Origin of the sequence: Nostoc sp. LEGE 12447 (assembly GCF_015206985.1) — a bacterium.
Lineage (GTDB): Bacteria > Cyanobacteriota > Cyanobacteriia > Cyanobacteriales > Nostocaceae > Nostoc.
In genome coordinates, this window is sequence record NZ_JADEXT010000003.1 from 230,685 (window position 1) to 461,370 (window position 230,686).

Annotated in this window: 217 protein-coding genes, 2 tRNA genes and 5 pseudogenes (2 of these 224 only partly in view); 117 read left to right on the plus strand and 107 right to left on the minus strand. The window is 42.2% G+C overall.

From position 1 onward, the window contains the following. The 3 genes in view from IQ274_RS05615 to IQ274_RS05625 are tightly spaced (at most 52 nt apart) and all read right to left on the minus strand, a layout consistent with a single transcriptional unit that may run on beyond the window. On the minus strand, positions 1-1,857 hold the 5' portion of the coding sequence (locus tag IQ274_RS05615) for a single-stranded-DNA-specific exonuclease RecJ (protein WP_194141657.1). Its footprint begins 570 nt before the window's first position; 1,857 of the gene's 2,427 nt are visible here — the first part of the coding sequence; it begins with the start codon at positions 1,855-1,857; the stop codon falls past the left edge of the window. Between the two features lie 3 nt (positions 1,858-1,860). Next, the gene (locus tag IQ274_RS05620) at positions 1,861-2,502 is read right to left on the minus strand and encodes a GNAT family N-acetyltransferase (RefSeq protein WP_163936474.1); all 642 of its coding nucleotides are present in this window, start codon (positions 2,500-2,502) and stop codon (positions 1,861-1,863) included. Positions 2,503-2,554: 52 nt separating this feature from the next. Beyond that, the gene (locus IQ274_RS05625) at positions 2,555-3,367 is read right to left on the minus strand and encodes a PD-(D/E)XK nuclease family protein (protein WP_194141658.1); all 813 of its coding nucleotides are present in this window, start codon (positions 3,365-3,367) and stop codon (positions 2,555-2,557) included. 391 nt (positions 3,368-3,758) lie between these two features. Here IQ274_RS05625 and IQ274_RS05630 point away from each other — a divergent pair. Beyond that, positions 3,759-4,195 (plus strand): annotated as a pseudogene (locus tag IQ274_RS05630) (WD40 repeat domain-containing protein); the annotation flags it as partial. A gap of 68 nt (positions 4,196-4,263) precedes the next feature. Here IQ274_RS05630 and IQ274_RS05635 read toward each other — a convergent pair. Next, entirely contained in the window at positions 4,264-4,467 is a 204-nt protein-coding gene (locus IQ274_RS05635) for a hypothetical protein (RefSeq protein ID WP_163936482.1), read from the minus strand. 10 nt (positions 4,468-4,477) lie between these two features. Next, positions 4,478-5,041 (minus strand): peptide deformylase, encoded by a 564-nt coding sequence (gene def / locus IQ274_RS05640; protein WP_114081866.1) that lies wholly within the window; start codon positions 5,039-5,041, stop codon positions 4,478-4,480. A 161-nt stretch (positions 5,042-5,202) separates the two neighbouring features. On the opposite strand from def, the gene IQ274_RS05645 reads away from it, so the two are divergent. The 3 genes from IQ274_RS05645 to IQ274_RS05655 all read left to right on the plus strand — a co-directional run bounded on the left by IQ274_RS05645 (position 5,203) and on the right by IQ274_RS05655 (position 7,820). Further along, positions 5,203-6,105 carry a cell division protein FtsX gene (locus IQ274_RS05645; protein ID WP_194141659.1) on the plus strand — a complete coding sequence of 301 codons (903 nt, stop codon included), beginning with the start codon at positions 5,203-5,205 and terminating at the stop codon, positions 6,103-6,105. A 172-nt stretch (positions 6,106-6,277) separates the two neighbouring features. Continuing rightward, the gene (locus tag IQ274_RS05650; protein ID WP_194141772.1) at positions 6,278-7,135 is read left to right on the plus strand and encodes a DUF3598 family protein; all 858 of its coding nucleotides are present in this window, start codon (positions 6,278-6,280) and stop codon (positions 7,133-7,135) included. Between the two features lie 121 nt (positions 7,136-7,256). Then, the gene (locus IQ274_RS05655) at positions 7,257-7,820 is read left to right on the plus strand and encodes a Uma2 family endonuclease (protein ID WP_194141660.1); all 564 of its coding nucleotides are present in this window, start codon (positions 7,257-7,259) and stop codon (positions 7,818-7,820) included. Positions 7,821-7,902: 82 nt separating this feature from the next. Here IQ274_RS05655 and IQ274_RS37245 read toward each other — a convergent pair whose 3' ends face one another. The 5 genes from IQ274_RS37245 to aat all read right to left on the minus strand — a co-directional run bounded on the left by IQ274_RS37245 (position 7,903) and on the right by aat (position 10,042). Further along, positions 7,903-7,986 carry a DUF3368 domain-containing protein gene (locus IQ274_RS37245; protein WP_243458463.1) on the minus strand — a complete coding sequence of 28 codons (84 nt, stop codon included), beginning with the start codon at positions 7,984-7,986 and terminating at the stop codon, positions 7,903-7,905. 230 nt (positions 7,987-8,216) lie between these two features. Next, complete coding sequence (locus tag IQ274_RS05665; RefSeq protein WP_194141661.1) at positions 8,217-8,495, minus strand: BrnA antitoxin family protein; 279 nt, start codon at positions 8,493-8,495, stop codon at positions 8,217-8,219. Further along, positions 8,458-8,736, minus strand: a complete 279-nt coding sequence (locus IQ274_RS05670; protein ID WP_163929925.1) for a BrnT family toxin — start codon at positions 8,734-8,736, stop codon at positions 8,458-8,460. The genes IQ274_RS05665 and IQ274_RS05670 overlap by 38 nt, the downstream gene beginning before the upstream one ends. A gap of 75 nt (positions 8,737-8,811) precedes the next feature. Next, positions 8,812-9,426: a hypothetical protein gene (locus tag IQ274_RS05675; protein ID WP_163929923.1), complete on the minus strand. Its 615-nt coding sequence runs from the start codon at positions 9,424-9,426 to the stop codon at positions 8,812-8,814. Positions 9,427-9,466: 40 nt separating this feature from the next. Beyond that, positions 9,467-10,042: a leucyl/phenylalanyl-tRNA--protein transferase gene (aat, locus tag IQ274_RS05680; RefSeq protein ID WP_194141662.1), complete on the minus strand. Its 576-nt coding sequence runs from the start codon at positions 10,040-10,042 to the stop codon at positions 9,467-9,469. Between the two features lie 101 nt (positions 10,043-10,143). Between aat and IQ274_RS05685 the strand changes: the two genes are divergently transcribed. Beyond that, positions 10,144-10,473: a hypothetical protein gene (locus IQ274_RS05685; protein WP_012410384.1), complete on the plus strand. Its 330-nt coding sequence runs from the start codon at positions 10,144-10,146 to the stop codon at positions 10,471-10,473. A gap of 133 nt (positions 10,474-10,606) precedes the next feature. Here the strand turns inward: IQ274_RS05685 and rpsN are convergent, their stop codons facing one another. From rpsN to IQ274_RS05715, 6 genes are all read right to left on the minus strand, one after another. Next, positions 10,607-10,909 (minus strand): 30S ribosomal protein S14, encoded by a 303-nt coding sequence (rpsN, locus tag IQ274_RS05690; protein ID WP_167306201.1) that lies wholly within the window; start codon positions 10,907-10,909, stop codon positions 10,607-10,609. A gap of 75 nt (positions 10,910-10,984) precedes the next feature. Beyond that, positions 10,985-11,674 (minus strand): endonuclease III, encoded by a 690-nt coding sequence (gene nth / locus IQ274_RS05695; protein ID WP_194141663.1) that lies wholly within the window; start codon positions 11,672-11,674, stop codon positions 10,985-10,987. Next, positions 11,650-12,750 (minus strand): RIP metalloprotease RseP, encoded by a 1,101-nt coding sequence (rseP, locus tag IQ274_RS05700; protein WP_194141664.1) that lies wholly within the window; start codon positions 12,748-12,750, stop codon positions 11,650-11,652. Before rseP ends, nth begins: the two co-directional genes overlap by 25 nt. 124 nt (positions 12,751-12,874) lie before the next feature. Then, positions 12,875-14,155: a serine--tRNA ligase gene (serS, locus tag IQ274_RS05705; RefSeq protein WP_194141665.1), complete on the minus strand. Its 1,281-nt coding sequence runs from the start codon at positions 14,153-14,155 to the stop codon at positions 12,875-12,877. A gap of 196 nt (positions 14,156-14,351) precedes the next feature. Continuing rightward, positions 14,352-14,669 carry a hypothetical protein gene (locus tag IQ274_RS05710; protein ID WP_228058047.1) on the minus strand — a complete coding sequence of 106 codons (318 nt, stop codon included), beginning with the start codon at positions 14,667-14,669 and terminating at the stop codon, positions 14,352-14,354. A 363-nt stretch (positions 14,670-15,032) separates the two neighbouring features. Beyond that, positions 15,033-15,605 (minus strand): DUF3611 family protein, encoded by a 573-nt coding sequence (locus IQ274_RS05715; RefSeq protein ID WP_114081880.1) that lies wholly within the window; start codon positions 15,603-15,605, stop codon positions 15,033-15,035. 958 nt (positions 15,606-16,563) lie between these two features. On the opposite strand from IQ274_RS05715, the gene IQ274_RS05720 reads away from it, so the two are divergent. Both IQ274_RS05720 and IQ274_RS05725 read left to right on the plus strand, forming a co-directional pair. Then, a complete protein-coding gene (locus tag IQ274_RS05720) occupies positions 16,564-16,911 on the plus strand; it encodes a PadR family transcriptional regulator (RefSeq protein WP_163929912.1) in 348 nt (115 codons plus the stop codon). A gap of 52 nt (positions 16,912-16,963) precedes the next feature. Then, complete coding sequence (locus tag IQ274_RS05725) at positions 16,964-17,494, plus strand: cofactor assembly of complex C subunit B (RefSeq protein ID WP_012410376.1); 531 nt, start codon at positions 16,964-16,966, stop codon at positions 17,492-17,494. Positions 17,495-17,932: 438 nt separating this feature from the next. Here the strand turns inward: IQ274_RS05725 and IQ274_RS05730 are convergent, their stop codons facing one another. Continuing rightward, positions 17,933-18,250, minus strand: coding sequence for a DUF3155 domain-containing protein (locus IQ274_RS05730; protein WP_041566316.1), 318 nt, complete (start codon positions 18,248-18,250; stop codon positions 17,933-17,935). A 286-nt stretch (positions 18,251-18,536) separates the two neighbouring features. On the opposite strand from IQ274_RS05730, the gene IQ274_RS05735 reads away from it, so the two are divergent. Beyond that, positions 18,537-19,880 (plus strand): GAF domain-containing sensor histidine kinase, encoded by a 1,344-nt coding sequence (locus IQ274_RS05735; protein WP_194141667.1) that lies wholly within the window; start codon positions 18,537-18,539, stop codon positions 19,878-19,880. A gap of 75 nt (positions 19,881-19,955) precedes the next feature. Here the strand turns inward: IQ274_RS05735 and IQ274_RS05740 are convergent, their stop codons facing one another. The 5 genes from IQ274_RS05740 to fbp form a co-directional block, all read right to left on the minus strand. Further along, positions 19,956-21,197 carry an S-layer homology domain-containing protein gene (locus IQ274_RS05740; protein WP_163929908.1) on the minus strand — a complete coding sequence of 414 codons (1,242 nt, stop codon included), beginning with the start codon at positions 21,195-21,197 and terminating at the stop codon, positions 19,956-19,958. A gap of 405 nt (positions 21,198-21,602) precedes the next feature. After that, the gene (opcA, locus tag IQ274_RS05745) at positions 21,603-22,964 is read right to left on the minus strand and encodes a glucose-6-phosphate dehydrogenase assembly protein OpcA (protein ID WP_163929935.1); all 1,362 of its coding nucleotides are present in this window, start codon (positions 22,962-22,964) and stop codon (positions 21,603-21,605) included. A 101-nt stretch (positions 22,965-23,065) separates the two neighbouring features. Beyond that, a complete protein-coding gene (gene zwf, locus IQ274_RS05750; protein ID WP_194141668.1) occupies positions 23,066-24,595 on the minus strand; it encodes a glucose-6-phosphate dehydrogenase in 1,530 nt (509 codons plus the stop codon). 155 nt (positions 24,596-24,750) lie between these two features. After that, positions 24,751-25,896 carry a transaldolase gene (tal, locus tag IQ274_RS05755; protein ID WP_194141669.1) on the minus strand — a complete coding sequence of 382 codons (1,146 nt, stop codon included), beginning with the start codon at positions 25,894-25,896 and terminating at the stop codon, positions 24,751-24,753. Between the two features lie 284 nt (positions 25,897-26,180). Beyond that, positions 26,181-27,230, minus strand: coding sequence for a class 1 fructose-bisphosphatase (gene fbp / locus IQ274_RS05760; RefSeq protein WP_012410369.1), 1,050 nt, complete (start codon positions 27,228-27,230; stop codon positions 26,181-26,183). Between the two features lie 514 nt (positions 27,231-27,744). Here fbp and IQ274_RS05765 point away from each other — a divergent pair. Further along, positions 27,745-28,323 carry a Uma2 family endonuclease gene (locus IQ274_RS05765; RefSeq protein WP_194141670.1) on the plus strand — a complete coding sequence of 193 codons (579 nt, stop codon included), beginning with the start codon at positions 27,745-27,747 and terminating at the stop codon, positions 28,321-28,323. A 111-nt stretch (positions 28,324-28,434) separates the two neighbouring features. On the opposite strand, the gene IQ274_RS36310 is transcribed toward IQ274_RS05765, so the two are convergent. The 5 genes from IQ274_RS36310 to IQ274_RS36315 form a co-directional block, all read right to left on the minus strand. After that, on the minus strand, positions 28,435-32,373 hold the full coding sequence (locus IQ274_RS36310; protein ID WP_228058049.1) for a DUF4912 domain-containing protein: 3,939 nt from the start codon (positions 32,371-32,373) through the stop codon (positions 28,435-28,437). 371 nt (positions 32,374-32,744) lie between these two features. Beyond that, positions 32,745-33,875 (minus strand): precorrin-8X methylmutase, encoded by a 1,131-nt coding sequence (locus tag IQ274_RS05785; RefSeq protein WP_194141671.1) that lies wholly within the window; start codon positions 33,873-33,875, stop codon positions 32,745-32,747. A gap of 3 nt (positions 33,876-33,878) precedes the next feature. Next, a complete protein-coding gene (locus tag IQ274_RS05790; RefSeq protein WP_194141672.1) occupies positions 33,879-34,451 on the minus strand; it encodes a hypothetical protein in 573 nt (190 codons plus the stop codon). Further along, entirely contained in the window at positions 34,438-35,211 is a 774-nt protein-coding gene (locus tag IQ274_RS05795) for an AAA family ATPase (protein ID WP_228058050.1), read from the minus strand. Before IQ274_RS05795 ends, IQ274_RS05790 begins: the two co-directional genes overlap by 14 nt. Before the next feature lie 48 nt (positions 35,212-35,259). Continuing rightward, the gene (locus IQ274_RS36315) at positions 35,260-35,547 is read right to left on the minus strand and encodes an AAA family ATPase (RefSeq protein WP_228058051.1); all 288 of its coding nucleotides are present in this window, start codon (positions 35,545-35,547) and stop codon (positions 35,260-35,262) included. Positions 35,548-35,796: 249 nt separating this feature from the next. Between IQ274_RS36315 and IQ274_RS05800 the strand changes: the two genes are divergently transcribed. After that, positions 35,797-37,815: a heavy metal translocating P-type ATPase gene (locus tag IQ274_RS05800; RefSeq protein WP_194141673.1), complete on the plus strand. Its 2,019-nt coding sequence runs from the start codon at positions 35,797-35,799 to the stop codon at positions 37,813-37,815. On the opposite strand, the gene IQ274_RS05805 is transcribed toward IQ274_RS05800, so the two are convergent. From IQ274_RS05805 to IQ274_RS05825, 5 genes are all read right to left on the minus strand, one after another. Then, positions 37,798-38,262: an RpiB/LacA/LacB family sugar-phosphate isomerase gene (locus IQ274_RS05805; protein ID WP_163929899.1), complete on the minus strand. Its 465-nt coding sequence runs from the start codon at positions 38,260-38,262 to the stop codon at positions 37,798-37,800. The genes IQ274_RS05800 and IQ274_RS05805 overlap by 18 nt on opposite strands. Positions 38,263-38,362: 100 nt before the next feature. Then, positions 38,363-41,554 carry an efflux RND transporter permease subunit gene (locus IQ274_RS05810; RefSeq protein ID WP_194141674.1) on the minus strand — a complete coding sequence of 1,064 codons (3,192 nt, stop codon included), beginning with the start codon at positions 41,552-41,554 and terminating at the stop codon, positions 38,363-38,365. A gap of 139 nt (positions 41,555-41,693) precedes the next feature. Beyond that, on the minus strand, positions 41,694-43,322 hold the full coding sequence (locus tag IQ274_RS05815) for an efflux RND transporter periplasmic adaptor subunit (RefSeq protein WP_194141675.1): 1,629 nt from the start codon (positions 43,320-43,322) through the stop codon (positions 41,694-41,696). A gap of 1,071 nt (positions 43,323-44,393) precedes the next feature. Beyond that, positions 44,394-45,683: a glycosyltransferase family 4 protein gene (locus IQ274_RS05820; protein WP_194141676.1), complete on the minus strand. Its 1,290-nt coding sequence runs from the start codon at positions 45,681-45,683 to the stop codon at positions 44,394-44,396. A 959-nt stretch (positions 45,684-46,642) separates the two neighbouring features. Continuing rightward, positions 46,643-47,233, minus strand: a complete 591-nt coding sequence (locus IQ274_RS05825; RefSeq protein WP_194141677.1) for a PEP-CTERM sorting domain-containing protein — start codon at positions 47,231-47,233, stop codon at positions 46,643-46,645. Positions 47,234-47,534: 301 nt separating this feature from the next. Between IQ274_RS05825 and glyS the strand changes: the two genes are divergently transcribed. Both glyS and murD read left to right on the plus strand, forming a co-directional pair. Then, positions 47,535-49,688 carry a glycine--tRNA ligase subunit beta gene (gene glyS, locus IQ274_RS05830; protein WP_194141678.1) on the plus strand — a complete coding sequence of 718 codons (2,154 nt, stop codon included), beginning with the start codon at positions 47,535-47,537 and terminating at the stop codon, positions 49,686-49,688. 84 nt (positions 49,689-49,772) lie between these two features. After that, positions 49,773-51,248 (plus strand): UDP-N-acetylmuramoyl-L-alanine--D-glutamate ligase, encoded by a 1,476-nt coding sequence (gene murD / locus IQ274_RS05835; protein WP_194141679.1) that lies wholly within the window; start codon positions 49,773-49,775, stop codon positions 51,246-51,248. A 134-nt stretch (positions 51,249-51,382) separates the two neighbouring features. Here the strand turns inward: murD and IQ274_RS05840 are convergent, their stop codons facing one another. Beyond that, positions 51,383-51,607 (minus strand): type II toxin-antitoxin system HicB family antitoxin, encoded by a 225-nt coding sequence (locus IQ274_RS05840; protein ID WP_163938245.1) that lies wholly within the window; start codon positions 51,605-51,607, stop codon positions 51,383-51,385. Further along, complete coding sequence (locus IQ274_RS05845) at positions 51,607-51,798, minus strand: type II toxin-antitoxin system HicA family toxin (protein WP_163938248.1); 192 nt, start codon at positions 51,796-51,798, stop codon at positions 51,607-51,609. Before IQ274_RS05845 ends, IQ274_RS05840 begins: the two co-directional genes overlap by 1 nt. Before the next feature lie 237 nt (positions 51,799-52,035). Here IQ274_RS05845 and argS point away from each other — a divergent pair, with 237 nt between their 5' ends. Together argS and IQ274_RS05855 are read left to right on the plus strand one after the other, a co-directional pair. After that, positions 52,036-53,790, plus strand: coding sequence for an arginine--tRNA ligase (gene argS / locus IQ274_RS05850; protein WP_194141680.1), 1,755 nt, complete (start codon positions 52,036-52,038; stop codon positions 53,788-53,790). A 303-nt stretch (positions 53,791-54,093) separates the two neighbouring features. Next, positions 54,094-54,651, plus strand: a complete 558-nt coding sequence (locus IQ274_RS05855) for an exonuclease (RefSeq protein ID WP_163938254.1) — start codon at positions 54,094-54,096, stop codon at positions 54,649-54,651. A 117-nt stretch (positions 54,652-54,768) separates the two neighbouring features. On the opposite strand, the gene IQ274_RS05860 is transcribed toward IQ274_RS05855, so the two are convergent. The 3 genes from IQ274_RS05860 to IQ274_RS05865 all read right to left on the minus strand — a co-directional run bounded on the left by IQ274_RS05860 (position 54,769) and on the right by IQ274_RS05865 (position 57,174). Next, the gene (locus IQ274_RS05860) at positions 54,769-56,103 is read right to left on the minus strand and encodes a hypothetical protein (protein ID WP_190934298.1); all 1,335 of its coding nucleotides are present in this window, start codon (positions 56,101-56,103) and stop codon (positions 54,769-54,771) included. 663 nt (positions 56,104-56,766) lie between these two features. Continuing rightward, complete coding sequence (locus tag IQ274_RS37250; RefSeq protein ID WP_265578517.1) at positions 56,767-56,889, minus strand: hypothetical protein; 123 nt, start codon at positions 56,887-56,889, stop codon at positions 56,767-56,769. A gap of 51 nt (positions 56,890-56,940) precedes the next feature. Then, positions 56,941-57,174 (minus strand): hypothetical protein, encoded by a 234-nt coding sequence (locus tag IQ274_RS05865; RefSeq protein WP_114081902.1) that lies wholly within the window; start codon positions 57,172-57,174, stop codon positions 56,941-56,943. 160 nt (positions 57,175-57,334) lie between these two features. Between IQ274_RS05865 and IQ274_RS05870 the strand changes: the two genes are divergently transcribed. Beyond that, a complete protein-coding gene (locus IQ274_RS05870) occupies positions 57,335-59,506 on the plus strand; it encodes an NAD(P)/FAD-dependent oxidoreductase (protein WP_194141681.1) in 2,172 nt (723 codons plus the stop codon). Positions 59,507-59,674: 168 nt separating this feature from the next. Here the strand turns inward: IQ274_RS05870 and IQ274_RS05875 are convergent, their stop codons facing one another. Beyond that, positions 59,675-61,225 (minus strand): hypothetical protein, encoded by a 1,551-nt coding sequence (locus tag IQ274_RS05875; protein WP_194141682.1) that lies wholly within the window; start codon positions 61,223-61,225, stop codon positions 59,675-59,677. Positions 61,226-62,206: 981 nt separating this feature from the next. Here IQ274_RS05875 and IQ274_RS05880 point away from each other — a divergent pair. The 3 genes from IQ274_RS05880 (at position 62,207) to IQ274_RS05890 (ending at position 66,025) form a co-directional block, all read left to right on the plus strand. Beyond that, positions 62,207-63,661, plus strand: coding sequence for an aminotransferase class V-fold PLP-dependent enzyme (locus IQ274_RS05880; protein WP_163932746.1), 1,455 nt, complete (start codon positions 62,207-62,209; stop codon positions 63,659-63,661). Positions 63,662-63,793: 132 nt separating this feature from the next. After that, the gene (locus IQ274_RS05885) at positions 63,794-65,080 is read left to right on the plus strand and encodes a sulfite oxidase (protein WP_194141774.1); all 1,287 of its coding nucleotides are present in this window, start codon (positions 63,794-63,796) and stop codon (positions 65,078-65,080) included. A gap of 162 nt (positions 65,081-65,242) precedes the next feature. Next, complete coding sequence (locus tag IQ274_RS05890; protein ID WP_163932752.1) at positions 65,243-66,025, plus strand: sulfite exporter TauE/SafE family protein; 783 nt, start codon at positions 65,243-65,245, stop codon at positions 66,023-66,025. Between the two features lie 186 nt (positions 66,026-66,211). Here the strand turns inward: IQ274_RS05890 and IQ274_RS37950 are convergent, their stop codons facing one another. The 8 genes from IQ274_RS37950 to IQ274_RS05930 form a co-directional block, all read right to left on the minus strand. Continuing rightward, positions 66,212-66,454, minus strand: a complete 243-nt coding sequence (locus IQ274_RS37950) for a LuxR C-terminal-related transcriptional regulator (RefSeq protein WP_163932794.1) — start codon at positions 66,452-66,454, stop codon at positions 66,212-66,214. A gap of 51 nt (positions 66,455-66,505) precedes the next feature. Continuing rightward, positions 66,506-66,922: a response regulator gene (locus tag IQ274_RS05900; RefSeq protein WP_175586847.1), complete on the minus strand. Its 417-nt coding sequence runs from the start codon at positions 66,920-66,922 to the stop codon at positions 66,506-66,508. Positions 66,923-67,218: 296 nt separating this feature from the next. Further along, entirely contained in the window at positions 67,219-68,718 is a 1,500-nt protein-coding gene (locus IQ274_RS05905) for an Ig-like domain-containing protein (protein WP_194141683.1), read from the minus strand. 59 nt (positions 68,719-68,777) lie between these two features. Beyond that, positions 68,778-69,551 (minus strand): TIGR03943 family putative permease subunit, encoded by a 774-nt coding sequence (locus tag IQ274_RS05910; protein ID WP_163932759.1) that lies wholly within the window; start codon positions 69,549-69,551, stop codon positions 68,778-68,780. 53 nt (positions 69,552-69,604) lie between these two features. After that, positions 69,605-70,660: a permease gene (locus IQ274_RS05915; RefSeq protein WP_194141684.1), complete on the minus strand. Its 1,056-nt coding sequence runs from the start codon at positions 70,658-70,660 to the stop codon at positions 69,605-69,607. Positions 70,661-71,319: 659 nt separating this feature from the next. After that, a complete protein-coding gene (locus IQ274_RS05920; protein ID WP_163932766.1) occupies positions 71,320-72,327 on the minus strand; it encodes a WD40 repeat domain-containing protein in 1,008 nt (335 codons plus the stop codon). Positions 72,328-72,483: 156 nt separating this feature from the next. Continuing rightward, entirely contained in the window at positions 72,484-72,777 is a 294-nt protein-coding gene (locus IQ274_RS05925; RefSeq protein WP_012410339.1) for a hypothetical protein, read from the minus strand. A 326-nt stretch (positions 72,778-73,103) separates the two neighbouring features. Then, positions 73,104-73,274, minus strand: coding sequence for a chlorophyll a/b-binding protein (locus IQ274_RS05930; RefSeq protein WP_012410338.1), 171 nt, complete (start codon positions 73,272-73,274; stop codon positions 73,104-73,106). 417 nt (positions 73,275-73,691) lie between these two features. Here IQ274_RS05930 and ald point away from each other — a divergent pair, with 417 nt between their 5' ends. After that, complete coding sequence (gene ald / locus IQ274_RS05935; protein ID WP_163932769.1) at positions 73,692-74,783, plus strand: alanine dehydrogenase; 1,092 nt, start codon at positions 73,692-73,694, stop codon at positions 74,781-74,783. Between the two features lie 828 nt (positions 74,784-75,611). Continuing rightward, the gene (locus tag IQ274_RS05940; RefSeq protein ID WP_194141775.1) at positions 75,612-75,905 is read left to right on the plus strand and encodes a TRADD-N-associated membrane domain-containing protein; all 294 of its coding nucleotides are present in this window, start codon (positions 75,612-75,614) and stop codon (positions 75,903-75,905) included. Positions 75,906-76,134: 229 nt separating this feature from the next. On the opposite strand, the gene dusB is transcribed toward IQ274_RS05940, so the two are convergent. The 3 genes from dusB to IQ274_RS05955 all read right to left on the minus strand — a co-directional run bounded on the left by dusB (position 76,135) and on the right by IQ274_RS05955 (position 79,077). Continuing rightward, positions 76,135-77,190, minus strand: a complete 1,056-nt coding sequence (gene dusB / locus IQ274_RS05945) for a tRNA dihydrouridine synthase DusB (protein WP_163932772.1) — start codon at positions 77,188-77,190, stop codon at positions 76,135-76,137. A gap of 76 nt (positions 77,191-77,266) precedes the next feature. After that, positions 77,267-78,100, minus strand: coding sequence for an Rpn family recombination-promoting nuclease/putative transposase (locus tag IQ274_RS05950; protein ID WP_194141685.1), 834 nt, complete (start codon positions 78,098-78,100; stop codon positions 77,267-77,269). A 119-nt stretch (positions 78,101-78,219) separates the two neighbouring features. Continuing rightward, entirely contained in the window at positions 78,220-79,077 is an 858-nt protein-coding gene (locus IQ274_RS05955; RefSeq protein ID WP_163932778.1) for an acyl-CoA desaturase, read from the minus strand. A gap of 173 nt (positions 79,078-79,250) precedes the next feature. On the opposite strand from IQ274_RS05955, the gene IQ274_RS05960 reads away from it, so the two are divergent. After that, positions 79,251-80,480, plus strand: a complete 1,230-nt coding sequence (locus IQ274_RS05960) for a TetR family transcriptional regulator (RefSeq protein WP_194141686.1) — start codon at positions 79,251-79,253, stop codon at positions 80,478-80,480. An 88-nt stretch (positions 80,481-80,568) separates the two neighbouring features. Here the strand turns inward: IQ274_RS05960 and IQ274_RS05965 are convergent, their stop codons facing one another. Further along, positions 80,569-82,449 carry a DUF1565 domain-containing protein gene (locus IQ274_RS05965; protein ID WP_194141687.1) on the minus strand — a complete coding sequence of 627 codons (1,881 nt, stop codon included), beginning with the start codon at positions 82,447-82,449 and terminating at the stop codon, positions 80,569-80,571. A 71-nt stretch (positions 82,450-82,520) separates the two neighbouring features. Next, on the minus strand, positions 82,521-82,661 hold the full coding sequence (locus IQ274_RS05970; protein WP_163932787.1) for a hypothetical protein: 141 nt from the start codon (positions 82,659-82,661) through the stop codon (positions 82,521-82,523). Positions 82,662-83,069: 408 nt separating this feature from the next. Between IQ274_RS05970 and IQ274_RS05975 the strand changes: the two genes are divergently transcribed. Both IQ274_RS05975 and thiS read left to right on the plus strand, forming a co-directional pair. After that, on the plus strand, positions 83,070-84,185 hold the full coding sequence (locus IQ274_RS05975) for a thiamine phosphate synthase (RefSeq protein WP_194141688.1): 1,116 nt from the start codon (positions 83,070-83,072) through the stop codon (positions 84,183-84,185). 125 nt (positions 84,186-84,310) lie between these two features. After that, the gene (gene thiS, locus IQ274_RS05980) at positions 84,311-84,523 is read left to right on the plus strand and encodes a sulfur carrier protein ThiS (RefSeq protein WP_012410328.1); all 213 of its coding nucleotides are present in this window, start codon (positions 84,311-84,313) and stop codon (positions 84,521-84,523) included. On the opposite strand, the gene blaOXA is transcribed toward thiS, so the two are convergent. Next, complete coding sequence (gene blaOXA / locus IQ274_RS05985; protein ID WP_228058054.1) at positions 84,520-85,422, minus strand: class D beta-lactamase; 903 nt, start codon at positions 85,420-85,422, stop codon at positions 84,520-84,522. The genes thiS and blaOXA overlap by 4 nt on opposite strands. A 99-nt stretch (positions 85,423-85,521) precedes the next feature. Continuing rightward, positions 85,522-86,754, minus strand: coding sequence for a glycosyltransferase family 4 protein (locus tag IQ274_RS05990; RefSeq protein ID WP_194141689.1), 1,233 nt, complete (start codon positions 86,752-86,754; stop codon positions 85,522-85,524). Between the two features lie 883 nt (positions 86,755-87,637). Between IQ274_RS05990 and IQ274_RS05995 the strand changes: the two genes are divergently transcribed. Both IQ274_RS05995 and IQ274_RS06000 read left to right on the plus strand, forming a co-directional pair. Further along, entirely contained in the window at positions 87,638-88,621 is a 984-nt protein-coding gene (locus IQ274_RS05995; protein ID WP_163938780.1) for a DUF1517 domain-containing protein, read from the plus strand. 338 nt (positions 88,622-88,959) lie between these two features. Beyond that, positions 88,960-89,340 carry a calcium-binding protein gene (locus IQ274_RS06000; RefSeq protein WP_163938782.1) on the plus strand — a complete coding sequence of 127 codons (381 nt, stop codon included), beginning with the start codon at positions 88,960-88,962 and terminating at the stop codon, positions 89,338-89,340. A gap of 3 nt (positions 89,341-89,343) precedes the next feature. Here the strand turns inward: IQ274_RS06000 and IQ274_RS06005 are convergent, their stop codons facing one another. From IQ274_RS06005 to folB, 3 genes are all read right to left on the minus strand, one after another. Beyond that, the gene (locus IQ274_RS06005; RefSeq protein WP_194141690.1) at positions 89,344-89,904 is read right to left on the minus strand and encodes a sugar O-acetyltransferase; all 561 of its coding nucleotides are present in this window, start codon (positions 89,902-89,904) and stop codon (positions 89,344-89,346) included. A 71-nt stretch (positions 89,905-89,975) separates the two neighbouring features. Next, positions 89,976-91,259 (minus strand): diguanylate cyclase domain-containing protein, encoded by a 1,284-nt coding sequence (locus IQ274_RS06010; protein ID WP_163938799.1) that lies wholly within the window; start codon positions 91,257-91,259, stop codon positions 89,976-89,978. Between the two features lie 915 nt (positions 91,260-92,174). Then, positions 92,175-92,543, minus strand: coding sequence for a dihydroneopterin aldolase (folB, locus tag IQ274_RS06015; protein ID WP_163936207.1), 369 nt, complete (start codon positions 92,541-92,543; stop codon positions 92,175-92,177). Between the two features lie 160 nt (positions 92,544-92,703). Here folB and menD point away from each other — a divergent pair, with 160 nt between their 5' ends. Further along, entirely contained in the window at positions 92,704-94,458 is a 1,755-nt protein-coding gene (gene menD / locus IQ274_RS06020) for a 2-succinyl-5-enolpyruvyl-6-hydroxy-3-cyclohexene-1-carboxylic-acid synthase (protein WP_194141691.1), read from the plus strand. A 173-nt stretch (positions 94,459-94,631) separates the two neighbouring features. Here menD and IQ274_RS06025 read toward each other — a convergent pair whose 3' ends face one another. Together IQ274_RS06025 and IQ274_RS06030 are read right to left on the minus strand one after the other, a co-directional pair. Then, the gene (locus IQ274_RS06025) at positions 94,632-95,300 is read right to left on the minus strand and encodes a hypothetical protein (RefSeq protein WP_194141692.1); all 669 of its coding nucleotides are present in this window, start codon (positions 95,298-95,300) and stop codon (positions 94,632-94,634) included. Positions 95,301-95,803: 503 nt separating this feature from the next. After that, positions 95,804-96,628 carry a DUF2887 domain-containing protein gene (locus IQ274_RS06030; protein ID WP_194141693.1) on the minus strand — a complete coding sequence of 275 codons (825 nt, stop codon included), beginning with the start codon at positions 96,626-96,628 and terminating at the stop codon, positions 95,804-95,806. Between the two features lie 140 nt (positions 96,629-96,768). Here IQ274_RS06030 and menB point away from each other — a divergent pair, with 140 nt between their 5' ends. Continuing rightward, a complete protein-coding gene (menB, locus tag IQ274_RS06035; RefSeq protein ID WP_163936219.1) occupies positions 96,769-97,602 on the plus strand; it encodes a 1,4-dihydroxy-2-naphthoyl-CoA synthase in 834 nt (277 codons plus the stop codon). Positions 97,603-97,729: 127 nt separating this feature from the next. On the opposite strand, the gene IQ274_RS06040 is transcribed toward menB, so the two are convergent. Next, a complete protein-coding gene (locus tag IQ274_RS06040) occupies positions 97,730-98,047 on the minus strand; it encodes a hypothetical protein (RefSeq protein ID WP_163936222.1) in 318 nt (105 codons plus the stop codon). Between the two features lie 472 nt (positions 98,048-98,519). Further along, on the minus strand, positions 98,520-99,059 hold the full coding sequence (locus tag IQ274_RS06045; protein WP_194141777.1) for a DUF721 domain-containing protein: 540 nt from the start codon (positions 99,057-99,059) through the stop codon (positions 98,520-98,522). 153 nt (positions 99,060-99,212) lie between these two features. Here IQ274_RS06045 and IQ274_RS06050 point away from each other — a divergent pair, with 153 nt between their 5' ends. The 7 genes from IQ274_RS06050 (at position 99,213) to IQ274_RS06080 (ending at position 106,690) form a co-directional block, all read left to right on the plus strand. Then, entirely contained in the window at positions 99,213-100,568 is a 1,356-nt protein-coding gene (locus IQ274_RS06050) for a hypothetical protein (protein WP_194141694.1), read from the plus strand. Positions 100,569-100,797: 229 nt separating this feature from the next. After that, positions 100,798-101,553: a PspA/IM30 family protein gene (locus IQ274_RS06055; protein ID WP_194141695.1), complete on the plus strand. Its 756-nt coding sequence runs from the start codon at positions 100,798-100,800 to the stop codon at positions 101,551-101,553. A gap of 162 nt (positions 101,554-101,715) precedes the next feature. Continuing rightward, entirely contained in the window at positions 101,716-102,492 is a 777-nt protein-coding gene (locus IQ274_RS06060) for a PspA/IM30 family protein (protein ID WP_012410312.1), read from the plus strand. Positions 102,493-102,666: 174 nt separating this feature from the next. Continuing rightward, complete coding sequence (locus IQ274_RS06065; RefSeq protein WP_012410311.1) at positions 102,667-103,002, plus strand: thioredoxin family protein; 336 nt, start codon at positions 102,667-102,669, stop codon at positions 103,000-103,002. A gap of 61 nt (positions 103,003-103,063) precedes the next feature. Beyond that, positions 103,064-104,266, plus strand: coding sequence for an LL-diaminopimelate aminotransferase (locus IQ274_RS06070; RefSeq protein WP_194141778.1), 1,203 nt, complete (start codon positions 103,064-103,066; stop codon positions 104,264-104,266). A 489-nt stretch (positions 104,267-104,755) separates the two neighbouring features. Continuing rightward, the gene (locus IQ274_RS06075; protein WP_194141696.1) at positions 104,756-105,703 is read left to right on the plus strand and encodes an NF038130 family PEP-CTERM protein; all 948 of its coding nucleotides are present in this window, start codon (positions 104,756-104,758) and stop codon (positions 105,701-105,703) included. A 564-nt stretch (positions 105,704-106,267) separates the two neighbouring features. After that, complete coding sequence (locus IQ274_RS06080) at positions 106,268-106,690, plus strand: response regulator (RefSeq protein ID WP_163935350.1); 423 nt, start codon at positions 106,268-106,270, stop codon at positions 106,688-106,690. A gap of 20 nt (positions 106,691-106,710) precedes the next feature. On the opposite strand, the gene IQ274_RS06085 is transcribed toward IQ274_RS06080, so the two are convergent. Continuing rightward, a complete protein-coding gene (locus IQ274_RS06085) occupies positions 106,711-106,890 on the minus strand; it encodes a hypothetical protein (protein ID WP_194141697.1) in 180 nt (59 codons plus the stop codon). Between the two features lie 625 nt (positions 106,891-107,515). Here IQ274_RS06085 and uvrC point away from each other — a divergent pair. Both uvrC and IQ274_RS06095 read left to right on the plus strand, forming a co-directional pair. After that, on the plus strand, positions 107,516-109,393 hold the full coding sequence (uvrC, locus tag IQ274_RS06090; protein ID WP_194141698.1) for an excinuclease ABC subunit UvrC: 1,878 nt from the start codon (positions 107,516-107,518) through the stop codon (positions 109,391-109,393). A gap of 657 nt (positions 109,394-110,050) precedes the next feature. Continuing rightward, positions 110,051-110,230 (plus strand): hypothetical protein, encoded by a 180-nt coding sequence (locus tag IQ274_RS06095; protein WP_012410305.1) that lies wholly within the window; start codon positions 110,051-110,053, stop codon positions 110,228-110,230. Between the two features lie 77 nt (positions 110,231-110,307). On the opposite strand, the gene IQ274_RS06100 is transcribed toward IQ274_RS06095, so the two are convergent. The 5 genes from IQ274_RS06100 to lgt all read right to left on the minus strand — a co-directional run bounded on the left by IQ274_RS06100 (position 110,308) and on the right by lgt (position 114,918). Continuing rightward, positions 110,308-110,781: a hypothetical protein gene (locus tag IQ274_RS06100; RefSeq protein WP_194141699.1), complete on the minus strand. Its 474-nt coding sequence runs from the start codon at positions 110,779-110,781 to the stop codon at positions 110,308-110,310. Positions 110,782-111,352: 571 nt separating this feature from the next. After that, the gene (gene rlmN, locus IQ274_RS06105) at positions 111,353-112,447 is read right to left on the minus strand and encodes a 23S rRNA (adenine(2503)-C(2))-methyltransferase RlmN (RefSeq protein WP_163935339.1); all 1,095 of its coding nucleotides are present in this window, start codon (positions 112,445-112,447) and stop codon (positions 111,353-111,355) included. 79 nt (positions 112,448-112,526) lie between these two features. Next, complete coding sequence (locus IQ274_RS06110) at positions 112,527-112,880, minus strand: phenylpyruvate tautomerase MIF-related protein (protein WP_163935336.1); 354 nt, start codon at positions 112,878-112,880, stop codon at positions 112,527-112,529. Positions 112,881-112,992: 112 nt separating this feature from the next. After that, on the minus strand, positions 112,993-113,817 hold the full coding sequence (gene cobM / locus IQ274_RS06115; protein ID WP_322745197.1) for a precorrin-4 C(11)-methyltransferase: 825 nt from the start codon (positions 113,815-113,817) through the stop codon (positions 112,993-112,995). Positions 113,818-114,042: 225 nt separating this feature from the next. Further along, the gene (lgt, locus tag IQ274_RS06120; RefSeq protein WP_163931501.1) at positions 114,043-114,918 is read right to left on the minus strand and encodes a prolipoprotein diacylglyceryl transferase; all 876 of its coding nucleotides are present in this window, start codon (positions 114,916-114,918) and stop codon (positions 114,043-114,045) included. Positions 114,919-115,181: 263 nt separating this feature from the next. Between lgt and coaD the strand changes: the two genes are divergently transcribed. Next, a complete protein-coding gene (coaD, locus tag IQ274_RS06125; RefSeq protein ID WP_114081944.1) occupies positions 115,182-115,733 on the plus strand; it encodes a pantetheine-phosphate adenylyltransferase in 552 nt (183 codons plus the stop codon). Further along, positions 115,643-116,311, plus strand: coding sequence for a DivIVA domain-containing protein (locus IQ274_RS06130; RefSeq protein ID WP_163931504.1), 669 nt, complete (start codon positions 115,643-115,645; stop codon positions 116,309-116,311). The genes coaD and IQ274_RS06130 overlap by 91 nt, the downstream gene beginning before the upstream one ends. Positions 116,312-116,450: 139 nt before the next feature. Here the strand turns inward: IQ274_RS06130 and IQ274_RS06135 are convergent, their stop codons facing one another. From IQ274_RS06135 to cysS, 3 genes are all read right to left on the minus strand, one after another. Beyond that, the gene (locus IQ274_RS06135) at positions 116,451-117,797 is read right to left on the minus strand and encodes a TldD/PmbA family protein (protein WP_163931507.1); all 1,347 of its coding nucleotides are present in this window, start codon (positions 117,795-117,797) and stop codon (positions 116,451-116,453) included. A gap of 235 nt (positions 117,798-118,032) precedes the next feature. After that, positions 118,033-119,472: a TldD/PmbA family protein gene (locus IQ274_RS06140; RefSeq protein ID WP_163931510.1), complete on the minus strand. Its 1,440-nt coding sequence runs from the start codon at positions 119,470-119,472 to the stop codon at positions 118,033-118,035. Between the two features lie 110 nt (positions 119,473-119,582). Next, positions 119,583-121,076: a cysteine--tRNA ligase gene (gene cysS, locus IQ274_RS06145; protein WP_194141700.1), complete on the minus strand. Its 1,494-nt coding sequence runs from the start codon at positions 121,074-121,076 to the stop codon at positions 119,583-119,585. A 137-nt stretch (positions 121,077-121,213) separates the two neighbouring features. Between cysS and IQ274_RS06150 the strand changes: the two genes are divergently transcribed. Next, complete coding sequence (locus IQ274_RS06150; protein WP_194141701.1) at positions 121,214-122,329, plus strand: CobW family GTP-binding protein; 1,116 nt, start codon at positions 121,214-121,216, stop codon at positions 122,327-122,329. A 123-nt stretch (positions 122,330-122,452) separates the two neighbouring features. Here IQ274_RS06150 and IQ274_RS36320 read toward each other — a convergent pair. Together IQ274_RS36320 and IQ274_RS06155 are read right to left on the minus strand one after the other, a co-directional pair. After that, positions 122,453-122,569 (minus strand): annotated as a pseudogene (locus tag IQ274_RS36320) (reverse transcriptase); the annotation flags it as partial. A gap of 139 nt (positions 122,570-122,708) precedes the next feature. Continuing rightward, positions 122,709-124,361, minus strand: a complete 1,653-nt coding sequence (locus IQ274_RS06155; protein ID WP_194141702.1) for a mechanosensitive ion channel — start codon at positions 124,359-124,361, stop codon at positions 122,709-122,711. A gap of 199 nt (positions 124,362-124,560) precedes the next feature. On the opposite strand from IQ274_RS06155, the gene IQ274_RS06160 reads away from it, so the two are divergent. Next, a complete protein-coding gene (locus IQ274_RS06160; RefSeq protein WP_194141703.1) occupies positions 124,561-125,001 on the plus strand; it encodes an SRPBCC family protein in 441 nt (146 codons plus the stop codon). Between the two features lie 160 nt (positions 125,002-125,161). Here IQ274_RS06160 and IQ274_RS06165 read toward each other — a convergent pair whose 3' ends face one another. Beyond that, a complete protein-coding gene (locus IQ274_RS06165) occupies positions 125,162-125,983 on the minus strand; it encodes a SirB1 family protein (RefSeq protein ID WP_194141704.1) in 822 nt (273 codons plus the stop codon). A gap of 472 nt (positions 125,984-126,455) precedes the next feature. Here IQ274_RS06165 and atpD point away from each other — a divergent pair, with 472 nt between their 5' ends. From atpD to IQ274_RS06185, 4 genes are all read left to right on the plus strand, one after another. Then, entirely contained in the window at positions 126,456-127,904 is a 1,449-nt protein-coding gene (atpD, locus tag IQ274_RS06170; RefSeq protein ID WP_114081954.1) for a F0F1 ATP synthase subunit beta, read from the plus strand. A 131-nt stretch (positions 127,905-128,035) separates the two neighbouring features. Further along, a complete protein-coding gene (gene atpC / locus IQ274_RS06175) occupies positions 128,036-128,449 on the plus strand; it encodes an ATP synthase F1 subunit epsilon (RefSeq protein ID WP_163936387.1) in 414 nt (137 codons plus the stop codon). A 153-nt stretch (positions 128,450-128,602) separates the two neighbouring features. Beyond that, entirely contained in the window at positions 128,603-130,708 is a 2,106-nt protein-coding gene (locus IQ274_RS06180) for an SPFH domain-containing protein (RefSeq protein ID WP_194141705.1), read from the plus strand. A 110-nt stretch (positions 130,709-130,818) separates the two neighbouring features. Then, positions 130,819-132,738, plus strand: coding sequence for a serine/threonine-protein kinase (locus IQ274_RS06185; protein ID WP_194141706.1), 1,920 nt, complete (start codon positions 130,819-130,821; stop codon positions 132,736-132,738). A 10-nt stretch (positions 132,739-132,748) separates the two neighbouring features. On the opposite strand, the gene IQ274_RS06190 is transcribed toward IQ274_RS06185, so the two are convergent. After that, positions 132,749-133,048, minus strand: coding sequence for a 30S ribosomal protein PSRP-3 (locus tag IQ274_RS06190; RefSeq protein WP_094333099.1), 300 nt, complete (start codon positions 133,046-133,048; stop codon positions 132,749-132,751). A 137-nt stretch (positions 133,049-133,185) separates the two neighbouring features. On the opposite strand from IQ274_RS06190, the gene IQ274_RS06195 reads away from it, so the two are divergent. From IQ274_RS06195 to IQ274_RS06205, 3 genes are all read left to right on the plus strand, one after another. Further along, positions 133,186-133,584, plus strand: coding sequence for a DUF29 domain-containing protein (locus IQ274_RS06195; protein ID WP_322745201.1), 399 nt, complete (start codon positions 133,186-133,188; stop codon positions 133,582-133,584). 137 nt (positions 133,585-133,721) lie between these two features. Next, the gene (locus IQ274_RS06200) at positions 133,722-134,525 is read left to right on the plus strand and encodes a TIGR01548 family HAD-type hydrolase (protein ID WP_194141707.1); all 804 of its coding nucleotides are present in this window, start codon (positions 133,722-133,724) and stop codon (positions 134,523-134,525) included. Positions 134,526-134,611: 86 nt separating this feature from the next. Then, positions 134,612-136,000, plus strand: coding sequence for a cytochrome P450 (locus tag IQ274_RS06205; protein WP_194141708.1), 1,389 nt, complete (start codon positions 134,612-134,614; stop codon positions 135,998-136,000). Positions 136,001-136,058: 58 nt separating this feature from the next. On the opposite strand, the gene IQ274_RS06210 is transcribed toward IQ274_RS06205, so the two are convergent. Next, complete coding sequence (locus IQ274_RS06210; protein WP_194141709.1) at positions 136,059-136,862, minus strand: tetratricopeptide repeat protein; 804 nt, start codon at positions 136,860-136,862, stop codon at positions 136,059-136,061. A gap of 145 nt (positions 136,863-137,007) precedes the next feature. Beyond that, positions 137,008-138,108 carry a Holliday junction branch migration DNA helicase RuvB gene (ruvB, locus tag IQ274_RS06215; protein ID WP_190935508.1) on the minus strand — a complete coding sequence of 367 codons (1,101 nt, stop codon included), beginning with the start codon at positions 138,106-138,108 and terminating at the stop codon, positions 137,008-137,010. A 245-nt stretch (positions 138,109-138,353) separates the two neighbouring features. Here ruvB and hisF point away from each other — a divergent pair, with 245 nt between their 5' ends. The 3 genes from hisF to IQ274_RS06230 all read left to right on the plus strand — a co-directional run bounded on the left by hisF (position 138,354) and on the right by IQ274_RS06230 (position 139,587). Further along, positions 138,354-139,127, plus strand: coding sequence for an imidazole glycerol phosphate synthase subunit HisF (gene hisF, locus IQ274_RS06220; protein ID WP_114081963.1), 774 nt, complete (start codon positions 138,354-138,356; stop codon positions 139,125-139,127). A 99-nt stretch (positions 139,128-139,226) separates the two neighbouring features. After that, positions 139,227-139,421, plus strand: coding sequence for a hypothetical protein (locus IQ274_RS06225; RefSeq protein WP_012410736.1), 195 nt, complete (start codon positions 139,227-139,229; stop codon positions 139,419-139,421). A gap of 93 nt (positions 139,422-139,514) precedes the next feature. Further along, positions 139,515-139,587, plus strand: a tRNA-Ala gene (locus tag IQ274_RS06230). Positions 139,588-139,736: 149 nt separating this feature from the next. Here IQ274_RS06230 and IQ274_RS06235 read toward each other — a convergent pair. Continuing rightward, positions 139,737-139,877 (minus strand): hypothetical protein, encoded by a 141-nt coding sequence (locus tag IQ274_RS06235; RefSeq protein ID WP_163927921.1) that lies wholly within the window; start codon positions 139,875-139,877, stop codon positions 139,737-139,739. Positions 139,878-140,121: 244 nt separating this feature from the next. Here IQ274_RS06235 and IQ274_RS06240 point away from each other — a divergent pair, with 244 nt between their 5' ends. The 6 genes from IQ274_RS06240 to IQ274_RS06265 all read left to right on the plus strand — a co-directional run bounded on the left by IQ274_RS06240 (position 140,122) and on the right by IQ274_RS06265 (position 147,183). Beyond that, positions 140,122-140,868, plus strand: a complete 747-nt coding sequence (locus tag IQ274_RS06240; protein WP_194141710.1) for a GDSL-type esterase/lipase family protein — start codon at positions 140,122-140,124, stop codon at positions 140,866-140,868. A gap of 179 nt (positions 140,869-141,047) precedes the next feature. Continuing rightward, positions 141,048-141,482: a hypothetical protein gene (locus tag IQ274_RS06245; RefSeq protein WP_194141711.1), complete on the plus strand. Its 435-nt coding sequence runs from the start codon at positions 141,048-141,050 to the stop codon at positions 141,480-141,482. Positions 141,483-141,892: 410 nt separating this feature from the next. Then, complete coding sequence (locus IQ274_RS06250) at positions 141,893-143,182, plus strand: cation:proton antiporter (protein ID WP_190935511.1); 1,290 nt, start codon at positions 141,893-141,895, stop codon at positions 143,180-143,182. A 357-nt stretch (positions 143,183-143,539) separates the two neighbouring features. Further along, positions 143,540-145,750 (plus strand): cation:proton antiporter, encoded by a 2,211-nt coding sequence (locus IQ274_RS06255; RefSeq protein ID WP_194141712.1) that lies wholly within the window; start codon positions 143,540-143,542, stop codon positions 145,748-145,750. A 4-nt stretch (positions 145,751-145,754) separates the two neighbouring features. Beyond that, on the plus strand, positions 145,755-146,237 hold the full coding sequence (locus IQ274_RS06260) for a hypothetical protein (RefSeq protein ID WP_194141713.1): 483 nt from the start codon (positions 145,755-145,757) through the stop codon (positions 146,235-146,237). Between the two features lie 106 nt (positions 146,238-146,343). Beyond that, positions 146,344-147,183 carry an AMIN domain-containing protein gene (locus IQ274_RS06265; protein WP_194141714.1) on the plus strand — a complete coding sequence of 280 codons (840 nt, stop codon included), beginning with the start codon at positions 146,344-146,346 and terminating at the stop codon, positions 147,181-147,183. Between the two features lie 87 nt (positions 147,184-147,270). On the opposite strand, the gene IQ274_RS06270 is transcribed toward IQ274_RS06265, so the two are convergent. Further along, positions 147,271-149,190 carry a transketolase C-terminal domain-containing protein gene (locus IQ274_RS06270; RefSeq protein WP_194141715.1) on the minus strand — a complete coding sequence of 640 codons (1,920 nt, stop codon included), beginning with the start codon at positions 149,188-149,190 and terminating at the stop codon, positions 147,271-147,273. A 10-nt stretch (positions 149,191-149,200) separates the two neighbouring features. Between IQ274_RS06270 and IQ274_RS06275 the strand changes: the two genes are divergently transcribed. Together IQ274_RS06275 and IQ274_RS06280 are read left to right on the plus strand one after the other, a co-directional pair. After that, positions 149,201-149,359, plus strand: coding sequence for a hypothetical protein (locus IQ274_RS06275; RefSeq protein WP_194141716.1), 159 nt, complete (start codon positions 149,201-149,203; stop codon positions 149,357-149,359). A gap of 127 nt (positions 149,360-149,486) precedes the next feature. Continuing rightward, entirely contained in the window at positions 149,487-150,251 is a 765-nt protein-coding gene (locus IQ274_RS06280; protein WP_194141717.1) for a DeoR/GlpR family DNA-binding transcription regulator, read from the plus strand. A gap of 148 nt (positions 150,252-150,399) precedes the next feature. Here the strand turns inward: IQ274_RS06280 and IQ274_RS06285 are convergent, their stop codons facing one another. From IQ274_RS06285 to IQ274_RS06300, 4 genes are all read right to left on the minus strand, one after another. Beyond that, on the minus strand, positions 150,400-150,939 hold the full coding sequence (locus tag IQ274_RS06285) for a DUF3172 domain-containing protein (protein WP_012410728.1): 540 nt from the start codon (positions 150,937-150,939) through the stop codon (positions 150,400-150,402). A 523-nt stretch (positions 150,940-151,462) separates the two neighbouring features. Next, positions 151,463-151,972: a hypothetical protein gene (locus IQ274_RS06290; RefSeq protein WP_194141718.1), complete on the minus strand. Its 510-nt coding sequence runs from the start codon at positions 151,970-151,972 to the stop codon at positions 151,463-151,465. A gap of 252 nt (positions 151,973-152,224) precedes the next feature. Beyond that, positions 152,225-152,701 (minus strand): NAD(P)H-quinone oxidoreductase subunit N, encoded by a 477-nt coding sequence (locus tag IQ274_RS06295; RefSeq protein ID WP_194141719.1) that lies wholly within the window; start codon positions 152,699-152,701, stop codon positions 152,225-152,227. Positions 152,702-153,242: 541 nt separating this feature from the next. After that, a complete protein-coding gene (locus IQ274_RS06300) occupies positions 153,243-153,398 on the minus strand; it encodes a hypothetical protein (protein WP_174708106.1) in 156 nt (51 codons plus the stop codon). A gap of 280 nt (positions 153,399-153,678) precedes the next feature. Between IQ274_RS06300 and rplC the strand changes: the two genes are divergently transcribed. From rplC to prfA, 31 genes are all read left to right on the plus strand, one after another. After that, entirely contained in the window at positions 153,679-154,311 is a 633-nt protein-coding gene (gene rplC, locus IQ274_RS06305; RefSeq protein ID WP_194141720.1) for a 50S ribosomal protein L3, read from the plus strand. Between the two features lie 103 nt (positions 154,312-154,414). Next, the gene (rplD, locus tag IQ274_RS06310; protein ID WP_114081983.1) at positions 154,415-155,053 is read left to right on the plus strand and encodes a 50S ribosomal protein L4; all 639 of its coding nucleotides are present in this window, start codon (positions 154,415-154,417) and stop codon (positions 155,051-155,053) included. Beyond that, positions 155,046-155,360, plus strand: a complete 315-nt coding sequence (locus IQ274_RS06315) for a 50S ribosomal protein L23 (RefSeq protein ID WP_069070779.1) — start codon at positions 155,046-155,048, stop codon at positions 155,358-155,360. The genes rplD and IQ274_RS06315 overlap by 8 nt, the downstream gene beginning before the upstream one ends. A 140-nt stretch (positions 155,361-155,500) precedes the next feature. Then, a complete protein-coding gene (rplB, locus tag IQ274_RS06320) occupies positions 155,501-156,364 on the plus strand; it encodes a 50S ribosomal protein L2 (protein ID WP_194141721.1) in 864 nt (287 codons plus the stop codon). A 142-nt stretch (positions 156,365-156,506) separates the two neighbouring features. Beyond that, on the plus strand, positions 156,507-156,785 hold the full coding sequence (gene rpsS / locus IQ274_RS06325; protein WP_012410721.1) for a 30S ribosomal protein S19: 279 nt from the start codon (positions 156,507-156,509) through the stop codon (positions 156,783-156,785). A gap of 80 nt (positions 156,786-156,865) precedes the next feature. Then, positions 156,866-157,222, plus strand: coding sequence for a 50S ribosomal protein L22 (gene rplV / locus IQ274_RS06330; RefSeq protein WP_012410720.1), 357 nt, complete (start codon positions 156,866-156,868; stop codon positions 157,220-157,222). A gap of 53 nt (positions 157,223-157,275) precedes the next feature. Further along, positions 157,276-158,058: a 30S ribosomal protein S3 gene (rpsC, locus tag IQ274_RS06335; RefSeq protein ID WP_163927940.1), complete on the plus strand. Its 783-nt coding sequence runs from the start codon at positions 157,276-157,278 to the stop codon at positions 158,056-158,058. An 87-nt stretch (positions 158,059-158,145) separates the two neighbouring features. Continuing rightward, positions 158,146-158,571: a 50S ribosomal protein L16 gene (gene rplP, locus IQ274_RS06340; RefSeq protein ID WP_012410718.1), complete on the plus strand. Its 426-nt coding sequence runs from the start codon at positions 158,146-158,148 to the stop codon at positions 158,569-158,571. A 3-nt stretch (positions 158,572-158,574) separates the two neighbouring features. After that, a complete protein-coding gene (gene rpmC / locus IQ274_RS06345) occupies positions 158,575-158,802 on the plus strand; it encodes a 50S ribosomal protein L29 (RefSeq protein WP_012410717.1) in 228 nt (75 codons plus the stop codon). A 6-nt stretch (positions 158,803-158,808) separates the two neighbouring features. Then, positions 158,809-159,057, plus strand: a complete 249-nt coding sequence (gene rpsQ / locus IQ274_RS06350) for a 30S ribosomal protein S17 (RefSeq protein ID WP_012410716.1) — start codon at positions 158,809-158,811, stop codon at positions 159,055-159,057. A gap of 46 nt (positions 159,058-159,103) precedes the next feature. Continuing rightward, positions 159,104-159,472, plus strand: a complete 369-nt coding sequence (gene rplN, locus IQ274_RS06355) for a 50S ribosomal protein L14 (protein WP_069070772.1) — start codon at positions 159,104-159,106, stop codon at positions 159,470-159,472. Then, positions 159,472-159,825 carry a 50S ribosomal protein L24 gene (rplX, locus tag IQ274_RS06360; RefSeq protein WP_114081986.1) on the plus strand — a complete coding sequence of 118 codons (354 nt, stop codon included), beginning with the start codon at positions 159,472-159,474 and terminating at the stop codon, positions 159,823-159,825. Before rplN ends, rplX begins: the two co-directional genes overlap by 1 nt. A gap of 119 nt (positions 159,826-159,944) precedes the next feature. Next, a complete protein-coding gene (rplE, locus tag IQ274_RS06365; RefSeq protein WP_012410713.1) occupies positions 159,945-160,493 on the plus strand; it encodes a 50S ribosomal protein L5 in 549 nt (182 codons plus the stop codon). 20 nt (positions 160,494-160,513) lie between these two features. Further along, complete coding sequence (gene rpsH, locus IQ274_RS06370) at positions 160,514-160,915, plus strand: 30S ribosomal protein S8 (protein WP_012410712.1); 402 nt, start codon at positions 160,514-160,516, stop codon at positions 160,913-160,915. 128 nt (positions 160,916-161,043) lie between these two features. Continuing rightward, positions 161,044-161,592 (plus strand): 50S ribosomal protein L6, encoded by a 549-nt coding sequence (rplF, locus tag IQ274_RS06375; protein WP_194141722.1) that lies wholly within the window; start codon positions 161,044-161,046, stop codon positions 161,590-161,592. Positions 161,593-161,594: 2 nt separating this feature from the next. Next, positions 161,595-161,957 (plus strand): 50S ribosomal protein L18, encoded by a 363-nt coding sequence (rplR, locus tag IQ274_RS06380; protein ID WP_012410710.1) that lies wholly within the window; start codon positions 161,595-161,597, stop codon positions 161,955-161,957. Between the two features lie 93 nt (positions 161,958-162,050). Then, complete coding sequence (gene rpsE, locus IQ274_RS06385; protein WP_012410709.1) at positions 162,051-162,578, plus strand: 30S ribosomal protein S5; 528 nt, start codon at positions 162,051-162,053, stop codon at positions 162,576-162,578. Positions 162,579-162,681: 103 nt separating this feature from the next. Then, positions 162,682-163,125: a 50S ribosomal protein L15 gene (rplO, locus tag IQ274_RS06390; RefSeq protein ID WP_012410708.1), complete on the plus strand. Its 444-nt coding sequence runs from the start codon at positions 162,682-162,684 to the stop codon at positions 163,123-163,125. A 74-nt stretch (positions 163,126-163,199) separates the two neighbouring features. Next, complete coding sequence (secY, locus tag IQ274_RS06395) at positions 163,200-164,513, plus strand: preprotein translocase subunit SecY (protein WP_194141723.1); 1,314 nt, start codon at positions 163,200-163,202, stop codon at positions 164,511-164,513. Then, complete coding sequence (locus IQ274_RS06400; protein ID WP_194141724.1) at positions 164,513-165,064, plus strand: adenylate kinase; 552 nt, start codon at positions 164,513-164,515, stop codon at positions 165,062-165,064. Before secY ends, IQ274_RS06400 begins: the two co-directional genes overlap by 1 nt. A gap of 191 nt (positions 165,065-165,255) precedes the next feature. Further along, the gene (gene infA, locus IQ274_RS06405) at positions 165,256-165,480 is read left to right on the plus strand and encodes a translation initiation factor IF-1 (RefSeq protein ID WP_006276978.1); all 225 of its coding nucleotides are present in this window, start codon (positions 165,256-165,258) and stop codon (positions 165,478-165,480) included. 123 nt (positions 165,481-165,603) lie between these two features. Then, complete coding sequence (gene rpmJ, locus IQ274_RS06410) at positions 165,604-165,717, plus strand: 50S ribosomal protein L36 (RefSeq protein WP_012410705.1); 114 nt, start codon at positions 165,604-165,606, stop codon at positions 165,715-165,717. 116 nt (positions 165,718-165,833) lie between these two features. Continuing rightward, on the plus strand, positions 165,834-166,214 hold the full coding sequence (rpsM, locus tag IQ274_RS06415) for a 30S ribosomal protein S13 (RefSeq protein WP_012410704.1): 381 nt from the start codon (positions 165,834-165,836) through the stop codon (positions 166,212-166,214). Positions 166,215-166,268: 54 nt separating this feature from the next. Beyond that, positions 166,269-166,664, plus strand: a complete 396-nt coding sequence (gene rpsK, locus IQ274_RS06420; RefSeq protein ID WP_012410703.1) for a 30S ribosomal protein S11 — start codon at positions 166,269-166,271, stop codon at positions 166,662-166,664. A 327-nt stretch (positions 166,665-166,991) separates the two neighbouring features. Then, positions 166,992-167,939, plus strand: a complete 948-nt coding sequence (locus IQ274_RS06425; protein WP_094349104.1) for a DNA-directed RNA polymerase subunit alpha — start codon at positions 166,992-166,994, stop codon at positions 167,937-167,939. A 31-nt stretch (positions 167,940-167,970) separates the two neighbouring features. Then, positions 167,971-168,321, plus strand: coding sequence for a 50S ribosomal protein L17 (gene rplQ, locus IQ274_RS06430; protein WP_118167591.1), 351 nt, complete (start codon positions 167,971-167,973; stop codon positions 168,319-168,321). 101 nt (positions 168,322-168,422) lie between these two features. Then, complete coding sequence (truA, locus tag IQ274_RS06435) at positions 168,423-169,271, plus strand: tRNA pseudouridine(38-40) synthase TruA (protein ID WP_163927945.1); 849 nt, start codon at positions 168,423-168,425, stop codon at positions 169,269-169,271. A gap of 116 nt (positions 169,272-169,387) precedes the next feature. Further along, positions 169,388-169,849, plus strand: a complete 462-nt coding sequence (gene rplM / locus IQ274_RS06440) for a 50S ribosomal protein L13 (protein ID WP_012410699.1) — start codon at positions 169,388-169,390, stop codon at positions 169,847-169,849. Beyond that, positions 169,849-170,265, plus strand: coding sequence for a 30S ribosomal protein S9 (rpsI, locus tag IQ274_RS06445; protein WP_012410698.1), 417 nt, complete (start codon positions 169,849-169,851; stop codon positions 170,263-170,265). The genes rplM and rpsI overlap by 1 nt, the downstream gene beginning before the upstream one ends. Before the next feature lie 103 nt (positions 170,266-170,368). After that, entirely contained in the window at positions 170,369-170,611 is a 243-nt protein-coding gene (gene rpmE, locus IQ274_RS06450) for a 50S ribosomal protein L31 (protein WP_194141725.1), read from the plus strand. Between the two features lie 104 nt (positions 170,612-170,715). Further along, a complete protein-coding gene (prfA, locus tag IQ274_RS06455; RefSeq protein WP_163927947.1) occupies positions 170,716-171,813 on the plus strand; it encodes a peptide chain release factor 1 in 1,098 nt (365 codons plus the stop codon). A 68-nt stretch (positions 171,814-171,881) separates the two neighbouring features. On the opposite strand, the gene IQ274_RS06460 is transcribed toward prfA, so the two are convergent. The 4 genes from IQ274_RS06460 to IQ274_RS06475 form a co-directional block, all read right to left on the minus strand. Then, the gene (locus tag IQ274_RS06460) at positions 171,882-174,374 is read right to left on the minus strand and encodes a pentapeptide repeat-containing protein (RefSeq protein WP_194141726.1); all 2,493 of its coding nucleotides are present in this window, start codon (positions 174,372-174,374) and stop codon (positions 171,882-171,884) included. A gap of 17 nt (positions 174,375-174,391) precedes the next feature. Further along, the gene (locus tag IQ274_RS37685; RefSeq protein ID WP_194141727.1) at positions 174,392-179,710 is read right to left on the minus strand and encodes an eIF2A-related protein; all 5,319 of its coding nucleotides are present in this window, start codon (positions 179,708-179,710) and stop codon (positions 174,392-174,394) included. An 80-nt stretch (positions 179,711-179,790) separates the two neighbouring features. Continuing rightward, the gene (locus IQ274_RS06470; protein WP_194141728.1) at positions 179,791-180,726 is read right to left on the minus strand and encodes an AAA family ATPase; all 936 of its coding nucleotides are present in this window, start codon (positions 180,724-180,726) and stop codon (positions 179,791-179,793) included. Then, positions 180,711-181,706, minus strand: a complete 996-nt coding sequence (locus tag IQ274_RS06475) for a hypothetical protein (protein WP_194141729.1) — start codon at positions 181,704-181,706, stop codon at positions 180,711-180,713. Before IQ274_RS06475 ends, IQ274_RS06470 begins: the two co-directional genes overlap by 16 nt. Positions 181,707-182,645: 939 nt before the next feature. Between IQ274_RS06475 and IQ274_RS06480 the strand changes: the two are divergent. Beyond that, positions 182,646-182,852: pseudogene (locus IQ274_RS06480) on the plus strand (peptide chain release factor 1); the annotation flags it as partial. Between the two features lie 30 nt (positions 182,853-182,882). On the opposite strand, the gene IQ274_RS06485 reads toward IQ274_RS06480, so the two are convergent. Beyond that, positions 182,883-183,308, minus strand: coding sequence for a hypothetical protein (locus IQ274_RS06485; RefSeq protein ID WP_194141730.1), 426 nt, complete (start codon positions 183,306-183,308; stop codon positions 182,883-182,885). Between the two features lie 240 nt (positions 183,309-183,548). Here IQ274_RS06485 and IQ274_RS06490 point away from each other — a divergent pair, with 240 nt between their 5' ends. The 9 genes from IQ274_RS06490 to IQ274_RS06530 all read left to right on the plus strand — a co-directional run bounded on the left by IQ274_RS06490 (position 183,549) and on the right by IQ274_RS06530 (position 191,077). Further along, on the plus strand, positions 183,549-183,911 hold the full coding sequence (locus IQ274_RS06490; protein ID WP_012410694.1) for a helix-turn-helix domain-containing protein: 363 nt from the start codon (positions 183,549-183,551) through the stop codon (positions 183,909-183,911). Between the two features lie 30 nt (positions 183,912-183,941). Further along, positions 183,942-184,061 (plus strand): DUF29 domain-containing protein, encoded by a 120-nt coding sequence (locus IQ274_RS06495; RefSeq protein ID WP_228058056.1) that lies wholly within the window; start codon positions 183,942-183,944, stop codon positions 184,059-184,061. A 309-nt stretch (positions 184,062-184,370) separates the two neighbouring features. Further along, the gene (locus IQ274_RS36330; protein ID WP_228058057.1) at positions 184,371-184,640 is read left to right on the plus strand and encodes a hypothetical protein; all 270 of its coding nucleotides are present in this window, start codon (positions 184,371-184,373) and stop codon (positions 184,638-184,640) included. 255 nt (positions 184,641-184,895) lie between these two features. Continuing rightward, positions 184,896-185,393: a hypothetical protein gene (locus tag IQ274_RS06505; RefSeq protein ID WP_194141731.1), complete on the plus strand. Its 498-nt coding sequence runs from the start codon at positions 184,896-184,898 to the stop codon at positions 185,391-185,393. Between the two features lie 34 nt (positions 185,394-185,427). Further along, positions 185,428-186,234: an Rpn family recombination-promoting nuclease/putative transposase gene (locus tag IQ274_RS06510; RefSeq protein WP_194141732.1), complete on the plus strand. Its 807-nt coding sequence runs from the start codon at positions 185,428-185,430 to the stop codon at positions 186,232-186,234. A 155-nt stretch (positions 186,235-186,389) separates the two neighbouring features. After that, complete coding sequence (locus IQ274_RS06515) at positions 186,390-188,075, plus strand: ABC-F family ATP-binding cassette domain-containing protein (protein ID WP_194141733.1); 1,686 nt, start codon at positions 186,390-186,392, stop codon at positions 188,073-188,075. Between the two features lie 223 nt (positions 188,076-188,298). Next, entirely contained in the window at positions 188,299-189,897 is a 1,599-nt protein-coding gene (gene gpmI, locus IQ274_RS06520) for a 2,3-bisphosphoglycerate-independent phosphoglycerate mutase (RefSeq protein WP_163927964.1), read from the plus strand. Positions 189,898-190,017: 120 nt separating this feature from the next. After that, entirely contained in the window at positions 190,018-190,251 is a 234-nt protein-coding gene (gene secG, locus IQ274_RS06525) for a preprotein translocase subunit SecG (protein ID WP_012410686.1), read from the plus strand. 10 nt (positions 190,252-190,261) lie between these two features. Further along, a complete protein-coding gene (locus IQ274_RS06530; protein ID WP_163927966.1) occupies positions 190,262-191,077 on the plus strand; it encodes a peptidase in 816 nt (271 codons plus the stop codon). Between the two features lie 242 nt (positions 191,078-191,319). Here the strand turns inward: IQ274_RS06530 and IQ274_RS06535 are convergent, their stop codons facing one another. The 5 genes from IQ274_RS06535 to IQ274_RS06555 all read right to left on the minus strand — a co-directional run bounded on the left by IQ274_RS06535 (position 191,320) and on the right by IQ274_RS06555 (position 197,617). Then, the gene (locus IQ274_RS06535) at positions 191,320-192,468 is read right to left on the minus strand and encodes a glycosyltransferase family 4 protein (RefSeq protein ID WP_163927968.1); all 1,149 of its coding nucleotides are present in this window, start codon (positions 192,466-192,468) and stop codon (positions 191,320-191,322) included. A 354-nt stretch (positions 192,469-192,822) separates the two neighbouring features. Further along, positions 192,823-194,454, minus strand: a complete 1,632-nt coding sequence (locus IQ274_RS06540) for an MFS transporter (RefSeq protein ID WP_194141780.1) — start codon at positions 194,452-194,454, stop codon at positions 192,823-192,825. After that, positions 194,441-195,343, minus strand: a complete 903-nt coding sequence (gene recO, locus IQ274_RS06545) for a DNA repair protein RecO (RefSeq protein WP_194141734.1) — start codon at positions 195,341-195,343, stop codon at positions 194,441-194,443. The genes IQ274_RS06540 and recO overlap by 14 nt, the downstream gene beginning before the upstream one ends. A gap of 245 nt (positions 195,344-195,588) precedes the next feature. Beyond that, positions 195,589-196,269, minus strand: a complete 681-nt coding sequence (gene deoC / locus IQ274_RS06550; RefSeq protein WP_163927973.1) for a deoxyribose-phosphate aldolase — start codon at positions 196,267-196,269, stop codon at positions 195,589-195,591. A 106-nt stretch (positions 196,270-196,375) separates the two neighbouring features. Then, a complete protein-coding gene (locus IQ274_RS06555; protein WP_194141735.1) occupies positions 196,376-197,617 on the minus strand; it encodes a DNA cytosine methyltransferase in 1,242 nt (413 codons plus the stop codon). 286 nt (positions 197,618-197,903) lie between these two features. Between IQ274_RS06555 and IQ274_RS06560 the strand changes: the two genes are divergently transcribed. Then, positions 197,904-199,175, plus strand: a complete 1,272-nt coding sequence (locus tag IQ274_RS06560) for a glycosyltransferase family 4 protein (protein ID WP_194141736.1) — start codon at positions 197,904-197,906, stop codon at positions 199,173-199,175. A gap of 104 nt (positions 199,176-199,279) precedes the next feature. Here the strand turns inward: IQ274_RS06560 and IQ274_RS06565 are convergent, their stop codons facing one another. The 6 genes from IQ274_RS06565 to IQ274_RS06590 all read right to left on the minus strand — a co-directional run bounded on the left by IQ274_RS06565 (position 199,280) and on the right by IQ274_RS06590 (position 207,550). Then, a complete protein-coding gene (locus tag IQ274_RS06565; protein WP_194141737.1) occupies positions 199,280-200,617 on the minus strand; it encodes an iron uptake porin in 1,338 nt (445 codons plus the stop codon). Between the two features lie 195 nt (positions 200,618-200,812). Further along, positions 200,813-201,820 carry a phosphotransferase family protein gene (locus IQ274_RS06570; protein WP_194141738.1) on the minus strand — a complete coding sequence of 336 codons (1,008 nt, stop codon included), beginning with the start codon at positions 201,818-201,820 and terminating at the stop codon, positions 200,813-200,815. A gap of 104 nt (positions 201,821-201,924) precedes the next feature. Continuing rightward, positions 201,925-203,760 carry an ABC transporter ATP-binding protein gene (locus IQ274_RS06575; protein WP_194141739.1) on the minus strand — a complete coding sequence of 612 codons (1,836 nt, stop codon included), beginning with the start codon at positions 203,758-203,760 and terminating at the stop codon, positions 201,925-201,927. Continuing rightward, positions 203,761-204,942, minus strand: coding sequence for a glycosyltransferase family 4 protein (locus IQ274_RS06580; protein WP_194141740.1), 1,182 nt, complete (start codon positions 204,940-204,942; stop codon positions 203,761-203,763). Between the two features lie 3 nt (positions 204,943-204,945). After that, the gene (locus IQ274_RS06585; protein WP_194141741.1) at positions 204,946-206,211 is read right to left on the minus strand and encodes a glycosyltransferase family 4 protein; all 1,266 of its coding nucleotides are present in this window, start codon (positions 206,209-206,211) and stop codon (positions 204,946-204,948) included. Positions 206,212-206,263: 52 nt separating this feature from the next. After that, on the minus strand, positions 206,264-207,550 hold the full coding sequence (locus IQ274_RS06590) for a glycosyltransferase family protein (RefSeq protein WP_194141742.1): 1,287 nt from the start codon (positions 207,548-207,550) through the stop codon (positions 206,264-206,266). A 558-nt stretch (positions 207,551-208,108) separates the two neighbouring features. Here IQ274_RS06590 and IQ274_RS06595 point away from each other — a divergent pair. The 8 genes from IQ274_RS06595 to IQ274_RS06630 all read left to right on the plus strand — a co-directional run bounded on the left by IQ274_RS06595 (position 208,109) and on the right by IQ274_RS06630 (position 215,657). After that, positions 208,109-209,683: a sensor histidine kinase gene (locus IQ274_RS06595; protein ID WP_194141743.1), complete on the plus strand. Its 1,575-nt coding sequence runs from the start codon at positions 208,109-208,111 to the stop codon at positions 209,681-209,683. 6 nt (positions 209,684-209,689) lie between these two features. Continuing rightward, entirely contained in the window at positions 209,690-210,358 is a 669-nt protein-coding gene (locus tag IQ274_RS06600) for a response regulator transcription factor (RefSeq protein WP_194141744.1), read from the plus strand. 169 nt (positions 210,359-210,527) lie between these two features. Further along, entirely contained in the window at positions 210,528-211,658 is a 1,131-nt protein-coding gene (locus tag IQ274_RS06605) for a HAMP domain-containing protein (RefSeq protein ID WP_193948524.1), read from the plus strand. 319 nt (positions 211,659-211,977) lie between these two features. Further along, a complete protein-coding gene (gene rsfS, locus IQ274_RS06610) occupies positions 211,978-212,436 on the plus strand; it encodes a ribosome silencing factor (protein ID WP_163935637.1) in 459 nt (152 codons plus the stop codon). Continuing rightward, positions 212,433-212,933: a CGLD27 family protein gene (locus tag IQ274_RS06615; protein WP_163935642.1), complete on the plus strand. Its 501-nt coding sequence runs from the start codon at positions 212,433-212,435 to the stop codon at positions 212,931-212,933. Before rsfS ends, IQ274_RS06615 begins: the two co-directional genes overlap by 4 nt. 89 nt (positions 212,934-213,022) lie before the next feature. Further along, positions 213,023-213,976, plus strand: coding sequence for an asparaginase (locus IQ274_RS06620; RefSeq protein ID WP_163935645.1), 954 nt, complete (start codon positions 213,023-213,025; stop codon positions 213,974-213,976). A 46-nt stretch (positions 213,977-214,022) separates the two neighbouring features. Continuing rightward, positions 214,023-214,099 (plus strand) — tRNA-Met (locus IQ274_RS06625). Positions 214,100-214,199: 100 nt separating this feature from the next. Continuing rightward, positions 214,200-215,657, plus strand: a complete 1,458-nt coding sequence (locus IQ274_RS06630; RefSeq protein WP_194141745.1) for a YcjF family protein — start codon at positions 214,200-214,202, stop codon at positions 215,655-215,657. Positions 215,658-215,778: 121 nt separating this feature from the next. On the opposite strand, the gene IQ274_RS06635 is transcribed toward IQ274_RS06630, so the two are convergent. Then, the gene (locus tag IQ274_RS06635; RefSeq protein ID WP_163935651.1) at positions 215,779-216,828 is read right to left on the minus strand and encodes an anti-sigma factor antagonist; all 1,050 of its coding nucleotides are present in this window, start codon (positions 216,826-216,828) and stop codon (positions 215,779-215,781) included. A gap of 204 nt (positions 216,829-217,032) precedes the next feature. On the opposite strand from IQ274_RS06635, the gene IQ274_RS06640 reads away from it, so the two are divergent. Continuing rightward, positions 217,033-217,830 carry a 7-carboxy-7-deazaguanine synthase QueE gene (locus IQ274_RS06640; protein ID WP_163935679.1) on the plus strand — a complete coding sequence of 266 codons (798 nt, stop codon included), beginning with the start codon at positions 217,033-217,035 and terminating at the stop codon, positions 217,828-217,830. A 203-nt stretch (positions 217,831-218,033) separates the two neighbouring features. Here the strand turns inward: IQ274_RS06640 and IQ274_RS06645 are convergent, their stop codons facing one another. Both IQ274_RS06645 and IQ274_RS06650 read right to left on the minus strand, forming a co-directional pair. After that, on the minus strand, positions 218,034-218,678 hold the full coding sequence (locus tag IQ274_RS06645) for a DUF3318 domain-containing protein (protein WP_012410672.1): 645 nt from the start codon (positions 218,676-218,678) through the stop codon (positions 218,034-218,036). Between the two features lie 77 nt (positions 218,679-218,755). After that, positions 218,756-219,313, minus strand: coding sequence for a hypothetical protein (locus tag IQ274_RS06650; RefSeq protein ID WP_114085028.1), 558 nt, complete (start codon positions 219,311-219,313; stop codon positions 218,756-218,758). Between the two features lie 549 nt (positions 219,314-219,862). Between IQ274_RS06650 and IQ274_RS06655 the strand changes: the two genes are divergently transcribed. From IQ274_RS06655 to IQ274_RS06685, 7 genes and pseudogenes are all read left to right on the plus strand, one after another. Next, positions 219,863-220,939: an amino acid ABC transporter substrate-binding protein gene (locus tag IQ274_RS06655; protein WP_194141746.1), complete on the plus strand. Its 1,077-nt coding sequence runs from the start codon at positions 219,863-219,865 to the stop codon at positions 220,937-220,939. 97 nt (positions 220,940-221,036) lie between these two features. Next, positions 221,037-221,963, plus strand: coding sequence for an amino acid ABC transporter permease (locus IQ274_RS06660; protein ID WP_163935657.1), 927 nt, complete (start codon positions 221,037-221,039; stop codon positions 221,961-221,963). A 5-nt stretch (positions 221,964-221,968) separates the two neighbouring features. After that, entirely contained in the window at positions 221,969-222,190 is a 222-nt protein-coding gene (locus IQ274_RS06665; RefSeq protein WP_194141747.1) for a hypothetical protein, read from the plus strand. Next, positions 222,187-223,338 carry an amino acid ABC transporter permease gene (locus tag IQ274_RS06670; RefSeq protein WP_194141748.1) on the plus strand — a complete coding sequence of 384 codons (1,152 nt, stop codon included), beginning with the start codon at positions 222,187-222,189 and terminating at the stop codon, positions 223,336-223,338. The genes IQ274_RS06665 and IQ274_RS06670 overlap by 4 nt, the downstream gene beginning before the upstream one ends. 62 nt (positions 223,339-223,400) lie before the next feature. Then, complete coding sequence (locus IQ274_RS06675; protein WP_194141749.1) at positions 223,401-224,141, plus strand: amino acid ABC transporter ATP-binding protein; 741 nt, start codon at positions 223,401-223,403, stop codon at positions 224,139-224,141. A 95-nt stretch (positions 224,142-224,236) separates the two neighbouring features. Beyond that, positions 224,237-224,652: pseudogene (locus IQ274_RS06680) on the plus strand (element excision factor XisH family protein). Next, complete coding sequence (locus tag IQ274_RS06685) at positions 224,640-224,972, plus strand: XisI protein (protein WP_194141750.1); 333 nt, start codon at positions 224,640-224,642, stop codon at positions 224,970-224,972. Before IQ274_RS06680 ends, IQ274_RS06685 begins: the two are co-directional and overlap by 13 nt. On the opposite strand, the gene IQ274_RS06690 is transcribed toward IQ274_RS06685, so the two are convergent. Beyond that, a complete protein-coding gene (locus IQ274_RS06690; RefSeq protein WP_194141751.1) occupies positions 224,965-225,231 on the minus strand; it encodes a hypothetical protein in 267 nt (88 codons plus the stop codon). The two genes, IQ274_RS06685 and IQ274_RS06690, sit on opposite strands and share 8 nt — an antisense overlap. Positions 225,232-225,471: 240 nt before the next feature. On the opposite strand from IQ274_RS06690, the gene IQ274_RS06695 reads away from it, so the two are divergent. Beyond that, positions 225,472-226,602, plus strand: a complete 1,131-nt coding sequence (locus IQ274_RS06695; protein WP_194141752.1) for a hypothetical protein — start codon at positions 225,472-225,474, stop codon at positions 226,600-226,602. Between the two features lie 96 nt (positions 226,603-226,698). On the opposite strand, the pseudogene IQ274_RS06700 reads toward IQ274_RS06695, so the two are convergent. The 6 genes and pseudogenes from IQ274_RS06700 to bchL all read right to left on the minus strand — a co-directional run. Further along, positions 226,699-226,836: pseudogene (locus IQ274_RS06700) on the minus strand (AbrB family transcriptional regulator); the annotation flags it as partial. Between the two features lie 22 nt (positions 226,837-226,858). Further along, on the minus strand, positions 226,859-227,152 hold the full coding sequence (locus IQ274_RS06705; protein ID WP_194141754.1) for a DUF2442 domain-containing protein: 294 nt from the start codon (positions 227,150-227,152) through the stop codon (positions 226,859-226,861). Between the two features lie 3 nt (positions 227,153-227,155). Then, entirely contained in the window at positions 227,156-227,416 is a 261-nt protein-coding gene (locus IQ274_RS06710; RefSeq protein WP_194141755.1) for a DUF4160 domain-containing protein, read from the minus strand. 169 nt (positions 227,417-227,585) lie between these two features. Next, a complete protein-coding gene (locus IQ274_RS06715) occupies positions 227,586-228,989 on the minus strand; it encodes a ferredoxin:protochlorophyllide reductase (ATP-dependent) subunit N (protein WP_163939065.1) in 1,404 nt (467 codons plus the stop codon). Between the two features lie 221 nt (positions 228,990-229,210). Then, complete coding sequence (locus tag IQ274_RS06720) at positions 229,211-230,002, minus strand: DUF5331 domain-containing protein (protein ID WP_190935552.1); 792 nt, start codon at positions 230,000-230,002, stop codon at positions 229,211-229,213. A gap of 32 nt (positions 230,003-230,034) precedes the next feature. Further along, positions 230,035-230,686, minus strand: the 3' portion of a protein-coding gene (gene bchL / locus IQ274_RS06725; RefSeq protein ID WP_012410753.1) for a ferredoxin:protochlorophyllide reductase (ATP-dependent) iron-sulfur ATP-binding protein. The gene runs 215 nt beyond the window's last position; 652 of the gene's 867 nt are visible here — the last part of the coding sequence; the start codon falls outside the window, past its right edge; it ends in the stop codon at positions 230,035-230,037.

A 230,686-nucleotide genomic window follows, 5' to 3' on the forward strand; every position in this document is an offset into this window, starting at 1 on the left:
AGTGTTCAGTGCTGAGTTAACACTTGGACGCACGGCAATTAATCTGATTTCATAACGTTTTTTAAAGGTGTTGTAGTCTAATTCAGCTATGCAATCACACCTTCCTATGGGCAATTCATCTTTGTAGTGTCCCCACCATAAGCCAGGAAAAGCACTTCTGCCGGAATCATCCCGAATATCAAACTCAGTTTTAATGTACTGTACCTTCTTCCCTTGCCAATCCTGCTGATTACGATGCCAGGCATTTTCAAACCAACAGTTTTGAATTAGCAACTTCGGAACAGGATTACCCATTCCACAAGGTTCTAGCACTTTCAGTTCTAAAAATAACTCTTTCCCCAAGTCTGCAACTGTCACCGTCAAGTCTGCTTGCACTGTTGGCGTTAGGGTTGTACTACCTAAAGATTGCCGCAACTGCTGATTAATCGCTGCTGTAAATAAAGGAATATTCTCTACTAACAAACTCAACCCAGCTGCAAAGGGATGTCCGCCAAAGCGATGTAACAAATGTGCTTGGTCTTTTACCAGTTGGTATAAATCTACAGAATTCACCGAACGGGCGGAACCACGAGCGAGGGATTGGGGATTAGGGATTGGGGATTGGGAAAATTCCTCCCCAGTCCCCAGTTCCCAGTCTCCAGTCCCCAGTCCCTCTGTACTTAATAAAATAGTCGGGCGACCCGTTTCTTGTGCTACTTGTCCGGCAACTAAGCCCAACACACCCGCAGGCCATTGGGCATCTTCTAGGACGATGACGCTGGTGGTTGATAAGTCTAATTGAGTAAGTTTTTGTGCTACTTGCGCTTGTACATCTTTTTGCAAAGATTTGCGTCTGGTGTTTGCGAGTTCTGTAACTTCGGCTAATTCGTTACAACGTTTGACATCTCGACTGGTTAATAATTCAACGCAAAAACTGGCATCACCTTGGATGCGGCTAACGGCGTTAATTCTTGGGCCCAAACCAAAGGAAATATCTGTGGGGCGATCGCCACTTTTCTGGCACAATTCTAATAATCGCCCCACTCCCGGACGACGACGCGCTGCTGGTAGCTGTTTAAAATCTTCTTGTAGTCGTTGAATTCCCAACTGCGCCAAATAACGACAATCTCCACTTAACTGCACTAAGTCGGCAATTAATCCTACTGCTACTAAATCTAATAAATCCTCTAACGGATGTTTTGCAACATTAGGCAGACTTTGATATAGTGCCTCCACCAACTTATAAGCTACCGCTACCCCAGAAAGATTAAATAGCTGATGTTCTCTTGAAAAATAGCGGGGATTGATAATTGCTGCGACGGGTGGGCGTTCAGTTGGTAAAGTATGATGGTCTGTAACTATTACATCTATGCCTAGCTGTTTAGCGTAGATAATTTCCTCAATATTTGTGCTGCCAGTATCGCAAGTAACAATTAATTTACAACCTTGTTTTGCTAAGTTATCAATCCCTTGATTATTGAGACCATGAGATTCTTTCAGGCGATTGGGAATATAGAAAATTAACTGAGTATTTTGTTTAAAAAATTGCCCTAATCCATCCCAAAGTACAGATGTAGCAGTAATCCCATCAGCATCAAAATCTCCCCAAATAGCAATTTTTTCTTTGGCGTTATATGCTTGTTGCAACCGTTCGATCGCTAAGTCCATTTCTTGCCCAAACTCAAAGGGACTTGCTGGTTGATAAGCTTTATAGTTAATAAAAGCTGTTAATTGTTGATGATCTTTAATTCCCCGTTGCCACAACAATTGTGCTGCATATATTCCACTTGATAGGGGCGTATACTGTTTCACCGCTTGGATGAACCACTCCGGGGGTTGTTCGGTTGCTGTTATAGTCCACTGCTGTTGTTCTGGCATTGTTTAAATCGGGGATTGATCCTCAGTTGTTTGAGATTCACCTGCTAGGGGATTAAGAATTACTTCATTAGCGACGCTCTCAGCTTTACGGGCACGAATTGCCGGACGCGATCGCTTGTAACCTGCTCTTTCAGCTTTTTGGTGTTCGTAATCAATTAATCTGCCATAATATTCATGCTTGCTTAAATTCATCGACAAGAAAATATGCTGGCGAGTATTACCAAAACCCTTGCGGTTAAAAAACTTTAAGGCTGAAGTATTGGTGGGATCGGTATCTACCAGCATAAACCGCGCCCCATCTTCAATCATCCGGGCGACGACTTTATCAACCAACTTATCTGCTACTCCCCGACGCTGATACTTCGGACTAACTCCCAACCATAAAATATATCCATAAGTCCAGGATGCTTTGGTGATGATAGTTCCCAAAATGAATCCGGCTAATTCTCCGTCTGTTTCGGCCACAAGACAATATTCAGGATCGGTGTTGTAAAGTCCAATCACCTCCCATTCATCCCATGTGCGGTATAAATAAGGATATAAATCACTGGTAAATAACCCTTCTCCCAAGTGGTAAACGGGAGCAATGTCATCAATTCCTAATTCGCGGACATAAATGGCTTCAGTTTCGTCAAAAGTTGACATAAATTTAGAAGTTGTGATTTTTTTATATCCCTATTGGACTTGACAACATCCTTTAATATATGGGGTTGAGTGAGACTTCTTGAATGCTGTCAAAATTTGGCAATGAGTCTTTCACTGCTTCTTCAGAAACTTGCGTGCGATCGCACCGTTTGGCAAACTGACAATAATCACAAGTTTTGCTACCCTCCGCCACTTGAGGAAACTGCTGGTTATTTTGGTAATCTTCCAGCCAATTAGTTAACTGGCTTAACAGTTGATTAAGTTCCTTTGCTATTTTTGTGTGTTGAACAGTATTGTAATTAAATTTAATATTTTGCGGCTTACCCTCAGATTGGACAAACCAGTAAGTCATGGAAATATTTTCTGGCGAATAATCGCTAGTTTCTGCCAATACATAGAGATAAAGCCGTGTTTGCCAGTTGGACTCTAACTCGCGTTTATTGGGTGGTTTAGGATAAGTTTTCCAGTCGAGAATTTGCGCTTGTTGGTTATCTGCAATCAATAAATCATAGACAACCGTCAGTAAATAATCCTGAACTTGTAGGGTGCGGTAGTGTTCACTTTCACGGAAAGTTTGATTATCAGACGCAGCCGTTAAAATTTCAGGTGCTGCATCAGCAAAACCTAGCATCCAGCTTTGGAGTTTAGCATCTGCTTGCAGGAAACTATCAATTGGCAAACCCATTTCTCGCTGCTGCATTAGCAAGTGAAAACGACTACCCAAAGTTTGCCGTTCTTCTTGTTCTGGATTTGAGGGCGAATTGAGTTTTTCTAAATAGGTATGTTGAAATTTACGCGGACAAGCTTCTAGTAAGTTGAGTTGTCCTTGAGACAGTCGCAGTAGTTGAGTAGGAGTTAACAGCATTCTTCTATTTTAGAAGTTAAAAGGGCGAATGACCTCCGCCCTAGCTCTAAGTTGACACCCAAACAATAACTGCTATAGTTCTCATATCTGTTATTTCAACTCTTCATCATCTGCCTCATCTTGGTGATTAGAATGTCTCGTTTTTCCTTGGGACTTGATGGAGCCAAGCAATCAAGCGCGAGTTAATTTCCCTAGAAGAATTGCTAGATGATATTGTGCGTCCATTGCCCAAAAGGGAAGTACTTGAAGCACTCGCTAATTGAACAAAAAATTGCATTTTCACTCTCCAGTCTGTGGTGATGAAATACATGACTGACCGATTAATTGAACAGGTTTATCACGAAGTTACTACTGGGGATATTAGGCTATTTATAAGCCATTTACTTGTACTGGACATAACGGTTCGGTAAAATCAGTTGCCTTCAGTTCCGATGGTCAAATTTTAGCTAGTGGCAGTGAAGACCAAACAGTAAATTTATGGGATCTCCACACATGAAAATGCTTTAAAAGTTTACAGGGAAATACCAATACAGTCAGGTCAGTTGCCTTTAGTCCCGATGGTCAAACCCTAATTTGTGGTAGCCAAGATGAGACAATTAAAGTTTGAGATGTATTGACAGGTGAGTGCCTAAAAACACTGCGTAGGCTAGCTCTTCTCTACGAGAGGCTGCGCCCTAAGCGTAGCTATTTACGGCTACGCTCAGGAACCACCCGTCGTAGACATCGCCAAAACCTTACGAAGGAATGAATATCACCGGCGTGACAAGGTTAACCGCAGCACAGGTAGTAACGCTGAAAGCTTTAGGGGCAGTGGAAGATCCAGAGTAAAAATAAAAGGTAAAAGAATGAATTTTGCCTTTTCCTTCATCCTTTTACCTTTTTTATGTACCTGATGCTTATTTCATGTTAGCCCTTGCGTCCTTCACTGCGGCAAAGAAAAAGAATCCGGTGAGTGGAATGCTCAATGCGAGGATAATCGCCGTGACTTGGAAACCCAAATCTGGTTGTCCGTAACTGAGTTCAAAAATCGAACCAACAGCTGCGATCGCACTTACACAAGAACCACCCAGAAATAAACTGCTTTTTGGAGTTAAATACACTACTAGCCCCCTATGCTATTGGTTTCACCGCTTGATACGAGAAGCCATTTTTAGATAGCTCCTGGGCTAAAGTCAAGGAGTTTTCTACACGGTCTACAAATACCACACCGTTGAGGTGATCCATCTCGTGCTGAATGCAGCGTCCTAAAAGGGCATTAGCCTTTAATGTTCGAGGACGACCATATTCGTCTTTATAGGCTATCTCCACGACTTCAGGACGCTTTACGTCTAGATATACGTTAGGAATGCTTAAGCATCCTTCTTCGGCAACAGAGATGTCACGGCTGACTTGTTTAATGGTGGGGTTAATCAACACCAAAGGCGGATTAGCTGCGTTCTCTGGTTCCAGGTCGATGACAATTAGTTGTTTGTGAATTCCCACTTGGGGGGCAGCCAAACCAATGCCATCTTTGCTGTACATAGTTTGCAGCATTTCCCGCACCATCCGGCGAAGTTCGTCATCTACTTTAGAAACCCGCTTTGCAGCTTGACGCAGCACGCGATCGCCTAAATAATGAAGCTCCAAAGGTGGATTTTTTAACTTTTTTTTCTCTACAGCAATTTCAGAAGGCATGAGTCTCAATGGCTAGTGGTGAAAATTCTTACTATTTTCATTCTATCAAGTTGGGGAATGAGGAGTGGGGAATTGGGAATCGGGAGTGCTGAATGATGAATGATGAATTATAAATTACGAATTACGAATTACGAATTACGAATTATTGGCTGGGGTGATGTGTGTTGAAATCTTTTACGAAACTAGACTATCTGCTTAAAGAAACTTTCCTCGGTTTGCTGCGGGGAGGTTGGATGAATTGGGCAGCTGTAAGTACTGTGACAGTGTTACTGTTTTTATTTGGTTTGAGTTTGCAAACCTCTTGGCAAGTCGAAAAACTACTCTATCAGTTCGGTAGTCAGCTAGAAGTATCAGTTTATCTTGAACCGGATGCACGGGCCGAAAATATTGAGCCACTGATCGCAAAAATGCCAGAGGTTGCAGCGATGCAAACCATTACCAAAGAGCAAGCTTGGACTAAGTTAGTTAAGGAAATGAGAATTTCTGATATTGAGGGTGCTACCCAGCAGCTAGGTGAGAATCCCTTGGTTGACGAGATGAAGGTGAAAGCGCGTAATTCTCAAGTTGTACCAACTTTAGCAACGCAACTGGCTAAGTTGCCAGGAGTTGAGACGGTGGAGTATATCGATGAAGCAGTTAAACGCATTGCCCAGTTGCACCGAGGGCTGAACTGGATTACTTTAACAATTACAATTATTCTGACCCTAACAGCGATCGCAGTGACTACAACCACAATTCGGTTGATTGTGATGGCGCGACGGCAAGAAATTGAAATTATGCAACTAGTGGGAGCAACCTCAGCTTGGATTTACCTGCCGTTTATTTTACAAGGAATTGCTTTTGGTTTAGTTGGTGGTGCGATCGCTTGGAGTTTCATTTCTGTGATTCAACAGTTTCTTAGTAAATTGCTAGCCAATCAACCTGAGTTTATTCAAGTTATCAGCAATGGTGTGCAACTCACTCCAGCCCAAGTTTTACTATTACCCTTGATTCTTTTGAGTTTCGGTGCAGCTGTAGGATTAATGGGAAGCTTATTTGCAGTCCGAAGTTTTGCTAAAGGATAGTCATTTGTCCTTTGTCATTTGAACTCGGAACTTCGACCTTTTAACTTAAAATTTTGAAAATTTTAAAAGAACAACTGAAGTTTGGGATTGAACGAATATGAAATTAATCCTACATATCAACTTAACAAGGCTAATTAAATGACCAATGACAAATGACAAAGGACAAATCTTTATGAAATCGCAATGGGAAGGTTTTCTGCAAAATCTTGGTGTATGGGAAGGTTCATTTACCAATTTTTCTCCCGAAGGTACACTTCTAAACGATACTCCTAGCCGTCTTTCCCTAGAAGGTTTAAACAATAACCAGACAGTGCGCCTAACTCTGAGCCGTTCGGGAAAGGATGATGTAATCAGAGAATTTAGGTCTGTGGGAGGAGGTCTGCTATTTTTTGAAAATGGTTCATTTTCTGAAGGTTTAATTCAGCTAGGGTCATTTTCCGAATTTGGTGGAGAACTCGCTTTTGTTCATGAAAATCGCCGCTTACGTCTGGTACAACTGTTTGATAAAAATGGTCATTTAAATGGACTAACTCTCATTCGAGAACATCTAGCTGGAACCCCGGTAGCAGAACGTCCCTCTTTGCAGATAAATGACTTGTTAGGAGAATGGCGAGGACAAGCAATGACAATCTATCGAGATTTGCGTCCGCCTGATATTTACTCTACAACTTTGAAAATACAACTTGATGATGCTGGGCGATTAATTCAAAGTACTTCTTTTGGCGATGTCTCACGACAAGCCGCTTCTCTACGAGAGGCTACGCCAACGCGTCTACGCACAATTACCTCAACTGCTACTATCAAAGGTTCCATCGTTCTCTTTGACCAAGATCCAGAAAAACAGGTACAAGTATTATTGTTACCTGATGGCGCTTCTGCAACTTCTCCTCTAAAGGTACAATTACGACAACCCTTATTTCTGGAAGCAGGTTGGTTAATCCAGCCAAATCTGCGCCAGAGGATGATTCGCAGCTATAACGACAAAGGCGAATGGGTTAGTCTGACATTAGTTACTGAAGAAAGGGTGTAAGGGATTTGTGAGTGCGATCGCTTATCTCCGATAATTTCGATCAACACTTTATAATTTTTGATCCATTTGTAGAACAAATAGCAAGCAGTAGTACAACTTACCTCTCGTAAGGAAACCTTAAATGGTACAAACCCCTGCTAAACCCCTGACTTTAAGTGAATTTCTGGATCTGCCAGAAACAGAACCTGCCAGTGAATACATTGATGGGCGTATCATTCAAAAACCGATGCCGCAAGGAGAACACAGCGCAATTCAGACCGAGTTAGTACCTGCAATTAACTTGGTCGTAAAACCCAAACAAATTGCACGGGCTTTCTGTGAGCTTCGCTGTACATTTGGCGTAGGCGTAGCCCGCCGTAGGCATCGCTCAATTGTGCCTGACATTTCTGTGTTTATGTGGGACAGAATTCCCCGTAAAGATAATGGTGGGGTTGCTAACGTCTTCTCAATTGCCCCAGATTGGACAATTGAAATTCTATTTCCCGATCAAAGTCAAACTAAAGTTACTAAAAATATTACTCAGATGGGATGGCTGATTGATCCTAAAGAACAATCCGTGTTTGTCTATTTGCCAGATAAACCAACAACTTTTTACGAAGAACCAGGAACACAGTTACCAATGCCAGAATTTGCTAAAGATTTCAGCCTGACAGTAGAAGGTTTATTTAGCTGGTTGTTGGAGTGATTGTAGTTTTGCTATATCCTCAGCAATAATCTCAAGCTATCTTCTTCCAGATAAATTAGCGATCACACTATCTCATGAGACATCACACTTCATTTACCATATTTAAAATCTGATTGTATAGGGCTGGAGAAACTCTAAACTCTGATGTAGTAATTAAGGCATCCATCAACAGTTTGACAGCAACTATGAGATTTTGGTGTTTCGCCTCAATCAAAATGGTAGCCCAAGAAACCTCAAACTAGGTTACGGTGCAGTAATTTTGTTAAATTGCGATCGCACTTTTCATCGTGGAAGTGTTTAAGATTGTGAGTGGAAAAATCTGTTGGGTAACGCCATCCCTCTACCCAACCTTATATTTTAAAAATAAGTGGTAGACTGTTCGCTGTAAAGTTATTGTTAGCCTGCGTCCCGATCGCCATTGTTTTCAATGTAACGGCGCAAAACTGAGTTAATCAGTGTTTTGTACTCTGCACCTTGTTCACGAAACCACGTTATCACTTCTGGATCTAACTGGATCAGGTCACTGGCTCGTTTTGCGGGAATCCTCAGTGTGGCATTTTCAAAAAACTTATCGTTCAAAGGTGGGATGTCTGAGTAATCAATATCCTCATCCGTCATCGCCTCTAATGCAGCCCAATCAGTACGTGAGGTATTGTTCAAGTCGTTGACGCTCATATCGGTTTGCCCTTCGTGCTGAGATAATGCGGACTATGTTGTTCTGTCGTTCTGTCCAAACGACAACCGCTACACCGTTGCCTAGAAAGCCGATTCCGATCCAGCGATCTTCGCCATAATCAAAACGCTCATCAAGCTCAACCAGCATGGAATTGTCAAACATTCCGGGGACATCTGCAAAATCAATTCGATGTTTACGAATATTTTCAAGATTCTTCGTTTCGTCCCACTCAAACTGCATGAAGGCTTAATGAACAATACATAAACAGTTAAGCCCATTATCGCTTATTTCAGATGAATGATAAATCCTCCGTTTTTAACTGGAGAGCCAGTTAATATCAATACTTTGATCAACTCGCTTTAGAGCTTCGATACATGTTACCAGGGATTGGTTTGCATTCTGGGCAGCTAAAAGTGTAATTGAGTTTGGATCTTGAATGTTAGACCAATCCAGGCTGGCTATATTTTGAATACTAGCTTTGTGATGAGCAAGTTTATTTCTATCGTCGAAAAGTTTTTGGAGATTATGAACCTCAGCAGAATCCGTCGTTAAAGCAAAATTTCCATTAATGTCATGTGGGATGTTGATCCATTTAACTACTGTTTCACCCAATCCTAAATTTTTATTCGTCTTAAATTTTCTCAAGTACACTTCATCTTTACCCTTACTGATTGCATAGTAGTTGATAAAGGATTCAGCAACCAGAGCGCTAAAAACAACTGTAATAATATTCGACTTGTTAATTAACTGTAAGCTCTGTAATAAATAGGCAGCATCTTCTGGCTTCAAGCTTTTCCCTTGATATGTAGAGGAGTTAACGCCCAATTTCTCATTTAGGTCAAAATCAGTTTCCTGTGACTTTTGAAGATGCTCTCTAGCTATCTCAAAATATCTTTCGTGATTGGTGAACTCTAACTTATCCCAGTTCATACCACTTTCTATAAGCTTTTAAATTAAATGCTGTTAAATGTTATACCAATAAGCACTGATGTTGCAACGCTTGCTTAAGTAGCATTTGATACTCTTCATCCCCAACCCGATAAGCCCCAAACCTCTCCAAATGCGGATTCATCATTTGGGCATCAAAAAATACAAATTTCCTCTGACGCAATCTTTCTACCAACTTTACCATCGCTACCTTTGAACCTTCGGGAATGCGGTAAAACATCGACTCTCCAATGAAAGCACCGCCAATGACAATCCCTAAAATTCCCCCAGCTAATTCGTCACCCTGCCAAGTTTCAAAACTAAAAGCATAACCACTTTGGTAAAGTAGCCAGTAAATCTTTTCCAATTCCGGCGAAATCCAAGTTGTCTCTCTGTCAGCACACCCAGCCACCACAGCTTGGAAGTCCCGATTAATCGCCACAGTAAACCGTTCTTGATTCAGAACGCGCTGTAAAGACTTGGGGTAACGAAACCGCTCATCCAAAGGAATAAAAGTCCGATCGCGACTTCCGTACCAACTCAGGCGATCGCGTTCATCAGCCATGAGAAAATAGCCTTGTGCATAGCCCTCAACAATAGCGGCGATATCATATTGCATAAATAAATATAAAAAAAACACTAGAGAAACGCAATTTGATGCTAGAAGTCAACCTCAGCGTTCCTCTGCGTTTCCCTCCGCGTCCCTCTGCGTTAAAAAACATGACTCAACCAATCCCACCCATCACCCTACCACCGCCTGAGAATCCGTTACTCGAAGGTGAATGGTTACGAGAACGCTTACAACGGTGGCTAGATACAGAATTTATCCCCGAAGCAGTAAACCAAAATATTGCCCAACGAGCCGCACAAATTTTTGTGCGTCAACGGATGGAAGGAGAAAATGACCTTGGTTCTCTGGTAATTGCCATTGTCACAGAGATGCAGTCGTATGATTTTTCCAATAGCTTTTATGGAGAGTTTGCGATCGCCAACGCCGTCAGCGATCTACTCTTAGAAAGTCTGGGAATTGATAAGTGTTGTGGTCAATAATATTTTGTCATTTGTCATTTGTCCTTTGTCATTTGTTCTTTACCAATGACTAATGACTAATGACCCTTACGGGTTCGCCAGTCACTCATGGGGGAAACCCCCAAGACCGCGCTGGCTCACTAATGACTCTTAACTACCAGCTAGACTTAACAACTCCAGGCAAAAGACCTTCATGCGCCCATTCTCGTAGCACGTTCCGAGAGAGTCCGAAATCGCGGTAAACTCCTCTAGAACGACCAGTCAACCAGCAACGATTGCGGTGGCGGGTGGGCGCACTATTCCGGGGTAGCTGTTGAATCTTTCTGTGGATTTCTAGCTTATCCAAAGGAGATGCTGCACTTCTGAACTCATCCAAAAGGGCTTCTCGCTTGTCAGCATACTTTTCTATCAACTTGGTGCGCTTTTTCTCGCGCTCAATCATGCTCTTCTTTGCCATTATTCTCTAACTTATTTAAAGACACCGTTCTCCATTCTACAGTCTCTCCATCAATTCTGGGGTTACTTATGTTGCTTACCCTACAACCATTGGCTTATTGGCTACAGGGCATAAATCAGCAAGCTCACAAGCAATACAAACTGGAGAGCGGGCTTTACAAATAGCACGACCGTGATAAATCAACCGAATTGACCAATTTTCCCAATCAGGCTGAGGCAATAAACCCATTAAATCTTGCTCAATCCGAACGGGGTCTTTTGCTTCAGTTAAACCCAAGCGTTGACTGAGGCGCTTAACGTGAGTATCTACTGTCACCCCAACATTAATGCCATAAGCATGAGCCAAGACTACATTTGCTGTCTTGCGCGCCACCCCAGGAAGCTTTAACAACTGTTCCATTTGGTTGGGAACAACAGAGTTAAACTCGGTAACAATCATCCGACAAGCGGCTTGAATGTTTTTAGCTTTATTGTGATAAAACCCTGTAGAACGCACCAAACTTTCTAATTCTACTAAGTCAGCGATCGCTAAACTCTCAGCATCAGGAAACTTACCAAATAAAGCTGGTGTCACTTTATTCACTCGCTCATCAGTACATTGAGCAGATAGAATCGTTGCCACCAACAATTGTACTGGCGTTGAGTAGTTCAAAGAGCAAGTAGCATCTGGATAAAGACGCTTCAGACGAGCTAAAATTTCTAGCGATCGCTTCTTTTTAGATAACGATTTGCGGGTAGTAATCACTGGAATAATTTTTGTACCCACTCCAATTGGCTAGTTAATTGAGTAGTTTCTTTGACGATCAGAAAAATTCCTAAGCCTAAGAGTAACACCAAGCCAGTTTGCATTACACCTTCTTGAATCCGGGACGGTACAGGCTTACCGCGTAAACCTTCAATCAGCAGAAAAGCTAGTTGTCCGCCATCCAAGGCTGGTAAAGGCAAAATATTGATAATAGCCAAGTTAATGCTGATAATTGCCGCAAAAGACAACAGATTTACGCTATTATCCTCAGCTAATTTTGCACCGATTTTGACAATATTAACTGGCCCAGAAACTTGTCCAGCAGTTTGTTGAAAATTGGTAATCAACTGCCCAAAACCGCTCAGTGTCCCAACAAATAATTGTTGAAACCTGTTAGCAGCAAGACCAAAAATTTCAAAAGGACTATTCGGACGGCGATAAACTGCTGTAGCATTTGGACTAAGTGCCACACCAACTACACCTTTGCCATCGGCTCCCAGTTTTGGCGTTAATTTCAGGGTTTGTTGTTGGTTTTCACGCTGAATTTTTAGTTCGATTTGCTGATTGGGATGAGTTTGAATTTCTTTAGTCAGCAAAGGAGTTGATTTGTCAGAAGCCGGGAGTTCTTGACCGTTAACAGCCAGAATAATATCTCCTTCCCGAATTCCTGCTTGATAGGCAACAGATTCTTGATTAACAGGCTGTACAACGACACCAGCTTGATAGTTTAATTCTTTGGGAATACCAACAATACCCAATTGCAGAACCAGCACCAAATAGGCAAATATTAAATTTGCAATCACTCCAGCGCTGATGACAATCGCCCGGTCTAAAACTGGACGGTTACGCAGCAGATTTGGGTCATTGGGTGGAACATCGCTATCGGGGTCATCATCAGGAAAGCCCACAAAGCCGCCCAAGGGAAAAGCACGGATAGCATATTCGGTTTGTGAACCTTGGTACTTCAAAAGAACTGGGCCAAAACCCAAAGAAAAACGGTTAACGAGAATGCCTTGAGAACGAGCTGCAACAAAATGTCCCAACTCGTGTACCAAGATTAAAACAGCCAAGACTGCGATCGCTGCTAAAACTGACATAGAGTAAATTAGAGAAAATATTAAGCTATAGTTATCTCCATTCTAATTGGGCATTGGGTATTGGGTATTGGGTATTAGTCATTAGTCATTGGTAAATAACAAAGGACAAATGACTAATGACAAATTATAAAACTTCACGCCCCAAATAAGGTTGCAGCACTTCTGGTATCCTTACTGTCCCATCAGGTTGTTGATAATTCTCCAAAATTGCAGCCATAGTCCTTCCCACCGCCAAACCCGAACCATTCAAAGTGTGTACGAACTGAGTTCCTTTTTTCCCCGCCTCTTTGAAGCGAATATCAGCCCGTCTTGCTTGGAAATCTATAGTATTGGAACAGCTAGAAATCTCGCGGTATTTGCCAGAAGAGGGCAACCAAACCTCTAAATCATAAGTTTTGGTAGAGGCGAATCCCAAATCTCCAGTACTTAAATTTACTACTCGGTAAGGCAACCGCAAAGCCTGTAAAATTGCTTCTGCATTCCCTACTAATTTCTCCAGTTCATCAAAAGACGTACTAGGCTCAACAAATTTCACCATTTCCACCTTGTTGAACTGATGCAGGCGAATTAACCCCCGCATATCGCGCCCATAGCTACCAGCTTCGCGGCGAAAACAGGGAGTAAAAGCGCAGTGGTAAATAGGCAAATCCTCAGCAGCGAGAATTTCACCCCGGTAGAGGTTTGTAACTGGAACTTCCGCCGTCGGAATCAGCCATAAATCATCATCCGCGCATTTAAAGCTTTCTTCAGCAAACTTGGGTAACTGACCGGTCGCTGTCAAAGACTCGGTATTAACTAATAGAGGCGGACTGACTTCTACATATCCAGCTTGAGTATGGAGAGTCAGCATAAATTGAATTAATGCCCTCTCCAATGCCGCACCAGCGCCTATCAATGTCACAAAGCGACTTTGGGCAACTTTTACAGCTCGTTCAACATTGAGAATACCCAGCTTTTCGCCAATTTCCCAGTGAGGGAGAATATTCGGATTTTGGGGAATGTACTCATCACCCCAACGGCGCACTTCTACGTTATCTTCCTCATTCTTACCAAGGGGTGTAGAGTCGCTTGGCAAGTTGGGAAGTGCCAACACAAGTTGGGCAATTTCAGCTTTGAGTTCTTTTTCTTGGGGTTCCAGTTGACTCAAAGTAGCTTTTACAGAGTTACCTTCATCCCGCAAAGCTTGAATTTCTGGGTCTTGAGGACTGATCCCAGATTTAATCTTCTGCCCGACAATTTTACCAATTTCGTTGCTACGAGCTTGGAGTTGACTACGTGTCCCCTCAAGTTCCCGTTGTTGCCGATCTAACAGTAATATCGGTTCAATGTCGTATTTACCACTACGACTATTCAATCGTTCTTGAACTAATTGCGGATTTTCCCGTATTTGCTTAATATCCAGCACAGATTTTTCTCAGTTTCTAGCCTAAAATCTTTCTGTCAATACAGTTAACACATTAAGCATTTAGCATATAGTAATTTTGGTTTGCTGTGACTGGAAAAACAAAGTTTATTGCAAAAATTCAGTCTTAATCTCTGAATCAAGATTTTTCCCTAGCATCACTGCCAGTACTAAGAAAGCATATATTGCATTTAACCAATCATGAGCTAGTATCCTGAGCCACTCTTGTTTCAGTAACCTGAGCAAGACTTTGACCATTACCATTATTGTTATCAGTGGCTGCAAACGTCCTTTGAGTGATACTCTGCGCTTCCTTATCGTCTCTAGTTTGTCCAGGTGAAGGCAACCAGTATGCAAGCACACTTGATAAACCACCCCAATACAGAGCAACATTCTTATCGTCCCCTGGCGAGCCAAGCTTGAAAATGCACAGTCCCAATACGATGCTACTAAAGAAAACCTGTACGCCAAATCTCCATACGTCTTGATTAAATTTATGGGCTGGTTGATTTTTCATAGTGTTCAAACTTATAAAAAAGGTATACATCATCCCTGTTCTAGTTTTGACATCACTTGTTAGTACAGCTTGGCGGAATTCTTAATGACACCCGTACCCCTACGGTGATATTGCTATGCGTAGTGTACTGCTCTCTCGACTCGCTAAGGTAATTGGTAATTCCTATACTGCAAGCGTTTCATTGATTTGAAATGGATAGTTCATTTACGCAATGCTGTACTATCAGGATGTTTTTTCAAGGATTATGTAGTTGTCTTCACACGCAGTTTTGCCCGTTTCGGAAAAGTATGATAATTTTCTTTTGACTCTTGAAAACTCAGCATAGCCGAAACGCCCGCCCCGCTACCGCTAATAGAACTCATACTAAGGTCGGTTAATACGATTGAGTAGCCAAAGTGAAGCTACAAGCCCCGCAAAATGTGCTGATACAGTGTTGGTGTTTGCCTGTACGACAAGCATATCTAGACCGCTAATAATACGGGTAGGGTCAAAAAATTGTGTAGTTATAGCTTGAGGAGATATGGATCTTGCTACCAGTGTACCAACGATCGCTTGCGCGCCTAAAAGAGTCACCAGTGTACCGCCTAAATTTACCCACAGCCCTAAGCGTAATACTTGCACAGTCTCACTTTTGCGAGGGCGGTTGCTGGGATTGGAGGATTCTAATTGCTTGCCAATTCTAGTGTAACGATAAGCTAAATAAATACCTCCACCCAAAACAACTAGTCCACAAATTGCTAAAAATACGCCAAAGCCAGTCCCAGGATTATTACTAGGACTACCAGTTCTTTGATTAAAGATGGCGAACAGCAACACAATTATGCTAGAAACAACGCCTAGTACTAGCTGAATCCAGAAGCTAATCCAACCTGTAAGGCGAAAGGTTTGGGCAATAGCCCGCAGAGAAGATGATGGAGCATCGGGAGTCTGTGACATATATAGAAGTGCCGGGCACTTTCAAAGGACACAAAGACACAAAGACAAAAGTTTAATCTAAGGAAGCCTTAGCTCAAAAGTTCGGAGAACACGGAGAACTGTTTTGAGAGGTATCGCACTCTACGTCTCTATCTCTCCGAGAACACCAATTCAGTCAGGACTTACGTAAATAATGGCCGAAAAGAAGGATTTTCAAGTAGGGCAATTCATGAATTGTCCCTACAGCAACTAGTTTTGCGTAAGTCCTATCAGTAACGAATCATGTCTCCCCAACCTCTTATCTTTTAGTCAAGGAGGCTGGGGATTAGGTTTTTGATTACTGAATCGATGCTCTAGTCTTTGCGTCTTCTTTGATAAATTTACTATCACATTTACCAAATGCGACAAGAGATTCTCTTATCCAGCAAATCAGTAATGCATACTACTTAAGTGTGTCCACCACCGTAGCAGCTTTAAACCACATATATCCCATAGCTTAAATTCTTATGATTTGCATTGGGAAAATCACTGTAAAACAAAGTGTTTATTAAGTTTTACAGACAAAATTGCATTTTACCTGTAAAATTTCTTCGATGGCATTTTATTGCTTAAGCACTTCTAACTACCTTGGCATTACTTAATACCAAGACAGTCAGAAACCTCACGCCTAAAAGCTGGGGCTTGGCATTTGCCCTAATTTGACCAAGACTAAGTACCTTCTGTACTAAGTGAATTTGCTACTCTCTGTTAGCTCCTCACCACACCATATCAAGCTTGGGCTAGGGTACATTTCTTTGTGTCCCTAAAACTCGCAACTCTTACCACGACTTCACAAGCGTGGATAATCGTTTGGTATTTACGCTTTGTAAATCTAGTCTAAGTAGCATTATATATATTACTCACTTGGCAGTAGCACTGTATACTGACTACAAGGATTGTAGACCTTACCATAAGGCATTTTTTTAGCCATTCACTAACCATGAAACTTGAGGATATATATCAATTCTTTGAGAATCCTCCGCCAACTTACCTTTGTCAGGAAGTAGCAGTTTGTTACATACTGTCTGTTTTATTACAAGGTGAATCCTACGGAACCGAGTTGATTGAGCAATTAGAAACTGAATATTCAACCTATAGGCTTTCGGATACTGTGCTTTATAGTGCAATCAAATTTCTGGAAGACGAAAAGGCAATCACTGGATATTGGAAGAAACTGGAAGGACGAGGACGACCCAGGCGGATGTACCAAGTTTCTCCAGAATGGCAAGTTCAAGCGCAGGATTTAGCTTTGCAATGGCTTAACTACATCAATAGGAGGACAAAGTAACGAATAATTGATAATGAATAAGTCTCCTCCAGTCAAACAATAACAATCAGTTATGGATACTGCTATTCTGCCATCTACGTTCCTGCTAACCTTGTTGTTATCGGTTGGGCTGTTTTTCTTTATTCGTGCCTCGACTAAAGACCGCATACAAACAGTGCAACTGGTATCTGAGCAAGACGAAGCTGCTTTAATGTCTCAATTAAAAGAGTATTTTCGCTCCCGGTCTTACCAAGTAGCAGAGGTAGACCGAGAACAAAACAAAGTGACTTTTGAAGGGAATGTTCGCCCCAGTTGGTTTTTAGCTATATTTTTAACTCTGCTGGCAGCGACTGGGATTGTTTGTCTCTCACTAGTCGTATACCTGCTTTTTCCTAACCTCAGTCCCATTGTTTTGGCTATGGTACTGCTGTCGCCTTTAAGTGGTCTGTTTTATTGGAAAAAATCTGGAAGACTTGAGAAGGTGTCACTCAAAGTAGAAACAACTCAGAGTGAACAAACCTCCTCAAGTAAGATCACTGTAGTTGCCCATCGAGATGAACTCAGTGAGTTACAGAGAACTCTACAGCTCAAGGCTGGTGAATAATTGTTGCTTTTTTTAACTATGATATGCAGACTTCTGACCTGATCTAATCTTTAGGCAATGAAAAGTAAAAAGGAGGAAATCAAGACTTCTGCTTTGTCACTTTCCCCACGATATAAGTCGTGGGGAGAAATTTAAATTAATTAACTTAAATTCGTTGACAGAGCTTGGTTAACAATTCACGGTATAAGAGCGCAACTTCACTAGCGCTTTTGGAGGCGCTTGGCTCTATACCCACTCCCTTCTATATCATGACACTAGTATCAACCCATGCAATCTAGCGTGCTTTGAGACTAGTTTATTTTCCAATTACCTGGACTAGCCTGACTGGCAAATCAGCTCCAAACTAAAAAAAAATTAAATTTTGCATAAACTTAGCTATTTTGCCAGTTAATGAATAGTCAGGAGCCACATTCAATGTGTAAGATGACCATCTATGGTTCACCGACTAGCTAAAGCAAGAGGTTCTTGACCAGGCGAAGGTTCTAATACCCTCAAGCTTGGAAACAAGAAATGGTTTTCCTCTACGTATTGAGCACCAAACAGTCCCTTTTCTGCCCAGAAATAACGATCTGTTGTGTGTTCATTTCGCTTTACGAGTAGCAACGCAGGTGGCAAAATCCCTTCAGCTTGAATGAATCTTCTCGCTGCTGTCACAGGTTTTTCTTCGCCACTTTCGATGCTATATTGAGGCACGTGTTCCAAAATCCTCCGTCCTTCTTGACGACGGCGACTTTTCCTTTTGCGTCTCCTTGCCAACCTATTGTCCTCCTCTTTCAAGCTATAGATTGTAGTGTTAGCTACAAAATCCGTCGTCATTATATAAGTTCTAGTTCAAAATATCAATAGTTTTTAACCTTTTCATGCAAGAAAATTAACATCTTTGAAAATAGATAAAACAAAGTTACCTAAGAAAATAATTCCTTGGTACAAACCATCACTAAGAAGATTTTAGTTAAGCTTTATTGAATGGGTGAGGTAAAAATTAAGTATCCTCTCTTATCATCATGCCTTAAAATCTGTAATCTTGAGCAAGAGCTAAAAAATGTTAATGTCTGCCAGTTCCGATTTTATTGCTCTGTGTCGAGAGCAAATAGCGCTGCTAACCCAAGGGCTGGGAGCAACTTTAAGTATTGTGTACCTGACACAAGAATTGGTAGAGGCTCCTTCTAGTGAGGCCAAACTGATTCCTGTGGTAATTTACCCAGAAACAGCATTATTACCGCCAGGGGAAGAAACTGCTGAGGTGACAGTAGTACACAAGCAACTTCAAGTTGGAAATGTGTTTATATTACCCAACGATCGCAGAAGGTTATTGACAGCAGAATCGGAATCTCCAACCTCATCACAGCAGTCTGAGGCATCTCAACCCCATTTAAAAGAGGAATACCTCTTTAGTGGCAACCAAATTGTTTTACCTCTAGTTTATGAGGGTGTGATGATGGGGTTATTGGTGACGGGTAGGCAAGACCGGGCATGGAATGAACATGAGGAAAGTCAAATTCAACAGATAGCCCAAACATTAGCGATCGCTTGTATTTTAGATCAACGCCGGGCATGGTTTGAGGAGCAGTTGCGTGAGCAACAAATTCTCCAAGAAAAACAGCGAGATTTGCTAGATAACCTGTTGCATCAGTTTCGTAACCCATTAACGGCATTGCGGACTTTTGGGAAACTGCTATTGAAGCGGCTGCGCCCAGGAGATAGCAACCGGGATGTGGCCAATAGTATTGTGCGAGAAAGCGATCGCCTCCAAGAATTGCTACAACAATTCGATCAAGTAATTGACTTAACAGAGACAGATTTAGCACCACTACATTTACCCGAACATGAAGTGTTTGTGGAAGCAACTATCCAAAAAGACGCTAAACCGCCGCTACTATTGCCGGGAACGGGAGATAAAACAGTTGACTGCTCGTTAGCAGATATATTAGAACCATTATTAATATCAGCCAAAGCGATCGCCCAAGAGCGAAAGCTAAAACTAATAACTGAAATTAAACATAATTCACCCCTAGTACGTGCCAACATCAAAGCATTACGAGAGGTTTTAACTAATATCATCGATAATGCTTTGAAATATACTCCCACTGGTGGCAAAATTTTGATTCAGGCGGGGCAAGAAAAAGCTAATTTTCAAGGAATTGCGATCAGTGACAATGGGCCTGGCATTCCACCCGAAGATTTAGAACATCTGGGAGAACGGCATTATCGGGGTGTACAAGCGCAAACAGAAATCCCTGGCACAGGTTTGGGGTTAGCGATCGCTAAACAATTAATAGAGCAAATGCAGGGCAAAATCGAGGTTTTCAGCCCTGCAATCAACTCTAAACTAACTTCACCCAATGCACCGGGGACTACTTTTATTATTTGGTTGCCGAAAGTTTAGGATTTGTCCTTTGTCCTTTGTCATTCGTTCTTTGTAAAAACCAATGACCAATGACTAATGACTAATGACCAATGACTATCTGAGTGAAACCAACAAGTTTTGATTGATTGTCATTTGTAAATCGGTATTTGGGTCAATTGCCACTAAGTCAACGCTATTCTTACCGAAGAATAGACCCACCAATGCACCGATACCAGCGCCACCCAAAACTTCTTCTGTGGCGATCGCGCGATCGCCAGTTACAGCAGATACCGCAGTTGCCGCACCTGCACCCAATACAGTATTTTTGATAATTGAACCAATACTAGTACCCTTCTTGACGGTTTCAGTTTTGGTGATCACTTCAGAGCTGGCATTAAGCTGGTACTCCTGTCCACTGGTCAAAACCAGTTTTTCGGCAACGAATTGAGAACCGCCTGTAGCAGGTTTAAGTTGACCAATTACTTGACTACCAGCCGGAATCACTACAGATCCGTCTTGTGTTACTACGTTTTGGGATACTGTCAACGTCAAAGGCGCAGTTTCATCCTTTGTAACCAGAATCTTTTCTGCCTTGTCATACTTCACAGGAATAGCAGTCCCTTGAGGAATTGTGACTGATACAGGCGTTGGGGTAGTAGACCCGACAGCCACAACATAAGGCGAGTTAATTGCTGAGGCTTGGTTAGAACTAACCAATGCTTGGTAGATAAAAGCTGCTACTTGGGCGCGAGTAGCGGTTGCAGTTGGATTTAGAAACTTCACATTAGGATAGTTCACAACTATTTGCTTTTCAGTTGCAGCTGCGATCGGGCTACGGGCATAGCTAGCGATGTTAGAGGCATCGTTGAAGTATTGCAGAGTGCTTTCAGTATTGCCAATGGGACTATATTCCAGACCGTTAGCGAGGGAAACTAAAACCTGTTGGCGGGGAATAGCTTGGTTCGGCTCAAAGCGATTACCGGGATATCCAGATAAGAAACCAATGGTATAAGCTTGCTGAATGGCACTTGATGCCCAATAATTGCTGGGCACGTCAGCAAAGTTGATTGGCGATCGTTGCTGTGATTTTTGGAAAGCTTTGTTGACCATAGCGGCAAATTGAGCGCGTGTCACCGCTTCTTCAGGACGGAAACTACCATCAGGAAATCCGGCAATTACGCCTCGCTGTGACAATTGTTGAATAAATTGTGCCGCCCAATAATTAGATGAAACATCAGAAAAAGTGGTTTGAGCTAAAGATGGTGAAGCTGTAATCAAAGGAGCTACAGTGCCTACTGTGACGCTCAAAGCCATGAGTGCAGCTGTTCCAGATTGCAAACGATTAAAAGTAAACATTAATTTTTAACTCCAGTACAATTATTTTTATTACTGTTAATTAATTAGACATTTACTAAAGTATTAGGTTCCCTTTAATTTCTGTTTTTTGTAAAAACCATTACTTTTGGCATACAGTCAAATTAGATAGTCAAATTAAGAAAAAGCCTGGCAACATAGCTAGCAATAGATAATAGTGTAATCAGCCTCTTACCAACTAGAGGATGTTTTAAAAGTTCTCTGATTGGTATCAAAAGCTTTAGATGCCTCTAAATCTCCCTTAAAAAGCAATACAGTTCAGTTAAGCCCAAAATCTTTAACTGAACTGTATTACCTTAAAAAACGGGGACTTTCACCTGGTTCCATGCTTAAAAAGCCTACCGTGTATACACAAGGTCAGGAAGCAGGCAGGGGGTTAAGTCTAAGTTAATTCACCAATTTGAAAATATTCGCTGTCACTCCCAGACTTTCTTCAAAAAGGGACTCACGACCCCAGCGTTGCACCTGCTGACTTAGTAATGCTTCGGCTTTTTGTTCTGAAAGTGAAGTTACCTGTTGAAACAGACCGGCAGATTGGGCACCACCATGTGTTTCCATCCGCATACAACCACCAGTTTCCGAGCAGATAACTGTACCACAGTCTGCCTGGGGATTTGTGGAACTGAGGCGCAAGGCAATCAAATCACCAATAATATCGCCCACATCCGCAACGGGAACCCCTGCTAACTCCGCTTCTACTTGTCGCTGATCTTGAGAAATAAAATGGATGCGAGTGATATCATAATCACCGCTTTCCTTTTGATAAGAAACTGGTTGCCATTCCAATCGACTTGCCAACCAACCCAAAAACAGCAAAGCTTGGGCGGGATTGCCTTTTTCGTAATCAATCGTCACGCGGTCAATTTCTCTGAGGGCAGCGCGACGCTTAGGCGAATCGTAGGCTTCAGCTGTCAGTTCTTGCCATGATGCGAGACGACGCCAGTTCAAATCCGCTAAAGGTACACCAGCTTCTACCAACTCTTCTAGGCGGAGTAAATCGCTTTCTGGCTCGTTAAAGTTGCAAGAATCGACAATGACATTATTGCAGATTGCTGCTAGGCGCTTGAATAGACCGTTGTTAGGGTCTGGTGTCGCCTTCCACCAGAGAAACTTCGGCAAACCGCCAATCAACAATGCTGGAATCATACCACCGATACGTTCTAAGGCAGCAGCAGTTCCACTCAGAGTAATGTATTCGCAGCAGATAAGTGTGCTTGACGATTGCTTTTGGATGGGGCAATAGGCAGAAACTTGAGCCTTAACCCCTTCATCTTCGCCAGTAATAGGAAATAGGGCAATGATCCGGCAGGGGTTGCGGAGAGCGATTTCATCGGCAATTCTGGGGCTACCGCTATTTAACCCAGCAATAGCATGTTCTCCTCCAGTCCCACCTCGCTGACCTTTAGCGAATTCTTCTCGTAATATAGTCAGAGTTTCTTGTGTTGCTGTTCCAGTTTCTGGCAGTTTATGTTTCTTTTGCACTTCCCGTAATGCTGCTGCCATTTGCGGCCCTAAAATCCCATCAATTGGGCCGTTGTAAAATCCTAAAGCAGCCAACAAATACTGAGTTTCTTCTGGTTCGTAAACTACTAAAGTAAACGTTGTTGCCCTAGTAGCACTGGGAAGTCCACCATCCTCGCCAGTAATACCATAGCTTTGCCAAATTTGATTCAGTTCTGCATCTATTTCGTTAAGCGAAATATCTTTCGGTGCCTGGAGGGAAAAAATTGTAGAAGTTTGGAGAGCCATAGGAAGTTTTGGATTTGAGATTTTGGATTTTGTCATTTGTCATTTGTCATTCATCATTTGTTTTTACTAGTGACTAATGACTCATGACTAATGACTAATATTTAGAGTCTGCGCCAGCGACGGCCATCCTGGTTAATTAAGAGTTCTGCTTGTTCTGGCTCCCAAGTGCCGGCTTCGTACTGGGGAATAGTATTAGGATCGGCGGGTGCATCCCAAACGGAAAGGGCTGGTGTTACTACCTGCCAAGCTGCTTCTACTTCATCGGCGCGTGTGAACAATGTTTGATCGCCCATCATACAATCAAGGAATAAGCGATCGTAGGCATCGGATGTTGCTTGGATGCCAAAGGAACCATAACTAAAGTCCATATCAACGGAACGGGTGCGGAATTCTGCCCCCGGCATTTTGACATCAAAACGCAGGGAAATACCTTCATTTGGCTGAATCCGCATCGTCAAAATATTGGCGTTTGTCTGTTGGGCGGCAGATTGGAACATCCGAGATGGAACTTCGCGGAAGTGAATTGCAATCTCACTCACTTTTTTCGGCATCCGCTTTCCAGTCCGCAAGTAGAAAGGAACACCTTTCCAGCGCCAGTTATCCACCAAAAACTTCATTGCTACATAAGTGGGTGTGGTGGAGTTGGGGTCAACGCCTGGTTCTGTGCGATATCCTGGCACTGCTTGACCTTTCATCCAGCCAGCACTGTATTGCCCACGTACTGCTGACCGCGACAGATTGTGAACATCAGCTAAACGAGTAGCTTGGAGTACCTTCACTTTTTCTGTGCGGATGCTGTCGGCATCCATTGCGTTGGGTGCTTCCATCGCCGTTAAGCAGTAAAGTTGCATGAGGTGATTTTGCAACATATCCCGCAGTGCGCCGGCGCTTTCATAGTAACCAGCCCGGTCTTCTACGCCCACGGTTTCTGCTACGGTAATTTGCACGTGGTCAACGAATTGACGATTCCACAAGGGTTCAAAAATCGCATTGGCAAAGCGAAACACCAGCAAATTCTGGACTGTTTCTTTACCCAAATAGTGGTCAATACGGTAAACTTGGTGTTCTTTGCAATATTTCTGTACCACTTGGTTAAGACTTTGAGCAGAAGCCAAGTCCCGACCAAAGGGTTTCTCAATTACTAGACGATGTTTGTAGGGATCTTCTAGCATCCCGCCGCTTCCTAGCTGCTTAATTGCTTCGGGAAAGAATGAAGGGGCAACGGATAGGTAGAACATGCGATTACCTCGCGTGCCCCGTTTTTCGTCTAATTCACTCAGTAAGGTTTTTAGTTTCTGGTAGCTTGCAGGGTTGTCTATATCTCCAGGACTGTAGAACAGACCTTGAGAGAAGTCTTGCCAGAGTTCCCCTAAATCGACATCAGGATGTGCCTCTTCCATGCCCTTCTGCATTTGTTCGCGGAAGTATTCATGGCTCCATTCTCGACGTGCTACGCCAACAATAGTAGTTTCTGGCGGAATGCGCCGTTCTCGCCGCAATTTGTAAAGTGCTGGCACTAGTTTGCGCCAGGTGAGATCACCAGAAGCGCCAAAGATAACTATAATCTGGGGTTCAGGCATCCCTTGTTGTTGCAGACCAACGCGCAAGGGATTTTCTAGCAGACTAACCATAGGAATTTTGGATTTTGGATTAGAGGTTTTGAGATTGGGGACTGGGTATTAGGGACTGGGTATTGGGTATTGGGTATTGGGGGTTTAGTATTAAGAAAATTGTTTACCAGTCCCCAGTCCCCAGTCCCCAGTCCCTAGTCCCTAGTCCCTAGTCCCTACACTGGTGACAATACCTTGATCTTGTCTTCTAAAGAGTTCATCAAGGACTGGAAGGGCTGGATGAACTTGTCAATACCTTCAACTAACAGTTCATCCATTACGGTATCGAGATCGATGTTGATGTCGGGATCTTTGAGGTTTTCGATCAGCGTGTAAGCATTATTTACGTCTGTTTCTAAGCGATCGCTCACGTTACAATGATCGGCACAAGCTTTAATGGTCGCTGGTGGTACGGTGTTAACGGTATCTTGACCAACCAACTCTTCGATATACATCACGTCGTTGTAGTTGGGGTCTTTGGTGCTGGTACTAGCCCAAAGTAACCGTTGAACTGTGGCCCCTTTTGCTGCCAACTCTTGCCAACGCTCGCTTCTAATGATTTTCTTGTATTCTTGGTAAGCTAGCTTGGCGTTTGCGATCGCTACTTTTCCTTTCACAGCTTTTAGCTTTGCTTCCACGGCAATATCATCAACGCCTTTTTTCAACTTAGCATCTATTTTGGCATCAATGTTGCTATCGATCCGGCTGAGGAAGAAGCTAGCGACTGAAGCAATTCTACTGATGTCTTTACCTTCAGCCAGCCGTTTTTCTAAGCCCCGAATATATGCCCAAGCTGTGTTTACGTAGCTTTCTACAGAAAATAGCAACGTAATATTAACATTCATTCCCTCGGCTATTACTTGCTCTACTGCTGGCAAACCAGGTTCTGTACCGGGAATTTTAATCATCAGATTTTCCCGACCAATTTCTTGGAAATAGCGCCGAGCTTCGCTTATTGTTGCTTCCGTATCATGGGCGATGGTTGGCGGTACTTCGATACTCACATAACCATCTAGTCTATTCGAGGCTTCATAAACAGGGCGTAAAATATCACAAGCGTTACGGATATCTGCAAAAACTAGGGATTCGTAAATTTTGTCTATCGGTAAGCCAGCGCGAATTCCGGCTTCTATATCAGCATCATAAATGGCATTGCCTGCGATCGCTTTTTCAAAGATAGCTGGGTTGGAAGTAATCCCAGATATACCTTGATTTTCAACCAGGTCTTTGAGTTCACCTGATTGAATAATGTCACGGGTCAAATTATCCATCCAGATACTTTGACCGTATTGCTTAATTTCTAGTAGATGATTGGTAGACATAGCTAGTTTATTTCACTCCTGTATAGTGATGTTTCTAAGTGAAGTTGGTAAAACGCATTGATACTTACTTTTGAATTGTGGCGTTGCCAATCACTTATCGCATCGGCCAGCTGAGATAATCCTTAATTGATCTTCAAAAAGCGCTATTTTGCATCCCCAATCCTAAATCACCATGATTAACGTTTAATTAATGGCAGATGAGAGTACAGCACGGCGGAAATAAACACCCTTATAAAATGTCTGAAACCCTTACGTAACAGTAATTACGAATTACGAATTGTCTTCTAGTGTCCGTTTTGAATAAAAGACTCTACCTTTGCGACATCTTCTTTGCTGCCAATAATTAGAGGTGTGCGCTGATGCAGTTTTTTTGGCACTACATCCAAGATGTTTACCAATCCTGTCGTAGCACGGCCGCCTGCTTGCTCAATCAAAAAGGCGAGAGGAGCGGTTTCATAAAGCAAGCGCAATTTCCCTTCTGGGTTTTGAATTGTGCCTGGGTAGAGGAACACGCCGCCTTGAACCAAAATTCTGTGGATGTCGCTCACCATTGCGCCGCTATAACGAGCGCTGTAGCCTTCTGTGCGATGAACGTACCGGATATATTCTCGAATCGATTCTTCCCACTGCCAGAAGTTACCCTCATTCACGCTATAAACGGAACCGTGGTTAGGAATCCGAATATTCTCTTCTGTGAGAATAAATTCTCCTAAGCTGGGATCGAGAACAAAGGAATGAACGCCTTTACCTATAGTATAAACCAGCATCGTGCAGGGTCCATACAGGATGTATCCGGCAGCAAGTTGCTTCCGTCCGTTGGCGAGGAGGTCAGTTGCCTTACCATCGCTATCAGTTCCTTCTTGTTGGCGAATGGCGAAAATAGAACCCAAGCTGAGATTATTATCTGTGTTGGATGAGCCATCAATTGGGTCATACAACAGGGTATAGCGACCAATGGGGCAATTTTCGGGGATATAGTAGGGATTTTCCATTTCCTCAGAAGCGAGGCGACAGACTAAGCCGCTTTGCTTAAACACTGAGATAAATACATCATTGGCGTAGACATCCATCTTTTTGACGGATTCTCCTTGGACATTAACTTCCCCGGTAAAACCGAGAACGCCTTCCATTAAACCAGCGCGACTCATGCGGCGAGCAACCAGTTTACCTGCTAAAGCGATGCGATTCATCAGCGCACTTAAATCTTGTGCATCTGGCGAAAAACTCTGAAGTTGCTGGAGGACGTGACGGGATAAGGTTGTACAATCACGATCTAAAGCTCTATCTGTAATTTCATTGATAGATGATTCTAAGGATTCTGGCGTTTTAGCCATTTTTATGTTCTCCGCAGCCACTAGCTGTTAATTGGGTTTTAGTCGTGTGTGGCAACTTATGGTTGCTGCTTCTATCTTAGAAAGGTAATTTGAGAACTTAGATGCGACTTTAGATAAACTAAAGAAATGAGTTTTCAGTGACTCCTGTACTCAAAGCTTAGATACGTAGTAAGTAGTCTAAAATACGACCAAATTTTCTCAGTAGCTTTGTTGATGATTTGGGCTAGCGATGCCTAAGCTTATCATTCTAAAAAGTTCCGATTTTAATTGGAGTCGCAACTAAAGAGAGATTTTGATGCGCTGTTCAACTCTTTTTACCCACTAAACCAGAATCAAAGTGGATAAAGTTCTAACTCCTCAATCAAATTCGATCCTTTATTCATTACTTTGCCCCTAGTGACGCTTTCTGTAAGACTACTTCTTATTAGAGGAAATTCTAAAATAGAGGTTTAGTTTTCGCTATTAGCAGCGCATGGGTGTAACGCAACTAGGATTTCGTGGAGCGGAATTAATTATGACTGCTTTAACTTTACAATTACCTCCTAATCTCAAATTTACGGATGAGGAATTTGAACAGATTGTTGCTGCGAATAAAGAGTTGCGTTTGGAATTAACTGCTGAAGGAGAATTGGTAATCATGTCACCCACTGGAGGAGAAACAGGAAACCGTAATTTTGATTTGTTAGGTCAACTATGGTTTTGGAACAGTCAAAATAATTTAGGAAAGGCTTTTGATTCTTCTACTGGTTTTAAACTTTCCAATGGCGCAACTCGTTCTCCTGATGCTTCTTGGATAAAGATGGAACGCTGGGATGCTCTCACACCACAACAAAGAAAAAAATATCTCCCCTTGTGCCCAGACTTTGCAATAGAATTGGTTTCTGAAACTGATGATGTCGAGGACACTCAAGCCAAGATGGAGGAATACTTAGCAAATGGTTTACAACTTGGTTGGTTAATTAATCCCAAAGATAAACAAGTAATCATTTATCGCCCTCATCAAGCACCAGAAGCTTTACAATGTCCTACAAGTTTATCTGGCGAAGATGTTTTCCCTGGTTTTATTTTAAATTTACAGCCAATTTTTGTGTAGATGAATCGTTATTTTGATTGTTAATGCAAGTCCTAGAAATAAAATCCCCTCTCCCACACTTACCTGATAGGAGAGAGCTGTAGGTTGAGAGGGGATAACTAAGAGTAATTACTAGTTCTCTGAAGTTTCCTGAGAGAACTTTTTATGGATGGTTTTGGTGGATTCTCCATCAGCCGCTACTGTTATGAGATAGTCCATTAAACCATCTGAAAAGGGAAGACGCAGGTGGAAAGTACCATCGGGTTTGATTTTGATGGGATGTCCAGCAATGTTTACGCTTGTATTTGGTTGGGTTGCTCCGTGAATAATTAACTCAGCATCTGCTACAAACCAAAAATCTTCGTGGGAACGACTGAAAACGCGAACATTAGGTGAACGGGCGATGAGTAACCAACAATCGCCATCAGCTATATAACCAATTTCAACCATATAATCGCGATCGCTCACGGGAATGGCCACAAAGCGATCGCGGGCTACTTCTTCACATTCATACTGCTGTACAAGCTGGGGACTTTGATAACTCAAGTCAATCCCAGTTACATCGTAAAGCCGCACTACCAATTGAGAACCGCCCTGTTGTTGCAGCGCTTTGTTCTGAGTCTGGGAAATGTGCCAAGAGACATAAGCCCATTTAGGAGTGCGGGGTGTGAGCAGTATGTTGCTTTCTTCTTCATTGTTCTTTTCTTCTACGTTTACCAAGTTAATAGCTGTTTCGCTTGGTAACGCTCCATTTTCAACGGTGGAATCTGTAGGAACAGGACTGAAAACACGAGCGATCGCAGAACGGGCAATAAATAACCAGCGATGGCCATCAGCGACATAGCCAATTTCAGCTATGTAATCGCGATCGCTGATGGGAATTTCCACAAAGCGATCTTTTGCAGTCTCTTCACATTCATATTGCTGGACAAACTGAGGATGTTGATAACTCAAGTCAATCCCAGTTGCATCATATAACCGCACTACCAATTTAGAGCCGCCCTGTTCACGTAGTGCTGCTTTTTTGGTTTCGGATATCTCCCAAGAGACATCAGCCCATTGGTAAGTGCGAGGTGTGAGGACAAGACTGCTCTCTTCTTCAACATCTACCAAGTGAATATCTGTTTCATCCGCAATCGCCACATCATCAACGATGGGATCTGGATGCACAGAACTGGAGAAATGAACAACTGCTGAACGGGCAATGAATAACCAGCGTTCGCCATCAGCGAGATAACCAATTTCAGCTATATAATCGCGATCGCTGGCGGGAACATCCGCCAGTCCGTCGTTTACTGTCTCTTCAGATTCATACTGCTTGACAAGCTGAGGAATTTGATAGCTCAAGTCAATCCCAGTCACATCATAAATTCGCACTATAAATTGAGAGCCGCCCTGTTGACGTAGTGCTGCTTTCTTGGTTTCGGAAACTTTCCAAGAGACATGAGCCGATGTAGAAGTATGTGGTGTAAGCACAATACTGCTCTCTTCTTCAACATCTCCGAAGTGAATATCTGTTTGATCCGCAATCGCCACATCATCAATGATCGGATCTGGATGCACAGGACTGAAGAAACGAACAACTGCTGAACGAGCAATGAATAACCAACGTTCACCATCAGCAAGATAACCAATTTCAGCTATATAATCGCGATCGCTGGCGGGAATCTCTACTAAGCGATCGTGTGCTGTCTCCTCAGATTCATACTGCTGGACAAGCTGGGGACTTTGATAACTCAAGTCAATGCCAGTTGTATCATAGAGCCGCACTACCAATTGCGAACCGCCTTGTTGACGCAGTGCTGCTTTCTTGGTTTCAGAAATTTCCCAAGAGACATTAGCTGATGTAGAAGTATGCGGTGTGAGCAAAATACTGCTCTCATCTTCTGCATCTCCCAAGTGGATATCTGTTTCGGCTGCGATTGGCACATTGTCAATCGTAGTATCAGTTTCTCCTGGGGTATCCGATCCCAGATTAATCGCCCAGGCTCCAATCCCTGCGCCTGCTGCTAAAGCCGCAACGTCTGCAAAATCTATGGAGTCATTCTCAGCAGCACCCTCGCTAACAGTTGTCTCTGTTTGAGTTTCGTCTACCACCTCAATCGGAGGTTCGGCTGCATCTGCTACCACATTGAATACATCTACATCTGGCAATTCTGGCAAATTGAGCAGTGGAGATGGTGGTAACGGTGAAGGTTCCACTTCGTCAGAGTCTGGTAAGGGGAATTCATCTGTATCTTCAGTTGAGGTGATACTCTGTAACCAGTTCAATTCTGCTTGAAGTTCCTCATCTATCTCATCTTCAGAAATTTCTGTGTCCCAATATTCCAAACCAGATGTTACTTCTGGCACATCTGGTAATTCTGGCAGTGGGGCTGTTACCTCAGATGAAGGCAGTTCTACATCAGAAGATATTTCTTCGGGAAGATTGCCCAAGTGAGGATATGGAGTATTTACTACAGCTGCTGGGGCTTCTATATCCCATGCAACCTCATCAGAATCGGGTGTATTTGTCTCAGTATAATTATTTAGCTCGACCGTCTCATCAATGGCGTTTGTTTCTGTTTCTTTGTTGTTAAAGGCAGACCAGGTAGCTGCTCCAATGCCTGTTGCTAAAGCCGCACCACCAGTTAAAGCTGCGGCTCCCGCTCCATTAGTTAGAGTAGAAGTTGTGCCTTCATAGAGGTTAGAATTTCCATTACTTGCCTCGTGAGTACCATTCTCAGCCAATTCAGATTGTGTTTGAGCATAGATATTGAAAGGAGTGCGATCGGGGGTTTCTTGCTCTTGGAATTGTGAAACTGGCTGTTCTTCAAGCATCGCTCCGTTAATGGAGGCAGCTGTGCTGGCATTAAGTACTGCTGTTTCTCCATCTTCTGGATCGGGTGGATGAGGATTTGATTCTGGTAAGTTGTCTGTTTTATCATCGGATGATGGGTTTTTTCCGAGAGTCCACCAGGCCAACGCTGCAATTACACTAACAAAAAACAAAGGTAGCAGTACCCAAAACGGTACTTCTTTGTTGACAATTGGGCTTTTTTGTGCAGTAGTGGCAGGAGCGACAAAAGGCTGTTCGGCAAATGCAGAAGCAGTAGCATTAGGGGAAGCTGTCGCAGCAGGTGTCGTTTGGACAGTGGGAGAAGGCGTGACAATAGGTTGTGATACGTTGGTTGCGATCGCAGTTGCTTCAGCTGTTCTTGCTTGTTCTATAGCCTGCTGTCCTGCGGGTGCAAGGGTAAAGCCAAGAAAATCTACTACGCTTAAGCTGGGATTTTTTTTGTAAACGTAAACTAAAGGTTGCGAGAAGGGATATTTTGCATCATCTGGTAAGGCTTGATGTAATTGCAGAACTCGCACATTTTGCAGCTTCGACACCTGATTAGCTAACACATAGCTGATGCCATCTTTACCCAGTTGTTTGATGATTTCTGCGGTATTATCCTCACTTAGTTGGGTAGCACTAGACCCTGTAGCAAATTCAGCAGTCTTGAAGGCTGGATAAGTGCGAAAAGTATTGCGAGTCTCACTTGTGTTCGGGTGGTCGATTAACCGAATTTTCCCTGCAGGCGCTCCTAATTGTGACCAATTTGTAATTTGTCCCCGGAAAATCCGAGCAAATTGCCTACTAGTCAAGCTTCCTTTGAAAGGATTATCTGCGCTGACCACGATCGCAATCTTCTCACGGCGCAAGCGGACTTGCTCTAGTCCTTGAGCTTTTTCTGCTGGTGTCAACCCCCGTCCCATTGCTACGATGTCGATTTTGCCATCTAGCAAATCTTTCAGTGCTGTATCAGTGCCATTAGCGGCAACTTCAACCTTAGTACCCGAAAACTGTTTTTCAAAATTCTCTTTCAGACTTTGGTTGATTGCACCCAAACTATTTGAACCATCAATCCGAATTGTCGTTCCATTCTGCACTGTTTGCGGCAGTGTAAAAGAAGGAGACTCAGGTTTAGATTGCGCCAGTATAGGTTCTGATACCAGCAAACCTGCTGCCATAGGAGTTGTAGCTAAAGCAACCCATAGTATCAGCCTGATTATCGAAGTATCTTTTTTTTCTTGTTGCCACATAAGCCCCTTAATTAAAGTAAAAAATAGAAAGCCTACCAGTCTTAACCCACAATCTTGTTAAAGTTTATGGAGGAGACGCGCTAATTATACATCTGAGTTCTCTTTACTTCTAAGTTCCTTCAGCGCACTTATATTGATTTATACTTGGAATGAGATTATATAGCATGATAATTTATACTCTCATTGCCAGAGTCTGTTTACTATAAAATGTTCTAATTTATATTGCAACTTATACCAAGTTGGTAGCTTATGGCCACAATTATGAATTATTGAATTACTAAAACTGGTAAAGTGTAGCAAATTCAATATTATTTAACAATATTATTTTCAGTCATGCTGAGTACTGAGTATCTTAATTGAGTACTTATTGTTCAGCACTCAGAGGAATCTACTATATTTTTGAGATAACAATGACAATCTGGCTTATCAATCAGCGACTCCACCAAAGCATTTAGGGCAGTAGCAGCTAAAGCGCCACCTCCCAAAGTTCCTGCAACTGTAATAAAAGGTATCCCTTGTTGCATCAGTTGTCGCTTGGCTGCCGGAGCATGACTAAAACCAATGGGCATTCCAATTACTAATGCTGGCTGAATTTTTTGATTGCTAATCGCGTCACAAACTTCTACAAGGACTGAAGGAGCATAACCAACTACCAGCACGCAACCTTGATTTACTTGCAGCAATTTTGATCGCCATTCTCGATGTTGCCAAAAAGCTGCTTCTGCTTCTGTGGCGGTGGTAATGTGGGGATTATCAATTAAGGTTTCAGTGCAGCATCCCAAGTGAAGTAATCGGGTTTGATCTAAAGCAGCCGCAACCGTTTGGGTATCAACAACGATTTGACAGCTTGAAGATAAGGCTTCTCGGCTAGCTGCGATCGCATCTCGGCTTAATTTCACAAAGGATACTAAACTCACATCGCCACAAGCCAAAACCAACTGAGAAATTAAGTGTTGTTCAATTTCCGAACGGTGAGATAAATCTGGTAATAAGCGTTGTAGCGATTCGGAAAAAGCTTCTGAATGGGTATGAATTTCGGCATCCAAGCCACTCCAAAGATTTTCCAATCCCCCCAATCCGGCTTGAGTTTCGACATCAAGTAACTTGAGTTGTGCCAAAACTTCCGCCTGGATAATTTGACAATGGCGATCGCGCCCCAATAATCCTTCTAATGCTGATGCAGTTTGCCGCAGTTGAGAAATTTGTTGCATCACCGCCCGATATTGCTGCTGGAGTTGCGCCATCAGGTTAACAGTTGTGTCGGCTTCTGGTTCCACCTCTAAAATATTGCGGATATGGTTTAGCTGAAACCCTTGCTGCTTCAGTGCAACAATCCGTTGTAAGCGGAGAACATCTTTTTTGGTGTAGAGACGGTAATTGCTGTGCGATCGTACTGGTTGCGGTAACAGTCCCAATTGATGGTAATGTCGCACCATCCGCGGAGTTAACCCGCCGCCGACTGCATCAGTGAGTTCTTTAATAGTTAAGCAACCAGCATTCATGATTTACTCCAACAACGACAAAATTCTTTGTAGTTCTTCACAAGCCGCCTGAAGAGATGGCGGCGCATTTTCATCTAAACTCCCTTGAGAACACTGGTTTGCTAATTGTTCAACACCGGGTTTACAAATTGCCTCATTTTTAGGGAATTTTGGATATTTGGATTTTTCTGCTTCTTCTTCTACAACTTCTCCTGTTCGTAAATAATGTATCCAAGTTTCGATATTTCTTTTTGGCACAAAGATTGCTATTTTCTCATCAGGCTTCCGAAGTTCCTGTGAATTTTCTATCAGTGCATTATCTAATTCTTTCAGTGTTGCCCTTACTGTTTCAGTATCTGCATCAATCAATACTACTAGCATTTCTGAACGATAGTTTTTTCGCCGATATTCTTTAACCCCTGCTGCATAATGCTTTCTAACAAACTGCTCTCCTGCACCTTTACCTGTTGGGGAAGTCCTAATTGTGACGTTTTTTGGATTTATATTAAAGCCTCGTTTTTTCAAAAAATGGTATGCAAAAACTTGCTGTTGTAGATCCTCACACAAAATTACTATCTGTACTCTATTCTGGGTCATAGAGCCAGCCTCGTGCAATCAGTTCTGAAATTGGTAATCCTGAATTTTCAGCCTCTTGATTACTAATTGGTTTTACTCGTACAGGTGCATTACTTTGACGCTCAAACCAATAACCTATAGGTGAAGCTAAAAGATAATTTATTAGTACAGGATGATGAGAGATTAACAAAGCTTGTATTTTTCCGTCAATACAAAAATCATAAAGTTGAATTAGCCAAGGTTGAATTTCTGGCAGAGCTAAAAAACTTTCTGGCTCATCAATGCAAAGTGTATAATCTTCAGATTCAGTGCAATAGAGAATGGTGTATAGAGCAATTATCACTTTTTGACCATCGGATAATTCACTAAAACGATAATCAATAATTTTTTTCCTATCTTCATCTGTCGAAAATCGTAATTTTAGAATTCGATACTTTTCACCAAATTTTTCAAATTTAAAACTTATAAAACCATCTAATATATTTTTTAAAACGTCTATCAGATCAGCAATTTTACCCTGATCTTGGGAAATGTAGCGATACCAAGAAACAAAGTTCTCCATTCTATAAGTCAATTGTATTTCTTCATGTTCACTACCATCAACCATCAAACTAGGAATGATTTGGACAATAATAAATCGCTCAATGCGATTTCGGAACCAATTAAGCTTTGAATTTCCTGCAAAAAAAGATAGGATAGAAAATTGCGATTCATTAATAGGTGATCTGATTATTTTTTCATCTTCTTGGGATAGTTGAAATTGATTTTTCTCTACTTTCAATAAAAGTTGATTATTAAACCATAATCGTTCATATTCAATATGGCTTTTTTATTGATTATGTTTAATAGCAAATTCATATTTATAACGACCATTATTGCCAGTAATTTCTAGTTCAAAACGCTGAATTTGTAAAGTCTGCCAGCGAGTACAGTCATCAGATTTAAAAATCTCTTCTACTTTTTCGCCACCACTTATAAAAATTTGAATTTTCCGTAAAACTTCAAATACAGTTGATTTACCTGCTCCGTTACCACCAAGAAACAGGTTAATCGATTCAAAATTCATCTCAAAATTTACCAAGCCGCGAAAGTTATCAATATAAATTCGCTTTAGCATATATTTTTTCCTATTAGTGCAATTTTAAAGGTAACAGTTAAATCGTCCCATTTGCCTACATTCCGCTTTTGAAAAACATTCCCAGAACACAGATAAAAATTTAACTCTGCGTACCTTTGCGCTTCCCAGCCTGCGGCAAGCCGCAAAAGCGTCTACAGCGCCCCTCTGCGTTTCAAAATCATTATAAACCTTGACATTAACATTAATGTCAAGGTTTAGCCTGAGAGAGTCCCTATTAATTCACCTCTCATGCTCTACCCCCAACGTTTTACCCAATTCACCAGAGAACACACAGATACCGTAGCAGCCCTTTTATGTGGCTTGCTACTATTCTTTGGATGGTTCGCCCTGCATCTCGGTTGGTTGGGATTGGCATTTCTGCTGCTACCTGCTGCTTACGTAATTGGTGGTTATGAAAGTGCGCGGGAAGGATTAACTACCCTTTTCAAAGAAAAGGAACTTGATGTAGATTTGCTGATGATTGTGGCGGCGATTGGTGCTGCTAGTCTCGGCTTATGGCGAAGAGAATATCATCTAATTATTGATGGGGCAATTTTGATACTCATCTTCGCCATCAGTGGCGCACTAGAAGGCTATGCAATGGCGCGAACTGAGCGCAGTATCCGCAGTTTGATGAGCCTGACACCAGATACAGCAAGAGTTTTACTTCAGGGAAGAGAAGAAGAAATTCCTATTAGTCAGTTAAAAGTGGGTGATGAGATTGTCGTCAAACCTGGAGAGCTAATTCCTACTGATGGGATAATTTTATCTGGTTACAGTACTCTCAATCAAGCTGCAATTACAGGCGAGTCTTTACCTGTAGAGAAGACAGTGGGCGCAGAAGTATTTGCCGGCACACTCAACGGCTATGGTGCATTGCAGATTAAGGTACACAAACCAGCCCAAAGCAGTTTGATTCAGCGTGTGATTCGCTTGGTAGAACAGGCGCAGACAGAAGCACCACCTTCGCAAGAGTTTATCGATCGCTTCGAGAAGGGATATGCCAAAGTTATTGTAGTAGCCGGAGTATTACTGGCAACTTTACCGCCGTTTCTTTGGGGTTGGGACTGGGAAACAACAATTTATCGGGCGCTTACCTTCTTAGTGGTGGCTTCTCCCTGTGCGCTGATGGCTGCAATTATGCCCACGCTGCTTTCAGGAATCGCCAATGGTGCAAGACAAGGGATTTTGTTTAAGAATGGGGCGCAGTTAGAGAAAATTGGCAAAGTCCGTGCGATCGCATTTGATAAAACTGGTACTCTGACAACAGGACAGGTGCAGGTATTCCAAGTAATTGCAGCTAGTGAATACAGTCAAGAAAATGTATTAAAAGCCGCAGCTAGCGTGGAATCCTATTCAGAACATCCCATCGGTAAAGCAATTGTGCAAGCGGCTGGTGAAACAGTTCGAGTCTTCTCTGCGAGACGCTCCGCGAAGGCGGTTCCCGTCGAGTCGAAACCGTTGAACCCGAAGGGTGATTTGGATTTGGTTGGTGCAATCCAAGTGCAAGCTATACCTGGACAGGGAATTGTGGGAATTGCTCAAGAACAACAAATAATTGTAGGCAATGCTGTTTTTGTACAGCAGTATGTGACAAATTTACCTGAAGAATTGCAAGAAATGGCTCAATCTTTAGAGCAAGAAGGTAAAACTGTCGTTTGGGTAGCACAAGTAGGCAGGGGAGCAGGGGAGCAGGGGAGCAGGGGGGCAGAGGTGATGGGTGTAATTGCGATCGCAGATGAAGTAAGATCGCAAGCAGCAGCAACCATTTCTCGCTTGAAGCAACTGGGAATTGAGCAAATTGTCATGCTAACTGGAGATAATGAAAAAACTGCTCAAAGTGTCGCCAAAGCAGTAGCAATTGATCGGGTATATGCTCAACTTCTACCAGAAGATAAGCTTGATGTTATCCGCCTTTTACAGCAACAATATCAAACAGTGGCAATGGTGGGCGATGGAATTAATGATGCACCAGCTTTAGCCCAAGCATCTGTAGGTATAGCGATGGGAATATCTGGTAGTGATGTGGCATTGGAAACCGCAGATATAGTACTGATGGCAGACAAGTTAGAAAAAATTGCGGTGGCGATACATTTGGGGAGGCGATCGCAATCCATAGTCAAACAGAATATATTCGTAGCATTGGGTTTTATTGTGTTGCTCTTGATGGGCAACTTTTTAGGAAGTATTAACCTACCCATCGGCGTGATTGGGCATGAAGGCTCTACAGTATTAGTTACCCTGAGTGGTCTAAGATTGCTGAAATAAAGCACTCTTCTCTAACTGTCTAATCCGCTCCATTTGCAGAATGTTCCACTCATCTTCAGAAAAGGGTGTGCTAAACCAGGCATCTAATATTTCTTTTGCGATCGCTTCTGTAGTGGCACGTAAACTGAATACTAGGACATTCGCATGATTCCAAATACGTGCCCCACGTGCAGTTTCAGCATCATGGCATAATGCCGCACGTATCCCTAAAACTTTGTTGGCGGCAATAGATGCACCAGTACCAGTCCAACAAAAGACAATCCCCTCATCTGCTTTTTGGGTTGCTACTGCCAAAGCAACTTTACTACAACTGAGGGGCCAATCAACTTCTAAATCATTCTCAGCTAAGGAACCGAAGGGTATAACTTCATGCCCACGCTGCTTAAGTTCTTCAAGTACCCTATCAGTAAGGTTGGTGCGTTCATCACTGCCAATAGCGATTTTCATGCATTCCCCCTTAAAATTAGTCTTCCCCATCTCCTCATACTACGATGTTTATAGGAGACAGGGAACAGGGAAAAATTAATTACAAATTAGGAATTACGAATTAATTCTCACCTTTTGTTAAATATGCAGCACTTTTACCATCCAATGAAACTGCATCTGTTTGCAGTTCTTGATGCCGATTTGGTTTGATAAAGCGCTCTGTTGTTGTCTTAATCACGATATACAAAATCGGTACTACAAACAAACTCAAGAAAGTCGCAATTAACATTCCACCAAAAACTGCTGTTCCCAAAGATTGGCGACTACCTGCACCAGCACCTGTGGAATTAGCCAATGGGAAAATTCCTAAAAGAGTAGCAAAGGCAGTCATCAAAATTGGGCGTAACCGTTCTTGTGAAGCTTCAATTACTGCTTTAGTAATCGAAAGTCCTTGCTCTCGCAATTGGTTAGCAAACTCCACAATCAAAATAGCGTTCTTACTAGCCAAACCAATCAACATTACTAGACCAATTTGACAGTAAACATCATTAGAAAAACCCCGTAACGATTGAGCTACAAGCGCTCCAAAAATAGCTAAGGGAACTGATAACAGAATGATAAAGGGGTCAACGTAGTTCTCATATTGAGCAGCTAGCACCAAAAATACAAATACCAATCCTAATCCAAAGATTATGGGTGCTAAACCACCAGAATCTATTTCTTCTAATGCAGTCCCTGACCATTCATAGCCATAACCTGCTGGTAAAACTTCTTTAGCAACTTGTTCCATTGCTTTAATTGCGTCTCCAGAACTAGAGCCAGGGGCGGCGGCACCATTAATTTCAATTGAGCGGAACAGATTGTAGTGATTGATAGTTTGCGCTCCCACCGTCGAAGTAACTGTGACTAAGTTACTTAAAGGAATCATTTGATTCTTTTGAGAACGAACGTATAGTTTACCAATATCTTTTGGATTGGAACGAAACTGCTGATCTGCCTGGAGATACACGCGATAATTGCGCTGCTGGAGATTAAAATCATTTACATATTGCGATCCCAAAGCAGTTTGTAAAGTACTGAAGACATCATCTATAGAAACTTGCAATGATTTGGCTTTATTGCGGTCTACTTCCACAAGCAATTGTGGTGTATCTGCGGCAAAGGTACTAAATACAGCTTGTAATCCAGGTGTTTGATTAGCTTTACCTAGCAACTTACCCATCGATTGCACCAAATTTTCTAAGCCACCGTTACCTCTGCGGTCTTGCAGTTGAAAGACGAAGCCGCCAAAGTTGCCTAAACCCTGAATTGCTGGGGGGTTCACAGGGAAAACTCTGGCTTCTGGGATTGCCATCAACTTCCCTTGCAAGCTGCCAATAATCGCCTGTACTGATTGATCGGGTTTTGAGCGCTCATCCCATGATTTTAAAGTGGTAAATATGATGCCACTATTGGCTGTGCTACCGCTAAAACCAAATCCTCCGATCGCAAAAGTCCCCACTACTTCAGGAATTTGCAGAATTTCTTTTTCTACCTGTGCAATCACATCGCTGGTATATTGCAACGAAACCCCTTGCGGCCCTTGGATAATTGTGATGAAGTAACCTTCGTCTTCATCGGGTAGAAAAGCTGTTGGTACTGTCATGTACAGCCAAGCAGTCATTCCCAAGGAGACGATAAACAACCCAATGACGATACCTTTAATGCGTGCGAGAAAGGTAAGCGATCGCTTATAACTATGCTGTACCCAGTCGAGAAAGCGATTTATCTGGCCAAAAATCCAACCCAGCCAGCCTGAAGGTCTTTGTCCTTGACGCAGCAACACTCCACACAAAGAAGGTATCAGAGTCAAAGCCAAAAAAGTCGAAATCGCAATGGAAAAGGCGATCGTCAGCGCAAATTGCCGATAAAGTGCGCCTGTGGTTCCCGGAAAGAACGCCACTGGTATAAATACTGCCATCAATACCAGTGAAGTTGCAATCACTGCTCCAAAAAGTTCCGCCATTGATTCACTAGCGGCTCGGCGAGGATTTATACCTTTATCCTGAATAAAACGGCTGATTTGCTCTACTACAATGATCGCATCATCTACCACCATCCCTGATGCTAAAGTCAGACCAAACAAAGTCAAACTATTAATTGAAAAGTTAAAAACTTTGACGAAGCCAAATATCCCAATGAAGGAAAGCGGAATAGTAATTGCGGGAATTAAGGTAGTTCGCCAGTCCTGCAAAAACACAAAAATTACAATTACAACCAGCACCACCGATTCAATCAGGCTCTTCAGCACTTCTGCCATCGACTCTTCGACAAACGATGTCGTGTCAAAAGCTACTTGATATTTCATTCCTGGGGGAAAACTTGGAGCTAATCGCGCAATTTCGGCTTTGACTCCCTTGGCTACATCCAAGGCATTACTACCAGGAACCTGATAAATCCCTAAACCGACAGCATCTTTACCACGAAATCGTAGAAATGAACTGTAGTTTTCTGCACCCAGTTCTGCTCTACCGACATCTTTGAGCTTGACTAATGTGCCATCATCTCCAGTTTTGAGGACAATTTCTTCAAATTCTGATGGTTCTGCTAATCGGCTAGCAGCACGCACATCAAGTTGATACCTTTGTCCTTCAGGAGCAGGTTCTTGTCCAATTCTCCCTGCACCAACTTGCAAGTTTTGTTCAGATAAAGCATTCGCTACATCCTTGGTCGTTAGTCCCCGATTAGCAAGGCGACTCGGATCTAGCCACAAGCGCATTGCATAGCGACGTTCACCAAAAATTTGAGCGTTGCTCACACCTTTGACTCTTTTTAAAGCATCTGCTAAGTAAAGGTCGGCATAGTTACTTAAGAATGTATTGTCATACTCTTTATTTTCAGCGAATAAACCAATCGCTAAGAGGATGTTACTAGATTCTTTCGATACTCGCACTCCTGTGCGTTGCACAGAGTCTGGTAGTTGTGGTTGGGCAACAGAAACACGATTTTGCACATCCACAGCTGCAATATCTTTATCACGCGATGAATCGAAGGTGGCTGTAATGGTACTAGTACCATCGTTACTGCTGCTGGAAGTGAGATATCTTAGTCCCTCAACCCCGTTGATTTGCCTTTCTAAGATATTTGTCACTCCGCTTTCTACGACTTCTGCACTAGCTCCGCTATAGTTGGAAGTTACAGTGATTTGGGTGGGACTAATTTCTGGGAATCTTGCGATCGGTAGTGAGGGAATACTGATTAATCCTGTTAAAAGGATGATGATCGCACAGACCGATGCAAAAATTGGCCGCTTAATAAAGAAGTCAACAAACATAGTTTAAAAAATTGGGCTTTGGGTATTTGGCATTCGGTATTGGGGAATGGGGAATGGGGAATGGGGAATGGGGCATTGATCAATAATTAATAGTTATTCTCCCCCTGCTCCCCCTGCTCCCTGCCCCCTTGCCCCCTCCCTATGGCTTCTGACTACCAACTTCTTGCGGTGCGGGAGTGATGGGAGCGCCATTAGTTAGGTTGAGAATACCGGAAACAACAATTTTGTCTCCAGCTTTTAGTCCTTCGATAACTTGATAATTATTCCCCTCAATAACTCCCAATTTCACAGGTTTTTGTTGAGCAACTAAAGATGGCGCTCCAGCTTTCTTTTCTGCTGGTGCTTCAGCTTTTTTTTCTGCTGACGCTTCAGCGTTCTTCTCTGTTGGCGCTTCAGCTACAAATACAAATGTCTCCCCACCCAGGCGAGATACTGCTGTAACTGGAATTAAAATTCCCGGACGTTGGTTCCAGATCACTTTGGTTTGCACTGACTGGCGATTTACCAGTTGATTTCTAGAATTACCAAAGTTAGCTTTCACCAAAATTGTCTGCGAATCTGAACTAGCATCTGGAGAAATGAAGCTTATTTTACCCCTTGCTGCGGGTTCGCCTTGAGCGTTCAGCATTTGTACTGGTAATCCCAAGCGCAGCTTTTTGGCTTCTTCTAGGGGAACGGAAATATTTAGTTCTAAAGAGTCGTTTCTAGTAAGTGTAGTGAGTTGATCTGCTTTTTCTACATAATCTCCCACCTTTGTGGGAATATCGCCAACAGTACCAGTAAAAGGTGCCAGAACTTTTGTGTATTGTAGTTGAACTTGGGCTGCTTGGACTTGGGCCACTGCTTGAGTTACTTGCGATCGCGCTTGGGCAATTTCTTCTGGGCGGGAACCATTTTCTAGTTGCCTTAAGTTTTGTTTCTGTTGTTCCAAGGCTCCAGATAGCTCATTAATACTAGATTTTCTGCTTTGGCGGAGTTGGTCTAGGCGTTTCCGGGCTACAACCAAGGCAGCTTCAGCACTTTGCTGTTCTTTGACATATCCTTCTAAGGTATCTTCAGAAACTGCGCCCTCTTTTCTCAATTGTGCGTATCGCTTGGCTCGTGACTGTGCTAGTTCTACATCCGATTTAGCTGACTGAATTTGAGCCTCAGCCTGAGCAATTTCTTGTGGTTGCGACCCCGATTGGGCATCTCGCAAGCGAGCTTGGGCTTGGGTTAACTGCGCTCTAGCTTGGGCAACTTCTTCTTGTCGCGTACCTGCTTTGAGTTCAGCAAGACGTGCTTGAGCTTGTGCTAGTCCAGCTTTTGCTTGTAATAATTGCGCTTGGACACTATCACTTTCTAGGCTAATAATAACTTGCCCCTGTTGAACACGGTTGCCCTCTTGGATGAAAATCTGGGTAACTCGTCCTTCAACCTGTGGCTTGATGATTACCGAACGTGGAGCCTCTAAGGAGCCAATAAACTCCGAACTTTCTTGCACAGTTTCAGGTTGCACAGTCGCTAGCTTGACTGGAATTGCCATCGGTTGACCAGCAGCTGGCCCACCTGCTGGTGGATTACTAGCACTACTAGTTTGCCACCAGCGCCAACCAAAACCAATGCCTCCAATTAAGAGGATAATTCCCAAAATTAGAGGCCAACGACGCTTTTGAGGTGGTTTAGGCGATCGCTCTGGCAGTGGTTGTGGCTCTTGACTAGAATCAGTAACAGCAGGCTGTTCTATTTCAACTGGAAGCGGAGAATCAGGGAACTCAGAATGGGACATCTTCGGTTTCTCGTCTTGTGGATTTAGACTTGGGCAATCTACTCTTGACTAAAAAAGCATTATCTGAATAGTTTTTTTAGCCCTTTGTTTTGATGTTGATAACTAACAAATATGTATTTGGGTATTTGGGCGATCGCTCACGATGTCTAGTACCTAAAACAAACAAATATGCTTCATCACATTATGGTGATTTTGTACATTACTTAACTCCCATCATTTTTTTAAAGTGTAATTTATAAAACTTTTTTGGTCAGTATAAAACCATCACTTTCCGTCATAGAGAAAACACGGTTTATGTTGTTCCAAGGGAATCAATACAATCTTCTGCCTCCTGCAATGGCAAACTGCGTGATACCGTGTACAAATAAATTTAAACAAGTTTCGATGTAGTATTCATACTTGTAATCTAGTGTGGTAGAGATATCGCTAAAAACGCAGAATACCGTGAAACAATATACCCGTGGAACTATCTACAGATGCTTTTAAATCTATATCTGAAGATACTGCACCCTTATCTTGACTTTTTTGCAAGTACATAACCACCTAGCTCTTCGCGCAGCGATTAACGATTTGTTTGCTTTGTATAAAATCAGACATAACGCTTGGGGATTCTTCCATAAGCGTTTGCAAGCGCTTGCTTGCATTATAACCACATAGGAAACTAGATTTGTATAAGTTTAAAGATGAGTTTATCCCTCTTGAGTCGTATTGAATACTGATCTTAGGGAAGAAAAATGTACGGTGCAATGTATGGAGCGATGCATTCTCTATGAGAGGCTTCTCTGCGACACGCTGTGCGTAGCTTGCTTCTGAGTAGGAGTACGCCAACGGCGGGCTACGCCTACGTTGATTAATTCAGCTCTATTCATCAAGGTTGCAAGTTTCATTGAGTTATCCTCACCAAGAACAAAGTGCAATCAATACAGTGTTCTCTAGAATCCTATTTTTGAGCAGTCTTATCTTCCTACACTTAGGTCATCCAATCGGATGATTTTTAACTCACCCATTCGGGTGATTTAATTTATCCTAATCAGGGTTCTGTATATGTGAGTGAGTCATGCTCAATGCCCTTCAAGCATCCACAACTGATTCCTTAGAATCCAATTTCGGCAAGATACCCACAGTTGATTTTCGGTTAGCAAGAATATGATAAAAGAGCCACTCATACCGATCGAGTGCTTGCTCCAAAGAATAGTTTTCTTCGGCAAACTGTCTTCCCGCGTTACCTAGCTTCGTACAGAGAGTAGGATTAGCATATAAATCATGCACCGCAGCGGCCATTGCATCAGGCGATTCTGGCTCAACAATTATCCCACCACCACTGAGTTTGATCGCTCTAGCAGCAGTTCCAGTTGCAGGAACTGAACCCACAATTGGGCGACCACTTGCTAAGAGTAGTGGTATTTTTGAAGGCATATTGAACGAAATTACGTTGTGCTTTTGCACAATCAGCCCGACATCAGCTGCTGCTAGCATTTCAGGTAATTTTTCTCTCGGCTGCAATGGTAGCAGCAAAACATTATCTGCTCCATGTAATAGACAATATTCTTGCAACCTTTGCAATGCTGTTGATTCGCCGACAATGACAAAGATAATTTCTCTAATATGACGTAAGCAAACTGCTGCTTCTATTACTGTTTCTAAACCTTGAGTTAGAGCTATGTTGCCCGAATAAAGAACTATAAATCTCCCATCCAGTTGATGGCTAGATATCCAAGAGTTGTTCTTTTTCGGTAAAGGGTGGATGAAATTTACATTCACCCAATTAGGAATACAAACGATTTTATTAACAGGTACTCCCTTATTCACTAAATTCTCACGAAATCCATCGGCGATAACACTAATAGTGTGTGCAGTCCGATAGGCAAATTTCTCTAAAGCTGCAAGAGTTCGAATCATCCACTTGTTTTTCAAAAGCCCGATACGCACAGCAGCTTCTGGTAAAATATCTTGCACATTTAGAACTATTGGGCAGTTATATAGCCAACCAAATATTGTTGCTGGTAAGATACCTAACAAAGGCGGTACTGTTAAAATCATTACATCTGGACGTTCACCTCTAAAGGCTTGAGGTAAGCTTGTGAAAATAAAGCTTAACTCCAGCAACAGACGATCTAAAAGGTTAGGTTTAGACTTAATTCTGATGTAGCTTCGCTGAATGGTGACACCATTTTTTTGTTCAGTAACGTACCATTGACCCCGATAACCATCGTAAATTTCGCGCTCAGGATAGTTGGGCATTCCAGTAATCACCCGCACTTCATGACCTCGATTTACTAGTCCTTCTGCCAATTCAGTCATTAAGGGAGCAATTCCAATCGGCTCTGGATGATAGTTGTAGGAATATATCAGAATATGCATGAGCTATTTATAAATTTGGTAAATACACCCGGAGATAAGCGAATTTATTGCTAACTTCAATAGAAGCTGCAAATTTTATTATTTAATTTAGTTTTTGATTAAATTATGATTTTGAAAAATCAAAATTGTGATAAGCACTGCTGAAAAATTTTCTAGGTGGATTTTAACAGTTATTAGCGAACAATTATCAGTTTTTCGGGTTGGATAAAGTTTCCCAATCGTATATTTAAAAGTTACGCGTGTTAACTAATAAATTTTAATTGTTCACTTATTTAAATTCCTTCCTATATATGTGATTAGTTGTTCAGTTATTTAAAAGTGAATAGAGTTGTTAAATTTACACTGAGGGGATTGTAGCATGAGACTTAATATCATGCATATAACCTGCATTCCGCCTTGTGAACTGGCACATGAAGTATTTTTAACCAAGTAAATAATATTGCATTAATGGGTGAGAGTCCAGTTTTTTTAGTGGCTCAAAGGCACTAACTTTTTAACATTAGTGTGTTTAGTAGCTTCATATTTAAAACTGTAACTGGAAAAAACTTCAATGTATCGCAATTGACATCAACAGCTTTATTCGGGTTGTTAGCAACACTAGAGATACCTGTAGCGGGCTACACTGACGCAATACTAAAAAGTTGCACTGATTGCTATAGTCAAGACGATTTTAGCGAAAATACTTCTGATTATAATCGCTCGAATACTTGTCTTCATAAGTATTCGAGCGATCGCCAACCGATAAGGCTGGATGATAAAAGGGAAAAGGGGAAAGGGAAAAGGTTAAAGGGGAAAGGGATGATGATTATCGCGCCACTTGCGGGCGAGGTTTTTACCTTTCCCCCAACCCCAGTCCCCCTTCCCCTTCTTATAAACTCACCAGTTCACTGAACTATTGAAGCTAAAATAGAGATTCATTAAACTAAACTTGGCAACCTCTAACTAGAAAGCCTTACTTTCTAGCAAGAGGCTTGCTTTTTCTTCAGAGTTGAGCCTAAACCCAAGACCCCAAATGCCAGGAAACCCAGCAGAGAAGCAGGTTCAGGAACTTTGGATACCTGAATAGAACCAGAATTTTCATCTAGTGTTATTGAGGCTCCCTGTTGATTGACATCTTGACGTAATGCCAAAGATTCGCCAACCGTTCCCTGAAAGAAGTATTCTCCAATGACACCCGTCCCTCCTCCTATATTCAAGGGACCAAACAATTTCTGGGTGGCAGTATCAAAGTTGAAACTGAAGAAATCAGATTGTGATACCCCAGAAGTAACGGTGTTATAAGTTCCCAGAGGATTATTAGATGGGTCTAAGAAAGAGACATTCAAGGATTGTAAAAAGTTGGTGGCTCCACTGCCACTTTCTGAAATAATTGTCGGTGCTGTAGTCTCGTCGTAGCTGAATGAACCGACTGCGGAATAACCAGCATCTCCTAGCCAGTTAAAGTTAAAATCAATAGCTTGAGCAGGGTTGTTAGCACCAGCAGCGATCGCAGCACTAAGTACAGCACTGGTTGCTGTGGTAGCAGCGATTTTGGCAAAAATGTTTCTCACTGTTATATCTCCAAGATTTATTTGCATGATGCAAATATCAGTGCATCAAACAACACTAACTTTACGATAGAAATAAATATAAGTAAATACTACATGGGAGGTTGAGGTAAATATAACAACCAGATGAAGAAAAACACTTATTTTTTAAAGTTTTCGAGAAGATATCAAGTCTATTTAACAAACCTAAGCTCAAATTTATCTATTTTGATGTATGTAGCAAGGGTTATTACCTAAAAATCACGAGCGATCGCCTGAGAATAACTGATAAAGTTGAGCTACGCAAAGTTGAAAACAGTGACCTATGCCTGCGTTTCTATTAGAAGTTGGTACAGAAGAATTACCTGCAAGCTTTCTCAGTGATGCCTTAATACAGTGGCGAGAACGCATTCCCCAAAGTTTGGAAGCAAACAGCCTTCAGGGTGAAAGTGTCCAAGTGTACGGTACTCCCCGGCGTTTAGCGGTATTGATTAAAGGTCTACCATTCCAGCAAGCAGACCGAGAAGAAGAAATTAAAGGGCCTCCCGCCCAAGCTGCCTTTAAAGATGGTCAGCCAACAGCAGCAGCATTAGGCTTTGCCAAAAAGCAAGGTGTGGAACTAGATGCACTCTTCCTTCGCCCCACTGACAAAGGGGAATTTGTCTTTGTGCAAAAAAGAATTCCTGGCCGTCCTGTGGCGGAAATTTTGACAGAACTTGTTCAAGAGTGGATTTGGGGTTTAGAAGGTAAGCGGTTAATGCGTTGGGGAGATGGGGATGGGAGGTTTTCTCGACCAATTCGCTGGCTGGTAGCTTTGTTAGATGAGACGGTGCTACCGTTGGAATTGGTGAATGGTTCTAAAACGATTCAGAGCGATCGCATTTCTCAAGGTCATCGCGTCTTACATCCTGAACCTGTGACAATTGCCCAAGCGACTGATTACGTTACCGCCCTCAAGTCTGCTTATGTCACCGTTGACCCCGAAGAACGGGAAAACCTAATCAAAGAGCAAGTAAAGGCAGTAGCAGAGAGTTTAAGCGGGTATACAGTCATTTACCCCGATTTGTTAGCAGAAGTAACCAACCTTGTAGAATATCCTTCTACAGTTGTTGGTAAATTTGAACCAGAATTTTTGGAATTACCAACTGAAGTAATTACGGAAGTTATGGTAACTCATCAGCGTTATTTCCCTGTATTCAAACCAGGTAGTTCTGAGCAAGAATTATTGCCCAATTTCATCACCATTTCTAACGGCGATCCCAAAAAATCAGATATTGTTGCCGTCGGAAATGAAAGGGTAATTCGTGCCAGATTAGCTGATGGCAGATTTTTCTACGAAGCTGATTTAACTAAGCCTTTAGAAAGCTTTTTACCCCAGTTAGAAAAAGTCACCTTCCAAGAAGAATTGGGTTCGGTGCGTACCAAGATAGATAGAGTAGTCAAGATTGCCGAGCAAATTACCACCCAATTAAAATTAGCTGAAAATCAAAGCCAAAAAATCCAACGTGCTGCTTTATTGTGTAAAGCAGATTTGGTAACTCAAATGGTTTATGAATTCCCGGAATTGCAAGGCATTATGGGAGAAAAATATGCCTTAGCTAGTGGTGAAGATGCCGAAGTCGCAAAGGCAATTTATCAACATTATTTGCCAACGGGAGCCGGTGACAATTTACCCGAAACACTCACAGGTCAAATTGTCGGTTTGGCTGATAGATTAGATACCTTGGTAAGTATCTTTGGTTTAGGTTTAATTCCCTCTGGTTCCTCCGATCCCTTCGCTTTGCGTCGGGCTGCAAATGCTGTAGTTAAAATTACTTGGTTTTACAATTTGCCGATAAATTTAGATAGTTTATTGGCACAAATAGCAACAGATTTTGCCGCGAAATATCAAAAAGATCGGGCATCATTAACCACAGCATTACAAGAGTTTTTCTTACAACGTATCCGCACCTTATTGCAAGAAGAAAAGCAGATTGATTACGATTTAGTAAATGCAGTTTTGGGAGAAAATGACCCAGAATACACAGAACGGACGTTAAAGGATTTATTGGATGTCCGCGATCGCGCCTTGTACTTACAACAAATCCGTAACGACAGTACCCTAGATAACATCTACGAAACCGTTAACCGTTCCACACGATTAGCCGCCCAAGGTGATTTGGATACAAAACAGCTAGAACCGACAACCGTAGTTCGTCCAGAATTATTCCAAAAGCCCTCTGAAACAGCTTTGTATAATGCTTTGATCGAATCAGTACCGCAAACTCAAACAGCACAGCAGACACGAAATTATCAACTGTTAGTAGCAGCACTAGGAAAAATTGCTCCGACAGTTAGTAGCTTCTTTGATGGGCCAGATAGCGTTTTAGTTATGGACTCCGATCCAGAAATTAAGCGTAATCGACTACACTTACTGGGATTAGTTCGCAATCATGCCCGTGTTCTAGCTGACTTTGGTGCGATCGTCAAAAATCTGTAGCGTAAGTCAACAAAAAGTTGTGTAATTTTTGCCAATAGACGCTACTATAGGGAGTGCTTAACCAGGGACACTCTGCTGCAATCTATGTCCAAAGCTCATGTTATTGGATTGGGAAAGTCCGGTGTTGCTGCGGCGAGATTGTTGAAACGGGAAGGTTGGGAGGTAGAGCTGAGTGATGGCAACACCTCCAAAACCCTCCTAGAACAACAACAAGAACTCGCTGCCGAGCAAATAACCGTTAAACTAGGCCAATCCCTAGAATTGAATGGTGATAACTTACCCCAATTAATAGTTGTGAGTCCTGGCGTGCCTTGGGATATTCCCGTATTAATTAAGGCACGCCAATTAGGTATTGAAACCATTGGGGAAATGGAACTCGCTTGGCGAAATTTGCGATCGCTACCTTGGGTAGGAATTACAGGTACTAACGGTAAAACTACTACCACAGCTTTAATTGCTGCCATTTTTCAAGCAGCAGAATTAGACGCGCCCGCCTGCGGTAATATTGGCTACGCCGCTTGTGAAGTTGCCCTATCTGATAGGGGACAGGGGACAGAGGATAGGGGACAGAGGGATAAGGAAAGAGGTAGAGAAACTCCAATCCAAAATCATATTGATTGGGTGATTGCGGAGGTTAGCAGTTATCAAATAGAATCTTCCAGTTCTCTTGCACCCCGGATCGGTGTTTGGACGACTTTCACACCGGATCATCTTAGTCGCCATAAGACTTTAGAGAACTATTACAACATCAAAGCAAAGCTGTTGCACCAGTCCGAATTACAAGTGTTCAATGGTGATGATGCCTACTTGAGCCAACAAGGTTTAAGTGCTTGGCCTAATGCTTATTGGACAAGTGTGAGAGGAAAAGATTTCCTGATTAGCGAAAAAGGCTTTTACATTGAGGACGACTGGGTTGTGGAAAAATTGACTGCAACCTCTGTACCAGAACCGATTGTGAAAGTATCTACTTTGCGGATGGTGGGAGAACATAACCAGCAAAATCTCTTGATGGCAGTAGCAACGGCACGATTAGCGGGAATTAATCGTGATGCGATCGCACGTGCAATTCAGGAATTCCCTGGCGTTCCTCATCGCTTGGAGCATATCTGCACTTGGGAAGGTATTGATTTTATCAACGATAGCAAAGCCACCAACTACGATGCGGCCGAAGTTGGTTTAGCATCAGTGAAAAGTCCAGCGATTTTAATTGCTGGTGGAGAAGCTAAAGCAGGTGATGATACTGGCTGGCTAGCACAAATCCAAACCAAAGCTGCTGCTGTATTATTGATTGGCTCTGCTGCACCCGCATTTGCCCAACGCCTTCAAGAAGTGGGGTATTATTCTTACCACATTGTCGAAACTATGGAAAGGGCAATCCCCAGAGCGGCGGAATTAGCCAAGGAGTATGAAGCGCCTGTGGTGTTACTATCTCCAGCTTGCGCGAGTTTCGACCAATACCCCAATTTTGAGGTGCGGGGCGATGATTTCCGTCAGTTGTGCCTTGCTTGGGCGGGAGGAGTAAGGCTTCAATACAACTCGATTCTTTCGTCTTCCCTATAATTGATTCACTGTGTGGCTTACAGTTACACAGTGAATCAATTATGTAATCTAAAAGTGCGGTGCGATCGCATTATCAAAGAGACTTAAAATATTCTATAAGGATTGTTTAGAGCTAATTTAGTGGTTTTCTATAATTATGTTTTGCTATAATTTGCAACTTCAACCTCATGAGCGATGCTTGTAGGTTTAGGAATAGGTAAACCATCTTCTAGCATTCCTTCTATATGAAATTCAATCGCTTCTGCAATCATCTGCTTGACTTCTTCTAAAGTTTCACCCACAGCTACACAACCGGGTAAATCAGGGACATAAGCGCCATAGCTAGTTTCTCCCTTTTCAATCACAACTGTATAACGCATTAGTCTTCCTCTAATTGAGCTTGTCTCCAGATATTTTTAAGAGTACCAATTGGCACATCCACATTTGGTTTACCAGACACTGTTACAGTACTGGGCTTATCTGGATGTTTGAACTGTCGATGACTACCTTTAGTTCTAGCAAGATACCAACCATCAGCTTCTAGTCGTTTGATAACTTCGCGTACTTTCATGCTAACGCTTATCTGTATAGGTGAAATTTATATTACAGATAGAGTGTCTTATTGAGAAAGAAAAGTAAACGACATTGTGTCGTAATTTCTGTCCGTCATTTTGTCGTGGGTTTTGGCATTGGTAAGTAGATGGACAAAAACATTTCTCATGAATCGAGTGGCTCAAAATGAAATGCTAAAGTTAATAATCAAGCTTTTCCAGAGCTACATTCTCTCTCTCCCAGATAAAATTTATATATGAACGCTACACAAGAAAAACTAAAAGTTCAGCTTGAACAGGCTTTAGTCGAGGCTTTTGGCGCTGACTTCGCGGGAGTAGATCCAATTTTGGTTTCTGCCAGTAATCCTAAATTTGGTGATTATCAGGCGAATGTGGCTTTATCCCTGAGTAAAAAGTTAGGAAAGCAACCAAGAGCGATCGCAGGTGCGATCGTTGAGAAACTAGATGTATCCGAAATCTGCGAACCACCAGAAATTGCTGGGCCAGGATTTATCAATCTGAAACTGAAAACGGCATACCTGGAAGCACAACTAAACGCGATTCAAGCTGATCCCAGACTGGGAGTTCCATCAGCCAAAACGCCGAAGCGGGAAATTGTGGATTTTTCCAGTCCGAATATTGCCAAAGAAATGCACGTTGGACACCTGCGTTCTACCATTATTGGTGATTCCATCGCCCGGATTTTAGAATTTCAAGGACACGATGTTTTACGGTTAAATCATGTGGGTGACTGGGGTACGCAGTTTGGCATGTTAATTGCCTATCTGCGGGAAGTTTACCCAGACGCGCTTACCACCGCTAATGCTTTAGATATTGGTGATTTAGTTTCTTTTTACCGCAAAGCTAAACAACGCTTTGATACAGATACAGCTTTTCAAGAAACAGCACGCCAAGAAGTTGTCAGATTACAAGCAGGTGCAGAAGATACACTTCATGCTTGGAAACTGTTGTGCGAACAGTCACGGCGAGAGTTTCAAGTAATTTATGAATTGCTGGATATCAAGTTAACTGAACGGGGCGAATCTTTCTACAACCCCTTACTATCAGAAGTTGTAAAAGATTTAGATAAATCTGGCTTACTGGTAGAAAACCAGGGCGCAAAATGTGTTTTTCTGGAGGGATTTACAAATAGAGAAGGTGAACCTTTACCCTTGATTGTGCAAAAATCAGATGGCGGTTATAACTACGCCACAACTGATTTAGCATCCCTCCGTTACCGGATTCAGCAGGATGAAGCAAAGCGGATAATTTATGTAACTGATGCTGGACAAGGAAACCACTTTGCCCAATTCTTCCAGGTAGCACGCAAAGCCGGCTGGATTCCCGATGATGTGGAATTAGTCCATGTTCCCTTTGGGTTGGTATTAGGAGAAGATGGGAAGAAATTCAAAACTCGTTCTGGGGATACTGTGCGGTTACGAGATTTATTAGATGAAGCTGTTTCTCATGCCCATGCTGACCTAAAAAGCAGATTACAAAAAGAAGAACGTCAAGAAACTGAAGAATTTATTAATGAAGTTGCTAGGGTAGTTGGAATTAGTGCAGTTAAGTATGCAGATTTAAGCCAAAATCGCACCAGTAACTACATCTTCAGCTACGACAAAATGCTGGATCTCAAAGGTAATACTGCGCCCTACATGCTGTATGTTTATGCGCGGATTCATGGGATTAGCCGCAAGGGTGATATTAACTTTAAAGAGTTGGGAAATAATGCCGTTTTGTTGCAGCATGAAACAGAATTAGCGCTAGCAAAATATTTACTTCAACTGGATGAAGTTATTAGTAGTGTAGAGCAAGACTTACTGCCTAATCGTTTATGTGAGTATTTGTTTGAACTGAGTCAGAAGTTTAACCAATTTTACGATCGCTGTCCCATACTACAAGCCGAGGAACCGCAGCGAACATCTCGGTTGGTTCTGTGTGATTTGACTGCTAGAACTCTGAAGTTGGGATTATCTTTGTTGGGAATTCAGGTGTTGGAGAGAATGTAATTTTTTAACGCATAGGCGTTTCTCTACGAGACGCTACGCGAACGCCTTCCCGCAGAGTAAGAGTTACGCTGATTTTTTCTTTGTGTCGTTTGTCTCTTCTCTACGACAAGCTACGCGTTAGCGTCTCTGAAAGTAGAAGCCTTTCGCAGAGAAGGCGGTTTGTTAATCAGAAGTGCTGTACTTGGTTGCATCGGTGAGATTTTGTCATAGATTTCCGATAACGACGAAAACCCGTGTATTGCTAAAATCAGGCAATGGTCATCAACGCTGAAACATACTGATAAAAGACAGGCAGGATAAAAGGTGACAATCGAAATCTACGTCAGCACTGATATAGAAGCGGATGGCCCTATCCCTGGGCCCCATTCCATGCTTAGTCTTGCCTCAGCTGCGTATACCGCAGACAAACAATTGGTTGGGACTTTTACAGCTAATTTAGAAACCTTGCCAGGGGCCCAAGGACACCCCAAAACTATGAAATGGTGGGCAGAACAGCCAGATGCTTGGGCAGCTAGTCGAGCCGACCCCCAGCCCCCTCTAAAGGTCATGGAGTCTTACCACGCCTGGCTTGTGGCTTTACCAGGTAAACCGATCTTTGTTGGTTATCCAGCCGCCTATGACTTTATGTTTGTCTACTGGTACCTGATCAACTTTGTGGGCGATAGCCCCTTTAAATTTTCGGCATTGGATATCCGTTCCTATGCGATGGCATTCTTGAAACAAAGCTACAGTGAATCTGGCAAGGATAATCTACCTGCTGCATGGTTAGAAAATCTTCCATTGGCTCACATTGCCTTGGATGATGCCATTCAGCAAGGGAAGTTATTCTGTAATCTTTTGCAAGCGAATCTACAGCGTTAAGTAAGATAGCTATGCGATCGCACTTATAAGATTTTGTAACAGATTTCCGATAACGACGAAGCCTGATTCATTGTTATCGGAAATCCCTTACTCCTTTGAGAAACCGAGGATCTTGCCCTATACCTGAGTACCTTCGATATAAGCCTTAATGGTGGGTAACGCCGTCATCTTCTCATAGAAGAAATTGTTGACTATTTTCATCACTTCCGCCTGGGCTACTTCTACTTCGGAACCAAGGGGAGTGCCAGATTCTTGGCGGCACAAACTACGATATAAGCGCAGCAAATGACGCACGATTTCTAACTCCTCTTCCCCCTCCAAAACCTTGACGGCTGCCACAATCAGTTCATCTGCCTGATTGAGAACGCTATCGAGATCAAACACAGCACTATTGTCCCTAGCTTGTTGCACAGTTCCCATTAATGCGTGGACTTGGTAAAGCAGTGCCGTAGGTTCGTCGAACAATTCACGCAGAAACGCTGCTTCCTCGTAACGCCCATTCAGCCGAAAGATGTTGTACATCCGCTTGGCTGCTTTGCCGTAGTTGAGGTGTTTACCTTGTTTGACATATTTTTTGACTTCCTTTTCCAATACCGCCACATAATCATCCATGACATCGGCGGAGGCTTGCTTCACCAGTTTGGAAAAGATGGGAGCGGATTCAGCATCTAGGTAAACTTCTTGAAAATAGCCGTCCAGATAGCCGTCTAGTGCTGTGATAGTTCCATCTGGTGCTTCCCAGGTAACATCTACCACGTTGCTGGCATTGGACAATTGACTGCGTATTGTGTCAGCAACAACCCATTCCAGCTTACACCAAGACCAGTTAGGGTCTTGGGCTACGGCATCCCAGGTCAGCACTAGAGGATTGCCCTCTAGGTCGTTTACCTCAATCTGACCGGCAATCACCTCATCGGGTTGCCAGTTAATTGGCGAACCAGCACGTCTGGTGTTTTCTCCCCGAACCACTTGTTGGGGATAGGCACCAAAGTTCACATCAATTAACTGATAATTTGGGCCAGACAAGGTGTTAAGTGCCTTATCCCGAACCAGTTTGCCCAGAATCTCGGAGGCTTCGCTACGAGTAGGTGCAATGATATTCACCCGCTCGAAGTAGTCACAGTCACCAGGATAAGTCTGAATTTTAGATTGAGCCGCAGAACCAGAGATCGCCAACGCGGTTTCTACAATACCAGGAATGTCCTCAAATTCGACGATTTTGCCAATGGCGCGAAACCGTGCCAACTCTTGCGGATCAAAATCCAACATGGTGACTTTGTGCCCAAAAGCACCTGTGTCTTTGTCTACGACAATATCACTGTCGCCTGTGGCCTCGGTGATGGAATTCATCCAACGTTCTAATTCTTGCTCATTGAGTTGAACCCCTAAACGATTAGCTGATTCAACGATACGGCTACGTGCATCTAGAGTTTGATCCTGTATTTTTGTCATAGTTAATTCATGATTTTATTTTGTGATTATACCTTTATAGATGATTTCAATAAAAATACTTTTTGCGATCGTAATTAAAGAATATTTATGGAATATTAAGTTTGATAAAATACGGGTTATCTCACAGTGATTGCATAAGAAACAAGCGGCTAAAGCTTTCTATATAAGGTCTACGACGTAAGTAATTGCTATGCTTTTGTTGAATCTGGTTTTCGGATAAATATTTTTGAAGAGAGAAAAATTAATAACGCTAAATATTTTATGTCCTAACTTTATGTTCATATCCTGATGATTATTTTTTAAATAAAGAATGTTGATAAATAGCCATTTTCAAAATAATTAGGAGATAGCCGACACAAATAAAGTTAACTATTTAAGGTTGTCGCTTTTCCGTTTTCGTTCTTCCTTGCTCAGGGTTTCAAATATATTTAGCTTTTGTAATATAGTTATATTTATTCCCACTTACTTAGTTAGCGATCGCTAATTAAGTTATGTGCCAAAAAGATTTATTCCGCTAAGGTGTCGAGGCGGCGATCAAAAGCATAAGGATGAACCCAAAAAGAGACCTAGGCTGTAAAGCAGAGGTCTTTCGCTTTCAGAACGTTGTAAAATTCATTAGCAACGTAAAACGCTGATATGGTTAATTTAGTGGCTTCTGCGCCATCAATGCCAAAATAGCAAGTCAATTGCCAATTCCATACTGACAATTATTGTTACTCCTATACCTAAAATGCGATGCCTACGGCGGGCAAAGCCAACGCCAATATTCTCAATATTTAGTTGCAAACCTAAATATCTAATGCTGGGCCAAAAATTTTCTTTATATTATGCAAGGTTTTAGGAGAACTTTTCCCAAGATTGGGCAACTAATTGGCTCAACCAGCGACGTTGTTGCTGATCCAGCATTGGATCATCTGCTAGCAACTGAGCGGTTAATTCTTCCAAAGATTGACCCTGAGCGCGGACAATTTTAATGACTCCAGCGATCGCAGCTGCAACGAGTTCTTCATCAATTGGCTGTTGTCGCAGGGCAACAATTTCTTGGGGACTGTCTGGAATGGGATAATTCATAGCGTGGGTTTACAGAAATACAAAATGAACAATAAATTCAACAAATTCTTAAAATTTCTTTACTGAATCTTTACGAAACTAGTTGCGCGGAGTTTACCTTATTTTGTGCCTTCATAAAATCTGTCTTAGTGAGTAGATTGATCGGAGATGTCAGGAAACGATGAGAGAAATCCTTTATTTAGAAGTTCCAACTCCAGATATAGAAACTGTGCGTAGCTGGCTACAAACAGATTTTGAACCTGGAAATGGAGAAAAAGTGCTTACTTCGGAAGGCTTTCGCCTCAAAATACCCAGTGCGAAGACACCTGCTGGGGCGGCTCTTTCCGAAAACTTGCCTGTAGAACTTTCGGTATTTGTCTGGTCAGTGCAGCGAACTACCTATCTGAAAGTGTTTCGTTGGGCAGAACAACCCTTTCCCAGTGAGGGACAAATTCTGCAACGCCTAACCAAAGAAATCAGAAGCCGTTTTCCACATCATTATCCAGAACCACCAGCGATTGATTTATCCCAAAAATCGATTTTTGCCGCTTTAGCCTCTGCTTACCCCCTCACCGTCAAGTATTTTCAGAAAATGCCCAACGGTGAATACGATCTAACACGTGCCTACTGGTGGGAACAACGATGGCGCGAAGGAGTACGAAATCCGCAGAGTCCGCGTCAAGTTGTGTTTTCCAATCAAGGGGACAGGGGACAGGGGAGCAGGGGAGCAGGGGAGCAGGGGAGCAGGGGAGCAGGGAGAGATGGAAAAATAATATCTTCATCATCCTCCTCATCCCCTACTTACGACCTGATTTATATCGGCGGCGCATTAGGCGTGATTCATGCAGCATTGATGGCAAAACTAGGATATAAAGTCCTGCTGGTGGAACGAATGCCCTTTGGCCGGATGAACCGAGAATGGAATATTTCTCGCGATGAGATTCAAAGCTTGGTTAACCTGGGTCTAGTCACCCCCGCTGAGTTAGAAACCATCATTGCTAGGGAATACAAAGATGGTTTCAATAAGTTTTTTGATGCGAACAATCCATCCAAACTGCGATCGCCCGTTCTGCACACACCCACAGTCCTAAATTTAGGCTTAGATTCCGAAAAATGGCTCCAAATGTGTGGGCAAAAGCTGCAAGCGGCAGGCGGCGAAATCTGGGATGAAACAGAATTTATGCGTGCAGATATTGATATATCACAAGTTCTGTTGCAAGTCAAGCACTTACCTAGTCAGGTTGAAAAACAAGTAAGTGGAAGACTGCTAATAGATGCAATGGGAACTGCATCACCCATCGCTTGGCAGTTAAATGGTGGTCGTGCCTTTGATAGCGTATGCCCAACAGTAGGTGCGGCAATTGAGAGCGGATTTGAGCCGGGAGTATGGGATTCGCAATATGGAGACGTTCTTTATAGTCATGGGGATATTTCGCGGGGAAGGCAGTTAATTTGGGAACTGTTTCCCGCAGCAGATGACGAATTGACCATTTATTTATTTCATTACCATGAGGTCAATGCTGAAAATCCTGGTTCCTTGCTAGAGATGTACGAGGACTTTTTCACAATTTTGCCAGAGTATCGCAGGTGCGATATGGACAAATTGGTGTGGAAGAAGCCGACATTTGGGTATATACCGGGGCATTTTAGTGTAGGAAGTAGCGATCGCACAGTTGCCTTCGATAGATTGATTGCGATCGGCGATGCCGCATCACTCCAGTCTCCACTCGTCTTCACCGGTTTTGGTTCGCTAGTTCGCAACTTAGAGCGCTTAACAACACTGTTGGATACTGCTCTCAAACACGACTTATTGAGTTTCCGCCACTTGAACCAAATTCGGGCTTACCAAAGCAACGTTTCCGTGACTTGGCTATTTTCCAAAGGCATGATGGTACCCACTGGGAAATTCTTACCACCCCAGCGCATTAACTCCATGCTCAACACCTTCTTTGGACTGTTAGCAGATGAACCCCAAGAAGTAGCAGATAACTTCATCAAAGATAGGTGTGATTGGTTAACCTTTAACCGCCTAGCACTCAAAGCAGCTAGGAAAAATCCTGCCTTACTTTTATGGATTTGGGAACTGGCCGGGCCTAGAGATTTAATGCGATGGCTTGGTAGTTATTTCAATTTCGGTCGTCATGCTCTCGTTAGCGCTTTACTAAGCCCCTGGTTTGGGCGCTTCTTAAACCGGGTAGGTTTTTGGCTAGAACCCCGAAATCCTGGCTTGTGGCTGTGGCTATTGGCGATTAATTATGCGATCGCCACAGGCAAACCGCGATCGCGCTCTCAAGTAGCAAAGGCAAACCCAGAAGCCGTAATTCCGAAATCAGAAGCAAGGATTCTCAATTAGTCATTGGTCATTGGTCATTGGTCACTTGTAGTGAGTTTCGACTGCGCTCAACTACCGCGTAGTTGTAAAGCCTGCGGCATAGCTACGCCTAGGCGCAGCCTCTCTAAGAGTTGTATTAGTCATTGGTCATTGGTCTTAGTATTTAGACAAATGACTATTGACAAATGACTATTGACTCTTGGGGCGAAAATTCGGTAGTTCCACAGATGCCAACGACTTACGCCCCTTGGGTGGACGTTGGGGATAAACCACAGGTGAAGGTGAATTACCGTCATTGGTGTTATCACTTAATGACTCTGAGGAAAAATCATTTTCTGACAATTCCAACTGTGACAATTGAGAAACTTCTGACCAGTAATCTTCAGCTTCTCCAATAGGCGGCTCAGTGTGGAAGGAAGTAGAAGACACCAGTAAGTTATTGGCTGGTGAAAGTACAGAATCTGTCGTCCAAGAAGTAGAGGTAGTTACAGAGCGATTAATTTCTGCCTCTAACTCCTTCTCTCGTGGACTTTCTGCTTCCTCATCGTCTTCTAATATTGTTGCCAAAGTCTCCCATACAGGGGCATTATTACCATCCACATCTGTTTTTGCAGTAGGCGGTGGTGATGCAGATGGAGGCTGGGAAGTGAAAAACATTTGGATGAGACTATCTAATTGCTGATCTAAATTGGATGACCCCGAAGTTGAAACAGCTTCAGGTGTATCTGGGGAATCGTCAATTTTTGGAGAGGGGGCAGGAGGTTCTGCTGATTTTGGGGTATTTTTTTTAACTGACCAGTTCCAAGAAGATGGTGGCGGTGGAGTCGGTTCAGTTCTTTGGAATGGGATTGGTGCTGACGGTTCACCCCAAGAATCATCTTCATTTTCAGTCAATGATTCTGATTCTGCTGACCAAGGTTGAATTGGTTGGGCGTTAGGAAACAAAGACCGAGCTTTTCTAGAAAATCTTCCTTGGCTACTAGTTATGTCTTTGGGATGTTTTGCAGTATCTTCTAAGGAGTCATAGCTAGGAACCGATGTATCTAGACATTTTTCCAGAGCCGCTTTGAATTGCAGCGTCTGACGTTGTTGTCGCATCAGTCTAGTACGTAACTCCCGACAAACAGTTTCTGACTGCAATAACTGCTCAGACTGTTCGCTGTTATTAGTGTGTAACAACGTACATTCTCGCTCTAGCTGGGCAAGGCGTTGCTGGCTAATTTGTAGCTGTGCTTTATAACTATCAGTGAAAATTTCCTGACGTTGAATAGTTTGTACAGCAATTTCTAATTGTTGAAATAAAGATTTTATCTGTTCTTGAGCCGCAGCTAGTTCCTGAGTATGTTGGTTGAGCATCGACTCGGTAACGCTAGAGCGCGTTTTCTGCCACTGCAAAACCTTTTCAGACTCAGCTAGATTGTCTTTTAGCTGCTCTACTTGCTCATACAAGTTATTGTTAGCTGCACGCAATTCTTCGTTCAATGCCAGCAGGTTCTGAAATTCTGAATCAATAAGTGCTTGCTTGCCGATTTCCGGCTCTGCAACCCAGTCCTGCTGGGTGGTATCTTTTGAAAATTGTCTATCTTCAGCCGGCATGAGGAGTGGCAGTTGTTTAACTGCCATATTGTCATTAGGCACAACTGAGTAAAAGGGACAACTCGCCTGCTCCGATTGTGGCGAATTAGCAGAATTTAGGGATTCCATCACAGCCCCCTTATTTGAGGTGTCAGCTTCATTCATCACTCTTGACCCACCTGCCTAAAAATATCAGCAGTGCTGGCATTAGCATTGCTTATCAACCTTGTCTAATCAGGGTTTGCTCTAGAAGCTAAGTTTAACTCTCTCCAGGCACCAGCAATTAATCATCAATTGGTGTTCCCTATTTTGGATCTAGACTGATGCCGTTATAACACTATGATGCTCGTCCCCGTCAAGAAGAGGCAGAGGGGAACGGCGCAGGTAGCAGGGGAGATTAAAGCAGTGGTGCCTCTGTCCCAAGGAAGTTTTTTACATGAAAAAACTGCCTCAGATTATATTTTATTTTCTATAATCGCATCTGTCTTAAGGTTTAAATTTAAAACGTCTTCTTTAATACATTTCTATACTGACTCATTTATTACTTAGGATAGATGTCAGTACAAGTATCTACTATTCGATGATAATTCTGTTATTTTGAGCGATCGCTATTAATGTCAGCAAACAACTAAGAGCTTCTGCTAAGAGTAAAATGTTAAGAAAACCTGACAAATGCGAATAAATACGTACAAAATAATATCGAAGCAGTAATAATTAGAATAAGTAAATTAATAAAACTTTTTTAAAGAATAATCTCAACTTAGTACAGGCTTTTTTCTCGTTAAATATAGTCCCAGCAAGCAACCTCAGTCTTAGCTAGAAGAGGCTTTTTTTATCAACTTGCCTTCAATATATCAAGTTTGTTTAATGACTACAAGAAAATTGTTTAAAGTATACTTGACTACTTACAATTATTTTTTACATTGTAGTTTAATTAACAAGAAAATTATTTTATTCAAGCGTTAATACGGATACACTTTTTAATTAATTTATTAAAGAATAATTGTAATAACCGAGTTTTCTACTAGCCATAAAGTAATTATAAAGACCATAATTACTACCTATCAATGTGAGATTGAGTTAGAGAAAGCGGTGTGGTAGCTAGGCTTATCCAAAAATTCTAAGTTTAAAATAGGGGTGCTAAAGATGACCGACATACTTGCAATAGGTGTAAATATAAAGCAAGAAGCTGTCCAATTACCGCTAGTTGCAGAAAATTTTGACAGTTTTTGGGACAAAGAAATTAGACCGTTATTCACAGATGAGTCTCTATCTTTTCGGGTAAAGACTCTGAAGGGAAACTATGTAAATTACGTCAACTTGGATAATGGAGCTACAACCACTCCCTTTACAACCCTCAAGCAGCATGTAGACGAGATGCTTGACACATACGGCAGCGTGCATAGAGGTTCTGGGCAAAAGTCCATCATCACTACACGAGAGTATGACGCTAGCCGGAACGTCATTCGAGACTTTGTGGGGTCATCTTCAGACAACTATGTAATCTTTGCGAAGAATACAACAGAAGCAATTAATGGAGCCGCCACACTTTGGGCAAAAAAACCTGGGAAAATCTTAGTTTCTGATATTGAGCATTCATCAAACCTGCTCCCTTGGATTACTAGAGACGAAGTTGTCCAATACAGAACCCAACCGGATGGAAGTGTAAGTGTCGCAGAAATAGAAGATATATTCAAGGCACACCAAAATCTTCCTGAAGCCGAGCAAATTAAGTTAGTAACTATTACAGGTGCTTCAACAATTACAGGTTATAGACCCCCAATTTATGAGATCGCAGCTTTAGCACATCGGTATGGTGCTAAAATTTTTGCCGATGTGTGTCAGTTAATTCAGCATGAACGAGTAGATATGCGTGCTGATGATGACCCATGTCATTTAGATTTTGTAGCTTTCTCTGGACACAAGATGTATGCACCTTATGGAACTGGGGTTTTGCTGGGGCCAAAGGAATTTTTTGATAGTTCTTACCCTTATCAAATTGGTGGTGGGAACCTGCCTTATATCACCAGAAATCTAGAGATCAAGCGTTTTTATACAGAACGGGCCCATGACCCTGGAACACCAAACGCAATGGGTGCGATCGCCATTGCCAAGGCAATTGAAATTATCGAAGCAGTAGGGCGCGATCGCATTGCTAAGTATGAACACTCTCTAGTTGAATTCACATATACACGGCTTAGGCTGATTCCTGGAGTTAAACTACATATCCCAGGAGATAATTTAGCCCATGTTATTCCCTTTGATATTGATGGGTTTGATGGACGCTTAGTAGCAGAAATTCTGGCACAAGAATACGGCATTGGAGTTAGGGCTGGCGCTTTCTGCACTTATGAATACATTCGCAAACTCAAGAATATTTCGGATGAGCGAGACTACGAGATTGCTCAGGAAGTAGACAGGGGAATTACACGCAACATACCTAGTATTATCCGCGCCAGCTTTGCAGTATATAATACATTAGAAGACTGTGATCGCTTTATTGATGCGATCGCACAAATTGCTAAAAACGGATTTGCTCACTATTTGCCCAACTACACACAAGATGAAATAACTGGTGTTTGGACGGCGATAAACAGCTAGTCTCTTCAGGGCATGGATAAGAGGCAGAGGGGCAGGGGGAATGGTGCAGAGGAGAGAAATTTTCTGCCTGTTCCCCACTCCCTTATCTCTGTGTCTATAAATTACGAATTACAAATTACAAGGGGGTATAGCTTGAGTGATGAAAACCTCTTAGACCAAGAGGATTATCTACAGGCACGGGTTGATGAGTGCATCTGGCAAAAAAGCACAGATGTAGGTATTTCGCGCCAGCGCTTTCTGAAAATACTAGCCACGATGGTTGGTGCAACAGCTATCGGAGGGTTAACTAAACCTGCGCCTGCTCATAGTCAGGCAGCTGTTAAAGCTAAGGGCAGTAAAATACTTAAACCATTACCAACAGGGTATATCTCTCATAGCAAAGGCACGTTAGAGATGAACTGGGAAGCGATGTATGGGCGTGGTTATTTAGTACCAAACGATTGGTTTTATGTTCACAACCGCAGTACACCTCCGCCTTTTGACCCATCTATATGGCGTTTGCAAATTCATGGCACTGGCGTTTCTGTCCCTTGCGAGTTCACTTACGATGAAATCATTGCGATGCCGTCCATCTCGGTAACATCTGCCATTGAGTGTGCTGCTAATGGTCGGCGCTTCTTTGAAGAGGCTTATAACAAACCACTCACTGGAACCCGGTGGAGGCTTGGGGCGATTGGTGTGGCTGAGTGGACTGGTGTACCACTGAGCATATTATTAGAGCGGGCTGGATTGAAATCTACAGCAAAAGACGTACTCGTAGAGGGTGCAGATTTTGATTCGCTGGACTCAAAGGGAACAAATAAATCTAAATTCAACAATGTAGTTCCGATTTCCAAAGCATTAGCAGATAACTCGCTCGTCGTTTATGCAATGAATGGAGAACCATTACCTCCAGATCATGGCCAGCCGTGCCGTGTCTTATTCCCTGGTTGGGGAGGGAACGCCAACGTTAAATGGATTGAGCGGATTGAGGTTTCTGAAACACCGATATATACCCAGTGGGTAACGGAGCAGATGGTACTGGTTGGTGCAGATTACCCAGCGATCGCACCATATAAAGGTAAGCTGATTACCTATCAAAATGTTAAGAGCGCTTTCGAGTTAGCTTGGCCCGCTACGCTTTCGGCTCGAACCCATTTACTACGTGGACGTTCTTGGTCTGGGAAAGGAAAAATTGCCCGTGTCGAAGTCAGTCTAGATGGCGGTAAAACTTGGCAGTTTGCACGACTGAGAGAACCAAACTTTCCATTTGCATGGACACGATGGGACATTGAATGGAACCCAGTCCCTGGCGAATATTTTCTCCAAGCTCGTGCTACTGACAATTTAGGTAACACACAATCGAGTACAGTGCCGTGGAATGATTTTGGATTGCTCTACGGAGGCATTGTTAGCCATCCGGTGACAGTACGGGGATGAGAGAAAAAGAGCAGGGGGCAGGCTTGCCGTGAGCGTAGCCGAACGGGAGCAGAAGGGCAGAGAGCAGGGGGAGATAAGGAAGACAAGGGGAGAAGAAGAATCATCATGCCCAATTCCCAATTCCCACTTAGCACTATCACTTTTCTAGAAAAATACCTATTTATGATTGATTTTAGTTGGTTGATTTTAGTAACTGGGGGTTTAATATCTGGAGTCATAGCCGGACTTTTAGGAATAGGTGGCGGTATTATCACAATTCCTCTTTTAGTCACACTAGGTTATACTCCCGTTCAGGCGATCGCTACTAGTAGCCTTGCTATTGTGATTACTTCCATTTCTGGAAGTTTGCAGAATTGGTCGATGGGATACTTTGACTTTAAACGAGTAATCTATTTAGGAATTCCAGCTTTTCTAACTACTGGAATAGGTGTATATTTCGCCAAAAAAATTCCTTCCTACATCATACTCTTTACATTTGGCATCATACTACTCGCTAATATCTATTTGATTGAACTTCGTAAGGAACTGGCCCTCAATGAAAAAGATAATACAGCCCCAGTATTTAACCCATTAGTTTCTAAAATTGGCACTGGGGGAGCAGCAGGAATTTTAGCAGGTTTATTTGGCTTAGGTGGCGGTACGATTATGGTGCCATTACAAATGTTGCTACTGGGAGAAGAAATTAAAGTAGCAATTCAGACTAGTTTGGGTGTAATTGTCATCACTGCTTTAGCTGCCTGTACAGGACACACATTAGAGGGAAATATTCTGTTTGCTCAAGGTTTAGTTTTGGGATGTGGTGGTCTTTTAGGCGTTCAGATGAGTACTCGCACATTACCAAAACTGCCAGATTCTACTGTAAGTTTAGTGCTTCGCATCTTCTTGGGCACACTATCAATCTATCTTTTTTGGGAAGCTTGGATAAATTATCAACACATAATTTAGTAATTTGTAATCAAGTCGGTAAGCCAACTTAACTTCTTAACTCTGCATTGAGATATGCCAATGTTTTTAATCTGTCAATATAGTTTTAATTTTCCGTATTAAACTTATTTTTAATTTCACTTATAAAGGAAGTATATATTTAAGCTTACTGTTCTATCTCTCATAGATATTATCTACTATATTGAGCTAATCTGAATGATTTTGGATATCAAAAGTTACTAATTTTATACTAACCGCATAGCGTACTAGACCTACAAAATCATAAATATTAAGTCGTTTCATCAAATGCACTCGGTGTGCCTCGACCGTTTTAGTACTGATGCTTAATAACTCTGCAATCTCTTTTGTGGAAAGACCTTCTGCAATTAATTTTAAGATTTCAAGCTGGCGCGATGTTAATAAAGAGCTAGGCTTGTTGTTGGTAAAGATACGTTCTTTTTTTGTCGATAATTATGACTCTAGTTGATGAGGTCGGGTAATTTATAATTTTAATTCATCATTCACTAAATCAAGTTTTGTAGTATAGTTTTTAACCTTAATTTTTAATTCTTCATAGGCTTTAGATAACACTAACTCTGCTTGTTTATTTCTAATAATATTTAGTGCTGTTTGAATAGCAACATAGAGATTTTGTTGACTAATAGGTTTTATAATATATCCACAAGTCAATGTTAATGTTGCTCTTTCTACAGTACTTTTATCAGAGTATGCTGTAATATAAATAAAAGGTATTTGGAGACAATTCCAAATTTCTACCGCCGCTTCAATACCATCCATTCCACCCCGTAATTTAATATCTATTAAAACTAAATCTGGGCGAAGCTCAGTTGCTTTCTCAATTGCTGTTTCTCCTGAATCTACAATATCTACAACAGTGTATCCGATCCAATAAATCAATACTTGTCGGGTTCTGGGGATAAGGGGTGGGGGAAAGGGGAAAGAAAAAACCTTTAACCTTTCCCTAAACCCAATTCCGAGTTAAAAATTCAAAACCCAAGCAGTATTGGGGCATAAATAAATTTACTTGCTCTGAAACTCAGCCAGGGGTAATTCCAATATGGTTCGGTTAAAGCGAAAAGGTTTTGATATACATCCTTTACCCAGACCACAAGGAAAGTGAAAAATGCTTATCCGAACCGTATGGGGGTAATTCCACTATTTTTCCCCTGCCCCTGCTCCCGCGCCTCTTCAGGTCAAGGTAGCCACCGGGGACGAAATCCGGCTAAGGGGAGTTGTTCTGGTCTAATTTCAACAGTCGCAGCATCAGCGATGGGTAGTAGAGGCATTAACCACAGGCTACTGGTAGCAATAACATCTCCATCATCAGTTTTCAAAGTGTTGGTGGGTAATGATGCTGGGGGGTTTGCCTGCGGTACTACTTGGTCAAATAACAAGCCTAAACCGTCAGCAGATAAACTCATTTGCACATTTCGTTGAGCGGGAGGCAGTACTAGCAGTGGTTTCTGTTGCCCGGTTTTCAGATCAATTGCCACCACATAAGGTTGTTCTATATATTGTTCCTTGGATACTAGCTGTGTCAGCAAGCAGTAGAGGGTGGGTGAGGCAATATCAAATTGGCAACTGAGAATTGAACCTGTAGTTTTTAATAGTTGTTTCTGTACACCTTGGTTTGTCACTAAAAACAAATCTCGCGTGTAATCTGTATTAAACTTTACCATTGCTGCTTGAGAGCCATCCTTAGAGAAAGCCTGTACCAAGCCAAACTGCGGCAAAAAATCTAGGGGTTTACTGGCATCACCTTGCAGTGGTAAGATTGCTGCTCCCTGTCCTTGGGCAACTGCTACGGCTTTACTATCTGGGGTGATCATAAAGTCTCCCCCTGGTTGGCTTTTCAGACGTTTAGGGGTGGGTTTTTCTGCTGAACCATCGCTGCTTGCTGGCATAAACCATAGTCCAAAGTCGCCGGGATTATTTTTGTTTCCGCGCTGGATGACAATAGTTTGCCCATCAGGTGATAAGTCAAATTTCAGGTTTTGATAATCTTTACTATCTAAAACTAGGTCAACTTTGCCTCCTGGTTGTGCTTCTTGTCCAGATTTACTAGAAACGCCTGTTGTGACTGTGTACAGTTGGGCTGAAAGTAAGTCTTCGTTATTGCTGGCGCGAGCCGAAAATAAAATTTTCTCTCCATCTGGAAATGACTCGAAGTCCATTACTATCAAGTCTTTGGGGGTAAGTACCCTTTTTTGCTCTTGGGTTAAGTTGTATAGAACTAATCGCCCCTGTTCTTCTTGATTGGTTCCGATGTAAAGAATGACGCGATCGCGTGTGCGGAAGCTACCTGTAAAAGCCTGGATCAACCGATTTTTGCCCTCTTGCTGTGCAAACTTATCTTTAGCTCCCTGTAACTGCAATTTATAATTTGTGCCATAAGGTGCTGGTGTTAACAGCGTATAAACCATTCGCCGACCTGCCCAACTGAATTTACCTGCTAGGGGTGGCTCGATTTTCAAGTTATCCTCTACGCTTTTTGTTTCCATTGGGCGGCTGAAGGTGAGGGTGAAGGAGTTATCTTCCGCCCCAATCTGTTGATTTTGCCAGGTAAAGTCCCGCACACGAGCAGTTACCACATCACCTTGCAATATGATTAACCCAATCAGCACACTTAGCAGTAGCATCAGTGCGATCGCTATCCGATCGAGTGGTTGGATAAATGTTTTAGATTTTGTCATTGGTCATTTGTCATTGGTCATTTGTCATTGGTCATTTGTCATTTGTCATCAACAAATGACTAATAACTATAAGGATTCTGGGGTTGAGGAATCTTTTTGAGAGAAGTAGCGGCAATGGTCAGTTGGCGTTTACCTGCCAAATTTTCTGTCATCATTTGGCCTTCTACTTCCAGCCAGGTGTCGGGGGAGTAACGCTCTTGATTGTTTGGGAGTTTGACAGGTAATCCTACTGGGTAAGCATCTGCTGCACAGCAAGTTAAGACAAATCGGGCTAAGAACAAATATTCCTTTCCTATATCTGGCGGATGAATAACAAATCCCTGAACTTTGACTTTTTGACCTGTATATGTGTCTGGTTCTGGATAGACATTGACAGTGCGTACCCAATCTACAAGCGATCGCTCCTCTGGACGAACAGTAGCTCGAAAAGCTTGGGGTTTGACGCGTGTACTTCCCAATAAATCGGTGGTTACGCCCCTTTGGAGTGCTTTGTCACTAGCAAAAACTTGCGGTGTAATGATAAAACCTAGAATCGCTGTAATCAACAATAAAGCACTGCCCCAACCAGGGGGAAATAAACTAATATGTTGGCCGTTTGGCGTAACATCACGGCGACGGCGCTGCCAAAGTTCCTGCATCTTGAAGAAACCAATAACAATCAAGCTGATACCTGTCACAACCACAAACCAAATGTAATTTGGGTGAATCAATAGGTTTAGCTTGTTAGTCAGCCAATATCTCAACATCAAAATGCCCCAAGATGTAATTGCTAGGGCATCCAACCAAGGGAGTAACAGATTTGGGATTTTAGATTTAGGATTTTTATTAGCCATTAGTTATTGGACATGGGGCATTGTTTATTTGCGAAGAACAAAAGATTAATTCTTTAAAAAACGTGCAAGTTGAGGAAAAGAGTTAACACAAATGTTAATTGTGCTGCTAGAGCAAATAAGTAAAAGACAGTTTTGGGCTTAAAAATAGATAACATCAAACCAACACTTTTGATGTCAATCATTGGGCCAAACACTAGAAATGCCAACAAGGAACCGCTACTAAAGGTCGAGGCAAAAGACAGGGCAAAGAAAGAATCGACTGTAGAACAAATTGACACCACTACTGCTAATATCAGCATGACTACAATCGAGCTAATAGGCCCGGCACCCAAACTGAGAATTAATTCACGGGGAGCTAAGACTTGAATCGCAGCTGCGATCGCACTTCCTAAAATCATCACTCCGCCCAATTCCCGGAATTCTTGGACGCTATTATCTACCACTAGGCGCAGTTTATCTGCAAGGGGTTTATTGGTATTAGAAATTGGGGCAGTCGGCTGTACAAAATTAGCATCAATCCGCAGAGGTACACCTGCTTTTCCCCCTAAAATATAAGTCCCGGATTGCAAGATATTTGGTATCGCTTCTTGCTGTTCTACTTGGTAACGTTTACCACGGCGTTTGGTTTCTGGTTGCGCGGGTGGATTAAACTTCATATACCGAGCGATCGCAGGCTGAATTATCGGATTTAAGTCTTTTTGAAAACTGAAAACAAAACCAATAATTGTGGCAATTGATAGAGAGAATACGACTCGTAAAACCACTATTTCTGGCTGATCTCGAAATGCTGTCCAAGTTGACCAAATTACAATTGGGTTAATTGTTGGCGCTGCTAGCAAAAAACCAATGGCGACTGGTGTGGGTACTCCCTGAATCAGGAACCGCCGTGCTACTGGCACATTCCCGCACTCACACACCGGAAATAAAAAGCCGATCATGCTGCCAACTAAAGCACCCAGCAGCGGATTTTTGGGCATTTTTTCTACTAATTTGCGCTCATCAACAAAAAATAGCAGCAAACTGGAGAATAAGACCCCAAGAAGCAAAAAAGGCATCGCCTCGACTAGCAGACTTAGAAATATCGTAAAACCATTGTTCAGTTGATTCATGTGCGTCGCAGTCAAAAGCGGTTTTTAGTTTTAGGGTTCTGCCTAGTCATTCTATCGAAATGGGGATCAAAAGCAGTTCGGAAAAATTAAACATCATTTAAGTAGCAAGTTATCTTACGTTTCAAATAGCGCTTAAACGCTACAAACCTTTGCTTCAGCCAAGATAGTAATTTTTACCTGAGTGCATTTACTGACGATGACCAGTTCTAAGATTGTCTAAGTTCAGAAATTGTTCCGATTATAGAGGGCAAGTAGCTGCATAGATAATTTGAAGTTACCTATGTTTATACTTACAGTAATTTGCTGGATAAGATATTAGCTCGGCTGTATTTTCATCAAGTATTCACAGTTATTGAACAATTGGCGACACCGAATAGCTCGTCGTAGATATCGCTCTTGGTTGCTACAACAATTGATTTTGCGTAGTTATGGCAAAATCTAATCTGAGCTTTGCTTGATTTTTTACTATAAAAACTCTAAAAAAGCAAGACAAAAGTTTAGCAAACACATTAAATGCTTGCAATACCTTGTCCTTTAGCACAAGGTATTGTGGCGATCGCTCTTTTGTATATATAAAAGTCGCCATTAGGCTAGGAGCCTGGACGGTAGCCATTCAAAACCCCGATTTATTTAAAAAGTCGGGGTTCTAGTATTCGCTGTTAATTACGTTTTTGTGGAGTTCCCCAAATCTTGATTTGTCGATCAAATCCGCCACTGGCGAGGATTTTACCATTGGGACTAAAAGCGATCGCACTTACCCAGTCTGTATGTCCATTCAGTGTATTGATTAACTCACCTGTAGTTAAATTCCACACTTTAATCCCATCTTTGCCGGCACTAGCAAGGGTTTGTCCATCGGGGTTAATGGCGATCGCATTTACCCAGTTATTATGTCCTGTGAGAGTGCGGACTAATTCTCCAGTATTAATATTCCACAGTTTGACTGTGCGATCGCGGCTAGCACTCACTAATGTTTGTCCATCTGGTGTAAAGATGACAGCGCTAACAACATTAGAATGAGCGACAAATTCACTGATTAATTTACCAGTACTCAAGCTCCATACCTTGATTACACCCTTACTATCACCACTAGCTAAGGTCTGTCCATCAGGGCTAATGGCTAGAGTATAAATCAAGTTATCGAAGCGTACTAGAGTCCCTAAAGGGCGCTGCTGTAGTAAATCCCATAGCCGAATCCCATCCAAAGCTCCACTGATCAGAACTTTACTATCAGGAGACACCGCTAAAGATAATACGTTGCTGGTATGTCCGACAAAAGAGCGGCTAAATTTAAAATTTTTCAGGCTCCAGAGGTTAATCGTGTTGTCATCACTACAACTAGCAAGGGTTTGCCCATCGGGTGAAATCACTAAAGACTCTATGGCTGATTTGTGTGCTTTATTAATATCCCCTAACTTTTTACCATTTACTGGATTCCACAGGCGAATAATACCCTCATTTTCTGCACCCCCACTCGCAAGAATTCTGCTATCTGGACTGAAAGCGAGAGATTTAACAGTTCCGTTATGTCCTCTGAGTGTGTAAAGTATTTGGGCATTAGCAAAGCTGTTAGTAGTTGGGGAGTTTGGTGTTACTTCAACGGCAGCATGAGCTTGATGAATGTAAAACCCTTGCCAGATAGTCACTGGAAGGGCAAGAGCTGCCATAAATGACAGGATAATATACGGACGCAGAAAATTATCCCCACCTCTTCCCTCACTACTCACACTTTTTCCTCACTTTTTATATACAAACAAACCACTTAGAATGATGAATTATCAACTCATAACGGGCTAAACCTTAGCTATCCGCTAACAGCACTCTTAAAGAGGTGGTTTTTTCTTAGAAACGCTTAACATTGGTAAAGGCGCACTAGAAGAACGAGAGGGCAAATAATGTTGCACCACAGGTTCCTCTGGTAGAGGACGGCGCTGCTGGAAACGCCACAGCTTAAAGGCTAGCGCTATGCCTGTTGTTCCTAAACCAAAAGCGAACAACGACCAGCTATCATTCAATCCGCCAATCAGGGCATCTATAGCGCCCATCGTCACCAATACACTGATTAGTGGCTCTTTTCGGTAGGTTGACTTCAAAAAACGAGGTAATACAGCATTCATCACAGCTTGGTTGGTTCCAGTTCAGCTTTTGTGTATATTTACCAAGAATACCTCACCCTTAATTTGCCTTTCTCATCGAAGGCAGACACTAATTATGATTTTTTTTAGTTGGGGAGGAACTATAGTCATTAATTGCCTTGCACATACTAGTTGCAAGTCTATGATATTTCCATCACTAATAGGTATTTTGATTCCTCTCTTGCTTACATTCTAGTGCAAAGCACTTCGCTATCAATTGCCAAAGTCAAAACCAACTGGTTGTTCCAGCTGGTTGAAACTCTTTTAACTACTAGCTTACAACTTGCACATTATGCTGGTTGGTGGCACTACTTCAGACCCAGCCATGATAGCACCCCTTGATTAGTGACATATTCAATCACCAGCATCAAAGCGAAGCCAATCATTGCAGCTCGACCATTCAAGCGTTCAGCATATTCGTTAAAGCCAAACTTTGGCTCTTCTAGTTTAGGTGTAATTGTTGGTTGTGTTTGTGTCATTTTTAAGAAACCTTTTTTTCGGCAAACGGGAGTTGATATGAGAATTCACAGCAATTGTCAGGTATAAGCGGTAAAGGTTAAAGGAATTGAATAGTATTTTCCCCTTCAGCTTTACCCTAAACTTGGTAACTTATGAGCTAATTGCAGTGCTTGAATGTCAAGATGACTTGATTGATTCAGCAAAAGCTTCCTAGTAGGGAGCTATACAATCGCTCTTTTAATAAATTGTTACTATTCTTTATATATTGTATAAACACTGGGGTAATAGTCAAGGGCTTGAGTTTGGGGCTACTCAGATTAAATTAAGAAACTTAGAACACAGATTAACTATCTTTAATACAGCTATCTGTAATAAATCGGTAGCAAGCTTGAGATTCGCAGGCTAAAGTTAAACAAAAAAATTATCAGAGGCTATATATGGAAATCGGCGTTCCAAAGGAAAATAAGGATCAAGAATTTCGTGTAGGGTTAAGTCCTTCTAGTGTGCGGGTGCTGCGAGAAAATGGTCATAGCATTTTTGTAGAGACACAAGCAGGTAATGGTGCCGGATTTTCAGATGACGACTACAGAAGTGCTGGAGCCGAGATTGTCCCCACATCAGAAACGGCTTGGAATCGGGAATTGGTTGTGAAAGTTAAAGAGCCGTTGACATCTGAGTATAAATTTTTGCAGAAAGGGCAGATATTATTTACTTATTTACATTTAGCCGCCGATCGCAAATTGACGGAACATTTAATTGATTGTGGTACAACTGCGATCGCCTACGAAACTGTAGAACAACCTGGTGCTAACAAACTTCCTTTGCTTACCCCCATGAGCGTGATTGCTGGTAGGTTAGCAGTACAATTTGGGGCCAGATTCCTAGAACGTCAGCAAGGTGGTAGAGGATTGCTTTTGGGCGGTGTCCCTGGAGTCAAGCCGGGTAAAGTAGTAATTTTAGGTGGCGGTGTTGTCGGCACAGAAGCAGCTAAAATTGCAGTTGGTATGGGTGCGATCGTCCAGATTTTAGATGTGAGTGTTGAACGCTTATCTTACCTAGAAACCTTGTTTGGCTCTAGGGTGGAATTTCTTTACAGCAACTCTGCTCATATTGAAGCTGCCGTTAAAGAAGCCGATTTACTCATCGGTGCAGTTTTAGTGTTAGGACGTAGGGCACCAACATTAGTATCGCGTGAATTAGTTAAACAAATGCGCCCTGGTTCGGTAATAGTTGATGTAGCCGTTGACCAAGGTGGTTGTATAGAAACTTTACGCGCCACATCTCACACAAATCCGGTATACCTTGAAGAAGGTGTGGTGCATTATGGCGTACCTAATATGCCAGGAGCAGTACCTTGGACAGCAACTCAGGCACTCAATAATAGTACATTACCTTATATCGTCCAGTTGGCGAATTTGGGAATTATGGCGCTAGAAGTTAACCCAGCCTTAGCGAAGGGTGTGAATGTGCAGAATCATCGCTTAGTGCATCCGGCTGTACAAGAGGTATTCCCTGATTTGGTAAATTAAGGTTAAACAGTTAATCTAAATAGTTAACACAGCCACCCCACTGGTAACTTTTAAGGAATATCTAGCCTAAAGTCTCTATCTGGGGTGACGGTGCTGATCTGGTAAAAAGGTTGGTGTTGCATATTTGCAAGATGATATTTTTCCCATAGAGGCGTACAAACGCAGAGAGAATAAAAAAGGAGTTTTACATTTTAATAGTTAAAACTAAAACTTCATCCTTCTATTCAACAATGGCCAAAGGTTTAATCAAGAGAAGAAGTTGTTTTTAGTGGCAAGACCAGATTATTTCTCAAAGCATCGTGAAATTGAACCTAATAGCCCGGTTAGTGATGTAGCTGAAGAGGTCATCTAAATTTTATCTTAAGTACACTATTTCATAAATCAGGTACGGAATTAGTCATTATGGATGAACTGTGTCTAGGTTCATGAAAATTTTGATTTCCGATTCTTTTTTGCAGTGACGTGTACTAAGTTATCCAAGATTCTTGCTTTAACTCCACTAACTACCTTCTAGAAGAAGAGCACAGTCCTTGGTGTCACCCAGAGGCAAAGTAGGTTTTTTTATCACAACAGAATAAAAATGTCAGTCGTCATAATTCATTCTAAATTCTGTACGACTGGCGGATGAATAATCGGCATTTTTGCACACCAAAAAAAATTGAAAATTTGGTGGTCAACTTTCGTAGTGGCTGGTCTGAATCCCCCACAAAAAGATTGCATAATTCTGCATTCTTTTTCAAGTTTTCATATTTACTACAACCTTATTTTCGCACAGTACTTACTCACTCAAACAACTCTACTATGAGCGGTAAATCTTCGCTATCAAACATGCCCCAACCCGATTCTTATCAGTCCCAGAAATTTGAAGAGCTTATCTTACAAGAATATCTGCGTCAAGCACAACAGACATTTAATTTATGTCAAGTGGCGATTTATACTTCCCTATTTATTAGTGCAATTGGAGCAGTCCTATTATTTTGTGGCAAAGCTCACGAAGGAACTGCCACAACTGCTACAGGCTTAATATCAACTACATTTTGTACTCTGATGGTAAGATATTCCAGTCATAAACTAGAGCAATTGAGACGGAGTTTAAGAGAAATTCGCTCTCGGAAGCGGTAGGTAACTTTTTTGGCAGGGTTATTGGGTTTGAAGCTTCTTGGAGATTCATCCTGGAAGCTGCTTTTTTATCAAATTTCTACATTCATTTTCAAGCTAAGAATTCGTCTAGCTGCACAAAATCAGGCTTGGCAATACTTGGCGCTTAAGCCCTTTATTCTATGCAACCTCACAGGTAATCGCTATCAAAAGTGTTCTAGTTGACATAGATTTATGTGATAAAATCAACTTTTTAAAGCATTACCAAACTACCTTCTGCTTCTTCCTCTAATTCATAACCATTAGTCAGTTTTTCAATTGCTTGGTCAAGCATTGCCAAACCCTGATCTACCTTTTCAACTAAACTTAGCTGTCCTCGGAGTTCGGCAGCACCAACGAAACCCTTAGCATACCAAGTCATGTGCTTACGGGCTTGACGCACACCGCGATCGCCTTTATATTCCCACAAGGCTTGTAAATGATCTCTTGCACATTCCAAACGCTGAATCGGGGTAGGTGTCGGTAATATCTCCCCAGTTTTCAGGAAGTGATCGATTTCTCCAACCAAAAACGGATAACCCAAAGTCCCACGGGAACACATCACACCATCAGCACCAGTTTGTTCTAAACATTTCACCGCCGCTTCAACGGAAAAAATATCTCCATTCCCAATTACGGGGATAGAAAGCACTTCCTTTACACGAGTAATCCATTCCCAACGGGCATTGCCATTGTATCCTTGGGCGCGGGTGCGTCCGTGGACTGTGATCATTTGTGCCCCTGCATCTTCCATCCGCTTGGCAAAATCGAGAATAGTAATTTCGTTGTCATTCCAGCCAATACGGGTTTTTACTGTCACAGGCACATCAACAGCTTTTACCACTTCCCGCACAATTGCTTCTGCTACTTCTGGTTGCCGCAACAACGAAGAACCGCCACCATTTTTAGTGATTTTATTTACCGGGCAACCCATATTAATATCAACAGTATCAGCACCTTCTGCAACTGCCTTTATTGCTGCTTCTGCCAAAAAATCGGGACGGCAATCAAATAGTTGAACGCTAATTGGGCGTTCGTTGGGATCTACCTCCATGATTTTGGGTAACTGCTTAACATAATGCAATCCCGTAGCATTCACCATTTCGGTATACATCATCGAATCTGGCGCATAGCGACGCACGAGACGGCGAAACACCATATCCGTTACTCCAGATAGAGGCGACTGGAGAACCCGACTTTTTACCTCAAACGATCCAATTTTGAGGGGTTGGGAAAGTCTAGCTTGGAGAATCGGGGAAAGCGAAATCATACAAAAAATTAAAAATTATGGGAATGGAAAATAACAAGATTATTTATGGGTATCTGTGAGCATTGCTAATTGTAGGTTAGGTATCCTGACTTGGAGGCTGTTTTTGCATTTCTTGCTCAACTTCCTCTAAACTCAAACCTAACTCTTTTGCCATTTCTTCAAAACTCAATCCCAATCTCAACAACAAAGGTATCATTCTAAACTTTTCTTCACGCGCTCCTTCTTGTTTTCCCTCTTGCTTGCCTTCTTGCTTGCCTTCTTCCTTCCCTTCTTGATAAACTCGTGTTTGTTTCAAATCACTTAGCCCAAACATACCTTCAATCTCCTTTCGACTCATCGTCGGAAACTTATAAACCAAAATTGTCTCTATTAATTCTAGTAACTGCCGCCGTTGTGGTTCAAAGTTGATTTCTTGCTGAGTTCTGTCTATTAACTGCCTAGCAGCTATAATTGCTGTCTCCTCTTCATCCACGACTAATTTCATCGTAGCAATTCCAACTGGCAATGATGCAGTTTCACCCAATTCATTAAGATAAATGCGAGTAACACGATTGCTAGTGAAAAATTCGCTGTAATTATTGATATCTGCTGTATCTAAACTGCGATTGGGATAGATAACTACTCCTCGCCAAGAATTTTTAGGTTTATTTTGACGTAAGTATAAACAAATTTCTGAAATTAGGCGCGAATAAATTTCTGCGTCGGTTTGAAACTGGACTTCAACAAAATAAATCGGATTTTCTTGCCCTTGTGTTGGGAGAAAAACACCATCTATACGGAATGTTGTTTGCTTGATTTCAATTGAGGAGAATTTATAACTCTCTGCGGTTTGGGGTGGATTACCAATTAATTCAAAAAATATCCCAGGAAGTTCTTGAAAAAGGCGGTAAAAAATGCTGTCAGTTTTCACGCTTGATGTAGTGCGGTGATTTAAACCGTTAGATTTTACCGTGAAATACTACTGATAAAAATTAGTAAACCGACTGCGGAAAGCAATCGGCTTAACAAAATTCATTATTTAGTTGCAATTTAGCCGTGAGTTGCACCTTGAGGGGGACTTGAAACAACTTTTTTGGCTAAACCCAAAGTCTGCAAAAATAGGATGCTCCACCAAGTAACATCAATCTCCCACCAAGACAATCCAGATTTAGCCATGTGGGGATAAGTATGATGGTTGTTGTGCCATCCTTCTCCATAAGTTACGAGGGATACCCACCAAAGATTACGAGCGCCATCGTTAGCATCAAAGGTGCGATAACCCCAAAGGTGTGATGCTGAGTTCACAAACCAGGTTGAGTGCCAAAGTAAGACACATCTGAGAAACACTCCGTAGAATACAAAAGGCCATCCTCCTAATCCATATAGGAGCAATGCGAAGGGTATTTGCAATAGCAAGAAGTAGCGATCTAACCAACAATAAAAGGGTTGTCTTGCTAAATCAGGGGCATATTTTTTATAGGTGTCATAGTCAAAAAATTCTGGGCGTGGGTAAAAAATCCATAATATATGGCTCCACCAAAACCCTCTTTGAGCAGAGTAGGGGTCTAAATTGATATCTTCGGTGTGCGCGTGATGCTGGCGGTGTCCACCTACCCAAAAAATTGGCCCACCTTGCAAAGCTAGGGCTCCGATTAGGGCGATCGCATACTCTAACCACTTCGGAACTTGGAAACTCTTATGGCTCAGTAGTCTATGATATCCCAGGCAAATACCAATGCTCCCGAATAACCAGTGGAGAAACACTAGCAAACCTAATGCTGGCCAGGAGAAGAACCAAGGAGACATAAGTGCTAAAGCATGAAATGTAGCAAAAAATACTACATTTGTCCAACTGAGTCGAGGTGAGTTGCCTCTCTCAGGGGCGATCGCCCCAAAATTTGCGGTCATAAAAATTCCTGTTGATGGATGATGAAGCAATTTGCCTTTTCTCGGATGCCACCCCACAAGGGATTTACCCGCACTGTATACTAATTCGTTACAGTTGAGTAAAGCAAGTATCACTTACATTTGTTATGCTAGCAGAACTCTGATACCTCTGCAAGTGCCACTTGCATTTTTCTATGTCGTCTCACCTCGTTTCCACTCGTCAACGCTTGATTCAAGCTGCACTTGAGTTGTTTTCTGCTCAGGGAGTTAGCGCTACCACAACCCGCCAAATTGCAGAAAAAGCCGAAGTCAACGAAGTGACTTTATTTCGGAATTTTGGCAATAAGCATGGACTGCTTTTAGCAGTGCTGGAAGAGTCCGCAGCCTTTAAGGATTTAGGTGAATCGCTGGTGCGGCGGGCAACGCCTCCCGGCAATGTGTACCAAGCTCTGAAAGATTATGCAAGTGACAGCTTGCACGCATTAGAACGAGTGCCAGAGTTTGTCCGGTCTGTGGTAGGTGAAGCCGACCAATTCCCGGCAGAAAATCGCCGCGCATTAGGCAGGGGAGTCACAGAGGCAAACCGTTATGTAGCTCAGTATTTAGCTACTGTAATCCAGCAAGGGCACCTAAATACTTATTTACCAGCAGAAAAATTAGCTAGTTTGCTAAATGGGATGATCTTGGGATATGCCGTAATTGAGTTCACCAGCGAATTTCACGAACTTTGGGAGGATCGGGATGATTTTCTCGAAAATTTGGTGGAGTTGTTTTTACATGGAGCTATGTCATCCTCAGCAGAATCAGCAATAAACTGCTTACAAGGAGGATTCGCCACTACAGAAGTAGCTGATTTACCAGCTAGTTTAGTTTACGAAATTTTACAACAAGCCAGGAAATCGGGAGTACGAGATTATGCCTTGGCTTATGTGTTATTTGGGGCTGGGTTATCCGCCACAGAAATAATTAACTTGGAGCGATCGCACCAAATTTACGATCCTCAAGGGCACTTCCTGCAAATTACAATCCCCGGATTTGTTCGTCAAGTACCGGTAAATCAGTGGATTTTGGGCAAACGCTACGGTTCTTTTACCAATAATCCCTTAATTAAATGGCTGAAAAGTCGTAAAGATACTCAAACAGCCATGTTTTTAAATGAAACAGGTAAACCCATGACAGAATCAGAGCTTGAGACACGTTGGCAAGTATGGAGTGAGGGACTATTAACTCCCCAAGGACAAACGCCAGCGATCGCTCAGGCACAACAAACTTGGCGCGTAGAAATGTTAATGCGGGGAATCACCTTGGAAAACCTGATTATCTTAACAGGTTGCGATCGCTCCCAATTACAACCTTATGTCCGCCGAGCCAAAGAAAAAGCTGCCCTAGAGCAAGCTACCCGTTTGGATCATAAGCCAGGATAGGGTACGCCTAAGCAATTACAAATTAAAAATTAAAAATTAAAAATTAATCAATGCAAGGGCAGTAAGCATTTTGGTGTCGATCAATTGTTTAATTCAACGGTTCCATGATGGCTCTTAAACCATTGCTAGAGAGTGTTTTGAGCATTTCTTTAGCGTTATATTCACTGCTAAATACTCCTGCTTGCATAACTCTTTGACCTTCCCAAACTGTGGGAAATGCACCAGGAGCAAGCGATCGCACTAAGTTTTGATCCCTATCAGTTAGAAGTGGAACTACTACGCGATAACGGATACCGAATTGTGTTGCAGATTTACTAGCATAAGGAATACTTTCAGAACTTGTTTGCATATTCCGAGCATTACCCATAGGGATATTCTGATTGGGAAGTGGTAAAAGTGCTGACGCATTTGGGGCAGTAGCTTCTAGTATTGGCAATGGCTGCTGTGTTTGATTCCTTGTGCTGGCAACTGAATTGGATGGGTACTCAGGGGCAGTAAATTCAATCGTATTAGGATCAATCCGCACATAATTTAACTGTGGTGTATTAGGCGGCTGTGCTGAACTGGAAGTTGCAATTTGAGTGTTAGTTGGTATTTGTCTCGCCGACAAGCTGCTAGGAGTCGGAAATCCAGCAACTTTAGATGTGGGTTGCTGTTGATTGGATACAAGCGTGGAAAGTGGAACCTTAGCTGGCACTAATGGCAGCTGTTGACTGTTTAATTGTGTAGAAACAGGATTATTTGCTGAAATACTGTTGCTGTTTTGCCTATTAGTAGTTTCAGAGATTTCGGGAGCCGAGAAGGTGATTTCCCCAGTTGGTGGTACTTCTCGTAACACATTATTGGGAGTCGATTGAGAATTTTGTGCTGCTAGTGCTATTGTCCCGTTAATATCTACCTTGCCAGTGATGCGATCACTCACAAGATTATTACCGCCAGCAGAAATCACCTGTTTAGCAGCGCTGGCGTTAATGTCGTAACGGGCATTATTTTGAAATTGATTACCCCCAGGTTCAGATGCACTACCCAAATCTGGCATTGCTTGAGCGATCGCAACTAGACCATCTTCTTTATTATCTTGAATAATATTATTCCGTAAAATCGGGTGGGCCTTTGCTTGCACCACAATTCCCGATCTATTGTTCTGAATTTGATTGCCTATAACTATCGGAGCGGCATTTTGGGCAATATTAATGCCAAAACCCGTTTGGTGAAAGACATTTTCTTTCACTTGGGGACTGGAATTCCCGGCAATTGTCATGCCATTGGCTCCATTGCGATCGAAGTAATTCTTGCTAATGGTAGGTGCAGCATTACCACTGACAGAAATCCCATCTTGGGTACTGCCGATAAATGTATTTTCCGCGATTACCGGATCGCTAGATTCAATCCATAAACCGTAACCTCGGCGATTGGAATTCGTCACCGTTACCCCAGTGAGCAAGGCTTGGTTTGCCCCCACAATTGTGACATTTTGACCGCCAAAGCTCCGACTCAGGTAATCACCGCCTCCCTGAATGATAATATCCTTACCTTGATTGCTAGGGTTGCCTTGAATTGAAACACCCGGTTTCAGCATTAAGGGAAATTCCTCTCCTGTCTCGGCGCTATAAGTGCCAGTGGAGAGCATAATTACAGTATTGGGGTTAGCTAATCGCAACGCATGGGTAATCGTTTTCACAGGAGCAGATTCGCTACCATTACCTGCGCCGTCATTTCCACCATTTGGGTTAACAAACAGCACGTTAGCCTGAGAATTTTTTGTCTCACCTAGAGGTGCTGAATTTGGTGTTGATGGCATCTGAGCGATGGCATTATCCAGGAACGTCATACTTGTCGCTCCCATTCCTACGGTAAAAGATAATACCGATAAACTAAAAAATAAAAGTCTTGCTGATTCCAGAAACTTCAGCTTTACAAGCATAATATCTACTCTACGGTACTTAGGAAACACACGGTAGTGAATCATATTTAACACAACTCCTTAGAAGTAACAATAAATTCTTATACTCTTAGAGAGTATTATGTCGATAATATTACTCACATATTGACCGATTGGCGATTTTTAATACAGGGTAATAAATGATATTGTGTCTGTTCGAGAATACCTTGCTCTAAAAGACACGCTACGCGATCGCCCAAATACCCTGACCCTAAAAGAGCTTGTAATTCAGGACTCACGCCAAAAATTCTTCCTCGAAAGACAAACACTATCTCAATAGTATCTATGCCAATACTTGTCGGGTTTTGGGGAAAAGGGGAAAGAAAAAACCTTTAACCTTTACCCTTTAACCTTTTCCCCAAACCCAATTCCGAGTTAAAAATGCTTTACCCGAGCAGTATTGGTATCTATGCAGTCTCAATCTAATTTGCCCATTGGAGATTTTCTAATGTATCCCTTTGGGCTAGTCCTTTGTAAGCTCGTTGTTCACCCTAAAATACTTGACTAACCTTAGTGCAAAACTGTAGCCTCAAACTACCCTTATCACTGCATATAAGAACATGGGATAATTTATTGTAACCCTCATTACTACGCTTTTTCGCGTATATTCGGCAAAAATTGAGTAAAAAAAGCAAATTAATTGACTTATGGTTACTAAGAGATATGATAATTCACATTTTGATGAAAGCACTAACGGGGTTGTTGTAATGGTCGAGCCATACAGCCAAAAAGAGCAAGTACAGCAAGTTGTCTATCGCATTTTAGATGCCAATTTAGACCGCGCTCGTGAAGGGTTGCGAATTATTGAAGAATGGTGTCGGTTTGGCTTGAATAATGCCCAGTTAGCTCTTGAATGCAAGCGTCTGCGACAAGAATTAGCCAAGTGGCATACCCCGGAATTACGAGCGGCGCGAGACACACCAGGCGATCCTGGGACTGAGTTAACTCATCCTCAAGAAGAAGAACGAGCTAGTATAAAATCAGTATTGCAAGCTAACTTTTGCCGTGTCGAAGAAGCATTGCGGGTGTTGGAAGAATACAGCAAGCTTTATCAGCCAAATATAGCTAAAGCTTGTAAGCAGATGCGCTATCAGGTTTATACCCTAGAAAGTAGTTTAATGGGTCATCAGCGCCATCAATTGTTGTGGCGATCGCATTTGTATCTTGTTACTTCCCCGAATGAAAATTTGTTGAATAACGTCGAAGCTGCACTTAAAGGGGGATTAACGCTTCTACAATACCGTGACAAAACCACCGATGATTCTTTGCGTTTGGAACAAGCCAGAAAACTCCAGCAGTTATGCCATATCTACGGTGCTTTGTTCATTGTTAACGATCGCGTGGATCTAGCTTTAGCTGTGGATGCAGATGGGGTACATCTGGGACAACAAGATATGCCTATTGCTATTGCTCGGCAATTACTTGGTTCCCAGCGTCTGATAGGTCTTTCTACCACCAATAAAGAAGAAATGCAAAGAGCAATTGCTGAAGGTGTAGATTACATTGGCGTGGGGCCAGTTTATGAAACTCCCACGAAAGTAGGTAAGGCCGCAACAGGTTTAGAATATGTCAGCTATGCTGCGAAGAATTGCTCAATTCCCTGGTTTGCCATTGGCGGAATCGATGCCAATAATATTAATGATGTGATCGATGCTGGAGCCAAACGTGTAGCAGTGGTGCGATCGCTCATGCAAGCCGAACAGCCTACCCTAGTAACACAATATTTGCTTTCCCAACTCAATCGCATTAAGCCAGAACTCTAAAAGAGTCATTTGTCATTTGTCATTTGTCATTAGCCCAAAGTGAGTAACCAATTCACCATTCCTCATTCCCAATTCCCAATTCCCCACTCCCCATTCCCCACTCCCCATTCCCCATTCCCACATTTATGTCTAATGAGATTACGATTCAGGTAAATGGGGAAACCCATAGCTGCTCATTTCAAACTTCTTTACCCAATTTGCTCCAAGAGTTGGGTTTTAACCCGCGCTTGGTGGCTGTGGAGTATAACGGCGAAATTTTACATCGTCAGTTTTGGCCACAAACAAAATTGCAGCCAGGCGATCGCTTAGAAGTAGTAACTATTGTTGGTGGTGGTTAGTTGATGTGAGCCAGTAAGCCCAAATCTTTCAGGCTGCGTCGTGTAATCTCGATGCGGACGGGTGCATCCTCTGGTTTATACATATCAAGGGTTGTTGCAAAAAAGTAGACGTTTTTGTTTTGTTCTAAATAACCCACAAACCAACCAACGTTTGGTTTGGTACTTGTTAACCATCCCGTCTTTCCCCGCAGTGTGTAGTCTGGAGTTTGTTCGCGTACCATAATGTCTTTGACAAGATTCATTGTCCGTTGCGAGAAAGGCAAATCGCCTTGATACAACCGTTGCAAAAACTTAATTTGCTCTTGGGGTGTAATTTGCAATAGCTGCTGTTCTAGCCAAAAACGATCAATGTCTGCGGCGGTGCCAATCTGACGATTTCCGTAACCTACTTTATTAATAAATTGCTGCATCCGTTCATATCCAGCCTTACGTGCTAGTACTTGATAGAACCAAACTGTTGAATCTTTAAAGGCTTGACGCAAATTCGTATCATGATTCCAAGCATCGATATCTCGATGAATTCCATCCCAAGTGAGAACTGCCACATCATCAGGAATTACACCTGTTTCTAAAGCTACCAGCGCGTTAAAAATTTTGAATGTCGAAGCTGGAGCGATGGCAGTTGTATTACGTTTAGGATTGTGTTCATAGGTGCGGTTATTTTTTGAGTCGTAAATCAAGATTGAGCCTTCACGCCCAAATTCTTGAAAGTGTCGCCCAAAATTTGGCGCTTTCATAGCAGGACGTTCAGATGAGGTTGAAGCTGGTTGAGCCACAATAGGCATTGTTCGGAAGCTAATTACACTCAATACCACAACACATCCAAGAATTGTAAATATAACAGCTTGCCTTCGGTAATGCCGAAGAGATTGCCACATACCAAACAAGATATTTTTCATTGCATATTTAATAAAATCACAAGGGAGATTTTACAATGCAATCTTGCTCATTTGCGGGGAGATGAACATCTGTGCATCCCTACTCCATCTGCATTTATCTCACAAAATAGCGTTTTTCCCCTCTGATTTGTAAAGCGATCGATGAAGAGTTCTACGCTTGGCTAATTCTTTACCTTTGCGGCCAAGTTGCTCACGTAGCTGTTGATCTTTGCACAACCGATTAAAAGCTTGAAAAACTTCATAACCAGAATTGGGATTAACCAGTATCCCATTTTCTTCATGCTGAACTGTGTCTAGAACACCACCTAAGCGAGGGGCAATGATCGGCTTACCGAAGTAACTTGCTTCTAAATAAACCATACCAAAACCTTCCATATTATTAGGTTTAGTATCTAATAAAGTCAGCATGGCAAATATGTCGCAAGCTGCATAATAACCTGCTAATTCACGCTCTGGCACATATCCAGCAAAGTGGACGCACTTATCTACCCGCAAACGATGCACCAGAGATTTCAGTTCCGATTCACTTGGCCCTTCACCGCAGATTATATAGTGGACATCGACCCCAAAGGTTAGCAATAGTGGGATATTATCAATTACTCGGTCGAAAGCTTTATGTTTTACTAGCCTTCCTATAGAGAGAATAACTATTGCTGAATCGGGAATGTTGTATGCCTGACGCACCCGAACACGCAAATCATCAAGGCTACTGGGACTCCCGACATTGTTACCAAATTTTTCTGGTCTGATTATTGGGTTAATAACGTAAGTAGGCGTATCTAATCGTAAAGCAGTTCTGAGGTAGTCTTGCGTATAAGAACTGTTACAAACAATACCTTCGGCTCTATGAAGTGTCAATTTAAATAGCGATCGCAGCACGGGATTGTGTAATGTACAAAGAAAATCATTACCGTGCAGATAGATAAAAAAGCGAATAGGTAACAAATAGCTCAATAGCAACAGTGAAGGAAAATCATAGCCGTGGCCCCACTCTATATAACGGTAGTGATAGCGAAAATAGAGTTTGATTGCTAGCACAAATGAGCAGACAATATTGACAAAAGGCTTTAGGATATTTCCCACAAAACCACTACGCCAGTATTTAGGATAAAACCAGCGATATACTGGAAATTGTTGACCTTCATCAAATACTTTATCTCCTGAGCAACTAGCCGCCAGCACAATAACTCGTTCTGGATCTTGGAGACAACGATTATACATATATTCTCCAATTACAGCTTCTTTCGGTAAGAATATCCGGGATATGACTAGGATATCTGGGTATGCAGCTTTGTCTCTGATGTCGGCTGTTAGTTGAGAAATATGTTCCATAACCAAGTTGATAAATTTACTTCAAATAATTTTGAATTTATTTACAATTAGGATTACTTTCCAAGCCATAATTATTATTTTATTTCTTTTAAAACGAATCTGGTAGACAAAACTGAAGGCTATTTTAGAAGATTAGCTAACAAGATTGTTTTTTTATTGTGTTGATTTTATTTTTGCGGCAAAACTCTCAACATTAGAGAATTTTTGTGCATGATGGACAATAAAATAAAATCTAGCACTTGTAGTCCAATGTAGTCAAATTTCTCACTGAAGAACTGTTGCAAAAATTACGAAACTTACCTACGTTCACTAGACTATCTTGAATAGTCTAGACTGGTGTGCCAAAATGCCAAAAGCCTAGATAAGTATTTAATAACTATCTGTGTCTGCTTAGTGCTACTGATAAGCATCACACCTACTTATCGCACTACTATACATACGTAATCATCAGGTCTATATCTGTCCTTTATATTACTTAAAATAGAGAGATATCCTTTTAGATTCTGACAAAACAAGTAGGGTGAAGTATTAAAAAATTAGTCAAAATAATCATGAGAAATGAGAAACATCTGTATAATCCAAAACTGTAGCCTCGAAGTGCCCAGTCTAAAACATAGCCAAAATTGCCCGTAGGCGTAGCCCGTCGTAGACATCACAAATTTCTGTGATGATGAACATATCTTAAGGTACGGTTCCCCAGTCGAGAAATCCCCCCTGCGATCGCTGCATACGCCAGATAAGACGCGGTAGATTGAATATGTAGCCTTTAAAAATGAATGCTACAAAGCTTGCTTGTTACGGACTGGCGTTAGTGACATAACCGCAAAACTCCTACCAGCATGGAGATAAATCATAAAAATTCTGTTTTCCAAGCGATTGTATTATGCGTAAAAAACTACAACAAATCAGCAAACCACTGTTAAAAACCTTCTTAGCGTTAGGACTGGTGTTAACTTTGGTTCTTAGCCACGCCGATGGAGCATTAGCGGCCCGCAGTGGGGGTCGAATCGGTGGTGGCTCTTTTAGAGCGCCTTCCAGCCGCACCTATACACCGCGCACTTATGCACCTCCCGGCGGGGGCGGATACTATCCTGGTGGCGGTTTTGGTGGTGGTTTTGGCTTTCCCTTCCTACTTCCTTTCTGGGGTATTGGGGGAGGATTTGGTGGTCTATTTAGCATCTTAATTTTCTTTGCGATCGCTAATTTCTTATTGCAAACTTTCCGCCGTGTCTCAGGCGGTGAAACACCAGAAGCAGATTACAGCAGTAACTCTCCTGTTTCTGTAACTCGTTTGCAAGTAGGTTTGTTAGCTCAAGCCCGTGAATTGCAAAATGAACTCAACCACATTGCTGAAACTGCTGATACTAATACCCCAGAGGGAAGAGCAGAAATTCTGCAAGAAGCCAGCCTAGCTTTACTCCGCCATCCCGAATACTTTGTATATGCAGGTGGTGGCACTCAACAAGCCAGTTTAAATTCAGCTGAAAGTCAGTTTAATCGGCTGTCACTGGCAGAACGGAGCAAGTTTAGCGAAGAAACTCTTTCTAACGTCAACAACCAGCTAAAAGCAGCCCTTGCCAAAGAAGCTTTACCCCAGGCTGGTGAACTAGACAACCCCACCCGCCTATTTACTGAAGGCCCTGGAGAATACATTATCGTCACCTTGCTGGCGGCAACACTAGGCAAGTTTGATATCCCCACAGCGATTAACAGTGCTGATGATTTGCGTCAAGCCTTGCGCCAAATTGGTAGTATCCCTAGCGAAAAACTTCTGGCAATTGAAGTACTTTGGACTCCACAAGCTGAAAATGATACGCTGACATCTGATGATGTACTGGCAAATTATCCTGATTTGAGACTTGTTTAACCTCTAAAAATTTCGCGCTTTACTGCCACTAAAGAACTTGGCATCTTGGCGAAACAAATAAGTTCCTCATTGAGTGCAATAACTAGAAAACCGTTTGTCAATAACAAGCGGTTTTTTGTATAACCTAGATATACCAAGAATTACGCACTGAGAACTAAAATCTCGATCCACCCTAACTTCTCTGAAAATGGGAGAAACTCTCAAAGCGCTGTTTAAAAAGGGGCTTGGGGGATCTATTATGTGTAAGCCCTATATACTTAACTATCTTTTAGAAAAATTATTCTTAGCCAAGACTTTGGTAATATTATCAAAATGTTATACACCTAAAGCGTTATCTTATGCCTAATGTTGAAGCCGACGAAAACCGAGAGCATCGCATTAAAACAGAGATCATTGTAGATGCTGAAGACAAAGAAGATCGAGCTATGGGTTGGTACTACTACCTCGAAGAGACTCTAAATTTTCCCTTTATGGCTAAATGGACTAAGAAGGGACGCAAATCAGGCTCTACCGAGGAGAAACAAGTGGAAGTGCTGGGAATGGCCCCAGATGATGAGTGTTTAAAAGATATGCTTGTCGAAGTAGCTTACATTAATGGTAAGGATGATGATGTATATTCTGCAAAGTTATCTGAAATAGCAGCCATTGATGCTGACAGCGAAACTCAAGAAGCGATCGCAGACTGGCTCTATTGGATTGCCAGAGGATACAAGTTTTAAACTCTAGGATAAATATCGAATGACGCGGCAGGGATTACCAGCAGCGACAACATTCTCAGGTATATCTTTGACAACTACACTGCCAGCACCAATGGTTGTGTTATCGCCAATAGTGACACCTGGACAAATAATTGCACTGCCACCAATCCAGACATTATTACCAATGTTTATTGGGGCAGCTAATTCTCTACCAGAAAGGCGAATTTCTGGCTCTACAGGATGATAAGCAGTATAAATTTGTACATAAGGAGCGCATAATACATTATCACCAATGTGAACTGTATTACAGTCTAAAATTACACAGCCATAGTTCATATACAATTTGTCGCCGACAAAAATATTACTACCATAATCACAGTGAAATGGTGGCACAATTGATACTTTGTCACCTATCTTTCCAAATAACTCTTGCAAAATTTGCTGCCGTTGCTCTTGCTGTTCTTCAGTTGTAGAATTGTACCTTCGCAACAGACGACTAGCTCGTTTATTTCCAGCAGCCAATTCTGGATCTTCCGCCAGATATAATTCGCCTGCGAGCATTTTCTGTTTTTCGGTTTTTTCCATAACAGGCTTATGGGACTTCTCGTTTGTATACGATAACCTTAGCAGCAACTAAATTAGCACATATTCTATCCTTAACTAAATATGGCATAAGTCGCTTTTCCCTGCCGTTTAGCTCGGTACATAGCAATATCAGCATCCCGTAGCAGAGTTGCAGGTTCCTCATAACTACTAAAATTCCAAGCAATACCAATACTAGCTGTAGTAGATAATTCACATCCATTCAGCTTAAGTGGCGATCGCAACGATTCTTGAATCCGTTTGGCAACATTGGTAGCGTCGGTAATGTCTTTAATATCCTCTAAAAGAACTGTAAACTCATCACCACCAAATCGGGCTACAGTATCACCACCACGTAAGCAGGACTCTAAACGTCTAGCGATCGCTACTAAAAACTCATCCCCTATTCCATGTCCAAAGCGATCGTTAATATCTTTAAAACCATCTAAATCCAAAAATAAAACTGCAAAATAATAATCGCTTCTGCGTTTGCTGCGCTCAATTGTTTGTCTGAGCCTGTCTAGAAATAAAACACGATTTGGTAATGCTGTCAGCCCATCATAAAACGCATTACGGATCAATTGTGCCTCTGTCTGCTTGCGTTTGGTGATATCTTGAAACACTAAAACTGCACCAGTGATATTACCATTGCGATCGCGGATGGGTGCAACTTTATCCCCAATCGCTATCTCTTTGCCATCTTTGGTAATCAGTATACAGTTTTCTGGGAAATCCAAAATTTCACCTGTTTTGATTACATCTGCGGCTAAGTTTTCAATTTTTTCTCCTACATCTTTGTCAACTAAGTTAACTACTTCTACTAAATCTTTACCGAACGCTTCACTTTCCTTCCAGCCCGTGATTATTTCTGCTATGGGATTCATCATTTGAATACAACCATCAGCATAAGTCACAATCACTGCACTGCTCATACTATTAATAATTGCTGCCAGCCTTTGTTTTTCTTCGTATAATATTTTTTTGCTTTGATGTTTGTATAGAGCCATTTCAATCGCAAAATGTAAATCACTTTCAATAAATGGTTTGACTATGTAATTAAAAGGCTCACTTAGCTGGTTTTCATATAATGTTTTATATTCCGAACACTCTGTTAAATATACTACAGGTACATGGAAGTGATTCTGGATGATGTCTGCTACGTTCACACCGTCAATTTCCCCAGCTAGGCAGATATCAATTAATACTAAATGTGGAAGAGTTTCTGCTACCTTTTTTATTGCTTCTTCACCAGACTTAGTAGTTTCTGATACGGAATAACCTAATTTTTGTAAACTTTTTCTAATATTTGAGGCTATGATTTTTTCATCCTCAACAACTAGGATTTTGCGGGCGAACATGGTGAAACAACCTGTTTGCTAGGGTTCAGATTTTTGTTGTCAGTATCAACTCGATACAAAAGTTCTTATTTCATCATAAACAATCTTTAACTACTCTGTAGTATTGCTTGATATAAATACTTAACTAATGAGCAAATAGCATCATGTTATTAACCTCCAATAATTTCTGTGTTTGTCAAAGCTAATTGTGATTAATGTATGCAGTTAATATCATGTCATTAACATAAAATGTAAATTACCATATAATTACCAGCAATCAAAAATTTATTTTCAACAATATGCAATCAATTATTTTCTTAAATAAAATAAACATCAAGTATAGTATCTATGTCAAAATTAATCAAGAATAAAAATTAATAAAATCACAGTCTACCACTTTCAAATAAGTTGGAAAAATTAATATAGTATCTTGTATTGTAATATGATAATATCGATTGATTATAATACTACTAAAAATTAATCGTTATCTGGAATTAAAGAGTTTAATAAAACGTTGTCTACAAATAGCATTTGTCTCAGCCTGGATGCAAATTATCGTCTCAAACTGTCTTATTACTAATTCTGTAAGGTTGTTTCAGAACAAGGAGATTTTGCCCCTTGTTTCACCAAGCAATCTTGATTTCTTACAGTTTTGCAAAGAATTGTTATGAAATTTTTAATTGTGGATGAAAGAGTATCAATTAAAAGTATTTATAGGTTTTAGTTAATACTAAATCACAAATTTTTTTAACTGAAAATATGCATGTTAAATGCTTATCAGCAAATAACATGATTTTTTTTAGTGTTTTTTGATAACGAGCAAGTGCTGGGGGCAATGGCAGGAAAGATTCTCTTTGTGAGATACTTCCGCGCTCCATAAAAACCCCCTGTTTTTGCTAGTTTATAGATATTGACAAAAAAAACACGTTTTGTGCTTTAGAGATTAGACTTACTTTTAGTAAGTTCAATGCTAATTTTGCCACCAAAATCTGGAATAGGTGCAGCAGGTTTGCTCAGAATGACTTGGACTTGTGTTACACGATCGCACTCTTGGAGAATAGAATCTGCGATCGTTGCTACCAATTTCTCCACCAAAGCAAACTTAGACGTTTTGACCAGATGTTGTATCAAGCTAATGACGCTGCGATAATCTAAAGTGTCTTCGATCGCGTCAGTTTTGGCCGCTGTGGAGATATCCAACCATAACCTCACATCCACCTCAAACCATTGTCCTAGCACCTGTTCTTCTGGTAAATACCCAGTGTAGCCATAGCAGCGAATTCCCGTTAAATGAATGCAGTCCATAAAAGTTTGAGAGCAAATTGGGCATTTTGTAGAAAGTGGAGCAAGAAAGTATCGAGGATCGGCTTCCCTCCCTTGGACTTCTTTTCACCAAACTTTCCCAGATGGATTTTAAATTAAATTTCCCTAAACAAAATCTAAAATTTCAGATTGTTTTATAGCTATGTTTGATTTAATGCCGATCGCTTATAGGAATGTTAATCAACTTTGGGCTTACATTTTAACAGAGACACTAAAGCGGTTGGGATTGACTTGTGCCATCATTTGTCCTGGCTCACGCTCCACACCCTTAGCAATAGCCTTTGCTCAACAAGCACCTGAGATAGAAGCGATTTCCATTCTCGATGAACGTTCAGCCGCCTTTTTCGCCTTGGGACAAGCTCAAGCAACCGGTCGCCCTGTGGTACTAGTTTGTACCTCTGGTACAGCAGGAGCAAATTTTTATTCAGCAGTTATTGAAGCCTCATATAGTCGCGTCCCACTATTGATACTAACTACCGATAGACCGCCAGAATTGCGAGATTGTCACTCTGGGCAAACCGTAGACCAGTTGAGATTATATGGAAACTACCCAAATTGGCAAACAGAGTTAGCCTTACCCTCCGCCGATCTGGGAATGCTAGCTTATCTGCGACAAACAGTAATTCATAGCTGGGAAAGAGCGCAAACTCCTACAAAGGGGCCAGTACATTTGAATATTCCCTTTCGCGATCCTTTAGCGCCTGTTCCTGATGGAACCGACTTGAGTTATTTGCAATCACTGTTTGAATCAGAAGACTTCTTTGTAGGAATAGCAAACTCATCTCCCATTCCCCATTCCTCATTCCCCATTCCCCAACTATGGAAAGAATGCGATCGCGGTATCATCATCGCAGGTGTTGCCCAACCGTCGCAACCAGAAGAGTATTGTAGAGCGATCGCACAACTTTCTCAAACTCTCAAATGGCCAGTGCTAGCAGAGGGACTTTCCCCAGTCAGAAATTATGCCGAACTCAACCCTTATTTAATTTCCACTTATGACTTGATTTTGCGAAATCAGCAACTAGCAAAGCAGTTAGCGCCCGAAATGGTGATTCAGGTGGGTGAAATGCCTACGAGTAAAGAACTGCGTACTTGGATAGATGCAACGCAACCCCGACGCTGGGTAATTGATCCTAGTGACCAAAACCTTGACCCTTTGCACGGGAGGACGACGCATTTACGGATATCTGTAGAAGATATAAAAGTAGAGGAGATAAATTTATCTTTCTGTTCAGACTATGGAAAGCAATGGTGTGATGCGGAAGCGAAGGTCAGATTAGTTGTTGATCAGACGATGGGGAAAATAGATGAAATCATTGAGAGTAAAGCAGCGTGGTTAATTTCTCAGATTTTACCGCCAGGAACGCCTTTATTTATTGCCAATAGTATGCCTGTGCGGGATGTGGAATATTTCTGGAAACCGAATAATTTAGGAGTGCGATCGCACTTTAACCGGGGTGCAAATGGCATTGATGGCACATTATCCACAGCTTTAGGAACTGCCCATCGCCAGCAAAGTAGTGTGATGTTAACAGGAGATTTAGCCCTGTTGCATGATACCAATGGTTTTTTAATCCGCAATAAGTTTGTTGGGCATCTCACAATTGTATTAATTAACAACAATGGCGGTGGTATTTTTGAAATGTTACCCATTGCCAAGTTTGACCCCCCATTTGAAGAATTTTTTGGCACTCCCCAGGATATTGATTTTGCCCAGTTGTGCGCTACTTATAATGTGCAGCATGAATTGATTACTTCTTGGGAGCAGTTGCAGCAAAGATTAAACTCACTACCAACTAAGGGGATTAGAGTTTTAGAGTTGCGGACGAATCGCAAACTAGATGCTAAGTGGCGACAGGAAAATTTAATAAAGTTCGCGGCGGAGATTACAATTTAATAATCTCATTAGGTATTGTTGAATAGTGGGATGAAATAGTTTTAACTTAATTATTAGAAATATTTTATGAAAAAAGACCCTGATTATATAAGGTCTTTTTTCATAGCGCACCAGTTTAGGATATTCATACTTATTTGCTCATAATAGTTTCAGCAAATCTTTCTGAAAAAAAATTAAGCAAAACCACCATCCAATCTTGCTCTTAGGGCGCAAATATAAAGAATAGCTGGAATAACTCTTTTATAACTAGGGCCTGTCAATTGCCATACTGTGAATAATCCTGCACCTATCCAACCAACCGGCCCGATAATTACAGCTATTGCACTAGACATTGTTGTATAAGCAACAAATGGTAAAGTAACCCCTATTACTCCGGTAAGTGTACCCAATGTTGTTGAAGCCAGTAAGTAAATACCAAAACCAGACAATTGAGCGCCTGTCAAAGCAAGAAAAATACTAGTACTTCCTAATAATTCACCTCCTTTATCAAATTGTGATGCTGTTTTTCGTAACTGCTGTTCCATTTCTCGCTTTTGTTCTGGTGTCATTTTCTCCAACATTGTTTCCATAACCTTCTGTGCAATTTTTACCTCCATTCCACTAGCAGATTCATATTTACTACATTTGATGTTTAACTTCTTAGCAGCCCGCCTAACTATTTTTTGATAACTTGGATGATCATCAAATATTTCATTAAATACATAGCTGGCAGGATCTTGGCTTTTCTCGCATAGACGATCAACAATAGAATCGGCTGTTGGTTGTGATGCCTTAAGAATCTCTGCCAATGCTTTCCTCTCCTCAAATGAAGCACGATTTAGTAAATTTTTAAGGTCGTTCATATAATTAAATCATTTTACTGAGAAAATAAATCCTAATAATAGTATTCCCAGTAATATTATTTTTATATCGATGACTTTAAAGAAAAATGATAATGAAGCTATGGCAACACAACTGAGTGATGTGATGGAAAAATTACTACCAGCACCTCGAGCAAAAATTCAAGCTCGCACTCAATAACTTATTGCTGAAAATATGAAGCTTAAATATATCAGAAAAGCGAGAAGTTAATTTAGTAATCTAATAATTTATTTTGTAACTACCCTTCCAAGTTCGCGATCGCAATCTCAATTCCAACAACGCCAAAGCTAACGCTTCCAACGTTCCTCAGCAATTTCACCAAATAGTCGTTTTAACAGTTGCAGGACGAGCGATCACACTCTTTCTTCCACCGCTTCCTGATATACCCGCGTGTCTTCCAGCCTCAGATTTATAGCTATGAGAATTTTATCGGGTGCGTAGGCGTAGCCCACCGCAGGTATCGCCCTTTTCTTTTACGTGAAACTTACCCGCTTACTTCACTTTGTAACCACCCTTCCAAATCAGCAAGAGAAGAGAAATCCAACAAAGCATCACCTAAAGCTTCTAACTGTTCTAGCGACAACACCTGAATCTGGCGCTGAAGCGACTCAGGAAACTCACCCACCCGTCGGTTTAATAGTCTTAAGATGATCGTTCTTTCTCCTTCTTCCTTCGCTTCCCGAATAGCCCGTGGTTCTTCCAAATTCAGTCCTAACATTGCTGCAATCTCCTCTCGACTTAGGTTAGAAAACTTGTAGAAAATAATCGTCGTCACTAAATCAATTATCGCTTGCTCCGATTGTTGCCGTGCTTGTTCTAGCAAAAACCTCGCCCCTTCCACTGTTTCTGTTTCAGAGGTAACATTTGTCAGCAACATCAAACCCAATCCCAAAGGTTGTTCTCGCAAATCCCCCAACTCATCCAGATAAACCCGCCTGACTTGACCACTTTCCAACAAAGCGCGGTGAATTGTTGAGTTAGAAGGTTTAAGACTGCGAGAAGCAAAAATTATTACACCAAACCAGTCATCGTAACGAATCGAGTTGCGGTAGAGAAACAAGAATAATTCGCTAAAGAAGCGATGATATAAGTCTTCGTCCTTCTGAAACTGGACTTCTGCAAAAAAGACGGTTTTGGAAACTGCATTCGCGGGAGGTAAAAATACTCCATCAATCCGAAACGCCGTTTCTTTCACTTCAACTGATTCAAACTGGTAGTTCTCTGCTTCTGGGGGTGGTTCATCTACTAATTCAAATAGCAAACTGGGAAACTGCTTAAATAATTTGTAGAAGATGGTGTCACGTCGCATTTTTATTCCTCAACACCCAGACAATTACCAGATTGTAAAGGCTTGAGACAACAATTTAGCCTAGGCGTAGCCCGCCGCAGGTATCGCATGTCCCTACGTCCGCGATAAAATTCTCAAGCACAACAGCGCACTTCATACCAATGCAAATTAACTGGCAAACTGCCAAAACCTACGAAGATATTCTGTATCAAAAAACTGATGGCATTGCAAAAATCACCATCAACCGTCCCCATAAACGCAATGCTTTCCGTCCTGAAACAGTCTTTGAACTGTATGACGCTTTCTGCAATGCTCGTGAAGATACTACTATTGGTGTCGTCCTATTTACTGGTTATGGGCCGCATACTGATGGCAAATATGCCTTCTGTTCTGGTGGCGATCAAAGCGTGCGCGGACATGCGGGTTATGTAGACGATACTGGCATCCCTCGCTTGAATGTGCTGGACTTACAACGCCTGATTCGTTCGATGCCAAAAGTAGTGATTGCTTTAGTCGCTGGATATGCGATCGGTGGTGGACACGTCCTACACTTAATTTGCGACCTTACCATCGCTGCCGATAACGCAATTTTCGGACAGACAGGCCCGAAAGTCGGCAGTTTCGACGGTGGTTTTGGAGCCAGCTATCTCGCCCGCATTGTGGGACAAAAAAAAGCTAGAGAAATTTGGTTTCTTTGCCGTCAGTATGATGCACAACAAGCGCTAGAAATGGGTTTAATTAATTGCGTCGTCCCAGTCGAACAACTAGAAGCGGAAGGTATTCAATGGGCGCAGGAGATTTTAGAAAAAAGTCCGATCGCAATTCGATGTCTCAAAGCCGCCTTCAATGCTGATTGTGACGGACAGGCTGGTTTACAAGAACTCGCTGGCAATGCTACCTTACTCTATTACATGACAGAAGAAGGGTCTGAAGGCAAACAAGCTTTTCTCGAAAAGCGTCCACCAGATTTTCGCTCTTTTCCTTGGCTACCTTAAAATTGCAAAAATCGCACCCTTTATTGAGGTGCGATTTTTGCAAATGTCAACTTTTATGGCACTAAATATCTTAAAAGCAAATCTTATCTTAAGCAAACTACAAAATTGGTTCAGTAATAATGGATAACTAAATAAACACTGCTTCAGTCTTGGCCTCTTCAGAATATATAGAGGCAGTTATTTCTTCTACAGGAGCAGGAGCAGCATGATCTAAATCTGAAGCCGGGGAATGAGAACAAGCTAAAACTGGCCTTGCATCTGGCAAAGTCCAAGCATCTTCCAAGGTTTCCCAAGAAGGTGCAAAAGGTGGGAGCGCCAAGGAGCAAGCCTTCCAAGTTGCTTGGACTGGCGCTCCCAACTGCTGGCATGTTCCACCACGGCGACCTTCTGGCTGGTAATGACGGCAATATTTACAGGCAGATGCTAAAAATTTAATAGGTTTCATTCGGATTCATCTTTAGTGCCGTTTTCGGCTGAATTTCATCTTTATATTTTGCTTCTATATATAAAGAGGGAAAAAAGCCAAAAAACCATTATTTTCTATAGCTTTCAGCGATCCCGACGAAAAAATAAACTTTAGGATATTTTTATAATCTTGTTATATTTATAAATAATCTGGAGAGTGATTACCTATTGATTTTGGCTAAAACTTATTAGGGATCAAGATTAAAACTAAAGCTTTTGATTTATTTAGCCTTTTAACTTCCTCCTTAAGGATGGCTTAAGGCATATAATTTCAAATAAATAGTCTGGTTTGTATACCACGTTTGGTATATTTTAGCTGTAAAACATCTTTTTTCTCAAGAATTAGAACGAACTTCTCTAGATGGCGGCAGCAAATTACTTTAAGATAAATTCTGCTCAAGGAATAATCGCTGAAATATTTTGCGTTCAATTCAAGTCAAGACTGACTCGCTTTAAAACTGTTTAGCAGCACAGACAGAACAGACTGCCCAGCGCTGAAGTTCGCCGGGAGGGGTGGGAGATTCACATTGAGGACAAAGGGGTAAGCCATGCGATCGCGATCGCATAATCTTCGTCCAATGCCCAAAAGCAGCATTTACATCCTTGGTGGGTGCAACATCAGGGCGGCTAATCTCATCACCAAGGTAACTGGGATGCTCATGGGGCAAAACCGTTTGTTGCTGTTTTCTCTCGACAGATGGATTCTGCCAGCTAGCTGTAGAGAAGCGAATATCAACCAAAGGTGTTGGCAGTATTTTATTCAACTTTAAAAGCAGAGACGTGCGACCAAAAGTCAGGTTTTGCGCCCAAGCAGCACTAGAAGTTGCTACCGACAAAACATCGCGTTGAATCGACAATGGTCGAGTATTTGCGGCAACCACTGGCCCAACAACACTTGCCCAACACTTGAGCAAGTGTTGAAATGGTTGCTCCTGCCATTTAGACTGCTTTTCCAGAACGCCTAAAATATCATTAATTGATTTCAACGACATCATTCAAAGTGCTAAGTGAGGAGTTAGGAGCAGGGTAGACAAGGAGAATAAGCATTTCTAATTCCCAATCTATCTATTTAAATAATTTTCGCTAATATTGTCAGAAATATATCTATAGTTATTCCAGAAATCTACGTTTGAGGCACACAGGCAATGACTCAAAACCCCCTAAACGATTCCGGTACTCAATCGTCTAAAACGCCTGGGTTGAAACCAGCACTAACAGCAGCACTAGCAAGTTTAGAAGTACCGCTAGATCAAGAGTTAGCTCGATACCGACGCACGCGAAATGGTTTAGTGTCATCAAACCAACGCCGAGTTGCAAGTTACATGAGCAGTCAAACCCAGTCTTTGACTGCCATTCCTACAACATTGGGAACAACTCAGTCATCAGTAACGGAAATTAAAACTAACGTGCCGCCTGCTGTACCTGTGAATCATCAGGGAACCCCAGCGCCAGTTACAGAAATTGACGTACCACCAGCATCTTCTCTAGTTGTGAATCATGAGGTGAACCGAGCGCCAGTTACGGCAAATACCGAAGAACCAAATAATCTCAATGTGCCCTCTACCCAAGATTCTGCTAAAACACAAACTCAACTTCCACCGCCACCGCCCAATTTTAGTAGCAGCATCGTGCCAGCAATTGTTAAAGATACTAAGAGCGAAAATCTTTTGCAGACAGATAACACCTCTAAGCACCCAGATGACTACTTAGAATCTAGTGAAGCACTACTGCGAAGTCTGACAGAAGAACAACCAGAAACCCAAAAACCAAGCAATTATAGTGACAGTCTGCTATCACCTTTAGGTATCGGCTCAATGTTGCTGCTATTGTTAGCAAGTCTTACCTTGGGTTATGTAGTATTCAATCCTAAAGGTTTGCCTCAATGGAATTTAGCCAATTTGTTTAACGGAAACTCGTCTCCCGCACCAGGAAATACTGAAGAAGTTGGGAGTAATGTCCAACCTCAGATCCAGCCACCAAGCACATCATCTATGTATCCCAATCTAGCTGCCCAAGAGTTTCCTGATGTGAGAGATCCTAATGATCTAGTTGGCTTACAACCTAAAGTCCAACCAACCGTCGCAGTAGTGCCTAATCCAGCCGTTCGCCAAAACCCTGTAAATCCTCAAGCGCCATTGTCTAACCCCAATACAGCCCTAAAACCGACAAATCCGATCGCTTTAGCGCCAGTACCAACTGTACAATCCTTACCTCCCCTAAATTTACCTCCCATTTCAACGGCAAAAACCTCGCCCCAGCCAATCGCAGCCTCACCAAAGCCTAATGCAGAAATCAAACCAGGAACAGATGGGTTCTACCATGTCGTGATAGATAATAAAGGTGCAGCTTATGCTTCAGCACGGCAAGTAATTCCTGATGCTTATTTATCACCCAACAAAGAATTGATTTATCTCGGTGCTTTTAAGACTAAAGAGCAAGTACAAAAACAGATGCAATTATTACAGACAAAGGGAATTAAGGCACGAGTTCAGCAACCATAAGTTGCAAAAATCTACGATACCATGAGATAACAGTCCTGACTTATGAGTGCTGTTAGCGGATAGCTAAGGTTTAGCCCGTGCTGAGTAGTAGATACAAAATCTGACTACGACAAAAATTTTATACTCAATTAAATTACTGAGTATTCAGCACTCCATAACTACCCTCCTACAAAATTTTTATACTCAGCACTCATTACTCAGCATTGAGTTTCGTGAATGGAGAGCCGACATGGAATTAATCAAGCGTATTCTGCGGGTGATTCGCGCTAATCTCAATAGTTTGATCGGTGGTGCAGAAGATCCAGAAAAGATTCTAGAGCAAACTGTCCTAGAGATGCAGGAAAATCTGGTGCAGTTGCGTTCGGGTGTAGCACAAGCGATCGCTACCCAGAAACGCACCCAACGACAGGCGGCGGCTGCCAACTCTCAAACAGAAGAATGGTATCGCCGCGCCCAATTGGCCTTACAACAAGGCAATGAACCTCTAGCACGTGAAGCTTTGACTAAGCGCCAAGCTTATAAAGAAACCAGTACAGCCCTCTTTTCTCAGATAGAGCAGCAAAACGATATAGTCGCTAGGCTAAAAAAGGATATGCGATCGCTAGAGTTAAAAATTTCCGAGGCGAAAACAAAAAAAGATATGTATATTGCTCGCGCCCGTTCCGCAGAAGCCTCTTCTCGCCTCCAGGAAATGCTTGGGGGAGTTTCTGCTACCAGCAGTCTGAGCGCCTTTGAGCGTATGGAAGAAAAAGTTTTACAAATAGAAGCTCATTCAGAAGCGATCGCTCAACTCGGTAGCGACGACTTGGAAACACAATTTACTTCCTTGGAATCTACTAATAATGTGGATGCCGAATTAGCCGCGATGAAGGTGCAGGTTTTAAATCAGGCAGAAAACACACAGCACAACAATCTGCTTACCGAGGAGAAGCAGAATACGGCACAGCCTCCCCAACAGCAGTTACCTAAAACTCAAGACTCTTGAAGTTCGGCTAATTACCCCAGTTTGGAGATATCTTAACAATTAAGAGTTGTTATAACGTACTGATTCCAACCGGAAAGATTACATTGAAATAGGTAGCTATTAAAAAGTAAAAAAGCTAACTGTCCAGCAAAAAGCGTAAACCAAACAAGGAAAAACAAAGTTATGGGATTATTCGATCGCATTAAGCGCGTAGTTAGTTCTAACCTCAACGACCTGGTTAACAAAGCCGAAGACCCCGAAAAAATGCTAGAACAAGCCATCCTGGAAATGCAGGAAGACTTGGTGCAGCTGCGTCAGGGAGTAGCCCAAGCGATCGCCGCCCAAAAACGCAGTGAGAAACAGTACAATGATGCTCAAAATGAAATCAATAAGTGGCAACGCAATGCCCAACTCGCCCTACAAAAAGGTGATGAGAATTTAGCACGGCAAGCCCTAGAGCGGAAAAAAACCTATACTGACACCAGCGCCGCCCTCAAAGCTAGTTTAGATACCCAAAGCACTCAAGTTGAAACCCTCAAGCGCAACTTAATCCAGCTGGAAAGCAAAATTTCTGAGGCTAAAACCAAGAAAGAAATGCTTAAAGCTCGGATCACAACTGCCAAAGCCCAAGAGCAACTCCAAGGCATGGTGCGTGGGATGAATACCAGCAGTGCAATGTCTGCCTTCGAGCGGATGGAAGAAAAAGTCTTGATGCAAGAATCCCGGGCCCAGGCATTAGGAGAGTTAGCAGGCGCAGATTTAGAAACCCAATTTGCTCAGTTGGAAGGTGGTAGCGATGTTGATGATGAATTGGCAGCTTTGAAAGCGCAAATGCTACCACCCGCTACTCCAGTAACTCAAGCACAACTTCCACCCCAACAAGAAACCACTCCTGCTAAGTCTAATGAAGTGGTTGATGCCGAGTTGGATTCCCTACGCAAGCAATTGGATCAACTATAAAATTGCCAGAAAACTTATTTGAGCTAGTCCCACGCCTATTGGTTGTGGGATTTTATATCATTAGTCAATAGTTAACAGTCAAAATAACTATGAATTATTGATTATGGACTATTGACTACTTTGGGATAAAGTATTGTGTGTGCCAACTTTGATCGCCACCGGATGGAGACTGCAATGAGTAAGGCTGTAATCACCATAACTGATGCTGAGTTTGAAACAGAAGTGTTAAAAGCTGAACAGCCTGTATTAGTTTACTTTTGGGCTTCCTGGTGTGGGCCTTGTCAATTGATGTCGCCCATGATTAACTCAGCTGCTAGCAAATATAGCGATCGCCTCAAAGTCGTGAAAATGGAAATTGACCCCAACCCACTCACTGTTAAGCAGTACCAAGTGGAAGGTGTTCCGGCTCTGAGACTATTTCAGGGCCAGGAAGTTTTAATTTCGACTGAGGGAGTCATCGGTAAAGATAAGTTACTCGAACTCTTAGATACGCACTTAAATAGTAATTAGTCAATAGTTAATAGTCCATAACTAATGACTAATGACCAATGACAAATGACTAATGACTAACATGCAATTTGCAAAGCGTTTACAACCCCTGCAATCTAATGTATTTGCTGATATGGACAGAGCCAAGGCAATTGCTTTGGCCGCTGGACAAGAAGTAATTGATTTGTCGTTGGGGTCTTCTGATTTACCAGTCGAGGCGCACGTCATTGAGGCGATCGCCCAATCTCTCCATGATCGCAGTACCCACGGCTATTTGTTGTTTAACGGTACTATTGGGTTTCGTGAAGCTGCAGCCAACTGGTACGAACAAAAATTTGGCATCAAAGTAGATCCCCAAACTGAAGTACTACCTCTGATTGGTTCTCAAGAGGGTACAGCCCATTTACCTCTAGCATTGCTCAATCCAGGAGATTTTGCCCTGTTGCTCGATCCAGGTTATCCCTCTCATGCCGGGGGAGTCTACCTAGCCAGTGGTCAAATCTACCCGATGCCATTACGGGCAGAAAACGCTTTTTTACCAGTGTTTGCGGATATTCCCGCCCCAGTTTTGGCTCAGTCGCGGATGATGGTATTAAGTTATCCTCACAATCCCACTTCAGCGATCGCTCCTTTATCTTTCTTCCAAGAAGCTGTAGCCTTCTGTCAACAACACAATCTCGTCCTGGTTCATGATTTCCCCTACGTAGATTTAGTATTTCAGGAAACTGGGGAGTGGGCAGATTCTTCTCCCAATCCAAAATCCTTAGTCCCTTCAATTCTGCAAGCTGATCCAGAGAAAAGCGTCTCGATTGAATTTTTCACCCTTTCCAAGTCCTACAATATGGGCGGCTTCCGCATTGGCTACGCCATTGGTAATGCCGAGTTAATTAACGCCTTACGCCAGGTAAAAGCTGCCGTTGATTTTAATCAGTATCGGGGAATTTTAAATGGTGCGATCGCAGCCCTAACTGGCCCTCAAGCTGGGGTAAAATCTGCTGTCGCTATCTTCCAGCAACGCCGTAATGCCTTCATCACTGCTTTACACTCCATTGGCTGGAATGTTCCTACTCCCAAAGCCACAATGTACATCTGGGCAAAATTGCCCTCAGCTTGGAGTCAAAACTCCATAGAATTTTGTACCCAGCTAGTTAAACAAACTGGTGTCGCTGCTTCGCCTGGTGCTGGCTTTGGCAAATCTGGGGAAGGGTATGTCCGTTTTGCCTTAGTACATGAGCCACCTTTATTAGAAACTGCTGTGGAAAGAATTGCCCAGTTCCTTTATTAAATTTCTTCTCAAGCTGAACGCCAAAGATTTTTTGCGGCAAAGTCTATGAATAGAAGACGCAGCAAAGGCGCACAGCCGTGCGCCTCTATAAATCAATACGGTTCAGTTAAGAAATTTATCCGTTGAGGCAGGGGTAGAGAAAAAGCTTATCTGAACCCTATTGCCCTATGAATAACCGTATTCTACTGAATTTCAAATATTTTATCTGTAATTTTTAATATTAGTAATATTGAGAAACCTAAGTAATTAGACGTATAAAAATCTAGAAATATTCTTCATATTTTTATTGATAATCCCAAGTAACTTTACCCAATCAGGTCTTCCTATCTCTTAAAGTGGGTTTGTACGTTCAGCTACCAAAGTTGGCTAACAATGCAGGTGGCGTTTTCAAGCTGCCGTATTGCCAAAAGCCTGTAGTCAAGACAGCCCAAGCCTATAAACGGCAATAGTTTAAAACTTAATTTCCAAACTGACAGAGACTTGAAAAAAATGAAGATGACTTTTCACAAACTTGTAATTGGCGCTTCAATGGCTATTGGTGTGAGCGCGATCGCTACTGTACCAGCACAAGCTGGAACCCTCACCGGCGCTACTATTGGTGGAACAGCAGCCAGTGATTACTTAGTATATGATGTATCGGGTAACAGTACTGTACTGTTGCCAAATACCCAGACAAACGTCCAGAAAGTCCTAGATGGCAATGCTGCAAACCCCACTGGAAACGTAGAGTTACGAGCCAGCAGTGAGCAGTCTGGTTTTGATTTCAGCAAGAATACCACTTTGGCAGGACAAATTGGTGACAAAAGTATTACCTTGAGTAGTCTGACAGCAACAGATTGGTTTAGTACTGGGTCAGGATTAAGTACAAGCTATGGGGCAAATAACTTTGCAAATACTTGGTTTAACCAATTTTATGATGCAGCTGGTCTCGCAAGCAATGAATCTGCAATTAAATTGGCACTAAATCTACCAAGTTTTACTCCTAGCTCGTTTATTCGTCAGCAAGCCTTTAACGCATTTTATGGTATTGGTGGTTTCCAACGCTCTAGCGATCCTAATATCTCTTACGTTAATCAAAATGACACCACTGGCGATATTAAAATTGGGTTAGCGGGTCACTACAATTTAAAAGATTACTATGCGCCTCTATTAGGAAGTTTTGGTAATTTTCTTAAAGATGGATTTCAAGCTAGTGAAGTTGTTAAAGTTACATACAATGGCAAGACTGATTTCCGTTACAGCTTTTCTGCTACACAAAGCGGACTAAGCAACAATTCGGGGCCGGGTGCTGATGGCAAGTCTCACAGTGGTAACTATGAAATCACCATCCAAGGTATACCTCCCACAGCAGTTCCAGAACCATCAGTCATGCTTGGTCTATTGGGTGTGGCTGGTGTCTTTGCCACACAACGCAAATTGAAAAAAGCATCTATTTAAGAAGATTGCAAGTTTAAAACTACAAATAAAAAAGGGAGCTGTTAGCTCCCTTTTTTATGAATACTTTCTTCCAGTGAGAAAATAATTTAATTTTCTAAGTTATGTATTTTTAATAATATTTCCAAAAAATGAATCCTTTGTAAGAGTCTATGTATTTAGATCCTTGCCAACGTATTTATAACAGCAATCTCGTACAATTGCATTATCTTACATTAAATCCAGATAAAATCTATTATATGACTGGCAAGTAGCCTATTATTGCCTCTAGTATTATTTAAGTAATTTCACTTAAAATAATTACTAAATTGACTTTTTAAAATCAGTCTTTTATTTAATACTATTAATTGTAAAAAACTCGTAAAGAAAAGCTTAATAATTGATTAATCTTATATTTAATCGTACTATTATTAAGTATTGGAGTACAGCTAGATTTAATTTATTAATATTTTTGGCTAAATTATATAAGTCAATTTTCTATTAATCTGAGAGTTTAAATGTACCACCATTTTAGTTTATGGTAATAATTGTTGGTTTTTACTTAAGATAATCAGATAATAGGTAGCAATGACAGCACAATTCTTCAATACAGATCAGCCATTGCGGTCATACAAAGTTAGACGAATTTTGCTAGTTGAAGACCATTATCTCAATAGGTTGTTACTGAGTGACTATCTAAGTTACTGTGGGTACGATGTCCAAAGCTTATCTGAAGGCTCTAATTTTTTCGCGACTATAGATAAATTTAAACCAGATTTAATGTTATTAGACTTAAAATTACCAGATATTGATGGTTATTCGCTCTTAAAACAAGTCCAGAAAAAACCTGACTTGTCAAAAATACCTATCATTGTGGTTTCCGCTTTTGCTTTTAAAGCAGATAAAGAATTAGCTATGAGTTTAGGCGCACGCCGATATTTTGTCAAACCTCTAAAACTCAAGGATCTTATACTTACAATTGAAAAAGAGTTGACTTGTTGCCATAGATAGAGTTTTTACTTGGCATACCTTTATTCGGCTTTTTGCTCTTCAATGAACTCTTCAACTTGCTGACTAATATGTTGTACAAAAGTGCCAATTGTTAAAATTTTATTTTGTACTTGTGCTAACAGCAAAACTGCGGTTTGCAGCTCATTGAGCGTTTCAGCCATAGCTTCACGGTACTGAGCTTCAAAGTCTTGTAGGTTCATAATTTAATTGTTACCTTAATTATTATCATAACTATATTTATAATCATATTCGTAAATATAACTTCCTAAATCCGTTAAATCGCTTAATGTTATAAGTTGAATTGATAATCAAAACTGCTGTTTATTGGTAATTAATCTCGCTGCATTTATATCAGCATATATTTGAATTTTTGTTAATTTTAACTAAGAATATATAAAGCTAGTAGTTCCATAAAATAAAGTTTTAAATAATAAAATTTTGTATCTATTAAAATATTAATTATAGATTCAAAAAGCCAAGTTTTGATTCTGGCAGTAACAGATGACAACTAAGGTAATAGCTACATAAACTCTTATCTGCTCCAAAATTGTGATATGTGCAGCAAGGCATCTAGTAAACTGTGATGGAAGTTACTTACCTTGATTTACAAGGGGATTTTGCCCCAAGTCTTGTTGGTGGCAGGATTTACACCAGCTCATAAACCAAGCAAGCTGTGGGTACTCCATTGGATAACTCGTAGGTAGCCGCAGAAGTATCTATAGACTAAAAATATCTTTACTTTATATTTAATTGATAATTACTCTATGAAATCGGCACGAAAAAAGAATTTTTCTTAAAATAGAGAAAGATTACCTAATTTTGGTTGTGACAATATCTACTCAAATACTACCACTGGTTAAAGAGCCGGAACGACTGGAAAATCGTCTAGCCGAAATTCCACCGGAACCGGGGGTTTATTTCATGCGGGACAACAGCGATCGCATTATATATATAGGTAAGTCACGTAAATTGCGATCGCGTGTTCGTTCCTATTTCCGCGATGGCTACAACAAGACTGAACGCATTGCCACGATGGTTAAGTTGGTGACAGAAATTGAATTCATCGTCACTGATACTGAAGCCGAAGCTTTAGCGCTAGAAGCCAACTTGATTAAGCAGCACCAGCCATACTTCAACGTGCTGCTCAAAGATGATAAAAAATATCCCTATCTCTGCATTACTTGGTCAGAAGATTATCCCCGAATTTTTATTACCCGTAAACGTCAATTCGGCAAAGAAAAAGATAAATTTTACGGGCCTTATACTGATGCTGGTTTATTGCGAGAGATTGTCCGTATCTGCAAGCGCATCTTTCCCCAGCGACAACGACCTCAACCACTTTTCAAAGACCGTCCGTGCTTAAATTATGATTTAGGGCGTTGTCCGGGTGTGTGCCAAAAGCTGACTTCACCAGAAGAATATCGCAAAATTGTGCAAAAGATCGCGATGGTATTCCAAGGGCGAACTCAGGAATTAATTGATATTTTGACTCAACAGATGAATACAGCAGCTGAAGACTTGAACTTTGAGTCAGCAGCACGGATTCGCGATCAAATTTCTGGGTTAAAGTCGCTGACTGCTGACCAAAAGGTATCCTTACCAGATGATACAGTTTCACGGGATGCGATCGCACTGGCAGCTAACGAAGAACACGCTTGCATTCAACTATTCCAGATTCGCGCTGGTCAATTGGTAGGGCGTTTGGCTTTTGTGGCTGATGCTCATGCAGAACCAGGAGCTATTTTACAACGAGCTTTAGAGGAACATTACCAAACTGCTGACTCGGTGGAAATACCCTTAGAAATTCTGGTACAGCATGATTTACCAGATAGCGACATATTGGCGGATGTCTTAACTCAACGTAAAGGAAAAAAAGTCACGATTTTGACTCCTTTGCGGCAAACTAAGGCAGAATTAATTGAGATGGTAGAGCGAAATGCTCAGTATGAATTGCAAAGAATGCAGAAATTTGGCGATCGCAATCACCAAGCAATGCAAGATTTAGCGACCATTCTCGATTTACCAGATGTACCCCATCGCATCGAAGGTTATGACATTTCCCACATTCAAGGGTCAAATGCTGTAGCTTCCCAAGTTGTGTTTATCGACGGTTTACCCGCCAAACAGCATTATCGCCACTACAAAATTAAAAATCCCACTGTGACGGCGGGACATTCAGATGATTTTGCTAGTCTTGCTGAAGTTATTGGGCGACGTTTCCGTAAGTATGCGGAAGATCCACAGTTGTCACGTTTGGGTAATCCAGATTGGCCTGATTTAATCATGATTGATGGTGGTAAAGGTCAGTTATCATCGGTTATCGCCGTTTTGCAAGAGATGAATTTATTAGAAGACTTGCGAGTTGTGAGTTTAGCAAAGCAGCGAGAAGAGATTTTTTTACCGGGAGAATCTAAACCCTTGTCAACTGATGCAGAACAACCAGGGGTACAATTGTTGCGACGGTTGCGAGATGAAGCGCATCGTTTTGCAGTGAGTTTCCATCGTCAGCAACGCAGTGATAAATTGAAGCGATCGCGTTTAGATGAAATTCCTGGCTTAGGACATCATCGACAAAAGCAGCTACTAGGGCATTTTCGCTCAGTTGATTATATTCGCCAAGCAACAACCCCACAACTCGCCGAGGTTCCAGGAATTGGGCCGCGTTTAGCTCAAGAAATTTACGATTATTTTCATCCTGCTTGAGGAGACTAATAGCCTGTCAAATTTCAATTTATAGGTAAAAAATTTTGTAGTAAAGACTTGAGTGCTTAGAAAATAAGGACTTTAGTCCTTACTACAAACCTTAAAAACTAGCTTTACAAAGTATTAATTTCACTCTTATAGCGGATTCAGTTAAGGTTGTCTGCAATAATTCAAGATGTGTAAATACCGTAAATTTACGGTATCTGATAAGTATGCTAATTTTGATTAAATTATTTCACTAGAATTTAACCTCATAAATATTGCTAGCAAATATTAACTAAATCTTAAGATAAATATTTTGTTACTAAATATACAGTAATTTATTGGTTTTAATTTTTGAATACAAGAACGGCTTTTTTTGTATAAGTCTGAAATCACTATAAATAAGGATCTCTCAAGGCATTCGCCATAGGGATCAGTAAATCACTAAGCAGGATTTAATTAAAAAATAATTTATGTATCTAAAGTAGGAGGGTAAGATCACTTAAATTCTAGGATAATATACAAAGATATCGAAAATTTTTCAAACCTGAAATTTTGTTTAAAATAATCAGCCAATATTAAGGTCGTTTGTTAAGTTGGGTCAAACCAAAATTATTGCTACTTTAACTGGCAGTCTTCTTAAATAAAAAATAAATTACAACCAGGGGTTTTAAAATGCAGACAGTACAAAAGATTTACTGCCCAAATTGTGGCTGCCAAGCAGAACGTTATTATATTTCTGATAGTCAATTAACTCGAACACAATGCTCTAGTTGTGACTACTTGATGATTAGCTGTACTCGCACTGGCAAAGTCATTGAGGCTTATGCACCAGGAATTTATGCACAACGCTAGATAATAAAAATTAAAAATTGGAGAATGTTTTCTCTAATTTTTAATAATAAACTTACTTATGATAAATTCTGAAGACTTTACAAGTTCTTATTCTGTTGTCTGAGTTGTTGCTGTCGGATCTGTTCTTGTAATCTAAATTCTTGCTGTTGTCTAATTTGTTGATCTTGTCTGAGTTGTTGATCTTGTATTCTCAGTTGTTGCTGTCGGGAGAATTCTTGCTGTTGTATTCTCAGTTGTTGCTGTTGTAGCCTAAATTGTTGCTGTCGGAGCATTTCTTGCCGTTGTCGTGTAAATTCTTGCTGTTGTATTGTCTGTTGCTGTTGTAGTAGTTGTGGTTGTTGAAGGTTTAGCCGTAGCCATGTTTCCTTCATTCGTTCTTGTGTTTGCTGATTTTGCTCTTCTTGTTGTTGTCTGATTCTTTCTTGAAATGAATCTTGCGTCTGGGGATTCGTCTGAATTATTTGTGCATTAGCAGGAAAACTAATCGATAAAGCTTTTGCAAGCACAATCAATAGTAGCCATGCTTTAAATATCGACAAACGATTTAACATACAGTTATTTCCTCAATTGTTATAGGTTGGGTTTAGCGATCGCTAAATCCTTAAAATTTCAACACAATTACCCTATACAAGATAAATACAGGGGCTTGGAATAGTTCACTAAAGCTAATGTTTTATTTACCGTTATGGGTTTGTGCGATACTTACATTTGACTACGCCAATGTAGTTAATATTCTTCAGTCCATAACGTTTTCTAAATATCAGTGCATTGAGAATATCTTGCTAGATCAAGGTTATATCTAGTTCGTTATATTGATTTTGCATAAAACTCTCGCTTTTCAGATATTCACCACTAATTAAATTATACATTCAAATTTTTTAGATGGGTTGTCGGATTTCCGTAATCCACTTACCTGGTAGAGTTACAGTTACGAAGCTTTTCAAGTACTTGAACTACACTATTTTCTGTTCTCTATCGCCCGTTATAGTATGAATAGCTGAAAACTTCTCTAAAAAAGGATTTCAAGCGATTTTACACCGTAGATAAACAGAGATAATTTCTTAGATATATCTGTGTTTATCTGCGGTTTCATATTCATTCATAGAATTGACTGCAACAAGTTTAATTTTTACTTGCTCTCAATTGTCCGCAAGCAGCATCGGCTTCTAAACCACGAGAATAACGCACACTAACAGCAGTATTTTGTTGCTTAAGGACGTTGACAAATGCTTCAATGCGATCGCGGTTGGGGCGTTTATAGTCTACTTCTTGGATGGGGTTGTAAGGAATCAAATTCACATGACTTTGAAATCCTCGCATACATTTTGAAAGTTCTAATGCGTGTTCTGGTAAATCGTTGACACCAGCCAGGAGAACATATTCAAAGGTAACGCGCCGTCCAGTGATTTCTACATATTCTCGACATTCAGCCAACAACTCTTCTAGAGGATAGGCGCGGGCGCTGGGGATGAGTTTTTCTCGCAGCGCTTGGTTGGGTGCGTGGAGACTAACCGCGAGAGTGATTTGCAAATTATTTTGCGCGAACTGACGAATGCGATCGCGAATACCAACTGTAGAAACTGTAAGCGATCGCTGTCCGATACCAATATCTTGATTTAGAGATTTCAGGGCTGCGAGGACATTCTCAGTATTCAACAAGGGTTCACCCAATCCCATGAACACGACATTGCTAACCCGTTGCTGAAAATCTTCTTGCACAGTTAACACCTGATCAATAATTTCATGCCGTGCTAGGTTGCGCTTGTAGCCTCCCTTACCAGTAGCGCAGAAATCACACGCCATTGGGCAACCCACCTGAGTAGAGACACAAACTGTTAGACGGGCTTTTGGGCCTTCTCCCCTTTCTGCAAAGGTGGGGATACCAACAGTTTCAATAATTTGGCCGTCTGTTAATCGTAAAAGATATTTGACTGTGCCATCAGGAGCCACAGAGCGGTAGTGTAAAGTTGAGCGCCCAATGGGGACTTCGGCTACTTCGGCACGCCATTGCTTAGAGAAGACAGAAATATCAGCTAGCGATCGCACTCCCTTATCGTAGATCCATTCATGCAGTTGCTTTCCTCTGTAAGCAGGTTGTCCTTGTTGCTGCACCCAAGTGCTTAACTCCGCCAGAGAAGCACCGAGAAGGGGAGGGATTAATTCTGATTTTTCTGGGTTGTGTGAGTCAACCTGAGATACAAGAGGCGTAGCAGACATAAAAAAATCAAGAGTTGATGTAGGATCTCTATCCTACACCTGCTAGATCGAGTTAGTCTTGACCAAAGAAAACAGGGAATTAACCAAAGGTTGTGCCGTTCCAGCCCCACATTGCACCTTTAGCGTCTGCAAACTCGATGTAAATCCGATTTTTCGGCACACCTAGAGTTTGGTTAATCTGCTGGCAAAAGTCTTGACTCATCGCTGCGGTTTGGTCTGGCTTCATTGTGCCAATGCTCTTAATTTCAATGTAGCAAACCGGTTCTGTATTTCCTGCAAAAGTCATAGGAATTTCTGGCTCAAAAGCAGTCATTACATAAGATTCTGGTTTTCCCAAATGTTTCGCTAACTTGGCAGATAGATTTAAAAGCATTGACTCAATTTCAGCTTTTTGAGGAGCAGATGCAGAAGTTTGCACTTTAATTACTGGCATAGTACCGAATTAGAAATTTGAATTTTATTCACACTGTTAAGTTTACCGAACCGTAGACCAGACAAGGGGCAGTTTTCCCAATCCCCAATTCCCAATTCCCAATTCCCAACATTTAGTTATGAGATGAGCGAAACAGGTGATTATGTTCGGGATGATATAAACGCGATCGCCCTTTTGCTGTCGAGAGGGCTGGACTGATTATATAAAGCGTAGTACGAATTAATTCTTCTTTATGAGTACATTCCGCCATTTCATTCAGGGGGACAACCTTAATTTTTTCATCGGGCCATCCGATACGAAAGCAGATTGCAATGGGGGTTTCGGCTGGATAATGTTCGAGTAGTTTAGCTTGAGCATTTTCGACGTGACGCGCACTGAGATATAAGCAGAGGCTAGCCTGATGCGCTGCGAGAGAGGCTAATTCCTCATTGGCTGGGACTTCTGTACGTCCACTAATACGGGTCAAAATGATAGTTTGGACTAAACCAGGCACAGTTAGTTCTACTTTGAGTTTGGCAGCAGCAGCTTGAAAAGCGCTGATGCCAGGTATGACTTCAAAAGGAATATTTGCCTCAGCGAGGAGGTGCATTTGCTCGTGGATGGCGCTGTAGAGACTAGGATCGCCAGAATGGAGACGGACTAGAGATTTTTGCTGCGATCGCACCCTATCGATCATAATCGGCAAAATCTCTTCTAAAGTCTGATTCGCAGTTCTAATTATCTCCGCATCTTTTCGGCAAAGTTCTAAAATCTGTTCGGGTATTAGAGAATCAGCAAATAAAATCACATCAGCAACAGCCAGTAGTTTCTGCGCCTTGACCGTCAATAAATCAGGATCTCCAGGGCCTGCTCCGACAATATAAACAGATGGTTCTATAGCATATAGTGTTTTTTTATAACTTAGGTTTTCTGTATATTCACTTTTAAAAGAACCCACGGCAATCCCTCAAAAAACTTTTTTGATATTTTCTCAGTATCTTTCCGGATTCACCCTCTTTCCCTAGTAGAGAGTAATGGTAGATGCACCCTGGTTAAGCCCTAGAAAATATTCTGGGGCATTTTTTATTTTTGGATATCGGGAATTGGGCATTGGGCATTAGTTATTATTCTTTCTTCCTCTGCTTCCCCTGCCTCCCCTGCACCCCCTGCCTCCCCTGCTCCCTCATCCCCTCATCTCTCCATTTCCCTTGGGAGTAGGCACTACATCGGGTAAAGGGCGTTTGAGTAAGTAAAGCCAAGCTAATCCAACTAATCCAAATAAAATTCCTAGACTGCTGACTACTTGTGCCATTCGTAATGGCCCCAGCATCAAGCTATCAGTACGGAAACCTTCAATCCATAAGCGTCCTAAGCTGTAGGCTGGCCAGTAAACTAAAAACAGAGTGCCTACCTTTAAACGTGGCTTACCGGATAAAGACCGGAAAAACAACGTTATGAGTAGCGTAAACACCATTAAATCCCACAGAGATTCATACAAAAAGGTGGGATGGAAGTAATCGAAACTAGCAAATTCTAAAGGACGATGGTCTGGTGGAATATACAGCTTCCAGGGTAAATCAGTAGGATCGCCAAAAGCTTCAGAATTAAAGAAATTGCCCCAACGTCCGATCGCCTGCCCTAAAATCAGCGAAGGCGCTACTAAATCTGCCAGTTGCCAGAAAGAAACCTGCTTGATTTTGGCAAAGATTAACGCAGCCAAAACGCCACCAATAATTGCTCCGTGAATGGCAATACCTCCTTCCCAGATAGCAAAGATTTTTCCTGGAGTTGGGGCATATTTTGACCATTCAAAGAAAACATAATATAGCCGTGCGCCGGGAATTGCCCCAATCAACAACCAAAAAAACAAATCGCCTAGCAACTCAGGATTAACATTACGGCGCTTTGCCAATTCTTGAGAAAGGATTACGCCAATTAAAACTGCTGTGGCAATCAATAAGCCATACCATCGGATACTTAGTGGCCCTAATTTCACCAGAATAGGTCCTGGAGAAGTAAATTGAAACGCCAAGGGCAAGGTGGAAAAATCCAGTGCCATGAGAAATTACCTAGAAAAGTTTGTTAACTACCCGCGCACTTTGCTAAGTACGGAGTTTTTTACATTTCGAATACTGAAACTACACTTAAAATCCAGCATCCATATTTAGGAGTCTAATTCCTAACGCCTAGTTGAGCATAACTTGTGTCACAAAAACAATTGAGTTTAGCATTCTTGCTCAGAGCACAAGATGGTAGATTTGAGTAAGTTACACAAAAGAGTTTCGATATAATCACCTAAACAACTTTGATATATCTAAAATTGTGATTGCTATTTATCCTGGTAGCTTCGACCCCATCACCCTGGGACACCTTGACCTCATTCAGCGCGGTAGTCGCCTGTTTGAGCGGGTAATTGTCGCTGTACTGCGGAACCCAAACAAAACGCCACTTTTTAGCGTGCAGCAACGGTTAGAGCAGATCCGTCTTTCTACACAACATCTACCTAATGTAGAAGTAGACAGTTTTGATGGTCTTACCGTAAACTATGCCCAAATGCGACACGCACAAGTTTTGCTTCGGGGTTTACGGGCTGTGTCAGATTTTGAAGTGGAACTGCAAATGGCTCACACCAATAAAACTCTTTCTACCCAAATAGAAACAGTTTTTCTAGCAACCTCAAATGAGTATAGTTTTTTAAGTAGTAGTGTGGTAAGAGAGATTGCAAGGTTTGGCGGCTCTATCGATCATCTCGTTCCCCCACACATTGCCCTAGATATATACCAATGCTACAATCACAACTCTCCAATGTTGAACCCAATCTCAACGGAAGCAATCCCCCCCCTGAAGAATATGTCGGTGGAGAGGGAAGCATAGATATTCAGCAGGAACTCAACCGCCTAGAGGAAATAGTTCTCTCTAGTCTCAGGATTCCTCTGACGGGACGCACTCTCATAGATGAAGAAAAGCTGCTGGAACAGCTTGATTACATCCGGCTTGCTTTACCATCACTTTTTCAAGAAGCAGCAGCCATCCTTGAGCAAAAGGATGAAATTCTGTTAGAAGCGGAAGAGTATGGACAACAGGTTGTTGAAGCCGCGCAAGCAAAAAGAGCGCAAATCTTAGCTGAAAGCGATATTATTCAACAGGCTGAACAAGAAGCTGAACAACTGCGGAGACAAGTGCAACAAGAGTGTGAGGGAATAATGCAAGAAACCCTCACCGAGATTGAGCGCAAGCGGTATGCTTGTCAGCAAGAATTAGAGCAAATGCGACAAACTGCGATCGCTCAGGCTCAAGATATTGAAGATGGTGCCGATCAATATGCTGATGGCATTTTGGGCAATATCGAACAGGATCTCAAAGATATGTTGCGAATTGTCACCAACGGACGACAACAATTGCAAATTGATAACCTCACGCAGCGCAATTCACCTCCCGGTAAAAAAAGATAGAGGTTCTAACAAGAGATGAGGAAAAATTCTAAGTTGGGTTTCGCTATTGCTTAACCCAACAATTTTTGCAATTCTCACAAATCAAATATGATTGCGATATTTATGTTTAAAATTCATCAAAAATGCAATTAATACCTGATTATAGGGTGTAGGTAAAATCTTCTACCAGCATACCGGGAACTAAACTACCTCCTAGTTGGCGACTATCATAAGTGCCTACTTCGGGAATAAATTCTTGAAAATCGGTCAAATCTACTAGGTTTTCTCCCCAGAAGCGATAGAGACTTTCATCAAAACGTAGGTTTTCAATGGGAGCAATAATTTCTCCGTTTTCCACCCAAAAACAAGCATAACGGGTCATACCTGTGATTCTACCAGTTTGGCGATCGCTCCAATTTAAGTAATGCAAATTTGATAGATACAATCCTGTATCCAATCTTGGAAGAATCTGTTCAAATACTAAATTTCCTGAACTGATTTCTGGTGCACGGAGAGTCTCTGAACCATTAGCACCATTGGCAGTTTTTTGATATTCCTTAGCAGTGCGAGAATTAACCAGAGTGTTTACCAAACGTCCTTTTTCTATTACAGGTAACTCCGGTGCTGCCATTTCTCCCAATTCATTAAATCGGGGTACTAATCCGCGCTGAAAGTTTTCTTTCAAACTAAATGCTGGCGAAAGCTGTTTTTCTTGACGCGATAAAGCAGCTAAAGCACTATTTCCTTGTTGGATATCAGCTTCGCTGATAGCTCCCCAAGAAAGCATGACTAATAAATCTGCAACAGCAGCAGGTGCAAAATAAGTTTTGTATTGTCCTCGTGGCAGTTCTTTACATGGACGAGCAAGCAATTCGAGTTGTTTTTTAGCTTCGCTAATTTTGGCTATATAAGCAGATTTATTCCAATCACTTCCTGCAAATGTTCCCTTAACTGCTTGCCCAGAAGCGGAAAATAAAGAATAATCTAAGGTAAAAGAATCAGTAGCAAACCAGTGTTTTTGACCACTGGAATCACCATAACCTTTAATTACTATTCCTCCAGCATATATACCAGTAAAATCTAATTCATTAACTTGTTCTAATACACTTGATACTACTGCTTCTTCTGCCAATAAATTTCCAGAATGTACTTCACGACTGGTATTAGTTCCTGATGGTAAAACTAGATATGGATCGATGGGTAATAGAATCAGTTCGTCGCGTAATTCCTGCAAAGCAGAATATGCTAATTGCCAGTCCAACTCCCAATTTCCAGTAAAGGGAAACTGCCTAACACTACTGCGTTGCTCTGCCATCAGAGTCAGTTCGATCCACCCATCAGCGACACAACCAGTTTGTCGCACTTTCGCATGATTGAAACGAGTGAATTGACTTCTTTCACTACTGAGTTTGACGGTGAATTGTTCATTTTCTGCTTTTTTTATAAGCAGAGTTTCAACCAGTCGATTAAAGCTGACTTCTAACGCAGATAATTCCTCAATTTTCATGGATATTAAATATTAATAGGGAATAAGCCGGGGAAAGTTAGGAGTTGAAGAGTTTTTGACCTCAAAACTCCTAAGTAGCTAGGCGTAAATAAATTAAAGCTTGTAGTAAGGAATTTAGTCCTCATCATAATTGTTCTGAGCGATAAATCGCTCACTACGAACTAGAATTTTATTTTATATTTAATTATGCCTAACTACTTAAGTACCAACTATTCACTCCTAACTATTAACTTTTTCAACTTCCTCCACCAAAAACTTCGACATTTGCAAATACACAAACAGGGGAACCATGTCCTACCCAAATGGCCTGATTTGGTTCTCCTTTACCGCAATAAGGAGTACCATACATTTGCCAGTTTTCAGCATTTCCTACTTGGATTAAGCTATGCCAAAATTCTGGTGTTGTAGCGCGATAGTTAGGATTGCGGAGGGTTTTAGTGAGTTTACCATTTTCAATTAATTTAGCGTACTCGCAACCAAATTGGAATTTGTAACGGCGATCGTCAATTGACCAAGATCGGTTAGATTCCATGTAAACGCCGTGTTCTATGCCGCTAATAATGTCTTCAAAGCTAGCGTTCAGAGGCTCTAAATTTAAGTTACCCATGCGATCGATCGCTGGTCGATTCCATGAAGAAGCACGGGCACAGGCTACTCCTGATACACCTGCTCTAGCTTGACTCTCTAGACTGCCCAAACCCCGTTGAAGTACTCCTTCTTTGACCAAATATTCCCGCGTTGCTACAGCACCAGTATCATCAAAGCCATAGCTAGCAAATTCACCAGCCACGGTGGGGTCAAAGGTAATGTTCATCAGTGGCGAACCATATACTAGGTTGCCAAAATCACTTTTATTAACGAAGCTGCCCCCAGCATAGTTACGCTCATCTCCCAAAATTCGGTCAATTTCTAGGGGATGCCCGACACTTTCATGGATTTGCAGCATCATTTGATCTGGGGCTAAAACTAAATTGGTACGGGTAGTTGGGCATTCTTCTGCTGTCAAGAGTTCTACTGCTTGTTCGCCAATTTGCCGCACCCGATGCCATAAGTTTTCTTGTTTTAATAGTTCGAGTCCGCCTTGGTAACAGTTTGCTTGGGAGCCGTTGTTGCTGCGCTGCTGTACAATTGACCCATCTTGGGCGGTGGCTCCGTAATGAGTAGCTATAGATAGAATTTTTTGATAAACTTCTGAACCATTACTGCTAACAAACCAAGACTCTCTCTCAATGGTGCTAGCCCCGGCTATGGTTTGCACAATCTTGTCGTCAACTTTCAGCGTTTGGCAAATACGAACCAGTAAATCGTTGATTTCTCCAGGACTCAAAGCATCAAAAGGTTCAAGGAATGGAGATTTATATTCACCAACGACTTTCGGGCGCTCACTTTCACGAAAGGGATGTATCCACCATTCACTGGCTGCTAGTGCCTGTTTATAGGCTGTTTGGGCAGCAGCTTCTAGGGAAGACGGTTCCAGAGAGTTAGTAGCTGCATAACCCAGACAGCCGTTGACCAAAACTTCCAGCATGGCTCCAACAGTGAAGGATTTGCCATTTGCCTGGGGTAAGCCGTCACGGACTGAACGGCTTGTAGAAGTCTCCTTTACGGCTCTGATACCGATCCAATCAGCAGGAATGTCGAAACTAGCGATCGCTTTTTTAAGTTCAGACCACATAATTTAAGGAATGGGGAATGGGAAATGGGAAATGGGGAATGGGGAATGGGGAATGGGGAGTGGGGAATGGGGAATTTCCCCCCTACTCCCCACTCCCTACTCCCTAATTCCTAATTCCGATGCCAGCGCGTGCCATCACGGCTATCAATTAGCGTAATACCTTCTGCTTGGAGTTCGTCACGAATGCGATCGCTTTCGGCAAAATTTTTGCTTTGACGCGCTTCTTGCCTTTGCTGAATTTTCGCTTCAATTTCTCCATCGCTTAAACCATTCTTCTTGTCAGGTTCTGCTTCTATCTCGGCTTCTAAACCCAAAACTCCAGCCAATGTGACAAGAGTTTGCCATTGATGCTTTAACTTATCTGAAGATGTTTCGGTTTTCCCTTCATGCACAAGAATATGCCCCTCACGGCGCAGTTCTTTGGCTAATTCAAAGAGTACTGTTAACCCACCAGGAAAATTAAAGTCGTTATTCACAATTTCTTGAAAACGCTCAACATCGGGATTGGGTACTGGGTATTGGGTATTGGGTATTGGGATATTCCCAGTCCCTAGTCCCCAGTCCCCAGTCCCTAAATCCCATCCTAGTTTTTCGCCGTATTGGTAGCCGAAAAGTAAACCTTCCTTAATGGTGTGCCAACCGTTGGTTGCTGCGGCGATCGCTTCGTCGGTAAAATCTATGGGTGTACGATATTGAGCGGTCAGCACAAATAACCGTACTGCCATCGGGTCAACTCCTCGATCCAGTAAGTCTCTAATAGTGGTAAAGTTGCCCAAAGATTTGGACATTTTTTCACCATCTACCTTCACCATGCCGTTATGCAACCAGTAACGCGCTAGGGGTTTTCCTGTTACAGCCTCAGATTGGGCAATTTCGTTTTCGTGGTGGGGAAAAATTAAGTCAGCACCACCAGCATGAATATCTATAGTGTCACCCAAGCGATCGCGTACCATTGCCGAGCATTCTATATGCCACCCCGGACGACCTGCGCCCCAAGGTGATTCCCAAGCGGGTTCTCCCGGTTTTGCTGCTTTCCATAAAGCAAAATCAAAGGGGTCTTTCTTTTTCTGATATTCTGGATCATCTACGTTGACGCGATCGCTTTTCCCCGCTTGCATATCTTCTAACCTGCGTCCCGAAAGCTTGCCATACTCAGCAAACTGCCGGACTGCATAATACACATCGCCGTCAGCAGGGTAAGCAAAACCCTTATTTTCCAACTCATGAATTAACCGTTGAATGCCGTTCATCGTGTGGGTAGCACGGGGATATTCATCGGCTTCTTTGATTCCCAGCCGCGCCATATCCTCAAAATATGCTTTGATAAAGCGATCGGCCACAGCTTCCATTGATGAATTTTCAACACGGGCTCGATTGAGAATCTTGTCATCAATATCAGTAAAATTTTGGATATATCGGACTTCATAACCGATAAACTGGAGGTATCGGCGGATTACATCCCAAACAATGCAAGCTCTAGCATGACCCAAATGGCAGTAGTCGTACACCGTCACGCCGCAGTAATACATCTTAATCTTGCCTGTTTCGACTGTTTCAAACGGTTCTTGACGACGGGTGAGGGTATTGTAGAGTGTTAGGGTCATAACAGAGTAATGCTGAAATAAGGAGATACGTAATAATAGGGTAAAGCAGCTGGGATGACAGTCCAGCATCCCTATGCTAGTGTTTTCTGGACTATCTGCGCTACATTACTATTTTTTGACTATTTGATAACAGCGCTATGCAATCAGCAGTTACACCCGAATCTTCGGCAATGGATACGCCCAAACAAGGAATGCCAGTAACAATTATTACGGGATTCCTCGGTAGCGGAAAGACGACTTTACTCAATCATATCCTCAACAACCAACAGGGTTTAAAAACCGCTGTTCTTGTGAATGAATTTGGTGAAATTGGCATCGACAACGAGCTAATTGTTTCCACTGGTGAGAACATGGTGGAGCTAAATAATGGTTGTATTTGCTGCACTATTAATAATGATTTAGTAGATGCAGTTTACAAAGTTTTAGAACGCCAAGAAAATCTAGATTATCTAGTAGTGGAAACAACTGGATTAGCAGATCCGCTACCAGTAGCTTTAACATTTCTGGGCACAGAATTACGAGATTTAACCCGCTTAGATTCGATTATTACCGTGGTAGACGCGGCGAATTACAGCCTAGATTTATTTAACTCGGAAGCAGCATACAGCCAGATTGCCTATGGTGATGTTATTGTGCTGAACAAGGCTGATTTGGTTGATGAAGCCACTTTGAACGAGTTAGAAACAAAAATTAACGAAGTTAAGGAAGGAGCAAGAATTATTCGCGCTACGCGATCGCAAGTGCCACTTCCTTTAATTTTGAGTGTTGGTCTATTTGAGTCTGATAAATATTTTGACACAGTGGTTGATGAACACGATCATCACGATCATGAACATCACGATCATCATGACGATCATGACCACTCAACATGCGGTCACGATCATCACGACCATGACCACGATCACCACGATCATCATCATTCTGACCATTTAGAAAATGATGGTTTTACTTCCATCTCTTTCCAAAGTGACAAGCCTTTTTCTATTAGGAAGTTTCAGTATTTCTTAGATAATCAGCTACCCTCAAATATCTTCCGAGCCAAGGGGATTATGTGGTTTGATGAAAGTCCGAAGCGTCATATTTTCCACCTTTGCGGTAAACGCTTCACCTTGGATGATGATGAATGGCAAGGTCAATTGAAAAACCAACTAGTGCTGATTGGTCAAAATTTGGATCGTGAGGCTTTAATTAGTCAACTCGAAAACTGTATTTGTCTACCTTCAACCTCTCGCGGTAAAGGGTTTGGGAAATAAAAGTTAGGAGTTAAAAGTTTACTACTCATTCCCAGGTGTAACCTGGGAAGGAATTCCCAATTACTTCGCCATCTATTAACTTACTATTGCGTTCGCTCCAGTAAGTTAAATCTCCGTCGTAATATTAAACAGAATTTTCTGGGCATCATGTGCCGAACATCCTGGTCTAAAACCGTAGTTTCTAGCATGAAATGTTGCTTTATGTGCTGGTTCTAAAGCAGATTTTGCGATTGCTTGCCAAAGTTGTAAAAAATTTTCCCCCCAGCTAATGCCGTCCCCCCGATGTCTTGGGGGGACTAAGAAGGGTAGCAACAATTTCAAATTCTCACGAATGATTTAGGATTGCTATATACAGATGAAATTGCGCCTTCATCAACTTTTAGTTTCTACCTTTGAAAGAGTTTAGCCATTCTTGAACTTGTTCGCGGGCAATATCGCGCCCTCCAAGACCAAAGGCTAGGGCAATAGCAACTGCGATCGCACCGAGTAAAAGTCCAAAGGCTAAATTCACAATATCACTGGCAACTCCAATCTGTTGCAATGCCATTGCAGAGACTAAGGCAATAATGGCAATTCGCGCTACTTGTCCCAAAATCTCTGCCTGACGTTCGCCGGAACTGGTAATGATGTTAAAAGCTAGATTTGCTAGGAATAAGCCAATGGCAAATATTACCAATCCCGCCAAAATTCGCCCAAATATAATCACAATACCAGACACTAATGCTGTCAGGGCTGGAATATTCAAGATATTCACCGCCGCCACCGTTGCAAACAGCATGATACCCACTAAGGCAACAATACCTGCAATTTCCGATGGAGTGCGGTTTGGGATATGGGCAGTTGTTGGTTCAGTTGAAATTTCGATGCGTCTAGTGGGTGTAGTCAGACCCAAAATAGTGAAAATGTTGTTAAAGCCTAAATTGGTGAGGATACTTGTAACTAAATCCGCCACAAACCGCCCCACAAAATAGGCAACAATTAAAATTGCCACGGCTGTAAAGATGGCAGGGAGAGCGTTGAGAACCTGTTGTAGCATGGCGATCGCCGGGACAGATATCGCATCAATTCGCAAGGCATTAAGCGCTGCGATCGCTACAGGAATCAAAATCAAAACATAGACAATTGTGCCGATAATATTCGATAGAGGTTGCACCCCCGCACTTGCAGATAATCCCAACCGGCTACCTAAATGGTCAATACCAGTTGTCGCCAACAAGTTCGTCACAATCCGCCGGACTACATTAGCGATGAACCAACCAACTACAGCAATTAAGATCGCCGCTAAAATGTTCGGTAGAATTAGCAGAACTTCTGTAATGAGAGCTTGTACTGGTTGTAAAGCCTGCCTTAGTCCAAGACTATCTAAAACTGGGGCAAGAAACAGTAAAAATATAAACCAATACAGAGCATTAGCAATCGTCTCACTTAGAGACAACTGATTTAGGCTGGGTGCGCTGTCTTCTGGTTCTGGATTCAAACGCTCATCCAGATTAAATGCCTGTAATGAGCGCACAGTGATAATCTTGACAATGGTCGCCAAAAACCAGGCGGTTGCCAAAAGGATTCCCGCACCAACCAAATTTGGCAAAAAGCCAATAAGTTGATTGAGAAAATTATTGAGGGGTCGAGAGGCTACCTCCAGATCCAATGTCTGTAAAACAGCTACCGCCGTCAATAGAATAATGCTCCAAAAGACTAAGGTGGAGATTAATTTCTCCACCTGGGGAACATCTTGACGACCTGTTATCCCTGTGGCAATGCGGTTATCGATATTTGTGCGCTTGAGGATTCCTTGCGTTACGGCTGCTGCGATCGCTGCAATTAGCCAACCTACTAACAAAATTGCTACTGCCCCCAGGAGACGGGGCGTAAACAGAATTATCTGTTGAATAATACCTTGTACATCAGCGATTCCTTGATTCACTGCTGGTTGCGTCGGTTGCAGACTGGGGGATTGTGCCAAAAATTGCTGCACCCTCATGGGCAAAACAACTTCTATCACCTGGGTTATTCCTTGCCAAGTTGTATTCATGGTTTTCGGGAATTAAGCTTAAGTATTCGCCGCAAACACTGAGTAAGTGTTTTGCCTATCAATTTACCAGTAAAAACATACATCTATGGCATTGATATCAAGAGTAATTTTTGACTTTGTTACTAATATTTGATTTAATTTACTGTCAGTGCTGAGTTTTGCGTTACTCTAATTGCAGCAACAGCATCGAAGATGTGGAATGCCTCAAGTTTTAGAACAATCGATTCAAATTAATGCTACAGCGACGGTGGTAGAGCGCTGTATTAGCGATTTAGCTCTCATGCAACGCTGGCTCAACCCTGTCCTCCGTTGCGAACCTGTGGGTGAATCTTGGAGTACTGATGTCGGCAGTAAAAGCCGTTTTATCATTCAAATTCCTCTACTGAAACCTACGTTGAATAGCGTAGTTGTGGAACGACAACCGGGTTTGGTAGTCTGGGAATTTCAGGGATTTTTTCAAGGGCGCGATCGCTGGGAATGTCAACCCACAGAAAATGGAACGCTCCTACTAAACCGTTTTGAGTTCGATATTCCTAACCCCTTAGTGAGTTGGGGTTTCAATACCTTTGCCGCATCTTGGACAAAAGAAGATATGCAAGCCCAACTCCGCCGCCTGAAACGAGTCGCAGAAAATTCGTAATTGGGCATTGGGCATTGAACATGAAGAAGAGACAAGGGAAACAAGGAAGAGAGTGGAGAGAGGGGAGACAAGAGAGAGACTTGTTCAATAATTCCCCCTTGCCCCCCTTGTCTTCCTGCCTCCCCTGCTCCCCTGCTCCCCTGCTCCCCTGCCCTCTTCCCTAATCCCTCCCCAATTCCGTAAGTAGCCGCCGAATTACTGATGCATCCTGGGCATCAGGAACTTTTGCTAAATAATTTTGTAAATCGTCTACGGCTTGGGGGTAGTTACCAAGTTGATAGGAGATTAAGCCGCGATCGCGCAATTCTAAAGTTACATTAGGAAACAGCAACAAAATTCGTTCAATTGCTGCCAGCGTTTTTTCTAACTCTTGTTGTTTGAGGTAAATAAATTTTATATTTGTCAGCATCCGTGCCAAAAATTGCCGATTACTGACCACGGCTAAAAATTCTGGTTGTAGCGTCACAGGTTGCTGATAAATTTGAGACAGCCGTTCCTCGCAATCTTGAGCAAATATTATTTCACCGCCATTAAAGGCATCCACAAAAATTTCTATATCTGGAACATCTGGGCGGATCAAGAAATGCCCTGGCATTCCCACACCCACCATCGGGAAATCAATCCGTCTGGCAACCTCTAGGTAAACTAACGCTAAGGTAATAGGAATTCCTAGTCGGCGGTCAATTACATCATTGAAAAAACTGTTACGCGGGTCGTAATAGTCAATCTTATTACCAGAAAACTTTAAATCATCGTATAGGTACTGATTAATACTTTGAACTATCCGCAAAGGATATCGTGAGTCTGGTAGGCGTTCTTGAAGCTCCCATGCCATTGTATCAAGGGCGTTGAGATATTCCTCTGGATCTAGTTTGGGATATTCTTCTTGGGCAATATACAAAGCTGCCTTTGCTAGGTCAATATGCTCGTCAGCCTGCTGAATCTCTTGGTAAAAATATTGTCGCGCTGACGAGAAATTCATAACCTGTTGCCCGGTGGAAGTATGAGGATGAAGCTACACCTACGCCTAACCTAAGCATTGTGCCTTGGCTAAACTGAAAACATTTTTCTGTAACTATTTTTTATATTAAGGATATTCAGAAGATTTGGAAATGTAAGTTCTACGCTAGGCTTCTAGCTGTCAGCGTTCTCAGTATAGATTCTGTCTGAAAGTGCAAATAACAACCCAAAGCCCCAGCTAAAGCATAAATTTCTAACTAACTCACTTTTAACACTGCCGCGTCTGCACAATCTTGACACTCCAGTTTTAATTTTGAGTCTTCTCCAGTCCCCATGCAAAAACTTACCTTAATTTTGATCCCCAAGCCCCAGTCTTAAGGATCAATTTATGGCGTAGAGTAGGGTCGTTCAGTGCTAATCTGAAAGGTGACATTGCTTAATTTTATGTCTTCTCCGACCTTATCTGAAATATAGCTTCACTCATTAGGCGCAGCATGGTCACAACCGCAGAAAAAACAAACATTGGCTACATTACCCAAATCATTGGCCCAGTTGTAGACGTTAAATTTCCCGGCGGGAAATTGCCACAAATCTACAACGCTTTGAAAATCAAAGGCACCAACGAAGCTGGGCAGGAAATCAACATCACCGTTGAAGTACAGCAACTGCTGGGCGACAACCAGGTGCGGACTGTTGCGATGAGTTCCACCGAAGGCTTAGTGCGCGGTTTTGAAGTCAGCGATACAGGCGCTCCCATTACCGTGCCAGTTGGTAAAGCCACTTTGGGCCGGATTTTCAACGTCCTTGGCGAACCTGTGGATAACAGGGGCCCAGTAAATGCTGAGGCAAGTTTACCCATCCACCGCTCTGCTCCCAAATTCACCGACCTAGAAACCAAACCTTCGGTGTTTGAGACTGGGATTAAAGTTGTTGACCTTCTGACTCCCTATCGACGCGGCGGTAAGATTGGTCTATTCGGCGGTGCTGGTGTTGGTAAGACCGTAATCATGATGGAGTTGATTAACAACATCGCTACCCAGCATGGTGGAGTATCCGTATTTGCTGGCGTGGGTGAGCGCACCCGTGAAGGTAATGACCTCTACAATGAAATGATTGAGTCTGGGGTTATCAATAACGAGAACCTCAACGAATCAAAAATTGCTCTCGTCTACGGTCAAATGAACGAACCACCCGGAGCTAGAATGCGGGTTGGTCTTTCGGGATTGACAGTAGCAGAGTACTTCCGGGATGTGAACAAGCAGGACGTGCTGCTGTTTATTGATAATATCTTCCGGTTTGTACAAGCAGGTTCGGAAGTATCCGCGCTATTGGGTCGGATGCCTTCTGCGGTAGGATATCAGCCCACATTGGGAACCGACGTAGGTGAACTGCAAGAGCGGATTACCTCGACTACAGAGGGTTCCATTACCTCGATTCAAGCAGTATACGTACCTGCGGATGACCTCACTGACCCCGCACCTGCTACCACCTTCGCCCACTTGGACGGAACCACAGTACTGTCTCGCGGTTTGGCTGCTAAGGGAATTTATCCCGCAGTTGACCCCCTTGGTTCAACTTCCACCATGCTCCAACCAAACATTGTCGGTGAAGAACACTACAATACTGCGCGGGCGGTGCAATCAACTCTGCAACGTTACAAAGAACTCCAAGACATTATCGCCATTCTCGGTTTAGATGAATTGTCAGAAGAAGACCGTCTAATCGTGGCACGGGCGCGGAAAGTTGAGCGCTTCTTGTCTCAGCCATTCTTTGTAGCAGAAGTATTTACCGGTTCTCCTGGTAAGTATGTGAAGTTGGAAGATACCATCAAAGGCTTCCAAAAAATTCTGTCTGGTGAGTTGGATGCTCTGCCAGAACAGGCTTTCTACTTGGTTGGCGATATCAACGAAGCGATCGCTAAAGCTGAAAAAATCAAAGGTTAGTCATTAGTCATTGGTCATTAGTCATTAGTCATTAGTCGTTAGTCATTAGTTCAACTGCTAATGACTAATGGCAATTACGAAAGACATAAATGACAAAGGACGAAGGACGAAGGACAAAGGACAAAAGACAAATGACATTAACCGTTCGGGTAATTTCTCCAGATAAAACAGTCTGGGATGCTCCAGCTGAAGAAGTAGTTTTGCCTAGCACAACTGGTCAACTAGGTATCCTCACCGGACACGCACCACTTTTAACCGCCCTGGATACTGGTGTAATGCGAGTCCGTGCCGCGAAAAATCAGAATTGGGAAGCGATCGCTCTTTTGGGTGGCTTTGCCGAAGTCGAAGAAAATGAAGTGACAATTCTGGTTAACGGCGCTGAACGTGGCGACAAAATTAACCTTGAAGAAGCTCGTGCTGCTTACAACCAAGCAGAAGCGGGACTCACTCAAGTTTCAGCAGACGATCGCCAAGCCCAAATCAAGGCAAATCAAGCTTTCAAACGCGCCCGCGCTCGGTTTCAAGCTGCTGGCGGTTTGGTCTAATTTAATTTTCTATTTCAACTTTGTAGGTTGGGCAATGTCCAACCTACAAATTATTTATTAATTTTTCAAACAATTACGTCAAGTTTAAGAAATCGAGGCAAGCCTTGGTGAAGTGTTAATTTAGCTAATTAGTTGCCCAAATGGGCACAAATTATGAAAAGCTTTTCATCTTTGCTTGGTACTCGTAAACAAAATAAGGTAGCTCGTTTTGCGGCCTCTATCGTAGCAACGTTAGCGCTCGCTGGTGGTATTCATTCTGCCAATGCTAATTCTGTTAAAACAACTACTGCAAAAGAAATAACTTCGGCATTAGTCCAGCGAAATCAGACTACACCAAATATTGCTCAGTTACCAATCAGCAGGACTCAATATCAAACTGCTGGAATTGATCCTGTTGTACTAGTTCCCATCCTACTTGTCGGCGGTTTCGTCATATTCGTCCCCCTATTCTTTGGGGGACTTGTAGTCATTGGCGAACGTGAAGTCGGTATTGTAGTGAGGAAATTTACCCTTTCTGGGCGTGGACTCCCCGCCGGCAGTTTGATTGCCCTCAACGGCGAAGCTGGCTTGCAGGCAGATACTTTAGCTCCTGGTTGGCATTGGGGCTATTGGCCTTGGCAATATTCTGTAAAGAAAGAATCGGTAATTGTCGTCCCCCAAGGGGAAATCGCTTTGATTGTGGCAGCAGATGGCGCATCCAACCCACCAGAGCGGATTTTGGGGAAAATCGTGGGTTGTGACAACTTCCAAGATGCTCGAAAATTCCTCACCGAAGGTGGTGAAAAAGGGCGGCAAATGGGTTTTCTCACCGCAGGTACATACAGGATTAACACTGCTCTGTTTAAAGTCATCATGGCATCAAATGCCAGCGCTCATGGCATGGCTCCAGAACAGTTGCGGGTGTACAGTCTGGCATCTGACAAAGTTGGCATCGTCACTACCTTAGATGGTGTGCCAATTTCTGCCGGTGAACTCGCAGGCCCCATAATTGACGGACACGACAACTTCCAAAATGGTCAGAAATTTATTAATGGGGGTGGGCGGCGAGGCTTACAAGAACAGACTTTGCTTTCTGGCTCTTGGAACTTGAATCCTTGGTTTGTCCAGGTTGAACAAGTTCCGATGACCGAAATTCCCATTGGGTATGTGGGTGTAGTAATTTCTTTCGTGGGTAAGGCACATCAAGATGTCAGTGGTGCAGCCTTCACCCACGGTAATTTGGTGAATCCTGGACATAAGGGCGTGTGGGTTGAACCGCTGTATCCTGGCAAACATCCGATTAATTCCCGGATCATGAAGATGGAACTGGTGCCAACGACCAACATTGTATTAAATTGGTCAGATCGCACCGAACGCCACAGCTATGATGCTCAACTAGCTTCTTTGACAGTGCGATCGCGTGATGGGTTTGCTTTTGATTTGGAAGTAGCACAAATTATCCATGTCGGTGCTTTAGATGCTCCGAAGGTAATTTCCCGCGTTGGTGCAATGCAAAATTTGGTAGACCATGTATTAGAACCAACTATCGGCAATTATTTCCGCAACTCAGCCCAAGACTATACTGTACTAGACTTTCTCACCGCTCGGAGCGAACGACAATCTGAGGCTGCTGAGTATATTAAAACAGCATTACGGGCTTATGACGTGCAAGCGATCGACACCCTGATTGGTGATATTCTGCCACCAGCTTCATTAATGCAGACACAGACAGACCGGAAAATTGCCGAAGAAGAACGCAAGACTTATGAAGTCCAGCAGATGGCACAAACCCAACGGCAGCAGCTTGTCCGGGAAACAGCGCTGGCTGATATTCAGCAAGAAATGGTGAAATCAGAGCAGAGTGTACATATTGCTGACTTAAAAGCCCAAGCCCAAATTAAACAGGCGAACGGTGAAGCCGAAGGTACAAAACTCCGGGCAATTGCTGAGGCTGAAGGTATTCGGGCCACAGGTAACGCCAAAGCTGAAACTTATCGCGCTGGTGTGGAAGCTTTGGGTTCCCAAGGTTATACAGCAATGCAACTCATGCAGATTATAGGCGATCGCCATGTCCGCTTGATTCCAGATGTCTTAGTTGGTAGTAATGGCAGCAATAACGGCTTAGTGGATGGGCTACTATCCATGATTTTATGGAATCAAACTGGTAAAGGTGAATTGAAACCAACACCTTTGCATCCGCAACCAGTAGTTACCCAAACACAACCAACCACCGAAAACGGTCTTCCACCGATAGTTGTGAATTTTCCAGTAGATAAGTAATATCCGGTGGGGTAGCACAGCTTTGCTACCCTACGAGAAACGCAATTTAAAATGGTTATATTTTACTTTGGGTAGGCAAGATGCCTACCCTGTAATTTTGGTAGGAAATTTTGTTTTTACAAGAACGTTATCGTTTACTAAAATCAATTGGTAAAGGGGGATTCTGTAAAACCTTTCTCGCTGTAGATGAGGGTCAGTTTCCGCCAATTCCTTGCGTTGTTCAAGAAATCTCGCAGGAATACGAGACATTTAAAAATTTTCAGCAAAAGGCGCAACAGCTAGAGGAATTAGGAAAGCATCCGCAAATTCCCGCTTTATTGGCTTATTTTCAGCACAACGGGTATTTTTATTTAGTGCAGGAGTTTATTGCAGGCACTAATTTAGCTCAGGTGGTTGAAGAAGAAGGTGCTTTTAATGAAACTCAGATTTGGCAACTGTTAGAAGATGTTTTGCCAGTTTTGCAGTTTATTAGCGATGCCTGCGGCGGGCTACGCCTACGCAACATCATCCACCGCGATATTAAACCCCAAAATATCATCCGTAGATCCCCAATTACCAAGAAGGGAGATTTCGTTATAGTCGATTTTAGCACTGCGAAAATCGTCACAGAAATTGATCCGCTAACATCTGAAACTATTATTGCCAGTCCAGAATATTCTGCACCAGAACAAACAAAGGGAAAAGCAGTTTTTGCTAGTGACTTATATAGCTTGGGTGTAACTTGTATTTACTTACTTACCCAGATTCCTCCCTTTGATTTATTTGATATTGCTAACGATTGTTGGGTTTGGCAACAATATCTTACTAGTAAGGTAAGCAATCGCCTGGCCCAAATCCTCGACAAGCTGCTACAAAATGCTGTTAACCGCCGCTTTCAATCGGCTGATGAAGTTATGCAAGCAATGGGTATGGAATGTAAAACTCAAAATTTGAAATTACCAAATCCTCCTTGGCAATGCTTGCACACCCTAACTGGGCATTCCGGGACATTGAGTAGTGTAAATACCCTTGCCATCAATCCTGACAGTCACACTTTAGCCAGTGGTGGTGATGACAAAAACATCAAATTGTGGGATTTAAATACTCAAAAAATCCTAGCTAGCTTATCAGGACATTCCCAAGCGGTAAAATCAGTCGCCTTCAGTCCAGATGGGAAAATTTTGGCAACTGCTAGCGACGATAAAACGATCAAATTGTGGGAGGTTAAGACATTAAAAGAAATCTGCACTTTATTGGGACACTCACACGCCGTAAAATCAGTTGCTTTCAGTCCAGATGGGCAGATTCTCGCTAGCGGTAGCTGGGATAAGACAATCAAGCTCTGGGATGTCAATACTGGCAAAGAAATTTGCACCATAACCGGACATCAATTACAAGTAAATTCAGTGGCATTTAGTCCTCAAGGACAGCTTTTAGCTAGCGCAAGTTATGACCGAACAATTCGCCTGTGGCACATACCTGCATTAGGAAGAGGTAGGGGAGTAGGGAGCAGGCTTGCCGTGAGCGTAGCCGAACGGGAGCAGGAAGATATGAATAGTTCTGAGTTAAAAAACCACTCACAAACAGCAGAGGACATTCCCCCTGCCCCCTTCCCCCTTATTCAAAACCGCCCATGCTATAGCTTGTTAAGCACCCTTTCGGGTCATGCATGGGCGGTTTTGACAGTCGCTTTTAGTCCTGATGGTCAAATTTTGGCGACGGGTAGTGATGATAACACTATTAAATTGTGGGAGGTAAACACAGGTCAGCTAATTTGCACACTTGTAGGCCATTCTTGGTCTGTGGTGGCTGTGGCTTTTACTGCCGATGGCGAAACACTCCTAAGTGCAAGTTGCGACAAAACAGTTAAACTTTGGAGGGTAAGCACAGCAGAAGAGATTGTTACTCTCTCTGGTCATATAGACTCAGTATCTGCTGTTGCTGTGAGCAAAGTTACACAATTAATTGCAAGTGGCAGCAGAGACAAGACTATCAAACTGTGGCAGCTTGTAGAACAGCGCGTAGGCGTAGCCCGTCGTAGACATCGCTAATATTGTAATATCAGGCGCTACCTGTGAAGGCAACTTCTGGAAATTTCAACTGAGCTTCGGCCATTGGACGGTTTCTGCCTTCCTCTTGCCAGTAGTTAATCACTTCTGTCGCTTTATTAAGCAACTCGACACGATCCAGGTCAGTAATCCAATGTTTGGATTCTAATTCCTTTTTTAACTCTTCCCAGGCATCATTTCTGGGCCAAAAAAAGTACTTAGTCAAAGGGCTGGTACCTTTGCCTACAACTTGATCCACTGCGAGAGCAACGTTTTCGTCTAACCACAAAATTTTCAAAATAAACTTGGTCAATCACACCTCCGGGAATTTCCGGGCATTACTTAACTAGGATAGCGATCGCTTATTTTAACGCAATACCCTATCAAATGACCAAACAGTCATTGGATTGGGCGAGCATAAGGTGTAGTCGGCGTTAACAAAAGATGCTTATGACTGCTCAACTGCCCCAATCTCAAACAACATCTGGTTCAGATTTGTATGAGCAAGACTTTTACCTGTGGATTCAAACCACCGCAGAACTGCTCAAGCAAAAGAATTTCACACAACTGGACTTAGACAACCTGATTGAAGAAATTGAAACGATGGGCAGAAGTGAAAAGCGGGCATTGGAGAGCAATCTGGAAATGTTGCTGATGCATCTGCTCAAATATCAAATTCAAACTGAAAGGCGCTCAAAAAGTTGGCAGTACACAATTTTGGAACACCGCAGACGAGTTCAAAAGGCGTTCAAGGAAAGTCCGAGTTTGAAACCTTACTTTGATCAGGTTTTCGATGAAAGCTATCAAACGGCTAGACGACTGGCTGTAATTGAAACTGGATTAGCGTAGGCGTAGCCCGTCGTAGACATCGCTATCTTCCCAGAAAAATCTCTCTTTACGCCAGAGCAAGCCCTCGACCCCGATTTTTTACCCGAGTCATGATCTCACGTTTTATGATGAGGTAAAACTCTTTTGCTTCCTACCCCATGAGTGAACAAACTTCTGCAAAAGCGATCATTGTTTTCGATATTGATGGTGTTGTGCGCGATGTTAGCGGTTCTTATCGCCGTGCGATCGCAGATACGGTAGAATATTTTACCACCCAAGCATATCGTCCAACCCCACTGGATATTGACCAGTTGAAGTCTGAAGGCGTGTGGAATAACGATTGGGAAGCATCGCAGGAATTAATTTACCGCTACTTTGAAACCCAAAAACAGAGCCGAGAACAACTGCAACTAGATTACAGTGCGATCGTTGCTTTTTTTCAATCCCGTTACCGAGGCTCAGATCCAAATAATTTTACAGGGTATATCTGTAATGAACCATTATTATTACAACCTAGCTATTTAGAACAACTTACCCAAGCCGGGATTGCTTGGGGATTTTTTAGCGGTGCAACTCGTGCTTCCGCTAACTACGTATTAGAAAAACGCTTGGGTTTGGAATCTCCAGTGTTGATTGCGATGGAAGATGCACCAGGAAAACCCGACCCCACTGGGCTTTTCGCTATAGTTCGTGAATTAGAAAATGGAATTGAGCAAAAATTAGCGATCGTGTATGTAGGGGATACGGTAGCAGATATGTATACCGTCGAGAAAGCGCGGCGTTTAGATTCTTCTCGCCCTTGGATTGGTGTAGGGGTTTTACCGCCCCATGTACAGGAAACAGCAGCGCGTAGTGATGCTTATGGTGAGACACTGCTAGCAGCAGGAGCAGCAGTAGTTTTGCGTAATGTACAAGAATTAACCCCAAGGCAGATTCAAGAATTAGTGAGTTCATCTATTTAATCTGTGTTCTAAGATTAATCCAGCTATGCGTGGATGAATGACTAGATGATAACGATCTTGCTCCAATTATTGGGAGATAAATAAAAATGTCTGCACATAAACTGCCTAACGGCCCTCAAACTCACCCTTGGGTACAGACGTATCAATGGCTGACTAACCCATTGGAATACATGGAAGACTGTGCTAAAAGCTATGGTGATATGTTCACTCTCCGAATTGGCCCAGTTTTTACTCCTCAAGTCTTTATTAGCAATCCTCAAGCGATTCAGCAGATTTTTACCACAGATCCAAAACAGTTAGATTCTGGTGCAGCAGCAGGTTCAGGCTCGCCTTTATTGGGGCCAAATTCTCTACTATCCTTAGAAGGAAAACCTCACCAGCGCCAGCGTAAACTGCTGACACCTCCTCTACATGGGGAAAGAATGCAGGCTTATGGTGATTTAATCTGTGAAATCACCAAGCAAGTAACTAGCGAGTGGCCAGTCAGGGAAAGCTTTACAGTCTTGCCATCCATGCAAGAAATCTCCTTTCAGGTGATTTTGAAGGCTGTATTTGGTCTAAAGGACGGACTTCGTTATGAAAAACTCAAAGAAATCCTAATTGCTATCCTGAATCCAAAAAGACCTATTTTGCGGGCAATATTCCTCCTGTTCCCCTTATTACGAAAGGATTTAGGGCCTCGCAGTCCTTGGGGAAGTTTTCTACGTTTGCGACAGGAAATGGATGATCTCATCTATGCTGAAATTCAAGAAAGGCGATCGCTTGCTGATGAGTCTCGAAGTGATATTCTGTCTTTAATGATGGCGGCTCGTGATGAAGCAGGTGAGCCGATGACAGACTTGGAATTACGTGATGAATTGATGACTTTGTTGATTGCAGGTCATGAAACTACGGCTAGTTCTTTGGCATGGGCGCTGTACTGGATTCATCATCAGCCTGAAGTCAGTGAAAAACTGGTGCAAGAATTGGATAGTTTGGGTGAGAACAAAGACCCAAACACCATTTTCCGATTACCTTATTTGAATGCGGTTTGTTCGGAAACAATGCGCCTATATCCAGTGGCGATGTTGGGAGTAAATCGATTGGTTAAATCACCTTTAGAAATTGCAGGCTACAAATTTGACCCTGGTACAATATTAGTTCCTTGTATTTATTTGAGCCATCATCGAGAAGATTTATACCCCAATTCCAAGCAGTTTCAGCCAGATCGTTTTCTAGAACACCAATTTACTCCATCTGAATATTTGCCCTTTGGTGGTGGTAATCGTCGCTGTATTGGCATGGCATTTGCGCTGTTTGAGATGAAACTGGTATTGGCAACTGTACTATCTGATTGGCAAATGAAACTAGGTGATACAAAGCCAGTACTGCCGGTTCGGAAAAGCTTCCTGTTAGCACCAGGCGGTGGTGTACCAATGGTGGTAACTGGAAAGCGTCAGCAAAATCAGCGAGTTCTTGAGACTAACTTAGTGTAAAAAGTATCAGAATCAGGTGGGAGCGATTGCTCCGCTTCCCCTTTTATTTACCTGCTAATTACTGGATTTTCAAGAACTTATCCAAAGCTGTAACTAGGCTGGGAGGCCAACGGCGGATATTTTTTACCCAGTCGATATCTTTGTAGCGGCTATCAAGTCCATAAGCTGCTACCCAGTTGCTTTCAGCTTCACCTTGTTCTCCATTTACCCAATATGCAGCTGTGAGGGCGGCACGCACATCAGCAAACTTGGAGTATTTACGAGCGATATTTCGCATCTCACGGATTGCTTGCTCTTTTTGACCAGTTTCATAAAGAGCGAGGGCGTAGTTAGCACGGGCGAAGGCAAAATTTGGGGCTATCTCATTAGATTTTTTGTAGTCTGCGATCGCATCTTCCCATTTTCCTAAACCTGTTTTGGCATTGCCGCGATTGTTATACGCCATCGCATCGTTAGGATCGAGTTCTAAGACATGATTATAATCTGCGATCGCATCGTCCCATTTTCCCATTCCTTCCAACGCCGCCCCCCGATTCAAATATGGATCGGTGACATTCGGTGCTAGTTCTATGGCTTTGTTATAATCTGCGATCGCCTCTTGTAACTTATTCTGGCTCACCCGCGAATTTCCCCGGTTACTCCACGCCCCCGCATTAGTGGGAAATTGCTCAATAATCTTTGTCCAATAAGTTTCAGCCGTAGCAAAGTCACCTTGATTCGTCGCTGCAAAGGCTTGATTTGCCCACTCATCACCTTGTTTTAACTGTTCTTGAGTAATGGGTGGTTGAGATTGTGCCATGACTGGAGTAGCCCAGCCAAACAGAATTAACAAACTGAGAAAAATACTAATCAACTTAATCATCTAGGTTTACCTGTGTTTATCTTGAAGATGGGGCATGGGGCAAAGGAGTGGAGGTAAAAGACTCATTAACGGAGTTCAAAGACTCGTCGCCGAGTATTAAAGACTCATCCCCTATTTCCCATTCCCCATTCCCCATTCCCCATAATTACAATAATGACAACTGTTCATTAGGCGGCGTAAATCCCAAATGCTTGTATGCTGCCTTTGTCGCCATCCTGCCGCGATGAGTTCGAGTTAAATACCCAATTTGCATGAGGTAAGGTTCGTACACCTCTTCAATTGTTTGGGTATCTTCACCTGTGGCTGCTGCCATTGTTTCTAACCCCACTGGCCCGCCGTTAAATTGTTCAATTATCACACTAAGCATCTGGCGGTCTGTCCAATCTAAACCGCAAGGATCTACTTGGAATAGTTGCAATGCTTCAGATGCGATACTTTCATTAATCTCCCCAGATATTTTTACTTCCGCATAATCACGCACTCGCTTTAGTAGCCTATTTGCAATCCGTGGCGTTCCGCGTGAACGACGGGCAATTTCTGTGGCACCATCTTCTGTAACAGGGGTTTTGAGTAATTGAGCGGTTCGCAGTACAATCTTAGTCAGTTCGTCAACTTCGTAAAATCGGAGTTTTTGAATCAAACCGAAGCGATCGCGCAGTGGTGAAGTTAAAGCACCGACACGAGTTGTAGCACCCACCAAGGTAAACTTTGACAGAGGCAAACTTCTGATCCGAGCGCTAGAACCCTTACCAATAGTAATATCTAAGCGATAATCTTCCATTGCTGGATACAGAATTTCTTCCGTCATCCGCGAGAGGCGATGAATTTCATCCACAAATAAGATATCCCCTGGCTTCATGTTCACCAGTAGCCCAACAATATCTCGTGGACGTTCTAGGGCTGGCGCACTGGTAATTTTGTAATTTACCCCCATTTCCGATGCTAAAATCATTGCCATTGTGGTTTTGCCCAATCCTGGCGGCCCATACAGCAGTAAGTGATCCAGCACCTCACCACGAGACTTGGCTGCTTTGATGGCAATATCTAGCACATCCTTTAAATCTTTTTGTCCAATGTAATCGGCAAATCGGTGCGGCCGAATACCTTCTTCCTGTTGTTCTTGTTCATCAATAGCAGCTTCAGGCTTCAAAATATTTTCTGTGGATGGTGCTTTCGCCGACTCCCGACGCTGCTTTGGTTCTCCGTTGGGTTCTGGAGGCTGTTTTTTCGATGAGATTATCGCCATAATTCAGCTATCAACTTTTAAGGGGACTAGAAAGTGGGGAGGCAGGGGAGCAGGGGAGCAGGGGAGTAAGGGAGCACAGAGCAAGGGAAAATAGTTTTCCCCTCTGCCCCTCGCACCCCGCCCCTCTGCCTCTTTTCAATTCCCAATGCCCCATGCCCCATTCCCGTGAAAATTTTCGTTTGGAAATACCCGCGCCAATTTAAAATTTAAATTCCGGTCAATTACCCAGAAGTACAAAAGTTATTATGTTATCTAAAAGAATCTTACCGTGCTTAGATGTGAAGGCGGGACGGGTTGTAAAAGGAGTTAACTTTGTCAATCTCCAAGATGCAGGCGATCCGGTAGAGTTGGCCAAGGTTTACAACGAAGCCGGTGCTGATGAGTTAGTATTTCTGGATATTACAGCTACTCATGAAGACCGAGCTACTATTTTAGATGTGGTCTACCGAACTGCCGAACAGGTCTTTATTCCATTAACTGTGGGTGGTGGCATTCAATCCTTAGAAAATGTTAAAGCTTTGTTACGAGCCGGCGCAGATAAGGTTAGTATTAATTCTGCGGCGGTACGTGATCCCGACTTGATTAATCGGGCAAGCGATCGCTTTGGTAATCAGTGCATAGTTGTTGCAATTGATGCCAGACGCAGAAATAACCCGGAAAATCCAGGTTGGGATGTGTATGTGCGGGGTGGCAGGGAAAATACAGGCTTAGATGCTCTATTGTGGGCACAGGAAGTTGAGAAACGCGGTGCTGGAGAACTTCTAGTAACAAGTATGGATGCTGATGGAACCCAAGCCGGATATGATATCGAGATTACACGGGCTATTGCAAACGCTGTAGAAATTCCAGTAATTGCTTCTGGTGGTGCAGGTAATTGTGAACATATTTACACAGCCCTAACTGAAGGCAAAGCGGAAGCAGCACTACTGGCATCACTATTACATTACGGGCAATTAAGCGTAGCAGAAATCAAAAATTATTTGCGCGATCGCAATGTGCCAGTAAGAACATTATCTTGACCCACAAATCACCTGTTAATGACATCTATCTGAGGTTAGACACACTTCTTAAAAAGGGTGTTAATATTATTTTACAAGTATTAACAAATATTAAAAAATATGTTGCTTCCTATTTTACTTTTTGATGTAGCTTTGGTAGCGTGGTCGCTGCACTTAATGGAAAAAGCGTACGAGAGTAAAGAATTTTCTCTCATGTTGGCTGGTACATTGGTTGCTCTGGCTGCTGCTGCCATGTTAGTAGTTTACTTTTTGATGGGGCACTGTATGACCTACTTGTTGCAAGTGTCGCTGTGAGTGTCTAGTGGTAGACGAGATATTTAAAATTTAGTTTTCATAAAAAGCTTGACAAAGTACTAAAATTAAGTGATTATGTATAATGGATTTTAAGGGGTTATAGCGCAGTTGGTAGCGCACCTCAATGGCATTGAGGGGGTCAGCGGTTCGAATCCGCTTAGCTCCATTCTTAAGTCCCTAATCTTCTTAGTAAATTGAGAGGGTTAGGGAAATTTTTTATGAGTTTTATTTGCTGTCTACCTAGCCAGCCTCAAAAGTTGAAATGATAGAGAGAAAGTTGAAATGATAGAGACTGTGAAGAGTTTCTGAGGCGATTCATTTTTGCTGTAATAACTCTAGCCAATTTTCTAGTACTTCCTCAACTTCATATTCATCAGTATCAATGATTTGTGCGATGCCTCGCAATACGGTTTGGTTAAAGGGTAAAGGGGAAAGGGACTCATGTTTTGAATACATTCTTTCCCCTTTACCCCTTACCCTTTACCCAGACCACAAGGAAAGTGAAAAATGCTTATCCGAACCGTATTGCGATGCCTCGGCCATTTCAAGTTTTAAACTCAACACTTGACTCTCAGACCCTCAACTACGGCAATATTAACCTTGCAACCATATCAACAAATAGATGCTTGCACATTAAAGATAGCCATCTATGGTATAGAAATGTATAGAATCTTGTAAAGATATAAAATATAGTTGTTAAATGCACACATTTCTAGCTTCTTCCTCAATGCAGCTGTCTGTACCACCAAATCACTTTCAGTCAATGAAGATTGTCGCACTGGGGGACAGCTTAATTTATGGATTCGGCGACCCGGAAAAAGGAGGCTGGATCGAGCAACTACGGCGATGGTGGATGTTGCCGGATAGTGCCGGTCATGTTCTTTATAATTTAGGGGTAAGAGGCGATCGCACGCAACAAGTAGCGCAAAGGTTAGAAGTAGAATTTCGACACCGAGGTGAACTGCGAAATCGTGTCCCCGACTTGATTATTTTATCCGTAGGTGTGAATGACTCAGCGCGGTTAGCGCGTCCTGATGGTCGCAGTTACACAGATTTTACATTGTTTGAAAAAGAAATTGCAACTCTTTTAGATTTAGCACAGCAACTCTGTCCTGTGTTATTCGTGGGCATGGTGCCAGTAGATGAAGCCAAGATGCCATTCTTAGATTGTTTTTACTATAATCATGTCGATCAGTACCGCTACAAAGAAGCAACTCGACTTGCTTGCAGCAAACGCCAGATTCCCTATTTAGATATTTTTGAGCAATGGATGGAACGTGGTGAAAATTGGCGGCTCAAACGTTTAAGTGAAGATGGTCTTCATCCCAATACACTCGGTTATCAAGCTTTGTTAGAAGATGTGATAAATTGGGATGCAATACATTCAGTAGGCTTTGCCAATGCAGCTTACCATTCTCAATTTAATTATCATCTTAAACAATCCTAATTAATATAGATATGTTGGTGCTTTGAAATTAGCCAAGATTGTCATATTTGCCATCTTTGCAAAAAGCACCACAATCTTACTAAATTTTCAATAAAGCGAGTCAAAATCTATCTATAAAAACTCTAATTTCTCTATATTATTCATTACTCCTAACTCCTAACTCAGCACTCAGCACTCCTATGACACCAACTTTATTTGGTCGTTGGCAAACTCGATTATTATTACTTGCAACTGTGGGTGTATTTATATCCTTACCTTTTGCAATGGGTTGGATTGGCCCTGGTGCTAACTCGGTTTATTTTTGGATACTTCTTTATGTAGCCATATTTGGCTTAGGCTGGGATGTGCTTTATAACTATCTCCAAAAATCCCGATGGGACAGGGATTGGCCCGCAGCTTATCAACTTTTAGCTGGTATATGGGAATTAGTATTTGTGTTCTGTGGAGTAAAACTATTTGGCTTTTTACCAATACCTTTACCGAAAGAAGAATTACCGTTAACAGTTTTTCTACTGCACTATAGCATCGTGTGGATAGCAGTTTTTATTAGTTCCCAAAGCCTAATGCGAATTATTTTCCTTCGTTGGCGTTTTCGGGGTGGTGAGTGGTTGTAAATTGCATAGGGTCTTGTAGAGAAGGAATAAGAGTTTTAGAGAGTTATTGCATAAATGTTATTGTTATGCAAATACATCGGTTTGTAAAAATTAACTAATACAGCGTTTTTCAGGTAAATGAAGTACACAGATAGTGGCACAGTACTGCTGTGCCCTTAAAATCATCTGTACCTTATAAAGTTGCAATCTGCTGTATGTGGCGGTTTCAGTTTGGATGCAATATGTTGTATTGATACAAAGTTGTATCCGTTTTTACGAACAATAGGGCAGTTGCTATCAAATTAAAAGCAGCTATCTTAATATTTCTAAAATTAGCACTTGTGCTGATGTAGTCATCTATGAGAAAAACAGGACAAGCTTTGGAGTCTGAAAAGATTTTTCAATGCAGAGACGCATATTAAGGAAGTGCAATGTCAAATTTTGATCTGGTTATTCAGCTATTTTTGCAACTTACAGTTATTCTAGTCACTTGTCGCATCGTCACGATTTTAGGACGGCGCTATCTTGGTCAAACCGATGTTGTTTGCGAAATGATTGCAGGTGTAATGCTAGGGCCATCACTTTTGGGATTGATTGCACCGGATTTTCAGCAATGGCTTTTTCCTAAGCTTCCCATCATCACGGCTGTAGGACTCAAGATACCCAATCCATCCATGTCGATTTTATATGCTATCAGCCAGATTGGGTTGGTAATTTATATGTTTTTGATTGGTTTAGAGTTCAACACTAAACTCTTAAAACATCATATCAAAAGTGCAAGTCTGCTATCTGCTGCTGGAATTATCACTCCTTTTATTTTAGGAGCGATCGCATCTTTTTGGTTTTATCACAATGGCGATTTCTTTCAACCAAAGGTAACACCTTGGTCAGCCGCTTTGTATCTAGGTGCGTCGATGACAATCACAGCATTTCCCATGTTAGCTCGGATTCTTTACGAACGCGGTCTTGCACAAACCCGCTTCGGTACTTTAGCTTTAGGTGCAGCATCGGTAGATGATGGAGTTGCTTGGTGTTTGCTAGCGATCGTCCTTGCTAGCGTGAAAAATTCTTTGAACATTGCCATATTAGCAATTGGTGGTGGCATTTGCTACGTGCTATTTGCAATTTTTCTTGGTCAACCTCTACTGAGAGCGTTCACACGGATGACAAAACGCGATGCAGGTGTGAACAGACAAACTCTGACTTTGATGTTGATAATTTTGATGTTTTGTGCATGGTTTACCGATATTACAGGCATCTATGCAATATTCGGTGCTTTCGTGCTGGGAGCAGTAACACCACGCGGAGAATTCGCCCAACAAATTCGCCAATATACTGAGTTTTTAACTACTTCTTTTTTGCTACCGATATTTTTTGTCTTCTCTGGACTGAACACTCAAATTGCATTGGTAAACACGCCTACTTTGTGGGGAATTACGCTGTTAATTATTGCGATCGCAATTCTTGGTAAAGGTGTCGCTTGTATGTTGGCTGCAAGGTTAGCCGGGGAAAATTGGCGTGAATCTGCAACTATTGGCGCTCTTATGAATGCTCGTGGTTTGATGGAGTTAATTATCCTTAATATTGGTCTTGAACAAGGTATAATTACCCCGACTTTATTCACTATAATGGTTATTATGGCAGTCATTACTACACTCATGGCATCACCACTAATTGCCTTTTTATTGCATGGTACAAGCTATGATAAGTCTTCTGCTTAAGCAAAGATAAATATAAAATTAAGTACCAATTAACTGATATTAGTTACATAGGAGTTGGGTAAAATTATCCGCTTAGACTCTAAGCTATGACGGCTAATTTGTTTGTGCCCGCTTTTAACGAATACTAAGAAACCAATTCCAATTATCCATTTTTTTGTATTGGCAATTTGGCAGTTATTCTAAATTTATCTCCTAAAATCATCAAAATTCATTTTTCAACTCTTCAAGTACATCCTCTCAGTAATTGACATTACAACTAAGTGCAAATTAATCTTGGTTGTATCTAATGAACTTGACATTTTCAGACCCTTTAAAGATTCATCTTAGAGAAACCAGATAGTTAATTGTGAGGAAACCATGCACATAGTTATTCTCGTTCTGGTTGAAGTACTGATTATTATTGGACTTTCACGGTTAGTAGGGCTAGCATTCCGTTCCATTAAGCAACCTTTGGTAATTGGTGAGATTGTTGCCGGAATTATGCTCGGCCCATCTTTATTTGGTTTAGTTGCCCCCCATTTAGCAGTTACCTTGTTTCCACCAGAAACTATTCCTTTTTTAAATGTTTTGTCTCAGGTGGGACTAATATTTTTCATGTTTCTGATTGGGCTAGAACTAAATCCAAAATATCTTAGTGGGCAATTAGAAGTAGCTGTTTTAACTTCTCATGTCAGTATTTTAGTGCCGTTTTCCTTGGGAACATTGCTAGCTGCGATTCTTTACCCCCTAGTTTCTAATGCAAGTGTATCCTTCACCGCCTTTGCCTTGTTTTTGGGGGCGGCAATGTCGATTACTGCCTTTCCAGTGTTGGCGCGAATCATTACTGAAAACAATTTACAAGGAACGCGTTTAGGAACCTTGGCGCTAACTTGTGCAGCCGTAGACGATGTAACAGCTTGGTGTCTCTTGGCAGTAGCGATCGCAGTTGCTCGAACTGGTGACTTTGCTGGTGCTATACCCACAATTATCGCCAGCATAGTTTACATCGGCTTGATGTTGACGGCGGGACGTTGGTTCCTGCAACGCCTTGCCAAACACTACCTTCGTGCGGGACGACTCAGCCAATTGCTGCTAGCAGGGATTTATATGGCTGTGGTTGCGTCGGCATTAATTACCGAACTAATTGGTATTCACTTAATTTTTGGGGCATTTTTGCTGGGAGCAGCAATGCCCAAAAATGAAGATTTAGTGCGGGAATTGGCAATAAAAACCGAAGATTTTGTTTTGATATTCTTGCTGCCCATATTTTTTGCCTACAGTGGCTTAAAGACACAGATTGGTTTGCTCAACCGTCCAGAATTGTGGCTTTTGTGTGCGTTGGTTTTAGGAGTAGCGATCGCAGGCAAATATGTTGGCACTTATGTCGCAGCCCGTGTCAGTGGCATTAGTAAACGGGAAGCCTCGGCACTCGGTTGGTTAATGAATACTCGCGGTTTAACCGAACTGATAGTGCTAAATATTGGTTTAGAGTTAGGGGTAATTTCCCCTTTAATATTTACCATGCTGGTAATTATGGCATTGGTAACTACATTCATGACCTCGCCATTGCTGGAATGGACATATCCGAAGAAGCTGATCAGGTTAGATATGGTGGAACCGGAGTTGGAAGCAGAAACAGGTATAGACACCTCTGCTGGAGATGAAACTTACCCTCATCCTTTCCGAATTTTGGTGCCAGTGGCTAATCCAAGTAGCCAAAAAGGTTTAGTACAGTTGGCAGTAGCCTTGGCACAGCCCGCCGTCGGTGTTGCTCTGAGTTACCGATATCCTGCCGTTGTTAACCCCCTTAGCTTGATTGAATTTCAAGAAGACTATGCCTTTGAAAGTACCCCAGTTGAAGCAGACCGATTAATCGCCCAGCGCCGCCACCAACTAGAAGAATTAATTAATACTCTCGAACCGCCAGAAACTCGTTCTTGTGTGCATCCTATCGTTCGCATCTCCAGCAACGTTGCCCGCGAAACAGCACAGATTGCCACATTAGAACAAGTTGATTTAATTCTCGTAGGCTGGCATCGGCCAGCTTTTAGTAGTAATCGTTTAGGTGGACGAGTCGGACAAATACTCACCACCGCCCCAGTAGATGTAGCAGTATTTGTAGACAAAGGCAAAGAGCGATTAGAAAGTCTACTTGTACCTTATTCTGCAAATATCCATGATGATTTAGCACTAATACTAGCTCTAAGACTGCTAATCAATCGTGAGACTTGTATGTTGCAAATATTACAAATAGCAGCAAATCACACTAGAGAAGAATTGAGTTACGAACTGCACACGATGATGGAGCAATTACCCACCAGTGTACGCGATCGCATTGAAATTAAAATTGTCGAAGCCTCAGAACCAATCCAAGCTGTAATTCAAGCCTCAGAAGGAGTTGACTTAACTATTGCTGGCACCAGCCGCACTTGGGGTATCGAACGCCAAACCTTGGGAAGATATACAGATCAACTAGCTATCCAATGTCGTTCTTCCCTGCTGATTACCCGCCGCTACAGTCAAGTTACCGCTCATCTTGCCTCTATGCTGCCTGAAGTTAGTAGTCAAGAGCCAACATTGAGGAATTGAAATTATGAATCATTTCAAGTTCAAATCTTTGGCTTTTTACGGTGTAGCAATAACTTCAGTACTACTGTTGTTTAAAACTGTAAGCGTTTACGGGGAAAACAATCTTAAGGCTCCTCCACCAGTGAACGGTAGGTATCGTCTAACTCTGTCAGAGAATTTGCCGAACTGTGAAAAATCGGATACTCTAACGTTAAACATTCAGCAGTCGGGTATTTACTTAAATGCCTCTGTATTACCGGCAAACGCTAACGCCGATACTGACGAAAAGCACTCTCTGGCAGGCATCTTCAGAAATCAACAGTTAAATTTATCTGGAAAAGTTGGTAGATCAATCCTTTGTAATCTTCCTCGCCCTCAAAACGATCCTCTGAATTCAGTGATAATTCAAATGCAACTTGTGGATAAAGGTAATATGACAGGTCAATTAAGCGTAAATGGCATTCCACAAACTCTAAAATTTACTGCTGTGCCCGAAAAAGCTAATTGAATTGGGGGTGGGGTAGAGACGCGATTAATCGCGTCTAGGGATTTAAAGCACCAAGTAAACAGCAATGTGAGCGCATTGTATGGGTTTTATGGAGCAGATAAAAAGAATGGATCAGGGACTAAAGACTAGGCAATTTTGCCAATGGCGCAAGCAGCTATTTAACATCAGTCTATTGGGCTTTTGTGCAGCGATCGCCCTTGAAACTTGTACTACTGCTGCTACACCAGTAGCAAAGCTAGATAATTGGCGTTTTTCCCCAAAAACACAGCAACTCGAAATTAACCTTTCAGCAGGCACAACCCCCCGTTATTTCTACTTAGCCCAACCCTCTCGGCTTGTTGTAGATTTACCGAATACCAAGTTGGGCAAAGTTACGACGCAACAAAATTATTCTGGAGCAATCAAAAGCATTCGCGTTTCTCAACTGAATGCAAATGACACACGCATTGTCTTAGATTTAGCACCAGGGACTGCTTTTAATCCTAAACAGGTACAACTGCAACCAGTTTCCCGAAAAAACTCCACTCGCTGGGTATTACGTCCGGTTAGTTCTGGTAAAACTACCGCCGCAAAACCAGGAAACTCAGCATCTTCACCCAAGAAACAAACTCAAACACCATATAAGTCACAGCCGCCTAGTAACCTACCTGTAACTACTACTAATTTACAAGCACCCTTACTCACAGTTCCGCCTATATCAAATGACCTGCCCACAACAATTACCAATAACTCAGGGCAGCCTTTTGTCACCGTACCTCCCCTAAATCCGAATACAGCCTCTCAACAACCTGCTTTGATTCTTCCCCCTCCTTCTTTCCCAAATCAACCCAGTAACTTAAATAGCATTCCTCCTTCTGTTACGTCAGAATTTCCAGTTCCAACAATCCCCAATGTTTCCAATCCCCAGGTAATCGAGTTTGGTCAACCTTTACCCAAAACTAAATAAAAATTGGCATTGGACATTGGGCATGGAAAATCGAACCAATGCCCATCTACTATGCGCCATGCCCTAATAATGTTGTGCTTCTAGCTATTACTGTCCTCTAACTAACTCCTTCACCTTGTTGATAATGCTTACTGGATCGATACCTTGATATGGGTACTGTTCCCACAAACCACCGCAACCTTCTTTATGAGTTCCAAGATGGGCATATTTGGGAGTCAAACCCCGCTCTAGCAGCCAAGAACCAAAACGGCTGCCTAGGCCTGTCCGCCGATTGAAAGCTTCTACTACAAGGACAAAAGGAGCGTTACCAACTTTGGTAATCATTTCTTCATCAATAACGTTTAAAGTTGGTTTGTTAATTAAACCAACGTCTAACCCTTCTTGCTTAAGACGCTCTACAGCATCAACGGCACGGTAGAGAGCATCGCCAAAACTGATGATATAACCTTGCGTTCCCTCTCGTACAATCTCATCTTTACCGGGAACAAATTTGTAGCCACTTCCAAATAAGTCATTGCCGTTGCTGTCTTGAATATTGGGGACTTTGGAACGGGTGGAGAAAATAAACCGCAGTCCAGGCTCAAAGAATATGGCTTCTACACAAGCTGTCATTTGATTGACATCTGCTGGGAAATACAACTGTGTTTGGTAGCCATCATCCAAGCCATTGTCCGCAAACATATTGTTCAAACCGAAGTGGCAGGTGTTATCTGCCATGTCATCTATACCCGCATGAGAAAAGTGACACAGAACATTGGAATAGTTCAGCCGTGCCATTGTAATTTCTGAGATACACATTTCTAAGAAGGCGCTGAAGGTGGCAAAAATACCTTGCTTGCCCTTCTGCATCCCGAATCCAGCCGCAGCAGAAAAGTTACCCCGTTCCATTATGCCGGAGGGAATAAATATTTCCGGGTATGTATCGTGAATTTTCTTCAAACCGCAGGAGCCTTCTAGGTCACTATCAATGACCTTAATTTTTTCTTTACGCTCCGCCTCACTCATGCGACTAAGGACACCCACCACGGCTTCACCAAAGACATTGCGGTTAGCGCCCCATTTGTCACTGGAACCCAGAAATGTATATGTTTGCTTGGGTTTCTCAATACTTTTAAGGTATTCGACAGCCGCAGTTTGTCCACGAGATTCTAAATACTTAACTGCTAAATCTACAGAAATTACATCATGACCATGAGTGGAGCCTTCTAAACCTTCAATACCAGGACACATCGGGCGTTTATTGATAATAGCGATCGCGCCGGGAGTATTCACAGCCTCACAAAGGCGATGGTATAAATCGTCTAAGTCTTCGCCGTCTCCCTGAAGTACTTTCAACCCGTGGCCTTCTAAGGTTTTGGCGACGCTGAAACCAGGTAAATATTTAGAAGGATGTCCAGCGATCGTTACATCATTGTCATCAATAATTAGTTTGACATTCAGATGTTGAGCAACAGCCAAGCGAGCAGCTTCAGCATCGTTGCCTTCTTGTTGCGATCCATCAGAACCGAGACAGAAAACAGCTTTGCCTGGATTCGCCATTGCAACACCATTGATGTAAGGCCAAACATGGCCCAGGCGGCCAGAACTAAATTTCACACCAGGAGTTAGCCCTAATTCGGGGTGTCCTGGTAAATGGGAATGTGCTTGCCGATAATGTAAAAGTTGCTCGGCAGGTAAGTCACCATGCAACGTTGCCATCAGATATTGGGTGGCGACTCGATGTCCTGCTTCATCAAAGAAAATCGGTACAAATTGCTCTGATGCCCCCCGGAAAAAGGCATCAAGGATCATCACCTCTGGCACTGTATCATAAGGCCCACCAGTATGACCACCCACTCCGCTAGCAGCGCCAGTTGCTGTAAAAAAGACGATCACATCTCGGCAGAGTTGAATATTCGCTTTGAGAGTCTCTCGCTGTTGGGCAGTAAGGCTGGAATTTGCTGGATTGAGCGCTAAAAATTGGTAAGCACCGAGATCAATCGGAAATTGGGTATTAATAGTAGTCATGGTTTATTGATTGAATAAAAAACAATTTGAACAGATGGGACGCGCGATCGCACTACAAAAAAAATTGTTAAAACCCCGATTGGGCAACAATTATCCAAGTTCAAGCCAACCACTCGAAACCATTGTGGAACCGTGTAATTTCATCAAAAGCCAAAACCAATACACTTGATTGTGCATGAATGTGCTTGAATTCAATTGAAGTTACGGATTACCGTAGAAAAACTTGCATATCAATAAGTATAAACTCACAAACACGCAATTTCAAGGTCAAAAACGCAATTTCAGGAAAATTAATTATGCTAACTGCTGAACGACGACAATTCATCTTAGAAATTCTGCGTCGTGATAAAAAGGTACTTTCGACAGAGCTTAGTGCTGTTCTAAAGGTTTCTGAGGATACAATTCGGCGGGATTTGCGAGAACTGGCACAAACCGGACTATTGCAACGCGTTCATGGGGGAGCGCTCCTCAAATCTCCAGCCACCGCCAGTTATGCCGATCGCCAAAAGCAAGCACCAAAAGAAAAGGAAGCGATCGCTCGGACAGCAGCAAAATTAGTTTGTACGGGACAGGTGGTGATTTTAGATGGAGGTACAACAACTCTCCAAGTAACCCGTCATTTGCCCCTAGATTTGCACGCAACAGTCATCACAAATAGTCCGCCAATAGCAGTTGCTTTAGCAGAACATCCCCATATAGAGGTTGTGATGTTAGGTGGACAACTCTACAAAAAAGCCTTGGTGAACGTGGGTACTGTCACGATTGAGACTTTACGGATGATTCGTGCAGATTTGTGCATGTTGGGAGTTTGCAGTTTACATCCGGAAGTTGGGATTAGTGTACCTAACCTAGACGAAGCCCACGTCAAACGAGCCATGATTGCTGGATCGGCCGAGGTAGTAGGACTAGTGACAGCAGAAAAATTAGACACGGCTGCTCCTTATCTCGTGGAGTCAATTCATGCCCTGACTTACCTAGTAACAGCACCTACAGTATCTAATAATTTGTTGAGCGCCTACAAAGCTTTAGGTTTGACCATTATACGTGATGAACATGAATGATCTGATGAAGGCAAATGCGATCGCTGGGAATTGGTATTGGGGATTTGGGAGACAAGGAGGACAAGGGGGAATTATTGAATCAATCTCTCCCTTGTCTTCCCCCTCTTCCTTGTTTCCCTTGTCTCTTCTCCATACCCAATTCCTAAATCTAAAATCTGTCTGTTTCTTGAGGTGTTCCAACTGCTCCTGGTTGAGCCGTAAAGAAGTTTTGAGCAGCTTCATTCTGATATATACACCTAATATCAGGTTGGCCACTGTCCAAGTTACCTGTGAATCCGAAGGTATTCAGGCGATTTTTGCAATCTCTTACCTGATCAGATGTCACCAGCTTCCGGTTCTCTAAAAGCGCCCAGTTATTTTGTCGGATCACGCATCCAGGACGCATACTCGGCTGGGCAACATAAACATTAAAAGGGTTGAGAGTAACGAATAGTCTAGCGTCCATCACCATCGCGCTAGCTCCATACTGCACACAAATTTCAGGGTTTGGTGCTTTGGTGTCAATAAATTCACGGGAAGCCACATTTGATGGGGCTAACGTGGTTGTAGAACTAAAAGCAATGCCAATCCCAATTCCCAGAATCAACACCCCTCCCATAATTGCGATGGTGAAGAGGTTAAACATAGGGGATTGGAAAATAGAGGGTTTAGAAGTAGTAGCCGATCTACCAGTGGGTTTACGTCTCATTGTTGCTTAATCACCTTCACGTCGATTTTGCAGGGAGTTGTTTAAAGTTTTCTCTCTCTTTTCAGTATGCCTAGTCTTGACTGTAATTGGCTGCAATTTTCTGTGCGATATCTTTTTTAAACGAGAAAAACAGCAACTTATCTAGATAACTTACTGTGCATCAATAAATAAAGGTTGTTAATAAGCGGCTCTAGCTCTAAAAATATGCTTAAAGCCCTTACTACAAACTAATATTAGTTTTACGTTGCTGAAAATACTTGAATTTGTTTTTGTCAACTTACATTATTTGTCCAGAGTTTCAACTTTATCGTTTTTTGTTTTTATTTGAATAATTGGTAAGTATTTTGTCTATATTAGGTCGTTAAGAAATTGTTATTAGTTATGGCTCTTTATGCTGATTATATTTTAATTGATTTTAAGTTTTATTAATTATAACATATTGTTTATTTTTGCTAGTGATTGCGATCGCTGTTTCTCTGTAGGGTGGTTATAAATTCGCTCACCAGCAGGATTAAAACCTTAATTACAAGCTCTGTTTTAATTGTTGAATTTTCTGTAAAACTTTTTCTCGATGCTGCGTCAACTTTATCCATCGGGGTAGGCGACTGGCAAGACTGCCATTGTGCCAGCCTAATGTGTCATCAGGCAAACGTTCTCGCAACCTTGATTGAACATAGCTTTCCAAGAAGTTCAAATGTGCTTCATTATACGCCCATAGCACCTGACCACAACAGGAGGTTTGTAACCATAGAGGCAAGCCAAAAAAATGGTCTAATATTCCATAGCTAGAATTTCTTTTAGCCTTGTAATTGTTTTGCCACAACAGCAATGCGGCTTTTCGCTGCCCATCCTTTGGCTGTTGTTTTGTATAGCTACAGTGCTGACAGATAATTCTTTTGATTGAACTGGGACTCGACTGTTCAGAGTTTACAGTCAATATTTTGGCAGTGCGATTGCATTGTGGGCAGCGAACTAAAATTTCTTCCTCAAAATCAGAAAGCCTTTTGCCGTAGTCTCTAAATTTTACAACCATTTCAGATGACCACTTCTACCGTTTCTGCAACAATTTCCAGAAATTCTGTTGATTCACCCCGCGACAAAAGCTGACGTACCCTTCATCAGATAGGCGTTAAGCAAATTCGTCTAGATACAGCATTTATTTACCAGACTTCCCGCCGATTATTTGCATCTTGTGCTTTTCGACTCAGCATTATTGAAATGCTGATTGAATTAAGTCATTAGTCATTTGCTTATAACTCAATGACTAATGACTAATGACAAAGGACTAACTAGCTAACAGAGTTTTTTCTAGAGAAGTCCAACGGAAGGTGCGATCGCCACCTCTCTCAATTACTACTTTCACTCGTGGTTCTAACTGAGGCAAATTCGTTAAATACTCAAGTTCCTCATTCGAAAGAATATGCCCTTCAATAATCCACAAAACCAGCCCCTTTGACTTTGGTGGTAGCTGTTCTAGATGAGAATCGAGAATTGGTGGCAAATAGTACACCTGACCTACTGCCGCACCGCTACCAGTGCTTTTTTTTCCAAGATGAGGAGGTCTGACTCCATGAATTCTTGTGAGATAGGCAGCTACGTCGCCTAGTCCCTTAGCAGTAATGTGGAGAGTGGTATAGCCAGCAGCGCGTAGTCGACGCTGATATCTACCTTCATAACCCCCTTCTAGAGGTACATACACTCCAAGAGCGCCAAATTTTTCCAGATCGCGGATTAAACCGTTGCCAGTGGTAATTAGTGCCATAGATTTTCGTCGTATCCCACTTAGATATCTCTATTATTTACCCTGAACTGATAGATTAAAAGCATTTTCTTTGGGTATTGAGAAGAGGCAGAGGGGCATGGAGCAGGGAGCAGAGGGGAAAGAGATAATTTTTTATTCTCCCTTTGCCCGATGCTTCCCTGTTCTTCCCTACTCCCTAAAAATAACTCTATAAATTACTGGACAAACATAAATAAATAATTTATATTATTAGATTGTGACCAAACGCGCAAATTAGATAAACTTTTTACTGTCATTCTGAGGTAGTGTTAGCATTAAGAGCTGATAATTTAATCCAAATTGGATAATATAACTCAGATTGATCATAGACTGGTAAACTAAGAAAGCTTTCAGGTCAACATTGGAGCTTATGGATGAACAATCAAAGCCAATCCTAAGCTCCAGAGTGAATTTGCTCCCGTGCCTCTGAAAAAGCAGGCGAAATCTTAAACAATAGTTTAAGGTATTTAAGGAAGTAAAACTGAGCAGCAATGTTGGTTTCATGGCATTACGTCAGTCTCAGTTAATGGATACTGGGCGGTAAAGACCGCTTAAGTCCAACTGCAACAGGGCAGTAGCCAACCTCCGGGAAACCGTCATTAGGGCGTACACAAATCGGAAAACCCGCCGACAGCGCTGCCTCCAGAAAGTGCCAGAGCAATTGCTTGGACGAAAGCATTGCTGCACACAGCTTAAAGCTGTAGCGCCTTGCATTGATTCCAGAAGTTACTCCTTCCCAAACGGAAGAGAATTGTAGCTGTTCTGGTGATCTATTGAGTGAAGCTAAACAGATTCACCAAGCAGTACGGACACGGTTTGTTGTGTCCCAAAGTTTTTGGACTGGTTTACTAAAACCATTCCAAATTTCGCAGGCTAACTCAGCCTAAACTGATGCGTACAAAGCGTGTCCTCTAGAGTCCAATTCCAAGGTCAGCAAGTAGAAAGGAGAACCAGTTACTGTGTCTGTAGGTATTCTCGGCACCAAGCTGGGCATGACCCAAATATTTGACGAAGCAGGAGTAGCTATTCCTGTGACTGTCATTCAAGCAGGGCCATGCACCGTTACACAAGTTAAAACGAAACAAACCGACGGTTACTTTGCCATCCAAGTTGGTTTTGGCGAAGTTAAACCAAAGGCACTGAACAGACCACTACTGGGTCATTTGGCTAAATCATCTGCCCCAGCATTGCGTCACCTAAATGAATATCACACTGATAGTTCTAGTGATTATGCTTTAGGTCAACAGATTAAAGCAGATATTTTTAGTGCGGGTCAAATTGTCGATGTAGTCGGCACAAGCATCGGTCGCGGTTTTGCAGGAAACCAGAAGCGCAACAACTTTGGTCGTGGTCCCATGTCACACGGTTCCAAAAACCACAGAGCGCCAGGTTCTATTGGTGCTGGTACAACACCAGGTCGTGTCTATCCAGGTAAGCGGATGGCAGGGCGTTTAGGTGGTAAACGCATCACAATCCGTAAGCTGACCATAGTGCGAGTTGATGCAGAACGCAATTTATTGCTAATCAAGGGAGCAATTCCTGGTAAACCAGGCGCTCTAGTAAGTATTTTGCCTGCAAAAGTAGTGGGATAGTCAAAAGTCATTAGTCAACAGTCATTAGTCAAAAGTCATTGGCTAAAGACAAATGGCAAAAGACCAATGACAAATGACAAAGGACAAAGGACAAATAACAAAGATGGTTGAAAGCGTAGTTAAAAATTGGCAAGGAGAACAGGTCGGTGAGACGACCTTCGAGTTGCGCGTTGCCAAAGAAGAAACAGCGTCTCATATCGTGCACCGCGCCTTAGTACGGCAATTGACCAATGCTCGTCAAGGGAATGCCAGTACAAAAACTCGTGCTGAAGTCAGAGGCGGTGGCCGTAAACCTTGGCGACAAAAAGGTACTGGTCGCGCTCGTGCAGGGTCTATTCGTTCACCACTGTGGCGTGGTGGTGGTGTGATCTTTGGACCAAAGCCTAGAGACTTCGACCTGAAGTTGAACCGCAAAGAGCGACGTTTGGCACTGCGGACAGCATTTGTTGGTCGTATTGACGACTTGATCGTAGTAGAAGAATTTAGCACCGAGCTATCTCGCCCCAAAACTAAAGACTTAGTGGCAGCCCTTGCCCGTTGGGGAGTAGTACCAGAAAGCAAGGCACTGTTAATTTTGTCTGAAATTGCGGATACAGATAATGTTTATTTGTCAGCCCGCAACATTGAAAATTTAAAACTAATTGCAGCCGACCAGTTAAATGTTTTTGATTTACTGCACGCTGACAAAATTGTAGTTACGGCATCAGCCCTAGAAAAAATTCAGGAGGTCTACAGTGCCTAGCTTTGACCCCCGCGACCTTGCCGACTTAGTACGTCGCCCAATAGTCACTGAGAAGGCGACTATCTTGATGGAGCAAAATAAGTACACCTTTGAAGTAATTCCAAAGGCATCCAAGCCAGAAATCAAGGCTGCGATCGAAGACTTATTTCAGGTCAAGGTTGTGAAAGTCAACACCACCTTACCACCACGTAAAAAGCGGCGCGTTGGTAAATTTATCGGTTATAAGCCCCAATATAAGCGAGCCATTGTTACAGTCGCACCTGGGGATGAAGACAAGATTAGACAAGTTCTATTCCCAGAAGTCTAGGAATTTTAGATTTTAGATTTTAGATTGAGGAGTTTACTGAATAAATACCAAAGATGGTCGCAATTAGTTAAACACTCATTAAATCCAAAATTCAAAATCCGAAATTAAGTAAATCAAAAATCCAAAATCCAAAATAGATTATGGGTACTCGTTCTTATCGCCCTTATACCCCCAGCACTCGCCAAGTTACAGTTTCTGACTTTGCGGAAATCACAAAAACCGAGCCAGAAAAATCCCTAACGACCTCGAAGCATCGCGCCAAAGGTCGGAATAATACAGGGCGGATTACCAGTCGTCGTCGGGGTGGCGGACACAAACAACTTTACCGGATCATCGATTTTAAAAGGGATAAACATAATATTCCTGCCAAAGTCGCAGCAATTGAATATGATCCTAACCGCAATGCCCGAATTGCCCTTTTGTATTACCAAGATGGCGAAAAACGGTACATCCTTCATCCCAACGGATTGAAAGTTGGAACAATAATTGTTTCAGGACCAGAATCTCCCTTTGAGGATGGTAATGCTTTACCTCTATCGCGGATTCCCTTGGGTACTAGTGTTCACAACGTAGAAATGACTCCTGGCAAAGGTGGTCAAATCGTGCGTGCGGCTGGTGCTAGCGCTCAAGTTGTGGCAAAAGAAGGTGATTATGTAACTCTCAAGTTGCCTTCGGGAGAAGTCCGCTTAATTCGGCGTGATTGCTACGCCACCATTGGGCAAGTGGGCAACACCGATGCGAGAAACCTGAGTGCAGGTAAAGCAGGACGCAATCGCTGGAAAGGTCGCCGTCCGAAGGTTAGAGGTAGCGTCATGAACCCAGTGGATCACCCACATGGTGGTGGTGAGGGTAGGGCTCCTATCGGTAGATCGGGACCTGTTACACCTTGGGGTAAACCCACATTGGGCGCGAAGACACGCAATCGCAAGAAACTTAGCAGCAAATTCATTGTGCGTCGTCGCCGTAAGTCTTCTAAACGCGGTCGCGGTGGTCGTGAATCATAGAATTTTAGATTTTAGATTTTGGATTTTAGATTGGGGTCTACTTGTGAACATTGAAAATTTGTGAAACCTGCTTGGACACCTAATTATCCAAAATCCGAAATTCTAAATCCTAAATCCTAAATCCTAAATCCAAAATTGAACTATGGGTCGTTCTCTAAAAAAAGGTCCTTTCGTTGCGGATCATCTCTTAAAGAAAATTGAAAAGCTCAACGACAACAACAGAAAAGAAGTTATTAAAACTTGGTCAAGAGCTTCAACAATTTTGCCCCTAATGGTAGGTCATACCATCGCTGTTCACAACGGACGACAACACGTTCCAGTTTTTGTAAATGAACAGATGGTAGGACACAAGTTGGGTGAATTTGCCCCGACACGCACCTACAGGGGTCATGGAAAAAGCGACAAAAAAGCGGGTAGGTAGTCATTAGTTATTAGTCATTAGTCATTAGCTAAAGACAAATGACAAATGACAAATGACAAATGACAAAATTGGAGAAAATTATGGCTACTAATACTACTGAAGTAAAAGCGATCGCTCGTTTTATCCGCATCTCGGCCTACAAAGTGCGTCGGGTACTCGATCAAATCCGGGGGCGATCGTACCGAGAAGCGCTAATCATCTTGGAATTCATGCCCTATCGCGCCACTGAACCCATATTGAAGGTTCTCAGAAGCGCTGCTGCTAATGCTGAACACAACGCTGGGTTAGATCGGACTCAACTAGTGATTACTCAGGCTTATGCCGATCAAGGACCGCCGTTGAAGCGGTTCCAACCAAGAGCGCAAGGTCGAGCTTACCAAATTCGCAAACCGACGTGTCATATTACTGTGGCCGTTGGAGCCGCGCCAGAAAAATAAGCACGCTTACACGAATAAATTACGTAAAGTAAGAAATCTTAGAGGGAGCATTCGTGGGACAGAAAATTCATCCAGTTGGTTTTCGCCTGGGTATTACACATGAACATCAATCCCGTTGGTTTGCTGTTCCTGACCGCTATCCAGAACTTTTACAAGAAGACTACAAACTCCGTCAATACATAGAACAAAAGCTGGGTAGACTTGCTCAAAACAACGCCGGAATTTCCGAAGTGCGGATTGAGCGCAAAGCCGACCAAATCGACTTAGAAGTACGCACAGCTAGACCAGGTGTAGTCGTAGGGCGTGGTGGGCAAGGTATAGAATCCTTGCGTACCGGACTCCAAGGACTATTGGGTAGCAATCGCCAAATTCGCATTAACGTAGTTGAAGTTCAACGAGTTGATGCTGATGCCTACCTAATTGCCGAATACATTGCTCAACAATTGGAACGCCGGGTTTCCTTTCGGCGAGTAGTGCGGCAATCAATTCAGCGTGCGCAACGCGCTGGTGTTCAAGGTATTAAAATCCAAGTCAGCGGACGGCTCAACGGTGCAGAAATTGCCCGGACAGAGTGGACTCGTGAAGGTAGAGTACCTTTACATACCTTACGGGCTGACATTGACTACTCTTATTGCACAGCAAAAACTGTTTACGGCATTTTGGGCATCAAAGTTTGGGTGTTTAAGGGAGAAATTATTCCTGGACAGGAAGAAACCCCTCTACCACCTGCAAGCCGCGAACGTGAACGCGATCCCCGCGATCGCGATCGTGAACCCCGTCGTCGTCAACAACAACGTCGTCGCCAGCAATTTGAAGACCGCTCAAATGAAGGATAAATCGTCATTAGTCATTAGTCATTAGTCATTAGTAAATGGCAGATGACAAATGACAAAGGACAAATGACAAATGACAAGTAACAAACCATGTTAAGCCCTAGAAGAACTAAATTCCGCAAACAACAGCGCGGACGGATGGAGGGACTAGCCACCCGTGGTAGCACCCTCAACTTCGGTGATTTTGCACTCCAAGCACAAGAACCTGCTTGGATTACCTCCCGGCAAATCGAGGCTTCTCGTCGGGCAATGACTCGTTATATTCGTCGGGGTGGACAAATCTGGATTCGGATTTTCCCTGATAAACCTGTAACCATGCGTCCTGCTGAAACCCGGATGGGTTCCGGTAAAGGTAATCCAGAGTTTTGGGTAGCGGTAGTTAAGCCAGGACGGATTTTGTTTGAAATCGGTGGGGTTTCTGAAGAAATCGCCCGTGAAGCTATGCGTTTGGCTTCATTTAAACTACCTATAAAAACCAAGTTTATTGTGCGCTCTCAACCACAGGAGCAGGAGTAGCTTATGCCTCTTCCCAAGATTTCAGAAGCTAGAGAATTAAGTGACGAAAAGCTCTCTGATGAAATTGTCGCGATCAAAAGACAACTATTTCAGTTGCGCTTACAAAAAGCGACAAGACAATTAGAAAAGCCTCACCAGTTCAGACAGGCTCGACATCGCCTAGCCCAATTGCTGACATTAGAAACAGAACGTAAACGGGCAGCAAGTCAATCGGCTAAAGAAGAAAAGTAGGAGATTATGGCAGTTAAAGAACGAGTTGGCTTGGTAGTGAGCGATAAAATGCAAAAAACTGTGGTAGTTGCCATAGAAAACCGCGCTCCTCACCCCAAGTACGGCAAGATTGTGGTTAACACCCAACGATATAAAGTTCACGACGAAGAAAATAAGTGTAAAGTAGGCGATCGCGTTCGCATTCAGGAAACTAGACCCCTGAGCAAAACCAAGCGCTGGAAAATCACAGAAGTCCTGAACATCAAACCTGCTTAAACCTCATCGTTGTTAGTTTCTAACAACATCACAAGGGAGAATAATTGTGATTCAACCCCAGACTTACCTGAATGTCGCAGATAATAGCGGTGCCCGTAAACTAATGTGCATCCGCATCTTAGGTGGAGGCAACCGCCGTTATGGTTTTATCGGTGATAAAATTATCGCCGTTGTCAAAGATGCTACACCAAATATGGCTGTAAAAAAGTCTGATGTTGTGGAAGCAGTAATTGTCCGCACTCGTAAAGCTGTATCTCGTGACAGTGGTATGAGTATTCGCTTTGATGATAATGCTGCTGTAATTATCAACAAAGACGGTAATCCTAGAGGCACACGGGTTTTTGGCCCAGTTGCACGGGAACTGCGCGATAAAAACTTTACCAAAATTGTTTCTCTGGCTCCGGAGGTGCTTTAATGGCAACCAAACAGGGTACGCCCAAAGTATTCCACAAAATGCACGTCAAAACTGGTGACACCGTACAAGTGATTGCTGGTAAAGACAAAGGAAAAATTGGTGAAATTATCCAGGCACTTCCCCAACTGAGTAAAGTCATCGTCAAAGGTGTCAACATTAAAACCAAGCACGTCAAACCCCAGCAAGAAGGGGAATCAGGGCGGATTGTCACCCAGGAATTCCCAATTCATAGCTCTAACGTGATGCTTTATTCCACTAAGCAGAACGTTGCCAGTCGTGTTTGTTATACCTTTACCTCAGAAGGCAAGAAAGTCAGAAAACTTAAAAAAACTGGCGAGATTCTGGATAAATAGTCATTAGTCATTGGTCATTAGTCATTAGTTATAAAGACAAATAACAAAAGACAAAAGACAAATAACAAAGGACAATAAAAGTTCCCTGACCAAGCCCAGGGATATCAGGACAAAAAACTATGGCGACAACAAGACTCAAAAGCTTATATCAAGAGACAATCGTCCCCAAACTGATTAATCAGTTTCAATATACCAACGTTCATCAAGTACCGAAGTTGGTAAAAGTTACTATTAACCGAGGTTTGGGTGAAGCAGCTCAAAATGCAAAGTCGCTGGAAGCATCCATCAACGAAATTGCGCTTGTCACTGGTCAAAAACCAGTAGTGACGCGGGCGAAAAAGGCGATCGCTGGCTTTAAGATCCGTCAAGGGATGCCTGTGGGGATCATGGTGACACTCAGAGCCGAACGGATGTATGCCTTTTTCGATCGGCTGGTTAGCCTATCACTGCCCAGAATTCGAGATTTTCGCGGCGTTAGCCCTAAAAGCTTTGACGGACGGGGTAACTATACTCTGGGTGTGAGAGAACAGCTAATTTTTCCAGAAGTCGAATACGACAGCGTTGATCAAGTGCGTGGGATGGATATTTCCATCATCACCACAGCAAAAAACGACGAAGAGGGCCGCGCCTTACTTAAAGAATTAGGAATGCCCTTTCGCGATCAGTAAGTTCATCTATAGAGGGAACGATGGCGGCTAACGACACAATTGCAGATATGCTGACGCGCATCCGCAATGCCAACCTGGCGCGGCATCAAACTACACAAGTGCCAGCTACAAAAATGACCCGCAGCATTGCCAAAGTGCTACGGGAGGAAGGCTTTATTGCTGAAATCGAAGAAGCAGAAGAAGGGGTAAAACACAACCTAGTGATTTCCCTGAAATACAAAGGTAAGAATCGTCAGCCTCTAATCACCGCCTTAAAGCGAGTGAGTAAGCCAGGCTTGCGTGTTTACTCCAATAGAAAAGAATTACCAAGAGTACTAGGCGGCATTGGCATTGCCATTATTTCTACATCCAGTGGAATTATGACTGACCGCGAAGCGCGTCGTCAGAACTTGGGTGGCGAAGTGCTTTGTTACGTTTGGTAGTCATTGGTCATTAGTCATTTGTCATTAGTCATTGGTCATTAGTCATTTGTTATTAGTGAAAGACAAAGGACAAAAGACAAAGGACAAATAACAAAAGGCAAAGGGCAAATAACAAAGGACAAAAAGTAATGTCTCGTATTGGTAAACGTCCAATTACTATTCCCGCCAAAGTTCAAGTGGCGATCGATGGTACGAATATTGTGGTGAAAGGCCCGAAAGGAGAACTTTCTCGCACTCTCAGAGATAATGTCTCACTCTCTCAAGAGGGAGAAGTATTACAGGTAAATCGTCGAGATGAAACTCGGACATCGAAGCAACTGCACGGCTTGAGCCGCACTTTAGTTGCCAACATGGTTGAGGGAGTTTCCCAAGGTTTTCAACGCCGTTTGGAAATCCAAGGTGTTGGTTACAGGGCACAACTTCAAGGGCGTAACCTAGTTTTAAATATGGGTTACAGCCATCAGGTGCAAATTGAACCACCAGATGGGATTCAGTTTGCAGTCGAGGGTACCACTAACGTGATTGTCAGCGGCTACGACAAAGAAATCGTAGGCAACACAGCCGCAAAAATTCGCGCCGTTCGTCCACCAGAACCTTACAAAGGTAAAGGCATTCGCTATGCCGGTGAAGTGGTAAGACGTAAGGCTGGTAAGACTGGTAAGGGTGGTAAGAAGTAGAAATGAAACTTACTCGTAGAGAATCAAAAAACCGTCGTCATCGGCGCGTTCGTGGCAAAGTTGTTGGCTCCCCAGAACGTCCGCGTTTAGCGGTATTCCGTTCTAATGAGCATATTTATGCCCAGGTTATTGATGATAGTCAGCATCAAACCATAGTGGCAGCATCGACTTTAGAACCAGAGTTGAAATCTAGTTTAGCGTCAGGTGCAAACCGCGACGCATCGGTGCAAGTTGGTAAGTTGATCGCAGTGCGATCGCTAGAAAAAGGCATCACCAAAGTAGTCTTTGATCGCGGTGGTAACTTATATCATGGTCGTGTAAAAGCCCTAGCTGATGCAGCACGCGAAGCTGGTTTAGATTTCTAAAGTCATTGGTCATTAGTCATTAGTTATTGGACAAATGACAAAAGACGAATGACAAATGACAACTGACAAATGACGTTCACCAGAGCATAAATTATGGCAACAGAGCGTAAAAGTAGAACAAAGCGTGCCAAAAAAGAAGAAACTACTTGGCAAGAGCGGGTTATCCAGATCCGCCGCGTGAGCAAGGTCGTCAAAGGCGGTAAAAAGCTCAGTTTCCGAGCGATCGTTGTCGTCGGTAACGAACGCGGTCAAGTTGGTGTCGGAGTAGGCAAAGCCTCAGATGTAATCGGCGCAGTCAAAAAAGGCGTAGCCGACGGCAAAAAACATCTCATTGATATCCCCATCACCAAATCTAACTCCATCCCCCATCCCATTGATGGTGTAGGTGGCGGTGCAAAAGTGATTATGCGTCCAGCCGCACCTGGTACTGGGGTAATTGCTGGTGGTGCTGTGCGGACTGTGTTGGAATTGGCAGGAGTTCGTAACGTCTTAGCCAAGCAACTTGGTTCAAACAATCCGCTCAATAATGCTAGAGCAGCAGTCAATGCATTATCTACATTGCGGACTCTTTCTGAAGTCGCCGAAGATCGCGGTATTCCTATTCAAAATCTCTACATCTAACTAGTCATTTGTCCTTAGTCAGTAGTCCTTTGTTCTGAACAAATGACAACCTACGTAATGGCAAATGACAAATGAGAAACGAAAAATGACAACTTGGTAACTTATGAGACTCCATGATGTTAAGCCGCAAAAAGGCTCAAAGAAACGCAAAAAGCGTGTAGCCAGAGGTATTTCTGCTGGTCAAGGTGCCAGTGCTGGTCTAGGTATGCGGGGTCAAAAGTCTCGTTCTGGTAGCGGTACTCGACCTGGTTTTGAAGGTGGTCAACAGCCATTGTACCGCCGCTTACCGAAACTGAAGGGCTTTCCGATTGTTAATCAAAAGATTTACACTACGATTAATGTAGAGAAGCTAGCCTCCCTTCCCGCTAATACGGAAGTAACTTTAGCCTCCTTGAAAGCAGCAGGTATCCTGACTGCTGTCAAAGGGCCATTGAAAATTTTGGGTAACGGCGAATTGAGCACTCCGCTCAAGGTACAAGCGGCAGCTTTCACAGGTACAGCTCGTAGCAAAATTGAGGCAGCTGGTGGGAGTTGTGAAGTCTTATGAGTGAGCCGGAACAGCGCACTTAAATGTAAGCCAACTCGCTGTCAGCGCCTGGTTCACTATAAAGGTAGCACTCTATGATCAGTCGAGATAAAGCCCCAACGGCTCAAGAAACTTTTATGCAGATGGCACAAGCAGCCGGGCTTAGAGGTAGGCTGCTTGTCACTGTCGGTGTTTTAATTTTGGTTCGCCTGGGTATCTTCTTACCCGTACCAGGGATTGACAGATCCAGATTTGCCGAAGCTATATCGGGCAATAATTCCATATTCGGTTTATTGGATATATTCTCCGGGCGAGGACTTTCGACTTTGGGCGTTTTTGCTCTAGGGATTTTACCCTTTATTAATGCGTCCATTATCATCCAATTGCTCACCGCGGCGATTCCATCTTTAGAAAATTTACAGAAAAATGAAGGCGAAGCGGGTCGGCGGAAAATATCGCAAATTACCCGCTATGTCACTGTATGTTGGGCGATTCTTCAAAGCACAGCTTTTTCAGCATTATTCCTCCAGCAATTTGCCTTAAATCCAGGGCCAATCTTTGTAGCTGAAACTGCGATCGCTCTGACTGCTGGTTCTATGTTCGTCATGTGGGCATCAGAACTGATTACAGAGCGGGGAATTGGGAATGGAGCATCATTGTTGATTTTTGTCAACATTGTCGCCTCGTTACCAAAAGCTTTAGGCGATACTATCGATTTGGTGCAAGTCGGCGGTCGGGAAACAGTTGGTCGCGTCATCGTACTAATATTAGTTTTCTTAGCAACCATTGTTGGTATCGTGGTTGTCCAAGAAGGAATGCGCCGCATCCCGATTATTTCGGCTCGTCGCCAAGTAGGTCGTAGAGTTTTGGCAGAGCAACGGAGCTTTTTACCCTTGCGGCTAAATCAAGGTGGCGTAATGCCAATTATCTTTGCCGCAGCTATCCTCAGTTTGCCATTGCTAATTGCAAATTTCGCCAAGAATGCTGAGTTGGCAAATATAATAAACACTTATTTGAGTCCAAGTGGTTCTGGCTCTTGGGTCTATGCCTTGGTTTACATGATTTCCATTATTTTCTTCAGCTACTTCTATTCTTCGTTGATTCTCAACCCGGTAGATGTAGCCCAGAATTTGAAGAAAATGGGTTCTAGTATTCCCGGCATTCGTCCCGGTAAAGCGACTAGTGAGTATATCGAGCGCGTTTCAAACCGACTCACCTTTTTGGGTGCTATCTTTTTGGGCTTGGTTGCTATTATTCCAACCGGTGTCGAAAGTGCTTTAGGAGTACCCACATTTAAGGGACTAGGTGCTACCTCTCTGTTAATTCTAGTGGGCGTAGCAATTGATACGGCAAGACAAATCCAGACATACGTAATCTCTCAGCGCTATGAAGGAATGGTGAAACAATAGTGACGCGATTAATCTTCTTGGGGCCACCTGGAGCTGGTAAGGGAACACAAGCTCAATCATTGGCGGAACACTTAAATATTCCCCATATTTCTACTGGGGAAATATTAAGACAAGCTATGAAAGAGCAAACTCATTTGGGAATCAAAGCTCAAAACTATGTAAATAGCGGCGAGTTAGTCCCCGACCAGCTAGTGCAGGACTTGGTACAGGAGCGCCTCAACCAACCAGATGCAGAAAATGGTTGGATTCTTGATGGTTTTCCCCGTAAAGTGACGCAAGCAGCTTTTCTAGAAGAATTGCTGGAAACAATACATCAGAGTGGCGAAAGGGTAGTTAATCTAGATGCACCAGATGATGTTGTGGTAGAACGTTTGCTAGCTAGAGGGCGAAAAGATGATACCGAAGAGGTGATTCGTCGTCGGTTAGAAGTGTACCGCGCAGAAACTGCACCTTTAATTGATTATTATCGCGATCGCCAAAAACTTTTAACAGTCAATGGCAATCAGTCCCAAGAAGAAGTCACTAGTGAACTGCAAAAGGTAATCGCTTGAGGATCGGGGAGTAGGGGAGGGGCTACAGTAATTCTTTCCCCAATTCCCAATGTCCCATGCCCCTCCCAAGAAACAGATCAATTTTAGCTAAGATATATTAATAAACTGTTGATATATTTCTTAAAATGTGTTCTCTTGCAGATGAAGTGCTGCAACTGAACACGAAATTGTTGAGTTGAGGAAAAAACAAATTGTCTAAGCAAGATTTGATTGAAATGGAAGGCACGGTTACAGAGTCCTTGCCCAATGCGATGTTTCGCGTTGACTTGGACAATGGATTTAACGTGCTAGCTCACATTTCCGGCAAGATTCGCCGCAACTATATCAAGATTTTGCCCGGCGATCGCGTCAAGGTAGAGTTAACTCCTTACGACTTGACCAAAGGCAGAATTACCTATCGCTTGCGTAAGAAGTAACTATATGTAGATGTAGAGAATTTTACCATAAAATCCTCCTTTTGACTGTTTGCTAGTCAAATTAGTGGATTGTTTTCCCTAAAAATGCTATAATTTAATATTTGGAGTCAAAAAATAAAAGGCATGAAAGTTAGAGCCTCAGTCAAGAAAATCTGTGAAAAATGTAGCGTGATCAAGCGTCGTGGTCGCGTCATGGTGATCTGCGTGAACCCCAAGCACAAGCAACGTCAAGGATAACGCTCTTACAAACAGAGTGAGTTGTAACACGCATATCATCATTAACAACGAAAAAACGCGATTAATCACGTTTTTCCAACCAACAGTAATTGCGAAAACAATAGGGAGAGTTCATTGTGGCACGGATTGCCGGAGTAGACCTTCCACGCGATAAGCGCGTTGAAATCGGTCTAACTTATATCTACGGAATTGGTTTATCACGCGCTCAAGAAATTATAGCGGCTACTGGTGTGAATCCAGACACCCGCGTTAAGGACTTAAGTGATGCCGATGTGACAGCCCTGCGAGGCGAAATAGAAAGCAACTATCAAGTTGAAGGCGACTTGCGGCGTTTGGAGTCTTTGAACATCAAGCGCTTAGTTGACATTGGTACTTACAGAGGTCGTCGTCATCGCATGGGCTTACCAGTCAGAGGGCAAAGAACTCGCACCAATGCCAGAACCCGTCGAGGCAGAAGGCAGACAGTGGCTGGGAAGAAGAAGGCTCCAGGGAAATAAATTTGCAACGCTTGCTAATCAGAGCAAGTTTTACCTTAAATCAACTAAACAAGTATGGCGAGACAACCAACTAAAAAATCCGGGAGCAAGAAGCAGAAACGGAACGTACCCAGCGGGATGGCCTACATCCAGTCTACTTTCAACAATAGCATTGTCACCATTACCGATCAAAATGGAGATGTCATCTCCTGGGCCAGCGCTGGTTCTAGCGGTTTTAAGGGAGCAAAAAAGGGAACTCCCTTTGCAGCGCAAACTGCTGCTGAAAGTGCAGCCCGTAGAGCTATAGATCAAGGAATGCGCCAAATTGAGGTAATGGTAAGTGGGCCAGGAGCAGGTAGAGAAACCGCTATCCGCGCACTTCAAGGAGCAGGACTGGAAATTACACTCATTCGGGATATTACCCCCATTCCTCACAATGGCTGCCGTCCACCCAAGCGCCGTCGAGTTTAAATACCAAGACTTGGGCATTGAGGACGAGAAGCTACAACCAAAGAAAGTAAATTTACTTACAATGACCGCTTGGGCGGATAACGTGCAAACTGTCATTGGGTGAAAACTTGGGCCACCAAAAGCGAATCAGATTTTCCTGTAGGGAAAGCTGTTAAACTTCGGAAACCCAAAATATTATTAGCGCCTGAAAGCTCAATAGGAGCGTCAAACTATACCGTAATTTCATACTAGTAGTTTGATAGACCTATAACCTACAGGACATAAAGTCAATTCGGGAGGCAATTGATTTGTCTGCTAGCAGCACCTTAGAAAAAGGGAGGCTCATCCGTGGCGCAGTTTCAGATTGAATGTGTAGAGTCGAATACTGAAGAAAGTCGGAACCATTACAGTAAATTTGTTCTGGAACCTCTAGAACGCGGTCAAGGAACAACGGTTGGCAACGCACTACGGCGGGTTTTACTGTCTAACCTAGAAGGTACAGCAGTTACAGCAGTGCGGATTGCAGGCGTTTCACATGAATTCGCCACAGTTCCGGGCGTGCGGGAAGATGTGCTGGAAATCCTCATGAGAATGAAGGAAGTTATCCTGAAGAACTATTCTTCGCAGCCCCAGATTGGTAGATTACTTGTTAGCGGCCCAGCAACAATCACTGCGGCACATTTTGATTTGCCCAGTGAAGTAGAAGTCATCGATCAGACCCAGTATGTAGCCACCATCGCTGAAGGTGGAAAGCTGGAAATGGAATTTCGGATCGAGAAAGGCAAAGGCTATCGCACAGTAGAGCGAGGACGTGAGGAAGCCACATCGTTGGATTTTCTTCAAATCGACTCAATATTTATGCCGGTGCGAAAAGTCAACTACAGTGTTGAAGAATCTCGTGGGGAAGGCTTGATTCCAAAAGACCGATTACTGTTGGAAGTTTGGACAAATGGCAGTATTTCTCCTCAAGAAGCACTATCTTCGGCCGCTGCAATCTTGGTAGATTTATTCAACCCGTTGAAAGACATCTCCCTAGAACCAACAGACACAGGTTCGGATATTCCAGACGATCCAACTGCCCAGATACCTATCGAAGAGTTGCAACTTTCTGTGCGGGCATATAACTGTCTCAAACGGGCACAAGTTAACTCTGTGGCAGATTTGTTGGATTATACCCAAGAAGACCTCTTAGAAATTAAGAACTTTGGGCAGAAATCAGCAGAAGAAGTCGTGGAAGCTTTGCAGCGACGCTTGGGCATCACCCTGCCAATGGAAAGAGGCTCTAAACACCCTTAAGAAAAACCTTCATAATTCATAGTGCATAATTATGCGTCACCGTTGTCGCGTCAAAAAACTCAGTAAACCAGCCGATCAACGCCGTGCTTTACTGCGATCGCTCGCCACCGAGCTGATCCGTCATGGTAAGATCACCACCACTTTAATTAGAGCGAAAGTTCTCAGAAGTGAAGTGGAAAAAATGATTACCCTAGCCAAAAATGGCTCCTTGTCAGCACGTCGAGAAGCCCTTGGCTATATATTCGACAAACAACTGGTTCACGCTCTATTTGAGCAAGCTCCTACTCGATACGGCGATCGCCAGGGCGGTTATACCCGCATCCTGCATACCGTACCGCGTCGGGGCGATAATGCAAAAATGGCAATAATTGAATTGGTTTAAGTCATTAGTCATTGGTCATTAGTCATTAGTCATTGGTCATTAGTGAATACAAAGGACAACTGACAAAGGACAAATGACAAAGGACAAAGGACAAAATCTGTATGTTAGAAAGCCACCAGCCTACACAAACTCATCGAGTAGCCTTGGTAATCCAATACCTGGGCACTCATTTTCATGGCTGGCAACGGCAAAAAAAACAGCGGACAGTCCAAGAAGAGATCGAAATTGCGATCGCTACTATTCTTGGGTATCATGTAACACTACATGGTGCTGGGCGAACCGATTCTGGAGTTCATGCTGCTGCTCAAGTAGCCCATTTTGAAGCAACAGGTTTAATTCCGCCTCACAAGTGGGCAACAATCCTCAACAGCTACCTGCCGCCAGATATATTAATCAGGGCTTCAGCTAGTGTAGATAACCGTTGGCACGCTCGCTTTAGTGCAGCCTATCGACGATATCGCTACACAATATACACTGAAGATCGGCTTAACTTGTTTGTAAGAGCCTTCAGTTGGCATTATTATTATGCACCCCTGGATGAATCCTTAATCCAAGCTGCCTTGAAACCTCTCTTGGGAAAGCATCACTTAGCTGCTTTTCACCGTGCAGGCTCAAAGCGATCGCATTCCTGGGTAGAGGTGCAAGCAGCAGAGTGTCGTCGCAGTGGGCCATTTATCCATATTGAAATACAGGCAGATGGATTTTTGTATGGCATGGTACGGCTGTTGGTAGGGATGTTGGTACAGGTAGGTTCTGGACAACGGACACTTTCTAGCTTCACCGAACTCTGGAAAGAACAACGCCGGGAAGAAGTGAAACACGCCGCCCCGCCTCAAGGCTTGTGCTTGTTGCGAGTCGGCTATCCCGATTTTCCCTTTCCAAAAGAGATTTGGTACGACACCTTGCCAAAGCTCGTCACTAGTCAAGAGTCATTAGTCATTGGTCAGTAGAGACGCGATTAATCGCGTCTGTACAATGGTCATTAGTGAATAACAAAGGACAACTGACAAAGGACAAAAGACAATTGACTAATGACAAACTAAAAATGACAAAGGACAAATGACAAATGACAACAGTTAAAACATACCTTCCTTCTCAAGCAACCCTTGAGCGTGAGTGGTACATAGTAGATGCCACCGATAAACGTCTCGGTCGCCTCGCCAGCGAAATCGCCCAGGTATTGAGAGGCAAAAAGAAGCCCGAATATACACCCCATCTAGATACAGGTGACTTCGTAATCGTCATCAATGCCGAGAAAGTAGCAGTCACGGGCAAAAAGCGCACTCAAAAGCTTTACCGCCGCCATTCTGGTCGTCCCGGTGGGATGAAAACGGAAACTTTCGCTAAACTGCAAGACCGCATACCAGAGCGGATTTTAGAACAAGCTGTTAAAGGTATGCTACCTAAAAATAGTTTGGGTAAGCAGTTGTTCACCAAGCTGAAAGTCTACGCTGGCCCTACACATCCCCACGATGCTCAAAAACCTAAAGAACTAAAAGTTAGTACAATTCCTGGAGAAGAAAATTAATGGTAGTAGCAGATGCCAATAGCGGTCGCGCCGTATACTGGGGCACTGGCCGTCGTAAGAACGCAGTAGCACGGGTACGCTTAGTTCCAGGTACTGGTCAACTGACTGTGAACGGTAAAGATGGAAACTTGTATTTCCAATTTAACCCCAACTACCTGGGAGTCATTAAAGCGCCCCTGGAAACTCTGGGACTAGAAAACGAATATGACATTTTGGTAAAAGCAGAAGGCGGCGGCTTGACCGGACAAGCTGATTCTGTTCGTTTGGGAGTTGCTCGTGCTTTGTGCCAACTCGACCCAGACAATCGCCCACCTTTGAAAACCGAAGGTTACTTGACTCGCGATCCAAGGGCAAAAGAGCGGAAGAAATATGGTTTACATAAAGCCCGGAAAGCACCTCAGTACTCTAAGCGTTAAAACATTGGGCATGGGGTATGGGGTATATCTCCCAGTCCCCAATCCCTAGCTTCAATTGAACGCTGAAAGTTATAATTTATATAGATTCATCTCACAAAGAACAATGGCTAAATCTGATATTCATCCTAAATGGTATCCAGATGCTAAAGTTTACTGCAACGGTCAAGTTGTTATGACCATTGGCTCTACCAAGCCAGAATTGCACGTAGATGTTTGGTCTGGAAATCACCCATTTTACACTGGCACTCAGAAGATTATTGACACTGAGGGTCGAGTCGAGCGCTTCCTCCGCAAGTACGGTATGAGCAGCACTCAAACATCTGGCGACGAACAAGACAAAAAGTAGCGAGTTGGCTCTGCTGTTAACGACGGCCCTGCATCAGCTGGGTCGATTTTCATTTATATGCTCGAGCCAATTTGTTATTTTTTTAAGGAGCGATCGCAATCGTCATGGCTGAATCATACTTACTGGACAAACTAAAATCCGTTGAACAAACCTTTAATGAATTAACACGTCGTCTTGGCGACCCCGATACCGCTAGCAATCCTGATGAGTATCAAGAAATTGCTAAGTCTCGTTCTTCTTTGGAAGAGGTTGTTAATACTTATGAAATTTGGAAAACAGCCCAAGAAGACTTAATCGGAGCGCGTCAGGTTTACAAAGAATCTGCCAGTGACCCAGAGTTGCAAGAAATGGCATCACTGGAAGTAAAAGAACTTGAAGAAAAAATCGAACACTTAGAGTCTCGCTTGAAAGTCTTACTGCTACCACGCGACCCCAATGATGAAAAGAATATCATGTTGGAAATTCGCGCTGGTACTGGTGGCGATGAAGCAAGCATTTGGGCTGGCGATTTGATGCAGATGTACACCCGCTATGCCCAGACTCAAGGTTGGAAAGTTTCTCTAGTGAGCGAATCTCGTGGAGAAATGGGTGGCTGGAAAGAGGTCATTCTCGAAATTAAAGGTAATGATGTTTACAGCCAGCTAAAGTTTGAAGCTGGTGTGCATCGCGTGCAGCGCGTGCCGGCAACTGAATCTGGGGGACGGGTTCATACTTCCACAGCTACCGTGGCGATTATGCCAGAGGTGGATGATGTGGAAATTCATATTGACCCAAAAGATATTGAAATGACTACAGCTCGTTCTGGTGGTGCTGGTGGGCAAAACGTCAACAAGGTGGAAACAGCCGTTGACTTGATGCACAAACCGACGGGAATACGCATTTTCTGTACAGAAGAACGCAGCCAGTTGCAAAACAAAGAACGGGCGATGCAAATTCTGCGGGCGAAGTTGTATGACATCAAGTTAAGCGAACAACAAGCAGCTGTAACTTCCATGCGGCGATCGCAGGTTGGTACTGGATCGCGATCAGAAAAAATTCGCACCTATAATTATAAAGATAACCGCGCTACCGATCATCGGTTAGGTCAGAATTATTCCCTTACCCCTGTTTTGGATGGTGATTTAGAGACACTTATCCAATCTTGTATATCTCTAGACCAACAAGAACGTCTTGCAGAGTTAGCGACTTCTGCCGCTAACTAATTTTTGTTGTTATATATACTGTAAAACCACTTGTTGTACTGTTGCTTTTAACACAAACAGGTGGTTTTTTAATGCAGTTCAGGCTTGGCGGAAGAATACTTGTTCTCATCTATTAATTCTTGAATAAAATCTGCAAATTCTCTCGCATTAAAAGTTCTTTGTGGGTCTTCTGGTTGACGAGCAGGATCTGGATTGTCTGGGCTGGGTAAACGTGTAAAGACGTATTTACACGTCACGTTCTTCAGTTGAGTTGCAGACGTAATCTCCAAGTTTTGTAGGTAAGCTCCTGTTAAGCAAGCTCCTGTTAGATCCGCTTGGTCTAGCAGAGTTCTAACAAGCTTTGCTCTACTAAAATCGGAATTCTGTAAATTGGCTGCACGTAAATTTGTACCAATGAAGCTACTGTCAACTAAATTTACTCCATGCAGATCGATACCTTGTAAATCAAGGCTGTCAAAAATTTTATCCTGTGCTGCCCTAGTAGTAACTAACTGCCGTACTTGAGGATGTACTAAATAACTTCCTTCAGTACAGGCATGGTCAAGTTTTTTCGTATGCAGCCAGCTAGTTTGAGTTAGGTTCGCTGCTCTAAAATCTGCAATTTTGAGCGTTGCTTGAGTGAAATCGGCATCTGTTAGATCAGCACCATGAAAAGTGGTGCTTCCTGTGGTAGCAAAGATACTCGCGAACTTCTCAACCCCAGTCAATTGGCGATCGCCATTGAGACTACGCTGACTGACAAAATTAACCACAGCAGTAACAATGGTTGCAGCCAAGATCATTGGCAAATCTTCACTGACTCGAAATGATGGATAAATACGTAGTCCGCCTAAAGTGACGATAAAAAATAGTATCAAAGTGCCAAATAAAAAAGCTCCCAAGATCCAGGCTCTAGCAAATATTCGATGTTCAACTTCTACTACTACCAAACTGATAGCTAAAGTCAAGGTGATAACAATCGCCCATGACAACCCTACAGTTACAACTCCTGGTAAAACTGCTCTCATCCAGTTGCTACCCAAGGGAGCCAGTACATTGATTAACCAAAAACCACACAAGACTAAAGCTCCAGCAGCAGTTCCAATGGCTGCTCCATTCCACATCCAAGTACCAGCTATTACCATTGCTATGGCTCCAGCACCAGCAATAAGCATGTTCACAGCTAAAGTTGCTAAGGCAGTTTGAGCCAAAGGAGCCTTGATAAACCAGAACCAAACAATACCAATGATTCCTACTACAGCCCCGGTTCCTGCTGCTATCAAAGTCATAGGTAAAGCTCGTGTTCGCATCCGATTACCAATAACAGTTAAAGCTACAGCTATGGCGATGCCGCTAGCAAGTGCGATCGCCTGCACAGCTAAATTGCCTGAGCGCATAACTTCAGGTAAAACCGCATACAGATTCAAAAATTCAAAGCCAGCGATCGCAGTTGTGCCGATCATAGATAAAGCGATCGCTCCTGCTTTGTTATTCACTCCCTGACGAAAGGCGATCGTCAAAACAGTCATAATAGCTATCACGCTAGCAATCCCAATCCCCAGAGAAGTTCCACCCATATTCAATTCCCACCCCAATATCCACCCAACCAATCCGGCAGCAATGCCTGATAAGGCTGCTAGTAAGAATGCACACAGCACTAGTCCTATAACTAAAAAACGTTGTAATCCTGCTTGAGCATGGCGAAAGCTTGCCCCCGTGAGGATGGCATCAGTAAAATCTACGCTGCGAATATCACTATGACTAAAGTTTGCTCTTGCCAAATTTTGACCTTTAAAAGAGCGACCACAAAGATTTTGACCTCTGAAATCTGCTCCTACTGGCGAACTAGCATCCTCTAAATGCTCCTGAATCTTCTCAGGAATTGGTATGTCTACGCCAGCTACCTGAATTTTTCCAGCTTCAGCAACTGTGCCAATTTGAGCAGTAGCACCTTCAATATCCCCATGAGCAAAGCGTGCCATACCACGGGCATAAGTAACCAACGGTTCTAGCTGGGCATCTGCTAAAGGTTCAGCAAAGGTTTCTACTAGAGATGCCATGCGTACTAATTCTGTGTGATTCGGTTGATTTTGTCTCCAAGACAACATCTCCAGATGGCGAAAAGTCAAGGCTATTTGTCGCGCGGCTTCATTGGGTTTGGTGTAGGCTAAAGCTGTCCACTGGAGAGTTTTGGCAAAATTTTGGGTGTCAGGATCGTCACTTAATATCTGTTGTCGGACGTATTCTAGTAAAAAATCAGACAGATGATTAATTCGCTGTATGCCAAACTTTGGGTCTGCTTTTAATTGCCGTAATAACTGATTACGAACTGTAATATCCATTTCGTAGAGTTCATACCCTACTTCGTCACATAGACCAGAAAGGAGAAAGTCTCCTACAGCGACCCAGGCAATATTGAGAGGTTGTCCGTGGATATCCTGCTGAAAGTTTACCCACAGACGGTACATGAGATCAGGCGTTAAAGCTAAGGGAAATGCCGCATGGTAAGCCAGATATAAATGTGGTTTGCCAAATTGTTTCTCAAATAACGCAATACGCCGAGCTACAATATCAAGTTTCATCTCCGGCAGAACCTTACTTATGAAGAAGAGTGGGCTGGTTTGCCCCGCAAAACATTAATCGCCTCATGCAAACTCCGACGATTGAATTCAAACATAGGGACAAGTTTGGCAATTTCATCAGCACTTGTATGTAACCAGCGCGATCGCGGTACCGGATTTAGCCAAACAATGTAACTGACTTGCTGTTTCAGTTGCTCTAAGAAGGTTGCCGTCATTTCAATCCGTTCTGGATTCATCCCTCCACGAGCGGCCCCGGCATCACTAAAAATCATCACGCTAGTGTATTCAGAGCGAATTGAGGCAATTACATTACTAACTGTCTCTGCATCTTGGTGATTTGGATCATAGTAAAGATGTTGGTTGGGAGAGTTATGGAAGTAATAAATATTGGCTTTTGCTAAACGCCCACCATATAAAGCCGTTTCTGCCAAGCGACGTGATAGAGAATGAAAGGGGATCATTGAGCCATCTTGATCGATGAGTAATAGCAGCTCAGTTCGATTTACCCGTCGAGGGATTAAAACAGGTTTGAGTAAAAAACCATGCCGACTCACCTCTTGGACTGTAGCTTCTATATCTAATTCTGTGGGCAATCCCTGACGGACAAACTGGCGCAGATAGCGCCAACTTTGTTTCATCTGCCGACGAGTAACTGGAAAATACTCATTGCCGATCGCAAAAGGGCTGCGAGCAATGTCTGTGCTGCCACGGGCATGACGCACGGCTTGGGCTACCTGTAAGTCATCTTCTTCTATATCATTCGCATAATCTGAAGGTAAAGGAGGGGTAGTATCTGAAGAATTATCAGACTGTGTAGATTCTTCTTGGGCACGGCGCTCTATCAACCATTTAAACAGTACATACCCTCCAGACAACCCCCCTAGAAATAAGACACCCCCAAATAAACCTGCAACCATCAAATTTAAGAGGTTGCCTGTATTTGCCCTGCCACCTAAATCTGTAATCGTTGAAATTGTGAAGGATTGAGTATTTTTGTGACCAGCTTCATCTGTAACTTCGAGTGTTACTTTGTGATTGTGGTCAGAAGATGTGCTAATCAAGTGTTGTCCATTTGGGGCAAAGATAATCTCATTAGCAGAAACCTGACTGGGATGCTGTAGTTCTGCTAGTTGTTTTCCCTTAAGGTTCCACATTCGTAGAATGCGATCGCTTGCGGTGGTAAAAAGGTATTTTCCATCTTGACTAAATTTAATACCGTTTACCCAATCTGGATGTTTAAACTCTGCCAGTGTTTTTCCTTGGAGATTCCATAGGCGAGTAGTGTTATCTTGTGAAGCAGTAGCAAGACTCTGACCATCAGGACTGAAGACAACACTGGAAACTATGCCGCGATGCTTCAACTCTATCGATTTTTGCTCTAGAAAATTCCATAGATTAACTGTGTCATCTTGTGAAATGGTCATGAAGTGCTGTTTATCTGGGCTAAACTCTATACGATTGATTAGCCCTTGCTGTTTAAGTTGTACTTGATTTCCCTTCAAATCCCAAAGGTGGCCAATGCCATCTGCTGTACGACTAACAAGGCTTTGTCCATCTAGGCTAAAGCGCACGCTTTTCACAGGACGCTCATGCCAGAATATCAGTAGATTTCCCTGCATATCCCATAAACGAACCGCCCCATCTCCAGAAGCAGTAGCAAAGTACTGTCCATTAGGACTAAAATCTTTATCGTTTAGCTGACCTTCATAGGACAAATCTATTGCTGGCTGTCCTCTTAAACTCCACAAACGAAGAGTTTTCTTGCTTTCATCACCTGCCTCATCACTTGAAAGTGTAGAGTCATTGGTTGTAATTAAGTGTTCACCATCAGCGCTAAACTGATAATCATCATTATTCCGAAAGCTAAACTGGCGATCGCCAATCTTATCTGGAAATTGCAACTTTGCTAGCTGATGCCCTTGAATATCCCATAAGTGAGCAGTATTAATAGTTGAAGTAGTAATAATATTTTGTCCATCAGGACTCCAGCCCACAACATCAAGCGAACCTTGATTTTGCAATGTCCCTAATTTCTTGCCCTTGAAGTCCCATAGTTCAACAGCTTTATTGGCAGAAATAGTAATAAAAAACTGCCCATCAGGACTGAATTTAACATCACCCCGCGAGTGCGATTTGATTTCAGAAAGTTTATTTCCCTTAATATCCCAAAACTGGACATTACTGACGTTGTTTTCATAATAATTATTATTATAAGAAACTATAGCCAAGCTTTTCCCATCTTTGCTAAAAATGATATTATCAACTTTATCTACAAGTGTGAATTCTGCCAGTTTTTTTCCTTCAATATTCCACAATATAATATTATTTTTATCGGCGCTATTACTAGTAGTAGCAATGCTTTTTCCGTCAGGACTAAAGTAAATTTTGTTAAAATTATTTTGGAATTTCAATATTCCTAATTTTTTACCTTTAAAATTCCATAGTTGAACAGTGTTATTTGCTAAAGTAGTGGCAAGTACCTTGCCATCAGCACTAAAATTAATATCATTGACTTTGACTAGATGTTTTAGTGTCGCTAGTTGTTTTCCTACCAAATCCCAAAGTTCGACAGTTTCATTTTTTGATATATTTACGAAATATTGCTGTTTAGGGCTAAATATAGCACGCTGAAATTGCTTTAACTGATTTCCTTTTAAGTCCCACAAGCTAAATCTTCCATTATTCAAGTTGATAGCAAGCTTCTGGCTATCAGGGCTAAAGGTTATTTCGGAGATAAATTTAGACGACTTTAATTGTGCTAGCTGATTGCCCTTCACATCCCACAAACTAACAGTGCCATCTTCTGAAAAAGTAGCAATCTTCTGGCTATCAGGGCTAAAGATTATTTCGGAGATAAATTTAGATGACTTTAATTGTGCTAGCTGATTGCCCTTCACATCCCACAAACTAACAGTGCCATCTTCTGAAAAAGTAGCAATCTTCTGGCTATCAGGGCTAAAGATTATTTTGTAAATAAATTTAGACGACTTGAATTGTGCTAGCTGATTACCCTTGATGTCCCACAAACTAACAGTGCCATCTTGTAAGTAGGTAACAAATCTCTGGCTATTAGGACTGAAAACAATATCATAGACTGGGCTAGGAGATTTTATTTGAGCTAGTAAATTACCCTTGGATGTCCACAAACGGGCAGTACCATTTACTAAAATATCAGCAAAATACTTGCCATTCTTGCTGAAGTAAGCTGTTTCACTATATAGTTTTTGTGGTCGCAATTCTCTTAATTGATGACCCTTTGAGTTCCACAAGCGAGTAACGCGTTCTTTTGAGACAGTATTCAGGTGTTGATTATCCCTAGTAAAGCTAAAATTGGAAACTTCGCCCTGATGTTTCATGGTTTTTAATTGTCTACCCATAAAGTCCCATAAGTGGACAATCCCATCATCTAAGGTAGTAGTAATGTATTGTCCATCAGAGCTAAATCCAAGGAAACTTTCTAAATCTTGCGATTTTAATACTGATAGCTGATTACCCTTCAATTCCCAAAAACTAATAGCACCAAATTGAGACACAGAGGCAAAACGCTGCCCGTTAGAGTTGAAATAAGCGTCTCTGAAGTATGCGTTTCTGAAATAAGCGTCTCTGAAGTATATGAAGTATAGATCTCTGTAGTATTTGTATTTAAAGTATGTGTTTTTTGAGACTTGATTTTGAGGTTTCAAGTCATACAACCTGTTGCCTTTATTATCCCAGAGGCGAATAATACCATTTTCGAGAAGAGTAGCCAGGTGCTTTTCATCTGGGCTGAATATAATCTTGGAAACATTACTTTGAGATTTAAATTCTGTTAAAAAACTACCTTTTGAATCCCACAAACGGATAATCTCATCCTGAGAAGATGACTGTTTATCAGTATTTCCCAAAATTGTAGCGAAGTACTGACCATTGTGGCTAAAGTTGGGACTCCTTTCAGAAAGATTTTTTTGATTTGGTAGTTGAGCTACTTGCTTACCTTTTAGATTCCACAAACGAATAGTGCTATTTGATGAAATATTAGTAAAGTATCGCCAATCTGGGCTAAAAACATTGTTGTACCTATCAGAATAATTCTGAGATTCCTGTTTAGTTAGTTTTTTACTCTCAATATCCCATAAATAAATAGCATCGACTTTATCAGAATAATCTCTATATATAAGATAGCGATCGTCGTCACTAAAACTCAGTCCGTAAAATCCTTTTTTCGATTGAAACTCTGCTAGCTTGTTACCTTTAAAATCCCATAGCCTAAGTGTTTTTTCTGGTGAAGGTGAATAGGTAGCAATATACTGTTTTTTAGATGCAATAAATACTTGCTCTACTTTGCCTTTTACCTGCCATTTTGCAATTTGTATACCATCAAAATCTCGCAAGACAACAGTCTTTTTAGCTAATAGCTCGACAAAATAATCACCGTTATCGTTAAAAGTGGGTTCACTAGCTTTAAATTCTTTGAGCAGATTGCCTTTAAGATCATATTGTCGAATTTTCCCATTATCAGATGTAATAGCAAGGCGTTTACTATCAGTACTAAACCCAACATTGTAAATATATGGTTCGTATTTTAGTTTTGCTAACTGATTGCCCTTAAGATCCAATATAAAAACAGTTTTCTCCTCTGGTATCTTATTAATAAAGTACTGTCCATCAGGACTAAATTTAATATCAGAGGACTGAGGCAGATTTTTCAGTGTAGCTAGCTGGTTTCCCTTGATATCCCACACATAGATAACTTTATTGTCTGCTGTGGTGGGTGTGCCGCTAAGAGTGGCTGTACTATCCCCGTTATCCTTAAGCTTGAGCCAGGGTGGAACTTCCACGGCTGAAATCTTGGCAGCAGATCCATTTTTAGGTTGACAAACAGTAATGTTGTAGCGGTACTCTTTATCTATTTTTGCTTGAGCTACAGCGATGCTGGTGAAGTATGGGCATTCTTTTCGCAGTCCGAAAAACCAACCTGCATAACCAACTGCTACTACAGCAATTCCTCCTAAAGCTGCGTAGCCAACTTTTAGAGGAATTGCGAATCGCTTTTTAATGGGTTGGTCTGTCTGCACACCTGTTAGGGCAGAATCAGCAGTTGGTGAAGCAGTTAAGTCACGGAACAATAATGCATCTATTGCCATCACCTGGTCAAAGTGATAGTCAAATAGCAGCTTGTCTTCATCAGACTTCACCCAAAGTGTACGGCAAAGTCGTGCTAAAGCTTCTCGGTCAGGAATACCAAAGCCAGCTTGCAAAGCACGCAATACTAAGTGGTATTCATCAATGCCTAGCGGTAAACCAGCATCGCGTAATCTTGTAAAAAGTTCTAGTAGTGGTAGTTCAGGGTCATGCACGGCTAATAGCTTATCGAAACAGTCAGTAGCTGCTTGTCTAAATTTTATCTTTTATGGGCAGCAGATTTGACCGGAAAGTTTTAAATCTTTGAACCTATACGGGCTAGATAACGGCGATGATCGTCCCAGCTTTTGAGTAGTACACCGGGATAGGGGAGTTTACTATCCAGTTTCTCTAAAATTTCATCTTGAGGATACCGGCGTAAAACCCGAAACCAATCGAGTAGTTCACTAGTACTAACTTTTTTGCTGGACTCTCCTCTATCTTTTTTCATTTCATCACGCAATTGCATAAAGCGAGCGATCGCTTTATTAACCAGTAAATCTGGTGACATCGGAAAGTGAGTATTGACGATTTCTATCAATCGCTCAATGTTAGGAAACTCAACATAGTGAAATAAACATCGACGCAAGAAGGCATCAGGTAAATCTTTTTCATCATTACTAGTAATGATCACAATTGAATCCGCTTTGGCCTCAATTTCCTCACCTGTTTCCTCAACTACAAACCTTCGCTCATCTAACTCCAGTAGCAGGTCGTTGGGGAAATCAATGTCCGCTTTATCAATTTCGTCAATCAGCACAACAGTAGGCTTTTCCTGCTGAAACGCCCGTCCTAATGGTCCCCAACGCACATAGGCTGATGGTTCGTCAATTCGCTGGAGCTGTTCTGCACTCAAAAGACCGGAAGCAGCAAGTTGAGCATCTCGGAGCCGTCCGACTGCATCGTAGGTATATAAACCATCCCTAGCCCGACTAGTGGATTTAACATACCAAGCTTCTAGCTTTAAACCCAGCTCGTAAGCAACAGCATTTGCCAACTGAGTTTTGCCGCATCCTGGTTCCCCCTTGAGTAGTAACGGTCGCCTCAGGTAAACTGCGAGGTTAACTACTTCAACTAATTCCGAACTTGGTAAATAGGGATATAAAAGCTGTCCGTTTACTTTGCGTTCTGCTGGTTTAGGTTGGACTTTGCCTGTGTATTCAGGTATTCGATCGCTTAGAGCTTTAACCATTTTCTCTCTTCTTCACACCAGTCACAGCCAGATAGTCGGCAAATTTCTTCTATTACGGGTTCTGGAATTCCATTATCACTATTTTGGAGGATCATTTGCACTGTTTGATCTACGTCCTCCGCTGTTAATGTCGGTGGTAGTTCTTCAGTTTCGTACCCTTGCCAAAGCCAATCTTCTAACTCATCTTCGGAAAATTCCGTAATTGCTGGTAGTTTGACTGGAGTATCTGGTTTCCATGTGGGAAGCAGTTTATCCGCAAATGACATGTTCCAAGAACCTACACAGCCGTCATAATCAATTAGAAACATGAGTAACTTAAATTGTTGTTTTTGAGTAATTATTTCTTTAGCTTTACTCGCCAATGGTTGCCAAAAATCCTGGAGCAAGTTGTGTAAAAAAGCTTCAGGCAAAACATGTACATTGTGAAAGATGAGCAATACATTCTGTGTTTGCCACCATTTATATACTCGTTCTGCAATTTCTGAGATAGAGCTTTGTCTGCCCAAACCCACACGAGAACTTAGTTCACGCCATAAAGCCGCTACATCGCTCTGACGAGCAATTCGACTCAGGTCTATAATTACCTCCTTGCCAGGAATGTTCTCCGGTACATGTCGTCTTGCTAACCGATTTAACAACCAGCGCTGACCGTAATATAGTGAGCCATGTATTAGAAAAGCTCCAATTGACTGAGTATCAATAAATCTTTTAAATGTCCGTACTTGCGTGTGATAACCTAGCTTTAATAAAGCATAGTATAAACGCTCACTTTCAGAAGATTTGCTCAGATTATCAAGCTGTAGTGCCATTTCATCAAGTTCTGCCTCAGCATCCTTGATTTGGTTAGCTAACTTGAAGCGAACAGCAATATCTACTTCGATCGCATAATTACGACGCAATTCAAATAACCTCTCGCTAGAAAGGTCATACTGTACTTGCAAAGCCTCTTGTTTACGTTGTAGATGTTTTTCTGGGAACATCTGTATTCAGTGTTTTTTGTAAATAGAAGTACAAATTATTTATTGCTAGGTGGTGTTTGGCTTACTTCTGCATAGTAAGCCTAAAATTACAGGTGAATAAATCTAGATTTCTGAATCAGGGCTAAAATTGCCCTTTATTTTCAATTTACGGCTGCCTCTAGGAGTTTTAATTGCTACTAGTAGAAAAATTGAAGTTGTTTGCTATCTAACTGAACACAGGTAATATTAACGTAAGTATATTAACTTCATGCTTATTTGATACCATTACCTTTTAGTTAAACCCATAGGCTTGGCTGTTAATTATCCTACAAAAATTATTTTAGATGTCCTTAGAGTAATTACGCAGGAACTCATAGTTAGAGAAGGTTCTTTCTCCAAATACTGGTAATTTCTTCTCGTGTTTGATAAGCACACTGTCTATTTATTTGCTCAATTGAAGCGATCGTCTTTCTGTTATGGTTATCAGCCTTTATCAGGTTCACGCACTTCTTAATTCAACCACAAGCAAAGTGAGCTTTTTAAATTTGCTATCAAAAAGGGAGCGTTTGAGATGGTGCATTATTGGTACTAGTCACAAAGGCTGGAGATAAATTATATAGATCAAAATATACCAGAGTTTATGCTTTAAAAGCAATGTCAACCAAAACAGGTTGGCTGAAGGAATGTTGTTTTCTGTGTGACAAAAGCCAAGGTTGCAATCACCAAAACTTTAGGAGTTTTGTCAAACTGAATATCTTGCACCATTTTTCATAACCGTAGGAGAGCAACCAGATCCCCAGTCCAGTAGAAGTGGTTGGCAAAAGGTAAGGTTTTTTAAACAGCATTGAAAAATACCTACATTGATTTAATCAAAAAAACTGCCGACGATTCCAACAAAGTTAATTATTTAATCTAAATATATGTAATAAAGTAGTCAAAGTCCGAAGTATCAAACTAGAGCGATCGCAGGTTAGTACTGGATCGCGACGATCGGAAAAAATTCGCACCTATAATTATAAAGATAACCGCGCTACCGATCATCGGTTAGGTTAGAATTATCCTCTTACCCCTGTTTTGGATGGTGATTTAGAGACACTTATCCAATCTTGTATATCTCTAGACCAACAGGAACGTCTCGCGGAGTTAGCGACTTCTGCCGCTAACTAATTTCTGTTGTTAAATATCCTGTAAAACCACTTATTGAACTGTTGTTTTCAACACAGACAGGTGGTTTTCTAATATTGCGTGGAGTGTATCTTCTATTTCACTGGGATAATGGTAATAGGCAAATTCGTACTTCATAAGGTAATTTAACTTTGCCCATTCCTTCAGGGTTTCACAGGTATAAATTAGCTTTTCCACTTCTTCTTGCCAACGTGCAAAAATCCGATAGCTAAAAAAGCTGCTGCATATATTGCCTTTTGCATCCCAGTAGGAAATACATACTTGATGCTTCAGAAGGTGGATTTTTTTGATTTGCTTAACATCGTAGCCTTTAACTTTTAAAGCTTCTTTGGTTTCTGTGTCAGAAATGTTCCACTGTTCTGGTTTAATTTTATTAGTGGCTATAAGGTTTTTACCTTTGCGGCGATATTGGTTAATTTTGCGTGGCTTGCGAAACATGATGCACCTTCGATATTATTTCTTCGCAGCAAAGTCTAGCTACTAGCACAAGCGCCGTAGCAAACTAAGTTTTTTGGGTTGGTTAAAGATAGATGGGTTATTCTACTAGCTTGATGCCTGTAGTTGCCAATTTACAACCAGAGATATAGTTTAGTACTAAAACACAAGGCTGTCAATATAAAAGTAAACTTGTATTATTGAAAGTAAACTTGTAAATAAAGTTGGCTAGCTATATAAGCAGTGAAGATCGAAAGCAAACAAAAACTGATTGAAATCATTAAACTAGCTCGCGGTTCAATGAGTCAGCGAGCATTTGGTAAGCTTTTGGGAGTATCTGCTACTGCCGTTCAGATGTGGGAAAAAGGTGTGAAGGTGCCAGATACAGAAAATTTGGCTCGAATCGCATCGAAAGCAGGCTACACAATGGAAGAGTTAATCAGCTGCATAGATGGCAAGCCAATTCCAGAAACCTCAGATTTGAGTCTGATTCTTAGACAAATCCAGCACATGCCTTTGGCCCAAGTGGCTCAAATTGTGCAAGCTGCGGCAGATAGATTGGCGGCTGTGGCTGAAGCATCCGGGGATGAGGCGAAGGCTAGTTGAATATTTTTCAGGATTGAAGCGGGAGTCTATTTGTCGCTACGAGAAACTAACTTACCATTACGAACTTTTCCAGAGCATTACCCCTATTTATTTGATGATGCGATCGCATACAATTTTCTGTGCGATATTCGTCAAGACTGGGAAGGATAATTCCTGCCATTTTCCTTACAATCATTTGTTATTTGGAGATACCTTAAGTAGAATGAGGTGAAAAAATTATATAGTTATAAGTTTTACTCCAAGGTAGTTAGATATAGTTACATCTATGAAACAATTAATAGAAAATGTAAAACAAACTATAGCGCAAAAAGAAATACTTTGGGCTTATCCAATTGCACTGAAATTACAAAAAATCACTATAGTTTGGCAATCCAATGGGCAATAGAATGCATACAAATATATTCATCCGAGATTGAATCGGACAAACTCTCCCAGCTTAATAAATATATTCAGCAAGCTTTGTCAAAGCCAAATTTTTTAACTCCTTTACAGTGTGATGAAATTAGTCGAGAAATATGGTATTTGCCTGAAAGGGAAGAAATTCAAACTGCAATAGCTCGACTATGGGGTTCTATGGCAGCTTTTAAAGATGGAGAGGATCGTGGTGGAGTAATCGAAACCACTAGGGCAGTCGAATTAGTATTACCTGATATATACGATCGTCGTCTATTAGATCGATACCTGGAAGCTGCTGTAATAATTTTTGAAGAATACGAATCACAAAACTAGGCGTGTGAGTAGCAAAATCGCATTGATTCACCTGGCGATCGCTAATTTTGGCTGAGTTAGAGGTTCTGGTAGAAATACATAACGGCTGCACAAACTAAGTCCGTCTGCGTGGACTCCAGCAAGTTGAAACCCACGAAGGTGGGTTTTGTTTGTATCGCTGCGGTTTCTAATCGCCAGTGCTAGGGTATTTTACTGGCAGTTAAGGAATAAATGGTTTTAAAATGGTGCAATCTTAAAATATTTAGGGGTGCAGCTATGTCGCTACGCAATGAGCCTTTAGATTGGCAACTTGAAACGAACAATCCTTATATACCAGTTTATCATCAAGGGAATTTGGTGGGATTTTTTAAACCAGAATATGCCAGTGAAATTATTCAAAATTTAAATGAAGAAGAAGTTTTAAAGAAAGCGCTGAAAATGGCTTGTACTGATTTAATTAAAAAAATCGGTGGCGATACCAGAAAAGTCAATTATTTAATGGAAAAATATGTAAAAACTAGTGAGCGTCCGAAGCATGGAACTAGAGCGATCGCAGTTTTACTTCAGGATAGGCAAAAAGAGCTTGACTTGAGTAACCAGGAGTTTGCTAAATTTTGCGATACCTTCAAATTATCTCCGACTGAACTGAATAATATCTATGCTGGAGAAGCATTTGATGATAGTTTGTTAGCGCCTCTTTCACGTATATTAGGGATGGCAAAAGAGCAATTGCTGAAAGTGCGAGATGGTTCTGAAGAATCAAATAACACATGAACGGCAAATCAAAATATTCAAATAATATAAAATTGTGAAAACAGACATCATCTTTTATCGGCTGTTTCAAGAATTTCCTGATATCTTCTTTGAAATTATTGGTAATTCTCCAGAAGAGGCTAGCCTTTATCAATTTTCATCAGTTGAAATCAAACAAACAGCCTTCAGAATCGATGGTGTGTTTCTGCCTACACAAGGAAGCGAGAACCCGATTTACTTTGTTGAAGTGCAATTTCAAACTGATGGGGAAATTTATTCACGGCTAATTGCAGAAATATGTTTATACCTCCGTCAGAATCAACCATTAAATGACTGGGGTGCTGTGGTTTTATACCCAAATAGGAATGTAGATACAGGCGATATTAAACATTACCGTGAGTTTTTCACAAGTGGGCGCGTCAGGCGCATTTATTTGGATGAATTAGGTGAAGGTGCATCGCTTCCAATTGGCATTGCAACTGCTAAATTAGTAATTGCAACTGACGATATAGCGATCGCTAAAGCAAGGGAGTTGATAGACAGAACCAAGTCAGAGATAAACTCACCATCAAAACAGCAGCAATTATTACAATTTATAGAGACTATTTTGGTTTACAAATTTCCTGCAATGAGTAGGGAGGAGATCGAGCAAATGTTTAGCTTAAGCGAGTTAAAGCAAACCAGATTTTATCAGGAAGCCTTTCAGGAAGGTGTTGAACAAGGCATCGAACAAGGTGAGATTAAAGGGAAACTAAAAGCAGTACCAGCAATGTTGGCAGCAGGGTTGACTGTAGAACAAGTAGCAGAGGCGTTAGATTTGAGTGTCGAAGAAGTCAGACAAGTAGCAAAAAGGCAGCCTTAAGATAGATGTGGTAAATTTTATCCGTAGCTCAAGCCAAATTTGGTTTGCGGCTTCCAGACTTTCTCACGACGAATTTATAGTTAATTTTTGTTAATATTAGAGGCGGTGTTAGTACTTCGTCCTCAACCACCCACTCCCTACCTGAGAGAAACTTAATGCTGCGACTAGAACATATAAGTAAAATTTATCCCACAGGCGAAGTTCTCAAAGATATCAACTGGGAAGTTAAACCAGGCGATCGCATTGGCTTAGTCGGTGTCAACGGTGCTGGAAAATCCACCCAGTTAAAGATCATTTCTGGGGAAATTGAACCCACTGCCGGCGAAATCATTCGCCCTAATAGCTTACATATAGCCTACCTCAACCAAGAGTTTGAAGTAGACCCCACCCGCACCGTTAGAGAAGAATTTTGGACTGTCTTCAAAGAAGCCAACGAAGTACAGCTATCTCTGGCGCATATACCACAAGAGATGGAAACGGCTAGCCCAGAGGAACTAGATCGACTGATCGACAAGTTGGATCGGTTGCAGCGCAAATTTGAAGCCTTAGACGGCTACAACTTAGATGCACGCATCGGGAAAATTCTACCAGAAATGGGGTTTGGGCTAGAAGATGGCGATCGCCTCGTCAGTGCCTTCAGTGGTGGTTGGCAAATGCGGATGAGTTTAGGTAAAATTCTCCTGCAAAAACCCGACTTGTTGCTGCTGGATGAACCGACTAACCACTTAGATTTAGAAACCATTGAGTGGTTGGAAAATTACCTCAGAGGGCTGATTACGCCGATGGTAATAGTCTCCCATGACCGGGAGTTCCTTGACCGCCTCTGCACCCAAATTGTGGAAACTGAACGTGGTGTTTCCAGTACTTACCTTGGTAATTACTCGGCATATTTAGAACAAAAAGCCGAAAGCCAATCAGCACAGCTTAGTGCTTACGAACGTCAGCAAAAAGAATTAGAGAAACAGCAAACCTTTGTTGATAGATTTCGCGCCAGTGCTACCCGCAGTACCCAGGCAAAAAGCCGGGAAAAGCAACTCGACAAAATTGAGCGCATTGAAGCACCTATCGCTGGGGTAAGAACTCTGCACTTTCGTTTTCCCCCTGCACCTCGCAGTGGACGCGAGGTAGTTGACATTAAAGATTTAACTCATCTTTATGGTGATAAAATCCTGTTTTTGGCAGCAAATCTCCTAATTGAAAGAGGCGATCGCATTGCTTTTCTTGGCCCTAACGGTGCTGGAAAATCTACTCTGTTGCGTGTAATTATGGGGATGGAACCACCCACTGAAGGTAGCGTTCAATTAGGAGATCATAATGTTATTCCCGGTTACTTTGAGCAAAATCAAGCTGAAGCTTTGGACTTGAAGAAGACTGTCATGGAAACTATCCATGATGAAGTTCCCGACTGGGATAATCAAGAAGTCCGCACGCTTTTGGGACGCTTCTTATTTACGGGTGATACTGTATTTAAGGCAGTTGGGGCATTAAGTGGAGGAGAAAAAGCTCGTTTGGCGTTAGCAAAAATGCTCTTACGTCCCGCGAACTTACTAATTTTAGATGAGCCGACAAACCACCTAGATATTCCAGCGAAAGAAATGCTGGAAGAAGCGCTGAAAAACTATGATGGTACGGCAATTGTAGTTTCCCACGATCGCTACTTTATTTCTCAAGTAGCTAACAAAATTGTCGAAATACGTGATGGTGAATTCCGGGTTTACTTAGGAGATTATCATTACTATCTCCAGAAAATTGCCGAAGAAAAAGAACAGGCAAAACTAGCTGCGATCGCTGCCGAAAAAGCTGCTAAAAAAGCTGCAAAAGCTTCTACCAAAAAGAAATAAGAGATTGAATACGGACTTAGTAGTAGTGCTAAAATGCTACTACTAAGTGATCACTTATTTATTAGCGCTCAACAAAATTACAGAAAAATCGCTAAAGTTTAAAAAATATTTCAAAAAACGTGTAAGTCTTTCATAAAAGAAATTAATAAGCAAAAATTCACTTGCGACGTGGATTAGCAATGGTATCATTCGGGTATTACAAAAAGTAAAGGGCAATTTTACTATGACCAAAGCACCTGTTGCTCCTGTGGTGCTAGTCATTTTAGACGGATGGGGCTACTGCGAGGAAAAGCGAGGAAACGCTATTGTTGCTGCTAAAACTCCCATTGTGGACAGTTTATGGGCAGCTTACCCGCATACTCTCATCCGCACATCAGGAAAAGCCGTAGGGTTGCCAGAGGGTCAAATGGGCAACTCGGAAGTTGGTCATTTGAACATTGGTGCTGGGCGAGTGGTACCGCAAGAACTTGTACGCATCTCCGATGCAGTCGAAGACGGTTCTATTGCCTTAAACCCAGCACTTGTCAAAATTTGCCAGGAAGTTCGTTCTCGGAATAGCAAGCTACATCTAGTCGGGCTTTGTTCTGAGGGAGGGGTACATTCGCATATCACCCATCTATTCGGACTACTTGACTTAGCCAAAAACCAGCAAATTCCAGAAGTTTGTATCCACGCCATCACCGATGGTCGTGACACCGCCCCAACAGAAGGGGTAAAAGCAATCACACTGCTGCAAGATTATATAGACCGCACAGGAATTGGACGCATAGTCACCCTCAGCGGTCGCTACTACGCGATGGATCGTGATCACCGATGGGATCGGGTCAAACGCGCCTACGACGTGATGACCCAAGATGGTACAGGTGATAATCGCACGGCTGTGGAAATCTTGCAAGCATCTTACGCCGAAGGGGTAAAAGATGAATTTATCAACCCCATCCGAATTGCACCAGGCGCAATAGAACCAGGGGATGGGGTGATATTTTTCAACTTCCGCCCCGATCGCTCCAGACAACTGACTCAAGCTTTGGTCAGTCCCACTTTTAACGGTTTTGAAAGACAGCAAATCACACCGCTGTCTTTTGTCACGTTTACACAGTATGATTCAGATTTACCAGTGGCTGTAGCCTTTGAGCCGCAGAATCTCAGTAATATTCTGGGAGAAGTAATAGCTAATCATGGTCTGAATCAGTTCCGCACCGCCGAAACAGAAAAATACGCCCACGTCACCTATTTCTTTAATGGGGGTCTGGAGGAACCTTTTGCTGGAGAAGATCGGGAATTAGTAAGCAGTCCAATGGTAGCTACTTACGATCACGCCCCAGCGATGTCAGCAGCAGCAGTTACAGATGTTGCGATCGCTGCGATTCAAAAGGGTATATATTCCCTAGTTGTAATTAACTATGCTAACCCAGACATGGTAGGGCATACTGGTCAAATCGACGCTACTATTACAGCAATTGAAACAGTTGATCGCTGTTTAGGTCGCCTACTAGAGAGCGTTATCAAAGCCGGTGGGACAACAATTATTACTGCCGATCATGGCAACGCTGAGTATATGCTAGATGATGGGGGTAATCCTTGGACAGCCCACACCACTAACCCAGTCCCCTTTATATTGGTAGAAGGCGAGAAAGTCAAAATCCCTGGATATGGTACAAATGTCGAACTGCGAAGCGATGGTAAGCTATCCGACATTGCCCCCACAATTCTAGAGATTTTACAACTGCCTCAACCACCAGAGATGACAGGGCGATCGCTGCTGAAAACAGCAGATTATGAACTGCAACGCACTCGCACCCCTGTGCAAGTAGGGCTGTAAAAGAGTCCTGAGTGCTGAGTGCTGAGTCCTGAGTTAGGAGTTTTTAGCGAACTCCTAACTTTTGAATTCTGAATTCTGAATTCTGTTTTTTGAAAAATTGTTATAAATGAGATTCCTACCATGACAGCTACTAATATCGTGCAAGGCATTTGGGCATTTTCCGCCACTGGTTTGATTATCTTAGTTTTACTACATAGCCCCAAAGGTGATGGTATTGGAGCCATTGGTGGACAAGCCCAGCTATTTAGCAGTACCAAAAGTGCAGAAAACACCTTAAATCGAATTACTTGGGCATTAACAGTAATTTTCCTCGGTTTAACAGTGGTTTTAAGTGCTGGTTGGCTGCCTAAATAAGGATAGGTCAATGGGGAAAAAAACCCAACACCAAATACTTAACATCCTAATAAATTTAATCTCACAACGGTTAATTACAGCTCTTGCCTTATTTATTGGCACAGGGCTGTTTATCGTTTGTATTAATCTTCATTCGAGTTATGGGTTTACAATAAAACCAAAATATGTGTATTCAGGCTCAGTAATCTCTCTCTCCACCTCACCCACTCCAAAACCTCATCCCTTACCGCCCACACTCGCACAGTGGCAAGATAGCAGTAACAGTGGTGACTACTTTTCACAAGTCACAATAACCCAAGTTGGTTATTTAGTCTGGTCACAATTTCCTATTCGAGTTTACGTAGAAACACCAAAAGCCGTTAACGAAAAACAAGCTCAAGTATGGGTTAATGCTGTCTTGCAGGGTGTAAAAGAATGGAGCAATTATTTGCCTTTGGCAATAGTAGAACAGCCAGAAAGTGCTGATATTACCATTGTGCAAAAAGCGCCACCTCTACAAATTTCCCCTGGTAGTAATAAACCCCGTGCGCGATCGGCACAAACTACTTACGAGTTATACACTACCAACAAAGTTTTATCCCACAGCTTCACCATCTTGTTAAGCCCCAGTCAAACAGGTGAGTATCTCATTGCAGCAGCCCGCCACGAATTCGGTCATGCACTGGGAATTTGGGGTCATAGTCCGCTACAAACTGATGCCCTATATTTTTCTCAAGTTCGTAATCCGTTGCCTATTTCTTCCAGAGATGTCAATACTCTAAAACGGATTTATGAACAGCCAACTAGTTTGGGCTGGTCTTTAGAGGATAATTCTAAGATTAATTGATCAATCTGACTTGCGTCATACTTCATTTCGCTAACTACTAAGATGGTTTTGTAAAATGCCTCAATACGGTTCAGTTAAGGGCTACTGGCAAAAATTTTGGGTTTTTGAGACGCGATAAATCGCCGTCTCTACAAGTGTTTTGGTCTTATCTGAACTGTATTGAATGCTGTCTAACATAACTTGCTCGATCACATTGATTGCCATTTCATAATTTACAGTGCGATCGCACTTCTTCCCTTTCCCTAAGCTCTACGACTTAGCGGTAGAGGTCGCTGTGCTAAAACTTCCTTATAAAGTTCTTCCAGCAGAGTAATATTTTTACTGAGGGTATAGCGGTCTAATACACGCTGTCTGGCTTTTTGCCCAAGTAAAGTTGTTAACTCTGGATGGTCTTGCAATACTGGTAAGAGGGTTTTTAACTGCGATCGCGCGGTTTTAGTACTAATAACTATACCTGCACCCTTTTCTAATACTTCTCCATCTGCACCTACGTCTGTTGCTAAACAAGCCAACCCACATGACATTCCCTCTAACAGAGATAGAGACAAACCCTCTACCAATGAAGGTAGAACAAATACATCTGCGCCCCGCAAAATTTCGATCCGTCGATCTTCATCAGCAACAAATCCCAACCAGATAATGCCGTATTCTGAACCATAAAACGGCTCTAAGGAAGACTTTAAAGGGCCATCGCCAACAATTAGCAACTTCGTACCAGGCCCCATTGCCGACTGCTTCCAAGCGCGGAGTAGGGCTTCGACATTTTTCTCTGGCGCTATTCGACCTTGGTAAACAAACAAGCGTTCGGCTTTAAATTCTGCTTTGATTTGAGAAAATCCTGGAGAATACTTAACGGTATCAACACCATTGGGAATTACAGCAATATTCTCTTCCCTTACACCCATCCCTGCCAATAATTCTCGCTGAATTTGGGAAAATACAATCACGCGATCGTAGTTAACTAAAAAAGGTGCATAAAGCTGATAAGCCAAAAGTTGTGTTCCCGATATCAGCTTTGCCCCCTTGCCAGCAAACGGTGTATGGAAAGTGGCAACTAGGGGTAATCTCAGTTCCTCACAGATTTCCGGTAGAAAAAAGTCTAGAGGAGATAATGTTAAGGAAGCATGGACTACATCTGGCTTTATTTCTCGCAGCGAATCGGTTAAAACTTTGGTTGCTTTAAAAGTAGGAATTGTATAAACCTGAGACTTGTAAATGAAAGGGAGCGAAACCTCTCGAAGATTTGGCCAATTATCAGGTTCAGACTCTTCCTGTGCGAAGTGAAGAAAGCTAACTTGATGTCCCCTATCTAGCAACGCATTTGTAATTTCTCGACTGTAGGTGACATTGCCGCAAAAAGGTGATTTTTTTCCAATCCAGGCTATACGCATTCTTTATTTAGCTGTAAGAAAAGCGGGTTTGAGCTATTAATTGTGTGCCCTTTGTGATTTTTATTTTATCTAGACTATACTTGCTGGCTTTTATTTATTAAAAATTGCCACCACGTTGTAGTTTAAAAAGCATATTTGAAAGCTGATTAAACTCGTGGATTGATGGCTTTATTTATTTTACGTATAAGTTGTTAATTTCTGATACTTAAACAACTTACTCTGACTAATGTCAGATTGATATCCCACAAGTATATGATAAATTTTCACTGACCACAGTTTAGCATGAACACAAAAGCTTTAAGGAAATTAGTAATTACTTCAAGGTAATGAATAATAACTCCTCTTAGCTGATAACTACTTACGTGAGTTATACCAGGTTAATATACCTCCTAAAAAGACGATCGCAGCTAATCCCAAAAAAACTGCCTGTAATCCCACAAAGGTTTCTGCTACTCCTGCTAAAGCTAAAGGTAAGGAGAGAGCAATATTAATTACATTGTTTTGCAAGCCAAATACTTTACCACGCATTTCTGGTGGTGTTTCTGTTTGGATTGCGGTTTGCATAGGAATTCCTACTAGAGCCCCAAAGATACCTAATAACGCCACCAGTAACAGGACTAGCCACAGTTGGGTTGTAAAGATTGATAGACCAATCAGGGATGCTGTCATACCCATACAACCACAAAGACTTAGTTGGGTATAGGAAAAGCGTTGACCAAATTGGCCAAGAATTGTTGCTCCTGCAGCGATGCCAACACCGCCGGCTGCTAGTAAAAAGCCGAACTGGGAAGCTTTCATATTGGGAATTATTTCTGCCATCCGAACAGCTAGAACAGTTAATGCTGCAAAGACAGAAAACAAGATAATTAGCTGAAGTAAAGCATTGCGGACGCGATGATTTGCTTTGAGGTAGGCAAAACCATCTCGCAAATCAGAGAATACGTGAGGGAATTCTGTATCAGGGTGGTGGTGTTTTTCCTTAGTTGCTAGGAGGAATAAAATTAGTCCAGCGATCGCATAACTACCACCAACTAAAAGTTCTTTGCCCAAACTACCGCTACCACCAATTTGCGACCAAAGTCCATCTGCGATCGCTAACAAGGGTTCCCCAACAGCAAACCCAACAATCACCGATGCCATCATCGTTGTCGTATAAAGCGAATTAGCTGAGAGTAAATGCTGTTCTTCTACCACTAAGGGAATTGCTGCCTGTTCCGCCGGTGCAAAAAACTGTGTCAGTGTGGAAACTAGAAAAGTCACACCCAGGATGATCAAAAAACCTACTGGCATAACTCCTATGGGTTTCCAGCCATGAGTCAACCACAGCAGGAAGGGAATTGAGAAAACCAGGATGCCGCGCCAAATATTCGTTGCCACCAGCACAGCCTTTTTTGACCAGCGATCGACAAACACGCCAGCAACGGAACCGAATAATACGGCTGGAATCGTAAAAGCCATCATCAATACTGACACCCAACCACTAATACTCTGATTACTAGCTTGAAACTGAGTATTAATCAAAGCAATCATCAGCACCAAATAAACTTTATCTGCTAGTTGGGAGAAAACTTGACCGCCCCAAAGAGCCAGGAAATTAGGGTTTTTTAATACAGGCAAAAACCCCTGCTGTGTTACATTCCCGGAAACAGCCTCTCCACCTGAACCAGATCCATCTAATTTGGGTGATTCTGTTTCTGGGGTAGTAGCTACTGGCAAACTCTGCCCGTTGCTATTTGCCTCAGTAGTAGTTAATTTGTCCTCAGACTGTATTTCTGGAACATCAGTTTTTGGGATCTGGGCTGTCCAACTTTGATCGTTTTTAGAAACGTCTTTTGGGGACATTTCTTGGCTATTGATTTGACTAGGTGTACACTTTGAAACGGCACTCAAGTGATTCTTGACGTTAGGATCTGATATCCTATTCTGTTTTTTAACGAGGCTTGGTGACAAAGGCAGGATTTTTTTATCCAAATCAGATGGTTGCATCATGGTTGGCAGCAAAATAAGAATCGATCAAGGTAGCAGAGCGAATAGGGCGACCTAATTGATACTGAGCATACTGGCGCAAAATCTGCTCAACAGATAACCAGTTATGGTCTCTAGCACCATCAATTTGCATTATCTCTGGTTGTGACAGATGTTGAAGCAAAGCCAGTTCCATAGCACCCAGACGACTAGAAATCAAAGGTATTTCTTGCCGATGCACAACAACTGTTTGGGCATGGGGCATGGGTAATGGGGTATGGGGAATGGGGTATTGGTTATTAATCTCCCCCTCTCCCTGTATTCGTAAACGTTTCCAAGTTTCTAAGCAAATCGTTCCACCCGTAGGAACGCTAAATCCTATCTGCCAGTTGGGGTCTGTAAAGTCTGGCTTGAGGGAGCGCCCAGATAAGCAGCATACTTGCACTTGCGGCGTTACTCCTGCTAAGGCTAAAAGGTGAAACACCCCATGAGCCAGATGAGCCAAAACACCAAATGCATTTGTACTAGACAATGCTTCTAACCGATGGAGATGTTCATTGAACAACTCATAAAGTTCTTCTTGGGGTTGTTCGCTCAAAGCTTGAGAGAGGACTATTTCTGCTAAATATTGGCTAGCAGCCAATTTTCCCAAATCTTTAGCTAAACCAGGATAAGTTTTTAACGTCTGTGCTTGAGTAATTTTATCAAGCGATCGCCCTTTGGCGATCAATAGTTCATTCACAACAAACATACCACTCCTGCCGCCCAAGCTGGAGTTGTGCTTACGTGCCCCTGGAGCGACTGCTCGAATCAGACCGAATTCTGGTGTCAAAATGGTCACTATTTTATCTGATTCTCCCAGCACCTGAGTTTTAAGATTAATTCCGGTTGCTTTGTAGGTTCTACTCATTAGTCATTAGTCAATCAATTTTGGATTTTGGATTTTAGATTAACGCCATACCTAAAAGTAGGGACTTACAAAAGGAATGCAAGGATTTTAGATTTTTCCATAGTTGAAACTAGCTGCTCTGAAACCAGGTTTAAATTTTGAATCCTTCAATCCTTCAATCCAAAATCTAAAATTGGTCATTGGGTTAGGACAAAGGGCATAGATGTGCCCGCAGTTTTTCGCAGGTTAGGAAGATAAACAAATGACTATTCACCCTTCCCCAGATTATCGCGCTGGCGGATCAAATCGATACCGCGAGATGTGCCTAATCTAGTAGCACCCGCTACGATTAAGTCTAGAGCTTGATTGATAGTGCGGATACCACCCGCAGCTTTAATTCCCACTTTTTCTTTTGCCAATTCCTGCAAAAATCGCACATCTGCCACTGTTGCACCGCCATTCCAACCTGTACTAGTTTTTAAGAAAGCCGCCCCCGCCTCCATAGCTATTTCAGCAGCTATTTTTTTCTCCGCATCTGTCAACAGGTTGGTTTCCAAAATTACCTTGACAGTTTGCCCAGTCTCTTCACAAATTTCGGCAATTTCCCGGTGGACTTCTTCAGTTCTACCAGCTTTCAACCACCCCAAGTTCATGACCACATCCAACTCAGTGGCTCCATTATCCGCCGCTTCTTGAGCCTCATAGAGTTTCACTGCTGAAGTTGTCGCACCAGAGGGAAAGCCAATCACAGTACACACTTTGGGATTTTTTCCGTGGAGGAGTTCGACAGCTTGTTTGACATAGGTGGGGTACAAGCAAACTGCCGCAAAATTGAATCTATATGCTTCTTCACACCACTGCTGAACCTGCTCTGGAGTAGCCGTTGGCGTTAACAGGGCGTGATCAATAAATGGCGCAATATCAATATCTGGATAGTCTGCTGCCATCGTGTCTTCTGCCAGTAATTGATTATTAAACTTTATAAAAAATTAAAACATTTCTTATATATATATTAAACCATATTTATTACGAGTTTATCCTGAAAACAAGCTACTAACTTATTTTGGATGTTGCTTCTGTAGATGTTGCGGAATTAGTATAAGTGTTTAAGTTGACATTAGCCTTAGTAAGGTTAGAAATATTAACAGCATTTTTTACACCAATTACTAAGAAGTTAGTAATAGTTTTAGCTAATGCATTAGATACCAAATAGGGTACGCCATTACCAATAGTTTTAAACATATTTGTCAGTGAAATATTCTCTGGAAGTACAAAATTTGCAGGTAAAGATTGGATAGATAAAGCTTCCGCCACAGATATTCGCCGGATTTTATAGGGATGCAAATGTACTTCATTATTTCCATAGCAAGCTGTCGGAGAGTAACGCCATCTGTGAAGACGCTTGAAAGACTTTTTAGAATCATCTCCTTCATCAATAGCAGCAAATCTTGTGATACCTGCCCTTGGTTTAAAACAGTTTTCAGTATTAGGATGCTTCAAGACATTATTTTTTCTAAACCAGTATTCAACTGTTAATTCTTGAGGGATGCCGTCAGGACAAAGCATGATGGAATTTTCTTGGAATGGATCGCACTTCTGCCAAGGGTAAGCAAAAACCTCTTTTTTAGGATATAAAATATGATTTTCCCAAGGAAAATTCTTCTCGTTAAGTAGCTTTTCACTACCGACTTTTATTCCTATATCTTTGATAAAATTATTTCGGAAACCAATGAGAATAATTCTTTCTCTATCCTGGGGTACACCATATTCGATAGCATTAATTAACCGCTCTGTTAAGATGTAGCCTGCTTCTAGTAATTGTTGCTTGAGCGATTCAAAAAATAAACGGTGCTTTGTTGTTCTCCACAACCCCTTAACGTTCTCAAATAAAAAGAAATCTGGAAGATTGCGGCAAATTAATTCAACATAAGAAGCGGAAAGCTTGCCATTATCTCCTAAACGTCCTCTATTTTTCCCTCCAATAGAAAAATCAGGACAGGGAGGTCCACCAATGAAGCCCACAATATTATTAGATTTGCGGCAGTCTTGTACTAACTCACGGAGGTGTTGTGCTTGTAAACCTTCGTGAAGTTGGCTTACATCTCCTCTTTCTCCGTGATGATACCCGTATTCTGGCAATGGGAGATTGAGAATCTGCCGTGAATAGCGGTATGCTGCCATAAATGGTGAAAACATTTCATTGACGTAAACAATATTAAAACCGCTAGTTTCAAAACCTAAATCTAGGAATCCCGAACCAGCAAAAAAGGAGAAAATACAAGGGCGATTGCTCATTCAATAACTAAATATTGTGAAACAGTCTTAATTAATATCAGAATACTTAGGGTTTATACTTACGTACCAATCAAAAGTTAAAAATTTGAAGGCTGCTTAAATAGTAAAAAAATTCATACTTCCTCTAAGTATTTAATATCTAAGTTTACTCAATCTTTAAGGAAAATCCCTGACAGAAAAAGAGTCTGAAGTCACAATTAAATATAAGAGTTTCCAAGCTCTAAACAATGTTGAAGATAAATATTTGTCCTTCAACAAAAAACCGGGGTACTTCAGACTAACTTTTATGCGAATTTTAATTTACTCTTACAACTACTATCCAGAGCCAATTGGTATTGCCCCACTGATGACTGAATTAGCAGAGGGACTAGTAAAGCGTGGGCATCAAGTGCGTGTAGTCACCGCTATGCCCAACTACCCTGAGCGTCAAATTTACCAGGAATATCGGGGCAAGTGGTATCTTAACGAATACAAAAATGGTGTTCAAATCCAACGCAGTTATGTTTGGATTCGTCCACAACCCAACCTATTAGATCGAGTGTTACTAGATGCTAGTTTCGTTGTCACTAGTTTTGTACCTGCCCTCTTTGGTTGGCGGCCAGACGTGATTCTCTCAACATCGCCATCTTTGCCAAGCTGTGTGCCAGTTGCTCTTTTAGGATGGTTACGTGCTTGTCCTGTGATCTTAAATTTACAAGATATATTACCAGAAGCAGCCGTTCACGTTGGTCTACTGAAAAATAAATGGCTTATAAAGTTATTCACAGTGTTGGAAAAATTTGCTTACCACACTGCCAGTAAGATTAGCGTCATTGCCGATGGTTTTGTGGACAATTTGCGATCTAAGGGCGTAAAAGCTGACAAAATTGTGCAAATTCCCAACTGGGTTGATGTAAATTTTATCCGCCCTTTGCCTAAAGAAAATAACCCTTTCCGTGCAGCACATAATCTAAATGACAAATTTGTAGTACTTTATTCTGGCAACATTGCTCTAACCCAAGGCTTAGAAAGCGTTGTCAAAGCCGCTTCTGTGTTGCGCCATATCCCAGATATTGTTTTTGTCATCGTTGGAGAGGCAAAAGGTTTACAGCGATTGCAACAGGAATGTCTAGACTGGGGCGCAGATAACGTTTTACTACTGCCATTTCAACCCCGCAAAGATTTGCCACAAATGTTGGCAGCTGCTGATGTTGGCTTAGTGGTGCAAAAGAAAAATGTTGTATCGTTCAATATGCCATCAAAAATTCAAGTGCTGCTTGCCAGTGGAGCGGCCTTAGTTGCCTCTGTCCCCGATAATGGTACAGCAGCAAGAGCCATCAGGCAAAGTGGCGGCGGAGTTATCGTTCCTCCAGAAGATTCCCAAGCTTTAGCGATGGAAATTTTAGATTTGTACCAAAACCCCGAAAAAGTCAAAACTCTGGGTTATAAAAGTCGCAAATATGCCGTTGAAAACTATGCTTTTGAACAAGCTTTAAATCAGTATGAGTCATTGTGTTACTCATTGATCGCAGAGCGTGGAACACTTCAGTCCAACAGAGTTACGAAACAAGAAGTTTAATCTACAGCAATGGGGTTAGATTGCACAAAGTGCTAAATCCAAAACCCCTACGATTTTGCTCCTGTTGGGCATAATTTTCGTACCCTGTTTATGGTGGGCTGTACTTAGAAGCTAAACGTTGTCCGAACCGTACCAACATAAGTATTGTGATTACTATCATTATGTTCTGGACTTGTAATCACAAATAGTCCTGGAGTTATGGCCAGATTATCTGTGACTTGAAGGTGGTAAAAGGCTTCGAGATGTAAAGATGTATCCTTATCTTTGAAGCCATCGCCGAAACTATTATGAGTCACTTTGGGAGGTTGACCCACAGTAAATCCTGCAAAGCTGCCTTTTCGTCCGATATCTCTGAGAGCTAGTAGCACTGCCCATGTGAAGATGGACGCATTGGGATCTGCTGGTAAATCTTCTGCTTTTGCATGAATAAAACCAACTCTACCACCGAGAGTAATAACTGGGCTAAGTTGCCAAGCAGCTTCTGCACCAAATGAATTAGCAACGATCGCATCTGCCTCCTCATTAAATGGATCGCTGGTTAATTCGCTTCCAGTTCCCGTCTTCAAATTGTTATGAGAGTGAATATAGGTAAGGCTGAGTTCTGTTGTTTTAGTAGGTTCGAGGGTTAGTTGAGCGATCGCTCCGTAAGGGCTAGCAAAAATCCCCTTCTCTGAATTAGCTGCATTGCTGCTGATATATCCTAATGACAAATTCAAAGCTTTATTCAAATTATGAGAAATACCGATACCTGCGCCACTACCTTGTCGGCGAATGGGATTTTCTCGTCCAAATGTAGAAATCGATCCGTCTCCACTACCGCTAAAAAGAGGATTGACACTAGGAACAAAGTCGCCTAATCCTCCTCCTAACCCGTAGAAAGTTATGCGGGTGCGTTTACCTAGCGGGAATCTGTACTCTAGCTCATCTACTTCCACCTCATTTTCATCGTCACCATCAAATCCCAAATTTGTCATTTGAGTTCCAGTTACATCTTCTAATGCTGGTGTGTTCCTTGCTTGTAAGCGCACTTCTAATTTATCTTTTCCAGTAAAACTGCTTACGAAGCTTAGACGGACGCGATCGCTCAATACTAAATTTTCATTTATTGGTTTACTACTGTTGGCTCTCTTTTCACCAGCGAATCCAGTCACAGCAAAGATGGCTTCCGCCTCAAGCTCAACATGGGGGGAAAACTGTTGCGTTTCTAATGCAGCAACGTTGGTTTCTAATGAAGTAACTTGTTTCTCAAGGGTTTTTAATTCTGTCGATAACTCAGAAACAGATGTGATTTTGCTTAATGCATGATTATCAGCATTATATTCATTGAAATTATTAGGTTGATCGGGAATGGGTGTTGCATTAGCTGGAGTTATGCTACTCAAAGTGCATAAAACAATTAAACTAATTAAGCGAAATTGCCGCCAATAATTTGAAGCTAACAATGCTCTCTCCTGAAAATTAGCAATTAGAATATAGGATTTTAAACCTCAAGACAAACCGCAAAGACGCAGAAAACACAGAGAGAATAAGGAGAGAATTTTTATAAATTATTTAAGATTGTTATAGAAAACAAGAGTTTAAATTATGATGCATTTCTATAAATTATTTAAGATTGTTATAGAAAATAAGAGTTTAAATCATGATGCATTTCTAATATGTAAACGTTGTTCACATAGATTTAATAATGCTTTTGTAGAAAAACGGCGTTCTAAGAATTGTGTGCTGATGTGAATATGTCGTACTAGTGTTAAGGTGATGTAGGATTCAATTGAAGTTTTGAATTCCTCGCTTGTAAGCTGAATAAATTTTTCAGTTAAGGCAGTTTCCCAATCGCTTAATGCTTCTGAATTACCAAGGATGCGAAGGCTGTATTCTTTAATATGACCAATGAAGTTACCGATATCAATGGCTGGATTACCTTCACAATATAAATCAAGGTCGATGATATACAAACGAGAACCATTAATAATCACTTGATCGGGATAAAAGTCTCGATGGATACCACAGTGTTTTTGTTCTAAAGTATTTTTTCCTAAATAATTAGATGCTGCTAATATTTGTTCTAAACGTTCTTTCCATTCTGGATATTCTTGGATCACCAATGGAATCCTTTCATTCAAGATTCGCAGCTCGTCTGACACGGTATGAGAACGGCGAGGAGGAATGTTAGTTTGGTGAAGTTTATGAGCAACTTCAGCAATTCGTTTTGCTAGAAAACTGGTATTGGTTTGAGTTAAGAATTGAGTAGCGATCGCTCCTTGAATTTTTCGCTGCAACCACATTTGCCATTCGGGGATTATCCCTACAGGTTGCGGTACTGAAATTCCATCAGCACTATCATCTGCAAATCCTTTTTGCCACAAGGATTTTTGTAATTCATAACTATGAAAGTCTGTTCCTTTAGCTCGGATTTTGCCAATTAGGGTAATAGTTTGCCCGTAATTATTCAGCAATTCATATTCAATCAAACAACGCCGCCCTGGTTTGTGGCGAATGACTTGAATTTTTTGCAGTTGAGCGTTTTCAATGATTGGCAAGTACTGAGTGAACCGTTGTTGTACTTCCAATGGATCAAGCGCTGCTGACAAAAATGGCATTTTGGAATCAGTTACACTGTTAAAGCGATCGCTGACGAAAACAGTCATACTTATTCGCCTCTAAATATTAACTGGGCGTAAATCTAAAAACTTTTATCCTCTCTACACTTCTGCGTGAGAAAATCAACTTGTAAATAGGCAGCACTATAGGGTTATGTCATCAAAGGATTTGACTTTTCCTCAGTTCGGATTGCAGTCTGCATTTGATACAATGCCGCATAGCGACCATTTTGTTGCATTAATTCCTGATGAGTGCCTTGTTCTAGCACCTGCCCATTTTCTATGTAAAGAATTATATCTGCGCGAGTTGCAAGATACAGATCGTGAGTAATTAAGAAGGTGGTGCGGTTTTGCGAGAGCCGTTGTAGAGCATCAACGACAGCTTTCTCGTTGCCTTGATCTAGCCCAGTTGTGGGTTCATCTAAAATCAAAATTGGAGCTTGACGAATAGCAGCACGGGCGATCGCAATTCGTTGGCGTTGTCCACCTGAAAGGGTTGCGCCTCGTTCTCCCACAAGTGTGTTGTATCCTTGGGGTAAAGCTTGGATGAAATCATCAGCATTAGCTAGACGAGTGGCTGCTTCAATTTCCGCATCTGACACGCCGGCAATACCGTAGGCAATATTTTCTCGAATAGTCGCGGCAAATAAGAGACTGTCTTGCAAAACTACACTAATTTGTGGGCGTAATGATTCCAATGTGTACTCGCGGATATCTCGCCCATCAATCATGACTTTACCCATCGTCGGGTCATAAAGTCGTAATAATAGACTTACTAAAGTAGATTTACCACCACCTGATGTACCAACGATCGCTACTTGCTGCCCTGGTTGAATGGTTAAATTGATGTCTTCGAGCAGAACTTGTCCTGGTTCATAGGCAAAGTGAACATGATCAAAACAAACTTCGCCTCGGAAAATCGGCGCCGGTATCGCATCCGGCAAATCTCGGACATCAGGTTGCTGTGATAATATATCTAAAATTCGCTCACCAGAGGCAGCAGCTTTAGCAAGTCTTCCGGTGTACTTAGCAAAGTTCTGAACCGGCTTAAAGGCATTTTTGAGATAGGTGAGAAACACCAGCACATCACCTGGTGTTAAAGTATTTCGCAATGCCAGCCAGGAGCCGTACCATAAAACAATTGCTGTTCCAAGTGCAATTACAACATCAACGGTTCGTTCGAGATGAGCAGCAAGGCGTTGGGTTCTTACGCTCTCCTTGAGGCTATGGTGATTTTGTTGAGAAAAAACTCGTGCAAAGGCATCTTGCAGTGAAAGGGCTTTGACTAATTTAATGGCAGCAATAGACTCAGCCGCCGTCGCCGCCACAGCCCCTTCTTGTTTCCGTTGCTTTAATGAGGATTCTCGAATTCGCTGACTCAGCCGATTTGTGACTAATACAAACAACGGTAGGGTAAGTAGTGCAAGTAGGGTGAGGCTGCTATTTATCCAAAACATCACGCCAATCATGCCAAACAGCGTCAGAATACTCACTACCAGTGGTAATGCTGCCGTAATCATAATTTCTTGCAGACGGCTAGCATCGCTGCTCACACGAATAATTAAATCGCCGCTACGAGCCTTGGTGTGGTAACTCAAGGACAAATCTTGAAGATGACAATACAGATGATTACGCACCTCAGTCATGACTCGGCTACCTACTGTTGCTAGTCCGACGGTACTCCAATAGGCGGCAAGTGCGCGTAATCCTGTAATGGCAAGGACTGTAACTGCTGAAAATGTCAGTAATGTAACTGGTTCCAGGCGATCAATTAATGGGATATTGGTAGGCCGATCGCCTGGAATCAAAACGTAATCAAAAACAAACTTTAGGGGCCAAGGTTCCAGCACCCGTAGTCCGACATCCGCAACCAAAGCGATCGCAGAAATTAAAAGTAGTCCATACTGTTTTTGAATGTAAGGCCAGAAATAATGTAGTACTCCCCATAAACCAGGAATAACTTTTTTCTGTGGCTTTGAACGTCCCATTTATCGTCTTACCTCCACTTGGAATTGAGGCGGAGTATTTAATCCAGCTATATGCAAAATCTGTTGGGCGATCGCTTCCCAAGTGTGATTTTCCATGACCCTTTTCCGCGCCGCTTGCCCCAAAGAATGGCGCAAATGAGGCGATCGCCATAATTTTTCTAATGCCTCTGCTAAGGCGATCGCATCACCTGGTGGGCAAAGAATCCCATTCACCCCTGTGTCAATTAGCTCCAGCAATTGCCCAATACCACTAACAACTACTGGCAAACCAGCCGCCATATATTCATAAACTTTCAACGGTGAAAAGTAAAAGTCGGATTCAGCCGGATATGGTGCAACAGCAACATCCATTGCTACTAATAATTTCGGAATTTCATTAGGATTCACCGCTCCGGTGAATTTAGTATGAGAGTGTAATCCTCGTGCCAATAATTCGGCTTCGAGATTTTCCCGTTCAGGGCCATCGCCAACAATCAAAAGTTTGGCATTGGGAACTTGTTGATGCAGTTGAGCAAAAGCTGCTGTGAGAATTGGCAATCCATGCCACGGTTTCAATGTGCCGACAAATCCCACTGTAAAGGTTTCTGATTGTGTTGAAAATGCACGAGCAAAAGTAGAGAAGCGATCGGGATTTACACCATTTGGGATGACATGAATTTTGCTACTTTTGACATAATTCATTAAGTAAGTTTTCACTTCAGATGAAACAGCAATTAGTGCTGTAGCAGCTTGAAAAACCCGATTGGCAACCTGTTTGGCGCTGTGACAATCAATCAAACCGCGATGTTTTGCCTGTTCAGCAATCAGAGGTGAATTGACCTCTAATAATCCGGGGATTCCCATTGCTTGGGCAAATTCCATTGCGCTATAACTCCAAAGAGAGTAACGCTCATAAATTAGGTCAAATGGGCCAAACCTCTCCAAATCTAAACGCAAATCGGGATTAATTGATAAGGCAACTTTCTCTCCCACAGCCCGTTCCAGTTTTGGGATGACTGGAAGTTGATGAACTGAAACATTAGCTAAATCTGCGGGTGGCTTTCCACCAATACGAGTGGCAAACAATTCAACTTGGATATTTTGCCCTTGCAATGCTCGAATTACTTCTTGGACATGAATAGAGCATCCTTTTTGCCCAAATACAGGAATTCCTGGATCGGCACAGATATAGGCAATTCGCACGCTCTACACCTCCTGAACTACTTTTAAAGTCATGGCAGCATTCGTTTCAGCCGCATGGAATATTGCTCGTAATGCTGCGCTATTGCGATGAATGTCAAACTCAGATTCAATTAATTGTCTGGCTTGGCTTGATAATTTGACTCGCAAGGCTGGATTGCTAAGAAGTTGTTGAAGTGCGATCGCTAATTGTTCGGCATTATGTTGTGGGACAATTAATCCAGTCTGGCGATCGCGTACTAATTCGGGAATTCCAGTCACATCTGTACTTACACAGGGCGTTCCCAATGCCATCGCTTCGAGTAAAACTGTCGGCAAACCATCCCGGTTGCCATCTTGTCCGATAATATACGGAGCTGCAAATACAGCAGCTTGCTGCATCAATTGAAATACATCATTTTGAGGACGTGGGCCGACAATTTCCACAGTAGATTGCAGCCCTAAATCTTGGATTTTTTGCTGCAATACAGGTTCTAATGATCCTGTTCCCACAATTTGACATTGGAAATCACAATTTATTCGCTTCAAAATCGCACAAGCATCTATCAAAATAGATAGCCCTTTCTTCTCAATTAATCGACCAACTGAGAGAATCAATGGAGGACGATCAACCGGAGAAGAATATTGTAATTGTCGTAAATCTAAGCCATTGTAAATGCGTTGAACTCGCTTTGCACCATAAATCTTTTGCAAATAATTGAGGTTATAGTCACTGACAGTTACGACAGTGGCAGCATCCTTAAGCTTGCGCTGCATATCTTCCAATTCAACGCTTTCATGAAAGATGTCTTTAGCATGAGCAGTGAAGGTGTAAGGAATGCCCGTGAAGTGAGATGCTAACCGAGCTACACTAGTTGCGACACTACCAAAGTGAGCGTGTAAATGGGTGATACCTTTGAGTCGCGCTTCCCTTCCTAGCCATGCAGCTTGGTAAACAGTGTTATCTTCTTCACCTTGAGCAAATGCCAACTTTGACCAAAAATTTGGAATAACTTTACTTACTTCTTGTAATTCTGCCCAAAAATAGCTTGCTGCTGTGGGAGTAAGACTATTTAGGGATTCACTTATGCGACCTTGAATTGGCTTACGAATGTAGTTTACGCTAGCACGCACCTGGGAAATAATATTTTGAAAATGAGTGTCACACGGTGGCCTCAAAGCAAAAATTTCAATATCTAAACCAGCCGCTTCATGAGCCGAAATTTCATTGACGACGAAGGTTTCAGAATAGCGAGGATAACGTTTAAGAATGTAACCAATACGGATTGACATAATTCGTAATTCGTAATTAAGAAGGTTGTTTTTTAGGCTCTTCAATCTCCTTTCAAGAAGCTTGTTGTGATGAATGATGAGCAGAGATGAGTATTTCGTTTACGAATTGAGGAATGCGGGTAAGTCCATCAAGATCAATACAATTACGGGCTTGTGGCGGCTCACCTTCTTGCATTAACCAATCTGTCAATGCTTGAGGTTTCAGATCATGCGGGTGCAGCATATCAACTAAACCAAGTGCCTGTAGGCGTTCGGCCCGGATCAACTGCTCTTGACGGGGCTTGATTCGGGGCACAATGAGCGATCGCTTTTGAAATGACAGCAATTCGCAAGTTGTGTTGTAACCACCCATAGCAATGACGCGTTCAGCCTGATTCAACAACAACGTTGGTTCAGCTAAATATTTCAAAACCTGCAAATTAGAACGTTTAGCAGCATACTTCTGAAGCCGTTGCTGTATCTCTCGCGGCATGAACGGCCCTGTCAAGATGATGCCGCTCATCCCTGGTGGTAGTTCAGCACAAGCAAATGTTTCTGCCAAACGCGCTCCATCTTGTCCGCCTCCCACTAAGCACAACACGAATCGTTCAGATGGCAAATTCAGTGATTTCAATGCCTGAACGCTATCCATATCTACGAATTTCAGGCGGTGACGCTGGTCAAGATAGCCAGTGTAGCGTAGTTTGGCTAAAGTCTTCGGATTGAAGCGATATTCCTGTGCTAGGTCATAAATGGCTGGATCGCCATACACCCAAACCGCATCATAGTAGGTTTGAATAGCCTCTTCATTAGCTATTCTTTTCCAATCTCGATGCACCGATGTGGGGTCATCTAACACATCCCGTAAACCTAAAATGCAATGCGTTTTTCCTTGGGTACGTAAATAATTTAGTGTTGGTTCTAGCTCTCTCACCGCTCCTCGCGGTACATTATCCACAATCAGAATATCGGGTTTAAAAGTTTTGATGGTGGTAAGAATAACTTGCGATCGCAGCGTAATAATTTCCTGCAATGATAGATCCAATCTTCGTGCCTGATATTGCCCATCGATATTTTTGTGCAAAGCAGGTAAAGTCAAACAATCAACCCCTGCTAGTGTTGTTATATTGCTGGCATCCTGTATTCCACTAATCATCAAAACATCAATTTCTAAGTCTGAACATCCTAAAGTTTGAGCAATCAACAAATTACGGCGCTTATGTCCCAGTCCCATTGTGTCGTGCGAATATAAAGCAATGCGCCATTTACGAGCATTGCTAGATAAACTACTAACCTCTGAAGACGCTAAATTAGTCGGCGTTCGTGCTATTTCTTTAACGTGGGGTAAAAAGTTTTTCATCTATACTCCTGACCAAGTTTTCATCTGGTGGCTGACGACTTGCAAATTTAATTAACACTTTTATTCACAGGTATATTTTTAACTATTGAGTTATTTTCCTAAATTAAAAAAATAAAAAATGTTCTGATCTTCATGGCTATTTTGTAATTAAATGCGGATATTTCCGTCACTTAATAATATTTCCCTTTGTCAAAATTAAATTTAAAGCATGGACTTAAAATGAAGCTATCGTTTTATTAACGAAATTTAAAGGCTGTTCAACAATTTATCAATCTTTCATAAATAATGCATGAAAAATTGATGAAAATTCTCTCATCAAAAACTAATTAATATATGGAAAAACTTAATCATCATATTTAAAGGCTGATAGAAAGGAGCATCGTGAGTCCAAAAATTATTTATGTAAATAACTTTTTTTAAACACAAAATAGCTATGTAAATACTTTTACTTTTTGAGAAACACAATTACCTTTAACAGATGAATAGAAAATTTAATTAACACTACTTCTTGGCAAGTAAAAGATGAATTTAAACTATCTCAAATAAGGATGACTAAAAATGAGCAGTGTGGTAAAGCGTTTTTGCGATCGCTTGTCTGTTTTCAAAGTATCTCCGTTACTTTTAGTTTGGCAGCAAGTGTTTGGAGAAGCACGTACCCGAATTTTGCTCTGGTATTTACTGATTTTAGGAATAACGTTTCTCATTTCCATCCCGATATTTCGCTATCAACTCTACCAGCGTATTAATCAGCGTGTTCGTCAAGATATAGAAATAAATATGATGGCTTTCAATGCGTTGATTAAGGGCGAAAAGTTTGTTGCAGAAAATAGACTCACAAATGATGAGCCAGAAGAAATATTGAACGAGTCAAAGCAATTTAACTCCTTACTCTCTGGAGAAGAAAAAATTACTGCTCCAGCCTCTGTGGAAGACTTAATCAAGCTTTTTAAAGCTTATTTGTTGTATCGGCGGCCAGAAGATGAATCTTACTTTATCACTTTTATAGATGGTGAATTTTATAAATCTAGTCCTAGCAAACGCCCTAAGCTTTTAGCCAGAGACTCATTACTAATGAGACGGTGGGCAAAACAGACCCAACCAGAACAGGGAGAACAAGAATTTTTTGCCCCTGATGCTAGTAATATCCTTTACATGGTGGAACCCATTACTATTAATGGACAAACACGGGGAGTCTTTGTTGTTGCCCACAATACTACCGGGGAAAGGACAGAAGCTCTAAAAGCAGTCGCTGTGATTATTGAAGTTTTCAGCCTAGTGTTTGTAGTGTCGTTAATCCTTACTTGGTTAGCTGCGGGGCGGATACTGGCTCCTCTGCGGACAATTTTAACTACGGCTCATGCTATCAGTGAGTCAGATTTAACTCAGCGTTTGCCTGCGCGAGGTAATGGAGAACTGGCAGAACTGGCAAAGACATTCAATGAAATGATGGACAGGCTAGAAGCAGCCTTTGCCAGCCAACGTGAATTTGTCAACGATGCTGGACACGAACTGAAAACTCCCATCACTATTGTTCGCGGACACTTAGAACTGATGGGAGATGATCCCCAAGAACAACAAGAAACTGTGACACTGGTCATTGGAGAACTAGACCGGATGAGTCGTTTGGTTGATGATATGATTTTGCTGGCAAAAGCAGAACGCGCAGACTTTTTACAGGTAGCAACAGTAAATGTGGCAGAGTTAACCAAAGAATTATTTGTTAAAGCTCAAGCACTGGCAGAGAGGGACTGGCAACTAGACTCTGTAGCTAAAGGTCAGATTGTTGTTGATCGGCAAAGAATTACCGAAGCCGTGATGAATCTAGCTCAAAATGCTACTCAGCATACTAGAGAGAGTGATACTATTTCCATAGGTTCAGCGATCGCCAAAGGAAAGGTGCGCTTCTGGATACGCGATACAGGCGAAGGCATTCCACTGGTTGATCAAAAACGAATTTTTGAACGCTTTGCCCGATCTTCCAAAAGTCGCCGTCGTTCAGAGGGTGCTGGACTTGGGCTTTCTATCGTGCGAGCGATCGCAGAGGCTCACTTTGGACAAGTATTACTTCGTAGTCAATTAGGAACAGGTTCGATGTTTACCATCGTTTTACCCCTCGATCCCCCCAAAAAATGAGTATCTATGCCCAACATTCTCATCGTTGAAGATGAACCCCGGATTGCCTCATTTATTCAAAAAGGGTTGCGATCGCAAGGGTTCACAACAACAATTCTGACAGATGGGTTGTATGTGCTAGATGTGATCCAAAGTGGAACCTTTGACTTGTTAATTCTGGATTTAGGGTTGCCTGGAAAAGACGGATTTCAAGTACTTGAAGAACTGCGTGGACAGGGAGAAGACATACCTGTGATTATCCTCTCTGCTAGAAGTGATATTCACGACAAGGTTGCTGGGCTAGAAGGAGGTGCAGATGATTATGTTACCAAACCCTTCCGATTTGAAGAACTGTTGGCGCGGGTAAGGTTACGGTTGCGAAGTACTAGACCTATCAGAGATGCCCAAGAGTTTGTCCTCAAAGCTGGTAATATGGAGCTTAATTTGCGAACTCGACAGGTGAAAATAGGCGATCGCTTAATAGAGCTACCTGCTCGTGAATTTGCTATGGCAGAAATGTTTTGCCGCCATCCGGGGCAAGTCATCAGTCGAGAACAACTCCTCGATTACGTTTGGGGTTACGACTACAACCCAGGTTCTAATATTGTCGATGTCTATGTCGGTTATCTCCGTAAAAAACTAGGCAGCAAACTGATTGAGACAGTTAGAGGCATGGGTTATCGCTTGCGAACGTAGTAATGAGTGCTGTTAGCGGTAGCGGGGCGTTTAGCCCGTGCTGAGTTTATAGTAAAAAATTCTCCCCCTTGTCCCAATACGCTTTTTTCTCCCCCTGCCTCCCCTGCCTCCCCTGCTCCCCCTCCCCCCTACTGGAACGCATTCAAGTTCATCAAGGTCGTGATTGATTATGAAACAGCATCACAACTTCGATGATCTGGCTTTTGGTCGATCAAATAGCTCTTTGCAATCAAATAACTCCAGTCCAAACACAAGCAATTCTAGATACTGGTTCAGCCATCTCAAAGTTGGTCAAAAGATTGGCATTGGATATGCATTAATTGTAAGTATTGCTGTACTGGGAACTAGCATTGGGTTTCTGATTGCAGATTATTACCAGCGACAAGCACAGAAGCGCGAAGAAGCGGCGATTGAAGAGTTATATCAGATGTACCAACTCAAAACCAGTGTGTTTCGTGTTCGTACCAACCAACACAAGCTGATTTTGTACATGGATCAACCAAAAAGATGGCAAGAACAATATAATTTGTTACTTAACTATGTTGAGCAAGCTAGACAAGTTTGGTTTGAGTTCAAAACTAACTACAGTATTGAGAACCTCACCATATATGATTCTGTAATTGAACAAGAAGCTGTTCATCGCTTGTTGCAGACCCACAAAGGCTTTGATACTTACTTACAGCGCACAGAGGTTCTGTTTAACGATCGCAATCCCAGTAAATTATCACCAAACGAAATCAGGACAGCACAAACTCAACTGTTCAATTTCATGCATAGCTCATCAATTTTTATGATTGATGATTTTCTTGATGACATCACAAACCTTGTTGAAGTCATCGCCGAAGAGTATCAGCAAGCAAATTGGGAACTGCGAAGGGCAGAGAAATTACGTCTAAATATTATTTTAGGCAGCCTGTTAGTGTCGATTGCGATCGCCACATTATTAGCAATTTTCACTAGTCAGGCTATTGCCCGTCCTATTCAAGCTGTTACCCATGTTGCTCAACAGGTTACAGAAGAATCTAATTTTGATTTACAAGCACCCGTAACAACTAATGATGAAGTTGGGATCTTGGCTAATTCGCTCAATCGTTTAATTTTGGAAGTTCAGCAACTTATCACAGTCCAAAATGATGCTAACGAACAGCTAGAAGTATACAACCAGGTACTAGAAGAGAAAGTACGCGAACGAACACGGGAGTTAAATGAGAAAAATCTCAGCTTAAAGATGGCATTAGAGGAATTACAACGTACTCAAGTTCAACTCGGAGAAACTGAGGAAAATGGCGATAAAAGCTGAAAAATAAATCTTTTGGCCTCGAAATAGCCTAGATGTCACCCCAAATAGTCAATTAATCCCTAGTGGGGCAACACTATATTTCATCGGAAATTCTTGCTAAAAAGCTATTGGTTAATTTATCGCTACACAACAGCCATCCGCAACTGCTAATTGCTATTGTCAAAATTCTAAGCCGTGAATTATCAAACTAGACCCCATAGGCTCCCGTTTTTTTGTTAGTATTCAAAAAAACCTATTGACACATTTTCAGATCAATTGTTTGTGATTTGTAAGTAAATGTAAACAATTGTTTCCAAAGAAAAAAAGCACCTGAGGTTTAATGACTGATTATTTCCAAGGAAATTTCCCATTACAATCCGTTCCACTGACGAAGAGTGTGGTTAAGAGCCACGCCCATACCGAAGAGGAAAGCGGAAAATTAGCTGCAACGATAGCAGAAGCTGGATCAGACCGCAAAGCAGGTGAGATTATATTGCTAAAAGTAGCAGAGGTATCTTACCTAGCGGATTACTTTGTGATGATGACTGGCTATTCTAGGGTACAAGTCAGAGCGATCGCTCAAGCAATTGAAGGAAAAGTCGAAACTGAGTTGCAACGTCGTCCCATAAGGACAGAAGGAAAAGTTGAGGGAAGTTGGGTATTACAAGACTACGGTGATGTGATCGTTCACATTATGATGCCCAAAGAACGGGAGTTTTATAATTTAGAAGCGTTCTGGATTCATGCAGAACGTATTTCCCTTCCAGAATCTGATGAGGGTGAAGGTAAGCCAACATGATTAGGTCTTCGGTTTCAAATTGCCCAGTTCCCATAGACCAACAACCGCTCAATGAGTACGAAGAGTTAAAAACTTCCTGGCTATTTCGTGATAGCACTTTAGATTTGCGCGAATATATCACGAAAATAGCTTGGATTTGGGGTTTATCTTGGCTGATCGCAGCACCTGTGGCAGCAGCAAGTTTTCCTCCCCACAAGTATATTGCACATTTTATCCTTTGTGGTGCAGCAGCAGCCAGTGTTGGGGTCGTACTGGCACTGGTAAGATTATACTTAGGCTGGTTCTACGTGTGCGATCGCCTTGGCAGTCCCACAGTATTTTATGAAGAGTCCGGTTGGTACGACGGCCAAACTTGGACGAAACCACAGGAAATCCTTAACCGCGATCGCTTAATTGTTGCATACGAAATCAAACCTATTCTGCGGCGATTGCAATTTACCTTCGCTGGCTTGGCGGGAATGTACGTTACTGGTACGATAGTTTGGCATTTGTTTTAAAAAGTCATTAGTCATTGGTCATTAGCTAAGGACTAATGACTAATGACCAATGACTAAATTAATTAAAAAAAGGTGATAAATATAAACCCATGACAATGGGAAAACGAACTCAAGCCACAGCACTGGAAGTCCGGTTGCTGCGGGAAGGTATTATTGAATCCAGGCATATAGTCCAGGCTGTTGTATGCGACGATCGGGGACGGGTTCTAACCGTTGCCGGCAATTCTGAAACCGCTGCATTTATCCGTTCAGCCCTCAAACCATTTCAGGCACTCGCAGTCACCACCACAGGTACACTGGAACGCTATGACCTCAGCGATCGCGACTTAGCAATTATGACAAGTTCCCATAAAGGAACAATAGATCAAGTCCGACAGGTATTTAACATCCTTTGGCGAGCTGATCTTGACCCGACTATACTCCAGTGTCCAACTCCTGAAGGTAAGCACAGTCCTCTGGAATACAATTGCTCTGGAAAACATGCGGGAATGTTAGCTGTTTGTCAGCAACGCCGTTGGCCCTTGAATAACTACTTGGATCGCAAGCACCCAATACAGCAATTGATTTTGGGCAAAGTAGCAGAGTTGCTGCGAATGCCAGCCGCAGAATTTATCTGCGCTCATGATGACTGTGGCGCACCAACTTATTTGATGCAACTCGGTCACATGGCATCTTTATATGCACTGTTAGCCTCTAGCACCAATCTAGATATGGAGCGCATCGTCCGGGCTATGACTCATCACCCCGCGATGGTAGCAGGAGATGGAGAATTTGATACCGAACTAATGCGCTTAACTCCAGGGGAACTGGTTAGTAAAAGTGGTGCCGAAGGAGTTCAGTGCATTGGTAGACTTGGTGAAGGCTTGGGATTAGCAATCAAAGTCATGGATGGGACAAAACGAGCAAAACATGCCGTTGCTATTCACTTACTCAAGCAAATGGGTTGGATTAGTCCTAGCGCCGCCGAAAGCCTCTCAGAAAAATTTGCCACCTTGGGAAAATACACCCGTTTAGAAGTAATTGGAGAATTATCGTTTTTGTAGTTGCCAAACTCTTGACTATAGGTTACTATAAATAAGTCGAGAGCAACGCGGGATAGAGCAGCCTGGTAGCTCGTCGGGCTCATAACCCGAAGGTCAGTGGTTCAAATCCACTTCCCGCCACCAAATAAAAAACAAAAACCCTACAATCAGTGAAGATTGCAGGGTTTTTGTTTTGTTTTGATCTATTCTGGAAGAAATAGCCATCTAAAAGGCGCGGAGAATCATGGTTGTGAAGTTGCAGCGACCAATTTTAGTGGGAGGATTGGGACTGTCCTTTTCTCTGTGGATGTTGGACAGTTGGCACGATTCGATAGTGCAGGTGGGTGAGTTTGGTTTGTTGAGTGCCTTAGCTGTAGGCGGTGGTTTGTGGTTATTCCAGCAAAATCGCCCGAAAGACAGTTTAAAGCAGCTAGATGATATGCTCGTAGATCGGGCGACTGTGGAAAGTGCGATCGCTAAAACTGAAACTGTAATTAACCAACTGGCACAAGAATCCGAAAACCATCCGGCGTTACAGACACTGCGAGAACAAATTGCCCAATTGTCTTTGGAATTAGACAGACAAGAAATTAAAGTTGCTGTGACTGGCGGTAAATCTGTAGGTAAAAGCACCTTAATTCAAGTATTAAAGCAAAATCTAGAGACACAAAATTTGGTGTCTTTAGAAGAGACAACACCTTTATTTAGAGAAACGGGTGACAACTCAGATGCAGTTGTTTTAGCAGAAGTTGCAAAATCTGATTTTGTTATATTCTTGACAAACGGTGATTTGACAGACTCAGAATTTCAAACCCTACAGCAGCTAAAAGCAGCAAATCAGCCGACAATCCTGGTTTTCAACAAACAAGACCAGTATTTAGCCGATGAAAGCGCCAGCATCTTGCTGTCATTGAAACAGCGAATGCAGGGAAATGTGGTTGCAACAGCCGCTTCTCCCATAGCCATCAAAGTCCGAAAGCATGAGGCTGATGGTGCTGTGCAAGAGTGGATGGAACAACCAACAGCAGATATCCAACAGTTAACTCAGCATTTGGGTGAAATTTTTGCACAGCAAAGACAGCGCCTAGTTTGGGTAACAACCATGAGGAAAGCCGGGTTGTTGAAAGCTGAGGCGAAAAACTGGCTGAATGGAACCAGACGCGATCGCGCCACCCCAATTATTGAACAATATCAATGGATAGCTGCTGCTGCTGCCTTTGCTAACCCAGTTCCAGCCCTTGATATTCTAGCGACTGCGGCAATTAATGCTCAAATGGTAATGGATTTGGGTAAAATCTATCAGCAGAAGTTTTCCCTAGAACAAGCACAAACTGTAGCTGGAACAATGGGAAGTTTGATGCTGAAACTGGGTTTAGTTGAACTTTCTACAAAGGCGATTAGTACTGTTCTCAAAAGTAATGCTGTTACCTTTGTTGCTGGTGGCGTAGTGCAGGGAGTAAGTGCAGCTTATTTGACTAGAGTCGCAGGGTTAAGTCTAGTTGAGTACTTCCAACAGCAGGAAATAGCAATAGATTCTGGGACTGGTTTGAATTTGGAGAATTTGCGGCAAACATTGCAAAGAGTATTTCAGCAAAATCAGCAGATTGGTTTTTTGCAGGGATTTGTTAAGCAAAGTGTGAAGCGTTTGTTGCCAGAAGTTCAGCAGGTTGAAGTTGTAGGTATTCAGAAGGCTGTAGGATAATTTCACTTACTTATTGCTTTAGAAACCTAAAATATACCCAAGCCTGTTATGGGCTTGGGTATATCTAATAATTATTGCGAAAGTTGGGAGTTACCAAACAATTGTGAATAAGGGTAGTTAGCTAAACAGCGCCACTGTTTCTATTAAAGAGAATAGTTATAGTTTTGAAAATTAGCTTTAAATCGTACACCAAACTCCAATTTTTTTGATACTGCAAATCTAGACGAATTACATCTTCAAAACTACGGACTGTAGACCGCCCATTGACTTGCCATTCACCAGTCATACCAGGTTTCACATCTAAACGTTGCCACTCTGGTACTTCATAACGTTCCACTTCATCGGGTGTGGGTGGTCGAGTGCCTACTAAACTCATTTCTCCTTTGAGGACGTTCCAAAATTGCGGTAATTCATCAAGACTCGTTCGCCGTAAAAAGCGCCCTACCTTGGTAATTCTGGGATCATTTTCATTCTTGAAAAATGCACCTTGCACTTGGTTTTTTACTTGGGATTTTCTTGCTTCTGCATCCACACACATGGAACGGAATTTCCAAATCTCAAACCGCTTTCCCATCCAACCACAACGGGTTTGACTGAAGAAAATGGGGCCGGGATCGTTAATTTGAATAGCGATCGCAATCGGAATAAACAAAACTCCTGTAATTAATAAACCAACTACAGACCCGACAATATCTAAGAACCGTTTCATCCAAGATGCCACAGAAGGGTGAGTAGTGGGTAACGGCTCTACTTTACGGGAAGTTGTCTTCCGATTATCTACTAAGTCTTCTTGTTTTATTAGCAACCCATCGTCAACCGACTCTAAGGGAAAAACCTGATCCAATCCCGTGAGTTTTAAGACTGCCATGACTTGAGGTGTTACATTCCGCAGTGTTAATGTAATTCCTTTAGTCTGGGCGTATTTAAAATTACTGACGAGGGCACCTAAACCACTACTATCCATAAAAGTAGTTTGGTGAAAGTCAATGATGATCTGTTTAGGATGTGAATTGGGCTGAATTAAGCTTTGGCAGGTTTGCTTAAAGTCTAAAGCCTCCAGCACGCTCAACCGCGCGGGCACCTGCATTATAGCCGTGTCGTTTAGGGAATTAACTGGAAAATCGACCTCTGTCGGTTGGCTAGTCATGAAGCTCTGCACTTTCGTTGCCATGTATAATGTAATCTGCCAAACATTATTTTGTCCTAAAAAATTACTTAACCTAATATTTAGAATCAGTAGTAATAAGGACTAATTTCTCTTTACCGGGGCTGAGATTGGAGATCGCTAGCGACGATTCACAATAGAACAAGAAGCCAAGAAACATCCTTGCTGTTGTGTCGACGCAGCGCGATCGCGTTGCTCTCATCAAATCAAATGATTGCTAAAACTACGGTTACACCTACCGCACGCCTAGTTGAGGTCTTTTCTGCCATTCAAGGGGAAGGACTGAATGTAGGGACACGTCAAATATTTATTCGTTTTGCTTTGTGTGATTTGCGCTGCCACTTTTGTGATAGTGCCCACACTTGGAATGCACCTGCTACTTGTCGGATAGAGCGATCGCCTGGATTACGCGACTTTGAAATCCACTCTAACCCTGTTTCATTACCTATATTAATCGAATGGGTGGAACAGCAAAATCTACCTTGTCTACACGATAGCATTAGCTTAACTGGGGGTGAACCACTTCTTCATGCCCCATTTCTAACGCAGTTTCTACCCCAGGTGCGAGACATAACTGGTCTACCCATATACTTAGAAACTGGCGGACATCGCTCAGAACAACTAGCGATGATTCTTCCCTATCTAGACTCTGTGGGTATGGATTTCAAATTGCCCAGTGTTAGCGGCGAAAGCCATTGGCAAGAACATGCTAAATTTCTCCAATTATGTCATGACTCATATTTAAATGTTTTTGTCAAGATAATTGTGTCTCAAAACACAGATCCAGCCGAGTTGGAACGTTCAGCTTCTTTGGTGGCAGAGGTTAGTCCAGATATCTCAGTATTTTTACAACCTGTTACGCCTTTAGCAGTATCTGAACAATTCTCCCCAATACTTATGCTTGCGCCTACCGCCGATCAAGTTTTAACGTGGCAAGCTTTGATGAAGGGGTTTGTCAAGCACGTGCGTGTGATCCCTCAGACGCATAAAATGCTGAACCAACTGTAAAAGCTTCTGTAAAATTTGAGTTTGATAAAGATGTAGTCAAGAAAAAAGTAAGATTCTATGAAATGGGCATTGCTGCCGCTAATCAGCAAGGCAGCAGCCCCTTAGTAGACATTCCCAGTCCAAGGCAGAATTAGGAGTGAGGAGTTTAGAGTTTAGATTTCACTCCTAATTGTACAGACGCGATTAGTTGCGTCTCTCCTAAATTACAACCCGCCTTCATCTGGAGTTTTGGATTTAGCTTTTGCTTTATTGGCACTGCGTTTGAGGGCAGAGAGTCTTGCTTCGTATCTTGACCGTTGGCGCTTGCTAGGAGTATTGTCAATCAGGGTTTTTAAGGCGCTACCGAGACTCTTGTAGGCATTGGGGAGACTGTAACCAAAACGAGTTGCCAAAGCGATCGCTTTCTCATCAGCATTGAGCAATTCTTTTAGTTGCTTTTCCCCATTATTCTTTTGGTACAGTCGCCAGCCTGACACGCCACACAGCGACAAAGCTAACACCAGCAGCAATCCATCTTGTACCCACAATTCGCCGACAGCACCACCTAAACCGATGGCTAATGCTGCCATTTCCCAACCATCTTTAGGAATTGTGTCATTTTGAACGCGAGCAACTTCATGCCAGAACAGCAGATTACGCTGATCCATTGCGAGGGCATCCCATTTCACCAGGTCAATTTGAATTTCTACCTGGTCTTTACCAATTTCTTCACAACGAACCAGGGGTGGATTGACCTCAGTTGTGCCTTCAACCGTGACCCAGCTCTGTAATTCTGGCGGTAGTAAGCCTTTCAACCGCCGTAGTTCACTCATTTCCGCTTTGGCAGAGGAGGTTGCATAGGATGTCATAATATCCAGCCCCAGAAAATTTCAGTATATAGTGAGGGTATCACTTTGGAGTATAGCTATTTAAGTGATGATCCGTCTCACTCCTTGGGAAAACTTCCTCGCTTTTTCCGTGCCTCCATTGCCTTTTCTAGCAAATCTAGCAATCCTGGAGCTTCTTCTTGGATAGTGAGTAACAGTCTTTCGCCAAGTTCTATATTCCCCGGATCAAGACCCGTTGCCATCACTTCTTTGAGGCGAGGTATGGCTATGCCATCTACAATCTGAATTAACCCACTCAGACAACGGTGAAATTGCTTTTCTGTGAGAATTGAGTCTTCTAGAGGAAACTCAATAATGGCACGAATTTCACCATCAGACGGGTCATACTCCCATTGCAACATTTTGGTTTCCCAGGAAATGGCAAGCATTGTCTGTAGGATAACTCCCTTGTGAGGGTGGTCTTGAATTCCTGACAGAACTTGAGGGGCAAATACCCGAAAAAATTTTCCCTCTTCATCCAACTGGACAACTATCAGAAAATCTTCTAGGTTATCAGCTTCTACACCTGTTATTATCCGGTCTTCTTCATCATCAAAACGGTAGTCCCAACCAAGGTTGTCTAAATAGTTGGCAATCTGTTTGAGGTTAGCTCCCATAAAAGCCTCATAAGGAACGGTGGAGCAGTTGTTACCAGACCTAGTTTAACCTGCTAGGGGTAGTTCTTTAGGTTGGTGTGGCTACTTCCGATCGCATCAAAGTATGCAATTAGGGCATGGGGTATGGGGCATAGGGCATTGAAATAGGATAAACAGATTTTCATGCTGGGCTGTGAATAAGATTTCCTGGGGTTCTATTGCTAATTCTTAAAGAAGCGCAAAATCTATTCTTATAAATATTATCCAGTGAAGAATATAAAACTAATTAGCTAAAAGTTTAATATTATCTTCCAAGTTTAATGAATGTATTTCTATATCAAATAGGATAGTAAAAAAATAAAATAACCTCGGAATTCCAAGCAAGCTTTAGAGATTTACACTTAGCAGTTAAGGTTTTTAAAAAACAAGTAAAAACTTAAAATCCGGTTTTTCAAAACGAATAAATTTAGCACAAAGGCTGGTAAAGTTTTATATTACAAGCAACAAATTGTTTTTATAGAATGATTGTAGTGAGCAATACATTTATGATTGTCGATATCAATGAAATTTATGCGTAAATCAGCTTTAATTTTAGCGATCACACCTCTAGTCTTTGCGATCGCTGCTTGTAGTGGAGATTCGCAAACAGCAAACACACCCAGCACTCCCGGCAGTAATGCAGCTGCACCAGCAACTCGGAATCGCTGGGATAGTATTAAAAGCCGTGGTCAGTTAATTTGCGGTGTCAGTGGCGAAGTGCCAGGGTTTAGCTTTGTGGGGACTGATGGTAAGTATAGCGGCATTGATGTCGATGTCTGTCGCGCGATCGCCGCAGCTTTATTTGATAACCCAGATGCAGTAGAATTCCGCAATCTCAATTCCAAAGAACGGTTTACAGCTTTGCAAACTGGGGAAGTAGATGTTCTCAGCCGCAATACTACCTGGACTCTTAGCCGTGATACCTCTGTAGGTCTAGAATTTGCACCTGTGGTCTTTTACGACGGACAAGCCATAATGGTTCGCAAAAGTAGCAACATTAAGTCCCTAGCAGACCTGAAGGATAAAGCAATCTGCGTTCAAACTGGCACTACTACCGAACAGAACTTAGCAGACCAAATGCGAAAAAGGGGCATCACTTACAAACCCGTTGTCTTTGAAGACGTTAACGTTACTTTTGCTACCTATGCCGAAGGTCGTTGCGACGGCATTACGGCTGACCGTTCAGCATTAGTTTCGCGGGGGACAATTCTACCGAAACCAGAAGATAACGTGATTCTCAATGAAGTAATTTCTTCAGAACCCCTTGCACCAGCAGTTGCCAAAGGAGATGTTAAGTGGGGAGATGTTGTTAAGTGGGTGGTTTATTCTCTGGTAAAAGCTGAAGAATTGGGTATTACTTCCCAAAATGTGGGTCAGTTTGCAACTAGTACCGATCCAGACATTAAGCGCTTTTTAGGAACAGAAGGCAACCTTGGCGAAGGACTCGGCTTAACAAACGACTTTGCAGCCAGAATAATTAAGCACGTCGGTAACTACGCCGAAGTTTACGATCGCAATCTCGGCCCCAAAACAAAACTGAATCTAGCTCGTGGTCAAAATCAACTCTGGAGCAAAGGTGGACTGCTTTATTCTCCGCCGTTTCGGTAGGAGAGGGCAGGGGGAGCAGGGCAGGCAGGGGAAGCAGGGGGGGGCAGAGGGGTAGAGGGCAGAGAAGAAATAACTAATGACAAATGACAAATGACAAATGACAAATTTAAAACCGTCTATATGGCGTGATGTCCGTTTTTGGCGGATTGCTTTACAACTCATTGCTGTATTTTTAGCAGCAGTTGTAGTAGTAATACTGTGGAGCAATCTCCAGCGCAATTTGCGGCAATTGGGTATTCCGTTTGGATTTGATTTTCTCAAGCAACAAGCGTCTTTTGATATTGGCGAGACGCTGATTAGCTATAAACCCACTGACACATACAGTCATGCTTTGTGGGTAGGGTTAATTAACTCCTTGCGGGTGGCGATCGCAGGGATTTTTCTGACAACCATTGTCGGGGTAAGTGCTGGTATTGCCCGACTTTCTGACAACTGGTTAGTGCGGAATATCACGATGGTTTATGTAGAGATTTTCCGCAATACGCCCTTACTGCTGCAATTGCTGTTTTGGTACTTTGTTGTTTTTCTCAGTTTTCCCAAAACAGAAAATAAGATATCCCTTTGGGGTTTTATTGGCGTTAGTCAAAATGGCTTACAACTCCCTTGGTTTACGTTATCACCAGAGTTTTCAGCTTTGCTGTTGGGATTAATTTTTTACACGGGTGCGTTTATTGCGGAAATTGTCCGAGGTGGAATTCAATCAGTACCGAAGGGACAATGGGAAGCAGCGCGATCGCTAGGATTAAAACCAGGGTTAGTTATGCGGCTGGTGGTTTTTCCCCAAGCTTTGCGGGTAATCATTCCACCGTTGACGAGTCAATATCTGAATTTGACAAAAAATACCAGTTTAGCGATCGCGATCGGCTACCCCGATATTTATTTTGTCGCCTCCACTACCTTTAACCAAACTGGGAAAGCCGTAGAAGTGATATTACTGATTATGCTCACCTATCTCACCCTGAGTTTGGTTATCTCTGTAGTTATGAATTTATTCAATCGCAGTGTGCAAATTAAAGAGAGATGAGGGGAATGGGGGAGAAAAAGGGGATAAGGAAGCAGTTGAACTCGGAAGTTGAGCCTCTGAACTCGGAAGTTACACCTTTGAACTCGGAAGTTGCACCTTTGAACTCGGAAGTTGCACCTTTGAACTCGGAAGTTGCACCTTTGAACTCGGAAGTTGCACCTTTGAACTCGAAAGTTGAGTTTCTGAGGTTGAAGTATGAGTCTTTACAAATGATAAATGACCAATGACAAATAACAAATTAACTTGGCTACGTAAAAACCTCTTCAGTACTTGGTACAACAGCTTGTTAACTGTTATCTGTTTGGTGTTGTTATTTTGGGTACTGCGAGGAGTTACAACTTGGGCAACTACTCAAGCACAATGGGCAGTAATTCAGGTTAACTTACGTTTATTTTTAGTTGGTAGGTTTCCGCAAACGCTATATTGGCGAACTTGGATTGTACTGGCGATCGCTTCAACTTTAGGCGCTGTAACTGCGGGTGTATTCTTTGGTAAGCAACAATTAACAAAGCAATTCTCCGCTTTGTTTGCTTTTATCATCGGCGTTTTGTTAGTTGCTTTACCATTAGACTTTACATCTCGCCTCTGGTTACTGTTAATTGCAGCTTTACTATTTGTAGGTTTTTGGGTTGGAGGAAAGTTTACTAAGTTACTAACTCCTTGGCTTTCTCTATTATGGTTACTGTCTTTCCCCATTATTCTTTGGCTACTTGGCGGTGGATTTGGATTGCAATCTGTATCTACAAATTTGTGGAACGGTTTGCTACTTACCCTACTTATGGCAGCAATCAGTATTGTGCTTTCCTTTCCCATTGGGGTTTTATTAGCTTTAGGACGCACAAGCAATTTACCCGTAGTCCGTTGGTTTTCCATCCTGTACATTGAAATCGTCAGGGGAGTACCACTGATTGGGATTTTGTTCCTTGCTCAAGTAATGCTGCCATTGTTTCTATCAGCAGATGTGCGTTTAGATCGGGTATTACGAGCAATTGCTGGATTGGTTTTATTTAGTGCTGCATACATGGCAGAAAACGTGCGCGGTGGACTCCAGTCAGTTCCTCGCGGCCAAATTGAAGCCGCGAAAGCGCTAGGATTAAACACAGCCTTAGTGGTTTTGTTAATCGTCTTACCTCAAGCCTTACGTACCGTTGTACCTGCGATCGTTGGTCAGTTTATCGGCTTATTTAAAGACACTTCGTTATTATCCTTGGTGGGATTAGTAGAACTAACAGGTATTGCCCGTTCCATATTGGCACAACCACAATTTATTGGTCGGTATGCAGAAGTTTATATATTTATTGGATTTATTTATTGGGTATTTTGTTATTCCATGTCGTTAGCTTCTCGGCGGTTAGAGAGACAGTTAAATAATTAGTCATTGGTCATTGGTTATTGGTTGTTATAAAACTAATATTCATTATTAGGGCTTTGAATAATATGTCAGATATACAAAAGATAATTGTTGCTGAAGATGTTCATAAGTGGTATGGAAAATTCCACGTTCTTCAGGGTGTGAGCTTGACAGTCAATCGTGGAGAAGTAGTAGTGTTGATGGGGCCATCTGGTTCAGGTAAATCTACCTTTATTCGCACATTTAACGCTTTAGAAGAATACCAAAAAGGAAGGATTGAAATCGACGGCATTACCCTCAGCCATGACTTGCGAAATATTGAAACCATTCGCAAAGAAGTGGGAATGGTATTTCAGCAATTTAATTTATTTCCTCATCTCACAGTGCTGCAAAATATCTCTTTAGCACCAATTTGGGTACGGCGATCGCCAAAGGCAAAAGCTGAAGAATTGGCTATGCAACTATTAGAAAGAGTAGGAATTTTAGAACAGGCGCAGAAATATCCAGGACAGTTATCTGGCGGACAACAGCAACGAGTTGCGATCGCACGTGCTTTAGCCATGCAACCTAAAATTATGCTATTTGACGAACCTACCTCAGCCTTAGATCCAGAAATGGTACGAGAAGTTTTGGATGTAATGCGAAATCTCGCCCGTGATGGGATGACAATGGTAGTCGTCACCCACGAAGTTGGATTCGCTCGTGAAGTCGCTGACCGAGTTATTTTAATGGATAGCGGTTCCCTCGTTGAGTCAGCCACCCCAGACGCATTTTTCAGCAACCCCAAAGAAGAAAGAACACGCAAGTTTTTGTCACAAATTCTCTAAAACCTCTGCGCCCCTTTGCGTTTCACTAAGTTGTCAATGTATTATTAAAATGGAAATTTTTAAATCAAGCACCGCCATAAATTGGAATTAAACCCGTGTCTGCTAAAGATGCTTTTCATACAGTTGTCAAAACAGCACTTGAGAAAGAAGGGTGGTTAATCACTCATGATCCCTATGCTCTCCAGGCGGGAACACTGAGCTATATGTTGATTTAGGAGCAGAAAAAGTTATTGCAGCCGAAAAATAAGGACAAAAAATAGCTGTTGAAATTAAAAGTTTTCTAAGTCCATCAAAAATAACAGAACTTTATGCTGCATTAGGGCAATTTATCATTTACCGAATTGCTTTACAAAAACAAGAAGCCAATCGGACTTTATATTTAGCAGTTCCTAGTACTGTTTACAATGAGTTTTTTATACTTCCATTTATTCAATCTGTCATTCAAACTAATCAACTCTGTTTACTAATTTATAATATTGAACAGGAGGCGATCGCACAATGGCAAAGCTAGACGAATATCGACAATATATTAAGAACTTGCTTCAACAACACGCTAGTACTGTTTGGGATAATCGCATTCAAGCACAAACAATTTTTGATATAGAACATGATCATTATCAATTAGTTTATATAGGTTGGCGGGAGCAAGACCGCATATATGGTCCTGTTCTCCATCTAGATATTATCGACGAGAAAATCTGGATTCAGCAAGATGGGACAGAGGTAGGAATTGCTAATGAATTGGTTGATTTAGGTGTCCCAAAAGAAGATATTGTTTTAGGTTTTCAGTTACCGTCCGTGCGTAAATATACAGATTTTGCTGTTAGTTAAAAACGGGTTTTAACCTTCGTTCAACAGCTACTTTTAAAGCTCTTGCTTTACTTACTAAGCCACATCGGTAGACCTGCATGAGTTCATCTAGTTGACTAACTTCTGCATCATTAAGCTGTCCCTCTCGGTAACGCGCTTGCAAGTTACTGAAAACCTCTTGCTGCTGAGTTTCCATCTGCATATCGCACAGAGCTAAAACCTTCTCATCTGGTAATGACTCGATAGCTAGTTCAGTGATAGCGCAGTCAATTTCATCCATTTTCTACCAGCTTGCCTTTTACTTATGATTGTATCTACGATCGCTCTGTATCTTCTGAAAAAAGAGCGATCGCTTTTCTTTGTTGGCGTAGGCGGTTCGTTTAAAAAGAGCGAGCGTTATTGCATAAACTACAACTCAAATTGGGAATACTGAGTAAAATGCAGGTATTTGCTGTGCAGATTCGAAGCAACTACCTACCAGACATCACGCTGCTGAAATTTTAGCAACTAGGAGAAAATTGTGAGTTTACCAGTTACAGTCACCTTTATGCTTGCTGATTGGATTGTCAAAGGACTAACAGATGGAACTCTTGAACGGGTTGGAGGTGTAATTAGGGAAGCAGGCAGTAAGCGAGTAATTACTTGGTTAAGAGAGGTTAACTCATCTCCTTTTAAAGATTTAGCTCCTCCAGGAATTTTGCAAGTAACTAGTGCAACCAGTATATTAAACCTGGGTGTCTCAGTTATAGGCTTTGTTGTAATAGCACAACGGCTTAAGGAATTAGAACAACGCTTACAACAAGCACAAAAAGTGTTAAATAACATTAATCGTAAAATAGACCTTAGTTTCTATGCAAATTTTCGTGCTGCAATCGAATTAGCAAATAATGCTTTTACAATGACCAAAACTGAGAATCGTAGAAACAGCGCCCTACAAGCTATTAACCGTTTTTTAGAAGCAGAGCATATTTATGCTGAATACACCGATATCGAAATTGAGCAAAAAAGCCAAATTATTAATGAATATTTGCTAACTTTATCTTTAGCTTACCTAGCTGAAGCACGTTGCTATTTAGAATTAGAAGAACATGATACAGCACTTCGCCGCTTTCAAGAAGGAGCAAAAGTTCTGCGTTCACGTATTAAAAAATATATTGACATTGTACTCACTTCTAACCCAGCAGCATACTTACAACCTTGTTACAAAGGTCAGATAGATTTGCGTAGGCTAACACGAATTTACCAGTGGATTAACCCCAAATTAGATGAAAATGCAGTTTTTGATATGCAACGTGAGAACTTATTTAAAATGGGAGAAGAGTTATATTCTACATATAAATGGGTAGATTCACTCCCACCAGCAATTTTAACTCGTGATGAAGTTCAAGGAGGTTGGTTCGGCCCAGATCATAAGGATTTAAAACAGGAAGCAGATAAACGTCTTCCTAAAGTTATGGAAGCGGTAGAATCTATGATAGAAACCCATTGCCGTTTTAAATCTTACCAAACAGAATTGCAAGCAATATCCCAACTAGGAATCAGTTTTCATAACTGGCTTAAATTAACTCCGTCTACAGAAATTAAACCAGACGGTACAGAATTAATGTATATAATTCCATCCAAACCTCTAGAATTACAGCCTTCGATATGAACTAAATACAGCATTTTATTTATTCGTAGCGAATTAAATCTAGGAAGACTCTGCGCCCCTATGCGCTTACTCCGCGTCCCTTTACGTTTAAAAATGCTACGATTCCTCTACACCTTGGCGAATCGCATTCTCCATATCCTCAAGAGTTTTAGCTTTTCCTAAATATTTTAAGCAACCTGCTACATCATCTAATTTAGTTGCTGGAAAGAAATTACTAGGCTTTAATAAATCACCGACTTCTTTAGTTACTTCTATTTTAACTCCAACTTTTTTCATATTCTTCCAGATTTCTATATGTGGGAATAGATTGGTTAGTAACCACAGAATAAAGAACATCTGGGTCTAAATCTGCGCCATTATCCCAGTGAATTGTTCCCCATTCAGCGTTAAGTTTAACAGTTTTAAAATAGGTTAAATCTTTTAAAGGTGCAAAAATTCCTGTAAATTTGATTAGTTGGTGAACATCAACAATACCTTCTTTTCCGTCTTCAAACTTCAAATAGAGTTGATAGTTATCGTGAGGAATAACTTCTATAATGTCTTTAAGCATAATTCACTCTAATGGTTGAATTTCTTCTAAGGGATTATTTTCTCTTGCCAATTGCCAGTTTTCTCTAAGTTCTGATTTGTGCATAGCTGCCCATTCAATTACTAAACCAAGAACTCTAGGAGTGAGTTTGCCTTCTAAAATTGATAAGGTTTCTATATCAATAATTGCCTTTTGCTGATTGTAGCGGACATGGAAATGAGGGGGCGGATGATCGTTATAGTACATAGTAATGATAATCCCTAAAAAACGACAAATTTCAGGCATCAGATCACCTCCTCAATTATCCTGTCTATTCAGCCATACCCACCAATCGTAATATTTTTAGGCTTTCTTCCTCTGTGTTCTCTGCGCCTCTACGGTTCGTAAAAAAAAGGCAAACCCAAAAGTTCGCCCATAACATAGTATTATGCTGTTGCTAAATCCAAAGCCAAATCTAAATCTTCGCTTCTTCTCTCACCAACTTATCCCAACCCAAATCTTTCAAATTATTATTCCGACGCAACGGACGAGTCACCAACTCTAACATGTCACGCGCATTCGTAAAGCCGTGAATTTGAGCAAAAGTGAACTCCACCGACCACTTTGTATTAATACCCCGTGCTTCCAATGGGTTAGCGTGAGCCATACCAGTAATTACCAAATCTGGTTTCAACTCATAAATTCGCTGAAGTTGATTGTAATTATCTGGCTTCTCCACAATCCTTGGCAGGGGTGAATTCATTTCCTGGCAAGTTTTCTCCAACAATGCCAACTCAGCAGCTTGATAGCGCTTATCCATGTAGGGAATACCGATTTCGTGAACTGTCATCCCACAACGAATTAAGAATCTTGCTTGGGAGATTTCCAATAAGTTATCACCCATGAAGAATACAGATTTACCGCGAATCAGTTTCACGTAATCTTCCAAGCCTGCCCAAATTTGTGCTTCCCGTTCATCCAATCCTTTGGGAGTAATACCGAACACCGAGCAGATTTTCTCAATCCAAGCGCGGGTGCCATCGGGGCCAATGGGGAAGGGTGCGCCAATGAGTTTACACTTGCGGCGACGCATTAAGGTGGTAGCTGTGCGGCTGAGGAAGGGGTTGACACCAGCAACATAATACCCTTCTTCCAATACTGGCAATTCTGTGAAGCGCTTCGCGGGTAGCCAGCCAGAAACTTTGATGCCTTGTTTCTTCAGTTCCAAGGTTAACTGAGTAACTACGGGGTCGGGAAGGGAGCCAAAGAGAACTAAGGGTGGATGATCTACGTATTCAGATTCATCTTGGGCGACATCTTCTTTCTTTTTACCAAAGTTGAGCAACTTAGCGATCGCATTACGTTCACTCTTCTCTGTTTCCGCCACAGGAGCCTTATCAGGGCAACGGTTAGCCATTGCTGCCAATACTGTGTCTTCTCCTTGGGTGAAGGCGTAATCTAGACCATTTGCACGCGCAACAACGATGGGAATCCCAATTTCAGATTCCAGCTTCGGTGCCAAGCCTTCCAAATCTGTTTTGATAATTTCGGTAGTGCAAGTGCCAATCCAGACAATTACACTAGGATTGCGATCGCGTTTAATTTGCAAGCACAACCGCTTTAACTCTTCATAATCACTCAGCTGTGCCGAAATATCGCCCTCTTCCAACTCTGCCATTGCATAGCGGGGTTCAGCAAAAATCATCACCCCCATCGCGTTTTGCAGGAAGTAGCCACAAGTTTTTGTCCCAATCACCAAAAAGAAGCTATCTTCAATTTTTTGGTATAACCATGCCACGCAGCTAATTGGGCAAAAGGTATGGTAATTCCCGGTTTCACATTCAAAGCTTAAAGCTTCTGGTTGTTGAGCGACAGTCATTTTGGTTTTTTCTCCCCTTGATATTTAATGGCAGTTCAACCAATTTCAGATTTTAGACTTCGGCTTCTCTCCGAGACGCTACGCGAACGCTCAGTCGAAGGATTGATAATTTTGGATTGAAGGCTGGGACAACAAAAGTATCCGCTGTCTAACGACAATTTCCCTAATTCCTCATCCAAAACCCCAAATCTAAACCTTAAAATTGCGAAGAACGGCAATAATTAAGCGTTGGGGAAGAGACGGGCAATTTCTGATTCATCAAAAACGCCTGCTGGCAGTTCTTCCCCCAAAAAATCGTTATTTTCTTCAGCCTTTTGCAAAGCTGTTTCATCACCCCAGACATCTGATAACACGTCTTTAAACGCATTCTCATCTAGTGGAATATCTTCAAGCACTTCATCATCCAGCTTTACTTCCATTACAGCTGTTGCATCTGTATCGAAAGCAATTTCCCCAAACTCATCTGCTTCTAAATTAGAGGTTTGGAGAGACTCATCTTTTAAAGCGTGTCCGTTGGATAAGGAAATATCGCCAAAGCCATTTTCGGTTTCCTCCAACGCGCTAATTTCCAGACTTTGCTCATCAGAATCCACCATTGCGAACTCTTCAACTACCGCCACCGATGCAAAGCCATTTGTATGAGAATGTGTGAATGTTTCTTCTTCAGGCTTTTCGTCAATGACATCTGCTGCTTCTTCTGCGTACTTCTCTACATCTGGGTTGACGAGAAAGCGATTACCGAGAGCAAAATCTGGGTCAAAATGCAAATCCAGCACCTCAATCAGGGTATCGGCATCAGGATTAAGTTTGGCAAAGGGCAACATTAACTGCGCTAGCTTTGGCTCTAGGGCGTTAAGAACTCCCAGGATGAGGTAAGAAGGTGGTCGCTTCCCGCCATCAGGGGTGTACACTGATTCCACTTCCATGTGCAGGGTAATCCAGTCTCGATTATTCTGGAAAAATTGCAACCACTTTTGTCTTATTGAATCCGTAAAGCTGTGAAAGAAAGCCATATTATTGTCCCCCATCCTGAGAACTTGGTGATTTATACAATCATCAAGTCTAGTTCCTCTTCTGAATTAGGAACCTGGGGTTTACCCGGATTTAGATAAAAATCGGATAACAAAGAGAACAACTCCCGATCTGGTGTGTCGTTAGGTACAACACCTTCGGGACGCGCTAGAATTTGGTCGGCGATGTTGAGATAGTAGTCGCAAACGTAGTCTAGGGAAGGATCTTGCTCTGCCATCTCAAACAAAGTTTTACCTTTCACACGGGAAACACGGATATCTTCAATCAAAGGTAAAACTTCCAAAACTGGCATGGGCACAGCTTCTATATATTTTTCAATCAAGTCACGCTTGGAGGTGCGATTGCCAATCAACCCAGCTAGACGCAGTGGGTGAGTTCGGGCTTTTTCGCGGACTGAAGCTGCAATTCGATTGGCAGCAAATAACGCATCAAAGCCGTTGTCTGTAACAATCAGGCAGTAATCTGCATAGTTGAGTGGTGCTGCAAAACCACCACAAACTACGTCACCCAGAACGTCAAAAAGAATTACATCGTACTCATCAAAGGCGTTGAGTTCTTTAAGTAATTTTACGGTTTCACCGACTACGTAACCGCCACATCCAGCACCAGCAGGCGGGCCACCAGCTTCTACGCAATCCACACCGCCGTAGCCTTTATAAATTACA

Coding starts and splice junctions, on each gene's coding strand:
- atpC (WP_163936387.1), top strand. CDS start 128,036: ATGACATTAACCGTTCGGGTAATTTCTCCAGATAAAACAGTCTGGGAT.
- IQ274_RS06295 (WP_194141719.1), bottom strand. CDS start 152,701: ATGGCACTAATTACCACTGGCAACGGTTTAATCCGCGATCTGGAAAAA.
- IQ274_RS06265 (WP_194141714.1), top strand. CDS start 146,344: ATGGATCAGGGACTAAAGACTAGGCAATTTTGCCAATGGCGCAAGCAG.
- IQ274_RS06600 (WP_194141744.1), top strand. CDS start 209,690: ATGCCCAACATTCTCATCGTTGAAGATGAACCCCGGATTGCCTCATTT.
- IQ274_RS06140 (WP_163931510.1), bottom strand. CDS start 119,472: ATGTGGTCTGAACTTAAAAAAGCGATCGCTAGTTTCGACATTCCTGCT.
- IQ274_RS06660 (WP_163935657.1), top strand. CDS start 221,037: ATGACAAATTTAAAACCGTCTATATGGCGTGATGTCCGTTTTTGGCGG.
- IQ274_RS05965 (WP_194141687.1), bottom strand. CDS start 82,449: ATGATTCACTACCGTGTGTTTCCTAAGTACCGTAGAGTAGATATTATG.
- rsfS (WP_163935637.1), top strand. CDS start 211,978: ATGACTGATTATTTCCAAGGAAATTTCCCATTACAATCCGTTCCACTG.
- IQ274_RS06045 (WP_194141777.1), bottom strand. CDS start 99,059: ATGTCGTTGAAATCAATTAATGATATTTTAGGCGTTCTGGAAAAGCAG.
- rplO (WP_012410708.1), top strand. CDS start 162,682: ATGAGACTCCATGATGTTAAGCCGCAAAAAGGCTCAAAGAAACGCAAA.
- IQ274_RS06515 (WP_194141733.1), top strand. CDS start 186,390: ATGCTGCGACTAGAACATATAAGTAAAATTTATCCCACAGGCGAAGTT.
- IQ274_RS06095 (WP_012410305.1), top strand. CDS start 110,051: ATGCAGACAGTACAAAAGATTTACTGCCCAAATTGTGGCTGCCAAGCA.
- IQ274_RS05625 (WP_194141658.1), bottom strand. CDS start 3,367: ATGCTGTTAACTCCTACTCAACTACTGCGACTGTCTCAAGGACAACTC.
- rpsI (WP_012410698.1), top strand. CDS start 169,849: ATGGTAGTAGCAGATGCCAATAGCGGTCGCGCCGTATACTGGGGCACT.
- IQ274_RS05665 (WP_194141661.1), bottom strand. CDS start 8,495: ATGAGCGTCAACGACTTGAACAATACCTCACGTACTGATTGGGCTGCA.
- IQ274_RS06065 (WP_012410311.1), top strand. CDS start 102,667: ATGAGTAAGGCTGTAATCACCATAACTGATGCTGAGTTTGAAACAGAA.
- folB (WP_163936207.1), bottom strand. CDS start 92,543: ATGGACTGCATTCATTTAACGGGAATTCGCTGCTATGGCTACACTGGG.
- IQ274_RS06130 (WP_163931504.1), top strand. CDS start 115,643: ATGCTACAATCACAACTCTCCAATGTTGAACCCAATCTCAACGGAAGC.
- IQ274_RS06285 (WP_012410728.1), bottom strand. CDS start 150,939: ATGAGACGTAAACCCACTGGTAGATCGGCTACTACTTCTAAACCCTCT.
- IQ274_RS06290 (WP_194141718.1), bottom strand. CDS start 151,972: ATGGTTGTAAAATTTAGAGACTACGGCAAAAGGCTTTCTGATTTTGAG.
- IQ274_RS05805 (WP_163929899.1), bottom strand. CDS start 38,262: ATGAAAATCGCTATTGGCAGTGATGAACGCACCAACCTTACTGATAGG.
- deoC (WP_163927973.1), bottom strand. CDS start 196,269: ATGGCAGCAGACTATCCAGATATTGATATTGCGCCATTTATTGATCAC.
- argS (WP_194141680.1), top strand. CDS start 52,036: ATGAACGCTACACAAGAAAAACTAAAAGTTCAGCTTGAACAGGCTTTA.
- IQ274_RS06080 (WP_163935350.1), top strand. CDS start 106,268: ATGACAGCACAATTCTTCAATACAGATCAGCCATTGCGGTCATACAAA.
- IQ274_RS06250 (WP_190935511.1), top strand. CDS start 141,893: ATGTCAAATTTTGATCTGGTTATTCAGCTATTTTTGCAACTTACAGTT.
- rpsH (WP_012410712.1), top strand. CDS start 160,514: ATGGCGGCTAACGACACAATTGCAGATATGCTGACGCGCATCCGCAAT.
- IQ274_RS05670 (WP_163929925.1), bottom strand. CDS start 8,736: ATGCAGTTTGAGTGGGACGAAACGAAGAATCTTGAAAATATTCGTAAA.
- IQ274_RS05870 (WP_194141681.1), top strand. CDS start 57,335: ATGAGAGAAATCCTTTATTTAGAAGTTCCAACTCCAGATATAGAAACT.
- rpmC (WP_012410717.1), top strand. CDS start 158,575: ATGCCTCTTCCCAAGATTTCAGAAGCTAGAGAATTAAGTGACGAAAAG.
- IQ274_RS06240 (WP_194141710.1), top strand. CDS start 140,122: ATGCACACATTTCTAGCTTCTTCCTCAATGCAGCTGTCTGTACCACCA.
- gpmI (WP_163927964.1), top strand. CDS start 188,299: ATGACCAAAGCACCTGTTGCTCCTGTGGTGCTAGTCATTTTAGACGGA.
- rplP (WP_012410718.1), top strand. CDS start 158,146: ATGTTAAGCCCTAGAAGAACTAAATTCCGCAAACAACAGCGCGGACGG.
- IQ274_RS05930 (WP_012410338.1), bottom strand. CDS start 73,274: ATGACACAAACACAACCAACAATTACACCTAAACTAGAAGAGCCAAAG.
- IQ274_RS06615 (WP_163935642.1), top strand. CDS start 212,433: ATGATTAGGTCTTCGGTTTCAAATTGCCCAGTTCCCATAGACCAACAA.
- IQ274_RS06650 (WP_114085028.1), bottom strand. CDS start 219,313: ATGGGAGCTAACCTCAAACAGATTGCCAACTATTTAGACAACCTTGGT.
- IQ274_RS05840 (WP_163938245.1), bottom strand. CDS start 51,607: ATGCGTTATACAGTTGTGATTGAAAAGGGAGAAACTAGCTATGGCGCT.
- IQ274_RS06010 (WP_163938799.1), bottom strand. CDS start 91,259: ATGTTCGCCCGCAAAATCCTAGTTGTTGAGGATGAAAAAATCATAGCC.
- IQ274_RS05675 (WP_163929923.1), bottom strand. CDS start 9,426: ATGAACTGGGATAAGTTAGAGTTCACCAATCACGAAAGATATTTTGAG.
- IQ274_RS06050 (WP_194141694.1), top strand. CDS start 99,213: ATGACTCAAAACCCCCTAAACGATTCCGGTACTCAATCGTCTAAAACG.
- IQ274_RS05765 (WP_194141670.1), top strand. CDS start 27,745: ATGACTGCTTTAACTTTACAATTACCTCCTAATCTCAAATTTACGGAT.
- blaOXA (WP_228058054.1), bottom strand. CDS start 85,422: ATGAAAAATATCTTGTTTGGTATGTGGCAATCTCTTCGGCATTACCGA.
- def (WP_114081866.1), bottom strand. CDS start 5,041: ATGCCTTCTGAAATTGCTGTAGAGAAAAAAAAGTTAAAAAATCCACCT.
- IQ274_RS06005 (WP_194141690.1), bottom strand. CDS start 89,904: ATGGAAAAAACCGAAAAACAGAAAATGCTCGCAGGCGAATTATATCTG.
- IQ274_RS06670 (WP_194141748.1), top strand. CDS start 222,187: ATGACAAATAACAAATTAACTTGGCTACGTAAAAACCTCTTCAGTACT.
- IQ274_RS05720 (WP_163929912.1), top strand. CDS start 16,564: ATGAAACTTGAGGATATATATCAATTCTTTGAGAATCCTCCGCCAACT.
- IQ274_RS05875 (WP_194141682.1), bottom strand. CDS start 61,225: ATGAATGAAGCTGACACCTCAAATAAGGGGGCTGTGATGGAATCCCTA.
- rplR (WP_012410710.1), top strand. CDS start 161,595: ATGAAACTTACTCGTAGAGAATCAAAAAACCGTCGTCATCGGCGCGTT.
- rpsN (WP_167306201.1), bottom strand. CDS start 10,909: ATGGCAAAGAAGAGCATGATTGAGCGCGAGAAAAAGCGCACCAAGTTG.
- secG (WP_012410686.1), top strand. CDS start 190,018: ATGACAGCTACTAATATCGTGCAAGGCATTTGGGCATTTTCCGCCACT.
- truA (WP_163927945.1), top strand. CDS start 168,423: ATGTTAGAAAGCCACCAGCCTACACAAACTCATCGAGTAGCCTTGGTA.
- IQ274_RS05815 (WP_194141675.1), bottom strand. CDS start 43,322: ATGTCCCATTCTGAGTTCCCTGATTCTCCGCTTCCAGTTGAAATAGAA.
- IQ274_RS06705 (WP_194141754.1), bottom strand. CDS start 227,152: ATGCTTAAAGACATTATAGAAGTTATTCCTCACGATAACTATCAACTC.
- IQ274_RS06110 (WP_163935336.1), bottom strand. CDS start 112,880: ATGCCAGTAATTAAAGTGCAAACTTCTGCATCTGCTCCTCAAAAAGCT.
- IQ274_RS06715 (WP_163939065.1), bottom strand. CDS start 228,989: ATGACTGTCGCTCAACAACCAGAAGCTTTAAGCTTTGAATGTGAAACC.
- IQ274_RS05890 (WP_163932752.1), top strand. CDS start 65,243: ATGATTGATTTTAGTTGGTTGATTTTAGTAACTGGGGGTTTAATATCT.
- IQ274_RS06575 (WP_194141739.1), bottom strand. CDS start 203,760: ATGGGACGTTCAAAGCCACAGAAAAAAGTTATTCCTGGTTTATGGGGA.
- IQ274_RS05915 (WP_194141684.1), bottom strand. CDS start 70,660: ATGAATCAACTGAACAATGGTTTTACGATATTTCTAAGTCTGCTAGTC.
- IQ274_RS06070 (WP_194141778.1), top strand. CDS start 103,064: ATGCAATTTGCAAAGCGTTTACAACCCCTGCAATCTAATGTATTTGCT.
- IQ274_RS05685 (WP_012410384.1), top strand. CDS start 10,144: ATGACTCAACCAATCCCACCCATCACCCTACCACCGCCTGAGAATCCG.
- IQ274_RS05710 (WP_228058047.1), bottom strand. CDS start 14,669: ATGAAAAATCAACCAGCCCATAAATTTAATCAAGACGTATGGAGATTT.
- IQ274_RS06535 (WP_163927968.1), bottom strand. CDS start 192,468: ATGCGTATAGCCTGGATTGGAAAAAAATCACCTTTTTGCGGCAATGTC.
- IQ274_RS06205 (WP_194141708.1), top strand. CDS start 134,612: ATGTCTGCACATAAACTGCCTAACGGCCCTCAAACTCACCCTTGGGTA.
- rpsE (WP_012410709.1), top strand. CDS start 162,051: ATGGCAACAGAGCGTAAAAGTAGAACAAAGCGTGCCAAAAAAGAAGAA.
- lgt (WP_163931501.1), bottom strand. CDS start 114,918: ATGGCACTGGATTTTTCCACCTTGCCCTTGGCGTTTCAATTTACTTCT.
- IQ274_RS06300 (WP_174708106.1), bottom strand. CDS start 153,398: ATGCTTTCGTCCAAGCAATTGCTCTGGCACTTTCTGGAGGCAGCGCTG.
- IQ274_RS37245 (WP_243458463.1), bottom strand. CDS start 7,986: ATGGATGCCTTAATTACTACATCAGAGTTTAGAGTTTCTCCAGCCCTA.
- IQ274_RS05880 (WP_163932746.1), top strand. CDS start 62,207: ATGACCGACATACTTGCAATAGGTGTAAATATAAAGCAAGAAGCTGTC.
- IQ274_RS06055 (WP_194141695.1), top strand. CDS start 100,798: ATGGAATTAATCAAGCGTATTCTGCGGGTGATTCGCGCTAATCTCAAT.
- IQ274_RS06085 (WP_194141697.1), bottom strand. CDS start 106,890: ATGAACCTACAAGACTTTGAAGCTCAGTACCGTGAAGCTATGGCTGAA.
- rpsQ (WP_012410716.1), top strand. CDS start 158,809: ATGGCAGTTAAAGAACGAGTTGGCTTGGTAGTGAGCGATAAAATGCAA.
- IQ274_RS06475 (WP_194141729.1), bottom strand. CDS start 181,706: ATGTTCCCAGAAAAACATCTACAACGTAAACAAGAGGCTTTGCAAGTA.
- IQ274_RS06590 (WP_194141742.1), bottom strand. CDS start 207,550: ATGAAAAACTTTTTACCCCACGTTAAAGAAATAGCACGAACGCCGACT.
- IQ274_RS06100 (WP_194141699.1), bottom strand. CDS start 110,781: ATGTTAAATCGTTTGTCGATATTTAAAGCATGGCTACTATTGATTGTG.
- IQ274_RS05905 (WP_194141683.1), bottom strand. CDS start 68,718: ATGACAAAATCTAAAACATTTATCCAACCACTCGATCGGATAGCGATC.
- IQ274_RS06595 (WP_194141743.1), top strand. CDS start 208,109: ATGAGCAGTGTGGTAAAGCGTTTTTGCGATCGCTTGTCTGTTTTCAAA.
- rpsK (WP_012410703.1), top strand. CDS start 166,269: ATGGCGAGACAACCAACTAAAAAATCCGGGAGCAAGAAGCAGAAACGG.
- IQ274_RS05715 (WP_114081880.1), bottom strand. CDS start 15,605: ATGTCACAGACTCCCGATGCTCCATCATCTTCTCTGCGGGCTATTGCC.
- thiS (WP_012410328.1), top strand. CDS start 84,311: ATGTCTAATGAGATTACGATTCAGGTAAATGGGGAAACCCATAGCTGC.
- rplQ (WP_118167591.1), top strand. CDS start 167,971: ATGCGTCACCGTTGTCGCGTCAAAAAACTCAGTAAACCAGCCGATCAA.
- IQ274_RS36310 (WP_228058049.1), bottom strand. CDS start 32,373: ATGTGGCAACAAGAAAAAAAAGATACTTCGATAATCAGGCTGATACTA.
- rplD (WP_114081983.1), top strand. CDS start 154,415: ATGGTTGAAAGCGTAGTTAAAAATTGGCAAGGAGAACAGGTCGGTGAG.
- rplE (WP_012410713.1), top strand. CDS start 159,945: ATGGCGACAACAAGACTCAAAAGCTTATATCAAGAGACAATCGTCCCC.
- IQ274_RS06180 (WP_194141705.1), top strand. CDS start 128,603: ATGAAAAGCTTTTCATCTTTGCTTGGTACTCGTAAACAAAATAAGGTA.
- atpD (WP_114081954.1), top strand. CDS start 126,456: ATGGTCACAACCGCAGAAAAAACAAACATTGGCTACATTACCCAAATC.
- IQ274_RS05740 (WP_163929908.1), bottom strand. CDS start 21,197: ATGTTTACTTTTAATCGTTTGCAATCTGGAACAGCTGCACTCATGGCT.
- IQ274_RS06160 (WP_194141703.1), top strand. CDS start 124,561: ATGCCTCAAGTTTTAGAACAATCGATTCAAATTAATGCTACAGCGACG.
- IQ274_RS05785 (WP_194141671.1), bottom strand. CDS start 33,875: ATGAATGCTGGTTGCTTAACTATTAAAGAACTCACTGATGCAGTCGGC.
- menB (WP_163936219.1), top strand. CDS start 96,769: ATGCAAATTAACTGGCAAACTGCCAAAACCTACGAAGATATTCTGTAT.
- IQ274_RS06570 (WP_194141738.1), bottom strand. CDS start 201,820: ATGACTGTTTTCGTCAGCGATCGCTTTAACAGTGTAACTGATTCCAAA.
- rplM (WP_012410699.1), top strand. CDS start 169,388: ATGACAACAGTTAAAACATACCTTCCTTCTCAAGCAACCCTTGAGCGT.
- rplX (WP_114081986.1), top strand. CDS start 159,472: ATGGCAACCAAACAGGGTACGCCCAAAGTATTCCACAAAATGCACGTC.
- IQ274_RS06485 (WP_194141730.1), bottom strand. CDS start 183,308: ATGTTTCGCAAGCCACGCAAAATTAACCAATATCGCCGCAAAGGTAAA.
- rplB (WP_194141721.1), top strand. CDS start 155,501: ATGGGTACTCGTTCTTATCGCCCTTATACCCCCAGCACTCGCCAAGTT.
- IQ274_RS06640 (WP_163935679.1), top strand. CDS start 217,033: ATGATTGCTAAAACTACGGTTACACCTACCGCACGCCTAGTTGAGGTC.
- IQ274_RS05725 (WP_012410376.1), top strand. CDS start 16,964: ATGGATACTGCTATTCTGCCATCTACGTTCCTGCTAACCTTGTTGTTA.
- IQ274_RS06255 (WP_194141712.1), top strand. CDS start 143,540: ATGCACATAGTTATTCTCGTTCTGGTTGAAGTACTGATTATTATTGGA.
- IQ274_RS06200 (WP_194141707.1), top strand. CDS start 133,722: ATGAGTGAACAAACTTCTGCAAAAGCGATCATTGTTTTCGATATTGAT.
- hisF (WP_114081963.1), top strand. CDS start 138,354: ATGTTATCTAAAAGAATCTTACCGTGCTTAGATGTGAAGGCGGGACGG.
- IQ274_RS06040 (WP_163936222.1), bottom strand. CDS start 98,047: ATGAAACCTATTAAATTTTTAGCATCTGCCTGTAAATATTGCCGTCAT.
- rlmN (WP_163935339.1), bottom strand. CDS start 112,447: ATGTCTGCTACGCCTCTTGTATCTCAGGTTGACTCACACAACCCAGAA.
- fbp (WP_012410369.1), bottom strand. CDS start 27,230: ATGGCTAAAACGCCAGAATCCTTAGAATCATCTATCAATGAAATTACA.
- IQ274_RS06470 (WP_194141728.1), bottom strand. CDS start 180,726: ATGGTTAAAGCTCTAAGCGATCGAATACCTGAATACACAGGCAAAGTC.
- IQ274_RS36315 (WP_228058051.1), bottom strand. CDS start 35,547: ATGCTAAAGCGAATTTATATTGATAACTTTCGCGGCTTGGTAAATTTT.
- IQ274_RS06585 (WP_194141741.1), bottom strand. CDS start 206,211: ATGTCAATCCGTATTGGTTACATTCTTAAACGTTATCCTCGCTATTCT.
- IQ274_RS06225 (WP_012410736.1), top strand. CDS start 139,227: ATGTTGCTTCCTATTTTACTTTTTGATGTAGCTTTGGTAGCGTGGTCG.
- IQ274_RS06655 (WP_194141746.1), top strand. CDS start 219,863: ATGCGTAAATCAGCTTTAATTTTAGCGATCACACCTCTAGTCTTTGCG.
- IQ274_RS05800 (WP_194141673.1), top strand. CDS start 35,797: ATGCTCTACCCCCAACGTTTTACCCAATTCACCAGAGAACACACAGAT.
- IQ274_RS06620 (WP_163935645.1), top strand. CDS start 213,023: ATGACAATGGGAAAACGAACTCAAGCCACAGCACTGGAAGTCCGGTTG.
- rseP (WP_194141664.1), bottom strand. CDS start 12,750: ATGTCAGTTTTAGCAGCGATCGCAGTCTTGGCTGTTTTAATCTTGGTA.
- IQ274_RS06720 (WP_190935552.1), bottom strand. CDS start 230,002: ATGGCTTTCTTTCACAGCTTTACGGATTCAATAAGACAAAAGTGGTTG.
- IQ274_RS05920 (WP_163932766.1), bottom strand. CDS start 72,327: ATGGCAGCTCTTGCCCTTCCAGTGACTATCTGGCAAGGGTTTTACATT.
- IQ274_RS06690 (WP_194141751.1), bottom strand. CDS start 225,231: ATGGATGAAATTGACTGCGCTATCACTGAACTAGCTATCGAGTCATTA.
- ald (WP_163932769.1), top strand. CDS start 73,692: ATGGAAATCGGCGTTCCAAAGGAAAATAAGGATCAAGAATTTCGTGTA.
- IQ274_RS05955 (WP_163932778.1), bottom strand. CDS start 79,077: ATGACCGCAAATTTTGGGGCGATCGCCCCTGAGAGAGGCAACTCACCT.
- IQ274_RS06025 (WP_194141692.1), bottom strand. CDS start 95,300: ATGAACGACCTTAAAAATTTACTAAATCGTGCTTCATTTGAGGAGAGG.
- rpsS (WP_012410721.1), top strand. CDS start 156,507: ATGGGTCGTTCTCTAAAAAAAGGTCCTTTCGTTGCGGATCATCTCTTA.
- IQ274_RS06270 (WP_194141715.1), bottom strand. CDS start 149,190: ATGACTACTATTAATACCCAATTTCCGATTGATCTCGGTGCTTACCAA.
- prfA (WP_163927947.1), top strand. CDS start 170,716: ATGGCTGAATCATACTTACTGGACAAACTAAAATCCGTTGAACAAACC.
- IQ274_RS06540 (WP_194141780.1), bottom strand. CDS start 194,454: ATGCAACCATCTGATTTGGATAAAAAAATCCTGCCTTTGTCACCAAGC.
- IQ274_RS06280 (WP_194141717.1), top strand. CDS start 149,487: ATGCTAACTGCTGAACGACGACAATTCATCTTAGAAATTCTGCGTCGT.
- IQ274_RS06555 (WP_194141735.1), bottom strand. CDS start 197,617: ATGAGCAATCGCCCTTGTATTTTCTCCTTTTTTGCTGGTTCGGGATTC.
- IQ274_RS05650 (WP_194141772.1), top strand. CDS start 6,278: ATGAAATCGCAATGGGAAGGTTTTCTGCAAAATCTTGGTGTATGGGAA.
- IQ274_RS06000 (WP_163938782.1), top strand. CDS start 88,960: ATGCCTAATGTTGAAGCCGACGAAAACCGAGAGCATCGCATTAAAACA.
- dusB (WP_163932772.1), bottom strand. CDS start 77,190: ATGATTTCGCTTTCCCCGATTCTCCAAGCTAGACTTTCCCAACCCCTC.
- rpmE (WP_194141725.1), top strand. CDS start 170,369: ATGGCTAAATCTGATATTCATCCTAAATGGTATCCAGATGCTAAAGTT.
- IQ274_RS05845 (WP_163938248.1), bottom strand. CDS start 51,798: ATGAAAGTACGCGAAGTTATCAAACGACTAGAAGCTGATGGTTGGTAT.
- IQ274_RS06155 (WP_194141702.1), bottom strand. CDS start 124,361: ATGAATACAACTTGGCAAGGAATAACCCAGGTGATAGAAGTTGTTTTG.
- IQ274_RS05735 (WP_194141667.1), top strand. CDS start 18,537: ATGTTAATGTCTGCCAGTTCCGATTTTATTGCTCTGTGTCGAGAGCAA.
- IQ274_RS05990 (WP_194141689.1), bottom strand. CDS start 86,754: ATGGAACATATTTCTCAACTAACAGCCGACATCAGAGACAAAGCTGCA.
- IQ274_RS06530 (WP_163927966.1), top strand. CDS start 190,262: ATGGGGAAAAAAACCCAACACCAAATACTTAACATCCTAATAAATTTA.
- rplF (WP_194141722.1), top strand. CDS start 161,044: ATGTCTCGTATTGGTAAACGTCCAATTACTATTCCCGCCAAAGTTCAA.
- zwf (WP_194141668.1), bottom strand. CDS start 24,595: ATGGTTAGTCTGCTAGAAAATCCCTTGCGCGTTGGTCTGCAACAACAA.
- glyS (WP_194141678.1), top strand. CDS start 47,535: ATGCCTGCGTTTCTATTAGAAGTTGGTACAGAAGAATTACCTGCAAGC.
- IQ274_RS06075 (WP_194141696.1), top strand. CDS start 104,756: ATGAAGATGACTTTTCACAAACTTGTAATTGGCGCTTCAATGGCTATT.
- rplV (WP_012410720.1), top strand. CDS start 156,866: ATGGCTACTAATACTACTGAAGTAAAAGCGATCGCTCGTTTTATCCGC.
- ruvB (WP_190935508.1), bottom strand. CDS start 138,108: ATGGCGATAATCTCATCGAAAAAACAGCCTCCAGAACCCAACGGAGAA.
- IQ274_RS06710 (WP_194141755.1), bottom strand. CDS start 227,416: ATGCCTGAAATTTGTCGTTTTTTAGGGATTATCATTACTATGTACTAT.
- IQ274_RS05865 (WP_114081902.1), bottom strand. CDS start 57,174: ATGAATTATCCCATTCCAGACAGTCCCCAAGAAATTGTTGCCCTGCGA.
- IQ274_RS06245 (WP_194141711.1), top strand. CDS start 141,048: ATGACACCAACTTTATTTGGTCGTTGGCAAACTCGATTATTATTACTT.
- IQ274_RS06675 (WP_194141749.1), top strand. CDS start 223,401: ATGTCAGATATACAAAAGATAATTGTTGCTGAAGATGTTCATAAGTGG.
- secY (WP_194141723.1), top strand. CDS start 163,200: ATGATCAGTCGAGATAAAGCCCCAACGGCTCAAGAAACTTTTATGCAG.
- cysS (WP_194141700.1), bottom strand. CDS start 121,076: ATGACCCTAACACTCTACAATACCCTCACCCGTCGTCAAGAACCGTTT.
- rpmJ (WP_012410705.1), top strand. CDS start 165,604: ATGAAAGTTAGAGCCTCAGTCAAGAAAATCTGTGAAAAATGTAGCGTG.
- IQ274_RS06030 (WP_194141693.1), bottom strand. CDS start 96,628: ATGCGACGTGACACCATCTTCTACAAATTATTTAAGCAGTTTCCCAGT.
- murD (WP_194141679.1), top strand. CDS start 49,773: ATGTCCAAAGCTCATGTTATTGGATTGGGAAAGTCCGGTGTTGCTGCG.
- IQ274_RS06560 (WP_194141736.1), top strand. CDS start 197,904: ATGCGAATTTTAATTTACTCTTACAACTACTATCCAGAGCCAATTGGT.
- IQ274_RS05995 (WP_163938780.1), top strand. CDS start 87,638: ATGCGTAAAAAACTACAACAAATCAGCAAACCACTGTTAAAAACCTTC.
- IQ274_RS05655 (WP_194141660.1), top strand. CDS start 7,257: ATGGTACAAACCCCTGCTAAACCCCTGACTTTAAGTGAATTTCTGGAT.
- IQ274_RS06685 (WP_194141750.1), top strand. CDS start 224,640: ATGGCAAAGCTAGACGAATATCGACAATATATTAAGAACTTGCTTCAA.
- IQ274_RS06150 (WP_194141701.1), top strand. CDS start 121,214: ATGCAATCAGCAGTTACACCCGAATCTTCGGCAATGGATACGCCCAAA.
- IQ274_RS06165 (WP_194141704.1), bottom strand. CDS start 125,983: ATGAATTTCTCGTCAGCGCGACAATATTTTTACCAAGAGATTCAGCAG.
- aat (WP_194141662.1), bottom strand. CDS start 10,042: ATGCAATATGATATCGCCGCTATTGTTGAGGGCTATGCACAAGGCTAT.
- IQ274_RS05910 (WP_163932759.1), bottom strand. CDS start 69,551: ATGGCTAATAAAAATCCTAAATCTAAAATCCCAAATCTGTTACTCCCT.
- IQ274_RS05960 (WP_194141686.1), top strand. CDS start 79,251: ATGTCGTCTCACCTCGTTTCCACTCGTCAACGCTTGATTCAAGCTGCA.
- IQ274_RS06235 (WP_163927921.1), bottom strand. CDS start 139,877: ATGTATTCAAAACATGAGTCCCTTTCCCCTTTACCCTTTAACCAAACC.
- menD (WP_194141691.1), top strand. CDS start 92,704: ATGTTTGATTTAATGCCGATCGCTTATAGGAATGTTAATCAACTTTGG.
- IQ274_RS05820 (WP_194141676.1), bottom strand. CDS start 45,683: ATGCATATTCTGATATATTCCTACAACTATCATCCAGAGCCGATTGGA.
- IQ274_RS06260 (WP_194141713.1), top strand. CDS start 145,755: ATGAATCATTTCAAGTTCAAATCTTTGGCTTTTTACGGTGTAGCAATA.
- recO (WP_194141734.1), bottom strand. CDS start 195,343: ATGAGTAGAACCTACAAAGCAACCGGAATTAATCTTAAAACTCAGGTG.
- IQ274_RS06605 (WP_193948524.1), top strand. CDS start 210,528: ATGAAACAGCATCACAACTTCGATGATCTGGCTTTTGGTCGATCAAAT.
- IQ274_RS06635 (WP_163935651.1), bottom strand. CDS start 216,828: ATGGCAACGAAAGTGCAGAGCTTCATGACTAGCCAACCGACAGAGGTC.
- IQ274_RS05860 (WP_190934298.1), bottom strand. CDS start 56,103: ATGACAAAAATACAGGATCAAACTCTAGATGCACGTAGCCGTATCGTT.
- IQ274_RS06665 (WP_194141747.1), top strand. CDS start 221,969: ATGGGGGAGAAAAAGGGGATAAGGAAGCAGTTGAACTCGGAAGTTGAG.
- IQ274_RS05790 (WP_194141672.1), bottom strand. CDS start 34,451: ATGACCCAGAATAGAGTACAGATAGTAATTTTGTGTGAGGATCTACAA.
- IQ274_RS06505 (WP_194141731.1), top strand. CDS start 184,896: ATGTCGCTACGCAATGAGCCTTTAGATTGGCAACTTGAAACGAACAAT.
- IQ274_RS06210 (WP_194141709.1), bottom strand. CDS start 136,862: ATGATTAAGTTGATTAGTATTTTTCTCAGTTTGTTAATTCTGTTTGGC.
- opcA (WP_163929935.1), bottom strand. CDS start 22,964: ATGGCTCTCCAAACTTCTACAATTTTTTCCCTCCAGGCACCGAAAGAT.
- IQ274_RS06645 (WP_012410672.1), bottom strand. CDS start 218,678: ATGACATCCTATGCAACCTCCTCTGCCAAAGCGGAAATGAGTGAACTA.
- IQ274_RS05925 (WP_012410339.1), bottom strand. CDS start 72,777: ATGAATGCTGTATTACCTCGTTTTTTGAAGTCAACCTACCGAAAAGAG.
- IQ274_RS05810 (WP_194141674.1), bottom strand. CDS start 41,554: ATGTTTGTTGACTTCTTTATTAAGCGGCCAATTTTTGCATCGGTCTGT.
- IQ274_RS06195 (WP_322745201.1), top strand. CDS start 133,186: ATGACTGCTCAACTGCCCCAATCTCAAACAACATCTGGTTCAGATTTG.
- IQ274_RS06060 (WP_012410312.1), top strand. CDS start 101,716: ATGGGATTATTCGATCGCATTAAGCGCGTAGTTAGTTCTAACCTCAAC.
- IQ274_RS06630 (WP_194141745.1), top strand. CDS start 214,200: ATGGTTGTGAAGTTGCAGCGACCAATTTTAGTGGGAGGATTGGGACTG.
- IQ274_RS05975 (WP_194141688.1), top strand. CDS start 83,070: ATGGTTACTAAGAGATATGATAATTCACATTTTGATGAAAGCACTAAC.
- tal (WP_194141669.1), bottom strand. CDS start 25,896: ATGTCTACCAATCATCTACTAGAAATTAAGCAATACGGTCAAAGTATC.
- IQ274_RS06135 (WP_163931507.1), bottom strand. CDS start 117,797: ATGAAAATTGAGGAATTATCTGCGTTAGAAGTCAGCTTTAATCGACTG.
- IQ274_RS05620 (WP_163936474.1), bottom strand. CDS start 2,502: ATGTCAACTTTTGACGAAACTGAAGCCATTTATGTCCGCGAATTAGGA.
- IQ274_RS05940 (WP_194141775.1), top strand. CDS start 75,612: ATGCCCCAACCCGATTCTTATCAGTCCCAGAAATTTGAAGAGCTTATC.
- IQ274_RS06460 (WP_194141726.1), bottom strand. CDS start 174,374: ATGAAACTTGATATTGTAGCTCGGCGTATTGCGTTATTTGAGAAACAA.